This is a genomic window from Pseudomonas sp. GM41(2012), from assembly GCF_000282315.2.
In the GTDB taxonomy this organism is placed as follows: domain Bacteria; phylum Pseudomonadota; class Gammaproteobacteria; order Pseudomonadales; family Pseudomonadaceae; genus Aquipseudomonas.
Genome location: NZ_AKJN02000006.1, coordinates 1,938,758 through 2,169,443 on the forward strand (window position 1 = coordinate 1,938,758; position 230,686 = coordinate 2,169,443).

Annotated in this window: 191 protein-coding genes, 3 tRNA genes and 7 pseudogenes (2 of these 201 cut by a window edge); 87 read left to right on the forward strand and 114 right to left on the reverse strand. The window is 59.9% G+C overall.

Annotated features, from left to right (window positions below; all coding sequences use genetic code 11):
- The 4 genes from PMI27_RS17100 to PMI27_RS17085 all read left to right on the forward strand — a co-directional run.
- Positions 1-321, forward strand: partial view of an isovaleryl-CoA dehydrogenase gene (locus PMI27_RS17100; RefSeq protein ID WP_008148486.1) — the 3' portion only. 843 nt of this gene lie to the left of the window's left edge; only the last 321 of its 1,164 coding nucleotides appear in the window; the start codon falls outside the window, past its left edge; the stop codon is at positions 319-321.
- 12 nt (positions 322-333) lie between these two features.
- Positions 334-1,941, forward strand: a complete 1,608-nt coding sequence (locus PMI27_RS17095) for a carboxyl transferase domain-containing protein (RefSeq protein WP_008148483.1) — start codon at positions 334-336, stop codon at positions 1,939-1,941.
- Positions 1,942-2,060: 119 nt separating this feature from the next.
- The gene (locus tag PMI27_RS17090; protein ID WP_008148481.1) at positions 2,061-2,876 is read left to right on the forward strand and encodes a gamma-carboxygeranoyl-CoA hydratase; all 816 of its coding nucleotides are present in this window, start codon (positions 2,061-2,063) and stop codon (positions 2,874-2,876) included.
- Positions 2,876-4,831, forward strand: coding sequence for an acetyl/propionyl/methylcrotonyl-CoA carboxylase subunit alpha (locus PMI27_RS17085; RefSeq protein WP_008148478.1), 1,956 nt, complete (start codon positions 2,876-2,878; stop codon positions 4,829-4,831). Before PMI27_RS17090 ends, PMI27_RS17085 begins: the two co-directional genes overlap by 1 nt.
- A gap of 39 nt (positions 4,832-4,870) precedes the next feature.
- On the opposite strand, the gene PMI27_RS17080 is transcribed toward PMI27_RS17085, so the two are convergent.
- Positions 4,871-5,521 carry a LexA family protein gene (locus tag PMI27_RS17080; protein WP_008148476.1) on the reverse strand — a complete coding sequence of 217 codons (651 nt, stop codon included), beginning with the start codon at positions 5,519-5,521 and terminating at the stop codon, positions 4,871-4,873.
- A gap of 129 nt (positions 5,522-5,650) precedes the next feature.
- On the opposite strand from PMI27_RS17080, the gene PMI27_RS17075 reads away from it, so the two are divergent.
- Positions 5,651-5,992 carry a DUF6124 family protein gene (locus PMI27_RS17075; protein WP_008148474.1) on the forward strand — a complete coding sequence of 114 codons (342 nt, stop codon included), beginning with the start codon at positions 5,651-5,653 and terminating at the stop codon, positions 5,990-5,992.
- A 483-nt stretch (positions 5,993-6,475) separates the two neighbouring features.
- On the forward strand, positions 6,476-7,627 hold the full coding sequence (locus tag PMI27_RS17070) for a M14 family metallopeptidase (RefSeq protein WP_008148472.1): 1,152 nt from the start codon (positions 6,476-6,478) through the stop codon (positions 7,625-7,627).
- Between the two features lie 39 nt (positions 7,628-7,666).
- On the opposite strand, the gene PMI27_RS17065 is transcribed toward PMI27_RS17070, so the two are convergent.
- Entirely contained in the window at positions 7,667-8,113 is a 447-nt protein-coding gene (locus PMI27_RS17065) for a winged helix-turn-helix transcriptional regulator (RefSeq protein ID WP_008148470.1), read from the reverse strand.
- A gap of 96 nt (positions 8,114-8,209) precedes the next feature.
- Between PMI27_RS17065 and PMI27_RS17060 the strand changes: the two genes are divergently transcribed.
- Positions 8,210-9,451 carry an MFS transporter gene (locus PMI27_RS17060; RefSeq protein WP_008148468.1) on the forward strand — a complete coding sequence of 414 codons (1,242 nt, stop codon included), beginning with the start codon at positions 8,210-8,212 and terminating at the stop codon, positions 9,449-9,451.
- A gap of 115 nt (positions 9,452-9,566) precedes the next feature.
- On the opposite strand, the gene PMI27_RS17055 is transcribed toward PMI27_RS17060, so the two are convergent.
- Both PMI27_RS17055 and PMI27_RS17050 read right to left on the reverse strand, forming a co-directional pair.
- Positions 9,567-10,112, reverse strand: coding sequence for a cytochrome b (locus tag PMI27_RS17055; protein WP_008148466.1), 546 nt, complete (start codon positions 10,110-10,112; stop codon positions 9,567-9,569).
- Positions 10,109-11,197 (reverse strand): catalase family peroxidase, encoded by a 1,089-nt coding sequence (locus PMI27_RS17050; RefSeq protein WP_008148464.1) that lies wholly within the window; start codon positions 11,195-11,197, stop codon positions 10,109-10,111. Before PMI27_RS17050 ends, PMI27_RS17055 begins: the two co-directional genes overlap by 4 nt.
- Before the next feature lie 158 nt (positions 11,198-11,355).
- Here PMI27_RS17050 and PMI27_RS17045 point away from each other — a divergent pair, with 158 nt between their 5' ends.
- Together PMI27_RS17045 and PMI27_RS17040 are read left to right on the forward strand one after the other, a co-directional pair.
- The gene (locus PMI27_RS17045) at positions 11,356-11,862 is read left to right on the forward strand and encodes an RNA polymerase sigma factor (protein WP_033053192.1); all 507 of its coding nucleotides are present in this window, start codon (positions 11,356-11,358) and stop codon (positions 11,860-11,862) included.
- Positions 11,859-12,611 carry an anti-sigma factor family protein gene (locus tag PMI27_RS17040; RefSeq protein WP_008148460.1) on the forward strand — a complete coding sequence of 251 codons (753 nt, stop codon included), beginning with the start codon at positions 11,859-11,861 and terminating at the stop codon, positions 12,609-12,611. Before PMI27_RS17045 ends, PMI27_RS17040 begins: the two co-directional genes overlap by 4 nt.
- A gap of 124 nt (positions 12,612-12,735) precedes the next feature.
- On the opposite strand, the gene PMI27_RS17035 is transcribed toward PMI27_RS17040, so the two are convergent.
- A complete protein-coding gene (locus PMI27_RS17035; protein ID WP_008148459.1) occupies positions 12,736-13,572 on the reverse strand; it encodes an IclR family transcriptional regulator in 837 nt (278 codons plus the stop codon).
- A 244-nt stretch (positions 13,573-13,816) separates the two neighbouring features.
- On the opposite strand from PMI27_RS17035, the gene PMI27_RS17030 reads away from it, so the two are divergent.
- The 9 genes from PMI27_RS17030 (at position 13,817) to PMI27_RS16990 (ending at position 23,500) form a co-directional block, all read left to right on the forward strand.
- Positions 13,817-14,836: an ABC transporter ATP-binding protein gene (locus tag PMI27_RS17030; RefSeq protein ID WP_008148456.1), complete on the forward strand. Its 1,020-nt coding sequence runs from the start codon at positions 13,817-13,819 to the stop codon at positions 14,834-14,836.
- Positions 14,833-15,702 (forward strand): ABC transporter permease, encoded by an 870-nt coding sequence (locus PMI27_RS17025; protein WP_008148454.1) that lies wholly within the window; start codon positions 14,833-14,835, stop codon positions 15,700-15,702. The genes PMI27_RS17030 and PMI27_RS17025 overlap by 4 nt, the downstream gene beginning before the upstream one ends.
- A 6-nt stretch (positions 15,703-15,708) precedes the next feature.
- A complete protein-coding gene (locus PMI27_RS17020; RefSeq protein WP_008148452.1) occupies positions 15,709-16,503 on the forward strand; it encodes an ABC transporter permease in 795 nt (264 codons plus the stop codon).
- Between the two features lie 7 nt (positions 16,504-16,510).
- Complete coding sequence (locus PMI27_RS17015; protein ID WP_008148449.1) at positions 16,511-16,801, forward strand: (2Fe-2S)-binding protein; 291 nt, start codon at positions 16,511-16,513, stop codon at positions 16,799-16,801.
- Positions 16,802-17,090: 289 nt separating this feature from the next.
- Entirely contained in the window at positions 17,091-18,446 is a 1,356-nt protein-coding gene (locus tag PMI27_RS17010) for an FAD/NAD(P)-dependent oxidoreductase (protein WP_008148447.1), read from the forward strand.
- A complete protein-coding gene (locus PMI27_RS17005) occupies positions 18,443-19,558 on the forward strand; it encodes an NAD(P)/FAD-dependent oxidoreductase (protein WP_008148445.1) in 1,116 nt (371 codons plus the stop codon). Before PMI27_RS17010 ends, PMI27_RS17005 begins: the two co-directional genes overlap by 4 nt.
- Before the next feature lie 18 nt (positions 19,559-19,576).
- Entirely contained in the window at positions 19,577-20,623 is a 1,047-nt protein-coding gene (locus tag PMI27_RS17000) for an ABC transporter substrate-binding protein (RefSeq protein WP_008148443.1), read from the forward strand.
- 256 nt (positions 20,624-20,879) lie between these two features.
- Complete coding sequence (zapE, locus tag PMI27_RS16995) at positions 20,880-22,007, forward strand: cell division protein ZapE (protein WP_033053194.1); 1,128 nt, start codon at positions 20,880-20,882, stop codon at positions 22,005-22,007.
- Between the two features lie 179 nt (positions 22,008-22,186).
- Complete coding sequence (locus tag PMI27_RS16990) at positions 22,187-23,500, forward strand: leucine-rich repeat-containing protein kinase family protein (RefSeq protein WP_008148441.1); 1,314 nt, start codon at positions 22,187-22,189, stop codon at positions 23,498-23,500.
- Positions 23,501-23,627: 127 nt separating this feature from the next.
- Here the strand turns inward: PMI27_RS16990 and PMI27_RS16985 are convergent, their stop codons facing one another.
- Positions 23,628-24,335, reverse strand: a complete 708-nt coding sequence (locus PMI27_RS16985) for a YebC/PmpR family DNA-binding transcriptional regulator (protein WP_008148440.1) — start codon at positions 24,333-24,335, stop codon at positions 23,628-23,630.
- A 232-nt stretch (positions 24,336-24,567) separates the two neighbouring features.
- Between PMI27_RS16985 and PMI27_RS16980 the strand changes: the two genes are divergently transcribed.
- A complete protein-coding gene (locus PMI27_RS16980; RefSeq protein WP_008148439.1) occupies positions 24,568-25,992 on the forward strand; it encodes a type VI secretion system Vgr family protein in 1,425 nt (474 codons plus the stop codon).
- A 41-nt stretch (positions 25,993-26,033) separates the two neighbouring features.
- Here PMI27_RS16980 and PMI27_RS16975 read toward each other — a convergent pair whose 3' ends face one another.
- Positions 26,034-27,359, reverse strand: coding sequence for an MFS transporter (locus tag PMI27_RS16975; protein ID WP_008148438.1), 1,326 nt, complete (start codon positions 27,357-27,359; stop codon positions 26,034-26,036).
- A 268-nt stretch (positions 27,360-27,627) separates the two neighbouring features.
- Here PMI27_RS16975 and PMI27_RS16970 point away from each other — a divergent pair, with 268 nt between their 5' ends.
- On the forward strand, positions 27,628-28,503 hold the full coding sequence (locus PMI27_RS16970; protein WP_008148437.1) for a LysR family transcriptional regulator: 876 nt from the start codon (positions 27,628-27,630) through the stop codon (positions 28,501-28,503).
- A gap of 113 nt (positions 28,504-28,616) precedes the next feature.
- On the opposite strand, the gene PMI27_RS16965 is transcribed toward PMI27_RS16970, so the two are convergent.
- A complete protein-coding gene (locus tag PMI27_RS16965; RefSeq protein ID WP_008148435.1) occupies positions 28,617-29,483 on the reverse strand; it encodes a LysR substrate-binding domain-containing protein in 867 nt (288 codons plus the stop codon).
- A 109-nt stretch (positions 29,484-29,592) separates the two neighbouring features.
- Between PMI27_RS16965 and PMI27_RS16960 the strand changes: the two genes are divergently transcribed.
- The 3 genes from PMI27_RS16960 (at position 29,593) to PMI27_RS16950 (ending at position 32,416) form a co-directional block, all read left to right on the forward strand.
- On the forward strand, positions 29,593-30,702 hold the full coding sequence (locus PMI27_RS16960) for a 2-aminoethylphosphonate--pyruvate transaminase (protein ID WP_008148433.1): 1,110 nt from the start codon (positions 29,593-29,595) through the stop codon (positions 30,700-30,702).
- Between the two features lie 151 nt (positions 30,703-30,853).
- On the forward strand, positions 30,854-31,681 hold the full coding sequence (gene phnX, locus PMI27_RS16955; RefSeq protein WP_008148432.1) for a phosphonoacetaldehyde hydrolase: 828 nt from the start codon (positions 30,854-30,856) through the stop codon (positions 31,679-31,681).
- 186 nt (positions 31,682-31,867) lie between these two features.
- Entirely contained in the window at positions 31,868-32,416 is a 549-nt protein-coding gene (locus PMI27_RS16950; protein ID WP_008148431.1) for a cytochrome b, read from the forward strand.
- 11 nt (positions 32,417-32,427) lie between these two features.
- Here the strand turns inward: PMI27_RS16950 and PMI27_RS16945 are convergent, their stop codons facing one another.
- On the reverse strand, positions 32,428-33,345 hold the full coding sequence (locus PMI27_RS16945; RefSeq protein ID WP_008148430.1) for a 1-aminocyclopropane-1-carboxylate deaminase/D-cysteine desulfhydrase: 918 nt from the start codon (positions 33,343-33,345) through the stop codon (positions 32,428-32,430).
- Between the two features lie 173 nt (positions 33,346-33,518).
- Positions 33,519-35,558: an oxidoreductase gene (locus tag PMI27_RS16940; RefSeq protein WP_008148429.1), complete on the reverse strand. Its 2,040-nt coding sequence runs from the start codon at positions 35,556-35,558 to the stop codon at positions 33,519-33,521.
- 209 nt (positions 35,559-35,767) lie between these two features.
- Here PMI27_RS16940 and PMI27_RS16935 point away from each other — a divergent pair, with 209 nt between their 5' ends.
- Positions 35,768-36,898 carry a carbon-nitrogen hydrolase family protein gene (locus PMI27_RS16935; RefSeq protein ID WP_008148428.1) on the forward strand — a complete coding sequence of 377 codons (1,131 nt, stop codon included), beginning with the start codon at positions 35,768-35,770 and terminating at the stop codon, positions 36,896-36,898.
- Positions 36,899-36,901: 3 nt separating this feature from the next.
- Positions 36,902-37,942 (forward strand): AraC family transcriptional regulator, encoded by a 1,041-nt coding sequence (locus PMI27_RS16930; RefSeq protein WP_008148427.1) that lies wholly within the window; start codon positions 36,902-36,904, stop codon positions 37,940-37,942.
- A 352-nt stretch (positions 37,943-38,294) separates the two neighbouring features.
- On the opposite strand, the gene PMI27_RS16925 is transcribed toward PMI27_RS16930, so the two are convergent.
- The 10 genes from PMI27_RS16925 to PMI27_RS0229375 form a co-directional block, all read right to left on the reverse strand.
- Positions 38,295-39,113 (reverse strand): DUF2242 domain-containing protein, encoded by an 819-nt coding sequence (locus tag PMI27_RS16925; RefSeq protein WP_008148426.1) that lies wholly within the window; start codon positions 39,111-39,113, stop codon positions 38,295-38,297.
- A 229-nt stretch (positions 39,114-39,342) separates the two neighbouring features.
- Positions 39,343-41,214 (reverse strand): SurA N-terminal domain-containing protein, encoded by a 1,872-nt coding sequence (locus PMI27_RS16920; protein WP_008148425.1) that lies wholly within the window; start codon positions 41,212-41,214, stop codon positions 39,343-39,345.
- A 233-nt stretch (positions 41,215-41,447) separates the two neighbouring features.
- A complete protein-coding gene (locus tag PMI27_RS0229360) occupies positions 41,448-41,720 on the reverse strand; it encodes an HU family DNA-binding protein (RefSeq protein ID WP_002552737.1) in 273 nt (90 codons plus the stop codon).
- 147 nt (positions 41,721-41,867) lie between these two features.
- The gene (gene lon, locus PMI27_RS16915; RefSeq protein ID WP_008148424.1) at positions 41,868-44,264 is read right to left on the reverse strand and encodes an endopeptidase La; all 2,397 of its coding nucleotides are present in this window, start codon (positions 44,262-44,264) and stop codon (positions 41,868-41,870) included.
- Between the two features lie 161 nt (positions 44,265-44,425).
- Positions 44,426-45,709, reverse strand: a complete 1,284-nt coding sequence (gene clpX, locus PMI27_RS16910) for an ATP-dependent Clp protease ATP-binding subunit ClpX (protein ID WP_007946893.1) — start codon at positions 45,707-45,709, stop codon at positions 44,426-44,428.
- Between the two features lie 111 nt (positions 45,710-45,820).
- The gene (gene clpP / locus PMI27_RS16905; RefSeq protein ID WP_008148423.1) at positions 45,821-46,456 is read right to left on the reverse strand and encodes an ATP-dependent Clp endopeptidase proteolytic subunit ClpP; all 636 of its coding nucleotides are present in this window, start codon (positions 46,454-46,456) and stop codon (positions 45,821-45,823) included.
- A 93-nt stretch (positions 46,457-46,549) separates the two neighbouring features.
- A complete protein-coding gene (gene tig / locus PMI27_RS16900; protein ID WP_008148422.1) occupies positions 46,550-47,860 on the reverse strand; it encodes a trigger factor in 1,311 nt (436 codons plus the stop codon).
- A 422-nt stretch (positions 47,861-48,282) separates the two neighbouring features.
- Positions 48,283-48,367 (reverse strand) — tRNA-Leu (locus PMI27_RS0229365).
- Between the two features lie 54 nt (positions 48,368-48,421).
- Positions 48,422-48,497, reverse strand: a tRNA-His gene (locus PMI27_RS0229370).
- A gap of 40 nt (positions 48,498-48,537) precedes the next feature.
- A tRNA-Arg gene (locus tag PMI27_RS0229375) sits at positions 48,538-48,614 on the reverse strand.
- 279 nt (positions 48,615-48,893) lie between these two features.
- Between PMI27_RS0229375 and folD the strand changes: the two genes are divergently transcribed.
- The 3 genes from folD (at position 48,894) to pbpG (ending at position 51,890) form a co-directional block, all read left to right on the forward strand.
- Positions 48,894-49,748, forward strand: a complete 855-nt coding sequence (gene folD / locus PMI27_RS16895; RefSeq protein WP_008148421.1) for a bifunctional methylenetetrahydrofolate dehydrogenase/methenyltetrahydrofolate cyclohydrolase FolD — start codon at positions 48,894-48,896, stop codon at positions 49,746-49,748.
- A gap of 205 nt (positions 49,749-49,953) precedes the next feature.
- Positions 49,954-50,736: a methanethiol S-methyltransferase gene (mddA, locus tag PMI27_RS16890; RefSeq protein ID WP_008148420.1), complete on the forward strand. Its 783-nt coding sequence runs from the start codon at positions 49,954-49,956 to the stop codon at positions 50,734-50,736.
- 215 nt (positions 50,737-50,951) lie between these two features.
- Positions 50,952-51,890, forward strand: coding sequence for a D-alanyl-D-alanine endopeptidase (gene pbpG, locus PMI27_RS16885; protein WP_008148419.1), 939 nt, complete (start codon positions 50,952-50,954; stop codon positions 51,888-51,890).
- Positions 51,891-51,945: 55 nt separating this feature from the next.
- Here pbpG and PMI27_RS30440 read toward each other — a convergent pair whose 3' ends face one another.
- The 3 genes and pseudogenes from PMI27_RS30440 to PMI27_RS16875 form a co-directional block, all read right to left on the reverse strand.
- Complete coding sequence (locus tag PMI27_RS30440) at positions 51,946-52,161, reverse strand: hypothetical protein (protein WP_008148417.1); 216 nt, start codon at positions 52,159-52,161, stop codon at positions 51,946-51,948.
- A gap of 17 nt (positions 52,162-52,178) precedes the next feature.
- Entirely contained in the window at positions 52,179-52,385 is a 207-nt protein-coding gene (locus PMI27_RS16880; RefSeq protein WP_008148414.1) for a DUF6021 family protein, read from the reverse strand.
- A 94-nt stretch (positions 52,386-52,479) separates the two neighbouring features.
- Positions 52,480-53,209: pseudogene (locus PMI27_RS16875) on the reverse strand (peptidase C39 family protein).
- A 167-nt stretch (positions 53,210-53,376) separates the two neighbouring features.
- Here PMI27_RS16875 and PMI27_RS31890 point away from each other — a divergent pair.
- Positions 53,377-53,544 carry a hypothetical protein gene (locus PMI27_RS31890; protein WP_177327851.1) on the forward strand — a complete coding sequence of 56 codons (168 nt, stop codon included), beginning with the start codon at positions 53,377-53,379 and terminating at the stop codon, positions 53,542-53,544.
- Positions 53,545-53,623: 79 nt separating this feature from the next.
- On the opposite strand, the gene PMI27_RS16870 is transcribed toward PMI27_RS31890, so the two are convergent.
- Together PMI27_RS16870 and PMI27_RS16865 are read right to left on the reverse strand one after the other, a co-directional pair.
- Positions 53,624-54,373, reverse strand: coding sequence for a TerC family protein (locus PMI27_RS16870; RefSeq protein ID WP_008148411.1), 750 nt, complete (start codon positions 54,371-54,373; stop codon positions 53,624-53,626).
- A 28-nt stretch (positions 54,374-54,401) separates the two neighbouring features.
- Entirely contained in the window at positions 54,402-54,644 is a 243-nt protein-coding gene (locus tag PMI27_RS16865; protein ID WP_008148410.1) for a hypothetical protein, read from the reverse strand.
- Positions 54,645-54,778: 134 nt separating this feature from the next.
- On the opposite strand from PMI27_RS16865, the gene nhaR reads away from it, so the two are divergent.
- Positions 54,779-55,678 carry a transcriptional activator NhaR gene (gene nhaR, locus PMI27_RS16860; RefSeq protein ID WP_008148408.1) on the forward strand — a complete coding sequence of 300 codons (900 nt, stop codon included), beginning with the start codon at positions 54,779-54,781 and terminating at the stop codon, positions 55,676-55,678.
- A gap of 4 nt (positions 55,679-55,682) precedes the next feature.
- Here nhaR and PMI27_RS16855 read toward each other — a convergent pair whose 3' ends face one another.
- On the reverse strand, positions 55,683-56,837 hold the full coding sequence (locus tag PMI27_RS16855) for an MFS transporter (RefSeq protein WP_008148406.1): 1,155 nt from the start codon (positions 56,835-56,837) through the stop codon (positions 55,683-55,685).
- Between the two features lie 281 nt (positions 56,838-57,118).
- Between PMI27_RS16855 and sstT the strand changes: the two genes are divergently transcribed.
- The gene (sstT, locus tag PMI27_RS16850) at positions 57,119-58,351 is read left to right on the forward strand and encodes a serine/threonine transporter SstT (RefSeq protein ID WP_008148404.1); all 1,233 of its coding nucleotides are present in this window, start codon (positions 57,119-57,121) and stop codon (positions 58,349-58,351) included.
- Positions 58,352-58,514: 163 nt separating this feature from the next.
- On the opposite strand, the gene PMI27_RS16845 is transcribed toward sstT, so the two are convergent.
- From PMI27_RS16845 to PMI27_RS31775, 7 genes are all read right to left on the reverse strand, one after another.
- Positions 58,515-59,024 (reverse strand): DUF1993 domain-containing protein, encoded by a 510-nt coding sequence (locus PMI27_RS16845; RefSeq protein WP_008148402.1) that lies wholly within the window; start codon positions 59,022-59,024, stop codon positions 58,515-58,517.
- A gap of 154 nt (positions 59,025-59,178) precedes the next feature.
- Positions 59,179-60,117, reverse strand: coding sequence for an SdiA-regulated domain-containing protein (locus PMI27_RS16840; protein WP_008148400.1), 939 nt, complete (start codon positions 60,115-60,117; stop codon positions 59,179-59,181).
- Positions 60,114-61,634: an ArnT family glycosyltransferase gene (locus tag PMI27_RS16835; RefSeq protein ID WP_008148398.1), complete on the reverse strand. Its 1,521-nt coding sequence runs from the start codon at positions 61,632-61,634 to the stop codon at positions 60,114-60,116. Before PMI27_RS16835 ends, PMI27_RS16840 begins: the two co-directional genes overlap by 4 nt.
- Before the next feature lie 3 nt (positions 61,635-61,637).
- On the reverse strand, positions 61,638-61,916 hold the full coding sequence (locus tag PMI27_RS16830) for a lipid-A-disaccharide synthase N-terminal domain-containing protein (protein ID WP_008148397.1): 279 nt from the start codon (positions 61,914-61,916) through the stop codon (positions 61,638-61,640).
- Positions 61,913-62,653, reverse strand: coding sequence for a glycosyltransferase family 2 protein (locus PMI27_RS16825; RefSeq protein ID WP_008148394.1), 741 nt, complete (start codon positions 62,651-62,653; stop codon positions 61,913-61,915). The genes PMI27_RS16830 and PMI27_RS16825 overlap by 4 nt, the downstream gene beginning before the upstream one ends.
- Positions 62,654-62,701: 48 nt before the next feature.
- Entirely contained in the window at positions 62,702-63,679 is a 978-nt protein-coding gene (locus PMI27_RS16820) for an NAD-dependent epimerase (protein WP_008148392.1), read from the reverse strand.
- Entirely contained in the window at positions 63,676-63,825 is a 150-nt protein-coding gene (locus PMI27_RS31775; protein WP_008148390.1) for a hypothetical protein, read from the reverse strand. The genes PMI27_RS16820 and PMI27_RS31775 overlap by 4 nt, the downstream gene beginning before the upstream one ends.
- Positions 63,826-63,986: 161 nt before the next feature.
- On the opposite strand from PMI27_RS31775, the gene PMI27_RS16815 reads away from it, so the two are divergent.
- The gene (locus PMI27_RS16815) at positions 63,987-64,634 is read left to right on the forward strand and encodes a YceH family protein (protein WP_008148388.1); all 648 of its coding nucleotides are present in this window, start codon (positions 63,987-63,989) and stop codon (positions 64,632-64,634) included.
- 182 nt (positions 64,635-64,816) lie between these two features.
- Here PMI27_RS16815 and PMI27_RS16810 read toward each other — a convergent pair whose 3' ends face one another.
- Positions 64,817-65,335 carry a cupin domain-containing protein gene (locus PMI27_RS16810; protein WP_008148385.1) on the reverse strand — a complete coding sequence of 173 codons (519 nt, stop codon included), beginning with the start codon at positions 65,333-65,335 and terminating at the stop codon, positions 64,817-64,819.
- Positions 65,336-65,359: 24 nt separating this feature from the next.
- Positions 65,360-66,199 (reverse strand): shikimate 5-dehydrogenase, encoded by an 840-nt coding sequence (locus PMI27_RS16805; protein WP_008148382.1) that lies wholly within the window; start codon positions 66,197-66,199, stop codon positions 65,360-65,362.
- Positions 66,200-66,444: 245 nt separating this feature from the next.
- Here PMI27_RS16805 and PMI27_RS16800 point away from each other — a divergent pair, with 245 nt between their 5' ends.
- The 3 genes from PMI27_RS16800 (at position 66,445) to PMI27_RS16790 (ending at position 67,529) form a co-directional block, all read left to right on the forward strand.
- Positions 66,445-66,816 (forward strand): hypothetical protein, encoded by a 372-nt coding sequence (locus PMI27_RS16800; RefSeq protein ID WP_008148380.1) that lies wholly within the window; start codon positions 66,445-66,447, stop codon positions 66,814-66,816.
- Positions 66,817-67,051: 235 nt separating this feature from the next.
- Positions 67,052-67,246: a hypothetical protein gene (locus tag PMI27_RS16795; protein WP_003179723.1), complete on the forward strand. Its 195-nt coding sequence runs from the start codon at positions 67,052-67,054 to the stop codon at positions 67,244-67,246.
- 100 nt (positions 67,247-67,346) lie between these two features.
- Positions 67,347-67,529: a hypothetical protein gene (locus tag PMI27_RS16790; RefSeq protein ID WP_008148376.1), complete on the forward strand. Its 183-nt coding sequence runs from the start codon at positions 67,347-67,349 to the stop codon at positions 67,527-67,529.
- On the opposite strand, the gene PMI27_RS16785 is transcribed toward PMI27_RS16790, so the two are convergent.
- Positions 67,526-68,587 (reverse strand): AI-2E family transporter, encoded by a 1,062-nt coding sequence (locus PMI27_RS16785; RefSeq protein ID WP_008148374.1) that lies wholly within the window; start codon positions 68,585-68,587, stop codon positions 67,526-67,528. The two genes, PMI27_RS16790 and PMI27_RS16785, sit on opposite strands and share 4 nt — an antisense overlap.
- A 163-nt stretch (positions 68,588-68,750) precedes the next feature.
- On the opposite strand from PMI27_RS16785, the gene trhP reads away from it, so the two are divergent.
- On the forward strand, positions 68,751-70,076 hold the full coding sequence (trhP, locus tag PMI27_RS16780) for a prephenate-dependent tRNA uridine(34) hydroxylase TrhP (protein WP_008148372.1): 1,326 nt from the start codon (positions 68,751-68,753) through the stop codon (positions 70,074-70,076).
- 203 nt (positions 70,077-70,279) lie between these two features.
- Here trhP and PMI27_RS16775 read toward each other — a convergent pair whose 3' ends face one another.
- Entirely contained in the window at positions 70,280-71,146 is an 867-nt protein-coding gene (locus PMI27_RS16775; RefSeq protein ID WP_008148369.1) for a LysR substrate-binding domain-containing protein, read from the reverse strand.
- 96 nt (positions 71,147-71,242) lie between these two features.
- On the opposite strand from PMI27_RS16775, the gene PMI27_RS16770 reads away from it, so the two are divergent.
- Entirely contained in the window at positions 71,243-72,151 is a 909-nt protein-coding gene (locus PMI27_RS16770) for a DMT family transporter (RefSeq protein WP_008148366.1), read from the forward strand.
- Between the two features lie 157 nt (positions 72,152-72,308).
- On the opposite strand, the gene PMI27_RS16765 is transcribed toward PMI27_RS16770, so the two are convergent.
- Positions 72,309-72,539 (reverse strand): hypothetical protein, encoded by a 231-nt coding sequence (locus PMI27_RS16765; protein WP_008148364.1) that lies wholly within the window; start codon positions 72,537-72,539, stop codon positions 72,309-72,311.
- Between the two features lie 92 nt (positions 72,540-72,631).
- Complete coding sequence (locus tag PMI27_RS16760) at positions 72,632-73,345, reverse strand: FadR/GntR family transcriptional regulator (RefSeq protein ID WP_008148362.1); 714 nt, start codon at positions 73,343-73,345, stop codon at positions 72,632-72,634.
- 279 nt (positions 73,346-73,624) lie between these two features.
- On the opposite strand from PMI27_RS16760, the gene PMI27_RS16755 reads away from it, so the two are divergent.
- Positions 73,625-74,968, forward strand: a complete 1,344-nt coding sequence (locus PMI27_RS16755; protein ID WP_008148360.1) for an MFS transporter — start codon at positions 73,625-73,627, stop codon at positions 74,966-74,968.
- Between the two features lie 37 nt (positions 74,969-75,005).
- Positions 75,006-76,349 (forward strand): glucarate dehydratase, encoded by a 1,344-nt coding sequence (gene gudD / locus PMI27_RS16750; protein WP_008148357.1) that lies wholly within the window; start codon positions 75,006-75,008, stop codon positions 76,347-76,349.
- A gap of 109 nt (positions 76,350-76,458) precedes the next feature.
- On the opposite strand, the gene PMI27_RS16745 is transcribed toward gudD, so the two are convergent.
- Positions 76,459-77,334: a LysR family transcriptional regulator gene (locus PMI27_RS16745; protein ID WP_008148354.1), complete on the reverse strand. Its 876-nt coding sequence runs from the start codon at positions 77,332-77,334 to the stop codon at positions 76,459-76,461.
- 158 nt (positions 77,335-77,492) lie between these two features.
- Between PMI27_RS16745 and ampC the strand changes: the two genes are divergently transcribed.
- Positions 77,493-78,635 carry a class C beta-lactamase gene (gene ampC, locus PMI27_RS16740; protein ID WP_008148353.1) on the forward strand — a complete coding sequence of 381 codons (1,143 nt, stop codon included), beginning with the start codon at positions 77,493-77,495 and terminating at the stop codon, positions 78,633-78,635.
- A 78-nt stretch (positions 78,636-78,713) separates the two neighbouring features.
- Here the strand turns inward: ampC and PMI27_RS16735 are convergent, their stop codons facing one another.
- Positions 78,714-79,082, reverse strand: coding sequence for a DUF6124 family protein (locus PMI27_RS16735; protein ID WP_008148352.1), 369 nt, complete (start codon positions 79,080-79,082; stop codon positions 78,714-78,716).
- 255 nt (positions 79,083-79,337) lie between these two features.
- Entirely contained in the window at positions 79,338-79,922 is a 585-nt protein-coding gene (locus tag PMI27_RS16730) for a DUF4174 domain-containing protein (protein ID WP_008148349.1), read from the reverse strand.
- A 179-nt stretch (positions 79,923-80,101) separates the two neighbouring features.
- On the opposite strand from PMI27_RS16730, the gene PMI27_RS16725 reads away from it, so the two are divergent.
- Positions 80,102-80,470 (forward strand): VOC family protein, encoded by a 369-nt coding sequence (locus tag PMI27_RS16725; protein ID WP_008148348.1) that lies wholly within the window; start codon positions 80,102-80,104, stop codon positions 80,468-80,470.
- A 42-nt stretch (positions 80,471-80,512) separates the two neighbouring features.
- On the opposite strand, the gene PMI27_RS16720 is transcribed toward PMI27_RS16725, so the two are convergent.
- Together PMI27_RS16720 and PMI27_RS16715 are read right to left on the reverse strand one after the other, a co-directional pair.
- Positions 80,513-81,298 carry a sulfite exporter TauE/SafE family protein gene (locus PMI27_RS16720; protein ID WP_008148346.1) on the reverse strand — a complete coding sequence of 262 codons (786 nt, stop codon included), beginning with the start codon at positions 81,296-81,298 and terminating at the stop codon, positions 80,513-80,515.
- 224 nt (positions 81,299-81,522) lie between these two features.
- A complete protein-coding gene (locus PMI27_RS16715) occupies positions 81,523-82,272 on the reverse strand; it encodes a hypothetical protein (RefSeq protein ID WP_008148344.1) in 750 nt (249 codons plus the stop codon).
- Positions 82,273-82,524: 252 nt separating this feature from the next.
- On the opposite strand from PMI27_RS16715, the gene PMI27_RS16710 reads away from it, so the two are divergent.
- The 3 genes from PMI27_RS16710 (at position 82,525) to PMI27_RS16700 (ending at position 85,090) form a co-directional block, all read left to right on the forward strand.
- Positions 82,525-83,673: an aldose epimerase family protein gene (locus PMI27_RS16710; RefSeq protein ID WP_008148341.1), complete on the forward strand. Its 1,149-nt coding sequence runs from the start codon at positions 82,525-82,527 to the stop codon at positions 83,671-83,673.
- Positions 83,674-83,768: 95 nt separating this feature from the next.
- Entirely contained in the window at positions 83,769-84,590 is an 822-nt protein-coding gene (locus PMI27_RS16705) for an aldo/keto reductase (RefSeq protein WP_008148338.1), read from the forward strand.
- Between the two features lie 29 nt (positions 84,591-84,619).
- The gene (locus PMI27_RS16700) at positions 84,620-85,090 is read left to right on the forward strand and encodes a DUF1810 domain-containing protein (protein WP_008148336.1); all 471 of its coding nucleotides are present in this window, start codon (positions 84,620-84,622) and stop codon (positions 85,088-85,090) included.
- Here the strand turns inward: PMI27_RS16700 and PMI27_RS16695 are convergent.
- Positions 85,055-87,415, reverse strand: coding sequence for a DNA polymerase II (locus PMI27_RS16695; RefSeq protein WP_177327858.1), 2,361 nt, complete (start codon positions 87,413-87,415; stop codon positions 85,055-85,057). The two genes, PMI27_RS16700 and PMI27_RS16695, sit on opposite strands and share 36 nt — an antisense overlap.
- 608 nt (positions 87,416-88,023) lie before the next feature.
- Between PMI27_RS16695 and PMI27_RS16690 the strand changes: the two genes are divergently transcribed.
- Positions 88,024-88,464 carry a CBS domain-containing protein gene (locus PMI27_RS16690; RefSeq protein ID WP_008148332.1) on the forward strand — a complete coding sequence of 147 codons (441 nt, stop codon included), beginning with the start codon at positions 88,024-88,026 and terminating at the stop codon, positions 88,462-88,464.
- Between the two features lies 1 nt (position 88,465).
- On the opposite strand, the gene PMI27_RS16685 is transcribed toward PMI27_RS16690, so the two are convergent.
- A complete protein-coding gene (locus PMI27_RS16685; RefSeq protein ID WP_008148330.1) occupies positions 88,466-89,089 on the reverse strand; it encodes a glutathione S-transferase in 624 nt (207 codons plus the stop codon).
- A 163-nt stretch (positions 89,090-89,252) separates the two neighbouring features.
- On the opposite strand from PMI27_RS16685, the gene PMI27_RS16680 reads away from it, so the two are divergent.
- Both PMI27_RS16680 and PMI27_RS16675 read left to right on the forward strand, forming a co-directional pair.
- A complete protein-coding gene (locus PMI27_RS16680) occupies positions 89,253-90,047 on the forward strand; it encodes a DUF4349 domain-containing protein (protein ID WP_008148328.1) in 795 nt (264 codons plus the stop codon).
- A 153-nt stretch (positions 90,048-90,200) separates the two neighbouring features.
- On the forward strand, positions 90,201-90,524 hold the full coding sequence (locus tag PMI27_RS16675) for a hypothetical protein (protein WP_008148325.1): 324 nt from the start codon (positions 90,201-90,203) through the stop codon (positions 90,522-90,524).
- Between the two features lie 80 nt (positions 90,525-90,604).
- Here the strand turns inward: PMI27_RS16675 and PMI27_RS16670 are convergent, their stop codons facing one another.
- Positions 90,605-91,699 (reverse strand): DUF1615 domain-containing protein, encoded by a 1,095-nt coding sequence (locus PMI27_RS16670; protein ID WP_008148323.1) that lies wholly within the window; start codon positions 91,697-91,699, stop codon positions 90,605-90,607.
- A gap of 195 nt (positions 91,700-91,894) precedes the next feature.
- On the opposite strand from PMI27_RS16670, the gene PMI27_RS16665 reads away from it, so the two are divergent.
- Positions 91,895-93,424, forward strand: a complete 1,530-nt coding sequence (locus PMI27_RS16665) for an FAD-dependent oxidoreductase (protein WP_008148321.1) — start codon at positions 91,895-91,897, stop codon at positions 93,422-93,424.
- An 89-nt stretch (positions 93,425-93,513) separates the two neighbouring features.
- Here the strand turns inward: PMI27_RS16665 and hemB are convergent, their stop codons facing one another.
- The 3 genes from hemB to PMI27_RS16650 form a co-directional block, all read right to left on the reverse strand.
- The gene (gene hemB / locus PMI27_RS16660) at positions 93,514-94,488 is read right to left on the reverse strand and encodes a porphobilinogen synthase (protein ID WP_008148318.1); all 975 of its coding nucleotides are present in this window, start codon (positions 94,486-94,488) and stop codon (positions 93,514-93,516) included.
- Positions 94,489-94,626: 138 nt separating this feature from the next.
- The gene (locus PMI27_RS16655; RefSeq protein WP_008148316.1) at positions 94,627-95,469 is read right to left on the reverse strand and encodes a PhzF family phenazine biosynthesis protein; all 843 of its coding nucleotides are present in this window, start codon (positions 95,467-95,469) and stop codon (positions 94,627-94,629) included.
- Positions 95,470-95,489: 20 nt separating this feature from the next.
- Positions 95,490-96,203, reverse strand: coding sequence for a glutathione binding-like protein (locus tag PMI27_RS16650; protein ID WP_008148314.1), 714 nt, complete (start codon positions 96,201-96,203; stop codon positions 95,490-95,492).
- Between the two features lie 369 nt (positions 96,204-96,572).
- On the opposite strand from PMI27_RS16650, the gene PMI27_RS16645 reads away from it, so the two are divergent.
- Positions 96,573-97,247, forward strand: coding sequence for a hypothetical protein (locus PMI27_RS16645; protein WP_008148312.1), 675 nt, complete (start codon positions 96,573-96,575; stop codon positions 97,245-97,247).
- A gap of 133 nt (positions 97,248-97,380) precedes the next feature.
- Here PMI27_RS16645 and mnmH read toward each other — a convergent pair whose 3' ends face one another.
- Together mnmH and selD are read right to left on the reverse strand one after the other, a co-directional pair.
- Entirely contained in the window at positions 97,381-98,484 is a 1,104-nt protein-coding gene (mnmH, locus tag PMI27_RS16640; RefSeq protein WP_008148311.1) for a tRNA 2-selenouridine(34) synthase MnmH, read from the reverse strand.
- Complete coding sequence (gene selD / locus PMI27_RS16635) at positions 98,484-99,518, reverse strand: selenide, water dikinase SelD (RefSeq protein WP_008148308.1); 1,035 nt, start codon at positions 99,516-99,518, stop codon at positions 98,484-98,486. Before selD ends, mnmH begins: the two co-directional genes overlap by 1 nt.
- A gap of 242 nt (positions 99,519-99,760) precedes the next feature.
- Between selD and PMI27_RS16630 the strand changes: the two genes are divergently transcribed.
- Positions 99,761-100,717, forward strand: coding sequence for a nucleoside-specific channel-forming protein Tsx (locus tag PMI27_RS16630; protein WP_033053199.1), 957 nt, complete (start codon positions 99,761-99,763; stop codon positions 100,715-100,717).
- Between the two features lie 184 nt (positions 100,718-100,901).
- Here the strand turns inward: PMI27_RS16630 and PMI27_RS16625 are convergent, their stop codons facing one another.
- From PMI27_RS16625 to PMI27_RS16620, 3 genes are all read right to left on the reverse strand, one after another.
- The gene (locus PMI27_RS16625; RefSeq protein WP_008148303.1) at positions 100,902-101,858 is read right to left on the reverse strand and encodes a quinone oxidoreductase family protein; all 957 of its coding nucleotides are present in this window, start codon (positions 101,856-101,858) and stop codon (positions 100,902-100,904) included.
- A 28-nt stretch (positions 101,859-101,886) separates the two neighbouring features.
- Complete coding sequence (locus PMI27_RS30445; RefSeq protein ID WP_008148301.1) at positions 101,887-102,060, reverse strand: DUF1427 family protein; 174 nt, start codon at positions 102,058-102,060, stop codon at positions 101,887-101,889.
- A 210-nt stretch (positions 102,061-102,270) separates the two neighbouring features.
- Positions 102,271-103,056 carry an AraC family transcriptional regulator gene (locus PMI27_RS16620; protein ID WP_008152141.1) on the reverse strand — a complete coding sequence of 262 codons (786 nt, stop codon included), beginning with the start codon at positions 103,054-103,056 and terminating at the stop codon, positions 102,271-102,273.
- Between the two features lie 145 nt (positions 103,057-103,201).
- Between PMI27_RS16620 and PMI27_RS16615 the strand changes: the two genes are divergently transcribed.
- Positions 103,202-103,429, forward strand: a complete 228-nt coding sequence (locus tag PMI27_RS16615) for a DUF6555 family protein (RefSeq protein ID WP_008152143.1) — start codon at positions 103,202-103,204, stop codon at positions 103,427-103,429.
- A 47-nt stretch (positions 103,430-103,476) separates the two neighbouring features.
- Here the strand turns inward: PMI27_RS16615 and PMI27_RS16610 are convergent, their stop codons facing one another.
- From PMI27_RS16610 to PMI27_RS16600, 3 genes are all read right to left on the reverse strand, one after another.
- Positions 103,477-103,641 carry a metallothionein gene (locus PMI27_RS16610; protein WP_008152144.1) on the reverse strand — a complete coding sequence of 55 codons (165 nt, stop codon included), beginning with the start codon at positions 103,639-103,641 and terminating at the stop codon, positions 103,477-103,479.
- A gap of 73 nt (positions 103,642-103,714) precedes the next feature.
- A complete protein-coding gene (locus PMI27_RS16605; protein ID WP_008152146.1) occupies positions 103,715-104,170 on the reverse strand; it encodes a DMT family transporter in 456 nt (151 codons plus the stop codon).
- Complete coding sequence (locus tag PMI27_RS16600; RefSeq protein WP_008152148.1) at positions 104,170-104,655, reverse strand: DMT family transporter; 486 nt, start codon at positions 104,653-104,655, stop codon at positions 104,170-104,172. The genes PMI27_RS16605 and PMI27_RS16600 overlap by 1 nt, the downstream gene beginning before the upstream one ends.
- A gap of 222 nt (positions 104,656-104,877) precedes the next feature.
- Between PMI27_RS16600 and PMI27_RS16595 the strand changes: the two genes are divergently transcribed.
- Positions 104,878-105,813, forward strand: coding sequence for a LysR family transcriptional regulator (locus PMI27_RS16595; RefSeq protein ID WP_008152150.1), 936 nt, complete (start codon positions 104,878-104,880; stop codon positions 105,811-105,813).
- A gap of 163 nt (positions 105,814-105,976) precedes the next feature.
- Here the strand turns inward: PMI27_RS16595 and PMI27_RS32440 are convergent, their stop codons facing one another.
- From PMI27_RS32440 to PMI27_RS16585, 3 genes and pseudogenes are all read right to left on the reverse strand, one after another.
- Positions 105,977-106,798: a methyl-accepting chemotaxis protein gene (locus PMI27_RS32440; RefSeq protein ID WP_371922184.1), complete on the reverse strand. Its 822-nt coding sequence runs from the start codon at positions 106,796-106,798 to the stop codon at positions 105,977-105,979.
- A gap of 84 nt (positions 106,799-106,882) precedes the next feature.
- Positions 106,883-107,659, reverse strand: a pseudogene (locus PMI27_RS32445) (cache domain-containing protein); the annotation flags it as partial.
- A 166-nt stretch (positions 107,660-107,825) separates the two neighbouring features.
- Positions 107,826-109,142, reverse strand: a complete 1,317-nt coding sequence (locus PMI27_RS16585) for a Na+/H+ antiporter family protein (protein WP_177327859.1) — start codon at positions 109,140-109,142, stop codon at positions 107,826-107,828.
- Between the two features lie 1,541 nt (positions 109,143-110,683).
- On the opposite strand from PMI27_RS16585, the pseudogene PMI27_RS32450 reads away from it, so the two are divergent.
- Both PMI27_RS32450 and PMI27_RS32455 read left to right on the forward strand, forming a co-directional pair.
- A pseudogene (locus PMI27_RS32450) lies at positions 110,684-110,830 on the forward strand (HAMP domain-containing protein); the annotation flags it as partial.
- Between the two features lie 102 nt (positions 110,831-110,932).
- On the forward strand, positions 110,933-111,688 hold the full coding sequence (locus PMI27_RS32455; RefSeq protein ID WP_403145802.1) for a methyl-accepting chemotaxis protein: 756 nt from the start codon (positions 110,933-110,935) through the stop codon (positions 111,686-111,688).
- A gap of 625 nt (positions 111,689-112,313) precedes the next feature.
- On the opposite strand, the gene PMI27_RS16575 is transcribed toward PMI27_RS32455, so the two are convergent.
- Genes PMI27_RS16575 through PMI27_RS16560 form a run of 4 tightly spaced genes read right to left on the reverse strand, consistent with a single transcriptional unit; the run spans position 112,314 to position 114,933 of the window.
- Positions 112,314-113,633 (reverse strand): sensor histidine kinase, encoded by a 1,320-nt coding sequence (locus PMI27_RS16575; protein WP_008152157.1) that lies wholly within the window; start codon positions 113,631-113,633, stop codon positions 112,314-112,316.
- Positions 113,630-114,298, reverse strand: coding sequence for a response regulator transcription factor (locus PMI27_RS16570; protein WP_008152159.1), 669 nt, complete (start codon positions 114,296-114,298; stop codon positions 113,630-113,632). Before PMI27_RS16570 ends, PMI27_RS16575 begins: the two co-directional genes overlap by 4 nt.
- Before the next feature lie 3 nt (positions 114,299-114,301).
- Positions 114,302-114,625, reverse strand: a complete 324-nt coding sequence (locus tag PMI27_RS16565) for a PepSY domain-containing protein (protein WP_008152160.1) — start codon at positions 114,623-114,625, stop codon at positions 114,302-114,304.
- Positions 114,625-114,933 (reverse strand): PepSY domain-containing protein, encoded by a 309-nt coding sequence (locus tag PMI27_RS16560; protein WP_008152162.1) that lies wholly within the window; start codon positions 114,931-114,933, stop codon positions 114,625-114,627. Before PMI27_RS16560 ends, PMI27_RS16565 begins: the two co-directional genes overlap by 1 nt.
- Positions 114,934-115,193: 260 nt before the next feature.
- Between PMI27_RS16560 and PMI27_RS16555 the strand changes: the two genes are divergently transcribed.
- The 5 genes from PMI27_RS16555 to codA all read left to right on the forward strand — a co-directional run bounded on the left by PMI27_RS16555 (position 115,194) and on the right by codA (position 120,593).
- A complete protein-coding gene (locus PMI27_RS16555; protein ID WP_008152164.1) occupies positions 115,194-116,273 on the forward strand; it encodes a patatin-like phospholipase family protein in 1,080 nt (359 codons plus the stop codon).
- Positions 116,274-116,367: 94 nt separating this feature from the next.
- The gene (gene queD / locus PMI27_RS16550; protein WP_008152165.1) at positions 116,368-116,724 is read left to right on the forward strand and encodes a 6-carboxytetrahydropterin synthase QueD; all 357 of its coding nucleotides are present in this window, start codon (positions 116,368-116,370) and stop codon (positions 116,722-116,724) included.
- Between the two features lie 240 nt (positions 116,725-116,964).
- Complete coding sequence (locus tag PMI27_RS16545; RefSeq protein ID WP_008152167.1) at positions 116,965-117,795, forward strand: alpha/beta fold hydrolase; 831 nt, start codon at positions 116,965-116,967, stop codon at positions 117,793-117,795.
- A 265-nt stretch (positions 117,796-118,060) separates the two neighbouring features.
- Positions 118,061-119,332: a cytosine permease gene (codB, locus tag PMI27_RS16540; RefSeq protein ID WP_008152169.1), complete on the forward strand. Its 1,272-nt coding sequence runs from the start codon at positions 118,061-118,063 to the stop codon at positions 119,330-119,332.
- A gap of 13 nt (positions 119,333-119,345) precedes the next feature.
- Positions 119,346-120,593 (forward strand): cytosine deaminase, encoded by a 1,248-nt coding sequence (gene codA, locus PMI27_RS16535; protein ID WP_008152170.1) that lies wholly within the window; start codon positions 119,346-119,348, stop codon positions 120,591-120,593.
- 131 nt (positions 120,594-120,724) lie between these two features.
- On the opposite strand, the gene PMI27_RS16530 is transcribed toward codA, so the two are convergent.
- On the reverse strand, positions 120,725-121,717 hold the full coding sequence (locus PMI27_RS16530) for a diaminopimelate epimerase (RefSeq protein WP_008152173.1): 993 nt from the start codon (positions 121,715-121,717) through the stop codon (positions 120,725-120,727).
- A 168-nt stretch (positions 121,718-121,885) separates the two neighbouring features.
- Here PMI27_RS16530 and PMI27_RS16525 point away from each other — a divergent pair, with 168 nt between their 5' ends.
- On the forward strand, positions 121,886-123,037 hold the full coding sequence (locus PMI27_RS16525; RefSeq protein ID WP_008152175.1) for an MFS transporter: 1,152 nt from the start codon (positions 121,886-121,888) through the stop codon (positions 123,035-123,037).
- 121 nt (positions 123,038-123,158) lie between these two features.
- Here PMI27_RS16525 and PMI27_RS16520 read toward each other — a convergent pair whose 3' ends face one another.
- The 4 genes from PMI27_RS16520 to queC form a co-directional block, all read right to left on the reverse strand.
- Positions 123,159-125,582, reverse strand: coding sequence for a TonB-dependent siderophore receptor (locus tag PMI27_RS16520; RefSeq protein WP_008152178.1), 2,424 nt, complete (start codon positions 125,580-125,582; stop codon positions 123,159-123,161).
- Between the two features lie 97 nt (positions 125,583-125,679).
- Positions 125,680-126,663: a FecR family protein gene (locus PMI27_RS16515; protein ID WP_008152180.1), complete on the reverse strand. Its 984-nt coding sequence runs from the start codon at positions 126,661-126,663 to the stop codon at positions 125,680-125,682.
- Positions 126,664-126,703: 40 nt separating this feature from the next.
- Positions 126,704-127,204: a sigma-70 family RNA polymerase sigma factor gene (locus PMI27_RS16510; RefSeq protein ID WP_008152182.1), complete on the reverse strand. Its 501-nt coding sequence runs from the start codon at positions 127,202-127,204 to the stop codon at positions 126,704-126,706.
- Positions 127,205-127,297: 93 nt separating this feature from the next.
- A complete protein-coding gene (gene queC / locus PMI27_RS16505; RefSeq protein ID WP_008152185.1) occupies positions 127,298-127,987 on the reverse strand; it encodes a 7-cyano-7-deazaguanine synthase QueC in 690 nt (229 codons plus the stop codon).
- Positions 127,988-128,248: 261 nt separating this feature from the next.
- On the opposite strand from queC, the gene PMI27_RS16500 reads away from it, so the two are divergent.
- Both PMI27_RS16500 and PMI27_RS16495 read left to right on the forward strand, forming a co-directional pair.
- Complete coding sequence (locus PMI27_RS16500; RefSeq protein WP_008152187.1) at positions 128,249-129,370, forward strand: HlyD family secretion protein; 1,122 nt, start codon at positions 128,249-128,251, stop codon at positions 129,368-129,370.
- Complete coding sequence (locus PMI27_RS16495) at positions 129,367-130,959, forward strand: DHA2 family efflux MFS transporter permease subunit (protein WP_008152189.1); 1,593 nt, start codon at positions 129,367-129,369, stop codon at positions 130,957-130,959. Before PMI27_RS16500 ends, PMI27_RS16495 begins: the two co-directional genes overlap by 4 nt.
- Before the next feature lie 9 nt (positions 130,960-130,968).
- Here PMI27_RS16495 and PMI27_RS16490 read toward each other — a convergent pair whose 3' ends face one another.
- A complete protein-coding gene (locus tag PMI27_RS16490) occupies positions 130,969-131,409 on the reverse strand; it encodes a carboxymuconolactone decarboxylase family protein (RefSeq protein ID WP_008152191.1) in 441 nt (146 codons plus the stop codon).
- A gap of 207 nt (positions 131,410-131,616) precedes the next feature.
- On the opposite strand from PMI27_RS16490, the gene PMI27_RS16485 reads away from it, so the two are divergent.
- The gene (locus PMI27_RS16485; protein ID WP_008152192.1) at positions 131,617-132,042 is read left to right on the forward strand and encodes a hypothetical protein; all 426 of its coding nucleotides are present in this window, start codon (positions 131,617-131,619) and stop codon (positions 132,040-132,042) included.
- Here the strand turns inward: PMI27_RS16485 and PMI27_RS16480 are convergent.
- The 4 genes from PMI27_RS16480 to PMI27_RS16465 all read right to left on the reverse strand — a co-directional run bounded on the left by PMI27_RS16480 (position 131,990) and on the right by PMI27_RS16465 (position 135,942).
- The gene (locus PMI27_RS16480) at positions 131,990-133,432 is read right to left on the reverse strand and encodes a mechanosensitive ion channel family protein (RefSeq protein WP_008152195.1); all 1,443 of its coding nucleotides are present in this window, start codon (positions 133,430-133,432) and stop codon (positions 131,990-131,992) included. The two genes, PMI27_RS16485 and PMI27_RS16480, sit on opposite strands and share 53 nt — an antisense overlap.
- A gap of 183 nt (positions 133,433-133,615) precedes the next feature.
- Positions 133,616-134,242 carry an isochorismate family cysteine hydrolase YcaC gene (ycaC, locus tag PMI27_RS16475; RefSeq protein WP_008152197.1) on the reverse strand — a complete coding sequence of 209 codons (627 nt, stop codon included), beginning with the start codon at positions 134,240-134,242 and terminating at the stop codon, positions 133,616-133,618.
- Between the two features lie 56 nt (positions 134,243-134,298).
- Complete coding sequence (locus PMI27_RS16470) at positions 134,299-134,982, reverse strand: isochorismatase family protein (RefSeq protein WP_008152199.1); 684 nt, start codon at positions 134,980-134,982, stop codon at positions 134,299-134,301.
- Positions 134,983-135,075: 93 nt separating this feature from the next.
- The gene (locus tag PMI27_RS16465) at positions 135,076-135,942 is read right to left on the reverse strand and encodes a pirin family protein (RefSeq protein WP_008152201.1); all 867 of its coding nucleotides are present in this window, start codon (positions 135,940-135,942) and stop codon (positions 135,076-135,078) included.
- 104 nt (positions 135,943-136,046) lie between these two features.
- On the opposite strand from PMI27_RS16465, the gene PMI27_RS16460 reads away from it, so the two are divergent.
- The 3 genes from PMI27_RS16460 (at position 136,047) to dkgB (ending at position 138,615) form a co-directional block, all read left to right on the forward strand.
- Positions 136,047-136,955 carry a LysR substrate-binding domain-containing protein gene (locus PMI27_RS16460; protein ID WP_008152202.1) on the forward strand — a complete coding sequence of 303 codons (909 nt, stop codon included), beginning with the start codon at positions 136,047-136,049 and terminating at the stop codon, positions 136,953-136,955.
- A 108-nt stretch (positions 136,956-137,063) separates the two neighbouring features.
- A complete protein-coding gene (locus PMI27_RS16455) occupies positions 137,064-137,603 on the forward strand; it encodes a PaaI family thioesterase (RefSeq protein ID WP_008152205.1) in 540 nt (179 codons plus the stop codon).
- 208 nt (positions 137,604-137,811) lie between these two features.
- Positions 137,812-138,615, forward strand: coding sequence for a 2,5-didehydrogluconate reductase DkgB (dkgB, locus tag PMI27_RS16450; protein WP_008152207.1), 804 nt, complete (start codon positions 137,812-137,814; stop codon positions 138,613-138,615).
- A gap of 3 nt (positions 138,616-138,618) precedes the next feature.
- On the opposite strand, the gene PMI27_RS16445 is transcribed toward dkgB, so the two are convergent.
- The 6 genes from PMI27_RS16445 to PMI27_RS16420 all read right to left on the reverse strand — a co-directional run bounded on the left by PMI27_RS16445 (position 138,619) and on the right by PMI27_RS16420 (position 148,401).
- Positions 138,619-141,837 carry a transporter substrate-binding domain-containing protein gene (locus PMI27_RS16445; protein ID WP_008152209.1) on the reverse strand — a complete coding sequence of 1,073 codons (3,219 nt, stop codon included), beginning with the start codon at positions 141,835-141,837 and terminating at the stop codon, positions 138,619-138,621.
- Between the two features lie 12 nt (positions 141,838-141,849).
- Complete coding sequence (locus PMI27_RS16440; protein ID WP_008152212.1) at positions 141,850-142,476, reverse strand: response regulator transcription factor; 627 nt, start codon at positions 142,474-142,476, stop codon at positions 141,850-141,852.
- 110 nt (positions 142,477-142,586) lie between these two features.
- The gene (locus PMI27_RS16435) at positions 142,587-143,000 is read right to left on the reverse strand and encodes a hypothetical protein (RefSeq protein ID WP_008152214.1); all 414 of its coding nucleotides are present in this window, start codon (positions 142,998-143,000) and stop codon (positions 142,587-142,589) included.
- Positions 143,001-143,207: 207 nt separating this feature from the next.
- The gene (gene mgtA / locus PMI27_RS16430) at positions 143,208-145,910 is read right to left on the reverse strand and encodes a magnesium-translocating P-type ATPase (RefSeq protein ID WP_008152216.1); all 2,703 of its coding nucleotides are present in this window, start codon (positions 145,908-145,910) and stop codon (positions 143,208-143,210) included.
- Between the two features lie 523 nt (positions 145,911-146,433).
- Complete coding sequence (locus PMI27_RS16425) at positions 146,434-147,771, reverse strand: lysine N(6)-hydroxylase/L-ornithine N(5)-oxygenase family protein (RefSeq protein ID WP_008152219.1); 1,338 nt, start codon at positions 147,769-147,771, stop codon at positions 146,434-146,436.
- Between the two features lie 147 nt (positions 147,772-147,918).
- Positions 147,919-148,401 carry a sigma-70 family RNA polymerase sigma factor gene (locus tag PMI27_RS16420; RefSeq protein WP_033053204.1) on the reverse strand — a complete coding sequence of 161 codons (483 nt, stop codon included), beginning with the start codon at positions 148,399-148,401 and terminating at the stop codon, positions 147,919-147,921.
- Positions 148,402-148,803: 402 nt separating this feature from the next.
- Here PMI27_RS16420 and PMI27_RS16415 point away from each other — a divergent pair, with 402 nt between their 5' ends.
- Genes PMI27_RS16415 through PMI27_RS16405 form a run of 3 tightly spaced genes read left to right on the forward strand, consistent with a single transcriptional unit; the run spans position 148,804 to position 153,352 of the window.
- Positions 148,804-149,976 carry an efflux RND transporter periplasmic adaptor subunit gene (locus tag PMI27_RS16415; RefSeq protein WP_008152223.1) on the forward strand — a complete coding sequence of 391 codons (1,173 nt, stop codon included), beginning with the start codon at positions 148,804-148,806 and terminating at the stop codon, positions 149,974-149,976.
- The gene (locus tag PMI27_RS16410; protein WP_008152226.1) at positions 149,977-151,950 is read left to right on the forward strand and encodes a MacB family efflux pump subunit; all 1,974 of its coding nucleotides are present in this window, start codon (positions 149,977-149,979) and stop codon (positions 151,948-151,950) included.
- A gap of 7 nt (positions 151,951-151,957) precedes the next feature.
- Entirely contained in the window at positions 151,958-153,352 is a 1,395-nt protein-coding gene (locus PMI27_RS16405) for an efflux transporter outer membrane subunit (RefSeq protein ID WP_008152228.1), read from the forward strand.
- A gap of 153 nt (positions 153,353-153,505) precedes the next feature.
- Here the strand turns inward: PMI27_RS16405 and pvdP are convergent, their stop codons facing one another.
- Complete coding sequence (gene pvdP, locus PMI27_RS16400) at positions 153,506-155,125, reverse strand: pyoverdine maturation tyrosinase PvdP (RefSeq protein WP_008152232.1); 1,620 nt, start codon at positions 155,123-155,125, stop codon at positions 153,506-153,508.
- Positions 155,126-155,373: 248 nt separating this feature from the next.
- Between pvdP and pvdM the strand changes: the two genes are divergently transcribed.
- The 5 genes from pvdM to PMI27_RS16375 all read left to right on the forward strand — a co-directional run bounded on the left by pvdM (position 155,374) and on the right by PMI27_RS16375 (position 163,652).
- Positions 155,374-156,723 (forward strand): pyoverdine-tailoring dipeptidase-like protein PvdM, encoded by a 1,350-nt coding sequence (gene pvdM, locus PMI27_RS16395; protein WP_008152233.1) that lies wholly within the window; start codon positions 155,374-155,376, stop codon positions 156,721-156,723.
- Positions 156,724-156,753: 30 nt separating this feature from the next.
- Entirely contained in the window at positions 156,754-158,034 is a 1,281-nt protein-coding gene (gene pvdN, locus PMI27_RS16390; RefSeq protein WP_008152236.1) for a pyoverdine-tailoring periplasmic protein PvdN, read from the forward strand.
- Positions 158,035-158,184: 150 nt separating this feature from the next.
- Positions 158,185-159,063 carry a dihydropyoverdine dehydrogenase gene (gene pvdO, locus PMI27_RS16385; protein WP_008152238.1) on the forward strand — a complete coding sequence of 293 codons (879 nt, stop codon included), beginning with the start codon at positions 158,185-158,187 and terminating at the stop codon, positions 159,061-159,063.
- A 241-nt stretch (positions 159,064-159,304) separates the two neighbouring features.
- Positions 159,305-160,954: a cyclic peptide export ABC transporter gene (locus tag PMI27_RS16380; RefSeq protein WP_008152240.1), complete on the forward strand. Its 1,650-nt coding sequence runs from the start codon at positions 159,305-159,307 to the stop codon at positions 160,952-160,954.
- Between the two features lie 220 nt (positions 160,955-161,174).
- The gene (locus tag PMI27_RS16375) at positions 161,175-163,652 is read left to right on the forward strand and encodes a TonB-dependent siderophore receptor (RefSeq protein WP_008152242.1); all 2,478 of its coding nucleotides are present in this window, start codon (positions 161,175-161,177) and stop codon (positions 163,650-163,652) included.
- A 323-nt stretch (positions 163,653-163,975) separates the two neighbouring features.
- On the opposite strand, the gene PMI27_RS16370 is transcribed toward PMI27_RS16375, so the two are convergent.
- From PMI27_RS16370 to PMI27_RS16350, 7 genes and pseudogenes are all read right to left on the reverse strand, one after another.
- Positions 163,976-164,932, reverse strand: coding sequence for an alpha/beta hydrolase (locus PMI27_RS16370; RefSeq protein ID WP_008152244.1), 957 nt, complete (start codon positions 164,930-164,932; stop codon positions 163,976-163,978).
- 126 nt (positions 164,933-165,058) lie between these two features.
- Positions 165,059-176,935 (reverse strand): non-ribosomal peptide synthetase, encoded by an 11,877-nt coding sequence (locus PMI27_RS16365; RefSeq protein ID WP_008152245.1) that lies wholly within the window; start codon positions 176,933-176,935, stop codon positions 165,059-165,061.
- Positions 176,935-177,342: a phosphopantetheine-binding protein gene (locus PMI27_RS32460; protein ID WP_443200784.1), complete on the reverse strand. Its 408-nt coding sequence runs from the start codon at positions 177,340-177,342 to the stop codon at positions 176,935-176,937. Before PMI27_RS32460 ends, PMI27_RS16365 begins: the two co-directional genes overlap by 1 nt.
- Positions 177,328-178,878, reverse strand: a pseudogene (locus PMI27_RS32465) (amino acid adenylation domain-containing protein); the annotation flags it as partial. The pseudogene PMI27_RS32465 and the gene PMI27_RS32460, both read right to left, overlap by 15 nt.
- A pseudogene (locus PMI27_RS16360) lies at positions 178,870-187,950 on the reverse strand (amino acid adenylation domain-containing protein); the annotation flags it as partial. The pseudogenes PMI27_RS16360 and PMI27_RS32465, both read right to left, overlap by 9 nt.
- Before the next feature lie 254 nt (positions 187,951-188,204).
- Positions 188,205-188,939, reverse strand: a complete 735-nt coding sequence (locus PMI27_RS16355; protein ID WP_008152249.1) for a thioesterase II family protein — start codon at positions 188,937-188,939, stop codon at positions 188,205-188,207.
- Positions 188,940-189,110: 171 nt separating this feature from the next.
- Positions 189,111-190,283: an MFS transporter gene (locus tag PMI27_RS16350; RefSeq protein WP_024164563.1), complete on the reverse strand. Its 1,173-nt coding sequence runs from the start codon at positions 190,281-190,283 to the stop codon at positions 189,111-189,113.
- Positions 190,284-190,497: 214 nt separating this feature from the next.
- Between PMI27_RS16350 and PMI27_RS16345 the strand changes: the two genes are divergently transcribed.
- The 3 genes from PMI27_RS16345 (at position 190,498) to PMI27_RS16335 (ending at position 193,981) form a co-directional block, all read left to right on the forward strand.
- A complete protein-coding gene (locus tag PMI27_RS16345) occupies positions 190,498-192,324 on the forward strand; it encodes a glycoside hydrolase family 15 protein (protein WP_008145317.1) in 1,827 nt (608 codons plus the stop codon).
- Positions 192,325-192,652: 328 nt separating this feature from the next.
- Positions 192,653-193,042 (forward strand): hypothetical protein, encoded by a 390-nt coding sequence (locus PMI27_RS16340; RefSeq protein WP_008145319.1) that lies wholly within the window; start codon positions 192,653-192,655, stop codon positions 193,040-193,042.
- Positions 193,043-193,078: 36 nt separating this feature from the next.
- Positions 193,079-193,981, forward strand: a complete 903-nt coding sequence (locus PMI27_RS16335) for an alpha/beta fold hydrolase (RefSeq protein ID WP_008145320.1) — start codon at positions 193,079-193,081, stop codon at positions 193,979-193,981.
- Here the strand turns inward: PMI27_RS16335 and PMI27_RS16330 are convergent.
- Complete coding sequence (locus PMI27_RS16330) at positions 193,950-194,933, reverse strand: GlxA family transcriptional regulator (RefSeq protein ID WP_008145322.1); 984 nt, start codon at positions 194,931-194,933, stop codon at positions 193,950-193,952. The genes PMI27_RS16335 and PMI27_RS16330 overlap by 32 nt on opposite strands.
- 90 nt (positions 194,934-195,023) lie before the next feature.
- On the opposite strand from PMI27_RS16330, the gene inhA reads away from it, so the two are divergent.
- A complete protein-coding gene (inhA, locus tag PMI27_RS16325) occupies positions 195,024-195,719 on the forward strand; it encodes an isonitrile hydratase (RefSeq protein WP_008145325.1) in 696 nt (231 codons plus the stop codon).
- A 550-nt stretch (positions 195,720-196,269) separates the two neighbouring features.
- On the opposite strand, the gene PMI27_RS16320 is transcribed toward inhA, so the two are convergent.
- Positions 196,270-196,758 carry an SRPBCC family protein gene (locus tag PMI27_RS16320; protein WP_008145327.1) on the reverse strand — a complete coding sequence of 163 codons (489 nt, stop codon included), beginning with the start codon at positions 196,756-196,758 and terminating at the stop codon, positions 196,270-196,272.
- A gap of 309 nt (positions 196,759-197,067) precedes the next feature.
- Between PMI27_RS16320 and PMI27_RS16315 the strand changes: the two genes are divergently transcribed.
- Positions 197,068-197,466: a GFA family protein gene (locus tag PMI27_RS16315; RefSeq protein WP_008145329.1), complete on the forward strand. Its 399-nt coding sequence runs from the start codon at positions 197,068-197,070 to the stop codon at positions 197,464-197,466.
- A 57-nt stretch (positions 197,467-197,523) separates the two neighbouring features.
- Positions 197,524-197,925, forward strand: a complete 402-nt coding sequence (locus PMI27_RS16310) for a lysozyme inhibitor LprI family protein (protein ID WP_008145331.1) — start codon at positions 197,524-197,526, stop codon at positions 197,923-197,925.
- A 129-nt stretch (positions 197,926-198,054) separates the two neighbouring features.
- On the opposite strand, the gene peaD is transcribed toward PMI27_RS16310, so the two are convergent.
- From peaD to peaA, 4 genes are all read right to left on the reverse strand, one after another.
- Complete coding sequence (gene peaD / locus PMI27_RS16305; RefSeq protein WP_008145334.1) at positions 198,055-199,173, reverse strand: quinohemoprotein amine dehydrogenase subunit beta; 1,119 nt, start codon at positions 199,171-199,173, stop codon at positions 198,055-198,057.
- A 22-nt stretch (positions 199,174-199,195) separates the two neighbouring features.
- Positions 199,196-199,519, reverse strand: coding sequence for a quinohemoprotein amine dehydrogenase subunit gamma (qhpC, locus tag PMI27_RS16300; protein WP_008145336.1), 324 nt, complete (start codon positions 199,517-199,519; stop codon positions 199,196-199,198).
- A 1-nt stretch (position 199,520) separates the two neighbouring features.
- A complete protein-coding gene (peaB, locus tag PMI27_RS16295; RefSeq protein ID WP_008145337.1) occupies positions 199,521-200,951 on the reverse strand; it encodes a quinohemoprotein amine dehydrogenase maturation protein in 1,431 nt (476 codons plus the stop codon).
- An 80-nt stretch (positions 200,952-201,031) separates the two neighbouring features.
- The gene (gene peaA / locus PMI27_RS16290) at positions 201,032-202,612 is read right to left on the reverse strand and encodes a quinohemoprotein amine dehydrogenase subunit alpha (protein WP_008145339.1); all 1,581 of its coding nucleotides are present in this window, start codon (positions 202,610-202,612) and stop codon (positions 201,032-201,034) included.
- 344 nt (positions 202,613-202,956) lie between these two features.
- Here peaA and PMI27_RS16285 point away from each other — a divergent pair, with 344 nt between their 5' ends.
- Complete coding sequence (locus PMI27_RS16285) at positions 202,957-203,313, forward strand: hypothetical protein (RefSeq protein ID WP_008145340.1); 357 nt, start codon at positions 202,957-202,959, stop codon at positions 203,311-203,313.
- Between the two features lie 50 nt (positions 203,314-203,363).
- Here PMI27_RS16285 and PMI27_RS16280 read toward each other — a convergent pair whose 3' ends face one another.
- A complete protein-coding gene (locus PMI27_RS16280; protein ID WP_008145342.1) occupies positions 203,364-203,618 on the reverse strand; it encodes a DUF1652 domain-containing protein in 255 nt (84 codons plus the stop codon).
- A gap of 274 nt (positions 203,619-203,892) precedes the next feature.
- On the opposite strand from PMI27_RS16280, the gene PMI27_RS16275 reads away from it, so the two are divergent.
- Positions 203,893-205,383: an aldehyde dehydrogenase family protein gene (locus PMI27_RS16275; protein WP_008145345.1), complete on the forward strand. Its 1,491-nt coding sequence runs from the start codon at positions 203,893-203,895 to the stop codon at positions 205,381-205,383.
- Between the two features lie 293 nt (positions 205,384-205,676).
- On the opposite strand, the gene qhpG is transcribed toward PMI27_RS16275, so the two are convergent.
- The 11 genes from qhpG to namA all read right to left on the reverse strand — a co-directional run bounded on the left by qhpG (position 205,677) and on the right by namA (position 219,253).
- Positions 205,677-207,002, reverse strand: a complete 1,326-nt coding sequence (qhpG, locus tag PMI27_RS16270) for a flavin-dependent monooxygenase QhpG (protein WP_008145347.1) — start codon at positions 207,000-207,002, stop codon at positions 205,677-205,679.
- Entirely contained in the window at positions 206,999-207,676 is a 678-nt protein-coding gene (gene qhpE, locus PMI27_RS16265; RefSeq protein WP_008145348.1) for a subtilisin-like serine protease QhpE, read from the reverse strand. Before qhpE ends, qhpG begins: the two co-directional genes overlap by 4 nt.
- Positions 207,666-209,384: an ABC transporter ATP-binding protein gene (locus PMI27_RS16260; protein WP_008145349.1), complete on the reverse strand. Its 1,719-nt coding sequence runs from the start codon at positions 209,382-209,384 to the stop codon at positions 207,666-207,668. Before PMI27_RS16260 ends, qhpE begins: the two co-directional genes overlap by 11 nt.
- Positions 209,384-211,288: a sigma-54-dependent Fis family transcriptional regulator gene (locus tag PMI27_RS16255; protein ID WP_008145350.1), complete on the reverse strand. Its 1,905-nt coding sequence runs from the start codon at positions 211,286-211,288 to the stop codon at positions 209,384-209,386. The genes PMI27_RS16260 and PMI27_RS16255 overlap by 1 nt, the downstream gene beginning before the upstream one ends.
- Positions 211,289-211,535: 247 nt before the next feature.
- Entirely contained in the window at positions 211,536-212,561 is a 1,026-nt protein-coding gene (locus PMI27_RS16250; protein ID WP_008145352.1) for a histone deacetylase family protein, read from the reverse strand.
- A gap of 153 nt (positions 212,562-212,714) precedes the next feature.
- The gene (locus PMI27_RS16245; RefSeq protein WP_008145353.1) at positions 212,715-213,944 is read right to left on the reverse strand and encodes a Zn-dependent hydrolase; all 1,230 of its coding nucleotides are present in this window, start codon (positions 213,942-213,944) and stop codon (positions 212,715-212,717) included.
- Between the two features lie 24 nt (positions 213,945-213,968).
- Entirely contained in the window at positions 213,969-215,279 is a 1,311-nt protein-coding gene (locus tag PMI27_RS16240) for an MFS transporter (protein WP_008145355.1), read from the reverse strand.
- A 593-nt stretch (positions 215,280-215,872) separates the two neighbouring features.
- Positions 215,873-216,256 (reverse strand): nuclear transport factor 2 family protein, encoded by a 384-nt coding sequence (locus tag PMI27_RS0229380; RefSeq protein ID WP_033053363.1) that lies wholly within the window; start codon positions 216,254-216,256, stop codon positions 215,873-215,875.
- A gap of 290 nt (positions 216,257-216,546) precedes the next feature.
- Positions 216,547-217,566: an alpha/beta hydrolase gene (locus PMI27_RS16235; RefSeq protein ID WP_008145357.1), complete on the reverse strand. Its 1,020-nt coding sequence runs from the start codon at positions 217,564-217,566 to the stop codon at positions 216,547-216,549.
- Between the two features lie 201 nt (positions 217,567-217,767).
- Positions 217,768-218,151 (reverse strand): nuclear transport factor 2 family protein, encoded by a 384-nt coding sequence (locus PMI27_RS16230; protein ID WP_008145359.1) that lies wholly within the window; start codon positions 218,149-218,151, stop codon positions 217,768-217,770.
- A gap of 61 nt (positions 218,152-218,212) precedes the next feature.
- Positions 218,213-219,253, reverse strand: coding sequence for an NADPH dehydrogenase NamA (gene namA, locus PMI27_RS16225; protein ID WP_008145361.1), 1,041 nt, complete (start codon positions 219,251-219,253; stop codon positions 218,213-218,215).
- Positions 219,254-219,365: 112 nt separating this feature from the next.
- Here namA and PMI27_RS16220 point away from each other — a divergent pair, with 112 nt between their 5' ends.
- On the forward strand, positions 219,366-219,755 hold the full coding sequence (locus tag PMI27_RS16220) for a winged helix-turn-helix transcriptional regulator (protein WP_008145363.1): 390 nt from the start codon (positions 219,366-219,368) through the stop codon (positions 219,753-219,755).
- A 678-nt stretch (positions 219,756-220,433) separates the two neighbouring features.
- On the opposite strand, the gene PMI27_RS32470 is transcribed toward PMI27_RS16220, so the two are convergent.
- Both PMI27_RS32470 and PMI27_RS32475 read right to left on the reverse strand, forming a co-directional pair.
- Positions 220,434-221,201 (reverse strand): methyl-accepting chemotaxis protein, encoded by a 768-nt coding sequence (locus tag PMI27_RS32470; protein WP_443200785.1) that lies wholly within the window; start codon positions 221,199-221,201, stop codon positions 220,434-220,436.
- Between the two features lie 87 nt (positions 221,202-221,288).
- Positions 221,289-222,380 (reverse strand): annotated as a pseudogene (locus PMI27_RS32475) (cache domain-containing protein); the annotation flags it as partial.
- A gap of 1,115 nt (positions 222,381-223,495) precedes the next feature.
- Here PMI27_RS32475 and PMI27_RS16205 point away from each other — a divergent pair.
- Positions 223,496-224,074: a flavin reductase family protein gene (locus PMI27_RS16205; RefSeq protein WP_008145371.1), complete on the forward strand. Its 579-nt coding sequence runs from the start codon at positions 223,496-223,498 to the stop codon at positions 224,072-224,074.
- A 96-nt stretch (positions 224,075-224,170) separates the two neighbouring features.
- Here the strand turns inward: PMI27_RS16205 and PMI27_RS16200 are convergent, their stop codons facing one another.
- The 4 genes from PMI27_RS16200 to PMI27_RS16185 form a co-directional block, all read right to left on the reverse strand.
- Entirely contained in the window at positions 224,171-225,463 is a 1,293-nt protein-coding gene (locus PMI27_RS16200) for an NAD(P)/FAD-dependent oxidoreductase (RefSeq protein WP_008145373.1), read from the reverse strand.
- 105 nt (positions 225,464-225,568) lie between these two features.
- Positions 225,569-226,312, reverse strand: coding sequence for an SDR family oxidoreductase (locus PMI27_RS16195; protein ID WP_008145375.1), 744 nt, complete (start codon positions 226,310-226,312; stop codon positions 225,569-225,571).
- A gap of 74 nt (positions 226,313-226,386) precedes the next feature.
- Complete coding sequence (locus tag PMI27_RS16190; RefSeq protein ID WP_008145376.1) at positions 226,387-227,490, reverse strand: alkene reductase; 1,104 nt, start codon at positions 227,488-227,490, stop codon at positions 226,387-226,389.
- Between the two features lie 54 nt (positions 227,491-227,544).
- Positions 227,545-228,126, reverse strand: a complete 582-nt coding sequence (locus PMI27_RS16185; RefSeq protein WP_033053206.1) for a TetR/AcrR family transcriptional regulator — start codon at positions 228,124-228,126, stop codon at positions 227,545-227,547.
- 230 nt (positions 228,127-228,356) lie between these two features.
- Here PMI27_RS16185 and PMI27_RS16180 point away from each other — a divergent pair, with 230 nt between their 5' ends.
- The 3 genes from PMI27_RS16180 to PMI27_RS0229390 all read left to right on the forward strand — a co-directional run bounded on the left by PMI27_RS16180 (position 228,357) and on the right by PMI27_RS0229390 (position 230,600).
- Positions 228,357-229,010: an SDR family oxidoreductase gene (locus PMI27_RS16180; protein WP_008145379.1), complete on the forward strand. Its 654-nt coding sequence runs from the start codon at positions 228,357-228,359 to the stop codon at positions 229,008-229,010.
- Positions 229,011-229,107: 97 nt separating this feature from the next.
- Entirely contained in the window at positions 229,108-230,160 is a 1,053-nt protein-coding gene (locus PMI27_RS16175; protein WP_008145381.1) for an NAD(P)-dependent alcohol dehydrogenase, read from the forward strand.
- Positions 230,161-230,246: 86 nt separating this feature from the next.
- The gene (locus PMI27_RS0229390; protein ID WP_008145382.1) at positions 230,247-230,600 is read left to right on the forward strand and encodes a LysR family transcriptional regulator; all 354 of its coding nucleotides are present in this window, start codon (positions 230,247-230,249) and stop codon (positions 230,598-230,600) included.
- A gap of 57 nt (positions 230,601-230,657) precedes the next feature.
- Here PMI27_RS0229390 and PMI27_RS32480 read toward each other — a convergent pair.
- Positions 230,658-230,686: pseudogene (locus tag PMI27_RS32480) on the reverse strand (LysR family transcriptional regulator) (its annotated part continues 127 nt past the right edge of the window); the annotation flags it as partial.

Here is a 230,686-nt window from a genome sequence, read left to right on the forward strand (position 1 = left end):
GAATTCCAGCTGATCCAGGGCAAGGTCGCCGACATGTACACCCAACTCAACGCCAGCCGCGCCTACCTCTATGCGGTAGCGCAAGCGTGCGAACGCGGCGAAACCGCCCGCAAGGACGCCGCCGGAGTCATCCTCTACAGCGCCGAATGCGCGACCCGAATGGCCCTCGACGCGATCCAGATTCTCGGTGGCAATGGCTACATCAACGAATTCCCGGCCGGTCGTCTGCTGCGTGACGCCAAGCTGTACGAAATCGGTGCCGGCACCAGTGAGATTCGTCGCATGCTGATCGGTCGCGAACTGTTCAACGAAACCCGCTAAACGGAGCTGTCCATGGCTATCCTGCATACCCAGCTCAACCCCCGTTCGGCGGAGTTCGCGGCCAACAGCGCGGCGATGCTCAAACAGGTCGACGACCTGCACACCCTGCTCGCCAAAGTGCAGCAAGGTGGCGGCCCGAAGGCGCAAGAGCGCCACACCTCGCGGGGCAAACTGCTGCCCCGTGAACGGATCAATCGCCTGCTCGATCCGGGTTCGCCGTTTCTCGAGATCAGCCAATTGGCGGCCTACGAGGTGTATGGCGAAGACGTTCCGGCCGCTGGCGTGATCGCCGGGATCGGCCGTGTGGAAGGCGTCGAATGCATGATCGTCGCCAACGACGCCACCGTAAAAGGTGGCTCGTATTACCCGCTGACCGTGAAAAAACACCTGCGCGCCCAAACCATCGCCCAGCAGAATCGCTTGCCGTGCATCTATCTGGTGGACTCTGGCGGCGCCAACCTGCCACGTCAGGATGAAGTGTTCCCGGACCGTGAGCACTTCGGACGGATCTTCTTCAACCAGGCCAACATGAGCGCCATGGGCATCCCGCAAATCGCGGTGGTCATGGGTTCCTGCACCGCCGGTGGCGCGTACGTGCCGGCCATGGCCGACGAAGCGATCATGGTGCGTGAACAAGCGACGATTTTCCTCGCCGGCCCGCCGCTGGTAAAAGCCGCGACCGGTGAAGTGGTCAGCGCCGAAGACCTCGGCGGGGCCGATGTGCACTGCAAGATTTCCGGGGTAGCCGACCACTACGCCGAGAGCGACGAACACGCCCTGGCCATTGCTCGGCGCAGCATCGCCAACCTCAACTGGCGCAAGCTTGGCGAAGTGCAACAGCGCACGCCGATCGCCCCGCTTTACGCCAGCGACGAGTTGTACGGCGTGGTGTCGGCGGATGCCAAGCAACCGTTCGACGTGCGTGAAGTGATTGCGCGGTTGGTGGACGGTTCGGTGTTCGACGAATTCAAAGCACTGTTCGGGACGACCCTGGTGTGCGGCTTTGCCCACTTGCACGGTTACCCGATCGCGGTCCTCGCCAACAACGGCATTCTGTTCGCCGAAGCCGCGCAGAAAGGCGCGCACTTCATCGAGCTGGCCTGTCAGCGCGGCATTCCGTTGCTGTTCCTGCAAAACATCACCGGTTTCATGGTCGGCCAGAAGTACGAGGCCGGCGGTATCGCCAAACACGGCGCGAAACTGGTGACCGCCGTGGCGTGTGCCAAGGTGCCGAAATTCACCGTGATCATCGGCGGCAGTTTCGGTGCTGGTAACTATGGCATGTGCGGCCGGGCTTACGATCCACGTTTCCTGTGGATGTGGCCGAACGCACGCATCGGCGTGATGGGCGCCGAGCAGGCGGCGGGTGTTTTGGTGCAGGTGAAACGCGAACAGGCCGAACGAAGTGGCCACGGTTTCAGCGCCGAGCAGGAAGCCGAGATCAAGCAACCAATCCTCGACCAATATGAAGAACAGGGTCATCCCTACTACTCCAGCGCCCGGTTGTGGGACGACGGCGTCATCGACCCGGCGCAAACCCGCGATGTATTGGCCCTGGCCTTGTCGGCGTCGCTGAATGCGCCAATCGAACCGAGCCGCTTCGGCGTGTTCCGGATGTGATCCCGTAGGAGCATGGCTTGCCCGCGAACAGGCATGACGCGGTGCAACAGGTACACCGCGGCGCTTCCTTCGCGGGCAAGCCTCGCTCCTACAGAAAAAAGTTGTGGAGACGGATATACATGAGCGACTTCAACACCCTCGAACTGCTGACCGACCCGCGTGGTTTTGCGACCCTGTGGCTCAGCCGTGAAGAAAAGAACAACGCCTTCAACGCCGAAATGATCCGCGAACTGATCCTCGCCCTGGACAAAGTGTCGAGCGACACCAGTCTGCGTTTCCTGTTAGTGCGTGGACGCGGCAAGCATTTCAGTGCCGGCGCGGATCTGGCCTGGATGCAGCAATCGGCCGAACTCGATTACCACACCAACCTCGACGACGCCCGGGAACTGGCGGAGTTGATGTACAACCTCGCCAAGCTGAAAGTCCCGACGCTGGCGGTGGTGCAAGGCGCTGCATTCGGTGGTGCGCTGGGCCTGATCAGTTGCTGCGACATGGCGATTGGCGCCGATGATGCGCAGTTCTGCCTGTCGGAAGTGCGCATCGGCCTGGCCCCGGCGGTGATCAGTCCGTTCGTGGTGCAAGCCATCGGCGAACGCGCGGCACGTCGCTACGCGCTGACCGCCGAGCGTTTCGGCGGACAACGAGCGCGGGAAATCGGCTTGTTGTCGGAGAGTTATCCGATCGCTGAGCTGGAGCAAAAAGTCGAACAGTGGATCGACAACCTGCTGCTCAACAGCCCGGCCGCCATGCGCTCCAGCAAGGACTTGCTGCGCGAAGTCGGCCACGGCGCGCTGACCCCGGCACTACGCCGCTACACCGAAAACGCCATCGCCCGCATCCGCGTCAGCCCTGAAGGTCAGGAAGGCCTGCGGGCCTTTCTGCAAAAACGTCCGCCGAGCTGGCAAGCCGAAACCACCACCAAGGAGCCGCGTTGATGAGCGCACCTGTTCTCACCACCCTGCTGGTGGCCAACCGCGGCGAAATCGCTTGCCGGGTGATGCGCACCGCCAAAGCCCTGGGCCTGACCACCGTGGCCGTGCACAGCGCCACTGACCGTGAAGCCCGACACAGCCGCGAAGCGGATATCCGCGTCGACCTCGGTGGCAGCAAAGCCGCTGACAGTTATCTGCAAATCGACAAACTGATCGCCGCGGCCAAGGCCAGCGGCGCTCAAGCGATTCATCCCGGTTATGGTTTTCTTTCCGAGAACGCCGGGTTCGCCCGCGCCATCGAAGAAGCAGGCCTGATTTTCCTCGGCCCGCCCGCCTCGGCCATCGACGCGATGGGCAGCAAATCCGCGGCCAAAGCCTTGATGGAAACCGCCGGCGTGCCGCTGGTGCCTGGCTATCACGGCGAAGCTCAGGACCTCGACACCTTCCGCGACGCCTGCGAACGCATCGGTTATCCGGTGCTGCTCAAAGCCACTGCGGGCGGTGGCGGCAAAGGCATGAAAGTGGTCGAGGACGTCAGCCAGTTGGCCGAAGCCCTGGCCTCGGCCCAACGGGAAGCGAAATCCTCGTTCGGTGATTCGCGGATGCTGGTGGAGAAGTACCTGCTCAAACCGCGTCACGTGGAAATCCAGGTTTTCGCCGACCAGCATGGCAACTGCCTGTACCTCAACGAACGTGACTGCTCGATCCAGCGTCGGCACCAAAAAGTCGTTGAAGAAGCACCCGCTCCAGGCTTGAGCCCGGAACTGCGTCGCGCCATGGGTGAGGCCGCCGTGCGATCGGCACAGGCCATCGGTTATGTCGGCGCCGGCACCGTGGAATTCCTGCTGGATTCGCGGGGTGAGTTCTTCTTTATGGAGATGAACACACGCCTACAAGTCGAACACCCGGTCACCGAAGCCATCACCGGCCTCGATCTGGTGGCCTGGCAGATTCGTGTGGCCCGCGGCGAAGCGCTGCCGATGACCCAAGCCGAGGTTCCGCTGATCGGCCATGCCATCGAAGTGCGGTTGTATGCCGAAGACCCGGGCCATGATTTCCTACCAGCTACCGGTCGACTGGAGCTGTATCGCGAATCCGCGCAAGGTCCGGGACGGCGGGTGGACAGTGGCGTCGAAGAAGGCGATGAGATCTCGCCGTTCTACGACCCGATGCTCGGCAAACTGATTGCCTGGGGCGAGGATCGTGAACAGGCGCGACTGCGGCTGCTGAGTATGCTCGATGAGTTTGCCATTGGCGGGCTCAAGACCAACATCAACTTCCTGCGCCGGATTGTCGGCCATCCGGCGTTTGCTGCGGCCGAACTGGATACCGGCTTCATTCCGCGTTATCAGGAAGAACTGCTGCCCGTCGCCTCGGACCTCAGTGACGAATTCTGGCAAGCCGCCGCCCAGGCATTTGCCCAAAGCCAGCCGAGCTCTCCACGAGCCGATGACCCGGTTTCGCCTTGGGCCAACAGCAATGGTTTCCGTGCTGGACTGCCGACAGAAATCACCCTGCATTTGAGTTGTGAAGGCCAGGATCGCGCGCTGACATTGGGCGACGCTGATGCCCACACCGCTCAACTCAAAGGCGAGCAACTGCTGACCGAGCACAACGGCCTGCGCCGCCAGCATCGGGCAATCCGCCGGGGCGACGTTCTGTATCTGCAATGGGAAGGTGAATTGCGCCGCATCGAGTCCTACGACCCGATCAGCGCCGTCGAGGCCAGTCACAGCCATCACGGCGGGCTGACCGCCCCCATGAATGGCAGCATCGTGCGGGTATTGGTGGAAGCCGGGCAAACGGTCGAAGCCGGGGCGCAGCTGGTGGTGCTGGAGGCGATGAAGATGGAGCACAGCATTCGTGCACCGCACGCCGGGGTGATCAAGGCGCTGTATTGCCAGGAAGGCGAGATGGTCAGCGAAGGCAGTGCGTTGGTCGAGTTTGAAGAAGCATGAAATGAAGATCGGTCCTACGTCTTGCGAGGACCGATCCGATTAGAACCTGGCTGTCGCCTGAACCACCACGCCGATAATTCGGCACTCTTCGGTGTAAAGGGCTTTCGGATAGGTCGGATTGAGCGGGACCAGGTAACGCTGCCCGCCCTCTTCGATCAGCTTGCGAAAGGTCGCCTCGGCGCTGTCCGGCCACTGGGCGATCACCAGTTTTCCGGGTTCCGGCACGATGGCCGGGTCCACCAGGATCATCATGCCCTCGGCAATGCTGATACCCGTGGGCGCGGTCATCGCATCGCCCACCACACTCAGCCAGAAGGCCGGGCCCTGGGCGTGGTAGTCGGTCAGCTCGAAGCGTTCCTCCTTGCGATACACCGTCAGCTCACCATCGCGCAGCTGCGCCGGCGCCTTCCAGTCACTGACCGGGTAGCGGAAGTACGGGTTGTACTTCAGCGCCAGAGGCATCTCCTCCTCATCCAGGATGAGTGGTTCGCGGATCACCAGCACCACTTCGAGAAAGTCCATGCCCAGCGCCTTCAACACACGGTTCATGTTGACGACGCCAGGGTCGCGGCGTTTGTTCAGCCAGTGGCCGACGCCGCCCTGGGACATCCCGAGGCGATCTGCGAGTTCATCTTGAGTGACTTTGAGTTCACTCATCTTGGCCTTGACCAATTCAATCCATTTATCCATGTGCGGCACGATACGTGGGCGCCTCCGGCCATCAAAACACAAATTGTAGTATTTAATCTCTCGTCATAAATACAGTACGTACTAGGATGGGTTCACGGATCTGAATCTATCACGGAGTTTGCCATCGCCATGTCCATCCCCTGCAACGACCTGCCTGACATGCAAATCGACACTTCGCTCACCTCGCCCAAAGGCTCTGCCGCCGCACAACGAGCGCTGGACTATTACTTGAAACCAGCTGTTTCAGAGAAAGTGGTCGAAGAACGTTTCTTTGACGTAAACCGCAACATCAGCTGCGAAGAGGCGCTGGTTCATGCCACGGATTTGCTACGGTGTGCCGCCGCCATCGCGTACGAGTCAGCCAGCAATTTGCAGGGCGCAAGTCGGGACCTGGCGATTTCGACGGTGCACATGATCGACTTGGCCAGGGCAATGGTGGATCGATCCCTGGAGGGCGATCAGAACGGGTGAGACACGGGTACTGACGAGGAGGACGGGAAAGAACTTTCCAATCGCGCAGATAAAAACATTTGACTTGCAAACGAGAATGATTATTATTGCATGCAACTGGTCGCGAGATCAGTCGATTGTCCAAGTGACCTTAGGTCGGTCTCCTGGACTATCTCCTCATCAGGCTAATCACGGTTTTTGACCCGGCTTTTTGCCGGGTCTTTTTTTTGCCAGTTAATCTGGCTTTACCTTCAGGCTAATGAAGTCTTTAGGTGCTGCAAATTCGAATGGCGCGGATGATATCAAAAGAATATCCGTTGGCAAGAGAAGCCCGGCATCATTGGCCCAAACTAATAAAAAATAGCGCTTGAGAATCAATCGCACAGTCTCTAAGCTTCGTCGGCGTCAAGGAGGACGCCCCCCGCTTCAACCCAGAATTTCCCCCGGTTTTTCCCTTCCCAGCGTGTAAAGTAACAGCCATAAAATCATATTCAGGAATCGACTATGGCCGTGGCTAAATCCTCTTTCGACATCAGTGCCAACTTCGACAGTGGCAACATTGAAGTGCTGGACATCAGCAATCCGTTGCAAGCCCTGCTGGCCATCAAGCCAGACACCCGCAGCCAGCACTTTCAGTGGTTCCACTTCAAAGCCAGCGGTCTGCACGTCGGTCAGGAACACTGGTTTCGTCTGAACAATGCCAGCAAGTCCTCCTACAACAAAGCCTGGGATGGTTATCAGGCCGTGGCGTCCTACGACCACGTCAACTGGTTCCGGGTGCCGACCATTTTCGAAGGTGACTGCCTGCGCTTCAGCCTTGAAGCCACCGCCACCCACGCCTGGTTTGCTTACTTCGAACCCTACAGTCGTGGCCGTCACGACTGGCTGATCGAGCAAGCGCTGACCAAGGCTGGCACCGAACTGCTGGCCACCGGCAAAAGCGTCGAAGGTCGAGACATCCAACTGCTGCGTAAAGGCACGGGCGCCGAAGGTCAGCGCAAGGTCTGGATCATCGCCCAGCAACACCCCGGCGAACACATGGCCGAATGGTTCATGGAAGGCGTGATCGAACGCCTGGAAAAACACGACGATCCGGTATTGAACAAACTGCTGACCAGCGCCGATCTGTATTTGGTGCCAAACATGAACCCGGACGGCGCTTTCCACGGTCACCTGCGCACCAACGCCATGGGCCAGGACCTGAACCGCGCCTGGCAGAGCGCCAGCCAGGAAATCAGCCCGGAAGTCTTCTTCGTACAACAACAGATGGAAAAGTACGGCGTGGACCTGTTCCTCGACATCCATGGCGATGAAGAAATCCCCTACGTGTTCACCGCCGGCTGCGAAGGCAACCCGGGTTACACGCCACGGATCGAAAAACTCGAAGAACACTTCCGCAGTCATTTGAAGCACCTGACCAAGGACTTCCAGACCAAGCACGGCTACACCCGTGACGAACCGGGCAAAGCCAACATGACCCTGGCGTGCAACAGCGTCGGTCAGAAATTCGACTGCCTGTCGCTGACCCTCGAAATGCCCTTCAAGGACAACAACGATGCGCCGAATGCGCTGACCGGCTGGTCTGGCAAACGCTCGAAGCAGTTGGGTAAGGATGTGCTGACGACCGTGGCTGACATGGTCGATACCTTGCGCTGATCGCGCTCGATGGCTGCATGTCCGGCATGCAGCCATGCCTCACTCGGCAGCGATCCGCACGCAATCCTCAGGTCCCAGCAAGCGCCCATCCTCGGCACGTAATTCCAGCGTCTGCACCGGTCGGCTGTTCTCTCGGTCAATAACCCGCGAGTGCGCCTCCCCAGCCTCATAGAAAAACGCCTCGCCCCATTGGCGCAATCCGATGATCAACGGGAACAGGCCTTTGCCCTTTTCGGTCAGCACATATTCCTGATACGCACTGCCGTCCGACGCCGGCACCAGGTCAAAAATACCGTGGGCCACCAGGGTGCGCAGCCGCGCAGACAAAATATTCTTGGCCATGCCCAAATTGCGCTGAAACTCCCCGAACCGGCGTATGCCGTCAAATGCATCGCGCACGATCAGCAACGACCACCCATCACCAATGGCATTCAGGGAACGGGCAACCGGGCATTCGGCGTTTTCCTTGCTTGTACGTTTAGCCATGAGCGCGCTCACATCCATCAAATGTAGTTGCAATATAAAACCAGCTTCCATACCGTACAACTGGTTTCACTTTGAAACCACATAAGGAAGCCCGTCATGAAACCTGAACATCCATTGAGCGGCACCGTGGTGTTGCTGTTTGCCATCGCCTGCGGCCTGGCCGTCGGCAATGTTTACTACGCACAACCGCTGCTCGATGCCATGGCCGAGGCTTTCGCCATGGACCCCGCAACCATCGGCATCGTCGTCACGCTGACACAAGTCGGTTACGGCGCAGGCTTGGTGTTGCTGGTGCCGCTGGGTGACCTGCTCAATCGCCGGCGCCTGATCGTTACGCAAACTGTGCTGTCGGCGCTGGCCTTGCTCACGATCGCACTGGCGCCTGACAACATCTGGCTGCTGATCGGCATGACATTGACCGGGTTACTGGCTGTCGTGACACAAGTGTTGGTGGCCTACGCCGCGACATTGGCCATCCCGGAACAGCGAGGGCGTGTGGTCGGTGTGGTCACCAGCGGCATCGTCGTCGGTATTCTGCTCGCCCGGACAGTGGCCGGCGGCATGGCTGACCTCGCCGGTTGGCGTTCGATTTATCTGTTGTCAGCAGGTTTGACGTTGGTGATGGCGTTGCTGCTGTTTCGTGTGTTGCCCAAACATGAAGCTGCGCAACCCGCCAGTTCCTACGGCGCCTTGCTGGGCTCGGTATTCACGCTGTTCAAGGAAGAACCGGTGCTGCGCCAGCGGGCGGTGCTCGCGCTACTGACCTTCGCCAGCGCCATGGTGTTGTGGACGCCCATGGTGCTGCCACTGAGCGCCCCGCCGCTGTCGTTATCCCACACACAAATCGGATTATTCGGACTGGCAGGTGCCGCCGGTGCATTGGCCGCCGCTCGCGCCGGGCATCTGGCTGATCGTGGCCTGGGACAATGGACCAGCGGTTTGTCACTCTTGTTGATGCTGGTTTCCTGGCTGCCGATCGCCTTCACCCAGTCCTCATTGTGGGCATTGCTGCTTGGCGTGATTACCCTGGATCTGGGTTTGCAGGCCGTGCACGTCACCAGCCAGAGCATGATCTACAGCGTGCGCCCCGAAGCCCAAAGCCGACTCACCGCCGGCTACATGCTGTTCTATTCAATTGGCAGCGCCTTGGGGTCGATCGGTTCGACGGCGATGTACGCGTGGGCCGGGTGGCTCGGCGTATGCCTGCTGGGCGCAGGCATCAATGCTGTGGCGTTGATCTATTGGTGGCGAACGCTGGCCACGAAAGCACACAAAACCTGTGGCGAGGGGATTTATCGGAATGCCGCACCACCCCGTTCGGCTGCGAAGCAGTCGTAATTTCATTCACTGCGGTTTATCTGACAAACCGCATTTTGGGGCCGCTTCGCAGCCCAACGGGGTGGTGCGGCATTCCGATAAATCCCCTCGCCACAATAGATTTCGGTAGATCAGATCAGCCGCGATCCTTGCCCCGCAACATGCTGTCCAGCACGTCATCGCGGCGCACCCAGCCGTGAAACAGCGCCGCCGCCAAATGCAGCAGCACCGTCAGGAACAGCAAGTACGCCAGATACCCGTGAGCCTTGCGCAGGAACGCAAAGACTTGCGCATTCGCCGGTACGATCGACGGCAACTGCAACGAGTTGCTGAGCATCACCGGATCCCCCGCCGCCGAAATCATCGCCCACCCCAGCAGCGGCAGAATCAGCATCAACGCGTACAGCAAAATATGCGAAGCCTTGGCCGCCAGCGCTTGCCAACCCGGCAGATCCACTGGCAGCGGTGGCTGTTGCGTGGAAAAGCGCACGGCCAGGCGCACGACCACCAACAGCAGAATCGCGACGCCCAAAGGTTTGTGCAGATGAATCAGCCACTCATGACGCTCGGACACCGAAGCGGCCATGCCCGCGCCGATAAACAGCATGGCAATGATCATCAGCGCCATCAGCCAGTGCAGCAATCGCGCTAAAGGCGCGAAGTGGTTCGGTTGAGCGCTCATTGACGAGACTCCTGTTTATTAGCAGAGGGCAATTGGCTGACTTCGCTGGTACGACGCAAGTAGGAAGTGGCGTACCCCGCTGAACGAGCGGCGAGCAATGGGTCGTCGGAACCTTCTATGCCGGCGGGCAGTACCAGCGGGTCGTAGTTGATGTCACGGCATTCGCCATTGAGTTGCGGCTGGGTGCTTTCGAGTACGAGGGTGCCGGCGTTCAACACTTTGCGACCCTCGGGCCAAGCCTTGCTGGCGTCGTTGACCGGATCGCCAGGGTTGGCCAGCGTGATGTTCAACTGCCAACGCAGCGGCCCTGCGGAAATACGTTGAACCAGGTCTTTCTCCAGGAATTCACCACCCTCAGGCGCCGTAGCACCCATGGCATCCTGAGCGACGGGCACCATGCTCCAGCGCACCGCTTGACGTTGCCCGGCCGCGTTCACCAGGTAAAACGCATTGACGCTGTTGTAGGTTTCCGTCACGTAACTGGCCGACGGCTTGGCGGTTTTGATCCAGGCCAGGAACGGTGCAGCTTCCGGATGCGAACCGAAGAACGCTGGCACCGCAGCCGGGTTCGGCTTGCCGGTGGCCGGGTCCGGCGACTGGGCCTGCTGCAATTGATAGAACGCTTCGGGCGTCCCCACCGGGAACACCGGCATGCTGTTCATCCCGGTGCGCCACTGCTGGCCGTTGGCCTGGGTGAAGCGCAACGCCAGGCTGCGGATCGGCACGCTGTTGTCTGGCGCATAAGGATTACCGGCCGGCAAGGCGAAACGCCCGACCACCGGGGTCCGCGCAACATTGAACACCTGAGCGCTGGAATAGCTGCGCGCCTCGCCACTGCTTTCGAAATGCCCGATCACGCACACGCCCTTGGAGTGGTTACGCCGGAAACCCGGGTGCACACCGTTGTTGGTCTCCAGCACATTGATCAGTTTTTTCGGGGTCAGGCGCTGTGGGTCAAAGGTGCCGCTGACGTAGGCAAAAGCCCCGGCCAGGGCGGCAACCACCACAGCGATACCGGCCAGACGTAATGTCAGGCTCGCGGCACTCAAGGGTGGCCGGGTTGGCGGTGATGAGCGATCTACCATGAAAGACTCCGGGGCCATCGGCCACAAGTGAGAAGGATCAAGCAGACGACCCCCGTGGCGGTTTATTCCATCGCACGGTATTTATTTTTTCGGGCGTGGAATAACCTCCAATGCCGGGCGTCTTCCTAGTCCAAAGCGTAGTGACTAGCCAGAACTTCATGAACGATATCGACGAACAACTGCGAGAAATCATTCCCAGATTGCGCCGGTTTGCCGTGTCGTTGACGCGCAATCCCAGCAGCGCCGACGACCTGGTGCAGTCTTGCCTGGAGCGCGCGCTGTCGAGTTGGGGCGATAAACGTCCTGAGGGCGACTTGCGCGCCTGGTTGTTTTCGATTCTGTATCGACAGTTTCTCGATGCTCACCGACGCTCCCGGCGTTATGCGCGGATGCTCGAATTCTTTACCGGCGGTGACGATTCACAGCCGTCGGTGGAGCGCACCGTGATCGCCCAATCAACCCTGAAAGCCTTCGATCAACTCACCACCGAACAACGCGCCCTGCTGCTCTGGGTCTCGGTCGAAGGCTTGAGTTATAAAGAGGTCGCCGAGATTCTCGACGTCCCCACCGGCACCGTGATGTCCCGCCTGTCCCGTGCCCGCCAGGCCTTGCGCCAGTTGAGCGACGGCGAAATTACCCGCCCTTCTCTGCGGAGACTCAAATGATCAGCCTGCCCCCAAGCGAGCGTGACCTGCACGCCTATGTCGACCAGCAACTCAGCGATGCCGACCGACGTATGGTGGACACTTTTCTGGCCAGCAACGCTGAAGTGGCTGCCCAAGTGCGTGCCTGGCAGCAAGACGCCCAGCAATTGCGCGCGGCTTTGAGCGGCGCCCTGCAGCAACCGGCCAACCCGAACCTCGACCCGGCGCTGATTCGCCAACGCCTCAAACGACAATCTCGCCGTCACCTGGCCAGCGCCGCCGTGTTGCTGATCGCGGTCAGCGTCGGCGGATTCAGCGGTTGGCAAGCCCGGGAGATGATGTTCATCAGGGCCACGCCGCCGATGACCGATGCCCTGCAGGCCTATCGCCTGATTGCCCAGCAAGGCATTTTGCCGGCCGACTACAAAGTCAGCGATGACGGTGACATGCAGGGTTGGCTCGACCGCTATTTCACTCAGGCCAATCGCTTGCCTGACCTCTCGGGCGCCGGTTTCAAACCGGTCAGCGGACGCTTGCTGAGCACCGAGCAAGGGCCGGCGGCGATGGTGGTTTACGAGGATCAGGGCGGACACAAGATCAGTTTCTACGTCCGCCCACCGGGTCCGAAAAACTACCTGTTGCCGAGGGGCAGTCGCAGTGATGGCGAGTTGCAGGCCGAGTACTGGTCGGGAGGCGGGTATAACTACGCGATGGTCAGCCCGAGCGATACGCCGGCGGCGCAGATGCTCAAGCAAACCGTCCAGTTCTGAACACACCGCCAATCCCCTGTGGGAGCGAGCCTGCTCGCGATGGCGGTGTATCTGTCGACATCAATGGTGAAAGTGCTGGCCCTATCGCGAGCAGGCTCGCTCCCACAAGGGAGTTGTGGCGGTTTCAGCCCTGCCCGAACACTTGCGAAGGCCTACGCAGCAACGGGTCGAACGGATTGATCCGCGGTCCGATCAGCGCCGCTTCGCGCTTGAGCATTTCCACCACCGTCGGCAAACGATCCGGCCCCAGCCGATCGCTCACGGTGGCCACACTCAGCGCTGCGACCGCTCGCCCTTCACGATCCAGAATCGGCACCGCCACCCCGGCCATGCCCTGCAACACGCCGGTGTTGCGTCCGGCATAACCGAGCTTGCGCACGTTCTCGACTTCCGAGCGCAGGAACACCTCGTCGTACAGGTGGAAATCCTTGAGCCTCGGCAAGTTGTAGTGAATCACCGTGTCGCGCTCTTCTTCCGGCAGGAACGCCAGAATCGCCAGGCTGCCCTGCCCCACGCCCAACGCCACCCGCCCGCCGATGTCACCGGTAAAGGTGCGGATCGGAAACGGCCCTTCACTGCGATCGAGGCAGATCGCATCAAAACCACTGCGCGCCAGCAAGAACAACGAATCCCCCAACGACGCCGACAGCCGCAGCAACGCCGGACGTACCAGTTCGCGCAGGTTTCCGGTGTTCCCGGCGCGGGCCGCCAGCGCAAAGAATTCAAGACTCAAGCGATAGCGTTTGCTGCGCGCATCCTGCTCGACCATGCCCTCATCCATCAGGCTGCGCAGCAATCGGTGCGTGGTCGGTTGCGACAAACCGATGCGCTGGGCCAATTGCGTCACCCGCTCCCCGCCCTCGACGGTGTCACCCAGACTGCGCAGCACGGCAAACAGTCTGGAGACCGCGCCAACACCGACATCACTTTTGCTTTCATTCCGCTCAATGGAATCTGTCATGGGTTTTCTCGAGTATTAATTTACTCACTGAATGAAACTGAAAATAGTCATCGCTTCAGTGAAATAGGCCATTGAGCCCATCCTATTCTTCGTCCTACTCTGCGTCCAGACAGGGGCGATTCGAACAACAGCGGCAGCCGACAGAAGTCGAGCGCCAACGCACCCAGCAAGACCTTTTCGTATCTGCCCATACAAAAAAGCGCGCCTTCGGGCGACGCATAACAATCTCAGGTGGAGCGCAGTTATGGCTTTTGTGCAACTTGAAGGACTCGGCAAACGTTACGGCGAGATCGACGCCGTCGTTGCCACCAACCTCTCGGTCGAGAAAGGCGAGTTCGTCTCGCTGCTCGGCCCCTCCGGATGCGGCAAAACCACCACCCTGCAAATGATCGCCGGCTTCGTCGAAGTCAGCAGCGGACGCATTGTGCTGGACGGTCGCGACATCACCCACGCCAAACCCGCCAGCCGTGGTCTGGGCGTGGTGTTCCAGAGTTACGCGCTGTTCCCGCACATGACCGTGAAAGACAACGTCGCCTTCGGCCTGCGCATGCGCAAAGTGGCCAACGGCGAGTTGCAGCAGCGGGTGGACCGGGTGCTGAAACTGGTGCGCCTCAACCAGCACGCCGAACGTTATCCGCGAGAACTCTCCGGCGGCCAGCGTCAGCGTGTTGCATTGGCTCGGGCCCTGGTGATCGAGCCGCCAGTGCTGCTGCTCGATGAGCCGCTGTCCAACCTCGACGCCAACCTGCGCGAAGAGATGCAATTCGAGATCCGCCGCATCCAGCGCGAAGTCGGGATCACCACGCTGATGGTCACCCATGACCAGTCCGAAGCGCTGTCCATCAGCGACCGGGTGGTGGTGATGCAGGCCGGGCGCATCACCCAGATCGACGCGCCGTACACACTTTACGAACACCCGCGCACCGAGTTCATTTCCGGTTTCGTCGGCAAGGCCAATCTGCTGCCGGGCGAGCGTGATGGCGCGGGTGTGGTCCAGGTTCGCAGTGGCGGCGAACTGATCCTGAGCCTGCGTCCGGAAAAAATCGATCTGCGGGACAAGGGTCAGGGCCGTCTGCAAGGCAACATCGTCAGCCGCTTCTTTCTTGGCAGCCAATGGCTGTACGGCGTCTCGACAACTTTGGGCGAACTCAGCGTGGTGCGCCGCAACGACGGTTCGGCACCGCTCACCGAAGGCACGGCGGTCGGGCTCGATTGGGACGCAACGTTGCTGCGGGTACTGAGTGTCGACGAGGTGCCGGCATGAGTACGCTTGTCGCCATTCGCCAGGGACGCCAGGGTTACTGGCTGTCGGCACCGGCCCTGGCCTTGTACCTTAGCCTGCTGGTTATCCCGTTGCTGCTGACCCTGGTGCTGTCGTTCAACGTCTTCGACTACAGCTCGGGGATCAACGGCGATGCCTACACCGTCGACCACTACAGCAGCCTGCTGGGCGACCCGTACTTCTACGAAATCTTTTTGCGCACGATGTGGATTAGCGCCCTGACCACCCTGCTCTGCGTGGTGATCGGCGTGCCCGAGGCCTACATCCTCAGCCGCATGGGCACGCCGTGGCGCTCGATTTTCCTGATTCTGATCCTCACCCCGTTGCTGATTTCGGTGGTGGTGCGCGCCTTCGGCTGGAGCCTGTTGCTGGGTGCCGACGGCCTGGTCAACCAGACCCTGCAAGCCTTCGGCGGCTCGCCGATGAAGCTGCTCTACACGCCGTTCGCGGTGGTGATTGCGCTGGTCCACGTGATGCTGCCTTTCATGATCATTCCGGTCTGGACCTCGCTGCAAAAACTCGACCCCGCCGCCGAGCAGGCCGCGATGTCTCTCGGTGCCAGCCACTTCACCGTGATGCGCCAAGTGGTGCTGCCGCAGATCATGCCGGGCGTGCTCTCCGGCACCTTGATCGTGTTCGGCCTCGCCGCTAGCTCCTTCGCGATCCCCGGCCTGCTCGGCGGACGCCGGATAAAAATGGTCGCCACGCTGATCTACGACCAGTACCTGTCGGAGCTCAACTGGCCGATGGGCGCGGCCATCGCCGTGGCCCTGCTGTTGCTCAACCTGCTGATCATGCTGTCGTGGAACCGGATGATCGAAGGCCGCTACAAGAAGTCATTGGGATAACTCGTCATGTCCAAGAACGGTCCTTTCGCCCTGCTGTTCCATACCTTGGTGGTGCTGTTCATGCTGGCGCCGCTGGTGGTGGTTTGCCTTGTGGCCTTCACCCCGGAAAACACCCTGAGCCTGCCGACCACCGAGTTTTCCCTGCGCTGGTTCCGCGCGGTGTTTGAGCGTGCTGACTTTGTCGATGCGTTCTACAACAGCCTGATCCTGGCGTTCTGCGCGGCCAGTCTGGCGACGCTGATTGCGGTGCCGGCGGCGCTGGCTATCACCCGCTTCGAGTTCCCCGGCCGCGACTTTCTCAACGGCCTGTTCCTGTCGCCGATCATCATTCCGCACCTGGTGCTGGGTGTGGCGTTGCTGCGGTTGTTTGCGCTGATGGGCGTCAACGGCAGCTTCGCCTGGCTGATCTTCGCCCACGTGCTGGTGATCACACCGTACGTGTTGCGACTGGTGCTGGCGTCGGCCATCGGCCTGGATCGCAGCGCCGAACACGCCGCGCAATCGCTCGGTGCCGGACGCTTCACGCTGTTCCGGGAAATCACCTTGCCGATGATTCTGCCGGGGGTCGCCGGTGGCTGGCTGTTGGCGTTCATCAACAGTTTCGATGAAGTCACGCTGTCGATTTTCGTCACCTCGCCGGCCACGCAAACCTTGCCGGTGCGGATGTATGTGTACGCCACCGAATCCATCGATCCGATGATGGCGGCGGTGTCGGCACTGGTGATTGGGTTGACCGCGCTGACGATGATTTTGCTCGACCGGGTCTACGGCCTCGATCGGGTTCTGGTGGGCAAACAATGAGGGCGCCATGGCTCTGCTGAAACGACTGGCCGAAGGCGACCGCCCGGCCCTGGACTTTACCCTCGACGGCACACCGGCCACCGGCCTGCTCGGCGACACCTTGCTGACGGCGGTGCTGACTTGCAGCGAACACTTGCGCGGCAGCGACTTCAGCGCCGAACCCCGCGCCGGTTTTTGCATGATGGGGGCGTGTCAGGACTGCTGGGTAAGGCTGGGCGATGGTCGACGCGTGCGCGCCTGCTCGACGTTGCTCGAAGCCGGGCAGCAGATCAGCCGCGAACCGGGGCGCTCCCTATGAACACCTTTTCAATCTGCCGAAACCGGATCCCCTGTGGGAGCGGGCTTGCTCGCGAAAGCAATCTGTCAGCCAGCATGAATGTTGAATGTGCCGCCGTCATCGCGAGCAAGCCCGCTCCCACAAGGGTTCGGCGGCGTTCACGAAAGCCGGGGGCAACCCTCATCAACTGTGGGAGCGAGCCTGCTCGCGATAGCAATCTGTCTGCCAGTATTAATGTTGAATGCCCAACCGTCATCGCGAGCAGGCTCGCTCCCACAGGGGATCTGCGTCGCTCACACATGAGGTGGGTATGAATTCCGTGGTCATCATCGGTGCCGGTCCGGCCGGTATTCGTGCCGCACAAACCCTGGTCGCCCATGGCGTTCGCCCGGTGCTGCTGGACGAAGCAGCACGCGGTGGCGGGCAGATTTATCGTCGCCAACCGGCAAACTTCAAGCGCTCGCCGGTCAAGCTGTATGGCTTCGAAGCCGGCAAGGCCAACGCGCTGCATCAGACGATCGACGCGTTGCGCGAGCAACTCGATTACCGTCCCGAGACGTTGGTATGGAACGCCGAGGACGGTGCGCTCGACACTTTGCATGAGGGCCGCGCCGCGCGGCTGGCGTTCTCCCGGGTGATTGTCGCCACGGGCGCCACCGACCGGATTCTGCCGGTGCCAGGCTGGACCCTTCCGGGGGTTTACAGCCTCGGCGCAGCGCAGATCGCCCTCAAGTTTCAAGGCTGCGCCATCGGTGAACGCGTGGTGTTCGCCGGCAGCGGGCCGTTGCTGTACCTGGTGGCGTATCAATACGCCAAGGCCGGCGCCAAGGTGGTCGCGGTGCTCGACAGCTCGCCGTTCAGCGCTCAGGCCCGCGCCTTGCCCGGCCTGCTCTCGCAACCGGCCACCCTGGCCAAAGGCATCTATTACCGCAGTTGGTTGACCGCCCACGGCATCCCGGTGCATCAGGGCGCCAGCCTCACAGGGATCAACGGCGAACAGCGCGTGCAATCGCTGACCTGGCGCAACGCCAAGGGCGATCAGCATCTGGAGTGCGACGCCGTCGCCTTCGCCCACGGCCTGCGCAGTGAAACCCAACTCGCCGACCTGCTCGGCTGTGAATTCGCCTGGAACCCGCTCAACCGCGCCTGGCTGCCGCACCGTGACAGCGCCGGTCGCAGCAGTGTCGCCGAGGTTTACCTGGCCGGTGACGGCGCCGGCATCATGGGCGCCGACGCGGCGGAAATGGCCGGCGAACGCGCGGCTCTGGCGTTACTCGAAGACATCGGTTACCTGATCCCGCCGCAACGTGGGGCGCAATTGGAGCAGGCGCTGGGACGGATCGAGACCTTCCGCCAAGGTCTGGAACGGGCCTTCGTCTTTCCCGAGCATTGGGCCGCCGATGCCCCGAATGACGTGATGATCTGCCGCTGCGAAGAAGTGCGGGCCGGCGACATCCGCCAAGTGGTGCGCGAGGGGCATTGGGAGATCAACCGGGTCAAGGCGCATTGCCGGGTCGGCATGGGCCGCTGTCAGGGGCGGATGTGTGGCGCCGCCGCCGCGGAAATCATTGCCTGCGAAAGTCAGCGCTGCGTGTCCGACATCGGCAGGCTTCGGGCTCAGGCCCCCATCAAACCCCTGCCGTTTGGTCTGGAGGTCGAGTCATGATCGAAGTCGATGCTGTCATCATTGGCGGCGGAATTGTCGGCGCCTCCGCCGCGTTGTTTCTGAGCAAGGCCGGGCGTCGCGTGGCACTGCTGGAGCGGGACTTCTGTGGCTCACATTCCAGCGGCGTGAACTACGGCGGCGTGCGGCGCCAGGGGCGACCACTCTCGCAACTGCCGCTGTCGCAGCGGGCCCACGACATCTGGGGACAACTGCCGCAGCTGATTGGCATCGACGGTGAGTATCAGCGCAGCGGCCACCTGAAACTGGCCCGCAGCCTCAACGATCTGCACGCCCTGCAAGACTATGCCGCCAGCAGTCGGGGCTTTGGCCTCGACTTGCAGGTACTCGATCGCAGTGAGTTACGCGCACGTTTTCCGTGGGTCGGCGAGGTGGCGGTCGGTGCCTCGTTTTGCCCCGATGACGGTCATGCCAACCCGCGACTGGTGTCCCCGGCGTTTGCCCGGGCGGCGCGGCGACATGGCGCCCAAGTCCATGAACAATGCCCGGTAACGGCGGTGGAACACGACGGCCAACGCTTTCGTATCAGCACGCAAACCGGTCTGGAGTTGCAGGCGCCCTGGCTGCTGAATTGCGCCGGAGCCTGGGCCGGCACCTTGGCGGAACACTTCGATGAGGGCGTGCCGATGCACGCCGGGCACCCGGCGATGCTGGTCACCGAGCCGTTGCCGCTGGTGATGAATGCCAGCACCGGGGTCGAGGGTGGCGGTATCTATGCCCGTCAGGTCGCTCGCGGCAATTGTGTGTTGGGTGGCGGCCAGGGTTTTGCCCTCGACGGTGCCCGCGCTCGGCCGGGCCAGCACGCGGTAATCGAGATCCTGCGTCAGGCCGTCGAGCTTTATCCGTTTCTTGAAGGCGCCCAGGCGATTCGCACCTGGAGCGGCACCGAAGGTTACCTGCCCGATCGCCAACCGGTGATCGGCCACAGTGGCACTCAACCCGGTCTGTTGCACGCATTCGGCTTTGCCGGTGCGGGCTTTCAGATCGGCCCCGCGGTGGGCCAGGCGCTCACCGAAATCATCTGCAGCGGCGCTTCAAAAACGTCGCTGGATGCGTTTTCCATCACCCGGTTTCACTCCATCTCCGTTGCTTGATAGAGGAAGGTCGCGCTAATGAATAACGTCAAACGCACTGCACTGCTCGGTATCTCCTGCTTGGGCGCCCTGCTCGCCGCCACCCAGGCCCATGCCGAACCGACGCTTTACCTGGGCATGAACGGCGGGACCATGGAGCGGCTCTACGCCGACAAGGTGCTGCCGGTTTTCGAGAAAGCCAACAACGTCAAAGTGGTGATCGTGCCCGGCACCTCCGCCGATATTCTGGCCAAGGTCCAGGCCAGCAAAGGCAACCCGCAGATGCACGTGATGTTCCTCGACGACGGCATCATGTACCGCGCCATCGCCATGGGGCTGTGCGACAAACTCGAAGACAGCGCACCGCTGGCGCAGATTCCGGCCAAGGGCCGCATCAAGGATCAAGCGGTGGCGGTCAGCCTCGGCGTGACCGGGCTGGCGTACAACACGCGTCTGTTCAAGGAAAAAGGCTGGACCGCGCCGACCTCGTGGATGGACATGGCCGACCCGCGCTTCAAGGACAAACTGGTGTTCCAGTCGATGGCGTCCTCGACCTTTGGCCTGCACGGCTTCCTGATGTTCAACCGGATTCAGGGCGGCAGCGAAACCGACGTCGAGCCAGGCTTCAAGGCGTGGCCGAACACCGTCGGACGCAACGTGCTGGAGTACATTCCGAGCTCGGCGAAGATTTCCGAAATGCTTCAGACCGACGAGGCCGCGCTGTTCCCGCTGACGCCGACCCAGGTCACCGCCCTGAAACTCAAGGGCATGCCGGTGGAGTATGCGCAACCGAAGGAAGGCGCCGTGGTGCTCAACGTGGCCGAATGTGCCATCGCCAACAACACTCAGCCGGAACTGGCGCAGAAACTCGCCGCTTTCTTGCTGACACCGGACGCTCAGGCTGCCGCGCTTGAAGATGGCGACCAGATCCCGTCCAACCCGAATACCCCGACCACCGACAAGACTCGCGGCCAGGTGGAGGCGATGAAGCAGTACCTGACCACTGCCATTGCGATCGATTGGGATCAGGTCAACGAACAGCGCCCGGCATGGAATGCGCGGTGGAATCGTAGTATCGAACGCTAGATAACTGACCCAACAAGATCTAGCGAACACCACAACCCTGTGGCGAGGGGGCTTGCCCCCGTTGGGCTGCGAAGCGGCCCCAAAACGATACACCTAGGTTTATCAGAAATACCGGGGGTGAATGGTTGGGCGACTGCTCCGCAGTCGAACGGGGGCAAGCCCCCTCGCCACAACTGGAATGAAAATTCCCCGTTTGGTTACACTACGCCGCCGCAGCTCGGTGGAGCCGGCGTGCAAATTACGGGGTGACATCACAGTGGCCGTTCAACCGCCAAACCGTTCGCGACTCACACCACGCTGGCCTGCGCTACGCCGCTTGTTCGGCAAGCCATCGGCGGCATCCGCCGGTAACACCGCGACCAGTCGAGTCATCCACGACTACTTCCACCGCAAGGCCCACACCCAGGGTTACACCCTCAGCCATAGCCAACTGCGCGTCATCGACTGCATGGCGCAACACGCCGCAGCGCTGTCGGGCACCTCGGCAAAAACGCTTCCCGGTCTTTACCTGCACGGCGCCGTGGGTCGCGGCAAGAGCTGGCTGCTCGACGGGTTTTTCCAGGCCCTTCCCCTCGCGGAAAAACAGCGCCTGCATTTTCATGAGTTTTTTGCGCACCTTCACCAAGGAATGTTCACTCATCGCGATCAACCCGATGCGCTGGAAACCACCCTCGACCAACAGCTGCGCGATTGCCGGGTGCTGTGTTTCGACGAGTTTCACATCCATGACATCGGCGATGCGATGCTCATTACCCGGCTGTTCAAGGCATTGTTCCGCCGACGCATACTGCTGCTGGTCACTTCCAACTACCCACCGGAAGGACTGCTGCCCAACCCGCTGTACCACGCGCGCTTCAAACCGGTGATCGACCTGATCAACGCTCGCATGCAGGTCATGGAGGTCGGCGGCCCCCACGACTACCGCAGTCAGGCGAGAACCCACGCCCAGCAGCTGTTTACCCAAGGCCAGTACGTCTGGCCGGCCACGCACACGCAGCGTCAGTCGTTGAACCTGCCCGAACGCGACGCGCCGGCCATTCAACTGCCCGTCGGGACACGCAACCTTCAGGCCCGACACTGTGAAGGGCGAACCATCGGTTTCACCTTCGGCGATCTGTGCGACCACCCCACTGCGGTGATGGATTACCTGGAACTGTGCCGACGTTTCGATCATTGGTTTATCGATGAACTGCCCAACCTCGCCGATTGTTCCATCGCCGCCCAGCAGCGCTTCATCAATCTGGTCGACGTTCTGTACGACCAGGACAAGCACCTGATTCTGCTCGGCCAGCAGTCTTTGCGCGAAAGCCTGGGCGGCGATGCCATCGATCTGGCGCGCACGCGCAGCCGGTTGGGGCAGTTGGTCGAAGTCAGGGATCCGTAATTTTGTGGTGCAGTTCAGACCGCTATCGCGAGCAGGCTCGCTCCTACATTGGAATGCGATCTAATGTGGGAGCGAGCCTGCTCGCGATAGCGGTGTGACAGCCACCACACATTTGCCGGTATCATGTCGCCCGTTTCCAGGCCTCCGCGCCCTCCTCTCGATCAATAGTGAATCTGTTCATGGATACCCTTGCCCAACTGCGCGCCGGCCAACTGTCGGGCATTACCCGCCTGGACCTCACCGGCGGCCTGACGGAGTTTCCGCGAGAAATCTTCGACCTGGCGGACTCGCTGGAAGTCCTCAACCTCAGCGGCAATGCCTTGAGCAGTCTGCCGGACGACTTGCACCGCCTGACCCGTTTGCGCGTGTTGTTCTGCTCGGACAATCTGTTCACCGAACTGCCTGACTGTCTGGGCCACTGCGCCGCACTGACGATGATCGGCTTCAAGGCCAACCGCATCGAGCGCGTGCCAGGCGCCGCCCTGCCACCGTTGCTGCGCTGGCTGATCCTGACCGATAACTGCATCACTGAACTGCCCGCCGAGCTGGGTGAACGCCCGCACCTGCAAAAACTCATGCTGGCTGGCAACCGCTTGCAACGTTTGCCGCAGAGCTTGCGTCATTGCCATAGACTCGAACTGATCCGCATCGCCGCCAATCAGTTGAGCGAGTTGCCCGAGTGGCTGCTGTCCCTGCCCAGCCTGACCTGGCTGGCGTACGCCGGTAACCCGCTGGAGACCGAAGCCGATGCGGCCGCTCTCGAAGCCACCCCCCGCATTCCCTGGTCTGAACTGCGACTGGAGCAGCAACTGGGCGAAGGCGCCTCAGGAGTGATTCATCGGGCCATGTGGGATCGACCAGACCAGCCGGCCACACAGGTCGCGGTCAAACTCTACAAAGGCGAAATGACCAGCGATGGCTCGCCGTTGCACGAAATGAACGCCTGCATCACCGCAGGTTGTCACCCCAACCTGATCCGGGTTGAAGGGCGAGTCGTCGAGCATCCAGAAGCCCAGGCCGGGCTGGTGATGCAATTGATCGATCCGAGCTACCGCAATCTGGCCGGGCTGCCGAGCCTGGCCTCATGCACCCGCGACGTTTACGCCAACGACACCCGGTTCAGCGCTGGCGTGGCATTGCGCATTGCCTGTGGCATCGCCTCGGCAGCCGAACATTTGCACCAGCATGGCATCACCCACGGCGACCTCTACGGCCACAACATTTTGTGGAACGAGCACGGTGATTGTCTGCTCGGGGATTTTGGCGCCGCGTCTTTCCATGCCATCTCGGACAGCCTTGAAAGCCGTGCGCTGCAACGGATCGAGGTACGGGCGTTTGGTGTTTTGCTGGGAGAATTGTTGGAGCGGATCGACTCAGGGTTGAGCGATGAAGGTCGTGTGCAGCTGGAGCAATTGCAGCAGCGCTGCTGTCAGCCGCAGGTGCTGGAGCGACCGGGGTTCAACGAGATTGTGCAGGCGTTGAATCGCTGGTGACCGCTGCGCGGTCAATCGCGAGCAGGCTCGCTCCCACAGGTTTTGTGTCGAACCTATAATTTTTATTCAACACAACCTACTGTGGGAGCGAGCCTGCTCGCGATGGCGGTATCACTGAAAAATCAAATTACCCCGCCAACCCGACAAACATGTCCTGCACGTCATCGTGGTTATCGAGGCCTTCGAGGAAGGCTTCGACTTCAGCCATCTGCTCATCGCTCAGACCGCTGACCGGGTTTTTCGGCTGGTAACCCAGCTTGGCCGACAACACGGTGAACCCTTGCTCGGGCAGGGCTTTCTGCACGGCGTCCAGGTCCGCAGGCTCGGTCAGGAACAGGGTCGTGCCCTCTTCGTCACCCGGCTCGAAATCCTGGGCGCCGGCTTCGATGGCGGCCATTTCCGGATCGGCGTCAGGGCTGTCCGGGGACGCCTCGATCATGCCGACATGGTTGAAGTCCCACGCTACCGAACCGGAAGCGCCCAATTGGCCCTTGCGGAACGCAACGCGGATTTCAGCGACGGTGCGGTTGATGTTGTCGGTCACGCATTCAACGATCAGCGGTACCTGATGCGGTGCGAAGCCTTCATAGGTCACGCGATGGTATTGCACGGTTTCGCCCAACAGGCCCGCGCCTTTCTTGATCGCGCGATCCAGGGTTTCCTTGGGCATCGAGGCTTTCTTGGCCTGCTCGACCACCAGACGCAGGTGTGCGTTGGTGGCAGTATCGGCACCGTTACGGGCAGCGATGGTGATTTCTTTTACCAGTTTGCCGAAGATCTTGCCCTTGGCGTTAGATGCCGCTTCTTTGTGTTTAACCTTCCACTGTGCGCCCATTACTCACTCTCTTGATCTGTGGCGCCGAGACATCTATTGGCCGACGCATGGCGCAAGTTTATACGCCCTAAAGTTGGCAATCGACCAAAAAATCCAACCTGTTCACCCGCACGACCAATCGACATCTTCACCGGAAGTTGTAGGGCGATTCTGAAACTTCGATTTGCGGTGACCATAAACGGCTGTGGTTTCGTACCCTCTGCGCCCGAATTCCATGGCAGAAGCGCGTTCGATGCACAACGACAAGGAAAGTCCCTTCACCCTGACACTTCTCGACGGCGATTTGAGTTTGCAGGTGTTGCAGTTCAGTGGCCGAGAAGCCCTCAACCAGCCCTATCGATTCGACATCGAAGTGATCGGCCTCGCACCGGCCATGAACCTCGACCGATTGCTGCAACAGCCGGTGTTCCTCAGCCTGATGGAGGGCCAGGGTATTCATGGTGTACTTCACAGTGCCAGTCGCGAGTATCGCGGCCCACACCGGATCGGCTACAAACTGGTGCTGGTGCCCTACCTTCAATGGCTTGACCGGCAGCGTTCACGCCGCGTCTTTCATCACCTCAGCGTACCGATGATCCTGCATCAACTGCTGGAGGAACATGATGTGCCCGAAGGGAGCTATCGCTTCGAATTATCCAGCGGACACTATCCCGTCCGGCCTTTTTGCATTCAGTACGAGGAGAGCGATCTGGCATTGCTGCAACGGCTGTGCGAAGAAGAAGGCATTCACTATCACTTCGAACATCAGCGCGACGGGCATGTGCTGGTCCTGGCGGATGACAGCCTGAGTTTCCCCCAGGACCCCGTCCTTACGCCGTTCCAGGGCAACGCGTTCGACGACACTGACGTGCCGGTGATCAGTGAGTTGTTCCAGCGCCATGACTCGCCGCCCTTTCCCTCACGACTGGAAGCCAGGAACCGTGGCTCGCAAAAACCCGACGAGGGAGCGGCCAACCACGCTTTCAGCAAACCATTGCCGGTGATGGTCCGGCCCGCGGCCGAGCACATCCATCACGATCAGTTGAGCCGACGACAACTGGAACGTTTGCGGTGCCAGCACCTGCAGATCCACGGTCAAAGCAACCAGAGCGCACTGCGCAGCGCACAGATAGTGCAAGTGTCAGAACATCCACTGGCGAACTTCAACGATCAGTGGCTGCTCACCGAAACCCGACATCAGGGCCAACAACCTTCGATTCTTGCCACCGACAAACCCGTCACTGTCCGCCATTACCGCAATCAGTTCACCGCCATTCCCTGGTCAACGGTATTCAGGCCGGCGCTCAAACAGACGAGGCCGAGCATCCCGGGCTATCAGCCCGCCCGGGTGCTGGGCCCTGCCGGGCAGCCGGCGGCGCTGGATGATCGAGGTCGAATACAGGTCGGGCTGTGGCCAACAGCGCAAGCGGATCCGCTTGAATCTGCCGGACTCTGGCTACCGGTGGCCCTTGCAGCGCCGGACGGTCGGATTAACCCGTGCAACCTGCCAAAGGCCGGCAGCGACGTCCTGATCAGTTTTCTCGACAGTGACCCGGACCGGCCGGTGCTGTGCGTCGGCATGGGCCATCACCCGCGCACTCGGCCCGTTCCCGAGCCACGCCGCGATAGCCACTTGCTGCTCGACTGGCTGGTCAATCGCTCGGACCTCACGCCCTGACACTCAGCCCTTGTCGGCCGCCGCCGCGAATGGGTCAACCCTTAAGTACGCAGAGGTTTTACCGTGATCGGTTGGTTAGGCACGGAAGCGCTTTCGGCACGCAGGCCTGCCGGGCGGCTGTTCCAGTGTGGGAGCAACACCAGGGCCGAAAACAACGCGCAGCCAGCGAAGACGATGAACACGGTGACCGAGTCGAAGTAGCCCGGCAGCAATCCGCCGAGAATCGCCCCGACCGAGCCGCAACCGTTGACGAAACCGGCCGCTGTGGCGCCGGCCTTGGCGGTGCCGAAATCGATCGCGGCCGCGCCGCTGATCATCGAGTCCGGTCCGTACAGGGTCAGGCCCATGACGAACAGCAGCGCCACCACCAGCATCACGCTGCCGGTATGCAGGGCGCCCATGAACAAGGCCAGGGTCACGGTCAGCGCCAACAGGCTGAGCACACACGCCGGCATGCGTCGGGCACCGAACAGTTTGTCCGAAGCGAGACCCAGCAGAATCGGCCCGAGTAACCCGGCCAGTTCAAACGCAGTCGGAATGATTGCCGCGCCGACCTTGCCCACCGAGGGCATCTGCTCGAAGACGATCACCGGCCCCCAGAGCAGAATCGCGTAGCGCGCCGGCTTCAGCAGAAAATACGCGAGGCCCAGAACCAGCACGGTGCGGTTGCGCAGAATTTCTTTTAACGGTTCCAGAATGCTGATCTTGCTTTGCGCGTCGGCCTCTTGCGCCGTCAGTTGCGGCTCCGGCTCCACCGCCGGCAAGCCAACGTCTTCGGGTTTGTTGCGCTGAAAAATAAAAAACAGCACGGCGACCAGCCCAACCACCGCCGCACTGGAAAAGAACGCCGCATGCCAGGTGCCAATCAGCGTATACGCCCACCAGCCAGCGAACGGCGAAGCCACCAACCCACCAAAGGCGTAGCAGGAACTCCACAACCCCAGCACCCGCCCGCGCTGTTCAGAGGGAAAGAAGCTACCGAGGTTCTTGCACAGCCCGGACCAGCCGGTGGACTGCGCCAACCCTTGAATCAGCATGCAGGTGGCGAAGATCGGCAACGTCGCAAAACTGCCCATCACCAAGGCTGCTACCGCTGAAATCAACAACCCGCCAAACACTACGACCCTTGGGCCAAAGCGGTCGGCCAGGATGCCCCAGGTGAATTGCCCGATGGCGTAAGCCGTGAGGTAGATAGCGTCGAGGTTGGCCATGGCCATTTTGTCGAGCATGAAAGTGGGGTCTTCGGCGATCCCCAGTTTTGCCACGGAAAAGGCTTTGCGGGTGAAGTAGAACGCGGCGTAAGCGAGCCAGGTGATCGCGAAGATCTGCACGCGCCAACGCTTGATGGTGCCGATGTGCTTGTTCATGGTGGTTCTGACCTCAGGGTATGAGTGTGCCGGCAGAATTTGAGAAATAACGCCTGTTTTTTTATTGTTGAGCACTTCGATATCGCAGCTTCCCTGAGGCGATATCGGTCAGATGAGTCCTGCTGTTGCACGCACAGGCTCATGGCCGCCAACGCTGTTCGACTGACCAGTCACCGGGGCTGAGGTCGATAAAAACAATTACTGATTAATAAGTGAAATCGATTTATCGTATTTCCAAAATAAGCTCAGATTGTTACTGGAGTTTTCGATGTCGGTTTCCCACGCCCAGCTCAAAGCCTTCCACGCCGTGGCCGTCCATGGAAGCTTCACCAAAGCCGCCGAGCGGCTATTTCTCACGCAACCGGCGATTTCCGACCAAGTGCGCAAGCTCGAAGAGCGTTTCGGTGTGTTGCTGTTCCACCGCAACAAACGCTCGGTGCGCCTGACCGATCTGGGCGAACGTTTGCTGAGCATTACTCAACGACTGTTCGTCATCGAGGCCGAGGCTCAAGAGTTACTCCAGGAGTCTCAGGCACTGCAGACCGGCAGCCTGATTCTCGCCGTCGACGCACCGGTGCATGTGCTGCCGCAGATCGCGCGGTTCTGCGAACGCTACCCCGGCATCAGCGTGAAGATCGAAACCGGCAACACCGATGAATCGCTGTTTCGGTTGTTCAACTACCAGGCCGACCTGGCGTTGCTGGGCCGGGAGGTGAGTGACGAACGTCTGATCTCGCTGCCACTGCGCAATGACCCGATGGTGGCGTTCGTTTCGCGCAATCATCCGTGGGCCGACCGTGAATCGATTTGCCTCGCTGACCTGGATGACACGCCTTTGGTGCTGCGGGAGATCGGCTCGGTGACGCGCCAGACGCTGGAAGAAGAAATGGCTCAGGCAGGCTTTCGCATTCGTCCGGCGATTCAGGTTGAAGGCCGGGAAGCAGCGCGTGAGGCGGTGGTGGTGGGGATTGGTATCGGTGTGGTGTCGGCCGCCGAGTTCGGTGCGGATTCCAGGGTTTGCGCGCTGCCGATTACCGACTGCAAACGGCGATTGACCGAGACACTGGTGTGCTTGCGCGAACAGAGTTCGCGGCGGGTGGTGGCGACGTTTCTGGAGATGGTTCGCGAAAGCCTCCCCCTGTAGGAGCTGTCGAGTGAAACGAGGCTGCGATCTTTCCCGGTTCACTTGAGTCTCAAGCGAAAGGTCAAAAGATCGCAGCCTCGTTTCACTCGACAGCTCCTACAGAGACTGCGCGGTCAATTCAGATTCGGCGCCAAATCGAAAAACGCCTGTATCAAGCGCAAATCCCTCCGCCGTTCCATGCACCCAATCATGTGTCGGTTAACCAACCCGTCACCAAGAATCGGCACCGCCGCCACCCGCGGGTCGTGGCTAACCTCCACCGACGACACCACGCCAACCCCCAACTCTGCGGCGACGGCTTCGGTCACCGCCTCGCGACTGTCCAGTTCCAGCAACACCCGTGGACTGACCGACGCCGCCGCGCACGCCTCGTCGAAGGTGCGCCGGGTGATCGAACTTGGCTCGCGCAACACCATGATCACCTGATCCAGCGCCTTGAGCGGCACCCCCTTGGACATCTGCGCCCAGGGATGACCGTCAGGCACCAGCGCACAAATCCGTGATTCGCTCAAGTCTTGCAAATGCAGCCCCTTGCGCGGTTCGACCTCGGTCAGCACCGCCACGTCGGCATGCTCCGACAGCAACGCCGCCAAGGTTTCCTGAGCATTGCCCAGCCGCAGGTTCACGGTAATGCCGGGATACCGCGCGCGCAAACTGGCGAGCATCGGCATGACCATGTGCGGCCCGTCCGCCGCAACCTCCAGACGCCCGGTCAGCAACTGCCGGTTCGCTTCCAGCATCACCTGCGCTTCTTCGGCCAGACCGAACATCGCGCGAGTGATCGCGGCCAGTTTGGTGCCCTCCTCCGTCAGCTCCACCCGTCGAGCGGTGCGCCGCAACAGGGTGATCTGGTAATGCTCCTCCAGCGCCTTGATGTGCCCGGTGACCGCCGGTTGGCTGATGAACAGTCGCGCGGCGGCCCGGGTGAAACTGCCCTCGCGGGCCACCGCATCGAATGCGCGGAGCTGGAACAGGTTCATGAATAACCCTCACTGATGACTGGCATAACAACAAACAATTTGATTGATAGCTCGGCAAATTGCAATTTAAGCCCCGTAGCTTCATCCCATCGATTGCGAGGACACGAGAATGAGTACCGCCGAACCCATCCTGCTCACCCCCGGCCCACTGACCACATCGGCCCGCACCCGTCAGGCGATGATGGTCGACTGGGGTTCATGGGATGACCGTTTCAATCAACTGACCGCCAGCCTGTGCGAACAACTGCTGGCGATCATCAACGGCGGCGACAGCCACCACTGTGTGCCCCTGCAAGGCAGCGGCACCTTCGCGGTCGAAGCGGCGATCGGCACGCTGGTGCCTCGCGACGGCAAAGTCCTGGTGCTGATCAACGGCGCTTACGGCAAACGCCTGGCGAAAATCTGCGAAGTGCTCGGCCGCTCCTTCAGCACCTTCGAAACCGCCGAAGACGAACCGACCACCGCCGCCGACGTCGACCGCCTGCTGCGCGCCGATGCCAGCATCACCCACGTCGCGCTGATTCACTGCGAAACCAGCACCGGGATCCTCAACCCGCTGCCGGAAATCGCCCACGTCATCGCGCAACACGGCAAACGCCTGATCATCGACGCCATGAGCTCTTTTGGCGCCTTGCCGATTGACGCGCAACAGGTGCCGTTCGACGCGCTGATCGCCGCTTCGGGCAAATGCCTGGAAGGCGTGCCGGGAATGGGCTTTGTCTTCGCTCGCAAAGAAGCGCTGGCCAATGCCGCCGGCAACTCGCACTCGCTGGCAATGGACCTTTTCGATCAACACACCTACATGGCCAAGACCGGCCAATGGCGCTTCACCCCGCCGACCCACGTAGTCGCGGCGCTGCACGAAGCCCTGCTGCAATACAACGAAGAAGGTGGCTTGCCCGCCCGGCATCAGCGTTATGCCAACAACTGCCAGGTGCTGCTCGATGACATGGCCAAGTTGGGGCTGCGCAGCTTCCTGCCCGCCGCGATTCAGGCGCCGATCATCGTCACCTTCCACGCACCGAAAGACCCGCGCTACCAGTTCAAGGAATTCTACGAACGCGTCAAGGCCAAGGGTTTCATCCTCTACCCCGGCAAATTGACCCAGGTCGAAACCTTCCGCGTCGGCTGCATTGGCCACGTCAATCAGGACGAGATGCATGCCGCCGTATCGGCGATCGCCGAAGTACTGCGCGAGATGGAAGTCCTCGAAATCTGAACCACACCGCATTCCCCTGTGGGAGCGAGCTTGCTCGCGAAGGCGGTCTGACATTCACCCTTGATGTCGACTGACAGGGCCCCATCGCGAGCAGGCTCACTCCCACAAAAGCAGCGCCTCTATTAGCCAGTTGCCACAGGATTTGATCACCATGAACTATACAAACCCAACCAAGCTGCAAGCCGCCATCCTCGACTGGGCCGGCACCGTGGTCGACTTCGGCTCCTTCGCGCCAACTCAAATTTTTGTCGAAGCCTTCGCCGAGTTCGACGTCCAGGTTTCAATCGAAGAAGCCCGCGGCCCGATGGGCATGGGCAAGTGGGACCACATCCGCACCCTGTGCGATCAGCCGCAAGTGGCCGAACGTTATCGCGCCGTGTTCGGCCGCACGCCGACCGACGATGACGTCACCGCCATCTACAAACGCTTCATGCCGCTGCAAATCGAGAAAATCGCCGAGCACTCGGCGCTGATTCCGGGCGCACTGGACACCATCGCCAACCTGCGCCAGCAAGGGATCAAGATTGGTTCCTGCTCCGGCTACCCGAAACAGGTCATGGACAAGGTCGTCGAACTGGCCGCCACCAACGGTTACGTTGCCGACCATGTGGTCGCCACCGACGAAGTGCCCAACGGCCGTCCATGGCCGGCCCAGGCGCTGGCCAACGTGATCGCCCTCGGGATCGATGATGTCGCTGCCTGCGTGAAGATCGACGACACCGTGCCGGGCATTCTTGAAGGTCGCCGCGCCGGCATGTGGACCGTGGCGCTGATTTGTTCCGGTAATGCGCTGGGCCTGGACTACGAAGGTTACCGTGCCCTCGGCAGCGACCAACTGGACAGCGAACGCAAGCGCATCCACCGGATGTTCGAAGGCTCGCGCCCGCACTACATGATCGACACCATCACCGATTTGCCGGAAGTGATCGCCGATATCAACAAGCGTCTGGCCAAGGGCGAGATGCCACAAACCAACTGATTGCGCCTGTCGCAGCATAAAAAAACGCCAGTTCCTTAACGGAACTGGCGCTTTTTTGTGGCCAACCACTTGATCCAGAGCATTGCACGCCCAAATAGCCACAGGCAAATCCACCAAAGCGGATTACAGTTAAAGCACACCGTCGAACAAGAGCGGTGGCTCGACCTGACCTGTGAGGAACACCGTATGCCCTGGAAGAACTCCGACTCACGCTACAGCACCGTATCGATCACGCTGCATTGGTTGATGCTGGTCCTGCTGGCGCTGGTTTACGCCTGCATCGAATTTCGCGGAATCTTTCCAAAAGGCAGTGGCGGCCGGGCGCTGATCACCGAATCGCACTTCATGCTGGGCTTGACGGTGTTTGTACTTGTCTGGCTGCGCCTGTTTGCCCGTAGCCTGGGCCCGGCACCGCAAATCTTCCCGGCCTCGCCTCACTGGCAGACCGTATTGGCCAAACTGATGCACTGGGCGCTGTACATTTTCATGATCGCCATGCCGATTCTGGGCTGGCTGGTCACCAGCGCAAAAGGTCACCAAGTGATGTTCTACGGCTTCGACCTGCCGCTGCTGATCCCGGAGGACAAGGCGTTGGCCAAGCAGATCGAGGGCTGGCATGAACTCGGCGGCACTATCGGTTACTGGCTGATCGGCCTGCACGCCTTGGCGGGGATTTATCACCACTATGTCGTGGGTGATAACACCTTGCTGCGGATGATGCCCAAGCGTGGTTGAACACAGGGTGGTTATTGAAATCCTCGGCGGCCCTGCAAGCCGCCAGTGTGGATGAAGATCAGGCGTGTACCCTTTTCGAATCTTCCCGCTTCGACTTGCTGCTTGAGCGCCAACAAGGCTTTGCCGGTGTACAGCGGTTCAAGGGGAATGCCGCTGGCCTGTTCGGTCTGATCGATGAATTCGAGTAACAGCGGATCGACTTTGGCAAAACCACCACGGCTGGCGTCGAACCATTCATAAGCGCGATTCTGAAAACCCGCCTCTTGCACAATTGATTCGACTTGCTGCGCCACACCATGATCGTCGGGCACCGCCAGCGCGCCATACACCGGGTGTTCACCCGCCTCGGCCAGTACCAGACCAGCCAGGGTGGTGCCCGTTCCGCAGGCCAGCCACCAGCCGTCGTAGTCGCTCCAGCCCAGACCGTTCAGTTGCGCGCTGACCATTGTCCTCAGCGGCATGCAACCCTTTGCTCCCTGTAAACCGCCGCCACCTTCCGGCACCGGATGCAGGTCGGGATACTGCGCCTGCCATGGCAACCAGAAACCCGGCTCGTGCCGCGCTCGATAACCGCCATAACCCAGCCAATGCAACTGCATGCCGAACGCCTGCAAGTCTTTCACCGTTGGCGTTTCTTGCGGATGACCGCGCAGCAGGCCAACGGTGGTGAAACCAAAACGTTTTCCCGCCGCGGCCAGTGCATGCAGATGATTGGAGTGGGCACCGCCCAGACTGATGATGCCCTTGGCACCGATCCGGTCAGCGGCTTTCAGGTGCTCGATGAGTTTGAACCACTTGTTGCCACTGATCAGCGGGTCGATCTGGTCGAGGCGCAGGATTGCGACTTCGATGCCAGCGGTGGTCAGCCAACCGAGATGAAGGGGTTTGAGAGGGGCCTGGGTTAGCCAATCGTTGGGCGGGAGAAGCATCGATACCGGCTCTAGGTGAAGAGCCGGCATCTTAACAGCCATTGTGGCGAGGGGATTTATCCCCGTTGGGCTGCGAAGCGGCCCCTGTTTTTCCAACCATACCGCGTCCAATGGATTACGACGGCTTCGCCGCCGAACGGGGATAAATCCCCTCGCCACAGGGCCTGTGTTGATTACAACTCAGCCGCCAGACGCGAACCCTGGTTGATCGCGCGTTTGGCATCCAGCTCCGCCGCCACATCCGCGCCGCCAATCAAATGCACGTTCTGCCCGGCCGCCACCAGACCCTCGTGCAATTCACGCAGCGGATCCTGCCCGGCGCAGATCACGATGTTGTCCACCGGCAGCAGCTGCGGCTCGCCGGTTTCGCCGATGCGGATGTGCAAACCCTCGTCGTCGATCTTCAGGTACTCGACGCTGTTGAGCATCTGTACCTGCTTGTTTTTCAGACCGGTGCGGTGAATCCAGCCCGTGGTTTTACCGAGGCCATCGCCGACCTTGGATTTCTTGCGTTGCAGCAGGAACACTTCACGCGCCGGTGCGTGAAGTTCCGCCTTGATGCCGGCGACACCGCCGCGCGCTTGCAGATGCGTATCGATGCCCCACTCCTTCCAGAACGCCTCGCGATCCTGGCTGGTGGCCACGCCCTGGTGAACCAGGAACTCCGACACATCAAATCCGATACCACCGGCGCCGATCACCGCGACGCGCTTGCCCACCGGTTTGCGCTCAAGGATCACGTCCAGATAGCTCAGTACCTTGGCGTTCTCGACACCCGGAATCGCCGGGGTTCTTGGCGCGATGCCGGTGGCGAGAATGATCTCGTCGTAACTGCCCTCGACCAGTTTCGCCACGTCGACGCGGGTGTTCAGGCACACCTCAACGTGGGTGGTCTGTAGTTTGCGGTTGAAGTAGCGCAGGGTTTCGAAGAACTCTTCCTTGCCCGGCACACGCTTGGCGATATTGAACTGGCCGCCGATTTCGCTGGCCGAATCAAACAACGTTACCTGATGACCACGCTCGGCGGCCACGGTCGCTGCGGACAAACCCGCAGGACCGGCACCGACCACCGCGATTTTCTTGATCTGCTGCACCGGCAGGTAATTGAGTTCGGTTTCATGACAGGCGCGTGGGTTCACCAGGCAACTGGTCAACTTGCCGCCGAAGGTGTGGTCCAGACAGGCCTGGTTGCAACCGATGCAAGTGTTGATTTCATCGCCACGGCCGGCCGCGGCCTTGTTGACGAAGTCCGGGTCGGCGAGGAACGGCCGCGCCATGGAGACCATGTCGGCATCGCCTTCGGCCAGAATCTGCTCGGCCACTTCCGGGGTATTGATCCGGTTGGTGGTGATCAGCGGAATGCTCACCGAGCCACGCAGCTTGGCGGTGACTTTGCTGAACGCACCGCGCGGCACTTTCGTGGCAATGGTCGGGATCCGCGCTTCGTGCCAGCCAATGCCGGTGTTGATGATGGTCGCACCGGCTTGCTCGATGGCCTTGGCCAGCGTCACGATTTCTTCCCAGCTGCTACCGCCTTCCACCAGATCGAGCATCGACAGGCGGAAGATAATGATGAAGTTCGGGCCTACCGCTTCGCGCACCCGACGGACGATTTCCACCGGCAGGCGCATGCGGTTTTCGTAGCTGCCGCCCCAGCGGTCAGTACGGTGGTTGGTGTGGGCGGCGAGGAACTGGTTAATGAAATAACCTTCGGAACCCATGATCTCGACGCCGTCGTACTCGGCCTGTTGCGCCAGGGCCGAACAGGTGACGAAATCGCTGATCTGCTTCTCGATGCCTTCCTCGTCCAGCTCTTTTGGCTTGAACGGGTTGATCGGCGCCTGAATGGCACTCGGCGCGACCTGTTTCGGGCTGTAGGCATAACGCCCGGCGTGAAGGATCTGCATGCAGATCTTGCCGCCCGCCTCGTGCACCGCGCGGGTGACGATCCGGTGCTTGAGCGCTTCTTCCTCGGTGGTGAGTTTGGCTGCGCCGGAGTACACCCCGCCCTCGTCGTTCGGGCCAATACCGCCAGTGACCATCAAGCCAACGCCGCCGCGGGCACGTTCGGCGAAGTACGCCGCCATGCGCTCGAAACCGCCGGGCTTTTCCTCAAGACCGGTGTGCATCGAACCCATCAGGGTACGATTGCGCAGCGTGGTAAAACCCAGGTCCAGCGGGGCCAACAGGTGCGGGTAATGAGCAGCGGCCATCGGTAACTCCACATCGAGCGATCACGGAAAAAGTGCAGGAGCTCTACGGCCCCCGTCAGTCATGCTGGACAGACTAAGAGTCGCACCGCCGTCACTCAATGACCGTAACTGACAACTTATTGATCCAAATGTGCAGCGCCCCTTGGCAAGTGCCGGTATGCGCCCTACCCTAGTCGCGAATCCTGCACACGGCCGTTGACTGTTTCCCCATGCGCAAACTTCTGTACCTGACCTTCTCCATGGCATTGATTGCCGCCCTTACGACCTACGCCATGTGGGCCGCGGACCGCCCGGTGGGTCATTACCTGTCGGACCTGCGCATCAACCTTGCGGTCGACCAAGGCACACCTGCTGATCGCGGCAATTTGCTGGGCATCCAGCCCGAGCTGTTTCCCACCGACTATCAAAGCCCCGAGCGCCTGCACCGCAAACTGGCGGCTTATTTGCAGCAGGCCCAGGACCAGGGACTGCTGAATGAAAAAACCATCGTCGTCCTGCCCGAACATGTCGGCACCTGGTTGATGGTCAGCGGCGAGAAAGATGAGCTGTACCAGGCCACCACGCTCAAGGAGGCCATGAACTGGCTGGCGGTCAGTAACCCACTGAAGTTCGTCCGCGCACTGATCAGCGCCAAGGGCGAAAAACGTCTGGACGACGCGCACCTGCGCATGAAGGCCAAAGCCATGGCCAAGGACTACCAGGCGCTGTTCGGTGGTCTGGCGAAAGAATTCCACGTGACGTTGGTGGCGGGCTCCATCGTGCTACCCGAGCCCAGCATCATCGACGGCACCCTGAAAATCGGCCGCGGCGCGTTGTACAACAGCAGCGTGGTGTTCGGCCGCGATGGCTTGCCGATCGGCCAACCCCAGCGTCAGATGCACCCGATTTTCGATGAACATGACGTCATTGCCGCCAATGGCGAGCATACGCTCAACGTCGTCGACACCCCGGCCGGACGCCTGGGCGTGTTGATCGGCAGCGACAGCTGGTACCCGGACAATTACCGCAAGCTCGACGACCAGGGTGCGCAGCTCGTCGCGGTCCCGGCGTTTGTGGTCGGGCGCGGCACCTGGGATAAACCGTGGCGCGGTTACAAGGGGCTGTCGACGCCTGGCTCGGTCAGTCTCAAGGCCGGGGAGCTCAGCGAGGGCCAGGCCTGGCATCGTCTGACACTCACCGCTCAACCGCCCAGCAGCCAGGCAATCGCTGGCATGAGTGTGTTCCTGCGCGGCCAGTTCTGGGATCAGGGCAGCGCCGGTCAAAGCTTTCTCAGCAGCAACGGGCAGCAGTTCGCCGACGGCAATGCCCGTGGCGCGCGTTTGCTGAACCTCTGGTTGTAACCGATGAAACCGTTGCCGATGCGCCTCGGCGATCTGTCGGTGGGCTTTGTTCATAGCCTGGCCGACGCCGTGCGCAGCCACGGTGTAGACCCTCAGCCGTTACTCGAACAATACGGCCTGGACGCGGCTCGTCTCAGCGAAGCGGGCGCCCGGCTCTCGATCCCGCGCTACATGCGCCTGGGTCACAGCGCCATTCAACTGACCGACAACCCGGCACTTGGCTTGCGCATGGGTCAGCTCAGTCGCTTGAGCCAGGTCGGCCTGGCCGGGGTCACTGCCGCTCAGGCGCCAACGGTGCGAGAAGCCGCGCGCTGCCTGATTCGCTTCGAAGCCTTGTATGGTTCCAACTATCGCGGTCAATCGAGTTTTCACGAAGACGCTCAAGGCGCCTGGCTGCGGTTTTATTCCATCAGCCCATACAACGCCTACAACCGCTTCGTGGTGGATTCGATCATTGCTGGCTGGTTGCAGCAATTGTCCAGCATCAGCCCTACCCCGTTGCGGGCCGAACGTATCGAGATCGAGTTCGAAGAGCCGGATTACCGCATGGCTTATGGCGTACTGGGCGACTGCCCGATCCAGTTCGGCAGTGAGCACAATCAACTGCGCTTGAGCCTTGCCAGCCTCGCCCAGCGCAACCCGGAACACTGCCCGAGCACCTGGCGACACTTGCTGCAACTGTGTGAGCGGGAACTGGAGCAACTGACACGCACCCGCAGCCTGCGTGAACGTATCACTCAGTTACTGGGGCCATTGCTCAATGGTGGCCGGGAACCCGACCTGGAAGAAGTGGCGGCACGCTTGAAACTGCCAACCTGGACCTTGCGCCGCAAACTCGCCGAGGAAGGCACGCAATTTCGCGCGATCCTCAATGACACGCGTCGCGACCTGGCCATGACCTACATCCGCGATACCGAACTGGCGTTCGGAGAAATCGCCTACCTGCTGGGTTTTGCCTCAGCCGAAGCCTTTCAACGGGCCTTCAAACGCTGGAGCGGCCAGACTCCCGGCGAGTTTCGCCGCAGTCATCGCCAATCCGCTTGACGCTTACAGCTCGGTAGCGTCTTCGGCCGGTTCCAGCGGGTCCAGTTCAAACGCCTGATACTCGAGCAGCTCTTCTTGATAATCGTCCATTTTGAATCCCCCACAGCTCGTTGAAAAAAACGCCTGAATAAATGACCAGCGCCCCGAGCATAAAGTGCCCACGTGAAAGAAAAATGACGCAGGCACGCCGCTCAGCAGCTACTTAATAAAACGTAGCAGGCCGTCAGGAATTTATCACAGGATTTTTTCGATACAGGCTGTAGGACAACGGCCTGGGTTGACGCGGGTCAATTTAAAAGCGCCGCTGCGGGATCGGTGTCGTCTGACCTGATCCCGCAGCGTCAGAGCACGATTACTGGCCTGAAACAGGAATGGCCGAAATAGGCTCGGTGGGTGGAGGCAGGCTTGATTGGGGCGGCGGAGTGACGGTTTCCGTGGTCGATGCCGGCTCGGCGCTCTCGGTCGGAGCAATCGGAGCGGCTTCAGGCGGCGGTGCAACAGGCTCAGAGGCTGCTGGAGCAGCTTCGGCAGGTGCCGGCGCAGCTTCTGCCGCAGACGGCGCCAACGGAGCCGGTGCGGCCTTGGCTTCAGGCACGCCGAGATCGGGTTTCGGCTTATCCTTGATGTGCGCAGCCTTTTTCGCTTCCGGCGGCAGGAACAACTCGACCAGAGTGAAGAAACGCTCGTAGAACTTGGGCGACGACACGGTTTCGCTGGCAACCTTGACCATCGAGTCGTCGGACGAACCGATCGGCATCGACACAGAACCCAGCACGCCCACACCAACGCTGGCGGAGTTGTTGGTCTTCTTCAGCGCATAACGATCCTGCAAGGCGTTGGCGAACATGGTCGCGTGGTGCCCCTCACTGCCGTCATCGGCACACACCACACTGAAGCTGATCTCCATGTGGGTCTCGCCGGTCTGCTGGAAGCTTTTGTGTCCACTGACCAGTTTCGGGTCGGCGCTGGTGATGATGTAGCCCTGGCTGAGCAACGCCCGACGGGCGGCTTCGCACGTCTGCGCATCCGTCACCGGGTAGCTGCGCGAAAACGTTCCAGAGTCATCGAAGTTCTCATGCTCGTAGATAGGGGCTTTCTTCGACGAGCAACCGGCCGCGGCGGCCAGCACCAACGCCAGCCCTGCAACACGCATGGGAATTGATTTAAACATTGAACATCCTGAGGAAAACGGTCCGGGGCGTATTGTGCAACAGATCGATGCTTAGCGGAGTATCGATTAGTGTCTTAAAACAATTACAAGTCTACTGACTGTCATTTACAGGAAAAAGTCGCACGGTAAATACTCAGGCGACGGGTAACCCGCGCTGCTTTCGTTTCACCCATAAAAAACCCCAGCCTTTCGGCCGGGGTCTTTGTGCAGCGTAAAACTCAGTCAGGCATCAGAACCGTTTGATCTCAGCCTGGCTTTCCAGCAGTTTGCGGTAGGCCGCAAAGTCTTGCTGGCCAATGCGCGAAGCGAGGAAGCGACGGTATTGAGCCTTCTCTTCTTCGGTCGGCGCAGCCGCTTCGTTCACGCCGTTCAGACGCACAATCACCAGGCTTCCATCGGCCAGGGTCACGTTGCTGAAGGTCGGCTTGTCCTTGGCGGCGGGCTTCGGCATGCGGAACAGCGCCTGCAGCACGGTTGGGTCAACCCCTTCCTGGCCACGAGTAGCTGCCTGGGTCACTTTCCAGCTCTGACCGTCGATCGCCTTGTCCAGCGCAGTCTTGCCATCGCGCAGGCTGGCAATCAGCTCTTCAGCCTTGGTCTTGGCGGCAGCACTGGCGTGCTCCTTGGTCAATTGCACGCGAATACTTGCAGCGACGCTTTCCAGCGGCAGTTGCGCAGGCTTCAGGTGCTCCTTGGCGCGCAGCACGATCACGGTTTCCGGATCGAGCTCGATGGCGGTGCTGTTGGCACCCTCATCCAGCACTTCAGGGCTGAACGCAGCAGTGACCACGGCACGGTTGGCCGCAACACCTTCGCCACCTTCACGGCCGAACGGTTTGGACGTATGAACAGTGAGCTTCAGGTCCTGCGCCGGCTGAGCCAGATCGGAGGCTTCGAACGACGAGTCTTCCAGTTGCTTGGTCGCCTCGACGAAACGCTGCTCGACCTGCTGGGTTTTCAGTTCACGGGTCAGCTTGTCTTTCAGGCTGGCAAACGTCGGCACTTCAGGCGCTTCAACACCCAACAGCTTGATCAGGTGAAAACCGAAGTCGGTGCGAACCGGTGCCGAGACCTGATCCTTGGCCAGCGCATACAGCGCTGTTTCGAAAGCTGGATCGTAGACACCAGGACCGGCATAGCCGAGGTCACCACCGTTGTTCGCCGAACCAGGATCCTGGGAGAACTCCTTGGCCAGGGCTTCGAACTTCTCGCCTTTTGCCAGACGTGCCTGGATCTCTTCGATCTTGGCCTTGGCTTGCGCTTCGGTCACCTTGTCGTTCACTTCGATCAGAATGTGCGCGGCCCGGCGTTGTTCCGACAGGTTCGCGGTTTCTTTCTGATACGCCGCTTGCAGGTCTTCGTCCTTGACGCTGACCTGATCAAAGAAGGAAGCCTTCTTCAATTCCAGGTAATCAATGACCACCTGGTCCGGCGTCATGAATTCCTTGGCGTGTTCGTCGTAGTAGGCTTTGACTTCATCGTCGGTCAGCTTCACAGCCGCCGGGTCAGCCTTGACGTTCAGGGAAGCGAAATCGCGGGTCTGTTTTTCCAAACGGGCGAATGCCAGAACCTGTGCGTCGGTGACAAAACCACTACCTGCCAGACCAGCGCGCAGCTGACCGATCAGCATTTCCTGAGCCAGCATCTGACGGAATTGCATGCGGCTGTAGCCGAGTTGGCGAATAACCTGGTCGAAACGCTCGGGGCTGAACTTGCCATCAACCTGGAATTCAGGCGTTTGCAGGATCACCTGGTCCAAAGCAGCTTCGGAAAAAGCGAACTTCGAGTTTTCTGCGCCTTGCAGCAGCAGCTTGCGATCGATCAGACCTTTGAGGGCCGATTCGCGCAGCATTTTTTCGTCGAGCAAGGAAGCATCGAAATCCTTGCCCAGCTGTTGCATGAGCTGACGGCGTTGCATATCGACCGCCTGGCTCAGCTCGTTCTGGCTGATTTCTTCGCCATTGACCTTGGCCGCATCATTACGATGCGTAGTGGCCTGAAATATGGCGTCGAAACCGGTCAAAGCCATCAGTGCAACGATGACCCCGATAATGGTCTTGGCAATCCAGCCTTGTGAATTGTCCCTGATATTCTGCAGCATGCGTCCCCCAGAAACGGTTGAACTTCAAAATTAGGCAACCGTGGAGCGTGGGTAGAATCCGGATAGAAGAAAGGCGCATCCGAGGATGCGCCTTCTCGTAACTGGCGGAGCGGACCGATGACTCGAACTTGCGAGCCTCGGTGTCTCGGATCGGCGTCTCGCCGACTGGACTACCGCTCCGCTGCCAGGTCAGGCATGACCCCGACCCGGATAGGCAAAAACCTGAATCGAACTTAGTTGACAGCTTCTTTCAGTGCTTTACCGGCTTTGAAACCTGGTTTTTTGGCTGCTGCGATTTCCAGCGTCTTACCGGTCTGTGGGTTACGACCAATGCGAGCTGGACGATCAGTGACGGAGAAAGTACCGAAACCAACCAGAACAACAGAGTCGCCAGCCTTGAGAGCGCCAGTGACGGATTCGATTACAGCGTCCAGCGCACGGCCAGCAGCAGCTTTCGGGATATCAGCGGATGCAGCGATAGCATCAATCAGTTCCGACTTGTTCACTCTAAGTCCCCTTATATCTATTTGAGTATGATTCTAAGTTTTTTGGTGAAAGCAAAAACGAGTGCTGAATGGCCTACAGACACTTAAGAGCCGCTTTATAACAAGGGCTCTAAAAAGCTGTCAACAAGCCACCCAGGCAAATGCGTACTAATGCGTGCTAATTCTTTCCTTAGAGTCAGACTCGCGTTTTTCATCCTTTGCAACTATCTCTGGAGCTACATCTGGCAAGGGCTCCGGCGCGTATTGCAGCGCAATTTGCAGGACCTCGTCAATCCATTTAACCGGTTTAATCTGCAGATCTTGCTTGATATTGTCAGGAATTTCCTTCAGATCGCGTACGTTCTCTTCAGGAATGATCACCGTCTTGATTCCGCCACGGTGAGCAGCGAGCAGTTTTTCTTTCAAACCGCCAATCGCCAGCACCTGACCACGCAGCGTAATTTCGCCAGTCATGGCGACGTCTGCACGCACAGGGATCCCGGTCAATGCCGACACCAGAGCCGTGCACATGCCCACACCGGCGCTAGGGCCGTCCTTCGGGGTCGCCCCTTCCGGCATGTGGATGTGCGTGTCGCGCTTCTCGTGGAAGTCCAGGGGAATCCCCAGGCTCTTCGCACGACTGCGAACAACGGTCAGGGCCGCAGTGATCGATTCGACCATGACGTCACCCAGCGAACCGGTCTTGATCAACTGGCCTTTACCCGGTACGACGGCGGCTTCGATGGTCAGCAATTCGCCACCCACCTGAGTCCACGCCAGCCCGGTAACCTGACCGATCTGATCCTGCGATTCGGCCAGTCCGTAGCGGAATTTGCGCACGCCCAGGAAGTGTTCCAGCATCTCGGCAGTGACCTTCACCGAGAAGCGTTTTTCCATTGCATGCTCTTTGACCGCCTTGCGGCAAACCTTGGCAATCTGGCGCTCCAGCCCACGTACACCGGCTTCACGGGTGTAGTAGCGGATGATGTCGCGGATCGCTTCGGCGTCGAATTCCAGCTCGCCTTTTTTCAAACCGTTGGCAGTAATCTGCTTTGGCGAAAGGTATTTGACGGCGATGTTGATCTTTTCGTCTTCGGTGTAACCCGGCAGACGAATCACTTCCATCCGGTCCAGCAAGGCGGGCGGAATGTTCATGGAGTTCGAGGTGCAAAGGAACATCACATCGGACAGGTCGTAGTCGACTTCCAGATAGTGATCGTTGAAGTTGTGGTTCTGCTCAGGGTCGAGCACTTCCAGCAACGCCGACGCCGGATCGCCACGCATGTCGCTGCCCATTTTGTCGATTTCATCGAGCAGGAACAGCGGGTTGCGGACGCCCACTTTTGTCATCTTTTGAATCAATCTTCCTGGCATCGAACCGATATAAGTACGGCGATGACCACGAATTTCCGCTTCATCACGCACGCCACCGAGGGCCATGCGCACGAATTTGCGGTTGGTGGCGTGAGCAATCGACTCCGCCAGCGAGGTTTTACCCACCCCAGGAGGACCGACCAGGCACAACACCGGACCACGAATTTTCTTCACGCGTTTTTGCACGGCGAGGTATTCGAGGATCCGCTCTTTGACTTCTTCCAGACCATAGTGGTCTGCATCGAGAATGTCTTCTGCGCGCGCCAGATCCAGGCGCACTTTGCTCTGCGCCTTCCACGGCACCTGAACCAGCCAGTCAATATACGAGCGCACCACGGTCGCTTCCGCAGACATTGGCGACATTTGTTTTAACTTGTTCAGTTCACCCTGGGCTTTGGCCAAGGCGTCTTTCGGTAGACCGGCGGCATCGATGCGCTTTTTCAGCTCTTCGATTTCGTTGTGGCCTTCGTCGCTGTCGCCGAGCTCTTTCTGAATGGCCTTCATCTGCTCATTCAGGTAGTACTCGCGCTGGCTGCGCTCCATTTGTTTTTTGACGCGACCGCGAATGCGTTTTTCGACTTGCAGCAGGTCGATCTCGGCATCCAGCAACGCCAGAACGTGCTCGACCCGGGCCGACAAATCGATGATTTCGAGGATTTCCTGCTTCTGCTCGATCTTCAGGGCCATATGTGCGGCCATGGTGTCGACCAGGCGGCCTGGTTCGTCGATGCTGTTGAGCGACGACAGGACTTCAGCCGGGACTTTCTTGCCCAGCTGCACATATTGTTCGAACTGAGCCAGCAGGCTGCGTACGAACACTTCCGACTCGCGCTCTGGCGCGTCGACTTCGTCGATCAATGAGACTTCGGCACGGCAGTGGCCGTCCACTTCGCTGAAACGCTCAACAGCGCCCCGCTGCTCACCTTCGACCAAAACCTTGACCGTGCCGTCAGGCAGCTTGAGCAGCTGCAGGACGGTCGCAATGGTACCTACGCGATAAAGTGCTTCTTCACCGGGATCGTCGTCAGCAGGGTTTCTCTGAGCCAGCAGAAGGATCTGCTTGTCGCCCGTCATCGCTGCCTCGAGGGCTTCGATGGATTTCTCGCGCCCCACGAACAGCGGGATAACCATGTGCGGATAAACCACAACATCACGCAATGGCAGGAGAGGCAATTCGATGGTTGTCTTCATGATTTCGCCTCTACGGCGGCCATAAGGCCGTAAACAGATGGAAGTGAGCTTGAAACCAAGATGGGGGCTACCTTCAAAAAAAACAAGCTTAAAGAAGGTGTTAAAACGCGCAAAAAGCAAAGGGGCCCGAAGGCCCCTTCTTTATTCCAGCAGCGTGACGCTTAGGCGTCTGGCGCTGCCTTGGCAGCCGGCTCACTGTTTTCGTAGATATACAGTGGCTTGGACTTGCCTTCTATAACGCTTTCGTCGATCACTACTTTACTCACCTCGGACTGCGAGGGGATTTCATACATAGTGTCGAGCAATACACCTTCGAGAATCGAACGCAGTCCACGGGCACCGGTTTTGCGTTCCAGGGCACGTTTGGCGACCGATTTCAGAGCGTCGGCCCGGAATTCCAGGTCCACACCTTCCATCTCGAACAGCTTGGCATACTGTTTGGTCAGAGCATTTTTCGGCTCGGTGAGAATCTGCATCAGCGCAGCCTCATCAAGCTCGTCCAGCGTGGCAAGTACCGGCAGACGACCGACGAACTCCGGGATCAGACCGAACTTGACCAGATCGTCAGGCTCGACTTCACGCAGGGACTCACCGACTTTCTTGCCTTCTTCCTTGCTGCGCACTTCCGCGTTGAAACCGATGCCGCCCTTGGTGGAACGGTTTTGAATAACCTTTTCCAGACCGGAGAACGCACCACCGCAGATGAACAGGATGTTACGGGTGTCGACCTGAAGGAATTCCTGCTGCGGATGCTTGCGACCACCTTGAGGCGGAACGGAAGCGACCGTGCCTTCGATCAACTTGAGCAGGGCCTGCTGCACGCCTTCACCGGAAACGTCCCGGGTGATCGACGGGTTGTCAGATTTGCGCGAGATCTTGTCGATCTCATCGATGTAGACAATGCCCATCTGGGCCTTTTCTACGTCGTAATCGCACTTCTGCAGCAGCTTCTGAATGATGTTTTCGACATCCTCACCCACGTAACCCGCCTCGGTGAGGGTGGTTGCGTCGGCGATGGTGAACGGAACGTTCAGCAAGCGGGCCAGTGTTTCGGCAAGCAGGGTTTTACCCGAGCCTGTCGGGCCGATCAGCAAGATGTTGCTCTTGCCGAGTTCGACATCGTCATTCTTTTTGTCACGCTGGTTCAGGCGCTTGTAGTGGTTGTACACCGCTACGGCCAGAACCTTTTTCGCACGCTCCTGACCAATCACGTACTGATCAAGGATGCCGCTGATTTCTTTAGGCGAAGGCAATTTATGCGCGCTGCTTTCGGCCTGGGCTTCCTGCACCTCCTCACGGATGATGTCATTGCACAGGTCGACGCACTCGTCGCAGATAAAGACCGAGGGGCCGGCAATCAATTTGCGCACTTCATGCTGGCTTTTGCCACAGAAGGAGCAATAGAGCAGCTTGCCGTTGTCCTCGCCGTTGCGGGTGTCAGTCATTCGTTCGATCCAAATCCGATAGGCTTGCAACACAAGATGAAGGCTATTGCGGGCTTTTTCAAGCCCGCTGGTGTCGGACGCGCCGACCAAGCCTATTTTGAGCTGCTTATTTTAAGCGGGGCGCTGGCTGATCACTTCATCGATCAACCCGTACTCACGCGCGGCTTCTGCACTCATGAAATTATCGCGGTTGGTATCGCGCTCGATTTCTTCAAGAGTGTGCCCGCTGTGCTTGGCCATCAGCGTGTTGAGACGCTCACGAATGAAGAGGATTTCCTTGGCATGGATTTCGATGTCCGAAGCCTGGCCCTGGAAACCGCCCAGTGGCTGGTGAATCATCACACGCGAGTTCGGCAGGCAGAAACGCTTGCCAGCAGCACCGGCCGTCAGCAAGAACGCCCCCATGCTGCACGCTTGGCCGATACAGGTAGTCGACACGTTTGGCTTGATGAACTGCATGGTGTCATAGATCGACATGCCCGCCGTCACCGAACCGCCCGGGGAGTTGATATAGAGATGGATGTCCTTGTCCGGGTTTTCCGCTTCAAGGAACAGCAGTTGCGCACAGATCAGGTTGGCCATGTAGTCCTCTACCGGACCAACCAGAAAGATCACTCGCTCCTTGAGAAGGCGCGAGTAGATGTCATAGGCGCGCTCGCCACGAGCAGATTGCTCGACAACCATCGGGACCAGGCCGCCTGCGGCCTGGATATCAGAGTTCTGCTGAATATACGAATTACGGAACATGCTCTGCAGTCACTCCCAAATAGTTATGTCTTGAATACGCATAAGCCAGCACGAAGGCTGGCTTATGGTGTGTGCTTCTTACCGCAAAAACGATCAGTCGGCTTGTGGAGCTTCTACCGGCTTGACTGCTTCTTCGTAAGAGACCGATTTGTCGGTCACGCTAGCTTTCTGCAGAACAGTATCCACAACTTGTTCTTCCAGCACAACCGAACGAACTTCGTTCAGTTGCTGGTCGTTCTTGTAGTACCAAGACACAACCTGCTCAGGCTCCTGGTAAGCCGAAGCCATTTCCTGAATCATTTCACGAACGCGGGCTTCGTCAGGCTTGAGGTCGAATTGCTTGACCACTTCAGCCACGATCAGACCCAGCACAACGCGGCGCTTGGCTTGCTCTTCGAACAGCTCGGCCGGCAGTTGCTCAGGCTTGATGTTGCCACCGAACTGCTGAACAGCCTGCACGCGCAGACGGTCAACTTCGTTGGACAGCAGAGCCTTAGGCACTTCGATCGGGTTGGTGGCCAGCAGACCGTCCATTACCTGATTCTTGACCTTGGATTTGATCGCCTGACGCAGTTCACGCTCCATGTTCTTGCGAACTTCGGTGCGGAAGCCTTCCAGGCCCGTTTCCTTGATGCCGAATTGAGCGAAGAATTCTTCGGTCAGTTCTGGCAGTTTTGGCTCGGAAACAGTGTTCACGGTTACGGTGAACTCAGCAGTTTTGCCTGCCAGGTCGAGGTTCTGATAGTCCTCTGGGAAGGTCAGGTTCAGAACGCGCTCTTCGCCGGCTTTAGCGCCAACCAGACCGTCTTCAAAACCAGGGATCATGCGGCCGGAACCCAGAACCAGCTGAGTACCTTTGGCGGAACCGCCAGCGAACACTTCACCGTCGACCTTGCCAACGAAATCGATGTTCAGCTGGTCTTCAGTTTGAGCAGCGCGATCGGCCACTTCGAAACGGGTGTTCTGCTTGCGCAGCACTTCCAGCATTTTGTCCAGATCGGCATCAGCAACATCAGCGCTCAGGCGCTCAACCGCGATACCTTCGAAACTGGCAACGGTGAACTCAGGGAACACTTCGAAAATCGCGACGTATTCCAGGTCTTTGCCCGCTTCCAGCGATTTCGGCTCGATCGAAGGAGCGCCAGCCGGGTTCAGCTTCTGCTCAACGACAGCTTCGTAGAAAGAGGACTGGATCACGTCGCCGACCGCTTCCTGACGTGCATCAGCACCAAAACGGCGCTTGATTTCACTCATTGGCACTTTGCCTGGACGGAAGCCAGCAATCTTGGCCTTTTGGGCAGTCTGCTGCAGACGCTTGTTGACCTGAGTCTCGATGCGCTCAGCCGGCACGGTGATGCTCATGCGGCGCTCAAGAGCAGAAGTATTTTCAACAGAAACTTGCATGGATATTCCTCGTTGCACAGACGTTAGCCGGCCGTTTCCGACCCCAGAATCAAGGGCATGCATTCTAGTGGGTCAAACTCAAGAAGTCACCCTACTGAAAACGGGTAAAAAAGCAGCAGGCAATTTATAGGCGGGGACAAACGGTTGTGCCTCGCCCTGTTAGCAAATACAGCCAATCATGCCAGGGCTCTGCACCAATCCTTCTATATATAGAAGGCATCGGCAATCCATCCCTGACAGTCGACCCCACAAGGGGACCAACGGGCGAATCAGCATCATCGAGAAACATAAATCCGACGATCCGAGCCGCCCTCTCGACCCAGAACCTGCGGCCGCTTTGAAAATTCAGACTTCTAAAACAAAAACGGCGCAGCCCCTTTCAGGTGCTGCGCCGTTTTCTGCTATTAAATAGCTACTTGTAATGGTGCGGACGGAGAGACTCGAACTCTCACACCTTGCGGCGCTGGAACCTAAATCCAGTGTGTCTACCAATTCCACCACATCCGCATCAAGCTTTTAAAGCAAAGGCGCCAGACTGTTAATCTGGCGCCTTTCTAAATATGGGGTGGACGAAGGGGATCGAACCCTCGACAACGGGAGTCACAATCCCGTGCTCTACCAACTGAGCTACGCCCACCATATTGCCATGTTGCGTTACTTGTGCCAAAGCTGCCTAATGGCGCACCCGGCAGGACTCGAACCTGCGACCATCCGCTTAGAAGGCGGATGCTCTATCCAGCTGAGCTACGGGCGCCTTGTTAATCTGTATTCTTGGACGATTACAAACTAAGTGCTTTCAGTCTCACCGAATTAAACATCAACTCTGCTCGACCTTCTTAACCAGTGCTAGGCTGTGCCCGACAAGTGCGACGAATGTTATAGGTGACCCTGAAGGTCGTCAACTCTTTTTTAAAAAAAATTCATTTAATTAAAGGGGTTAGGGGAATTTGCAGACCAAGCGCCTTTGCCCTCACCTCATGACATGCGAGAATGCGTTCTCTTTTTTTCCCCTCTCGATGGTTAATCACGCGCAATGACTGCACAACTAATCGACGGCAAATCGATCGCCGCCAGCCTGCGCCAGCAGATCGCCAAACGCGTCAACGAGCGTCGCCAGCAAGGTCTGCGCACGCCCGGCCTCGCGGTGATCCTGGTCGGCAGCGATCCCGCCTCTCAGGTTTATGTCTCGCACAAGCGTAAAGACTGTGAAGAGGTCGGCTTCATTTCCCAAGCCTACGACCTGCCTTCCGAAACCACTCAAGAAGCGCTGACCGATCTGATCGATCGCCTGAACGACGACCCGGCGATTGACGGCGTTCTGCTTCAGCTTCCTTTACCTGAACACCTGGACGCCTCCAAATTGCTGGAGCGCATTCGTCCAGACAAGGACGTCGACGGTTTCCACCCTTATAACGTCGGCCGCCTTGCCCAGCGTATTCCGCTGCTGCGTCCATGCACCCCTAAAGGCATCATGACGTTGCTGGAAAGCACCGGTGTCGATCTCTACGGGATGGATGCAGTGGTTGTCGGGGCCTCCAACATTGTTGGCCGCCCGATGGCAATGGAATTGCTGCTGGCCGGCTGCACTGTGACCGTCACCCACCGCTTCACCAAGGATCTGGCAGGCCACGTCGGTCGTGCCGATCTGGTTGTCGTCGCTGCCGGCAAGCCGGGTCTCGTCAAAGGCGAGTGGATCAAGGAAGGCGCGATCGTGATCGACGTTGGCATCAATCGCCAGGAAGACGGCAAACTGGTCGGTGACGTGATCTACGACACCGCCCTGCCCCGCGCCGGCTGGATCACCCCAGTCCCGGGTGGCGTTGGCCCGATGACCCGCGCTTGCCTGCTGGAAAATACGTTGTACGCAGCAGAGACACTGCACAGCTGATTCCACCGGCTACGTTGAACACACAAGAAACCCCGCCATTGGCGGGGTTTCCTGTTTTCAGACGCGGCTCAAGCAATGCCCCTCAAGGACTGCAGGTCAGAGAAGCGGTGAAAATCCCATACCGTCCTAGACTGATACTCGAAACATCCTCATAAACCGTAGACGCGAATCGGGAAGTACGCGCAAAGCCTGGAAGGCATCACGCATGAATCCTCCTAACCGGACCGGACATCGTTTTTTCGTTTTCTCTGGAAAACTGGCTGGCTTGCTTTACAGCCTCTGCTGCTACCTGTTTTTCCTGCTGACCGCTCTCTATCTGATCGGATTTCTCGCAGGTATCGGAGTCCCCAAAGATATCAATTCAGGACCAGGCATCACATGGCCTCTGGCGGTGCTGGTTGATGCCATTCTGATTACGTTGTTTGCCGCACAACACAGTGGCATGGCGCGAAAAAACTTCAAGCGATGGTGGATGAGGTTCATCCCCGCCACGCTCGAGCGCGCTACCTACGTACTCTCCAGTTGCCTGGTGCTCGCCTTGTTGTTTGTGCTTTGGCAGCCTATCGCAACGCCCGTCTGGAACGTCGAATCGCCCTGGGGCAAAGGGCTACTCATCGCACTGTTCTGGCTAGGCTGGGGCATCGTGCTATTGGCAACCTTCCTGATCAGCCACTTCGAGCTATTCGGCGTGAAGCAAACGCTTGATGCCTGGCGCAAGCGGATCCCCGAAAAGCCCGCCTTCAAATCGCCATGGCTCTACAAACTTGTCCGCCATCCCTTGTACGTCGGCTTCCTGATTGCATTCTGGGCGACGCCCGACATGACCGCCGGGCATCTTCTGTTTGCGATACTCAGTACCAGCTACATCCTGATCGGCGCGCACCTGGAAGAAAAAGACCTGGTCGATTCGCTTGGAGAGGTATACCAGAGCTATCAGCAAGAGGTCGGAATGCTTGTACCCAAGCGAAACCAGACCAAAGGGCGCTGAGCACAAAAACCACCCGCAATCTCAGGCACCCACAGTGCCTGAGACTAAACCCGGCATAAGCATCTCCCTCCCGCACCTTCGCCTCATTTTTTTCATATAAAGCACTCGCCATACAGGCAGCTAGCGCTTTCGTAGCTCATACTCCTAAAATGCGTCGTTTTTAAAGAAACAACCCGTTACAAAACGGCTTATCCACACCTAACGAGTCTGCCAGCGTGAAAATCCGTCTTTCCATCCTGAGCCTATTTTTTGCATTTACAGGGACTTTCACCACGCCAATAGCCAACGCTGCCGACACCACTTCGGCGCCGCGAGATACGTCATCACTGAAGATCGCCTCCGGCAGCGCATTGCTGATGGATCTGCAGACCAATAAAGTCATCTATGCCAGCAATCCTGACGTGGTGGTGCCCATCGCGTCCGTCAGCAAACTGATGACCGGCCTGGTCGTGGTTGAAGCCAGACAGAACATGGACGAATACATCAACATCAACATCAGTGACACCCCGGAAATGAAAGGTGTGTTTTCCCGGGTGAAACTCAACAGCGAAATGCCGCGCAGGGAAATGCTGCTGATTGCCCTGATGTCCTCGGAAAACCGCGCTGCCGCGAGCCTGGCCCATCATTATCCGGGTGGCTACGTCGCGTTCATTGCCGCAATGAATGCCAAAGCGAAAGCACTGGGCATGACCAGCACGCACTTCGTCGAACCCACCGGTCTCTCCCCTCGCAACGTGTCCACGGCCCGCGACCTCAGCAAACTGCTGATCGCTGCGCACAAGTACCCACTGTTGACTGAGCTGAGTACGACCAAGGAAAAAACCGTCTCGTTCCGTAAACCCAACTACAGCCTGGGTTTCCGTAACACCGACCATTTGGTCAACAAGCCGAACTGGGACATCAAGCTGACGAAAACCGGCTTCACCAACGAAGCAGGTCACTGCCTGGTGCTGGTCACCAGCATGGGCAATCGCCCGGTTGCGCTGGTGATCCTCGACGCCTTTGGCAAGTACACACACTTTGCCGATGCCAGTCGTATTCGCAGCTGGGTTGAAACCGGCAGGGGCACGAACGTGCCGTCTGTAGCCTTGCAATACAAGTCCGACAAGAATCTCAAGCATCGTCAGAGCGGCGTGGTTGAAGCGTCAAAATAAGTAAACGACAGGTAAAAGAAAGCCCCGACTATTCGGGGCTTTTTTTCGTCCGGCGTCAGTCATTGGGCAGCGGCATCTGGTCGTCATCTGGAATGCCGTCCCCGGCACTCGGATCTCTCGTGCGGTGGGGATGTTCCGTTGGCACTACCATCGGACGCGCCAAGGGATCCCTTAACGGATCGTTCGGATCCATCACGGGGTCAACACCTTCTTCCAGCGTGGTTGGAACGCTGTCCGGACGTTTGTCGTTGAAACTCGAATCGGTAGACATACGCACCTCACTCAGGCTCAGGGTTTCAGATTGGCAAGTGGATCGTAAGGCTTCGCGGGAGCCTTGGTATTGTCGCCCGGCTTCACATCCCTGGGCGCCTTGGCAGGTCCGATGGGGTCGACCTGAGGATCGGCGAGGTCCGGCGAATCGGGATCGAAGCCCAATTCGTCACCCGAAGAATGCTCAGACGAGTGCGGGCCGACGGGGGTAGTGGAATGTGCCATGGGCGCCTCCTTTGAGTCTGGCCCGGAGAAATCCGGACCCTATTTCATTAGAGGGCAGCAAAGCGCAGGGGTGCCCGACAGATGACGAACGGACTTATTGTGCGTTCAGCGCTTTCTTCGCCCTGGCGGCCGCCTGCTCCTGACCTGCCTGGGCAAGGTCGCTCGCGGCCTTGAGCCATCGCTGTTGATCGACATTGGCCGGCAGTTGATTCGGCTTCTGAATCAGCACGGCCCAGCCACCGGCATCCTTGAGCGCCGATTCAAACGAACCGAAGCCCATCAACTCCCGACGGTTCATGCCCGAGCGCAGCAGCACTGTCTGCTTCTGGCGGTTGTACCCGGCAAGAATGGCGTAACGCGGCTCAGCCCAGAGCGCCGAGCCTTCCGTGAAGCGCACCATCACCGGGTAACCGGCCGCAACCTGGGTCAACAGTGCAGGCAGATTGCTGTCGAGGGGATAGACGACCATGCCGTATTCGCGAGCGAGGTTTTGCATGTTCTGCTGCAACTGGGCTTCGGCACCCGGCAAATGCAACGGTTTTTCGAGCAAGCCTGGCGTAATCACAATGCCTTGCTGGGACAACATGCTGGCCAGCACTTGCGGCCCACTCTGATTCGCCACGCCACGGTAGAACGTACCACTGAGCTCGACTCGCTCCGGCAGACGCTTGATTTCAGGTGCCACACTCCCCGCGCAGCCAGCCAGACCTGCTACGCAGCCAACGACCAGCACTAAAGATCGAACTCGAGAAAATACCCGCACCATCATCACTCTCTTGATTTAGACGCCAGGTATTCGCGCTCCCGGCTTGGTCGTCGATCATAGGACGCCGCGCGGCAGCGGTATAGCCTTAACCGGCAGATGATGGCATTCGATAGAGCGAACTGATTGGTGACCGCCGACCTTTGGTCAATAGCCTGAAACACAGCAGCGACTAGACTGTCATGTGCAAAGAGTGTGTGCCCGCAGCAGGGCGAAGAGGAGGCACTGATGAGCCTGGCAATGACCATTGTGATGTTGATTTCTGGCTGGCTGGCCGTTGCCGCCGCCATGTTATGGGGGGTCCTGCGCATTACCCGCCGGCACCATCATCCGGCTCGGTCGACGCCAGTGGCGAAACCCGATAAAACCGCTGAACAGCACGCAACCGCGCACTGACCGACAGCCCTTCTGTCTCCAGACAAAAACGGCCGCCTGGGCTCTTTCGAGCGCAGGCGGCCGTTTCGTTTAGCGCGAGTTAAGCTTCAGCGGCTACTCGCTTCTGCTTCGCCCGTCGCGACATCATGTTCAAACCCTCGATCGTCGCCGAGAACGCCATGGCCGCATACACGTAGCCTTTCGGTACATGGGCGCCGAAGCCTTCGGCGATCAGCGTCATGCCGATCATGATCAGGAAGCCCAGCGCCAGCATCACCACCGTCGGGTTGTCGTTGATGAACTTGGCCAGGGGATCAGCCGCCAGCAACATCACCAGTACCGACACCACCACCGCGATGATCATGATCGGCAAATGCTCGGTCATGCCGACAGCGGTAATGATGCTGTCGATGGAGAACACCATGTCCAGCATCAGGATCTGACCGATTGCGGCAGCGAAGCCCAGGGTCACGGTCGAAGTGGCCGACGTTGGATCATCCGGCGCCGGGTCCATGCTGTGATGGATCTCGGTGGTCGCCTTCCACAACAGGAACAGGCCGCCGGCGATCAGGATCATGTCCTTCCAGGAGAACGTCTGGCCGAAGATATCGATCACAGGCTCAGTCAACTGGACGATGAACGCGATGGTGCTCAGCAGCGCCAGTCGCAGGATCAGCGCCATGCCGATACCAATGCGCCGCGCCTTCTGCCGGTGCTGCTCGGGCAGTTTGTTGGTCAGGATCGAAATGAAGATCAGGTTATCGATGCCGAGCACGATTTCCATGACGATCAACGTCGCCAGGGCGACCCAGGCGGTGGGGCTTGCAGCAAGTTCTAAAAGGTATTCCATGGGTCAGTCCTGACTCGTTTAAGACGGTTTAGATTTCCTGGGACGAAGATTCGGTTTTATCCGTTTCCTTGGCCGGTTGTTCTTTCTTGCTGATCAGCCCGCCAGTGGCATCACTGATTGCCTGCTCTGCGGCTTTGTGGGTGTCGTCGATCGCTTGTTTGGCGGTTTCGGCAGCCTTGCCCATCAGTTGCTGAGCGCTTTTTTCGGCCTGGTCACAACCGGCCAATACCAGCAAAGACGTGATCAGCAGTGCCGTGGTTTTAAGCTTCATGATGCTTTCCTCGATAGAACAGACAGAGCGAAAAGGCCACCCGTCGATAGCGGGGCATTCTAGGGAGGCAAACACTTCAGGAAAATTCGTATTTTTAGCGGTTATACTTCGGTTTTAACGAACTTTAGGTCGCCATGCTCAACTATCGACAGCTGCATTACTTCTGGGTGGTGGCCAAGACCGGCAGCATCGTGCGCGCCTGCGAGCAGCTGAACCTGACGCCGCAGACCATCAGCGGGCAGATTTCCCTGCTCGAACAAACCTATGGCATCGAGCTGTTTCGCCGAGTTGGCCGGCAGCTGGAACTCACCGAAGCCGGCCGTCAGACCCTGCCCTACGCCGAGCAAATGTTTCAGCTGGGCGGTGAACTGGAGCTGATGTTGCGAGCACAGCCCAACGAACAGCAGATTCTGTTTCGGGTAGGTGTGGCCGATGTGGTGCCCAAATCCATCGTCTATCGCCTGATTGCGCCGACCATGGAATTGAGCGAGCCGCTGCGCATCACCTGTCGCGAAGACAAACTCGAACGCCTGCTCGCCGACCTGGCGATCCAGCGGCTCGACCTGGTGATCTCCGACAGCCCGATGCCCTCGCACCTGGACATCAAGGGCTATAGCCAGAAACTCGGGGAATGCGGGATCAGCTTCTTCGCCACGGCTGAACTGGCGGCGCAATACGGTCAGGATTTCCCCCGCAGCCTGCACGGCGCACCGCTGCTGATTCCAGGGCCGGAGACCGTGGTGCGCAGTCGCTTGCAGCGCTGGTTTGCCGAGCAGCAGATTCAGCCGCGCATCGTCGGCGAGTTCGACGACAGCGCCTTGATGCAGGCTTTCGGCCAATCCGGCAGCGGGATATTCATTGGTCCGAGCGTGATTGCCGATGAAGTGATACGCCAATACGGCGTGGAACTGATTGGCCAGACCGACGCGGTGACCGAGTCGTTCTACGCCATTTCGGTGGAACGCAAGGTCAAGCACCCCGGCATTGTCGCCATTACCGAAGGTGCGCGACGCGAGCTGTTCACCGAGATGTGAGGTGTCAGGCGCAGACTTCGCGGGGTTTGAAGGTCATCAGTGCGATGGCCAGGAGGATCGAGGCGAGGATAAAAGCGGCCGCCGCGAAACCAAGACCTTGCAGGCCCACACCGTCGATGACCCTGCCGCCGATCATGGCGCCCAGGCCGATCCCTAGGTTAGCCCCGGCAATGTTCAGCGATGCCGCGAACGCCGGCGCTTCGGGTGCAGCCTTCATCAAGCGCACATGGCTGACCAGGAACAACGCCGCCTGAGTCACGCCCCAGATCCCCATCGCCGCTGCCAGACCCAGCGGCGAATGAATGTTCGGCACCAACGCCACCAGGCCGGCGATCATGAACGCGCAGAACATCATCGAAGCCATCAACGGATGACGATCCACCGCGCGGCCGCCCAGTGAGTTGCCGATCAAGCCGACCGCACCGAAGCCCATCAGGCACCAGCCGACCACCGTGCCGTTGAAACCGGCCAGTCGCTCAAGAATGTCCGCCAGGTAGGTGTAGGCGGTGAACATGCCGCTGAACACCAGGATCGACAGCAGCACATGCCCCACCATCAGCGGGCTGCGCAGGATCTTGAACTGCGAGCGGAAACTGACTTGATGCTGATGCAGATTGGTTTTCGGCAGGTAGATAAACAGCAGCAACGCCTTGGCAAACGCGATCACCGCCAGAATGCCGAAGGCACTGCGCCAGCCGAACGCATCGGAGATCAGTGTGCCCACCGGAATGCCGAACACGGTGGCGCAGACAATCCCGAAACCTATCTTGGCGATGGCGCGACCGGCGTAGTCCGGGCCGACAATGTCCACCGCGGTTTCACTGGCCAGCGCCCAGAACACCGGCAGCCCCAACGCGGGGATCAACCGGGCGACGGACATCACCCAGATGTTCGGCGCAAACGCCGCAAGTGTGTTGGCCAGACCGAACATGATCAGCACCGAGATGAACAATTTGCGGCGCTCGAACCTTGCGAAGTACGCGGTCAGGAACGGCCCGAATGCAGCGACCGTAAAGGCGAACAAGGTCACCAGCAAACCCGCTTGGGGGATGCTGACATCAAGGTCTCGAGCGATCGCCGGCAACAGGCCGACGATGATGAATTCCGTGGTCAGCACCGTGAAACCGGCAGCGGACAACAGAAGGATGGGCAACAGCATGCAGAACTCCAGAAAACGACGACACCAGCGATAGCCCGAAGGCCCACTGGCATGACTTGAAAATGAGGATGGCGAATCTTAACAGAGTGTTTCCGATCAGGGTTGCACGAACCTGCCGATCTCGTTGATCCCGCGGGCGGCAGATCGTCACAGGTCTGAAGGATGAAGACCACGCTGTGATAAAGTCCGCGCCCTGCGATACGTACACCCTGTTCATCGGCCATTGATTGGCATTGATGTCGCGATACCCCCGCACCTAATAAAATCAGAGATGCCGTTTTATGACCGCTTCATCCCCTTCGCTATGGTTACGCCTGAAACGCTTGAGCCTGGTTACACAAATCATCATCGGCCTAATCGCCGGGATTGCCCTGGCCCTGTTCGCGCCGGAGGTGGCGAAGTCCACCGCGTTCATCGGCAAAGTCTTCGTATCGGCGCTTAAAGCTGTCGCGCCGATTCTGGTGTTCGTGCTGGTCATGGCCTCGATTGCCAACCACAAGCACGGCCAGGAAACCCACATCCGGCCGATTCTGTTTCTGTATCTGCTGGGAACGTTTGCGGCGGCGGTGGTGGCCGTTATCGCCAGTACGTTGTTCCCGTCGAGCCTGGTATTGGCCACTCACGACGTTGCTGTCACCGCGCCGGGCGGTATCAGTGAAGTGCTGCAAAGTCTGTTGTTGAGCGTGGTCGACAACCCGGTCAGCGCACTGATGAATGCCAACTTCATCGGCATTCTGGCGTGGGCGATTGGCATGGGCGTTGCCATTCGCCATGCCGGTGACACCACTCGCGAAGTACTCGGCGACTTATCCAACGGCGTGACCCTGATCGTGCGTTTGGTGATTCGTTTTGCGCCACTGGGGATCTTCGGCCTGGTGGCTTCGACCCTCGCCACCTCCGGTTTCGGCGCCTTGATCGGCTATGTGCATCTGCTGGCAGTGCTGCTGGGCTGCATGCTGTTTGTAGCGCTGGTGATGAACCCGGTCATCGTGTTCTGGAAGCTGCGTCGCAACCCGTATCCGCTGGTGATCACGTGCTTGCGCGAAAGCGGCATCACTGCGTTTTTTACCCGCAGCTCGGCGGCGAACATTCCGGTCAATCTGGAATTGAGCAAGCGCCTGGGCCTGCACGAAGACACCTACTCGGTCTCGATCCCGCTGGGCGCAACCATCAACATGGCGGGCGCGGCGATCACCATTACCGTGCTGACCCTGGCCGCCGTGCATACGCTGGGCATCGCCGTGGACATTCCGACCGCCATCCTGTTGAGCATCGTCGCGGCGATCTGTGCCTGTGGCGCTTCGGGCGTGGCGGGCGGCTCGTTGCTGTTGATTCCACTGGCGTGCAGCCTGTTTGGCATCCCCAGTGAAATCGCCATGCAGGTGGTGGCCGTCGGGTTCATCATCGGTGTGCTGCAGGACTCGGCGGAAACGGCGCTGAACTCCTCCACCGACGTGCTGTTCACCGCGGCGGCGTGCCTGGGCGAAGACGAGAAAGCCGAGCGTATGGCGTAACAAAGATCAAAAGATCGCAGCCTCGTTTCACTCGACAGCTCCTACATTGAAATGCTTACCCCTGTAGGAGCTGTCGAGTGAAACGAGGCTGCGATCTTTTGATTCACCAAAAAAAAGCCCACCAAGGCGCGAACCTTGGCGGGCTTTTGTGTATCCGGGAGGTTTAGAACGCGCCCATGTAATCGCGCTTGCCCACTTCCACACCGTTGTGACGCAGCAGTGCGTAGGTGGTGGTGACGTGGAAGAAGAATTGCGGCAGACCGTAGCTCAGCAGGTAAGCCTGGCCGGTGAAGCGCTTCTCTTTCGGCGTGCCCTGACGGGTGATGATTTCGATGCCTTCCTTGCCGTCGATCTGTTCCGGTTTGATCTCGCCGATGAAGGCCAGCACTTTGGCGATCAGCGCTTGCAGCTCAGCGAAGGTGGTTTCGGTGTCGTCGTACTTTGGCAGTTCAACTTCGGCCAGACGCGCGGAAACGCCCTTGGCGAAATCAACGGCGATCTGCACCTGACGGACCAGCGGGAACATGTCCGGGTACAGACGGGCTTGCAGGAAGGCGTTTGGGTCGATGTTCTTGGCGGTGGCGTGGGCTTCGGCCTTGTTCAAAACGTCGCTCAGGGCGTTGAGCATTTGTTTGAAAACCGGAACGGAAGCGGCGTACAGAGAAATAGTCATGGCAGTCTCGTGTTGTGACAGGAGGGAAACGTGGGGCGATTATAGCCATGCACGGTCCCCCTGCGGCGGGTCTTTTATCCGGAAGGGGAAACGCAGCGCAAGCTCTGAACAATCTGCGCACGTTAGCCCCGCCGGCATGAAAACTTCAACGTTATCAGTGTTTTTCTGCGCTCGCCGACAGACCGGCCTTCGTTTGGGTGAACCGGTAAAACAGGTTGGGCTCGCTCACAATGTAAAGCTCGCCTTTATTGTCCATGGTCATGCCTTCGGCTTGCGGCAGCGTATGCTTGAGGTCACCGGCCAAGGCGCGCAGGGAGAGAATACTGACGAAGTTACCCTGCTGGTCCAGTTCGGTCAGGTTGCTGGACTGTTCGCTCAGCAACAGTAAGTGGCCGGTCCGAGGATCGTAGTAACCCTCGGAAAGGTCTTTGCTGAAAACGCCGCGGTCGACCCAGGCCGTCAAGTCCTTGATACGGATCTGCATTCGGTTGCCAATGGAGCCGAGCATGCCGGTGATTGAGTACAGTTGCCGCGGATCACGCTCCTTGATGGCGAAGATGCGGTCATTGGCCGGGTCATAGGTCACACCTTCAAACCCCTTGTTATGCTCGCTGAGGTTGATCTCGATGGCGAGTGATTCAGTTTGATCCGCACGGATGGGTCCAGCGGTCTCCGGCAGGGTAAAAATGTGCAGCCGCTGCTGCTGTTCATCAACGATGACCACCCGCCCTTTGCCCATGTAAGCGATGCCTTCGGTGTCCTCAAAACCGATCAATGGGTAGCGCTCGAGCAAATCGCCGTCACGGGTCAGCGCCAGAATTTCCATAGGCACACCATTGGTGATACCCAGAATGCGGTCGTGATCAGGGTCATAGGCGAGACCGGACAAATCGGTGATGCCCGGGATCGGTTTGCCTTCGATCGCGACCTTGTAGTCTGGCAGCCAGATATTTTTGTCTGGCGCCTGATTGCCATACCAGCTGTTATGCCAGTGCGCGTACAACTGCCCGGGCAAGCCAAAATGAACGAAAACCCCACTAACGCCGACCAGCGCGGCGATCAGAACAATTCCAGCCTTCCTTGCCTTGCTCATACTTTTTCTTGATCCCAGGTAAATCGATAGACATTGACGGGTTGTCCCGGATGGCATTGGCCGTTATCGGCATCGGCACCGACGATCGACCAGTGCGCTCGGGAGGTTTCGCCCAACTCACGCGCGGCCTGAGGATTGAAACACTGGCTCAACAGTTCGTCGGGGACCAAGGCATACGCCCGAGGATGTTCGCGCAACCACAGTGCCGCCTGCTCGACCGTGGAGCCGACCATCCCGAAGTGCACGATCGGTTGTCGCGCGAACAGCCAATGGCCCTCGCGCCAATTGACCAACACCAGGTCGGCGCCTTGGGTCATGGTCGCCGCTTGCGCCATGATCGCTTCGTGAGGGTTGGGACCGTCCTTGATCGGTTCGATGAAACCGCGGGCAATCCAAAGCGCAAACCAGGTCACGACCAACGCCTGGAATACCCGCCGACCACGCGGACGGCGACTGAACCAGCGCTTGAGCAACCAGGGAATCAGCGGTGCAGCCACCAGCACCAGCCCGGGCAGCGCCGGGTAGATGTACAACTTGCGCTTGCCGCTGCTGATACAGAAAAACAGCACCACCAGCACGACCCAGCCCAGCAGCACCAGCACTCGGCCGTCGTGCTTGCGCAGTTGCCGGCGCCAAGCGGGCACCAGCCACGGCAATGCCAGCACCAGCGGCAACCAATATTGGGGGATCACGTGAACGAAGAAATACCAGAACGGCTCGCGATGGTCCCAGGCGGCGGCATAGCGTCCCGCGGTCTGGCGCAGCAGAATTTCTCGCGCATAGGCGATCTCTTCAGCAGTGCCATTGAGCGCGATGGACAAGGCCAAAGGCAGTAACCAGATCGCGATGGCGCCCAGCATGACCAGCAGCCCCAGCAGCCACTTGCGCGCCTCGCCGGGCATGGCCACCACACCGGGCCAGCCTTTGCGCACCGCATAGGCATACGGAATCAGCATCAGGGCCGGAACGAAGCCAACCCCTTTGGTGATCACACCAATGCCCATGGCGGCGCAGCCCAGGTAGAACCAGCGCCAGGCCGGCCCGAGCAACAGGTGCCGCGCCAGACCGTACATACCCACGGAGGTGAACAGAATCAAAAAGCTGTCGATCTGGCCGGTCTGCAGGATGCTGTAGGTCTGATAGGTCGCCAGGTACAAGAGCGCCGCCATCCGGCCGGTACGTTGATGCCATAACCGGCGGCCCAAGTCATAAACCACGGCGGTGACCGTAACGGCCGATAGAAGACCCGGCAGATACAGGGCGATGGAGGGTTTCCCGGTGAGCCAGGCGAAGAACGCCACCGTCCACATGAAAATCGGCGGTTTGTCGCCATAGATCTCTGCCGCACGGTGTGGAATCAGCCATGAGCCGTGCTGCAGCATCTCGAGCGCAACGCCAAGGAATCGCTCCTCGTCAACGTTCTGCGGCTGACGCAGCCCCAGTCCGGCACCGATCAAAACCAGGGCGAGTAACATCAAACCCAGGCATTCGACCCGGGGTGATAACGTTCTGCGCATGACTCAGTCCTTTAAGTGTTTGCTGCGAGCAATCAACTGCAAATTGCGCAGATAAACGATCGAGCCAAAGGCTTGACCGGCAATGAACACCGGGTCCTCCCGGTAAATGGCATAAGCGAGCAGCAGGGCGCTACCGACGATGCTCAGGTACCAGAAACTCACTGGAATCACGCTGCGTTTCTTGTATTCGCTGTAAAGCCACTGCAAGACGAAGCGACCGGTAAAGGCTATCTGGCCGGCGAAGCCGACCACCAGCCACAGGGTTTCACGGGAGAGATTCATCCTTCGATTTCCTGCGCAGTGGCGTTCAGGCGCGTGCGCCGGATCAGCCACCAGACGCCGATCAGGTCGAGAATGCCCACCAGGGCACGGTCCAGGTTGCCGTATTTGGAGACCCCGGCTGTGCGGTGACGGTGGTTGACTGGATGAGTGATCATTCGGCCGTTATGGCGCTGGATCAGTGCAGGAATGTACCGATGCATATGATCGAAGTACGGCAGGCGCAGAAACGCCGCCCGCTCGATCAACTTCAATCCACACCCGGTGTCCGGTGTCTGGTCCTTGAGCATGCGGCTGCGCAATCCATTGGCAAACCGTGAAGCCCAGCGCTTGCTCGCGTTGTCGCGGCGGTTGATCCGGTGCCCGGCCACCAACTGAAGGCCGGCCAGCCCTTGTTCACCACGCACCAGCGCCAACATCCCGGGGATGTCCGCAGGATCGTTCTGGCCGTCGCCATCGAGCGTGGCCAGCCACTGCCCCTTGGCAGCCAGCGCCGCATGGTAAAGCGAGGTGCTTTGCCCAAGCGAACGCTCATGACGCAGGATCCGCAGTGTGCTCAGGCCATTGTTTTTGATCTGCCGCAGTTCGTGCAAGGTGGCATCGGTACTGCCATCGTCCACGACGATGATTTCGTACGCCTCGTCGGCCAAGGCTGTGCGCACTTCTTCAATCAAGGGCTTTAGGTTGTTTGCTTCATTTTTTGCCGGAATCAGTACAGATACAAAAATTTCATGACTCATAGGGTCCCCCCTTTAATCCTTGGTTTCTTATTATCAAGGGCGAACATTTCATCTCTGATAAAAGTGGCGATACCACTTCACAAATTCCGCTACACCCGCTTCCACCGTCACCTGAGGATGGAAGTCGACCCATTGGGTCAATGCCGACACGTCAGCCCAAGTCTTGACCACATCGCCAGGCTGCAGTGGTAGAAAGTTGCGTTGCGCTTTGATCCCCAGCGTCGATTCCAGACAATCGACGAACTCCAGCAGTGCTACCGGCTTGCCGCGCCCGATATTGAAAATCCGGTTAACGCCGTCGCCCTCCCCCTCCGGGATCGGCGGCCGAAGGCGCAAACGGGCGACGCTTTCGACAATGTCGTCGATGTAAGTGAAGTCGCGCGCCATCTGGCCGTGATTATAGATATCAATCGGCAAACCATTGAGGATCGCTTCGGTGAACTTGAACAGCGCCATGTCGGGGCGCCCCCAAGGTCCGTAAACGGTAAAAAAGCGTAGGCCGCTGGCCCTCAGGCCATACAAATGACAGTAGCTGTGAGCCATCAACTCATTAGCACGTTTGCTGGCCGCGTACAGTGAAATGGGATGATCGACAGCGTCTTCAACACTGAACGGCATTTTGCTGTTGGTACCGTACACCGAGCTGCTTGATGCATAGATCAGGTGCTCGGGATGATAGTGACGGCACGCTTCCAGCACATTCAGAAAACCCACCAGGTTCGATTGCGCGTAGACGTCCGGGTTGTCCAGTGAATAGCGAACACCCGCCTGGGCCGCCAGGTGCACAACCTCGGTAAAACGATGTTCTTTGAACAACGCCATCAGTGCCGGTTTGTCGACGATATCCAGGGTCTGAAAACGAAAGCCTGGCAAGGATGCAAGGTCGTTAAGCCGTGCACGCTTAAGCTCAACACTGTAATAGTCGTTGAGGTTGTCGATGCCGATGACTTCAAGGCCTTCCCGGCACAAACGCTTAACAGTGTGATACCCGATGAAGCCGGCGGCGCCAGTGACCAGAACAGTCATTGGGAGTTCGCGCCGATCAGCGCATTGTTCTTGGCCAATACCCACGTCAGCTTCATGCTTTGCTCCATAGTCCAGTCAGTAAGGCTTGTATCGTCGATGGGAGAACTACCAGATGCCCGCAATACGGCCGGCCAGTTCTCGGCCATGCATACGTTGCTCGTCAGTTTGTAAAAATAGCGTTAATTATTCATTTAGGTTTTGTGACGATTACCAGGAAGGCGTGACGAATTCAGTTGCCATTGACACACGTCAATCTAAAGTGCATGCCAGCAGGAGAAAAAATTGACCCCGGGAAGGACGCAGAACCATGAGTACTGAGCAAGAGACAACGTTCGACGAGCCGCGGCTTAACAGCACGGAAATCCGCATACTGGGCTCGCTGATCGAGAAACAGGCCACCAGCCCGGAAACCTATCCGCTGACGCTCAATGCGCTGGTGATTGCCTGCAACCAGAAAACCAGCCGCGAGCCGGTGATGAACCTGACCCAGGGTCAGGTCGGCCAAAGTCTGCGCGCCCTCGAAGGTCGCGGTTTTACCAAACTGGTGATGGGCAGTCGTGCGGATCGCTGGGAACACAAAGTCGACAAGGCACTGGAACTGGTGCCCGCTCAAGTGATTTTGACGGGGCTGTTATTCCTTCGCGGCCCACAGACGGTCAATGAACTGCTGACCCGCAGCGGCCGCATGCATGACTTTGAAGATGCCGAACAGGTGGTGCATCAACTGGAACGGCTGATTGCTCGCGATCTGGCACTGCTGATTCCGCGCCAGGCCGGTCAACGGGAAGACCGCTACATGCACGCCTTGGGCGACCCGGCGGACATCGAAGTGATCCTGACGGCACGGCAGAACCCGACCGAGCGTGGCGCGGGTGGCGGCGTATCGGTTGAGCGGATCGAAGAGCTGGAAGCGCGAATTGCAGCGCTGGAAGAGCGACTGGCCCGCCTCGAATAAACAACACGGTCTATGTAGCAGCTGCGTTGTGGCGAGGGGATTTATCCCCGTTCGGCGGCGAAGCCGTCGTAATCCATTGGACGCGGTGTGGCTGGAAAAACAGGGGCCGCTTCGCAGCCCAACGGGGCGGTGCGACGTTTCGATAAATCCCCTCACCACAACGCAGCTGCTACAGGCCGTGATTATTCGCCGTCCCAGTAATCCACGCCGTCGGCCGGCCGGGCGATGGCGACGAAGCCCGAGGCATTGCCCTCGGCATCGACCTTGAAGTCGTCCATCACCGCATACTTGCCGGAATCCGGGTACTCGCAAATCTCGGGTGATTGTTGGGTGCTGACTGCCAGGTAGCGCAGCTCAGCGTTGCTGGTGTTGATGATCTGGTGCGCGGCTTCAGGGCCGCCCGGCGGGCAGGCAATGACATCACCGGCGCGAACGGGAAAGCGCTCGGCGCCCAGGCGAATCTCCCCTTCCCCGGCCACGATGTAAAACATTTCCTCATTGACCCGATGACTGTGAAACGGGCTGCCACGCATCCCCGGTTCCAGCGCGTACAGGCGATAACCCAGCTTCTGCGCGCCAAGTTGCTGGCCGATGCGCGCCTGCCGTTGCTGATAGCGGTCGGCGGTGTCTCCCGTCGGGGCAAACGCTTCGGGCAGCGGCTCAAGTTCGGCCTGATCCAGATTAAGAATGGCAGGATGCATGAGTCACCTCAGTCTCGGTTTCGCTTACTGGGCAGCAGGAGAGCCGTGGCCACTGCGGGCAAATTCCACGGCTTTGTGAAACTGCTCATCGGTCGGCCGCACGCCGGTGTACAGCACGAACTGCTCAAGTGCCTGGATCGCGATCACTTCCAGCCCGGTGATCACTCGCTTGCCTTCAGCACGAGCGCGCACAATCAATGGTGTTTCCGAGGGGACTGCCACGACATCGAAGACAGTCTCGGCAGCAGCGATGGTTTCAGCATCGAACGCCAACTGATCGGCCTCAGGGCCGTTCATGCCAATCGGTGTGACGTTGATCAACATCTGCGGCCGCTCCGAGCCAAGCTCCGCTTGCCATCGATAGCCCAGCGATTCGGCCAACGCCCGTCCGGCACGCTCGTTGCGGGCAACAATCAGGCCATTTTTGTAGCCGCCATCACGCAAGGCACTGGCCACAGCCTTGGCCATGCCGCCGCTGCCGCGCAGGGCAAAGGTCAATTCCTTCGGCACCTGGTGGGTATCAAGCAACTGGGCGATCGCGATGTAATCGGTGTTGTAAGCCTTGAGATGGCCGTTAGTGTTTACGATGGTGTTGATCGATTGAATGGCCGCCGCGGAGGGGTCCAGTTCATCGACCAGGGCAATGCACGCCTCCTTGAACGGCATCGACACGCCGCAACCACGAATCCCCAAGGCGCGAATGCCGCCAACGGCGCCTGGCAGATCCTGACTGCTGAAGGCCTTGTAGTAAAAATTCAGGTTCAGTTGCTCATACAGATGATTGTGAAACCGCAGGCCGAAGTTCCCGGGGCGTGCGGAAAGCGACATGCACAGCAGGGTGTCTCTGTCGGGGTTCATCTGCATGAAAAATCTCCTTCAATAGCACTTTCAGATGGACGGGATTAGCCAATCCAGCGGGTCTGATCGATCATAACGGTGTGTCTGCACGTGGCCTCACGGAACCGTAAAGAAGCGAGTACAGACCTTACACAAAATTTACCCAATGGCTGTGCTGATTTTGAAAAAAAAGCTGTCTTAGAAGTATCCCCGCGACAATCCTTGGGTCTATTGCAGACACAAGCGCCGGGGCGAAGAACCGAGGAACTATCATGATCCGTAAAATCCCCACAGTAGCCTTGCTGATCGGTGCTCTTGCTATCGCAGGGCAGGCAGAGGCTGGCGGCGGTCACGGCGGTCACGGTTGGGAAGGACCGGCGGTATTTGGTGCGATCGTTGGCTCGGCCATCGTCGGTTCGGCCCTCATCAACAGCAATCGCCCGGTCTATGTACAGCAACCGGTTTACGTTCAGCCACAACCGGTTTACTACGGCCCGCCACCGGTTTATTACCAGCCGGCACCGGTCTACGTGCAGCAACCGGTCTATTACGGCCCGCCGCCGGTTTATTACGGCCCACCACGTGGTTATTACGGTCCACCACGCGGTTACTACGGCCCTCCCCGCGGTTATGGCCGCTGGTAACGGAATCATCAGGCCCCGCCTCAACAGCGGGGCCTTTTTTGTGACCGTCCGTCGGCGGAGGTCTGGATAAATCTCGCCAAGGTCGCTGTCGGGACAGTCTTTGCGGCGCAAGTTGGCAAGATTGACTCGCCATCCTTCCCCCGCTTTGGGGAAAACGGTCATATTTATGTCATGTCGGGTCCGCACTCTTGGATCCGTCCGTTAACAACAGGTTGATAAAAACAAGGACGACCTCATGCCCACGCAAAACCCGCACCGCATCGTCGGCTTGTGCACTTCCAGCAAGGTGTACAACGCATTGACCGAACTCAAGCACCTGGAAGGCCATCGCAGCGCCAAGTTTCTTTCGCTGCTGGCAGAAAACCTGGTGCGAAAAGGACTGCTCAACGAGCAGGAAGTGGTTCATATGCTGGATCTGGTGGTCGACTGATCCGACGACTCATTGGCATCAATGACGACTATCGAAAGCGTTGATTGTCCGTTCAAGCGTCAGGTCCGTAAGGTAGCTCCATCGATTGATGGAGGTACTTATGTCCCAGATTCAGATCATGTCCGTTATCGGCAGTGCCGTTCCCGCACCGCTCAGAGAGCTAGGATTGCTCGCCTGTTGGTATCTGGTGCAGGACGGCGAACCGATCAGCGGTCCGCTCACCTCGCTGCCGGCCGCCCAGGCACTGTCGCAACGCATCGGCCTAGGCCACATCAGCGCTTAAGGCAACTGCACCCGCGGCTTGGTTTCAATGAAAATTGCCCAACTCGACATGAACAGCGCAGCGATCAACGGCCCGATCACAAAGCCATTGAGGCCGAAGATCGCCAGACCGCCAAGGGTCGAGATCAGGATCAGATAGTCCGGCATCTTGGTATCCTTGCCCACCAGGATCGGTCGCAGCACGTTATCCACCAGGCCGATCACAAAAATCCCGAACAGCACCAGTACCACGCCCTGCCAGATCGCTCCGGCGAACAGGAAAAACGCCGCCACCGGGGCCCAGACAATCCCCGCCCCCACCGCTGGCAACAGCGACAGAAACGCCATCAGCACCGCCCAGAGCAACGCGCTCGGAATATCCAGAAACCAGAAAATCAAACCGCCCAATGCGCCCTGCGTGATCGCCACCAGCAGGTTGCCCTTCACTGTCGCTCGAACCACGCGATTGAACTTGAGTTGCAAACGGCGTTTCTGGTGCTCCTGCAGCGGCACCGCCGCGCGAACTTTACGTGCCAGTTCGGCGCCGTCCCGCAGAAAGAAGAACAACAGGTAGAGCATGATGAAAAAGCTCACCACGAAATCGAACGTACCCTGACCAAAACTGAAGGCTTTGTTGGCAATGTACTCATTGCCTGACACCGCACTCTTGATGATTTTCTCCCGCAGCCCGTCCAGCTCGCCTACTCCGGCCCGATCGAGCAAGTGCTGGAAGTACGGCGGCAAGCTGTGTTTTAAATGCGTCACATACCCGGCGATGTCCAGTTCGCCGCTTTCGATGCGGTGGTAGACCGCGGCCCCTTCTTGAACCAGCAAGATACTGAGGACAATCACCGGCAGAATCGCGATCAACAGGCAGATGCTCAGGGTGAGCAGCGACGTCAGATTGCGCTCCCAGCCGAACTTCAGTTGCAGTCGTCGGTGCAGGGGCGCGAAGAGGATGCCGAGGATCACCGCCCAGAACACCGCGCCGTAAAACGGCAGCAAAATCCAGATGAAGGCGGCAGTGACCAGCCCCAGTAAGATCACCAGTGATTTGTTTTGTACTGTCTCTTCGTTCATGTCCGATCCATGTCAGTCCGCAAGGACACAATGTTGCGTCCTGATGCTTAGTCCGCCACGGTTCGCGCGAGTGCCATCCGTTTGTTCATCAAGCATAGATCCAGATCAATGAACCTCGCGGGCAAGCCGCTTACTCTCGGCAGCTTTTGTGACCGACTCTGCCATGACTCTCCTACCTCCAGAACTGCTGGCCCCCGCCGGCACCCTGAAAAACATGCGATATGCCTTCGCCTACGGCGCCGATGCGGTGTACGCCGGTCAACCGCGCTACAGCCTGCGGGTGCGCAACAACGAATTCGATCACGCCAATCTGGCCCTCGGCATTCAAGAGGCCCAGGCTCAAGGCAAGCGCTTCTATGTGGTGGTGAACATCGCCCCGCACAACGCCAAGCTAAAAACCTTCCTCAAAGACCTGGCGCCGATAATTGCCATGGCGCCGGACGCGCTGATCATGTCCGACCCGGGCTTGATCATGCTGGTGCGCCGGCATTATCCGCAGATGCCGATTCACCTGTCGGTACAGGCCAACACGGTGAACTGGGCCAGTGTCGAGTTCTGGCAGCAACAAGGCTTGAGCCGGATCATCCTGTCGCGGGAACTGTCCCTGGAAGAAATCGCCGAAATCCGCGAGCAAGTCCCGGCGATGGAGCTGGAGGTGTTCGTCCACGGCGCCTTGTGCATGGCCTATTCCGGTCGCTGCCTGTTGTCGGGTTACATGAACAAGCGCGACGCCAATCAGGGCAGTTGCACCAACGCCTGTCGCTGGAAATATTCGGCGCAAGAGGCCACTGAAAACCAGCTAGGCGAAATCGTGCAGACCTTCCAGCCCGAACCGACCCTGGGCATCGGCGCCCCGACCGATCAGGTATTCCTGCTGCAGGAAGCCAATCGGCCCGATGAACTGATGCCGGCCTTCGAAGACGAACACGGCACTTACATCATGAACGCCAAGGACCTGCGCGCGGTGCAGCACGTCGAGCGCCTGACGCAGATGGGCGTGCACTCACTGAAAATCGAGGGCCGGACCAAATCCCATTTTTATTGCGCACGCACCACTCAGGTTTACCGCCGGGCGATCGACGACGCGGTGGCCGGTCTCGAGTTCGACCGCAGTCTCATGACAGATCTGGAATCCCTCGCCCAACGCGGCTACACCGAAGGTTTTCTGCGGCGGCATGTGCATGACGAATACCAGAACTACCAGCACGGCAGTTCGGTGTCGGAGCGGCAGCAGTTTGTAGGCGAGTTGACCGGCGAGCGGCGTGACCGGATGGCGGAGGTCAAGGTGAAGAACCGATTTGGTTTGGGCGACCACATGGAACTGATGACGCCCAAGGGCAACTTCCAATTCGACTTGCATCAACTGCAAAACCTCAGGGGCGAGCCTATCGAAGTGGCACCGGGGGATGGGCATACGGTGTATTTGCCGATTCCGGATGCGGTGGATTTGAGGTTTGGGTTATTGATGCGGGATGTGGGTGTATCTTGAATCCACCCCTCACCCTAACCCTCCCGAAACGTCGGACCGCCCCAAGGGGGCGAGGGGACTGACCGAGTTGTTTCTTAGAGCTACATCGACCTGAAATTCCGAGTCGAACTCAGGTTTGAAAGGCTTGAAGATCGGCCCCCTTTCCCCCTCTCCCCGTTGGGGAGAGGGCTGGGGTGAGGGGTGGCTTTCAGACCCGACGCCTATTACGCCGTGAACTCCTCCCGCAACATCCCCACAAAAGCCTCACGCGCCGGGTGAACCCCGGCGTTTTCATGCCAGTAAAACAGGTTGTCGATCGCCGTCAGCTCGGGGAACTCATACCCTGCGCAACCCGCCCCTTTGGCGTACTGATCAAACACGCCTTTTGGCACCAGCGCGACACCCGCCCCGGCACTGACACAGCCGACAATCGCTCCGTAACTGGCCAGGCTGACAATCGGCAACGCCTGCCCCTGCCGCAGCAACCAATGCTCCAGCGCCGCCCGGTAGGGACAGCCCTGGGGCCACATGAACACGGTCTTGCCCTGCAAATCCGCGATGTCACGCACCGGCCCCAGTGAAGTCGAGGCGATCAACAAAAGCTCCTCGCGGTACATCGGCGTGCGCTTGAGGTGTGAGCGCTCGACATCCACCGCGACGATCGCGCCGTCGAGCCGGTGATTGAGCGTGTCGTCGAGCAATTGGCTCCAGGTGCCGGTGGTCAGCTCCAGCGCCACCGCCGGGAAACGCTTGTGGAATTTCGCCAGCAAACGCGGCAATCGACCGGTCGCCGACGACTCGATGGCGCCAATGCGCAACGGCCCGGACGGCTCGGCCGAAGGGTCCACCGCGCGCTTGGCTTCCGCCGTCAGGGCGAGAATTTTCGAGGCATACGCCAGAAAGGTCTGCCCCGCCGGGCTGATTCGCAGCCCTCGGCCCTCGCGCAGAAACAGCGCGACACCCAGCTCCGCTTCCAGGGACTTGATCCGTGCCGTGATATTCGACGGCACGCAATGCAATAGCTCGGCTGCCCGAGCGATGCTGCCGACCTCGGCGACGGTCTTGAACATGCGTATCTGTGCCAGCTCCATACATCACCTAAAGTGAAGAGTTGACGCACTATAAGTCAGTTGTGGAGAACAGTCAGGCTTCTGATACTGGGTGCATTCGCCTACAGGTGCCCGATCATGAAGTCACTCACGCCCTCCTCCGGCTCTCCCGTCAAAATCTTCCTGGCCATGGCATTTGTGGTCGGCTGCTGGGGTTACTCGCCGACCGGCATTCACATCGGTTTGCAGGCCTATGATCCTGGTCATCTGGCCTTGCTGCGGTTTCTGCTGGCATCGGCATTCATGGCGGTGATCGCAGTGTTCCGAGGCATCAGCCTGCCGAACAGGCGTGACTTGCCGCTGCTGTTCGCGCTCGGTTTTTTTGCCGTGAGCCTGCACCATGTCGCGTTGAATTTCGGCCAGCAAAGTGTCAGCGCCGGAGCCTCGAGTGTGCTGGCGCAATCAACGCCGTTGTTCAGCACGTTGCTGGCGCGTTTCGTGTTCAACGACCGGGTGAGCGTGTGGCGCTGGGGCTGCGTTTTTCTGGGATTGATCGGCGTGGTGATTGTGGTAGCCGGGGATCACGGACTGGGGAGCATCGATGCCCATGGTTTGTTGATCCTGCTGGCGGCGGTGTCATGGAGTTTCTACTTTGCCTTGCAGAAGCATCACTCGCGGCGCTACGACGGGCTGACATTGGTGTGTTACACGGTTTGGTTCGGGACGCTGCTGCTGTTGGTTTATCTCCCGGGACTGGTGAGCCAGGTCATCACCGCTCCGGTTGAAGTGCAGCTTGCGGTCATCGGGCTGGGCATTTTCCCAAGTGCCCTTGCGTATCTCGCCTGGGCCTATGTGCTGACTCATGTGGATTTGAGCCGCGCGACAATGACGCTGTACCTGATTCCACCGACCGCCATGGCGATTGCCTCTTTTGCGCTGGGCGAGCGGCCGACGTTGATGATCGTTGCGGGAGCACTGGTGGTGCTGGTCAGCGTACTGGCATTGAATCTGGAGCGCAGGCCGGTGGTTCAGGTGGCTAGCGTCTGATCTGTGTTGAGGCGCAGAACCTGTGGGAGCGAGCCTGCTCGCGATGGCGGTCTTACATTCAACACATACGTTGTCTGCCAGTCCGCTATCGCGAGCAGGCTCGCTCCCACAGGTTCTGCGCCTTAACTGACTGGCATTGGCCATGCGCCGGTTGTTTTTATCGCCTGTCATCGGACAGCGGTGTTGGTTCATCGGGCGGAGGCACGTCCTCGGCCGCATCAGGGTCCATCCAGTCTTCAGGTCGATCAGTGTCGACCTCGGCCGGGTCCCGCGAAGGGTCCATGCCGGGTGGCGCGTCGTGATCCATGCGCGGCTCGTCGGTGCCGGAAATAGGTCGGGTGGGGTCGGTATTGGGCGTTCCACCCTGGAACATCGAATCGTTAGCCATGACGCACCTCACTGATGAGATCCAGCAAATCTGGGCCGTACTCGTTGGAATCAGGGCCGCGGATGAGGTGCTATCGAGTAGACAAACGGTGATCAGCCATCGGCCGAAAACCGGTCGCGACTGTTGGTCAGGTGCAGCCACATGGCCGCCCGCGCCGCATCCGGGTCCTGGCGTTTGATCGCATTGAGAATCGCCTCGTGCTCAAGGTTGGCCAGTTGCCCGAGCTTGCTCAAGTCCACTGCGCCGCGCTCGGCGGCATTGACGCGGGTGCGCGGGATCATGGCGCTGCCCAGGTGCTGCATGATTTCGGTGAAGCACACGTTGCCGGTGGCTTCGGCGATCAGCAAGTGGAAGCGCTTGTCGGCTTCGACGCAGCTGTCGTTGTTGGCCAGCAGGCTTTGGTAGTCGTCCAGCGCTTCGCGCATCTGTACCAATTGATGCTCGGTGCGACGGGTTGCCGCCAGTGCGGCGGCCTGGGTTTCCAGGCCCATGCGCAACTCCAGAATGCTGCGCACCCCCAGCGCGGTATCGACGTTCAACCGCAGTCCCTGCTCCGGTGCTCGCTCGATAACAAAGGTGCCGATGCCGTGCCGGGTCTCCACCAACCCGGACGCCTGCAATTTCGAGATCGCCTCGCGCACCACCGTGCGACTGACGCCGTGCTCCTGAACAATCGTGTTCTCGGACGGCAGCTTGTCACCGGGCAGCATCTGCCCGAGCAAGATGCTCTGGGTCAGTTTGGCGACCAGGTCATGGGCCAGGTTGTGGGTGCGCTTGCGGGAAGGCGCGTCGAGGTTTTCTTGCATGGCGATCATCCGAAGGGGCTACCGGAATCGTAGCACTGCGCTGGACGGGAATCTCAGGAAAACTCCGATCAACTTGTATGACAACACTCAACAAATCGCGCATACAGGGCCGCTACGAAGGTCATCCATTGCTGCAAAATGAATAACAAACCTCTCATCAAGCGCCATTTTGTTGGACAACGACCCTTGCGCGACGAAAAAACGTAGTTGTATGATGTCTATCAACACAGCAACACCCAGTCACACCCCGCATAAAAATAATCAGTGGGAGATAACGCAGTGAATACATCCATATCCGGGATGAACGATGGCGCCGATTCGGTCCTGAAGTCCGCCATCTCGAAAGTGAAACGCCATGTTCTGCCGCTGTTCGTGATCATGTTCATCGTCAACTACATCGACCGCGTGAACATCGGCTTCGTCCGCGCCCACATGGAACATGACCTGGGCATCGGCGCTGCCGCCTACGGCCTCGGCGCCGGTCTGTTCTTCATCGGTTACGCGCTGTTTGAAGTCCCCTCCAACATCCTCCTGCAAAAAGTCGGCGCGCGAATCTGGCTGACCCGCATCATGCTGACCTGGGGCCTGGTCGCCGCTGGCATGGCTTTCATCCAGAACGAAACCCACTTCTACATTCTGCGATTTCTGCTCGGCGTGGCCGAAGCCGGTTTCTTCCCCGGAGTGATTTATTACTTCACCCGCTGGTTGCCTGGCGTTGAACGCGGCAAGGCGATTGCCATCTTCCTCAGCGGCTCGGCGATAGCTTCGCTGATCTCCGGCCCGCTGTCCGGGTTACTGCTGCAAATCAGCGGTTTCGGCATGCACGGCTGGCAATGGATGTACTTCATTGAAGGGATGTTCTCGGTCGGGCTCTGCGTGTTCGTCTGGTTCTGGCTGGACTCCAAACCTCACGACGCCAAATGGCTGAGCCGCGCCGAACAAGACGCGCTGGTCAAAGCCATCGACGACGAACAACTGGCCCGCGAAGCCGCGACGCCGATCAAACCGTCATTGGGCAAGCTGCTCAAGGATCGCCAGATCATCCTGTTCTGCCTGATCTACTTCTTCATCCAACTGACCATTTATGCCGCGACCTTCTGGCTCCCAAGCATCATCAAAAAGATGGGCGACCTGAGCGACATTCAGGTCGGGTTGTTCAACTCGATTCCATGGTTGCTGTCGATCGTCGGCATGTACGCCTTCGCTTCACTGTCGGCCAAATGGAAGCATCAACAAGCCTGGGTCGCCGCTGCCCTGCTGATCGCGGCAGCCGGGATGTTCATGTCCACCACCGGCGGGCCGATCTTCGCCTTCGTTGCGATCTGCTTTGCTGCGCTGGGTTTCAAATCGGCCTCATCGCTGTTCTGGCCGATTCCTCAGGCCTATCTGGATGCACGGATCGCGGCAGGCGTTATCGCGCTGATCAACTCGGTGGGCAACCTCGGCGGCTTTGTCGCGCCGACCACGTTCGGCCTGCTGGAAGAACGCACCGGCTCGATTCAGGGCGGGCTGTACGGCCTGGCCGCGACCTCGATCATTGCCGCAATCATCGTCTTCGCCGCACGCAACAAACCGAAATCCGCACCTGCTGCACTGGCCAAACCAGCGCCCAATCACGCCTGAACACTCATGTAAGAGCACTGTTTTGAAGGACATGACAATGAACACACAAGAAACCGCCAAAGCCCCGATCATCACCAGCATGCAGGTTGTTCCGGTGGCCGGCCACGATGGCATGTTGCTCAACCTGAGCGGCGCCCACGGGCCGTTTTTCACCCGCAACATCGTGATCCTCAAAGACAACGCCGGTCACACCGGCGTCGGTGAAGTACCGGGCGGCGAGCGCATTCGCCAGACCCTCGAAGACGCTCGCTCATTAGTGGTCGGCAGCCCGATCGGCACGTATCAGAAGATCCTCAATCAAGTGCGCCAGACCTTCGCCGATCGCGATGCTGGCGGTCGCGGGTTACAGACGTTCGATTTGCGCATCACCATCCACGCCGTCACCGGCCTGGAAGCCGCCCTGCTTGATCTCTTGGGCCAGCACCTTGACGTGCCGGTAGCCGCCCTGCTCGGCGAAGGCCAGCAGCGTGATGAAGTGAAGATGCTGGGTTATCTGTTTTATGTCGGTGATCGCAACGAAACCGACCTGGCCTACCGCAGCGAACCGGACGCCGACAACGACTGGTTCCGCGTACGTCACGAAAAAGCCATGACCGCCGACGCCGTGGTGCGTCTGGCCGAAGCGGCTCACTCGCGCTACGGTTTCAAGGACTTCAAACTCAAGGGCGGCGTGCTCAGTGGCGATCAAGAAATCGAAGCCGTCACCGCCCTGGCCGAACGCTTCCCCGATGCGCGCATCACCCTCGATCCGAATGGCGCGTGGTCACTCAAGGAAGCCATTCGCCTGTGCCGGGATCAGCATCACGTACTGGCTTACGCCGAAGACCCGTGCGGCGCGGAAAACGGTTATTCGGGCCGTGAAGTCATGGCTGAATTCCGTCGGGCCACGGGTCTGAAAACCGCCACCAACATGATCGCCACCGACTGGCGGGAAATGGGCCACGCGATCCAGTTGCAATCAGTGGACATTCCGCTGGCCGACCCGCACTTCTGGACCATGCAGTGCTCGGTCCGTGTGGCGCAGATGTGCCATGAGTGGGGCCTTACCTGGGGTTCGCACTCCAACAACCACTTCGATATTTCCCTGGCCATGTTCACCCACGTCGCGGCCGCCGCGCCGGGTGACATCACCGCCATCGACACCCACTGGATCTGGCAGGACGGCCAGCGCCTGACCAAAGCGCCGCTGCAAATCGTTGGCGGCTGCGTGCAGGTGCCGAAGAAACCCGGGTTGGGCGTTGAACTGGACATGGATCAACTGGCCAAGGCTCACGAGTTGTACAAAGGCATGGGACTGGGCGCGCGGGATGACAGCGTGGCGATGCAGTTTCTGATTCCCGGTTGGAAGTTCGATAACAAGCGGCCGTGCCTGGTGCGCTAGGTCTATCGAAATCCCGCGATCCTGTAGGAGCCGAGCTTGCTCGCGATGAGGCCATAGCATTCGACATCTCCTCTGTCGGTCAAACCGCTATCGCGAGCAAGCTCGGCTCCTACAGGTGTGTCGCTTGCAGCAGCCAGCCCTTGAACGCCGTCATCGCCGACGTTTCAGGGCGCGACTGCAAACGGGTCAGCCAGTAGCTGCCGGTGGTGATCCCGATGGCGAACGGTTGCTCGATTGCACCCGCCGCCAGTTGTCGGGCGAACATCAGCGGCGGCGCCAATGCCACGCCCGCCCCTTGCAGCGCCGCTTCCATCATTGCCAGCGACGAGTCGAAGACGATGCTTCGGGGCGGCGCTGCGTGGGTCGAGAGGCCGGTGGCCTGAAACCATTCGGGCCACTCGTCCGTGCGATAAGAACGCAACAGCGTTTGCTGCAACAGGTCTATCGGTGTTTTCAGTTGCCGGGCAATTTCGGGAACGCACAATACCGATAACGGCGCCTCGATCAACCTGACTGCTTCAATCCCGTGCCAGGCTCCTGCACCAAACCGAATCGCGTAATCCAACCCTTCAGCCGCCACATCCACGCGATTGTTGTTGGTCGACAGGCGCAAATCTATGAACGGATGTTTCGCCTGGAAGTCCGTCAACCGTGGCAACAACCAGCCTACCGCGAACGTCCCCACTGCGCCGACCGTCAATACCTCGCGAAAATGTCCGCCCTCGAATCGCTCAAGAGTTTGCGCGATACGGTCGAAAGACTCGCGCAACACCGGCAGCAGGGTTTCGCCCTCGCTGGTCAGCATCAGCCCGCGGGGCAAGCGCTTGAACAGGGTCACGCCAAGTTGCGATTCAAGGCTCTTGACCTGATGGCTCACCGCCGCCTGTGTGACACACAACTCAACGGCCGCCCGGGTGAAACTCAAATGCCGGGCGGAGGCCTCGAAGGCGCGCAATGCATTGAGCGGTAATTGAGGCCGGATCATGCCCACTCCCAAATTTTTCTAATGGCTCGTCCGAAATATCATCGGTTGTCGAACCTCGGCAGACTGCATAGATTGGCTCGCCCATCAGCAACCCGGATTGAAAAGCCGCTCGGAGTGTAGCGGTTAACACCCTTGAACTCATGGAAAGTGAATCAATCATGCATAACAAACTCGCGCTCTACAGCGCTTTCGCACTTTTCCTCAGCGCCGGTCATTGCGTTGCTGATGACCGCATTGAAGCCATCGTGAAAGCCGCCATCGAACCGGTGATGCAGCAACAGCAGATCCCCGGTGTCGCGGTTGCGATTACCGTCAACGGCCAACCTCATTACTTTAACTACGGCGTGGCCTCGAAGGAAAACGGCAAAGCCGTCACCGAAGACACCCTGTTCGAAATCGGCTCGGTGAGCAAAACCTTCACCGCCACCCTCGCCGCCTACGCTCAGGCCACCGGCAAATTGTCCCTGTCGGACAAGGCCAGCAGCGTGCTGCCGGAACTGCGTGGCAGCGCGTTCGATAACATCAGCGTGCTGCAACTGGGCACCTACAGCGCCGGTGGCCTGCCGCTGCAATTCCCCGACGATGCCGATGCACCGGACAAGATGCTCGGCTACTTCAAGCAGTGGAAACCGACTTATGCCGCCGGCACCCATCGGCTGTATTCGAACCCGAGCCTGGGGTTGTTCGGCTACCTCGCCGCCCAAAGCATGGGCGCGCCGTTTGATGACGTGATGGAAAAAACCCTGCTGCCGAAACTCGGGCTGAAACACACTTACCTCAAGGTGCCGCAAGCTCAAATGGGGCTTTACGCTCAGGGTTACAACAAGGAAGACAAACCTGTACGGGTTGGGCCGGGGGCACTGGATTCGGAGGCTTATGGGGTGAAAACCAGCGCGGCGGATCTGATTCGGTATGTTGAAGCGAACATGAAACCGTCGGGGCTTGAAACGCCGATGCAGCGGGCAGTCGCCATCACTCACACTGGGTATTACAAGGTCGGAGAGATGACTCAGGGGCTGGGTTGGGAGTTCTACCATTACCCGGTCACCCTCGATAAATTACTGGCGGGTAACTCGACGCAGATGGCGATGGAGGCTCACGAAGTCCAGTGGCTGACCCCGCCGCAACCTCAACCGGAAAACGTGCTGATCAACAAGACCGGTTCAACGGGCGGCTTCGGTGCTTATGTGGCGTACGTGCCGTCGAAAGACATCGGCATCGTGATCCTGGCCAACAAAAACTACCCTAACCCTGAGCGGATCAAGATTGCTCATACGATATTGAGTGCACTGGCCAAGTAGCCAAGAAACTCAAATCTCGTAGCAGCAAACAAAATGGGCGACCCCTTGGAGGTCGCCCATTGTCGTTACTGCTTCAACTCAATGCAGAGTTGGCGGCTGAGCGTCAGGTGCATCGCTTCTCGGATCAAGATTTTCCCGTGCCCGATTCACCAACAACTCGGTGACCGCCGCCAATTGCTGAATCGACAGCAGCACTTTGCGGTTCGAACCTTCCAGTTTCCCGGCAAAACTCGCAATCAGGACATTCAGGGCGGCAAGGTTTTCGCAGGCCTGATTTAGCAGGGTTAGTGTGTCGACACCAGCAGCAACAGTGAAAATCTGCTGGGTCGTGGCGGTACGCCTGGCGCTTCGGGTGACTGCGCCTTTTGCGGTTTCACACGGCTTCGCGCGATCGGGATGTTCGGCGTCGCTTGGGGTTTGCGGTTGATGCTTGCTGGACTTGTTCACAGACGAGGCTCCTTTTTGTGCCATTGGTGTTTTCGTCCCTGGATCCCTCAGTGTCGCGGATTCCCACGTCCGACCGCGTTTTTGCGGTGGCTGACGAAGGCTAGCGGTGCGCTCTGACAGAAACCAGTTCATAAAGACCGACAGGACTTGCAGGAAACTTCCGAGACCAATAGAAGCTGATACATCTCCCCCCGAAACACCCAATTTTTTTTAGCCGCTGGCGCAGGCTGCGCCAGCAGCTACAAAAGTCTGCGTTCAATCATCCGGCATTTCAGGCGGCTTGGCAGGCTTCGCCGGTTTGCCAGGTTTGCCCGGCTTTGCGCCTTTGGCACCGTTGGCACCGTTGGCGCCGTTGGCGCCGTTGGCCGGTGCGACTTCAGTGACCGGCGGCGGTGTCGGTGCCGTGGCTTCTTGCTCTGTCGCCGGTAATTGGTCGACGGCGGCGAAAATCTCCTTCAGCTCGATCGCGCCCGATTGTTCAAGCTTCTTTTCCCCGTCCTTGCCCACCAGGATGACCTTGCTCTTCGCGCCGGCACCCAACTTGAGCGAGCGGATCAATGCCGCCGTGTCTTGTGGCCCCAGGTCTTTGCCCTCGCGCTGGCCCATCAAATTGAGCACGGTGTACAGGACCATGTTTCGCTCGGTGAACCCCTTGCGATTGGTCGGTTCATCCAGCGACTTTTTCAGGCTGACCCACGTGGGATCGACCGTGCTCGGAGCGATGACAATCAACGGCCGGGCCCTGCCCTTGTCCATATCCAGCGGTGAGCCGTCATCGGCAGCGAGCAAGGGACCGGCGAAAGCCAGCAGGGTAGTCAGGGTCAATGACCTGATGAGCATGCGCATCTCCTTTTGATATCCACGCTCTAATGATTGCGCATCGCGGCGTTCGTTCCGGGTGACGCACGCAATTATGTCTCGCCTTGCCCCAAGCTTAGGTCAGGGCGGTCATTGCGCAACAGCCTGAGCTAATCTCATAGCTCAACAACCAAGCCCTGATCCGCCGTGAGGACCTCTGCATGAGCGCTCAGTTGAACCACACCATCGTCTGGTGTCGCGACAAGCAGACATCAGCCAACTATCTGGCAGACATCCTTGGCCTGCCCAGCCCCGAACCCTTCGGCCCGATGCTGATCGTCAAGTTCGACAATGGCGTGTCGCTGGACTTCTACGACAATGACCCGCCGATTGCCTCCCAGCACTACGCGTTTTTGATTGGTGACGACGATTTCGATGCGGCCTTCGCCCGCCTGCAAGCCCGACAGCAACCCTGGTGGGCCGACCCTGGCAAACAACGACCGAACGAGATCAACGATTACGGCGGTGGCCGGCGGGTTTACTTCGATGACCCGGACGGGCATCTGCTGGAGATTCTGACCCGGCCCTGAGCGCGCCTGCCAAGCGGGTTTGTTTCTGGAAGCTCTACCCGGTTAAAAGGCTAGTTTGTACCCGATCAGCACCAGCATCGTGGCCAGGCAAGGGCGCAGCACTTCATCGGAGATGCGGCCAGTCAGGTGGCTGCCCAGGTAAATCCCCGGCAGCGAACCGATCAGCAAATAACCCAGCACGTGCCAATCCATATTGCCCATGCTCGCATGGCCGAGGCCGGCCACCAGGGTCAGCGGTACGGCGTGCGCGATTTCAGTGCCTACCAGACGGCGGGTCGGCAACAGCGGATAGAGAATGAACAATGCGACGGTGCCCAGGGCGCCAGCGCCGATGGAGGTCAGGGCAACCATGGTGCCCAGGACCAGACCGGTAATCACGGTCAGTACATTCAAGCGCTTGCCGCTGGGGTTGTAATGACCGCCCGCGCGTTTGTGGGCGAAATCGAGCAGGCGTTTCTTGAAGAAAATCGCCAGCGCCGTGGCAAACAGGACAAAGCCCAAGGCCTGTTTGATGACCGCGTTCATCGCCTCGGGCGACGTTTGCAAGGTGCTCAGGAACCACAACGTCAGCGCCACCGCCGGCACACTGCCGAGGGTCAGCCAACCGGTAATCGCCCAGTCGATGTTCTTGTTCTTTCGATGAACCAGCACACCACTGGATTTGGTAATGGCCGCGTACAGCAAATCCGTCCCCACTGCGGTGGCCGGATTGACACCGAACCACAACAGAATGGGGGTCATCAAAGAACCGCCACCAACGCCAGTCATCCCGACAATAAAGCCGACCACCAGACCTGCCACGACTAAACCGAAATTACCGAATTCCATTAACACGCCCACAAAAAACGCATGAAAAATCTGGACCGCAGCATAGCGATTTTTCTTATAACCACTTATATCGATGCGAACTATCGTTATTCCCTGAACACACTACTCCCCTGTGGGAGTGAGCCTGCTCGCGATAGCGGTTTAACATTCAGCAATGACGTTGACTGTGAGTCCGTCATCGCGAGCAGGCTCACTCCCACAGGGATCTGCTGAGTTGGCCAAACTTATTGCACGGGCAGGAAGTTGAGAAACAGCAAACTCTGCGCGTAATTCAAACCGATACGGCGGTAGCGCTCGTCCAGCATCTGCGTCAGCAGGTCCAGCCGCGCGACGATCTTGCCGAACTCCACGGCAAAACTCAGGTTGCTGCCCTCCTCCGAGATTTCATTGGAGAACAGCAACGGCTCGCCGTTCTTGTTTTGCCGCTGGCTGAGTATCCAGGTGGCTTTCTCGATGTTGCGGGCAGCGTTGCTGACGAACGTCGGGTTGATCACATCCGTCATGTAGAACTCGAGCCGATTGCCGTGGGCGGTGACGAGCATGCTGCCGATGGCATAGATGAAAGCACCGACCCGGTCGCCGAGAAACTCCGGGCTCATGGCATAACTCAGCGCTGCGAGGTCTTTCTTGCCCCCCAGAGTCGGCAGCGGCTGTTGTTGTTCGATGGCCATGCGCACTTGCTTGCCAGCGGTGCGGGCGTCGAGGAAGCCGGATTTTTTCAACTCGTCCGGGTTGCGCAGGTAGAGCTTGCTCATCAGCAGGTAGAGGCTGTCGAGGTTGTCGCGCATCGCCAGGGTCGCTATGCGGTCGACGCTGGTCTGGAGAAATTCCTGGGGTTTACCTTCGCGGAACTGGTTGACGATGTCGCTGCCCTGCTGCTGGCTGCACCCAGAGGCGGCGAGCATCGACAAGCAGGCCAACAGCAGGCAACGGCGGCGGATGGGTGTGGTGGTGCGGGTTAAAACTCGAGCCATGGGTTATTGAACTTGGGCATGGGCCGGCGGTGGGGATTCGCCGCAGGCTGGCCAAGGGTAGAGCCGTGAATTCCTGAAAAGTGCAGTGCCGACGGTCCGTAAGCGTTGGCACCCGTCAAGAGGACCACCACATTAGTCATACTTTATAATTGCAACAACTCATACATAAGCTATAAATCCTTCCTTGATCGCATTGAAATTCGATTATTAGTATGACTACTTTGCCAAAAACAACAAAAAGGAAGGTCAACCATGCTTCAATCCCGACACCCGCTCTGCGTCCTTGGACTGTCCCTGATGATCGCCCCCCTCTGCGCCCAGGCCGCCGGCCTGTCCAGCGAACACAAGGCCTTCGGCAAAACCAATGACGGCACGCCCGTCGAGCAATACATCTTGCGCAACAGCCATGGCCTGACCGCCACGGTCATTACTTACGGCGGCATTTTGCAGTCGCTGAAAGTGCCGGACAAAAACGGCAAGTTCGACGATGTGGTGCTCGGTTTCGATAATGTGCAGGGCTATCAGAGCGGCACGGCGTACTTCGGTGCGACCATCGGGCGCTTCGGCAATCGCCTGGCCAACGGTGCTTTCGAACTGGACGGCAAGCGCTATCAGGTACCGCTCAACGACGGTTCCAATTCGCTGCACGGCGGCCCTCAGGGTTTTGACAAACACGTCTGGAAAGCCCAGCCGAGCAGCGGCAAGGATGCGGTCGGCGTGACCATGACCTACCTGTCGGCGGACGGTGAAATGGGCTTCCCCGGCAACCTGAAAACCGAGGTCACCTACAGCCTCAATGAGCAAAACGAGTTGCGCATCGACTACAAGGCTTCCACCGATAAAGCCACGGTGTTGAACCTGACCAATCACAGCTATTTCAACCTTGCCGGCGCGGGCAACGGGGATGTGCTGAAACAGCTCGCCACCCTGCACGCCAGCCATTACACGCCGGTCACCGGCAAGCTGATCCCGACCGGCGAACTGGCCCCGGTGGCCGGCACACCGATGGACTTCACCCAGCCGACCGCCATTGGCAAGCACATCAACGCCGATCACCCACAGTTGAAATTTGCCGAACCGAAACAGGGCGGCTTCGATTTCAACTGGGTGCTGAACGCCATGGGGGATGTGGGTCAACTCGCCGCCGAGGTCAGCGATCCGCAATCCGGTCGTCGCTTGCAGCTCTACACCACCGAGCCCGGTGTGCAGTTCTACACCAGCAACTTCCTCGACGGTTCGGTCAAGGGCAAGGCTGGCAAGGTCTATCCGCACTGGGGCGCGTTCACGCTGGAGACCCAGCACTTTCCGGATTCGCCGAATCAGCCGACCTTTCCGTCCACGCGCCTGGACCCGGGCAAGACCTATGCCCAGAGCACTGTGATGAAGTTTTCTGCCCAGTAAAAAGAGCAAAAGATCTTTTGATTTGGCGGCGGAACCCTAGAGCTATTCTGTTGCCAACCGGTGAGTACTCATCGATTCAAAATAAGGAGATTTGAATGCGGACCCTCGAACTGGCCGGCGTCAACGTACCGGTCATCGGTCAAGGCACCTGGCGCATGGGCGAAGACCGTTCCCGGCACACCCAGGAAGTGGCGGCTTTGCGCCTGGGTATCGAGTTGGGCATGACCCTCATCGACACTGCTGAAATGTACGGCGAGGGTGGCGCTGAGGAAGTGGTCGGTGAAGCCATCGCCGGCAGGCGCGACGAAGTGTTTCTGGTCAGCAAGGTGTACCCGCACAACGCTAGCCGCAAAGGCATCCCCCAGGCGTGCGAACGCAGTCTGCGGCGGCTGGATACCGATTACATCGATCTCTACCTGCTGCACTGGCGCGGCCAGTATCCCCTCGAAGAAACGGTCGAAGCCTTCGAACGCCTGCGGGTCGAAGGCAAGATCGGTCGCTGGGGCGTCTCCAATTTTGATGTCGACGACCTGGAGGAACTGGCCTCACCGGCCTGTGCCACCAATCAGGTGCTCTACAACCTGGAAGAACGCGGCATCGAGTTCGACCTGCTGCCCTGGAGCCGCCAGCATCGAATGCCGGTCATGGCCTACTGTCCGATCGGTCAGGGTGGGCCTATGCTGAACCAAACAACGCTCAAGCAAATAGCCGCCCGTCACCGTGTGACGCCGGCCCAGGTAGCGCTGGCATGGATGCTGCGTAACGAAGGCGTGATCGCCATCCCCAAAGCGGTCCGACCCGAGCACGTTCAACTCAACGCGCAAGCGGCGCAATTGCAACTGGAGGCTGGGGACCTGGAGGCGCTGGACCAGGCGTTTCGCGCGCCACAACGCAAACAGCGGTTGGCCATGGTCTGAGCCATCGCAGTCTGTCAGAGGGCTTCGGCATGAGAAGCACTGATCAGGACGATTCCTTTAATCTGCAACGCTTTATCCAGGCACAGGAGCCGGTGTTCAAACGGGTCCAGGCCGAGCTGAATGCCGGCCACAAGCGCAGTCACTGGATGTGGTTCATCTTTCCGCAATTCGCAGGGTTGGGCGGCAGCGAGATGTCCCGCCACTTTGCCATTCGTTCCAAAGAGGAAGCTGAGGCGTACCTCAATCATCCGCTGCTGGGTTCACGGTTGCGCACCTGCACGCAAATGGTGCTGAACATCGAAAAAAGCTCGGTTGCCGGCATATTCGGCCATCCCGACGATCTCAAGTTTCACTCTTCCATGACGCTGTTCGCCCAGGTTGCCGGCGCTAACAGCGACTTTCATCGAGCACTTGACCAGTATTTCCACGGCATCCTGGATGACTGGACGTTGTTGCTGCTGGACTCAAAACAGGCCCAACTGCCCACCAATCAACGTTGAAAAGTCGTCGTCCACGAAGGGCAGAATGGCGTCCGCCACCGGTTGCAGTTGCCGGGTGACGTAGTGGTCGTAGTCGATGGGCGCGCTGCGGATTTCCAGCGGCTCGGGCCCGGCGACGGTGATCACGTAACTGATCCAGCCACCGTTCTGGTATTGCCGCGGACGGCCCTGCTGGTCGTTGTACTCATCGGCAATCCGCGCGGCCCGCACGTGGGGCGGCACGTTGCGCTGATAGTCATCGAGGGTGCGGCGCAGGCGCTTGCGGTAGATCAGGCGATCGTCGAACTCCCCCGCCAAGGTCTTGCGCACGTAGTCGCGCACATAATCCTGATAGGGCTTGCGATTGAAGATGCGCAGGTACAGCTCCTGCTGGAATTGCCGGGCCAGCGGCGACCAGTCGGTGCGCACGGTTTCCAGGCCTTTGTAGACCATTTCGTCGGTGCCATCGGCGCGGGTCACAAGCCCCGCATAGCGCTTCTTGCTGCCCTCCTCGGCGCCGCGAATGGTCGGCATCAGAAAGCGTTTGTAGTGGGTTTCGAACTGCAACTCCAACGCACTTTCCAGACCGTATTCCTGCTGCACATGCTCGCGCCACCACTGGTTGACGTGATCCACCAGCGCGCGGCCGATCTGTGCGGCTTCTTGTTGACCATGGGCACGGCGCAGCCAGACGAAGGTCGAGTCGGTGTCGCCGTAAATCACCGTGTGGCCCTGGGCTTCGATCAGCTGTCGCGTACGCAGCATGATCTCGTGACCGCGCAGCGTGATGGACGACGCCAGGCGTGTATCGAAGAAGCGGCAACCGCTGGAACCGAGCACGCCGTAAAAGGCGTTCATGATGATCTTCAGGGCCTGGGACAACGGCGCGTTGTGTTCGCGCTTGGCGGTCTCGCGACCTTCGGCAACCCGGGCGACGATGGCGGGCAGGCAATGCCGGGTTCTGGAAAAACGCGCACCGCGAAAGCCTGGCACCGACTCGCTGTCATCGGGATGTTTAAGGCCCTCGATCAAGCCCACCGGGTCGATGAGAAAGGTTCGGATGATCGACGGATAGAGGCTTTTGTAGTCGAGCACCAGCACCGACTCGTACAGACCCGGTTGCGAGTCCATGACAAACCCGCCGGGGCTGGCTTGCGCAGGCTTGTTCCCGAGGTTCGGTGCGACGAAACCCTGGCGGTGCATCAGCGGCATGTACAGGTGAGTGAACGCCGCCACTGAGCCGCCGCTACGATCCGCCGGCAAACCGGTGACGCTGGCCCGTTCCAGCAGAAAGGTCAGCAGCTCGGTCTTGGCGAAAATCCGCGTCACCAGCTCGCAGTCCTTGAGGTTGTACTTGGCCAGGGCCGGTTTGTCCTCGGCGAACATGCGGTTGATTTCGTCCATGCGCTGGTACGGATTGTCGATCGACTTGCCTTCGCCAAGCAGGGTTTGCGCGACGTTTTCCAGGCTGAACGAAGGGAAACTCCAGGTCGCCGAGCGCAAGGATTCGATGCCATCGATGATCAGCCGGCCGGCAGCCGAGGCGAAGTAATGGGTGCGGCTACCGTGTTCGCGCCAGTGCATTTCTTCGCCGCCACGCCCCAGTTTCAGCGGCACCGCCAGGCGCCGGGCGTGTTCGTGAAGAACGCGCAGGTCGAATTGCACGACGTTCCAGCCGATGATCGCGTCGGGGTCATGGCGGGCGAACCATTCGTTGAGTTTTTTCAGCAGCAGGGTTCGGGAATCGCAGTATTCGAGTTGGAAATCCACCTCGCTGTTGTCGCCATTGGGCGGGCCGAGCATGTAGACCTGGCGCTCGCCACAGCCTTCCAGGGCGATGGAGTACAGCTCACCCTGAGCGGTGGTTTCGATGTCCAGGGAGACCAGCCTGAGGCTCGGACGATAGTCGGGGTCGGGTTTCATCTGCGCATCGAGCAGCAGACCCTCGGCGTTCGGTGTGCCACTGAATCGGACCGGCGCGGTGATGAAACGCTCCATCATGTAGCGTTCCGGCGGGCGCACATCGGCTTCGAACATGTCGACGCCGGCCTTGCGCAGCGCGGTTTCCAGACGCATCAGTTGACCGTGCTGCTGGCAATACAGACCGAGTACCGGACGGTGCTCGAAATCCAGCAACGCCAACGGCCGCAGCTCGACGTTCTTTTCGCCGCGCAGCAGCGCTTCGGCCTGCTCGCGCTGGGCGGCGGGGACGAACGCTACCGACGGTTGATGAGGCAGGCGGATCCGCTGGGGACCGGTGTCGGTCGCCAGCCAGAACTCGACTTCCGTACCGGCCGGAGTATCGCGCCAATGCCGGGTCAGGACGAAGCCCCGCTGTAAATCCACCACTGCAACCTCAAGATTTGATTCAAGGCGCAATTCTACGCGTCATTGCGGGGGATAGCGTCCACCCCTCACCCTAACCCTCTCCCCACGGGGTAGAGGGGACTGACCGAGTTGATTTTTAGACGTTCTGCGACCGAGGAAATAGAGTCGAACTCCGGTTTTGAAAACCATGGAAATCGGCCCCCTTTCCCCCGTGGGGTAAAGGGGACTGACCGAGTTGATTTTCAGACGTTCTGCGACCGAGGAAATAGAGTCGAACTCCGGTTTTGAAAACCATGGAAATCGGCCCCCTTTCCCCCATGGGGTAGAGGGGACTGACCGAGTTGATTTTCAGATGTTCTGCGACCGAGGAAGTAGAGTCGAACTCTGGTTTTGAAAACCATGGAGATCTGCCCCCTTTCCCCCTCTCCCCCATGGGGAGAGGGCTGGGGTGAGGGGGGGCTCTTGAAGTCGCTGCCATTGCAGGTGTTTATCGACCTGGTACGGAGATATTCCGAAGAAAAACCGCTGAATGGCGTTTTTTGCGCGTTATCTGCCGCTTTCTGCCTTGCCCTCAGCGCCCGTGTCTACGATTCTTCAAGGACAACGACAACACCTGAGAAACTGCCATGAAAACCGTCGCCCAACTGCTGAAGTTAAAGGCTGAACAGAACCATGAGGTCCACACCATTGCACCGCATCAAATGGTGCTGGAAGCGCTGATGGTCATGGCCGCCAAAAACGTCGGCGCCTTGCCGGTCTTGAGGAATGGCGAGGTCGTCGGCATCATCAGCGAGCGTGACTATGCACGCAAACTCGTGCTCAAGGGCCGCTCCTCCGTCGGTACGCCAGTCGAGGACATCATGGTGTCGCCGGTGATCACCGTGGACACCCATCAAACCGTCGAAACCTGCATGGGCATCATGTCCGACAAACGCCTGCGCCACTTGCCGGTGGTGGAAAACGGCCAGTTGATCGGTTTGCTGTCGATCGGCGACCTGGTCAAGGAGGCCATCGCCGAACAGGCCGAATTGATTCGCCAGCTGGAACAGTACATCCGCGGCGAATAGGTCAATCCGGCCAATGCCGCGCGAAGACCGGTGCCAATGTCGGGTGCCGGTCGATGCGCGTAAGCCAGGCGAAAAACCCGGGCCTTGCACTGCGTAAATACTCGCGGCTGCCCGCCCATCTGGAAACCACTGCCGCCAGCACATCCAGGGCTCCCGGCGTCTCGTCGCCCAGATACAAATCGCCCGAAAACTGATCGGCAAACACCTCCCAACTCCTGTGCAGTCGCGCGCGGGCGCCGGCCATGAGGTTTTGCCTGGACGATTCATCCGCCTCGGCCAACCAGCGTTCGGGGTAGTCGATGATGCCAATCGCCGAATAGCAATTGCTGACGATGTACACCAGGCCGCGAATGGCCTGATCCCGCGCGGCGGTGTTTTTTGGCAGCAGGTTTGATTGGGGGAACGTGAGCCCCAGGTGAATCAGAATCGCCGCGCTCTCAGTGAGAACGCTGCCATCGGGCAATTGCAGCGTCGGAACCTGCTTGAGCGGATTGAGCTTCTCCAGCGCGTGGGTCGCCTCAGGAGAGGATTCAATGTCGATGAAGCGGTAAGGAATTTCGCAAAGCTCCAGTGCCGCTTCTATCGCGGCAGCGCCGGAGTTCTGGTGTCCGTATAGCTGGTACATATCGCGCGCTCCTGGCGAAACGAAAATTGAGTCAGCAGACGAGTGGGCACGAGGCACGTTCCCTGCCATTGGGCCGGGCGATACAGGTAAGATACGCCTCCCAGGCCGCACTCATGACTACCCGTCGCGGTTCAAGCCCTGCTGCACACTTCAAGGAAAGAACATGCGCCAACAGGATGGCGGTCTCGCCCCGTTTCTTCGTCTCTATGGGTTTCTTCTGGCTGGCCTGGCCTTGAGTGGCTGCTCGCCGAGCGAACACTCGTCATCGGCCAGTCTAGCCGGTGAACAAGGACGCGGTGGCGCCATGCTCGCCTATGAGCACGAACTGCGACTGTTGCTGCCCCAGGCACAAATCGGGGCGCGCTTGCAGGCCACACGCGAGGCCTGCGAAACCGCACGCTTCGGGGCCTGTAACGTGCTGCGTATCGAGCAAGGCGCCGGCCGCGCCGAGATCACTTTGCGCATCGCCCCCACTGGCGTCGAACCGCTGGTCACGATGGCGGCCGAGGGTGGGGAACTGGGTCAACGAATTACCAGTGCCGAAGACCTGGCCGATGCCGTGGACGACACTCGTCGGCGCCAAGAGCGGCTCAAGGCTCAGCAGCAACGTCTGGATGAGTTGGCGACCCGCAAAGACATCAGCGTCACGGACCTGATCACCTTGAGCAAAGAGCAGGCCGGGATCGAAAACGACCTGCAAGCCCTGGCCCAGATCGCCGCCGGACACCAGCGCCGACTGGACACCAATCGGGTCACGCTGTCGTTCCTGCCGACCGGCGCCAGCAGTCGCTCGTCGCACCTGAGTCAAGCGTTCAGTAATTTGCTCGACAACCTGGCCGATGGCGCCGCCGACGCGCTGGAAAAACTCAGCTATGCCCTGCCCTTCCTGATTCTGGCCTTCCCGCTGTTCATGCTGTGGGTCTGGTTGTGGCGCAAGTTTGTTCGCCGACGCACGTGAGTCGTTGAACGGAATCATCACGCTCGTGTGGAGCGCGTCGTCCTTCCTATCATTGCCGTCGATGTTCACCATCACGGCAATGAAGTTCTCATATAAAATCCGCGGCGTAACATCAGCTCCAGACCAAACAACTACACCCCGGAGCACACCATCATGAAACGCCAAACTATCCTCAGCATCGCTTTCTCGGTTTTTGCAGTTAACGCTTTCGCCGCTACCTCTGTTCACCCGGTTGTCGCTGAAGGCGGCTCGGATCGTCTGATTGAAAGTCGTGTGGCAGAGGGTGGTTCGGATCGTTTGATCGAGAATCGCGTCGCTGAAGGTGGTTCCGATCGTCTGATCGAAAACCGCGTCGCTGAAGGTGGTTCGGATCGTCTGATCGAGAACCGCGTCGCTGAAGGTGGCTCGGACCGTCTGATCGAGAATCGCGTCGCTGAAGGTGGCTCGGACCGTCTGATCGAAAGCCGCGCTGTATAAATGAATGGTTTTACCGCAGTACTCAATGAAAAACCCGGCCTTATCAGCCGGGTTTTTTTACGCCTGTTTTTTGCGCTCGGTCACTTGCCGGCACGCGCCATGCAGCGTTGATAGCGCTCATCGACCCGCTTGGCAAACCACGCCGTGGTGAGTTTGCGGGTGATTTTCGGGCTTTGCAGCGCAATCCCCGGCAACACCGCACGGGGTAATGGCCGACCTTCCGCCTGTTCGGCCAGGGCGAAAACCCGCGCATAGAGCTGGGTGTCCTCGAATTCGAAGTTTTTGCCCTCCTCCAATTGGTCCCGAATGGTCGGATTGCGCATACCCAGTCGCTTGCCGAGGGTGCGCACCGCCAATTCCGTGGTGCCAGGCATGATCGAATCGTAGCGGACCAGGTCACCATCCAGCGCCAGCGGTATGCCCGACGCGCGACTCACTGCGTTCTGAAACGCGGCATTGCGACTGGCGTACCAACCAGCATTGAAATCGGCAAAGCGATACAGCGGTTGTTTGTAGCTCACCGGATAACCGAGCAAGTGGGCGATACCAAAGTACAGGCCGCCTCGACGACTGAACACTTCATGGCGGATCGAGCCGGCCACCGGGTACGGATACGCCTTCGCCTGTTGCTCGGCGAAATCGATGCTGACCTGCATCGGCCCACCGGTGTGCACCGGGTTGAACCCACCGAACAGCGTCCGGCCCATGGGCACCATGCCGATGAAGTCATCGAAGATCGCGCTGAGCTCTTTCTCGCTGCGCGCCGCATTGAGTCGGTCGCTGTAGCTTTTGCCATTGGATGAACTCACCTGCAGCGCACCGCTCACCAGCAGGCCGGGAATGTGGGCTTTGTCGGCACGGCGGTCGATCTCCTCGCGGGCGATTTTGCCCAGGCCCGGTACCGGTGGGTCCACCTGAAAGGTCGACTCCTGCTCGGTGACCGCCAGTACCGAGCACAGGTTTTGGGTGGATGGATAAATGTTCTGGGCAGCAAATGCTGCGTAAATATCGGTAGCCCAGCCCTGGCGATCGGCGGTTTGGGCCGGCAGCAGGCGCACGATCTCGGCCTTGACCTCGGCAGGCTTGCGCGCAGGGAGCTCTTGTGTGCGCTGAGTGCCGCAACCTGCCAGCACCAGCAGCGCGGCGACGCTCATCATCAATCGATTGGCTTGCATGTTGCTCCATCAAATCCGTTGAGCCGGGGTAACCATACGATCAATGGCATGGCGCAGGCTATGACTGTGGCTGCCGTGCCCTGTTCCGCGTTTTGGCTTAACTGATCGGCGGAGGCCTTTTTCCGTTTGGCAGACAACCTGCCCGTCCGTCGCGGCTGAACCATACTTGAGCCACACACCGAGGAGGACAGTCTCATGAACCGTAGCGACGTTCTGATCATCGGCGCCGGCCCGACCGGACTGGTGTTGGCGCTGTGGCTGAGCAAGCTTGGCGTGCAAGTGCGCATCATCGACAAGACGTCGGCACCCGGAACCACGTCGCGGGCGCTGGCCGTCCAGGCTCGGACGCTGGAGCTATATCGCCAGCTCGACCTCAGCAATGCGGTGGTGCAGAACGGTCATCGAGTGGCCGCCGCCAATTTCTGGGTCAAGGGCGAACCCGTGGCGCGCATGCCGCTGAGCCGCATCGGCGAAGGTCTGACGCCCTATGCGTTCCTCGAAATCTTTCCTCAGGACGAACACGAACGGCTGCTGATAGACCGCCTCGAAGCCTTTGGCATCAAGGTGGAGCGCAACACAGAACTTGAGAGTTTCGTGGAAACCGGTGACGGCATCACCGCCTATTTGCGCTTGGCCGATGGTCAGGAGGAAACCTGCCAGGCCTGCTATCTGGCGGGTTGCGACGGTGCCCGGTCGATCGTGCGCAAGACCCTGGACACCGGATTTCCCGGTGGCACCTACCAGCAGATTTTCTACGTCGCCGACGTGCAAGCCAGCGGGCCGACGTTCAATGGCGAACTGCATGTGGATCTTGATGAAGCGGATTTTCTCGCGGTGTTTCCCTTGGGCGGTGAAGGCCGCGCCCGTCTGATCGGCACCGTACGCGACGAGCGCGCCGAGCAAGCCGAAACCCTGCAATTTGAAGACGTCAGCAGCCGAGCCATCGAGCATATGAAAGTAAAGATCGAGAAACTGAACTGGTTCTCGACCTACCGCGTGCATCATCGGGTGGCGGATCATTTCAGCACCGGGCGCGCGTTTCTATTGGGTGACGCCGCCCACGTCCACAGCCCCGCCGGTGGCCAGGGCATGAACACCGGCATTGGCGATGCCATCAACCTCGCCTGGAAACTCGCGGCGGTGTTGAGCGGCGGCGCTGAAGCCAAACTCCTCAATACTTACGAAACCGAGCGTATCGCGTTTGCCCGCAAACTGGTCGCCACCACGGATAGGGTGTTCACTTTTGTCACGGCCGAAGGGCGCATGGCCGATGTGCTGCGCACACGTCTGGCGCCGTTCGTGATTCCGAAAATGGCATCGTTTGAGGCGTCCCGCGAGTTCCTGTTTCGCACGGTGTCGCAGATCACCCTGAATTATCGCGGGATGCCGTTGAGCACGGGCGTTGCCGGTCATGTTCACGGTGGCGACCGCCTGCCTTGGGCTCACGACGGTGAGGGGGACAATTTCGAATCGCTGAAGTGTCTGACCTGGCAGGTGCATGTGTATGGCGACACCAGCGACGAAATGATCGCCTGGTGCCACGAACATCATTTGCCGTTGCATGTGTTTGACTGGCGGCCGGCGTTTGAAGCGGCTGGCCTGGGGCGTAACGGGTTTTACCTGTTGCGGCCGGATACGTATGTGGCGATTGCCGACAATTCTGCCGATCCCAAGGTGATCGAGCGGTACTTCCGGGATCACGGGATCAGGCCGTTTTTCGGCTGAGGATCAAAAGATCGCAGCCTGCGGCAGCTCCTACAGGTGTACTCAATTTCCTGTAGGAGCTGCCGCAGGCTGCGATCTTTTGATCTTGATCAGATCCCGGCCAGCGCCAAGTCCATTGCGAAATAGGTAAAGATCAGATCCGCCCCGGCCCGCTTGATCGCGCCAAGGCTCTCACGCACCACGCGATCTTCATCGATCGCCCCGGCCTGGGCGGCGAATTTGATCATCGCGTATTCGCCGCTCACCTGATACGCCGACAGCGGTAAACGCGAGGCTTCACGGATATCGCGGATGATGTCCAGGTAGGCGCCGGCCGGTTTGACCATCAGCGCGTCGGCGCCTTCCTGCTCGTCCATCAGTGATTCGCGCACGGCTTCACGGCGGTTCATCGGGTTCATCTGATAGCTTTTGCGGTCGCCCTTGAGTGCGCTGCCGCCGGCTTCACGGAACGGACCGTAGAGCGCCGAGGCAAACTTGGTCGAATAGGCCATGATCGCGGTCTGGTTGAAACCCGCGTCATCGAGCGCCCGGCGAATGGCCTGAACCTGCCCGTCCATGGCGGCCGACGGGGCGATCACATCGGCACCGGCACGGGCCGCGGCCACCGCTTGTTTGCCGAGATTGATCAGGGTCTGGTCGTTGTCGACCTCATGGTTGTGCAGCACGCCGCAATGACCGTGGTCGGTGTACTCACAGAAGCAGGTGTCGGACATCACGATCATGTCCGGCACGGCGTCCTTGGCGATGCGCGACATGCGCGACACCAGACCGTTGTCGCTCCAGGTGTCGCTACCGTTGCCGTCCAAATGGTGCGACACGCCGAACGTCATCACCGACTTGATCCCGGCGCGGGCATAACGCTCGATCTCACCCGCCAGTTTCGACTCCGGAGTACGCATCACACCGGGCATGCTTTTGATCGGTACGAAGTCGTCGATCTCTTCCTCGACGAAAATCGGCAGCACCAGATCGTTCAAGCTGAACTCGGTTTCCTGGAACAGGCTGCGCAGGCTCGCATTGCGGCGCAGGCGGCGTGGACGTGCTTCGGGGAACTGACTGGACATGTGGATTTCCTGAAAAACGGAGGACGAGACGAAAGTCGTAGGGGTCGAAGCTTATGCCTTGCAAGGCGCGGGGTACAAACCTCGATCGCTCAAGACTGCGTTACCGCGACAGCAACAATCGCGCGCAGTTAACGCAGGTCACAGATTCAAGGTTCCGCTGATGCAGGTCACCACCGCGCCGCCGATCCAGATCTCGTCACCCACTTGCTCGACCTGAATGCGTCCGGCGCGGCCCATGGTCAGGCCCTGGCTGACCACATAGGACGCCGGCGCCAGTCCTTCGCTGAGCAACCATTGGGCAATTCCTGCGTTCAGGCTTCCGGTGGCGGGATCTTCCGGCATGCCGTCGCCGGAGATGAACGCCCGCACTTCGAACTGTGCGTCATCACCCTCGCGCTCGGGATGCCATGGCGCGATGACACCGACGGCCAGGCCAAGCATTTGCGAATGATCCGGTTGCAGGTCCAGCACCTGCTGGCGATCCTCGACCATCACGGCCAGCCATCCGGCACCGTTGTCGACCCACTGAGTGCGCACAATCGCCCCCGACTCCAGCCCGAGCCCCCGTCGCACCCGTTCCACCACATCCGCCTCCACCGGCCCGGTCCTGAGCAATGGCGGTGCGAGAAAGGCCAGCTCTGCCCCTTGTCGACGAACCCGCACCAGCCCCACGCCGCACTCCTGAATGATCTCTTCGCCCTTGGGCACGCCACCGGCCTCCAGCCACGCATGGCAGGTGCCCAGTGTCGGATGACCGGCGAACGGCAATTCGTTCAGGGTGGTGAAGATCCGCACGCGATAATCGGCGCGAGGATCGCGCGGTTCGAGTATGAATGTGGTTTCGCTGAGGTTGGTCCAGCTGGCGAACGCCGCCATGCGCTCATCACTGAGCTCATCGGCGCCGAACACCACCGCCAACGGATTGCCCTTGAGCGCAACACGGCTGAAGACATCTACTTGCTTGAAATCGAATGAGTGCATGGCCTTCCTTGGTTTCTTGATCAAATCAAAGCGTTTTGCTTGGGAATTTCCAGCCCGCGCATCACCGCCGGCCGCTTCAGAAAGCGCTCCAGCACCCGCGTGACGTTGGTGAAGTCATTTATGCCCACCAGCTCGCCGGCCTCATAGAAGCCGATCAGGTTGCGCACCCAGGGGAAGGTCGCGATGTCCGCGATGGTGTAGCGCTCGCCCATGATCCAGTCGCGCCCTTCCAGGCGGTTATCGAGGACATTGAGCAGGCGTTTGCTTTCATCGACGTAGCGGTCGCGGGGACGTTTGTCCTCGTAGTCCTTGCCGGCAAATTTGTTGAAAAAACCGAGCTGGCCGAACATCGGCCCGATACCGCCCATCTGAAACATCAGCCACTGAATGGTCTCGTATCGCGCCGCCGATTCCTGGGCCAGCAATTGCCCGCTCTTGTCGGCCAGGTAAATCAGAATCGCCCCGGACTCGAACAGCGCCAGGGGTTGGTCCCCCGGACCGTGGGGGTCGAGGATGGCGGGGATCTTGTTGTTGGGGTTCAGTGAAAGAAATTCGGGGGACATCTGATCTTGGGTGTCGAAGCCCACCCGATGCGGTTCGTAGGGCAGTCCGATCTCTTCGAGCATGATCGACACCTTGACGCCGTTGGGGGTCGGCAAGGAGTAAAGCTGGATCCATTCGGGGTATTGAGCCGGCCATTTTTGGGTAATCGGGAACGCGGACAGATCGGTCATGGGAAGCATCCACATGGAAAAGTAGACGCTGATCATAATGTAGGGTTGCCGAAGGCTGCGATCCTTTGGCGTTATCAATATTGATGATGAGCAGGATCAGAAGATTGCAGCCTGTGAATGGCGCCAACACGTGTACCGTGTCCATAAATAGGCAACATTCTGTCGATAACCTCTGGTCCAACCCGTCTCAGGTTGCTGCTACAGTGCTGCGCACTTGCTCGGATCGAACCAAATGGGCTTCAGAGGACTCTGAGCTTCGCCCTTTCGGAAACGGACCGGCCCAACGACATGGAAAACACCCGACGCAGGGAGCTCGCGGTGTAAAGGTTTGTCAGCCTTAACCGAATACGCTGAAGATCACCTATTCAAATGATGAACCTTTTGAAATTCGCCAAACGCTTCAAGTACCGCGCGTATGTCGTCCTGCCCTCCCTGTTGGCGGTCTGCGCGCTGTTCCTGTTCCTTGAGTCCAGCGAAAGCCGCGCCCAACCGGCGGACGGTACCCAGACGCTGGTGTTCCTGCGCCACGCGGAAAAACCCGAAGGCGGCCTCGGCCAGCTCAACTGCCAGGGCCTGAACCGTGCCATCGACCTGGCCACCTTGCTGCCGGAAAAATTCGGCAAGGCCAACTATGTATTTGCCGCCAACCCGACGCGCAATGTCGAAGAAGGCGAACTGGACAATTCCTACAGTTACATCCGTCCCCTGATAACCATCAGCCCCAGCGCGATCAAGCTTGGTTTGCCGGTGAACATCAACTTCTCGGCCAACGACACCAGCGATCTGGCCGATGAATTGCTCCTCGACAAGTATCACAACTCGGTCATCTACACCGCCTGGTCCCACGGCTACCTGCCGGAGCTGATCAACAAGGTCGCAGAGGAGGCCGTCGGCAAGAAACAGAACATCATCGACGACTGGGAATCCAACGACTACGACTCGCTGTACGTGCTCACCCTGACCTGGCACAACGGCAAGGCCAGTGTGCAGAGCCACGCCTACAAGCAAGGTCTGAATAACGGTTCGCAGACCTGTCCAACATAAGCTTTTAGAGATTTGGCGCCTGTCAGGGCCTCATCGCGAGCAGGCTCGCTCCCACATTTTGACCGAGTTTATTCAGACAACTTGGCATAATGTGGGAGCGAGCCTGCTCGCGATGGGGCCGGAAAAAACACCATCAACTTCGTTGACTGACCCGCTCTCGCAGATACTCAAGGACGGCAGCCCGCTCCCCGGCGAATTCAATGCGCCCCCCTTTCTTCTCCCGCTGAAACGCATACATCGGGTCGTAATACTCGCGAAGCAACCCTTCGATCCAGCCCCGGTGCAAGTCCACTGCCCCGCTGCTCGCCTGCTCCGCCAGCGCGTATTCCATCAACATCAACATCCGCCGGTGGCGCTCACCGCCCAGACGTTTCTGCACATTGTTCAGGCTCTCCAGCAAACGCTCGGAAAACAGCGCGAAGCCTTCATCGCCATGCACACCGATAAACTCGGCACACAAGTCCACCACGTAATCGCGCAGGATCCGTTCGACCCGCCCTTCCAGGCTGTCTTCCAGCCAGACCATCGGAAACTGCTGCATGCCCTGAAACAGCGGCAACGGCAGCGCACAACTGCCGATCGCGCGGCTCTCGTCTTCCAGCACAAACTGCTCGATGCCGTTGGCGCGCTTCTTCAGCACGTCCACTGCCAGGCGGTTTTCAAAATCGATGTTGGAGGGTTGGCCAGTGGCGCGTTTACCGAAACTGGAGCCGCGATGATGGGCGTGACCTTCAAGGTCCAGCCCGTTGCGCAACTGCGTGAGCACTTCGGTTTTGCCGGTGCCGGTCATGCCGCCCAGCAAGACGAAATCACACTGGTCGACCGCCTGATCGAGCGTGTCGAGCAAGAAGGTACGCATCGCCTTGTAGCCACCACCCACTCGCGGATAGTCGATGCCCGCTTCGTCCTTGAGCCATTGCTGGACGATCTGCGAACGCAAACCGCCGCGAAAACAATACAAATACCCATCAGGATGAGCCCGGGCAAAATCGGCCCAGGCCTGGACGCGCTCGGCTTTTATCTCGCCGGACACCAACTGGTGCCCCAGCGTAATGGCCGCTTGCTGACCGTGTTGCTTGTAACAAGTGCCGACCCGTTGCCGCTCATGGTCGTTCATCAGCGGCAGGTTGATCACGCCGGGGAATGAGCCTTTGAGAAATTCGACCGGCGCACGGGCATCCATCATCGGTCGGTCGTTGAGAAAAATGTCGCGGTAATCGGTGAATTCGATGGACATCAAAACACCTCAACCGCGTTCGTCTGTCGCTCGATCAGTTCACCGATCGGCTCAAGGGTCAGGCCCAGCTCAGCGGCCACTTTGAGGAAGTGTTCGTTGCCTTCGGGGGTGACCGCAACCAGCAGGCCACCGCTGGTCTGCGGATCGCAGAGCACGCGTTTGTGCATTTCCTGAAGACGCCCAAGCTTGCTGGCGTAGCTGTCGAAGTTGCGCAACGTCCCGCCAGGCACACAGCCTTGGTCGAGGTAATACTCGACACCCGGCAGACGCGGTACGCGGTCGTACTCGATGCGCGCGGTCACGTTGCTGCCGTCGGCCATTTCCACCAAATGCCCCAGCAGACCAAAACCGGTGACGTCGGTCATCGCGGTGACGCCTTCGAGTTTGCCGAAACGGCTGCCGGGTTTGTTCAGGGTGCACATCCAGTCGCGGGCCAGGCCGATGTCGGCGTCGCGCAATTTGCCCTTCTTCTCGGCGGTGGTGAGGATGCCGATGCCCAGCGGTTTGGTGAGATAAAGCAGGCAACCGGCGGTGGCGGTGTCGTTGCGTTTCATGTGGCGCTTTTCCACCAGACCGGTCACAGCGAGGCCGAAGATCGGCTCCGGCGCGTCGATGGAGTGTCCACCGGCCAGCGGAATGCCCGCTTCATCGCAGACCGAACGCCCGCCGCGAATCACTTCCCGGGCAATCTCCGGCGCCAGTACGTTGACCGGCCAACCCAGGATCGCAATCGCCATCAACGGATCGCCGCCCATGGCGTAGATGTCGCTGATGGCGTTGGTGGCGGCGATGCGGCCGAAGTCGAACGGGTCGTCGACGATCGGCATAAAGAAATCGGTGGTCGAGACCACGCCGCGTTCTTCATCAATGGCGTACACCGCCGCGTCATCGCGTGAGGCGTTGCCGACCCAGAGTTTCGGGTCAAGGTTCTGCGCCCCGCTGCCGGCCAGAATCACTTCCAGCACCTGGGGAGAAATCTTGCAGCCACATCCGGCACCGTGGCTGTATTGGGTCAGACGAATCGGTTCGCTCATGGGGGGCACATCTCGTGAAGTCAGTGCCGAAGAGTCTACATCAACGTCGTCTCCCCCGAGGCCCCACCAATCGTTGACCGAAAGGACAGTTAAACCAGCAATTCCCTAACCTTTTCCATACCTTGAGCAAAACTGGTATGCCTTGTGCAAACGTTTGCGAGTCGCTGATACAAGCGTTTTCGCTACAAAACAGCGCAAGCCCGAAGAACCGGGCCCTCGATCCGCACGAAAAGGGACTTTTAATGCACCGCACGTCCAGCCGCGTGACTTGCTCGCGCACTTTTGCTGTTTCCTTGCTGCTGGCCAGCGTTACAGGACTACTCAGCAGCACCGTTTTGGCGCAACCCGCTCCCGCCGAAGAATCTGCCCAAGGCGAAAGCCTCAGCCCCGAAGCCAGCCCACCGAAAAAAGGTGTGTACCTCTCGGACTGGTTCAATCAGGACCTGACCGTCATCGGCAGCAAAGACATCAGTTTCGGCCCGCAACCGGCCGACGATATCTACCTGGAATACGAGTACTTCGGGCGCAAGGGGCCGTTCGAGTTGTACGGCTACATCGACATTCCGAAGATCTTCGACATCGGCAACAGCCATGACAAAGGCGTGTGGGACCACGGCTCCCCGGTGTTCATGGAGCACGAACCGCGAATCTCCATCGATTACCTCGCCGGCCGCAGTCTGGCCATCGGGCCGTTCAAGGAATGGTACGTGGCCTTCGACTGGATCTACGACCACGGGAGTAACAGTGCCAACCGCGCCAATACGCTGTACAGCGGTTTGGGCACCGACATCGAGACCCATTCGCGGGTGAACCTGTCGGCCAACTTCTATGGGCGCTACCAGTGGGAAAACTACGGCGCCAGCAACGAATATTCATGGGACGGCTATCGCGCCCAACTCAAATACATCGTGCCAATCAGCAGCTTCAGCAACGGCGCCTCACTGACCTACATCGGGTTCACCAACTTCGACTTCGGCTCGGACCTGCACAAGGACAACCCGGCCCGTACTGCCAACGCCACGGTGGCCACCAACGTGTTGCTGTACTCGTTCACCCACTTGCGTTTCACCCTGGTCGGCCGTTATTTCCACAACGGCGGCAACTGGGAGGATGGTAGCGAATTGAATTTTGGCGACGGTAACTTCCGCGCCCGTTCCGACGGCTGGGGTTACTACGCTGGCGTGGGTTATCAGTTTTAAGACCTGTTTGAATCAGGAGGAGATTTTGAAGAACGGGTCGGCGTGGGAGAACGGTGTTCCCGAGGTTTGAGTTTGGCTTGAGGACGCTATCGCGGGCAAGCCTTGCTCCTACAGGTTATGTGTCGACGGTGATTATTTTGATCGACACCAAACCTGTAGGAGCAAGGCTTGCCCGCGATGCTTTTTACGGCAACAAAATCACCTTGTCACCACTGCCTTGGCTCACCTCGGCATACCGCTCCAGCCCTTCTGCCAACGGCGATTCAAACAAACCCTCGGGCAACGGCAACAAGCCCTGATCGAAGAACGTGCCGAACTGATCAAGCATCGCCGCACACGCCTGGACGCCGTACAGCAACGAGTTGATCCCCACCACCGAACCGCCCTTGCGATACAGCGCCAGGGCCGGCAATTGCACCATGCCGTCCACCGGTGCGGCGATGATCGCGATGCGACCGAACGCGGCCAGCGCCGGGACCGAGGCTGGCAGCCAGAAACCGGTGGTGTCGAAAATCACATCAGCGCCGCCGGCATACACGGCATTTACCTGAGCGCCAAGATCCTCGGGTTTATCCAGTTGCAGCGTCTGATACCCCTGGGCCTGCAAATCCTTGATCTGTTCCGGCCGCCGCGCCGCTGCCAGTACTTGAGCGCCACGCACCTTGGCCAGCGCCAGTGCCGCAGTGCCAACCGCCCCGCCACCGATCACCAGCAACCGGGTTTCGGTCGTCACCCCACTGCGCTCCAACGCATCCCACGCCGTGGTGTATGGCACACCGAGGCTGGCAGCCTGGGCAAAACTCAGATGGGTCGGCTTTTTCGCCACGCCATTGGCCGGCAGTTTGACGAATTGTGCATGGGAGCCATCGGCGAAAAAGCCCAGTTCACGGCCGGTGCCCCAGACTTCCTGACCGATCAGCGCCTGCGGGCCTTCAACAACCACACCGGCGAAGTCACGACCGGGAATCCGCGGCAGTGTGGTGTAGGGAAAACGTCCCAGAACATTCTTCACATCGCTGGGGTTGAGGCCGGCCGCCTTGATCTGGACCAGCACTTCATCATGGCCGGGGACGGGGGTGGGAACCTCAACGTAGCGCAGGGCCGAGAGGTCACCGGTCTTGTCGAATTGCAGTGCTTTCATGAGCGTTTCCCTCGAATGAATAAACGGTTCAGGAGATCCAGCCAGCCACCAGTTGCCGGCCCATTGGCCACAACTTTTCACCGGCCAACATGCCGAGCAGCCCTACCAGCGCGATGGCCGGCGGTGCGGGGGAACGAAAATCCAGAGCGCCGTAGAGCAAACCGACGCCCAGACCGATGACCAATGAGATGAGAAAGCTCATGGCAGACTCCGTGGCTAATTAAGGTATGCCCGGAGTCTAAAGATCGGTAGCGACGAGCACCGGCCAAGTGCTTCTGAATATCGGCCAAAACACCAATGCCGGATCCAAGGCAAACGTGTAGGAGCTGCCGCAGGCTGCGATCTTTTGATCTTGTTTCTTAAAGGGCAACATCAAAAGATCGCAGCCTGCGGCAGCTCCTACAGGTTTTCGTCAGGGTTGGGATTGGCGTTGGCTCGCGGAAAACTGCGAAGGCGCGACACCCAGTTCCCGCCGAAACATGTCGCTGAAGCTGCTCGGTGAATAACCCAGCTCCCGGGCAATCGCACTGACCGGCACGCCCTGGATCAACTCTGCCACCGCGGTCGCCAATTGCACCTGGCGCCGCCACTCGGCGAAGCCCATGCCCAGACCGTCCTTGAACAGCCGCGCCAGGGTACGCACGCTGGCACCGGCGTTTTCGGCGTGTTGTTCGAAGGCAATGTCCAGCGATGGCGCGGCCATGACTGCCTGGCACAGGTTCATCAGGCGTCGGTCGGAATCATCCGGCAAGGGGATTTTCAGCAGCGAGCGCCTGGCTCGCCTAAGCTCCAGCAGCGCCAGGCCGACCAGCGCTTCGTAATACTCGGGCGCGCCATCGTCGCCCTGCTCCACCAGCCCGACGATCAGCTCACGCAGCAGTCCGCCGACTTCGATCACCTGGACCGTGTCGTCCAGCGTCGCCGCCAATGAGGGCCGCAAATAGATGTTGCGCATCTGTAAATCCGACACCACGCGAATCCCGTGGGGCACACCTGGCGGCAGCCACACCGCTCGTTGCGGCGGCACCACCAGCGCTTCATGGGGCGTCTCGACCCACATCACCCCGCTCATTGCATACAGCAACTGCCCCCAGACATGTTCATGCGGCTCGATGTACAAGCCGCGCGGATAGGTGCGCGCCAGCGGTTGCACGGGCACATCGGTGTCACTCAGGTCTGGAGGGGCGGCAAGGGCCATGGGCAGCAATCATTGGGGGTTTCAGAGATTGCATGGTAACGAGCCACGGGGCATGTCGCTACGGGCGGCATCCATCTGACAATTCGACTGAATTTTCCGTAACCCCAACGATCCTTGTAATACCACAGGGAGGAATATGGGCTTTATGAACAACGCAAAACTTTTCGTCATTGAATACACCCTTCATGGCGCGCCCAAGTCTTTCATCATCCGCCTGGACAAGATGGATAACGCGGAGGCTTGGCATTGGGCAAGTTGCGACGCGGGGGTCGGACGAATCCCTCGCTTCGGCCGAGAGAAGGTGCAAAAAACCAGCAAGCCGATGGCCGAGAAATTCGGCGTGGAAAACGTCAAGTGGCGGCCGGCAAATTGAAATGAAAGTGGAGCCCGATCAGGCTCCACCTTTTTTTGGATGAGTGGTCAGCGTTGGGCGCACTTGCAGCCCTTGCTGGCACATTCTTCGCCATGTTCATGGTGCTTGGCGCAGGCTTCACAGCAATAGTGCTTGCCGTGGCGCGCGATCGGATGTTCGCCCAGTTTGCACTTGCATTTGGGGCAGTCGCAGATACTTTCACTGTCGATCATGAGTCTGACTCCATGGGTTGTGGTCGTCCGGGTCTGGCAAATGCGACCCGTACCACCAGTGTAGGAGCTTGCGTCAGCCCTGCCGGGTACTGCTGCGATACATAAACAGCAACGCCAACGCGAGACACACCATCGCCAGTATCCGGCTGCTGGACAACTCGATCGCCGGGTTGCCCAGCCAGCCGAAGTTATCGATCAACATTCCCATCCCCAGTTGCCCGACGATCACCGCCACCGTCGCCACCGCCGTGCCGACCCGCGGCACCGCGCCAACCATCACCATCATGTACACCACCCCGAACAGTGCGCCGCTGAGCTGCCATTTCGGCACGTCCAGCAAACTCACGGCATGGGTCGGTTCGAAAAACAGGATCAGTAGCCCGGTGGTGACTGCACCGACCACGAAGGTCAGCAAACTGCTGCGCAACACACCCACCGTTTCGCCCAAACGGCCATTGATCGCCGCCTGGATACTCAACACCGCACCGGCCGCCACGACCACCGCCAACAAAATAATCAGATTCATCATCAACCCCGAGCGATCAGAACAAGTGCCGCGACAATCAGCAACAAGGCCAGCCAGCGTTCACCGTTGACCTTTTTGCGGGTAGCGCCGAACCAGCCGAAGTGGTCGATCAACACGCTTTTGCCGACCTGCCCGGAGAGGATCGCGATCATGGTCATGGCAATGCCGATGTGCGGCGTGGCCAAGGTCAGCACGATCACGTACATCGGCCCCAGGAACCCACCGATCAACTGCCAGCGCGGCAGCTCATTCAAGGCAGGGCCCTGTTGCCGACCACTGAACAGCAACAGCAAAAACAGAATCGCCGAGCCGACACCGAAGATGCTCAAGGTGGCCCACAAGTGCCCGACCTGAACCCCGAGCGGCCCGAGCAAACCGGCCTCCACGGACAGGCCCATGCCGGCCAAAATCACCAGTGGCAGCAGCAACAGCCGCAGCCCTGGTTGGGTCGCTGGCGTTTCAGCGATGTCGATTGAAGAAGATTGCATAACGAAAACCTGCCAGTTATCAGATGAACACGGCCCTCTGTAGGAGCAAAGCTTGCTCGCGAGACGGTGTGTCAGACGCCGAAGATGTCGACTGACACACCGTCTCGCGAGCAAGCTTTGCTCCTACAGGGGTGGTGGCGCGCATTATCGGCTGGCGATCCTTTGCGATAAATGGGAGCATCCTGACAACACTTTTGCGCAACTCGCACAGCAGGATTCCTCATGCATGGCCTCAACGAACTGGGATTCAAGGCACTTCGGTTGTTTGTAGCGGTGCTGGATCACGGCAGTTTTTCCGAAGTGGCGCGCCGCGAAGGACTGGCACCCTCTTCGATTTCCCGGCAGATCCAATTGATGGAGCAAGCCCTGGGCCAGCAATTGCTCTACCGCCACACCCGCGCCGTCTCGCCCACCGAAGCCGGGCGCATGCTCGGTCATCACGCGCGGCTGGTGCTGGTGCAACTCGAAGAGGCCGAACAGGCCTTGCAGGAACAGCAAAGCGAACCGAGCGGACTGGTGCGGATCAATGCGCCAGTGGTGTTCGGTCAGCGACACTTGACGCCGTGGCTGGCACGGCTCTGTGAGCGCTACCCGAAACTGCAACTGGATATCCAGCAGACCGACAGCTACGTCGACCCGCTACAGGAAGGCGCCGACCTGCTGTTTCGCATCGGCCCGCTGCACGATTCGAGCATGCAGGCGCGGATTCTGGCGCCCCATCGTTTTCAAGTCGCCGCGAGCCCAACCTATCTGGAACGTCACGGCACGCCGCAACACCCCGAAGAACTGGCCGCGCATCAGTGCCTGGCCTACAAGGGCGTGACCGGCCAGCAACGCTGGTTTTTCCGCAAGGATCAGCAGGACTGGACGCCCTGGTCGGTGAAGGGGCCGATCACCGGCAACCACGCCGACACCCTGACCCAAGCCGCCGAACAAGGTTTGGGGCTGGTGATGTTTCCGTCGTGGCTGATTGGTGAGGCGGTGCGCAACGGCACGCTGGTGCCGGTGCTCGGGGCGTATCAGGTGTCCAACAGCCTTGAGCCGCAGCAGATTGCGGTGCTGTGGCCTGGAAGCCGACGGTTGTCGGTGAAGGTCAGGACGGTGATTGATTTTTTCGTGGAATGCTTCGGCGCGGTGCCCTACTGGGACAGACCGTAGAGACCAAGCCGAACTCGGTACTGTGGCGAGGGGGCTTGCCCCCGTTCGAGTGCGCAGCGCTCGCAAGCTTTTGGGGCCGCTGCGCAGCCCAACGGGGGCAAGCCCCCTCGCCACACAAGCCCCCCTTTCCACACAAGCTCGTTCGCCACAAAGGCACCGTCAGTCAGATTCGGAACTGGCCCACCAGTTTGCCCAGGCGTTGACCGAGGTCGGCCAGGCTGCGGGACGTCTGGGCGCCGAGTTGGGTTTCGTCGGCGACACTGTCCACGGCCACAGCGATCTGATGCACGCTGCGGTTGATCTCTTCGGCCACGGCGGTCTGCTCTTCGGCAGCGCTGGCTATCTGCGCGTTCATCGAGTTGATGGTGCCGATCAACTGGGCCATGGTGTCCAGCGATGCACCCGCTTCGTTGGCCTGGGCTGACGTGCCGTCGCCGGCCTCGCTGGAACGGCGCATCGCTTCCACCGCCGACTGAGTGCCTGCCTGCAAGCGATCGATCATGCCCTGGATTTCCTGGGTGCTGATTTGCGTGCGACTGGCCAGCGCTCGAACCTCGTCGGCCACCACGGCAAAACCACGACCGGCTTCACCGGCGCGGGCGGCTTCGATGGCGGCGTTGAGCGCCAGCAGGTTGGTCTGCTCGGCAATCGAACGGATCACCCCAAGCACGCTGACAATCGACGACACGTCTTTTTGCAGACTGTCCAGTGACACGCCACTGCTGCGAATGTCGTCCACCAACGCATGAATTTTCACAATGCTGCCGGCCACCACACGCTTGGCAGCCTGGCCTTCTTCGTCGGTCTGCTGGGCAGCCACCGCGGCGTTTTGCGCACTTTTCGCCACTTCCTGAGCAGCGGCAGACATTTGGTTGATCGCCGTGGCGACCTGATCGGTCTCGTGACGCTGACGCTCCATGGCCTGATCCGAGCGCTGCGCCTGGTCGGAGACCTGATTCACCAGCCCGGTCAGTTGCGAGGTCATTTCGGTGATCTGGCGCACCAGGCCGTGGATCTTGTCGACGAAGCGGTTGAACGAGCCGGCCAGCTCGCCGAGTTCGTCCTGGCTGGTGATGGTCAGGCGACGCGTCAGGTCGCCCTCACCCGCCGCGATGTCATCAAGGTTGGCTTTCATCAGGTTCAGCGGACGCAGGATGGTGTTGGCCAGCAGCATCCCGGCGGCGGCAATCACCAACAGCACCACGGCGGCAATCCCGACGATGCTCAGCACCACGCCTTGCATGCGCTCCTGAACCTTGATTTCGACCAGCGCCACTTGCGCTTCGATGCCGTCGAGGTTGACCGAGGTGCCGACCGCCATGTCCCACTTCGGCAGGTATTCGGTGTAGCCGAGTTTCGGCACCAGCACTTGGGTGTTGCCGGGCAGCGGCGAGCTGTATTGCAGGTAGTGGGTGCCGTCCTTGGCGACTTTCACCAGGTCACGGTTGACGTAGACGCCGTTCGGATCGCGGTTGTCCTTGAAGCTCTGGCCCACGCCTTCAGGGCTGTTGGCCTTGAACAGGCGCACGGTGTTGGAGTCGTAGCCGAAGAAGTAGCCGTCCTTGCCGTAGGTGATGCTCGACAGCAACTTGACCACCTGGGCCCGCACCGCGTCATCACCGGGGGCGGCTGCGTCGTAGAGTGGTTTGATCGTGGTCATGGCCACGGCGACGTAGCTTTGCAGCGTTGCCTTGGCATCGCTGAGCAGGCGCTGGCGAGTTTCCTCGACTTCCTTGCGGGCCTGCTCCTGCAGAATGAACAACGTGGTCAGGCTGATGACCAACGCAAAGAGCAACACCGGGAGGACGGCAAGGGACAGGACTTTAGCCTTCAGGCTCATGCGCATGACGGTTCACTCTTTTGATTTTATTGGCGTGGTTAAAGGCTTTAACGGCACGCCAACAAAAAACTGTAGGAGCTGAGCTTGCTCGCGATTCAGGCACCGCGGTTTATCAGGCACACCGCGTAATCGTTCATCGCGGGCAAGCCACGCTCCCACAGGGGAAATGTGTTTAGAGCACCATCGCCGCCACCCAGCCGAACGCCAACAGCGGCAGGTTGTAGTGCAGGAAGGTCGGGACCACGGTGTCCCAGATGTGGTGATGCTGGCCGTCGATGTTCAGGCCCGAGGTCGGGCCGAGGGTCGAGTCCGACGCTGGCGAACCGGCATCGCCCAGCGCACCGGCAGTGCCGACGATGCACACAATCGCAATCGGGCTGAAACCCAACTGTACGCACAACGGCACAAAAATCGCTGCCAGGATCGGCACTGTGGAAAACGACGAACCGATGCCCATGGTCACCAACAGTCCGACCAACAACATCAGCAACGCGCCAATGCCTTTGCTGTGGCCGATCCACGAAGCCGAGGCTTCGACCAGTGTCTGCACCTCACCGGTGGCTTTCATCACCTCGGCAAAACCGGAGGCAGCAATCATGATGAAACCGATCATCGCCATCATCTTCATGCCTTCGGTGAACAGGTCGTCGGTTTCACGCCACTTCACGATCCCCGACACCGAAAAAATCAGAAAGCCTGCCAGCGCACCGATGATCATCGAGTCCAGCAACAGCTGAATGATGAACGCCACCGCGATGGCCAGACCGGCGACCATCAGGCTCAGCGGGTTGTACTGCACCGCGACCTGTTCGACTTGCTCGATCTTTTCCAGATCGTAGACGCGCTTCTTGCGGTAGCTGACAAACGCAGCCGCGAGCCCGACGACCATGCCCAAGGCCGGAATCCCCATGGCATGGGTGACGTTGATGCCGCTGATGTCCACCCCGCTACGGGCGACGTTGGCCAGCAGGATTTCATTAAGGAAGATGTTGCCGAAGCCCACGGGCAAGAACATGTACGGCGTAATCAGGCCGAAGGTCATGACACAGGCGATCAACCGGCGATCCAGTTGCAGCTTGGTCAGCACATATAAAAGCGGCGGCACCAGCAGCGGAATAAAGGCGATATGTATCGGCAGAATGTTCTGCGAAGCGATGGCCACCACCCACAGCAAACCGATCAACAGCCATTTGACCTGACGGCCGCCGCTGGCGTGCTGGCGATCGACCATCAGCAAGGCTTTGTCTGCCAGGGCGTGTGCCAGGCCAGACTTGGCAATGGCCACTGCGAAAGCGCCGAGCAATGCGTAGGACAACGCGACCGTCGCACCGCCGCCGAGGCCGCTGTTGAAGGCTTTGAGTGTCGCGTCGATGCCCAGGCCACCGGTCAAACCACCCACCAGAGCGCCCACGATCAGCGCGATTACGACGTGCACGCGGGACAGGCTGAGGATCAGCATGACGCCGACCGCGGCAATTACAGCATTAATCATCGTTACCTCAAGGCAAACGGAAAGAGTCCGGCCGGCAGTCTGCAAAGAGCCGCCAGCGGATTAAATGAGAGGGTTTTATTAGAGGGCGCGCACTGTGCCGCAGAGTCGGCCCAGTGTCAAAGCGCATGGGCCTGGGGGATGTGTAACGGGTTGTGATGAACCCTGTGGCGAGGGGATTTATCCCCGTTCGGCTGCGAAGCAGTCGCAAACCTGACAATTCGGTATGACTGACGGAATTGCAGGGGGCCGCTTCGCGACCCAACGGGGATAAATCCCCTCGCCACAAAGGCAGCCGACCAACGGAGTTTCATCATTCAGGAACTACCATAAAGAAAGCCGAATCGCGGCCGCTACAGTGCAAAGTCTCAGATATTTATCGAATAAAGGACGTCTCCATGTCGCTCAGACAACTTTCCATTCAATGGAAAATCACCCTGTTGGCCGGGCTGTGCCTGGCCGGCATCGTGACCCTGCTGGTGGGTCTTTCGCTGTATCGCATGGAGCACAGCTCCGAGATGGTGAAAGCATCCAGCATGGAGATGCTCACCGAAGCTGCCCAGGCCCGGATCGAATCCCAGGGTGAAAACCAGGCGCTGGGGATTCGCCAGCAGTTCATGGATGCCTATCAATATGGCCACGGCTTTTCGCGTCAGGTGCTGTTCCTGCGCGAGCAGGCCGAGAAGCGCTTTCTCGATGCCTTTGACCTGCGTGAAGACCTGACCCGTCAGGTCAAGTCAGCCCTGCAAGCCAACCCGGAACTGCTCGGCCTTTCGCTGGTGTTCGAAGCCAACGCGCTGGACGGCAAGGACGATCTGTTCGCCGGCCAAGCCGAACTGGGCAGCAACGACAAGGGCCGTTTCGCGCTCTATTGGTCGCAGCCTGTACCTGGCAAGGTGACGTCGATGGCGCTACCGGAAAGCGACATGGCCGACACCAGCACCGGCCCGAGCGGCGAACCGGCCAACGCCTGGTTCACCTGCCCGCGCACAACCCTCAAGCCCTGCGTGATCGAACCCTACTTCTACGTGATCGACGGCCAGAACGTGCTGATGACCAGCATCGTTTTCCCGCTGATGGTCAACGGCAAGGTCATTGCTTCGCTGTCGGTGGACATCAACCTCAACAGCCTGCAAGCCGTCAGCCAGGGTGCGAGCAAGAAGCTCTATGACGGCCAGACCAACGTCAGCATCATCAGCCCGGTCGGTTTGCTGGCCGGTTATAGCCCGGACGCCAGCAAGCTCAGCCAGCGCCTGGACACCGTGGACAAGACCAACGGTGCCGAGCTGATCCGCATGCTCGCCGCCAGCAGCAAGACCGAAAGCCTGCACAACAATCAACAGCTCAAAGTGCTGTCGCCGTTCCAGCCGATTCCAGGTGGCAAGTCCTGGGGCGTGTTGCTCGAGGTGCCGGAGAAAGTCCTGGTCGGCCCCGCCGAAGCGTTGAAAAAGCAACTCGATGAAAGCAACACCGCCGGCACCCTGGTCGAACTCGGCCTGGGTGTGCTGGCCGCGTTGATTGGCCTGTTGCTGGTGTGGCTGATGGCCCGCAGCGTGACCAAACCGATTCTGGGTGTGGCGCACATGCTCGAAGACATTGCCAGCGGCGAAGGCGATCTGACCCGCCGCCTGGCCTACGACAAAAAGGACGAACTCGGTCAATTGGCCGGCTGGTTCAACCGCTTCCTCGACAAGCTGCAACCGATCATCGCCGAGGTCAAACGCTCGGTGCAGGACGCACGCAGCACGGCGGATCAGTCGTCCGCCATCGCCACCCAGACCAGCGCCGGCATGGAGCAGCAATACCGTCAGGTGGATCAGGTCGCTACCGCTTCCCACGAAATGAGCGCTACCGCCCAGGACGTCGCTCGCAGTGCAGCTCAGGCGGCACAGGCAGCGCGGGATGCGGATCAGGCCACCCGTCGCGGTCTGACCGTGATCGACCGCACCACCGCCAGCATCGACAACCTCGCCGCCGACATGAGCGCGGCAATGGTTCAAGTCGAAGGCCTGGCGGCCAACAGCGAGAAGATCGGTTCGGTGCTGGAAGTGATCCGGGCCATCGCCGAGCAGACCAACCTGCTGGCGCTGAACGCCGCCATCGAGGCCGCTCGTGCCGGTGAAGCCGGACGCGGTTTTGCCGTCGTGGCCGATGAAGTGCGCAACCTGGCACGCCGGACCCAGGAGTCTGTCGAAGAAACCCGCCTGGTGATCGAGCAATTGCAGAGTGGCACTCAGGACGTGGTCGGCTCGATGAACAACAGCCATCGTCAGGCTCAGGGCAGTGTCGAACAAGTGGGTCAGGCGGTGACGGCGTTGCGCCAGATTGGTGAGGCGGTGACGGTGATCAGCGACATGAACTTGCAGATCGCCAGTGCCGCGGAAGAGCAAAGCGCCGTGGCCGAGGAGATCAACAACAACGTGGCGACGATTCGGGATGTGACGGAGTCGCTGTCGGGGCAGGCCAATGAATCGGCGCGGGTGAGTCAGTCGCTCAATAGCCTGGCGAATCAGCAGCAGAGTTTGATGGATCAATTCCGCGTCTGAAAACCACCCCTCACCCTCACCCTAACCCTCTCCCCAAGGGGTAGAGGGGACTGACCGAGTTGGTTTTTAGATATTCTGCGACCGAGGAAATAGCGTCGAACTCAGGATTAGAAGCCAATGGATATCTGCTCCCTTTCCCCCTCTCCCCACTGGGGAGAGGGCTGGGGTGAGGGGTGGCTTTCAGCGTCAACGCTTGGGTAATCCGATCAGCTTGATGGATCAGTTCCGCGTCTGAAAACCACCCCTCACCCTAACCCTCTCCCCAAGGGGTAGAGGGGACTGACCGAGTTGGTTTTTAGATATTCTGCGACCGAGAAAACAGCGTCGAACTCGGGATTAGAAGTCAATGGAGATCTGCTCCCTTTCCCCCTCCCCCACTGGGGAGAGGGCTGGGGTGAGGGGTGGCTTTCAGCGTCAACGCTTGGGTAATCCGATCAGCTTGATGGATCAATTCCGCGTCTGAAAACCACCCCTCTCCCCAAGGGGTAGAGGGGACTGACCGAGTTGGTTTTTAGATATTCTGCGACCGAGAAAATAGAGTCGAACTCGGGATTAGAAGCCAATGGAGATCGGCTCCCTTTCCCCCTCTCCCCTCTGGGGAGAGGGCTGGGGTGAGGGGTGGTTTTCAGCCTGAACGCTTAGGCAACTCAATCACCACCCTCAACCCACCCCACCCACTCTCCTCCAGCCGCAACACCCCGCCCCACGTATCGACGATGTCCCGCACAATCCCCAATCCCAACCCATGCCCATCCGTTTGTTCATCAAGCCGAGTACCCCGGCTGAACACCTGATCGCGCTGGTTTTCCGGAATCCCCGGCCCATCGTCTTCCACGCTTAACTCAAACCCTTCGGCCTTCTCGACCACGCTCAACCGAACCTCGGCATCCGCCCATTTGCAGGCGTTGTCCAGCAGGTTACCGAGCAGTTCGAGCAAATCCTCGCGATCCCAAGGCAGTTGCAACCCCTTCGGCGCCCTATAGCTGAGGTCCAGATGCTCGCCATGAATCATGTTCAACGTCGCCAGTAACCCAGGCAATTCAGCATCGCAATCAAACAGTGCCCCTGGCAGCGCATCGCCGGATAACCGTGCGCGATTGAGTTCGCGATTGAGTCGCTGCTGGACCTGTTCCAGCTGCGCCTTAATGACCTTGCGCAGTTCCGGCTGCGCATCGAGCTTCTCGCTTGAGGCCAGGCTCAACAACACCGCCAGCGGGGTTTTCAAGGCGTGGCCGAGGTTGCCCAGCGCATTGCGCGAACGCTTGAGGCTGTCTTCGGTGTGCGCCAGCAAATGGTTGATCTGCGCCACCAGCGGTTCAAGCTCTACCGGCACCTGATCATCGAGTTGCGAGCGCTGGCCCTGCTGCAACTGGGCGATCTGCTCACGTGCCTTTTCCAGCGGGCGCAAGGCGCGGCGCACGGTGATCCGTTGCAGCAGCAGAATCAGCAGCAGCCCCGTCAGCCCAAGGCCCAATCCGACTTGACGCATACGCTGGAAACTCTCGCGCACCGGCGTGTAATCCTGGGCCACGCTGATCGAAATCGATTGGCCGAGCCGTCGATAGTCTGAACGCAGCACCAGCAATTGCTGGCCTTCCGGCCCCAATTGCAGGTTGCTGTGCAGGCCGGCATGGTCGAGGCGTGGCAGTTCCTGATCCCATAGCGAACGGGAGCGCCAATGGCTGTCGGCAAAATCGATGCGGAAGTAATGCCCGGAAAACGGTCGCTGATAGGCCGGCGACAGGTGTCGCTCATCCAGCTGCAAACCCTGCGGCCCACGCACCAGCGCCACCAGCAGGTTTTCACTGTCGTCGCGCAGCCCGGCTTCGAGGTAGCGCTGCAAACCCATTTCGAACAGCCACAGGCTGGTCTGCGCCAGCACCAGGCCGACGATCACCATCACGCTGATCAGCCCTAGGCTCAAGCGGCGCTGGATCGACCTCACTGGGCTTGCCCGCCGAACAGGTAACCCTGGCCGCGACGGGTTTCGATGACGCTGCGCCCGAGTTTGCGCCGCAGGTGGTTGACGTGGACTTCGAGCACGTTGGAATCGCGCTCGGTTTCACCGTCGTAGAGGTGTTCGGCGAGATGGCTTTTGGACAGAATCTGCTCGGGGTGCAGCATGAAATAACGCAGCAGGCGGAATTCAGCGGCGGTGAGCTGGATGTCGGCGCCGTCGCGGGTCACGCATTGGCGGCCTTCGTCCAGGTGCAATCCGGCAGCCTTGAGCGTCGGCTGGTTGGCATGACCATGGGAACGGCGCAACAGCGCCTGGACACGCAAGTGCAGCTCTTCGGGGTGGAAAGGCTTGGTCAGGTAATCGTCGGCGCCGGCCTTGAGGCCTTCGATTCGTTCGGCCCAGGAATCACGGGCGGTGAGGATCAGCACTGGCGTCGACAGGCCAGCGGCCCGCCATTGCGTCAGCACGTCGAGCCCTGGCAAACCCGGCAGGCCGAGGTCGAGGATGATCAGGTCATAAGGCTCGCTGCTGCCCTGATACACCGCGTCGCGACCATCGGCCAGCCAGTCCACGGCGTAACCCTGACGGTTGAGGCCGGCCATCAGTTCGTCGGCCAGCGGTACATGGTCTTCCACCAGAAGCAAACGCATCGATCAATCTTCCTTGTCTTTCAGTAACTGGCCGGTGGTGGCGTCAAGGTCCAGTTCGCGGACCACACCGTCGCTGGTCAACAACTCGACTTCATAAACGTAGACGTCGTGTTTCTCTTCAAGCTCGGCTTCCAGCAATTTGGCCCCGGGGTAGCGGTCCAGCGCTTGCTGCAACAGCTGCTCCAGCGGCAGGATCACACCCTGTTGACGCAGGCGCAGGGCTTCGTCCTGATCCAGGTCGCGAGCCATGGCCACCGAGCAAAAAGCCAGAAGCGCCAGAGCCATTCGACCTCTCGTGCACCGCTGTGAAAAAGAAAACACCTTCATTACGTATCCTGATGATCCTTGAGAATCTGCCCGCTGACGGCGTCCAGTTCCAGGTCCCACTCAATGCCCTGAGGGTCGCGCATTTCCACCTGATAGATGTACTTGCCGTACTCTTCTTCCAGCTCGGTTTCGGTGATTTTGGCGCCGGGATGTTTGGCCAGAGCGGTGGCGTTGAGCTTCTCGAAAGACACAATGGTACCAGCGTCGCGCAGCCTCAGGGCTTCGTCGGGACCGAGGTCGCGAGCGTGGGCGATGCTGGCGGTCATGCCGATGATGGACGCGGTGAACAGGGCAGTCAGGGTTTTCATGGGGTGTCTCCGTATTTTTAATGTGTTGCCTAGGGAGTGCACCTTAACGGGGCGAACTTAATTGAAACTGAATTGCCATCATTATTGATGGCAACACGACATCGCAGGCATACACAAAACCTGTGGGAGCGAGCCTGCTCGCGATAGCGGTGTGTCAGCCAACATTAATACCGACTGATACACCGCTATCGCGAGCAGGCTCGCTCCCACAATGATTGTGCATGTCTATAATCCCCCGCTTGCCTGCATTCGAGACCGGTATGACCGCTTTCCACATCAAGTTCCCTTCCCTGACCCTCAAGGCCGGCCCTCGCGCCTTGGCGCGCATCCGTGAAAACGGTTTGAGCGCCGCCGATGTCGGCACGCTGCCGGGTGCCGCCGGTGGTCCCAAGGCGTTGGGGATTCAAGGTCTGGACCTGGCGTTGTTCGGTGAATGGCTGCCGGCGGCACCGCGGGAGCGTTCGTTGATTGGTGCGTCGGTGGGTTCCTGGCGCTTCGCCAGCGCGTGTCTGCCGGATGCCGCCGAAGGTATCCGCCGCCTCGGTCACCTCTACACCGAGCAGAACTTCGCCAAGGGCGTGACCATGGCGCAGATCAGCCAGAGCTCCCGGCGCATGCTCGATGAGCTGCTCGATGGCCGCGATGCCTCGATTCTGGACAACGCTCATTACCGACTGAACATCATGGTGGTCAAAAGCCACGGCCTGCTGGCGGACGATCATCGCGGACGACTGGGGCTGGGTCTGTCATCGGTGATCGCCGACAACTTGCGCGGCCGGGCGCGCCTGTCGCGGCATTTCGAGCGGCTGATCATTCACGATCCGCGCCTGGCACCGCCGGTCAATGCACTCAACGATTTCCCCTCGCGCTTCGTTGCGCTGAATGCCGGCAACCTGCGCCAGGCCTTGCTCGCCTCAGGCTCGATCCCGATGGTGATGGAAGGCGTGCGTGATCTGCCGGGTGCCGGTGCCGGGACGTTTCGCGATGGCGGTCTGCTGGACTATCACCTCGACCTGCCCTACAGCGGCAACGACATCGTGCTCTATCCGCATTTCACCGACCGGGTGATTCCTGGCTGGTTCGACAAGACCCTGTCGTGGCGCCGCGCATGTCCTGCGCGTTTGCAAGATGTCCTGTTGCTGGCGCCGTCAAAGGATTACCTGGCGCGCCTGCCCTACGGCAAACTCCCGGACCGCAACGACTTCAAACGCTTCATGGGCGATGCCCCGAGCCGGCAGAAATACTGGCGCACGACGATGGATGAAAGCCGTCGCATGGGCGATGAGTTCCTCGAACTGGCTGCCAGCGGTCGCCTCGGGGAGCGCTTGCTGACCCTTTAGTCAGTGTTTTCCCGCAACGCCAAACGCAAACTGTTAAACTCGCCGCCTGCCCATATCGCCGCGGCGATCGCCACCTGACAGAGCTGAAATCACTGTGGAAATCTTCAAAGAATTTACCTTCGAATCCGCCCACCGCCTGCCCCACGTACCGGAAGGCCACAAGTGCGGCCGCCTGCACGGTCACTCGTTCAAAGTGGCGATCCACCTGAGCGGCGACCTCGATCCGCACACGGGCTGGATCCGTGATTTCTCGGAAATCAAGGCGATCTTCAAGCCGCTCTATGAGCGCCTCGACCATAACTACCTGAACGACATTCCCGGTCTGGAAAACCCGACCAGTGAAGTGCTGGCCAAATTCATCTGGAAGGAATTGAAGCCTCTGCTGCCGGAACTCAGCGCGATCCGCATTCACGAGACGTGCACCAGCGGTTGCATCTATCACGGCGAGTAAGCCGATCTAAACGCCGATGAAAATCACTTTGTGGGAGCGGGCTTGCTCGCGAAGGCGGTGTATCAGCAGGCATATGCCTGTCTCTTATACACATCTAGATGTGTATAAGAGACAGGCCTTGGCCTGCTGGCTCACTCCCACAGTGAACTGCGTTTCGTCAGTGAATAAAAAAACAGCCTTCAATGGCTGTTTTTTTATGCCTATGCTTTTTGGCTCCCCCACGCCAAGAGGACACCCCCAATGACTGACTGGCCGCTGCCTCAGACCTATCGCTTCAACGGTCGCTCCGTTCGTTACGCCGTACGGGGCGACGGTCCGCCGTTGGTGTTCGTGCATGGCACGCCTTTCTCTTCTTATGTGTGGCACCGGATTGCACCGCACTTCATCACCACCCATCGGGTGCATTACTTTGACCTGCTGGGTTATGGGCTATCGGAGAAAATCGAGGGCGATGTGTCGCTGGGTGTGCAGAACGACCTGCTGGCTCACTTGCTCGATCACTGGGGTCTGGCGCGACCAGACGTCGTCGCTCACGACTTCGGCGGCGCTACCGCTCTGCGTGCTCACCTGCTGAACGGCAAGGACTACCGCAGCCTGACGCTGATTGATCCCGTGGCACTGACACCTTGGGGTTCGCCGTTTGTGCAGCATGTGCGTCAGCATGAGGCGGCCTTCAGTGGCCTGCCCGATTACATTCAGCAAGCGATTGTGCCGACCTATATTCGCGGGGCGATCAAGCGCGAAATCCCGGACGACGAACTCGCGCCTTACGTGCAGCCGTGGCTTGGCGATCCAGGGCAAGCGGCGTTCTATCGGCAGGTTGCGCAGATGGACGAGCGCTATACCCGTGAGGTTGAAGGGCTGTATCCGTTGATTCGTTGTCCGGTGCAGATTCTGTGGGGGGAAGAAGATCAGTGGATTCCCATTGAACGCGGGCAGGCATTGCATCAGATGATTCCGGGGTCGCGGTTTCAGGCGATTCCGAATGCCGGGCATCTGGTTCAGGAAGATGCGCCGGAAGCGATCGTCGCGGCGCTCCTGCGGTTTCTGCCGCAACACAAATCCCCCTGAAGAAACCGAATCCCTTGTGGGAGCGAGCCGGCTCCGGGCGGCGTTCCGACGATGACGGCAGCACATCCAACACCAAGGTGACTGTCAGGCAGCCATCGCGAGCAGGCTCGCTCCCACATGGGTTCTGTGTTCCTTCAGGTGCACCTCTTTCGCGCCCTTCCCCAAGCCAAATTCCCCCGCTCGGCTATAAATAACTACACCACCCAACGCTTGGCACGACCACTGCAACACGCCCCCGCGTCACTCATTCAGCAAGGAACGCCCCATGACGCAGAACGATCCCGGCAACGATTACCCCCTCAGCGAAGTCCCGATGCATGCCCGCAAAGGCCTGGCCTCAACGGCCATGGTGCTGCTGGGTTTCACCTTTTTTACCGCGACCATGTTTGCCGGCGGCAAGCTGGGTGTGGCGTTCAGTTTCGGCGAGATGATGGCGGTGATTATCGTCGGCAATCTGCTGCTGGGGATCTACGCCGCCGGCCTGGGCTACATCGCCTTCAAGAGCGGTCTGAACTCGGTGCTGATGGGGCGCTTTTGCTTCGGTGAAGTGGGCAGCAAGCTCAGCGACCTGATCCTCGGCTTTACCCAGATCGGCTGGTACGCCTGGGGCACAGCCACTGCCGCTGTGGTGCTGGGCAAGTATTTCGAGTTGAGCGAGGGCACCGTTCTCGGGCTGATGGTGCTGTTCGGCCTGGTGTTTTGCGCGACCGCGTATGTCGGTTACCGCGGCCTGGAGATTCTGTCGTACATCGCCGTACCGGCGATGATGTTGCTGCTGATGCTGTCGATGTGGGTGGCCACGGTGAAGGTCGGTGGCCTCGACGGTTTGCTCGCGGTAGTCCCGACGGGAACACTGGATTGGTCGACCGCGATTACCCTGGTGTTCGGCACCTTTGTCAGCGGCGCAACCCAGGCAACCAACTGGACGCGTTTCTCCCGTTCAGCCCGCGTCGCGGTGCTGGCGAGCCTGATCGGTTTCTTCATCGGCAACGGCCTGATGGTGTTGATCGGGGCCTATGGCGCCATCGTCTACCAGCAACCGGACGTGGTCGAAGTGTTGCTGTTGCAAGGCTTCGCCATGGCGGCGATGGCGATGTTGCTGCTCAATATCTGGAGCACCCAGGACAACACCATCTACAACTTCGCCGTCGCCGGTTGCAACCTGCTGCGCACTGGCCGTCGCAAGACCGTGACCCTGGCGGGCGCGGTGATCGGCACATTGCTGGCGCTGCTGGGCATGTACGACCTGCTGGTGCCCTACCTGATTCTGCTGGGCACTGTGATTCCGCCGATTGGCGGCGTGATCATGGCGGACTTCTTCTACCGCTATCGTGGTCAATATCCACGTCTGGCCGATGCCCGGTTGCCGGCGTTCAATTGGCCCGGTTTGGCCGCCTACGCAGTCGGCACCGTTGCCGCGTTCAGTTCACCGTGGGTCGCACCACTGGTAGGGATTGCCGCTGCCGCGTTAACGTATGTGGTACTGACCGGCGTGCTGGGTGCCCGTACTGCCAACGCACCATTACAAGATCTATAAAAGGATTCGCCTGATGCACATCATCAATGCCCGCCTGCGCAACCAAGATGGCCTGCATGAATTGCACCTGGAAAACGGCCTGATCAGCAACATCGCCCGACAGACTGAAGCGCCGACCCTGGGCCCCGATGATCTGGACGCCGGCGGCAACCTGGTGGTGCCACCCTTCGTCGAGCCACACATCCACCTCGACGCCACGCTCACCGCCGGCGAGCCGCGCTGGAACATGAGCGGCACGCTGTTCGAAGGCATCGAGTGCTGGGGCGAGCGCAAGGTGACCATCACCGAAGAGGACACCAAAACCCGCGCCAAGAAAACCATCCAGACCCTCGCCGCCCACGGCATCCAGCACGTGCGCACCCACGTCGACGTCACCGACCCGCAGCTCACCGCGCTCAAGGCGATGCTCGAAGTGCGCGAGGAAAGCCGTCACCTGATCGACATGCAGATCGTTGCGTTCCCGCAGGAAGGCATCGAGTCGTACCGCAACGGTCGCGAGCTGATGGAAGAAGCGATCCGCATGGGCGCCGATGTGGTCGGCGGTATTCCGCATTTCGAGTACACCCGCGATCAAGGCGTGAGTTCAGTCAAATTCCTGATGGACCTGGCCGAGCGCACCGGTTGCCTGGTGGACGTGCATTGCGATGAAACCGACGACCCGCACTCACGCTTTCTAGAGGTGCTGGCCGAAGAAGCCCGCTGCCGCGACATGGGCTCACGGGTCACCGCCAGCCACACCACGGCCATGGGCTCTTACGACAACGCTTACTGCGCCAAACTGTTTCGCCTGCTCGGGCATTCGGGGATCAGTTTTGTCTCCTGCCCCACCGAAAGCATTCACCTGCAAGGGCGCTTCGACAACTTTCCGAAACGCCGTGGCGTAACCCGAGTGAATGAGTTGCTGGAAGCGGGAATGAACGTGTGTTTCGGCCAGGACTCTATCGTCGACCCGTGGTATCCCCTGGGCAACGGCAACATCTTGCGAGTGCTCGAAGCCGGCCTGCACATCTGCCACATGCTTGGTTACCGCAACCTGCAAAGCGCGCTGGACCTGGTCACCGACAACAGCGCCAAGGCCATGAACCTGGGTGATCGTTATGGACTGGAACGCGGGCGGCCGGCGAATTTGCTGATTCTGTCGGCGGACAGCGATTACGAAGTGATCCGCAGCCAGGGCCTGCCGCTGTATTCGGTGCGCGATGGCAAGGTGTTGATGAAGCGGCAGATGCCGGTGGTGGAGTTCTTCGGCGATCAGAGCTGAGATTTGCATTGGCTGGGCTTGCCTCATCGCGAGCAGGCTCGCTCCCACAATTGATCTCCAGTGGACGCAAACGCTGAGTACACCTCAGATCCACTGTGGGAGCGAGCCTGCTCGCGATGGCGATCTAACAATCAGCTCATCAACCGCGCCGTACCAAACAACCTGACCCGACTCAATTCACCCTGCTCTTCCTCCAGAAGAATCGGCGCAGTACCCCCAGGCATGACCACATTTACCTCCCCGGCACTGACCCAACCCACCCGCCACGCCGCGCAAGCCACCGCACTGGCGCTGGTGCCCGACGACGCCGTCGGCCCCTCTCCGCGCTCGAATACCCGCGCGACGACTCGCCCCTCGGATTCAAGCATCGCCCATTGCAGATTGATCCCCGCCGGGCACGGCCTGCCTTCCCCGGTCGGCATGGCATAGGCGATACGCGTCAGCCCTTCGGACAATCCCGCTTGGCGCATCTGCTCATTACTCGGCAAGGCGCCCGAGTTATCCACAAGCGTTACGCAATGCGGATTGCCAACCCGCACGAATTGACTGCGCGCCCACCCGGCATCCAGCAATGCCAATGGCTGGACGTGGCTGAGTTCGCGACCATTGAATGCCACGCCTTCAACCCCTTCGGCACTGACAGCCCCCGGTCCGAAGGCAGGCTTGCCCAAGTCCAGCCAAAAACCGTGAACACCTTCGACCTGCGCCAGTTTCACCGATGTTTCTCCCGGTGAAGGCATATCGGCCTTGTCATGATAAACCCTGAGCAGACACGCCTCGTCCCTCGGCCAGAGCCCAAGGTCGCTGAGCGCCTGGGAAAAAATCGTCAGGCCGTTGCCGCTACGCTCGGCCAGGGTGCCGTCGGTGTTCACGATCAACAAATCAAAAGGATGCGACGACTGGAACGGCCCCACCAGCAAACCATCGCTACGATGGGCCTTGCTGCCCGGTGGTTGTGTGCCGGGAGCCCAGCCACAGCAAGCCTCGATGGCCGCCAACGCCCAGACCTTGCGGGTTTGCGCGGCGTCGCTGGCCTGATCGGGTATGTCGATACCATTGCTGCGCAAGTCCTCAGGCGCCACAACCATGTAGATATTGCCTCGTGCATCGTACCTCCGCGCCATGGCGCCCTCCCTTTAGAAATCATTGGTCGGGCTCAACATATCGCGAAACACCGTCAGGCTGTGCAAGGATGTCACCCTGCCTCACCGCGAACCTGAGCGGACGCTGATCGAACCCTCGCAGGTCGATCACTGTCCCTTGGGGACGCGACGTTTTTGCCAAGGATTGATATGACCAACCTCAACACTCAAACCGCATTTGTTCCCGGACGCCTGGAACAGATGTCCACGCGGATCGCCTTTTTCATTGCCGGTTTCGGCATCGCTGCGTGGGCGCCGCTCGTGCCTTACGCCAAGGCTCGGGCCGGGCTGGATGAAGGGACGCTCGGTTTGCTGCTGTTGTGCCTGGGGGTGGGCTCGATTCTGGCGATGCCGATGGCGGGGCTTCTGGCCACGCGTTTCGGCTGTCGCCGGGTGGTGAGCGCCGGGGTGTTGCTGATCTGTGCGGCCCTGCCGCTGTTGGCGACGGTGACGTCGATTCCGGCGTTGATTGCCGCGTTGTTCATGTTCGGCGCGGGGTTGGGCACGGTGGATTCGACGGTGAACCTGCAAGCGGTGATCGTCGAACGGGCCAGCGGCAAGACCATGATGTCGGGCTTCCATGGGCTGTTCAGCCTCGGCGGGATTGTCGGTGCGGCGGGTGTCAGCGCCCTGCTCGGCTTCGGGGTTTCACCGCTGGGGGCCACGCTGGTGGTGATCGTGATGCTGCTGATCGCCCTGGCCAAGGCCGCGCCGCACCTCTTGCCTTACGGCAGCGAAAGTTCGGGGCCGGCGTTTGCTGTTCCCCATGGCATCGTGCTGTTCATCGGCGGGATGTGTTTCATCGTGTTCCTCGCCGAAGGCGCGGCGCTCGACTGGAGCGCGGTGTTCCTGGCGCAGGAACGCGGGATCGACACCGCTTATGCGGGACTGGGTTACGCAGCGTTTGCGTTGACCATGACCGTCGGCCGTTTGACCGGTGACTCGATCGTGCGTCGTCTCGGCGCAACGCGGGTGATTGTGTTCGGTGGCTTGACGGCCGCAGCGGGCCTGTTTGTGGCGACCTTCGCCCCAAGTTGGGAAGCGGCGCTGGTGGGTTATGCACTGTTGGGGGCGGGTTGTTCGAACATTGTGCCGGTGCTGTACACCGCAGTGGGCAAACAGACGGTGATGCCCGAAAGCGTCGCCGTGCCGGCGATTACCACGCTGGGTTATGCCGGGATTCTCGCGGGGCCTGCGTTGATCGGGTTTATCGCCCATGGCAGCAGTTTGAGTTTTGCCTTCGGGTTGATGGCGGTGTTGCTGGTGGCGGTGGCTATTGGTGGGAAGGTGTTGAGGGTCTGAATTGTGGCGAGGGGGCTTGCCCCCGTTGGGCTGCGTAGCGGCCCTATAAATTTCGGCAGCAACACAGATTTTGCGACTGCTGCGCAGCCGAACGGGGGCAAGCCCCCTCGCCACAGGGTTGTTAGAAACCGACGCTCGCCTGCACAAAGAACGTGCGAGGTGCGCCAACGTACATCCCCGAGTTGTTGTCGCTGGAGCGGGTGAAGTACTGCTTGTCGAAAATGTTCTTCACCCCGGCACCGACTTTCAGATTCGACAACTGCGCGCCGAAGTCATAACCGGCGCGCACGTTCCAGGTGACGTAACCCGGGATGTCGCCGTACTGGCCGTCCGCGGTACCTTCGGTGATGTAGTTGTTGGTGAAGCTGCCGTCGGCGTTCACAGCCACGCCCGGCGAACGCTGCTTGGACTGGGCAAAGGCATCGAGGTTGTAGGTCCAGCGGTTGATGTCATAACGCAGGCCGGCAGTCGCCACCTGACGCGAGTAGAACGGCAGGTCACGGCCCTTGAAGCCTGGGATCTCGCCTTCATAAACAGCACGCGTGTAGGTGAAACCAGCGTTAGCGGTCAGGCCGTCAAGCCGTGGATCCAGTGCCGCCATGTCGTAGTGCACCGAGGCTTCGAGGCCCTGGTGCGTGGTTGCGCCGAGGTTGGTCCAGCCCGCATCGTTGCTGATGTATTGCAGCTCTTTATCGAAGTCGATGTAGAACAGCGTCACTTCCCCGCCCCACACATCATTGTTGTAGCGCGTGCCGATTTCGTAGGTCTTGGCCTTTTCCGGTTCCAGGCCATTGGCGGTATTGTCACCCGCGCCACCCTGGCCGAGCTGGAAATACTGCAGGCTGCCGAACGAGGTTTCGTAGTTGGCAAACAGCTTCCACTCTTCCGACACGTGATACATCACGCTCAGGGCCGGCAACGGCTCGTTGCTTTCGATGCTGCGGTTCTTTTCCAACACCGGTTTGCCGGCCGTGTCGAGCACCGGCCGCTCGTGCCAATCGGTGCTGATGTGTTCAAAGCGGATGCCGGGGGTGATGGTCCAGTTACCGACGTCGATTTTGTTATCGACGTACACCGAGTTGGCTTCAGTGCCACCGGTGCGGTCCTGATACACATGCCCGTCCGAGCTCTTGGTCACGACCGGCTCGTTGTTGACCAGCGCCAGGCGGCTCGCCTCTTCGTGCATGCCTTCCTTGAGGTAGCGATAACCGACACTGACTTCCTGGGTAGTCGGGCCGACATCGAACACATGGGAGACCCGCGGTTCAATCCCGAAGGTGTAGTAAGTACGCGGGAACGAGCCGAGGGTTTTCTGATCGCGAGCGGCGATGTTGCTGCCACGGAAGCTGTCGGAATAGTAAGTCAGCACTTCGGCCTGGGTGCGGTCGTCGATCTGCCGTGCCCACTTGAACGAGACGTCCTTGCGGCGGCCGCTGAAGTTGTCGTTGTTGCGGTCGGACTGGTACGGATCGGCGTCGTACTGCGCCTGGGTCAGGCCGCCGGGCATGTCGGCGCTGGCGTCGTAGTAGTGAAAGTTGAGGCTGAAATCGTCGACATCGGTGGGTGCCCAGTGGGTCTTGAGGATCACGTCGTCGATGTCGTTGCCGTTGTTGCGTTCACGGTAACCGTTGCCGTTCACGCCCGAGTACAGCAGCGCCATGCCGATGCCGTTGTCCGCGGTGCCGCCGAGAAACGCCGTGTCGATGTGCTTCCAGCCACCGTGCCGGGAGGTTTCCAGGGTCGAGCCGATTTCACCGGTGGCTTTTTCCGGAATCGCGCGGGTGACGAAGTTGATCACGCCACCGACGTTCTGCGGCCCGTAACGCACGGAGCCGGCTCCGCGAACCACGTCGATGCTGTCGAGGTTGCCGGAAGAAATCGGGGCCATGGACAATTGCGGTTGGCCGTACGGGGCAAACGCTGCCGGCACGCCGTCAATCAGCACGGTGGAGCGTGGCGACAGGCGTGAAGTCAGGCCGCGCACGCCGACGTTCAGGGAAATGTCGCTGCCGCCGGTGCCGTTGGCGTCCTGCACTTGCACACCGGGCACGCGCTTCAGCACGTCGCCGACGTTCATCGCGCCCTGCTCGACCATCGCCTCACGGCGAATCACCGTACGGGCGCCGGGGTGGTTCTGCACCACGGCTGCATCGGCGTCACCGAGCCAGTCGCCGACCACTTTGATGTCGGTCACGCCCAGTTCCAAAGGGCCGTTGGCAGCCGAAGTCGGTGCCGGCATCAACGTGACCGAACCTTCATCGATCTGGTATTGCAGACCGCTGCCTTGCAGCAGTTGGCGCAGCGCGTCTTCTGGCGAGAGGTTGCCGTCCACCGCCGGGGCCTGTTTGCCGGCGACCAGCTCAGGGCTGAAAAACACCTGCAGCGAGGTTTGCTGGCCCAGTTCACTCAGGGCCTGACCCAGGGGTTGCGCCGGGATGTGAATCGCGTCGGCGGCAAAAGCCTGGGGCAGCGCCGCGGTGACAGCCAGGGCGAGAGCGAGGCGCAACCAAGGTGATTTGTTGTTTTTAGCGGTGGATTTTTTCACGTCGAACGTAGTCCTGTGGATCGCAAGAGTGTGCGCTTGTTAATGCAAACCAGTTGCAGTTGGACAGGAAGACGATCAACTCGAAAAAAACCTGAATTTATTTTGAAATTATTTCCTGACTGCCGTCATCGAGGGTGCGCACGGCCACCGGCAGAATGCTCGGCAAGGCCTTGAGCAGTGCGTCGGTGTTGTCGGATTTGAACACGCTGGTCAGGCGCAAATTGCCCACTTTGTCGTTGCCGACGGAGAGCGGTTTCTCCCGATAGCGCGAGACTTCCTCGGCGACGTCGCTGAGTCTGGCGTTGGTGAACACCAGTTTTCCGCTGCGCCAGGCGGTCAGCTCGGCAGGATTGACCGCGTAAGCAGCGGCCACTTTGCCCTGGGCATCGATGTGCGTGCCGAGGCCGGCCGTGAGGCTGATGAAATCGCTGTCCGCCGCTGTGCGCCCCTGAACCTTGACGGTGCCCTGCTCCACCACGACCCGGGTTTGGGCGGTGTCGCGGCGCACATCAAAACGGGTGCCGGTAACCGTGACCTTGCCGCTGCCCGCCTCGACCACGAAGGGCCGGCGGGTGTCATGCTCGACGCTGAACATCGCTTCGCCTTGCGTCAGCTCGATGCTGCGGCGGTCGTTTTCATAGCGCACCTGAACGCGGCTGCGACTGTTCAAGTCGATCACCGAACCGTCCGGCAACGCCACATGACGTCGTTCGCCCAAGGCTGTGGAAAATTCGGCGGTATAGATCGCCGGGTGATTCAAACCGCTGAACAACCCCAGCCCGAGCGCGACGGCCAACACACTGGCGGCCACTGCATAACGCACCAGCGGGCGACGTTTGCTGCGTGCCGGAGGGGTTTCACACAAGGCTTGCAGACGCGCCGCCGGCAGCAAATCTGCCGCCGACCACAAGCCCTGGAGCAACTGGAATTCATCGCGATGCTGAGGGTGTTCGTCCAGCCAGGCTTCGAAATGCCGTGACTCTTCGGCATTGATCGCAGGTTCCTGCAAACGCACAAACCACCGCGCCGCCTCGTCGCGAACCGTTGTTTGCCCGCACGCACAATCACGAGTATCCATCATGGAAGTTCCGGTTTGGCTGGGGATGAAAAGGCACCGCCGATCATGGCTGCAATCCGTCAAGACGGTCGCGCAGATGCCGCAGCGTGCGGATCATATACTTTTCCACCATGTTCTTGGACAGACCCAGGCGTTCGGCGATTTCGGCCTGGGTCAGGCCTTCGATCTTCTGCCAGACAAACACCTTGCGGCAGTTGACCGGCAACTCGGTGAGCGCCCGTTCGATGGAGTCAGCCAACTGGATCGCCTGCATGAAATGCTCCGGGTCGCCGGACGACGACACACTGTGATCGATCGCCTCCGACTCCATGGCGCCCCGCCGATCCTCCCGCCGATAACCATCCACCGCGATGTTGCGCGCGGTCTGGTGCAAATACGCCCGAGGTTGTGCAACCGTCGCCGAATCGGACTCAAGCACCCTCACGAAGGTGTCGTGGGCCAGGTCCTCGGCCTGCTGACGATTTCTCAGGCGACGGGTCCAGGTCCCGACCAACTCTTCGTAATGCTCGAAAAAGCCGTGTCTGCGGGGCAGCTTGGGGGTCATTGCGGTGTGCTGTGAAAACGGGGCGTGAATAGTAATGCTTCCTATTAACTGAAGGCAATGGGATTAGTCCCCCCTACTCGCAGCAAATTACTTTTATCGTTTTAGTTTGATTTTCAGACTATTCAAAACCTTCACTCTGCTTTCGAGAAACTCACTCAATCCTTTCGCACGAAGAGCACATGCATCACAGTCACCACACCCACTTCCCATTATTCCGTTGTAACAAGTCAACGTGTGGTAACGAACCAAATCCAGCTGCTTATGGTAATCAGCCAAGGCCCAGGTCTCAGCTTTATTCAGCCGCATAAGCGGCGTTTCGATTCGTACCTTATAGTCCATGCCCAACTGAATGGCGCTGTTCAACACCTTAACAAACTCATCACCACAATCCGGGTAACCAGAGCTCTCTGTTTCACACACACCTGTGATGACAACTTCAGCGCCTACTTGATAGGCATAAATAGAAGCCAGGGTTAAAAACAGAACATTCCTGCCAGGTACGAACGTATCAGGCACGCCGTCCCCCGTACTCCTTGCAATTGGAATGTGGTCGCGCGTCAAACTGCTAATGGCCAGTTCGCTCAATAGTGAAGTGTCTAATACTTTGTGCACCTTCACGCCAAGCTGTTTTGAAAGCTGTTGCGCTACTTCGATTTCCGCACGATGGCGCTGGCCATAATCAAAGGTAATGCAGTGAATTTCATCGTACATCGGCAATGCATGAATCAAGCAGGTGGTTGAGTCTTGTCCGCCGCTGAAAACGATAATGGCCTTTCTGGTCATGGTTCGTTCTTCCTTGGAGTGTCCCGGCAGGGTGCCGGGGCCGTTGACCCTACCGGGAAGCTCAAACTCTGGGTGTGGGAGGTTTCCGAAATGACCGTCTCCGATTTCCGTTTGTATCAGTTCTCTGTTGATACCCAAGCGTCAACAGCCAGCCCTCCTCCGCTAGCACCTGACGACCGGCAACAAAAATCAATTGCCACAAAATATTACCTACGTCATATTACACGCGTAATAAACACCCGTTTCCCACAGGTAATCGCTATGACCAGCATGCCCACCCTTGAACCCGACCTTGCAGTCCCGGTGAGCACACCCAAGCCTCCCCTGCTCAAACGGTTGATCTTGCTGACTGCGGTCATCGCTGCCCTGGTGTTCGCCGGGCTGTATGCGATTCACTGGTGGACCGCCGGCCGTTTCATTGAAGAAACCGACGATGCTTACATCGGCGGTGACGTGACGGTGATCGGGCCGAAGGTAGCGGGTTATATCGAAGAGGTTCTGGTCACCGACAACCAGAAGGTCAAGGCCGGCGATGTGCTGATTCGTCTCGACTCCCGCGATTACCGCGCCAACCTGGCCAAGGCCGAAGGTGCGGTGGCCGCCGAAGAAGCGCTGCTCGCCAATCTCGATGCCACCGAAGAATTGCAACACGCGGTGATCGGCCAGGCCCGCGCGGGGATCGATGCCGCCGGCGCCGAAACCGCCCGCTCACGGGATGACGATGCTCGCTATAAAAAACTGGTCGGCAGCAACGCCGTCTCGGTGGAAAGCGCCCAACGCGCCAACGCCACCTTCAAGACCGCCCAAGCCCTCAGCGCCCGGGCCCAGGCTGAGCTGCTGGCGGCGCAACGTCAGCTGAATGTGATCGCAACCCAGAAACAGCAAGCCCGCGCCGCACTGATGCAGGCCCGTGCCGAACGTGATCTGGCGCAGTTGAATGTGGGTTACACCGAACTGAAGGCCCCGGTGGACGGCGTGATCGGCAATCGCCGGGCGCGGGTCGGCGCTTATGCCCAGGCCGGTTCGCAATTGCTGTCAGTGGTACCGGCCAGTGGGCTGTGGGTCGATGCCAACTTCAAGGAAGATCAGCTATCGCGAATGACACCGGGGCAACGGGTGATCATTCATGCCGACGTGCTCTCGGGGCAGGAATTCCACGGTCATCTGGACAGCCTCGCGCCGGCCAGCGGTTCGCAGTTCAGTGTGCTGCCGCCGGAAAACGCCACCGGTAACTTCACTAAAATCGTTCAGCGGGTGCCGGTTCGCATCGTGCTTGATCCGGCCGATGGCGTGCTCGGCCATCTGCGTCCGGGCCTGTCGGTCACCGCTGAAGTGGACACTCGCAAGGAACCTGCAACCCCGACCGTGGCCAGCGCGCCATGAGCCGCGCCCTCGCCGCCCCCGCGCAACCGTTCAATGCCGCCGACATGGCAACGGCGACCAAGGTTTTCGCCTTCGCCACGATGTGCATCGGCATGTTCATTGCGCTGCTGGATATCCAGATCGTCTCGGCATCGTTGCGTGATATTGGTGGCGGACTCTCGGCGGGCACCGATGAAACGGCGTGGGTGCAAACCAGTTACCTGATTGCCGAAATCATCGTGATCCCGCTCTCCGGCTGGCTCTCCCGAGTGTTCTCGACACGCTGGCTGTTCTGCGCTTCTGCGGTGGGTTTCACCCTGGCCAGCCTGCTCTGCGGCGCGGCCTGGAACATTCAGAGCATGATCGCCTTCCGCGCCCTGCAAGGGTTTCTCGGTGGTTCGATGATCCCGCTGGTGTTCACCACCGCATTCTTTTTCTTCACCGGCAAACAACGGGTGATCGCGGCTGCAACCATTGGCGCGGTGGCCTCGTTGGCACCGACCCTGGGGCCGGTAATCGGCGGCTGGATTACCGATGTTTCCTCCTGGCACTGGCTGTTCTACATCAATTTGGTGCCGGGGATTTTCGTCGCGGTGGCGGTGCCGATGCTGGTGAAAATCGATCAGCCGGAATTGTCGCTGCTCAAAGGTGCCGACTACTTGAGCATGGTGTTCATGGCGCTGTTTCTCGGTTGCCTGGAATACACCCTTGAAGAAGGCCCACGCTGGAACTGGTTCAGCGACAGCACGATTCTGACCACGGCATGGATCAGCGGACTGGCCGGCCTGGCGTTCATTGGTCGAACCTTGCACGTCGCCAACCCGATCGTCGATTTGCGCGCCTTGAAAGACCGCAACTTCGCCCTTGGCTGTTTCTTTTCGTTCGTTACCGGGATCGGCCTGTTCGCCACCATTTACCTGACGCCGCTGTTTCTCGGCCGGGTGCGTGGCTATGGCGCGCTGGACATCGGTCTGGCGGTTTTCTCCACCGGGGTGTTCCAGATCATGGCGATTCCGCTGTACGCCTTTCTGGCCAACCGCATCGATCTGCGCTGGATCATGATGATCGGCCTGGGGTTGTTCGCGTTATCGATGTGGGATTTCAGCCCGATCACCCATGACTGGGGGGCTAAGGAATTGATGCTGCCGCAAGCGCTGCGCGGGATTGCCCAGCAATTGGCGGTGCCGCCAGCGGTGACGTTGACCTTGGGTGGTCTGGCACCCGCGCGGCTCAAACATGCTTCGGGGTTATTCAACCTGATGCGAAACCTGGGGGGTGCCATCGGCATCGCCGCGTGCGCGACCATTCTGAATGACCGCACCAACCTGCACTTCACCCGGTTGGCGGAAAACCTCAACAGCACCAATGAAGCACTGAATCAGTGGCTGTCCCAGGTCGGCAACAACTTCGCCGCCCTCGGCCAAAGCGGTGACGCGGGCGTCACCGCCAGCCTGCATCAGCTGTGGCTGCTGACCTACCGCGAAGCGCAGACACAAACCTACGGCGACGCATTCCTGATGATCATGGTCTGCTTCATCATCGCCACGGCGATGGTGCCCTTGATGCGCAAGGTACAACCACCGGCCGCGCCGAGTGCCGATGCGCATTGAACCCAGGTATCACTCCTGAGGCATTTTGCGGAAGCCTACCGCCAGGCGATTCCAGCTGTTGATGGTGGAAATCGCCACGCTCAGGTCGACCATTTCCTTGGGCGTGAACTGCGCGGAGACCAGTTCGTAGTCTTCATCAGGGGCGTGGGTCTGGCTCAGTAGCGTCAAGGATTCGGTCCAGGCCAGCGCCGCACGTTCGCGGGGTGTGAAGAACGGCGTTTCACGCCAGACCGACACCGCGTACAGCCGACGTTCGGTTTCGCCGCCCTTGCGAGCATCGGCGGTGTGCATGTCGACACAGAAGGCGCAGCCATTGATCTGGGAAGCGCGCAGCTTGACCAGTTCAATCAATGTTTTTTCCAGAGGCAGCTTCGAAACAGCGGTTTCCAGCGCGATCATGGCTTTGAGTGCATCGGGGGAAGCGGTGTAGAAATCGATACGCGGTTGCATGGAGGGCTCCAGTCACAAAGGGTGTGGAGCTACGTTAATCCCGTGCTGACCTGCAACAAATAGCCAATTATTGGGAAGTTGAGGATGCCAATGGACGGGCTTGAAAATAATCTAGATGGGTAATTGCTATCACCGCACCGACACCACTAGAATGCGATTCATTCTTGATAGCGCGGCCAGGACGCCGGAAACGAGAGCCTCCTGACCATGTCGTCCTCATCCGAAATGCCTTTTCCACCTGCTACTTCGCCGAATACCGAACCGCGTTGGCTTCTGGAATCCATGTTGTGGCAAATGCCGGAACAGGCGCGCGAAGCCTTTCTGCTCGCCCAGATTCATGGACATGGCCGCGCCCGGATCGCAGCGCGGCGGTCGGCGCGCAAAAAACCGCTGACCCGTCGACAAACCCTGGCTTATCTAGCCTTGCTGTTGATCGCCGGCCCCGTTGGCATGATTTGGCAACATGCGCCGTTCGAATACTGGAACAGTCATGACCGTACCCTGGTCGGCGCACAGCTTGTTCGCAATGTGCCTGCTGCCGACTCACTCGATTGCACCCGCGCCCATGACCTTCAAGCCCTTAGGCTCGATTGCGCAGCCACTGCAAAAACCCCTTCTTCTGCACAACCCTAGGCACTTCCTGGGTCAACGTCTGAGCCTTGTTCAAGCGGAAATCCAGTAACGCCTTCATCGCTTCGCTGATGTCATGTCGCGCATCCAGACACGGTTTGAGGTATTCCTTCTCGATCCGGTACAAGCTGCAGAACGTCTTGGCGCTGAAGTCCGCCGGTAGCGCCGTATCGGACAAAATACCGCCCTCGCCGATCACCTCACCCGGCCCCATGCGCCCGGACTCGAACTTGACCCCACCACGGCTCAGCTCTACCGACACGACGCCGGATTCGATGATGAACAAATGATCGCTGACCTCCCCCGCTGGCAGGATCATTTCACCGGCGCGGAAGTTTTGCAGGGTCATGTTCTGGCTGAAGGTTTCTTTCTCTTCCTGACGCAGGGTCGAGAAAATGTTCGACGCATCCAGCAATGCCCGTGGCCGCGACAGGTTGGCAGGTGCATTGGGTTCGACGTTCGACAACAGGCTGACACCGCTGGCCTGCAAGTGCCGGAATGCCAGGTCGAACAGCAGATTACGGACCATGCGCTTCTGGTCCATGGAGACCACGAAACCACTGATTTCGTATTCCACGCCGGTGGCGCTGGAGCCTTTCAACGCGACACACGGCGCCGGTTTGCTCAACAGATAACGGCACCCTTGCATCGCTCGTTCCAACGCGTCGATCACCGTTTGCGGACGTGCGTGCGGGCTCAGTTGCAGGCTGATGGAAACGCCAAAAATGTCACTGGGCCGGCTGAAGTTGATGATCTTGGCCTTGGCCGCCAGGGAGTTGGGGATCACCGCCATGCTGCCTTGGGAGGTTTGCAGGCGCGTCGCGCGCCAGTCGATATCGGTGACCCGACCTTCGGTGCCGTCGATCGAGATCCAGTCATCCAGTTGATAGGGTTTGGTGGTGTTGAGAACGATGCCGGAGAACACGTCGCTGAGGGTACTTTGCAAGGCCAGGCCGACGATGATCGCTAACGCGCCAGAGGTCGCCAGCACACCCTTGACCGGCAGATCGAGTACGTACGCCAAAGCCGCGATGATCGCGATCAGGAAAATCACCGCGCCGAGCAAATCCTGGAGCAAGCGCCCGGTGTGCCCGACCCGTTGCATCATCACCGCACCGATCAGCACCGTCAGGGTGCGCGCGCCGAACAGCCACCAGCCGATCTGCAATCCCGTGGCCGCCAGGTGCAGCGGCACGTTGTCGGCCCAGGGCGCCGTTTCCATGGGGTTCAGACCTTCGTTGAACAGCAGGACACTGAACAACGAAAAAATCACCACCCGCACCAACAGTTTCCAGTTGCTGCCATTGGCACTGAGCAGGCGCCATAGCCCCAGATCGATAAGGATCAAAGCCATCGCGCAGATCAATGGGTGATCGGTAAGCAGTGACAGCATCAAGCAACTCCAGCCATGTACGGATGGGCACAGTGTAGGAGCAATTGGTGGCCTGATAACAACACAAAACAATGTGGGAGCGAGCCTGCTCGCGATGAGGCCATGCCAGTCACCATTGATGGTGACTGGCAGACCGCTATCGCGAGCAGGCTCGCTCCCACAGGGGATCTATGTTGTCAGGGGTTACTTGGTGTTGGTCAGCGCGTTGTAGCTGGTAAACAGGTTGCGGTAGTCCGGGATGTGGTTGGAGAACAAGGTGCCCAAGCCTTCCACGTCGTTGCGCCAGTCGCGATGCAGCTCACAGGCCAGGCCGAACCAGGTCATCAACTGCGCGCCGGAGGCCGACATGCGGTCCCAGGCCGATTGACGGGTCAGTTCGTTGAAGGTGCCAGAGGCGTCTGTCACCACGAACACCTCGAAGCCTTCAGCCAGTGCCGACAGCGCCGGGAACGCCACGCACACTTCGGTTACTACGCCGGCGATGATCAGTTGTTTCTTGCCGGTGGCCTTGATCGCCTTGACGAAGTCGTCGTTGTCCCAAGCATTGATCTGGCCGGGACGGGCAATGTACGGCGCGTCCGGGAACAGCGCTTTGAGCTCAGGCACCAGCGGGCCGTTGGGACCGGTTTCGAAACTGGTGGTGAGGATGGTCGGCAACTTGAAGTACTTGGCCAGGTCAGCCAGGGCCAACACGTTGTTCTTGAAACGGTCCGGCTCGATGTCGCGCACCAGAGAAAGCAGACCCGCCTGGTGATCAACCAACAGAACGGCGGCGTTATCCTTGTCGAGACGTTTGTAAGAAGTAGTCATGGGAGTAATCCTCGCTTTTTATCGATGCCGAGTGGAAGTCGGCGTGGGGTAACCGGTTAGCGCTGGGAGTCCAGCACTTCGTGTTCGTTCGCCACTTGCTGAGCCTTGAGATAGCTCTCGATCAGCAATTGATAATGCGGCATGGCCTGGGCGTAGACGGCCGCCCACTGCTCAGCGTCCGGACGGTTCCACGAGCCTTGCAGCTCAGAGAGCGTAGCCATGATGTCGATAGGCACCACCCCGGCTTGCGTCAATCGGGCAATTGTCAGATCAGTGGCCAGTTTCGAGTGGTTGCCGGAAGCGTCGACCACTGCAAACACTTTGTAGCCTTCATGCACCGCCGCAATGGACGGGAACGCCAGGCAAACGCTGGTCAGGGTGCCGGCGATCACCAGGGTTTTCTTGCCGGTCGCTTTTACTGCCGCGTGAAACTCAGCATTGTCCCAGGCGTTGATTTCACCTTTGCGCGCCACGTATTGAGCGTGCGGTGCAGCCTCGTGAATCTCCGGAATCAACGGCCCGTTCGGCCCTTGCGGTACAGAGGCAGTGGTGATCACCGGCATCTTCAGCAGGGTCGCGGCTTTGGCCAGGGCAATGGCATTGGCACGCAGTTGCGGCACGTCCATGTCCTTGACGATCTGGAACAATCCGCTCTGGTGGTCGATCAACAGCATCGCGCTGTCGTTGGGATCGATGATCGGTTTCTGGCCATTGAAGTTGGCCGCGTTGACGGTACTCATGTGCGTCTCCTCTTTCTTTCAGGCAACAGCCATCCCTGGCCCGGGAACCGGCCTACGCATCCTGTGTAGAGCGGGTTGTTGAACCTGTGCGGGTTAACCGTGCATCTGGCCGAACCGACCGGACTGGAAGTCAGCGAAGGCCTGGTGAATCTCTTGCTCGGTGTTCATCACGAACGGACCGTGACCGACAATCGGCTCGTCGATCGGCTCGCCACTGAGCAGCAACACGACGGCGTCGTTATTGGCTTCCAGGCTGAGCTGCTGGCCATTGCGCTCGAACAACGCCAACTGCCCTTCGCGCACCAGTTCCACACCGTTGACCTGAACCGTGCCACGCAACACGACCAGTGCCGTGTTACGACCTTCGTGCAGGTCCAGAGTCAGCAACTTGCCGCCGTTGAGGCGCAGGTCCCAGACGTCAATCGGGGTAAACGTGCGCGCCGGGCCGGTGTGGCCGTCGAACTCACCGGCGATCAAGCGCAGGCTGCCGGCCTGGTCCTTGAGCGCGATGCTCGGGATGTCACCATCGAGAATCGTCTGGTAACCGGCGTCGGCCATTTTGTCCTTGGCCGGCAGGTTGACCCACAGCTGCACCATTTCCAGGGTGCCGCCGGTTTTGGCGAAACCTTCGGAGTGGAATTCTTCGTGGAGAATCCCGGAGGCTGCGGTCATCCATTGCACATCGCCTGGGCCGATCTTGCCGCCGCTGCCAGTGGAGTCGCGGTGCTCCAGTTCGCCCTTATAAACGATAGTCACGGTTTCGAAACCGCGGTGTGGATGCTGACCAACGCCACGACGCTCGGTGGTCGGGGTGAATTCAGCGGGACCGGCGTGATCGAGCAGCAAAAACGGGCTGATGTGCTTGCCCAGGTTGTCGTAGGAAAACAGCGTGCGAACCGGAAAACCGTCGCCGACCCAATGGGCCCGTGGGCTGGTGTAGATACCGATGATGTTTTTCATTCCGCCTCCGAATCTGGTGTGTGACGCGATGGACAAAGCTTAAAACTGAACCCTTTGATGCACTAGACTGCAAAAATCAGCCTTAGCGTTCTATATGGAGAACGATGGTGGAAGACCTCAACACCCTCTACTACTTCACCCAAGTGGTGGAGCACCACGGTTTCGCCCCGGCCGGTCGGGCGCTGGACATGCCCAAGTCGAAGCTGAGCCGACGCATTGCCGAGCTCGAAGAGCGCCTGGGCGTACGCCTGCTGCACCGCACCAGTCGGCATTGTTCACTGACGGAAATCGGCCAGGCCTATTACCAGCGTTGCCTGGCGATGCGCGTGGAAGCGGAAAGCGCCGCCGAACTGATCGAACGCAACCGCTCCGAACCCCAGGGCCTGGTGCGCATCAGTTGCCCGACCGCGCTGCTCAACTCCTGGGTCGGACCGATGCTGACCCGCTACATGCTCAAGTACCCGCTGGTGGAGTTGTTCATCGAGAGCACCAACCGCCGGGTCGACCTGATCCACGAGGGGTTCGACATCGCCCTGCGGGTACGCTTTCCTCCGCTGGAAAATACCGACATGGTGATGAAGGTGCTGGGCAACAGCACCCAGTGCCTGGTGGGCAGTCCGGCCTTTGTGCCGCGCCTGTCATCACCGGCCTCCCCGGCCGACCTCAGCGGGTTGCCAAGCCTGCACTGGGGCGCGGCGCAGCGTGAATATCAGTGGGAATTGTTTGGGGCCAATGGCGCCAGTGCGGTGATCCGGCATGCGCCACGAATGGTCACCGATGACCTGTTGGCGCTGCGTCATGCCGTGGTGGCCGGGATCGGCATCGCTCACCTGCCCAGCGTGGTGGTGCGCGATGACATTGCCGCGGGCCGATTGGTGGAACTGGTGCCGGGCTGGGCACCCAAATGCGGGATCGTGCATGCGATTTTCCCGTCACGCCGTGGGCTGCTGCCGTCGGTGCGCGCATTGATCGATTTTCTGGGCGAGGAATTCAGCCACAGCGACATCGCCTAGCCGCAATTCCTGTCGCGTAACGGCATGGGGCTGGCGGAGTTTTTATTTCGAACATAATATTGGCCGGGATTACAGCCATAATATCTACTCCAGCCCGAGGACATGCCCATGCAAAGCCCGAACCGCGAAGCCACGCTCGCCCAATGGATCGCCCAGGAACAGGCCATGCGCGCCCGCCTCGCCGGCCCGGGCAGTCTGTCCATGGCCGAGGTCAGCGCCCTGTCACCCGCCGAGTTTTTCGAAGGCATCGGCAACGGTGAACTGCCCTCGCCACCCATCGGCACGCTGATGGACTTCATCCCGATCGAATGGTCCGCCGGAATGTTCATCTTTCAGGGCACGCCGGATTCGCGGCATTACAACCCGTTGGGCAGTGTGCATGGCGGCTATGCCGCGACGTTGCTGGATTCGTGCATGGGCTGTGCGATTCATACGCAGCTGAAAAAGGGTCAGGGTTATACAACGCTGGATTTGCGCATCAGCTATGTTCGTGCGCTGAACGGTGCCAGCGGACCGGTGCGGGCCGAGGGCAAGATTGTTCATCTGGGGCGCTCGACGGCGTTGGCCGAGGGGCGGATTTATGACGTGGATGGGCGGTTGTATGCGACGGGGTCGACCACCTGCATGATTCTTGAGAATCGGGGATAGAGCCTAAGATCACAAGATCGCAGCCTCGTTTCACTCGACAGCTCCTACGGGGGATTGCGTACGCTGTAGGAGCTGTCGAGTGAAACGAGGCTGCGATCTTTTGATTCATGACTTGCGGTAAACATTGCTTTGCCAATCCAGCGGTTTTTCTCATGGGTGCGGGCGCGGATACTCCTACCCATTCCCACTGCAACCCCTGGAGTCATTGATGTCTATTCCCGCATTCGGCCTTGGTACTTTTCGCTTGCAAGGCCAGGTGGTCATCGATTCGGTGAGCACTGGCCTTGAGCTCGGCTATCGGGCTATCGATACCGCGCAAATCTACGAGAACGAAGCCGAAGTCGGCGAGGCCATTGTCGCCAGCGGCATCGCCCGTGACGAGTTGTTCATCACCAGCAAGATCTGGGTGGCCAACTTCGCCAGGGATCGCCTGATCGACAGCCTCAAGGAAAGCCTGCAAAAGCTGCAAACCGACTACCTGGACCTGACGCTGATCCATTGGCCGTCTCCGGAAGATCAGGTGCCGGTCGAGGAATTCATGGGCGCCCTGCTCGAAGCCAGACAACTGGGCCTGACCCGGCAGATCGGGGTGTCCAACTTCACCGTCGACTTGATGAAACAGGCGATCGCCGCGGTCGGTGCCGAACACATCGCGACCAACCAGATCGAACTGCACCCCTACCTGCAAAACCGCAAGGTCGTCGAATTCGCGCAGAGCCAGGGCATCCAGATCACCTCGTACATGACCCTCGCTTATGGCGAAGTGCTGAAAGACCCGGTGATCCAGCAGATCGCCGATCGCCTGCAAGCGACGCCGGCACACGTCACGTTGGCCTGGGCCATGCAACTGGGTTACGCCGTGATTCCCTCGTCGACCAAACGCGCCAACCTGCAAAGTAACCTGCACGCTCGCACATTGATTTTGAGCGACGCCGACATGGCGCTGATCGCGGGTCTGGATCGTGGCCATCGACTGACCAGCCCCAAAGGCATCGCGCCCCAGTGGGATTAAGCCTCAGTCTCGCTTGAGGTTCTTATCCAGGCTTGCCATGGCGTGTTGCAATTGATCGACGGCCTCGTCGATCAACGCCGCGCGCCCCTCGGCGCAGGCACGTTCCAGATGTTCGCAGCACTCGATCAAGCGTTTTGCACGAACCATCCGCGCCCCCCCTTTGATGCGGTGCGCCAGGTCTTGCAGCCGGTGACGATTGCCACTGACGTGCGCTGCAAGCAGATCATCGCGATCGTAGCGATTGGTCTCGGCCAGTTCGCGCAACAACTGATTGATCAGCGTCCGGTCTTCACCGACGTAGAGCTCCAGGCCGGTCAGGTCGATTTCGGACGTTGATTTTTCTACAGCCGGCGCTGGCAGCTCATTCACAAATCGGGATGCCAGCCAGGCACTCAAGTCTGCCAGCCGAATCGGTTTGAACAGACAGTCGTCCATGCCCGCTTCAAGGCAACGGCTCTTTTCCTCCGGCTGCGCATTGGCGCTAAACCCCAGAATCAGCGTGGGTGGCAAGCCATTAGCGCGCTCTTCATCGCGTATCGCACCCGCCAATTCATAACCATTGACCACCGGCATGTTGCAATCGGTGATGACCAAATCGAGCTCATGCTCGCGCCACTGCACAAGACCATGCTCGCCATTCTCAGCCTCCAGCACCTGATGCCCCAGGTAACTCAACTGCCGTGAGAGCAATAATCGATTGGCCGGGTAATCGTCGACCACCAGAATCGTCAGCAGCCGAGTGGTCACCTGCAATCCGCTATCCGCGCACTCGCCGCAAGTCAACGGTTGCAACGCAATCAGATCAACGCTGATGTCGACCTGCGTACCCAGACCGAGGACGCTGTCGAGCTGCAATCGGCCGCCCATCATTTCGCACAGCGTGCGGCTGATCACCAGTCCCAGGCCGGAGCCATTGTGGCCTGACTGCTGGCTGTTGCCGGCCTGCACGAACGGGCTGAACAGTCGTTGCTGATCGACCACACTGACACCGATACCGCTGTCCTCGATACGCACACTGACTGCCAGATGCCCCGATATACCGGGCTCTACTCGCAGTGTCAGACTCACCTCGCCTTCACGGGTGAACTTGATCGCGTTGCTCAGCAGATTGGACAGCACCTGCTTGAAGCGCGTGGGGTCGACCAACACGTCACAATCGCTGTGTTCGGCCAATTCGACCCGCCACTGCAAGTTCTTCTGCCGTGCCAGGCCTTCAAAAACCCGGCACACCGACTCCACCAGCGTGCGTAGATTGGCCCGCTCAGGGGTCAGCGACAAATGCCCGGACTCGATGCGGGCGATGTCCAGGATGTCGCCGATCAGCGCCAGCAATTGCTGCGCGGCATTGGATGCCACTTCGATGGCGGAGCGATCAGTGAAGCCCTCTTCCGCTCGCTTCTGCGCCAGTTCGAGCATGCCGATCAGGGCATTCATCGGAGTGCGGATTTCATGACTCATGGTCGCCAGAAAAGTGGTTTTGGCGCGGTTGGCATCGTCGGCGGCGTTCTTGGCATCCTGCAATTGCGCGAGCAGTTGTTGGCGTTGAGTGATCTGCCGACGCTGCCAGGCAATCCAGGCCAGTGCGAGCAACAGCAAAGCGCCCGCCGCGGCAAACGCCTGGAGAATGCCTTGGCGATGACGCAGCCAGTAGCTGTCATCGACCACCACATCATTGCTCCAGCGGGCCAGCAGCTCATCCATCTCCCGGGGCGAAATGCTCAGCAGTGCCTTGTTCAGAATCGAGTGCAACTCCAGCGCCCCACGGCTGGTGGCCAGAGCGATACGCGCCGGTTCATCACCCACGGTGCTGCTGATCCGCAGACGCTCGCGGTATTGCCGGGTGACCAGATACCGAGCCACGATCAATGAGCTGACGGCCCCGTCGGCCTGGCCCTTGATCACCCATTCCATCCCCTGCGCCGGACTCTGCACTTCGACCAGGCGTACATTGGGTGCCCGAGCGCGGATGAACCCGAGCAACGGATGACCGCGATAAATCGCCAGGCGTTTACCGGCCATATCATCCAGGGTCCTGGGGCTTCCCGGGGTGCTCGCACTGACCAGTACAAACGGATTGTTCAAGTAGGCCCGAGTGAAACGCAGTTCGAGTTCGCGTTCGATACCGGGCGTGACCACAGGTAACACGTCGATCTTGCCGTCCTTGAGTTCCTGGATCTGCTGATCGAGGGAGTTACCGCGCTGCACCTTGAAGGTCAAGCCGCTGCGCTGGCTGATCAGCGTCAGCAATTGCGCGGTCAACCCGCTGAGTTGTCCCTGTGCATCGTAAAAAGTCAGCGGTGCAAAGCTCTCGATGGCACCCACTTGCACCGTCGGATGTTGATCCAGCCAACGTTGTTCACTGGCGCTCAAACGTACTCGCTCTTGACCCGCCATGTTGGCTCTTCCGGCACTCCAGCGCTGCTCGATGGCCGTGCGCTGATCCATGGAAATCGCCGCCAGAGCCTTATCGACAATGCTCTTCAGACCAGGGTTGCCCCGGCTGAAGGCAAAGCCGAACGGATTGGCGTCCAGGCCAGAAGGCCCCACCAGGCGTACGTTGCTCAGGTAGTTGTTATTGATCAGGTAATTGGCGCTGATGAAGTCCCCGAGGTACACATCATCCTGCCCGAACGCCACCGCCCCGATCGCGTCGAGTGCCGAGGGGTAGCGTTGCAGGCTCGCATCGGGATAGAAGGCTTCGACAGTCTGCGCCTGCAGATAATCATCGACCATGGCGATGCGTTTGCCCGCGAGGTCGGCGGGCATCCAGTCGTCCAGGCGGGTAACCAGCATCGGCTGATCTTCGGCATAGGCACTGGATCGGGTCAGCTGCGGGTCAGCCGCCTCAAAGTTGTTGGAGGTGCCGAGCAGGTCCAGATCATCGCGCTTGAGCGCCTCTATGGCCGCCTCGCGCGTGCGATAACGAAGCACATCGATTTTGACGTGCAGCAGTTGCCCCAACAGTGCGGCATAGTCTGCGGTGATGCCTTCCAGCTCATCAACGTTTCGCGTGATCTCGAACGGCGGGTAGTCCGGCCCCGACACCCCGAGGCGCAAGACGCGTTTGCCACGCAACCATTGCCAGTCTTTTTCATCCAGCTGGACCTGATAACCCTCCACCGCGGAATGCCCCAGCACATGCAAAAGCGTTGGCTCATCGGCCGCCATCACCGGTGCTCCCAGTCCACAGAACAGCAACAGAGCCCACAAACAATTGCGCATGATCGGGCTCACTCAGATCAGATGATTACGCTTGGCAAAGTCCCTCAGGTACACCGCTGATTCCACGTTGAGTTTTCCAACCACACGGGTCTTGTAGGTGCTGACGGTCTTGTGACTCAAGTGCATGATTTCAGCGATCGCCTTGTTACTGATGCCCCGGGCCAGATGCTGAAAGATCGTCAGCTCCCGATCGGAAAGTTTATCGATCATCTGTTTTTCACTCAGTTGCATCGAGTTCATCGACACCGACGCCGAGGGTAGCTGGACGAAATAGGTGTAACCGGCCATCACGGCGTGCACGGCTCTGTGCAAGTGCTGCAAGTCATTGGACTTGGCGACATAGCCTGCGGCGCCGGCGTGCATGCAACGATCCTGATAAAACATGGCCTCCTGGGACGTGAAGACCAGTACTCGACAGGACACCCCACTGACCTTGATCCGCGCCAGTACATCCAGCCCGTCGAGCATGGGCATCACCAGATCCAGTATCACCAGATCAGGCTTGTGTTCGCGGATTTTCGGCAAGACCTCATTACCACTCGCCGCTTCGTATACCTGCTTGACACCCTCCTGAACCAGTACGGCTTTGACTGCGGTGCGAACCACCGGATGATCGTCCGCAATCAACACTGAACTCATGGCAACTCCTGAGCAACAAAAACGACGATTGAGCAATCAATGCCCATGAGCCCGGCCCGTTTGATCGCACCGGCTGCGCAAAAGACCTTTACATAGAAAACCGCGCGCAACTACCTGACAGAAATGACAGAACCGACGAACGGTAGACGAGGGTCGATAATCGCCATCAGCCGCGTAATGGACGCCAGATCAGGCAGCATAGCGTGACTCACCTCAACCCTCTGTTGAACGCAGGCAGGAATGGGCGGCAATTGCGCCTGCTGACCGTCATAGATCAAGGCGTGATGAACCTGTTGGTTATCAAGGAAAAAATCGAACAGGTTCAACGCCCCGCCCGCCAGCGAGGCATTGATGACCACCAGATCAAATGGCTCGCCACTGTATTCGACCAGGGTCAACAGCTCTTCAAGGCTGTGCACCGGTGCTATCCGGTAGTAGTCGAGTTGATTGAACAGTCGCTCGACCTTCATGCGGTGAAAATGCAACTCGTCGGCGATCAGGATACGTAAGGCTTTGTTCGACAACGTGGGCCCCCAGGAGGGTATCGAATTCGTGAGGGCGCAAGGCTACGGAAGACCCGTCGATCTTTCTGTAGGACTTTTCCTAAAAACCGGGATGCTTCAGGAAAGCTGTAGGAGCAAGGCTTGCCCGCGAAGAACGATGACGCGATTTAACTGACACACCGCGTCATCGTTCATCGCGGGCAAGCCTTGCTCCTACAATTGGCAGCATTACTGCCAGCCAAACCGGCGAACATAAAATCCTTTTACCGCCTGCGTCAGGCCCATGTACGCCAGCAGAATCACCGGCAGGAACACGAAGTACAGCGACGGCAGTGCCTGCAGTTTGAAGTAGTGCGCCAGCGGTCCCATCGGCAGGAAGATGCCGACGGCCATGATGATTCCAGTCATCACCATCAGTGGCATCGCTGCGCGGCTTTGCAGGAACGGGATTTTCGGCGTGCGGATCATATGCACGATCAGCGTCTGGGTCAGCAGCCCGACCACGAACCAGCCGGACTGGAACAGGGTTTGATGATCCGGGGTATTGGCGTCGAAGACGTACCACATCAAGGCAAACGTGGTGATGTCGAAGATCGAGCTGATCGGCCCGAAAAACAGCATGAAACGCCCGACGTCCGCCGGCTGCCAGCGTTGTGGTGTTTTCAGCATGTCCTCGTCGACGTTATCGAACGGGATGGCGATCTGTGAAATGTCATAGAGCAGGTTCTGCACCAGCAGGTGCATCGGCAGCATCGGCAGGAACGGGATGAACGCACTGGCCACCAGCACCGAGAACACGTTGCCGAAGTTCGAGCTGGCAGTCATTTTGATGTACTTGAGCATGTTGGCGAAGGTCCTACGCCCTTCCAGTACGCCCTCCTCCAGCACCATCAGGCTTTTCTCCAGCAGGATGATGTCCGCCGCTTCCTTGGCGATGTCGACGGCGCTGTCCACCGAAATGCCGATGTCTGCGGTGCGCAGCGCTGGCGCGTCGTTGATGCCGTCGCCCATGAAACCGACCACATGACCGTTGCCCTTGAGCAAACGCACGATGCGTTCCTTGTGCGACGGGGTGAGTTTGGCGAAGACGTTGGTGCTCTCCACCGCTACCGCCAGTTCGGCGTCGCTCATGCGCTCGATGTCGTTGCCCATCAGCAGGCCTTGTTGCTCCAGACCGACTTCGCGGCAGATCTTGGCGGTCACCAGTTCGTTGTCGCCGGTCAGCACTTTCACGGCCACACCGTGAGCGGCAAGCGCCTTGAGGGCCGGTGCGGTGCTTTCCTTGGGCGGATCGAGAAACGCCACGTAACCGATCAGCGTCAGTTCCTGCTCATCCGCCAGGCTGTAGGTGTCGCGCCCCTCAATCATTGGCCGTGCGGCGACGGCGACGACACGAAGTCCTTCGGCGTTGAACGATGCGGTGACCTGGCGAATCCGCGCCAACAGTTCATCGCTCAGTGCTTCATCGACCTCGCCGTGACGCACCCGCGTGCAGACCGCCAGCACTTCTTCCACCGCGCCTTTGCAGATCAGCAGGTGCGAATGATCGCGCTCGGCGACAACCACCGACATGCGTCGGCGAGTGAAGTCGAACGGGATCTCGTCGACCTTGCGAAACGCGGTGCCGACTTTCAGTTCACGGTGGATTTCCACGTGTTCGAGCACCGCCACGTCCAGCAGGTTTTTCAGGCCGGTCTGGTAGTAGCTGTTGAGGTAGGCCATTTCCAATACGTCATCGGAGTCGTTGCCCCAGACATCGACGTTACGCGCCAGGAAGATCTTGTCCTGAGTCAGGGTGCCGGTCTTGTCGGTGCACAGCACGTCCATCGCGCCGAAGTTCTGGATCGCGTCGAGGCGTTTGACGATGACTTTTTTACGCGACAGGAACACCGCGCCCTTGGCCAGGGTCGAGGTGACGATCATCGGTAGCATTTCCGGGGTCAGGCCCACGGCAATCGACAGCGCGAACAGCAGCGCCTGGGTCCAGTCGCCTTTGGTGAAGCCGTTGATGAACAGCACCAGCGGCGCCATGACGAACATGAACCGGATGAGCAGCCAGCTGACTTTGTTGACGCCCGTCTGGAATGAAGTGGGTGCGCGATCGGTAGCGCCGACCCGCTGGGCCAAGGCACCGAAATAGGTGTTGTTGCCGGTGGTGAGTATCACCGCCATGGCCGTGCCGGACACCACGTTGGTGCCCATGAACAGAATGTTGTCGAGGTCCAACGGGTTGTGGGTGTCACTGTCTTGCTGACGGGGGAATTTTTCCACCGGCATCGATTCACCGGTCATCGCGGCCTGGCTGACGAACAAATCCTTGGCGCCGAGCACCCGGCAATCGGCGGGAATCATGTCGCCGGCCGAGAGCACGATCAGGTCGCCTGGCACCAGTTGCTTGATCGGCAGCTCGGTGCGCGACGCATCCCGACGCAACACGGTGGCGGTGTTGCTGACCATCGCCTTGAGCGCGTCGGCGGCCTGGTTGGATTTGGTTTCCTGCCAGAAGCGCAGCAAGGTCGAGAGCACCACCATGGAGAAAATCACGATGGCGGCTTTCATGTCTTCGGTCAGCCAGGAGATGACCGCGAGCAAGGTCAGCAGCAGGTTGAACGGGTTTTTGTAGCAGTGCCACAAGTGCGTCCACCAGGGCAGAGGCTGTTCGTGCTCGACTTCGTTGAGGCCGTATTGCACGCGCAGCGCATCGGCTTCGAGTTCGCTCAAGCCATCGGTGTGGCTGCCGAGGTTGTTCAGCAGTTGGCCGGTGTCGCTGTTGGCGGCGCTCACCAGGGTTTGCGCCAGGGTGGGCGGTACCTCGCGGCTGACCGTGGTGTCGGTGAAGTTTTCCAGCAGCGCCAGGCGACGGAAGTGTCGGGCGATGTGGCGCGTGCGCAGGAATCCGGCGAAGAATTCTTTGAGCAGGGTCAGGTTCATGGCAGTTCCCCCAGGGTCAGCCGGGAAACCGTCGAGCAGGCGTGTCGATACGCCGCGATGACGACACAAAGTCGAACATCACGCACGGTTCAGCGTCGATGAGAGGGACGTCGGGACACGGACCAGGACTGGCCGCGATCGGGATGCCGCTGCTCGCTTTTCGGCGAGACTACGGCACAAAAAAGTGGCGCGTTATCTTGCCGGGAAGGTGCCGGTTATCGAAACCGGCCGACTACTGTCACTCGAACAAGTACCCACTGTGGGTCTCCGCTATTGATTGAAAACGCGCGAAGCTTACGCCCCGATTTCTGGAGAGTAAACGAAGCAAAGGCATGTGGAGGGGGAATCGCGGGGTTCTTCAGGAAGGGTTCAGGATTCTGGATTTGTGGCGCCTGTGAGGCCGCTATCGCGAGCAGGCTCGCTCCCACATTTGATCTCTGTCTTACACAATATCTGTGTTCACTGGAGATCCACTGTGGGAGCGAGCCTGCTCGCGATAGCGGCCTCACAGGCGCCGAAAATTTTAGCTGGCAGTCGCCAACAGTAAATCCATCACCGAACCACCCTGCCCACGCGCCTTCCCATGTTCATACAACGAACCGGCAATCTCATCCGCGCGAATCGGCAGGATCGACAGCAAGGTGTCGCTCAAACCATGGCTCGCCTGGCAGAAGCCCTGCATATAAATACCGGCCTTGCAGCGCTCGTCAGTGATCAGTTTGTAATTACGATCAACCTCGAAATCCCCCAGGTACTGCTCCAGCGGCGCCAGCAGTTTGCGGTGCATCTGGCGCTCGTAACCGGTGGCCAGCACCACGGCGTCGTAATGACGGACGGTGACTTCACCCGTGGCGTTGTTGCGCACCGCCAACTCGATACCGCGCTCGGTGGCAGTGGCCTTTTCAATGGTGGTCAGGGTGCGGAACGCATGGCGCGCGATGCCCGAGACTTTCTGGCGATAGAAGATGCCGTAGATGCGTTCGATCAGGTCGATGTCCACCACCGAATAGTTGGTGTTGTGGTACTCGTTGACCAGACGCTCGCGCTCGCTGCTCGCCTGCTGGAACACCAGATCAGTGAATTCCGGCGAGAACACTTCGTTGACGAACGGGCTATCGTCCGCCGGCTTCAGGGCCGAGCCACGCAGGATCATGTCCACCTGCACCGACGGGAAGCTGTCGTTCAAATCGATGAACGCTTCCGCCGCGCTCTGCCCGCCGCCGATGATCGCGATGCTCATCGGCTGGTTGTTCACGCACGGCTGCCTGGCCATCTGCGCCAGGTATTGGGAGTGGTGGAACACCCGGCTGTCACCCTTGAGCGCCTTGAACGCTTCGGGAATGCGCGGTGTTCCGCCGGCACTGACCACCACCGAACGGGCGGTGCGAACGTGCTGCTGGCCTTGGGTATCGCGCGAGATCACCCGCAGCGCTTCGACCTGTTGGTTGTGCAATACCGGCTCGATGGTCAGCACTTCTTCGCCGTAACGGCTCTGCGCTTCAAATTGCCCGGCGACCCAGCGCAGGTAATCGTTGTACTCCATGCGGCACGGATAAAAGGTGCCCAGGTTGATGAAGTCCACCAGACGACCGTGGTGCTTGAGGTAGTTGACGAAGGAGTACGGGCTGGTCGGGTTGCGCAGGGTCACCAGGTCCTTGAGGAAGGAGATCTGCAACTCGCTCTGGGTCACCAGGGTGTTGCCGTGCCAGCGGTAGTCGGCCTGCTTGTCGAGAAACAGCACATCCAGCTCGCCCTGACTCGGCCCGCGCTCTTGCAGAGCGATGGCCAGCGCCAGGTTCGAAGGGCCGAAACCGACGCCGATCAGGTCGTGAACGATGGGCGATGCAATTGCCTGTGTCATTTCCAGTGTCCTCTGGATGAACCCCCCGAAGCAGTGGGGAGTAAGCCTAAGTGACCTGACCGGCCTTGAGCAGGACAGCAGATCGTCTGTTGAAGGGAACGAGGACAATGAAAAAAAATTTAATCCAGCTTGATTGATCGGGTCGGATCAGTGGGCATCCCATTGCAGCATCCGCACCCGGCAATGCTTCATCGCATTGACGATGTGTTTCTCTACCAGGGCCCGGGAAATGCCCAGGTGTTCGGCGATCTCCGGGTGCGACAGACCTTCGATCTTGCGCAGCAAGAAACTCTCGCGGCACAACCGTGGCAATTCCGCCAAGGCACTCTGGAGCATCTCCAGGCGTTGACCGTGATCGAGGCTGTGATGAGGGGATGGGGTGAAGTAGCGCTCTTCGTTGTCGAGCACTTCCAGGGATTCGACCTGACGCAGGGCATTGCGCCGATGGTCGTCGATCACCAGGTTGAGTGCAGTGCGATACAGAAACGCCCGAGGTTGCTCGATCGGCGTGTCGCTGGACCGCTCAAGTACCCGCAGATAAGCGTCATGCACCACATCTTCGGCCACCTGACGGTTGCCCAGCCTGGCGTTCAAAAAACACACCAGCTCGCGATAGTAGTTTTCCAACATGACTCCCGGCCGCAGGGGTGCGGTTTCTATCCTTGAGCCAGACCGGCGACCGCCGAAATAGGCAGTGGCACGATAGTGGCAGTTTGAGGTGCGTAATTTATAGTAATTCTCATATAGATTTAAAGTATTGCTTCACCTTGCCCGGCAAATAGTCATGAACCTGTGGGAGCGGGCTTGCTCGCGAAGGCGGTGTGTCAGTCACATTCATTGTTGAATGTGAGGCCCCCTTCGCGAGCAAGCCCGCTCCCACAGTTTGATTGTGTCCTCGCCTAAATTCCTCGGTACTTTCCTCGTTTACAGGACAGCTCCCCGTCTCTGTCGGCCCTCCGACAGCGCTCTGCTGTTGCCCGATTTTGTGCGCAGGCTGAGCGACGGGCCGATATTCATTGGCCGGAACCCTGCATGAAACGTCCCCGACAGACCCGACGCGCCCTGCTTGTAGCACTTTGTCTGATCCCCGTTATCGCCGTCGCCGCCTGGCAGATCATCCCGCCCGGCCGCGACCAGTTCGCCACCGTGCAGGTCACCCGCGCCAACATCGAAAGCAGCGTCACCGCGCTGGGCACTCTGCAACCTCGACGCTATGTCGACGTCGGTGCCCAGGCGTCCGGGCAGATCCACAAGATCCACGTGGAAGTCGGCGATGTGGTGAAGGAAGGCCAGTTGCTGGTGGAAATCGATCCGTCCACGCAACAGGCCAAACTCGACGCCGGGCGTTTCTCCATCGAAAACCTCAAGGCACAGCTGCAGGAACAACGGGCGCAACACGACCTCGCCCGGCAGAAATTCCAGCGTCAGCAAAACCTCAAGGCCGGTGGCGCCACCCGCGAAGAAGACGTGCAGACCGCCGAGGCCGAACTGCGCGCCACCCAGGCCCGCATCGACATGTTCCAGGCGCAGATCCGCCAGGCCCAGGCCAGCCTGCGCAGTGATCAGGCGGAATTCGGTTACACGCGCATCTATGCGCCGATGAGCGGAACCGTCGTCGCACTCGACGCCCGGGTCGGCCAGACCCTCAACGCCCAGCAACAAACGCCACTGATTCTGCGCATCGCCAAGTTGTCGCCGATGACCGTCTGGGCCGAGGTGTCGGAAGCCGACATCGGTCACGTCAAACCCGGGATGACGGCCTGGTTCACCACCCTCAGCGGCGGCAACCGTCGCTGGAACAGCACCGTGCGACAAATTTTGCCGGTGCCGCCCAAGCCGCTGGACCAGACCAGCCAGGGCGGCGGCAGCCCCGCCAGTTCGAGCAAAAGCGGCAGCGCTCGCGTGGTGCTGTACACCGTATTGCTCGATGTCGACAACGCAGACAACGCGCTGATGGCGGAAATGACCACGCAAGTCTTCTTCGTCGCCGAGCAGGCGAAAAACGTCCTCACCGCGCCCATCTCTGCATTGCAAGCCGGCACTGGAACGGACAATCAGACCGCCCAGGTCGTCGCCAAAAACGGTCGCATCGAGCAGCGCGACGTGCGCACCGGCATCAGCGATCGCCTGCGGGTGCAGGTCCTCGATGGCTTGCAGGAAGGCGATCACCTGTTGATAGGTCCGGCCGACGGGAGTGGCGGCTGAATGCTGACGCCCCTGATCGACCTGCACGACATCCGCAAAGCTTACGGCGGCGGCGATTCACCGGAAGTTCACGTACTGCGCGGCATCGACCTGTCGATCCATGCTGGGGAATTCGTGGCGATCGTCGGTGCCTCCGGCTCCGGCAAGTCGACGCTGATGAACATCCTCGGCTGCCTCGACCGCCCCACGTCGGGCGAATACCGCTTCGCCGGGGAAAACGTCGCCGCCCTCGACAGCGACGAACTGGCCTGGCTGCGCCGCGAAGCCTTTGGTTTTGTGTTCCAGGGTTACCACCTGATCCCGTCCGGCTCGGCCCAGGAAAACGTCGAGATGCCGGCCATCTATGCCGGCACTCCGGCCGCCGAACGCCACGCCCGCGCCGCCGCCCTGCTCGACCGCCTCGGCCTGGCCTCGCGCACCGGCAACCGTCCGCACCAGCTTTCCGGCGGCCAGCAACAACGGGTGTCCATCGCCCGCGCCTTGATGAACGGCGGCCACATCATCCTCGCCGACGAACCCACCGGCGCCCTCGACAGCCACAGCGGCGCCGAGGTCATGACCCTGCTCGACGAACTGGCGGGCCAGGGCCATGTGGTGATCCTCATCACCCACGACCGCGAAGTGGCGGCCCGGGCCAAACGCATCATCGAAATTCGCGACGGGTTGATCATCAGCGACAGCGCCCGGGACAACCCCGAAGCGCAGACCTCAGCCAACCCTGGCGCGCTGCAAGCGGTGGATCTGCGCAAGCGCCTGACCGAAGGCGCCGAAGCCACTGGCGCGTGGAAAGGCGAACTGGTCGATGCGGTGCAAGCCGCGTGGCGGGTGATGTGGATCAACCGCTTTCGCACCGCGCTGACGTTGCTCGGGATCATCATTGGCGTGGCGTCGGTGGTGGTGATGCTGGCCGTCGGTGAAGGCAGCAAGCGTCAGGTGATGGCGCAAATGGGTGCCTTCGGTTCCAACATCATTTACCTCAGCGGCTCGTCACCCAACCCGCGAACACCGCTGGGCATCGTTACCCTGGATGACGTCGCGGCGGTGGGAAGCCTGCCGCAAGTGACACGGATCATGCCGGTCAACGGCCAGGAAGCCGGGGTGCGTTTTGGCAACCTCGACCACTTGAGCTACGTCGGCGGCAACGACACTAATTTCCCGGCGATTTTCAACTGGCCGGTGGTGGAAGGCAGCTACTTCACCCAGGACGATGAACGCAATGCGGCGGCGGTCGCGGTGATTGGCCACAAGGTGCGGACCAAGTTGCTCAAGGACGTCGCTAACCCGATCGGCCAGTACATCCTGATCGAGAACGTGCCTTTCCAGGTGGTGGGCGTGCTCGCGGAAAAAGGTGCCAGCTCCGGCGACTCCGACAGCGACGACCGCATCGCCATCCCCTACTCCGCTGCGAGTGTGCGGCTGTTCGGCACTCACAACCCCGAATACGTGGCCATCGCCGCCGCCGATGCGCGCAAGGTCAAGGAGACCGAAAAAGCCATCGAGCAGTTGATGCTGCGCCTGCACAACGGCAAGAAAGATTTCGAACTGACCAACAACGCGGCAATGATTCAGGCCGAGGCACGCACGCAAAATACCCTGTCGCTGATGCTCGGTTCGATTGCCGCGATTTCGTTGCTGGTGGGCGGGATCGGTGTGATGAACATCATGCTGATGACCGTGCGCGAACGCACCCGCGAGATCGGCATCCGCATGGCCACCGGCGCCCGTCAACGGGACATCCTGCGCCAGTTCCTCACCGAAGCGGTGATGCTCTCGGTGGTCGGCGGGCTCGCCGGGATCGCCCTGGCACTGATCGTCGGCGGCGTGCTGATCCTCAGCGAAGTCGCGGTCGCGTTCTCCTTGATAGCGGTGCTCGGCGCCTTTGGCTGCGCTCTGGTCACCGGTGTTGTCTTCGGCTTCATGCCGGCCCGCAAAGCTGCCCGACTCGACCCGGTCACGGCCCTTACCAGTGAATGATCTATCCATGAAGCCGCCACTCAGCCTGCTGACCCTCTGCCTGTTACTCGGCGCCTGCGGCAGTCCCGCCCAGCGCCCGGACAGCGGCCTCCAGCCGCCCGCCTCCTGGCAATCGCCACACACGCAAAGCGCTACTCGCAGCCACCTGCAATGGTGGACCCAGTTCGGCAGCCCGGAGCTTGATCGCCTGATCGAACAAGCCCGGGTCGGCAGTTACGACCTGGCCGCTGCCATCGCTCGGGTGCGTCAAGCGCAAGCCGACACCGTGATTGCCGGCGGCTCGCTACTGCCGGAGGTCAAGGCCGGCCTGAACGCCAATCGGCAGAAACTATTGCGCGGCAACGGCTACAGCCAGCTCGATGCCGATGGCGATAACAAGGCCGTCGATTACTTTAATGCCAACCTCAGCGCCACTTACGAAGTCGACTTCTGGGGCGGCCAACGCGCCTCCCGCGACAGTGCGCAATTCGGCTTGCAGGCCAGCGAATTCGATCAGGCGACAGTGGAGTTGACGCTGCTCAGCGGCGTCGCCAACAGCTACGCGCAAAGCGTGTCGTTGCGAGAGCAAAGTCGCATCGCCGAACTGAATCTGGCGAACGCGCAGAGTGTTTTGAAACTGGTGCAGACGCGTTTTGACTCAGGCTCGGCGACGGCTTTGGAACTGGCGCAGCAGAAGAGCCTGGTCGCCGCGCAACAGCGACAATTGCCGCTGGTGCAGCAACAGGCTCAGGACGCCCAGATCAGCCTCGCCGCCCTGCTCGGCCGGCCGGTGCAGGAATTGTCTTTGGGTCAGGAACGCTTTGATCAACTGTCATGGCCAACCATTGGCGCGGGGCTACCCAGCGAGCTGATCAGCCGTCGCCCGGACATCGCCCGCGCCGAAGCGCAACTGGCCGCCGCACAAGCCAACGTCACCGTCGCCCGCGCCGCCATGTTGCCGGCTGTGACCCTGAGTGCAGAAATCGGCTCCGGCGCCGACCGCGCCGCCGACGTCCTGCGTAACCCTTTCTACAACCTCACCGCCGGGCTGCTCGCACCGGTCTTCAACAATGGTCGCCTGAGTGCCGAGCGCGACAAGGCCACGGCCCGCCAGGAAGAACTGCTGGAGACGTATCGAGGGGCGATCATCAATGGCTTCGCCGATGTGGAAAAAGCATTGAACAGCATTCGCGGCCTGGACGAACAGCGGCAGTGGCAAAGTGAAGAACTGAACCAGGCGCAGACGGCGTTCAACATTGCACAAAGCCGTTATCGGGCCGGAGCCGAGGATTTGCTGACGGTGCTGGAGACACAGCGCACGCTGTATGCGGCGCAGGATTTGAATGTGCAACTGCGGTTGTCGCGGTTGCAGGCGAGTATTGCGTTGTACAAGGCGTTGGGTGGGGGGTGGCAGGCGTTGTAATTTTGGTCGCCAGTGAGTACGCCATCGTCGGAACGCCGCCCGGACCAAGCTCGGCTCCTACAGGGTTTGATGTGTGCCGCATGATTTAGGCACGACACATAACCTGTAGGAGCCGAGCTTGCTCGCGATTGAACGATGACGCGGTTTTATTGATTAACTGGTAATCGGTTTGGCCTTCAAATGCCGCGCATACCAAGGCCGTTGCGGCACTTTGCGGAACAGATCCGCCAGTTTCTTCTCGTCATCACCAAAGGTAATCCGCAACGCCAGCTTCATGGTTTCCGGGTCCATCTCCACCGACTTGCCAGCCTGCAATCCCGGCGCAGTACTGCAACCATGAGTACTCGGACCGAGCCACGGGTCGTCAATCTCGACCCAACGCCCAGGCGCAAACCACGCCACGCCATTGACCTCAAGTCGACTGACCTGCCCCGGATGAAAGCGCTCGTGCGCACGAAACCAGTCTTCCAGACGATCGTCGATCCAGCCATGGAAATGCCAGAACACCGGGTTTACATGAGACGAAAACGGGTCGCCGAGGAAGTCGTTTTCCGGCGCATACCAGCGCGCGGAAAAGTCCGCCGGATCCCGGGCAAACGGCACCGGCTGACCGTTGGACGGATCACGCGGCACCGAGGCCCAGCGCATGTGCAGCCAGTCGTGCAGCCCCAACTCCACCTCTGAACCGAACTGACCCAAGGTCAGCTTCGACAGATAACGCGGATCGCGGTACTGCGACTCCCAGACCTGGAAGTTGCTGTGGTAGGTCTCGGCGGTCTTGATGTCGCTGACCCATTGCGAGTACTCGGCATCGTCGTCGGCCAGCCAGGTCGGCGGCAGCGCGGTGCCGTCATGGTTGTCGAAATAACGGGCGAACCCGACCCGATCCCGCGCCAGCTCCGGCTGTGGCAAGGGGAAGTGCGACCAGGACGGCAAGTCCTGCAAAGCGCGCGCCTTGCCGAGCATGTGCCGGTGCATGAAGAAGAAATCCACGCCCGAGCCATTACGATCCTTGCGCGCGCCACGGGCATCACGCTCTTGGTCTCGTGGACCAGGCTGCCAGCCAATGCCGCGCAGGGCGCCGCGCTTGTCTTCGGACAGCGTGTGCCATTTGTCCCGCGAGGCATGCCAGAGCTGATGAAACAGCCGATGCTCCGGGGACACCAGCCAGGCCAGCAGCGCCGGGTTGAGACCGTTGCGCTCGCGGGCTTCGGGGAACACGCGTTTGACAGCTATGAAGCGGTTGTCCTGGGCCGTCAACATCAGCGGACGATCCAGATTCAACACGCGACCACTGAGAGTGCCGCTGCCAGCGTTGCCGAAACCGGCCCAGACTTCGTCCAGCAACAGGCTGAACTCGTAATCCGCTGTGCCGTTGGCGCTGAGCAGTCGCCAGCTCAATTGCGCCGGTTTGGCGCCGGCCAGATCGCCGAGTACCCGATAACGCGGCACCTCGCTCGAACGCAAACGCTCGGCGGTGTCGAGGAACCCGTTCAGGCCGCGACCTTTGTGGCCGATGTCGAGGAACACCTCCAGCCCGTCCCGTGGCAGGCCTTCGATGCCGGCGTCAGGCCCCTCGAAACGGATCTGCCAGACACCGCGCAAGGTGTTCGCCAAGTGCTGGCCAGCGACATCCGCGACATCGAATGACGCTTCGCCGGGGGTGATCGTCGGATCCGGTTTCGTCCATTCACGATGCCCATAAAAAGCCGCAGGCACGGCGGCACCGGTCAGCGCCAGGCCTGCCATGAACCATCGTCGAGAAATCGTCATTGCCCTACCTGTGTCAGCCATGAAGCAGGCTTTATCCAAGCTAGAACGTTCATCCCCTTCAAAAATTTAACAGCATCGCCAGCAGGCTAGCTCCCACAGTAGATCTGGGGTGTTCGCAAAACCCCTGTGGGAGCGAGCCTGCTCGCGATGAGGCCATCAGCCCCACCCTAAATTTCCAACGGGATCACTCGTCCATCCCAGATAGCAAAGCCCCCCACACCGGGGCAACGAACCTGACTGAGATGAACATGACAAAACCACGTTCGAAAAAGGCTCTTTACATCGGCCTGCCGCTGGCCCTGGCGATCAGCGCCGGTGCAGGTTTTGCGGCCTGGGATTATTGGTTCAAGGACAATCCCGGTTACCCGGTCAAGGTGATGAAACAGGCCGATGAGCTGCACGAGCGAATCCTCTCCTTCGACAGCCACGTCACCGTCCCGCTGGACTTCGGCACCGCCGGCAATGAAGCCGACAAGGACGGCACCGGGCAGTTCGACCTGGTCAAGACCGGGCGTGGACGTTTGTCCGGCGCGGCACTGACCATCTTTGGCTGGCCGGAAATCTGGAACGGCGCCAACGCCCCGCACCGCCCCACCGCCGGTTTTGTCGACGAAGCACGGTTCGAGCAGGAAACCCGCTACAAAATCATCAGCACCATGGTTCGCGACTTCCCCAATCAGGTCGCCATCGCCTACACCCCCGACGACTTCCGACGCCTGCATGGCGAAGGCAAGTTCGCGATCTTCATGAGCATGCTCAACGCCTATCCGCTGGGCAACGACCTGAACGCCCTGGACAAGTGGGCAGCCCGCGGCATGCGCATGTTCGGCTTCAGCTATGTGGGCAACAACGCCTGGGCTGATTCATCCCGGCCGTTGCCGTTTTTCAACGACTCCCGCGACGCCCTCGGCGGCCTCTCGGAGATTGGCAAACAGGCCGTGCACCGCCTCAACGACCTCGGCGTGATCATCGACGTTTCGCAGATGTCGACCAAGGCGCTGGAGCAAGTTGCCCAGCTGAGCCGTGCACCGATGGTCGCGTCCCACTCGGCACCACGCGGGTTGGTGGACATCCCGCGCAACCTCAGCGACCAGGAAATGCAGCTGATCAAAAACAGCGGCGGCGTGGTGCAGATTGTCGGTTTCCCGACCTACATCCGCCCGCTCAGCCAGGCCACCCAGGACAAACTCAACGCCCTGCGCGCACGCTTCGACCTGCAGCCGCTGCAAGGCCTGGAGATGGCACTGATGCCGGGCGATCCGGTGATCACCGTCTGGTCCGAGCAACGTTTCGGCGAGTACGCCAGCCAGCTCTACGCGATTGTCGATGAAGAACCCAAGGCCACACTCAAGGATTACGGCGACGCGATCGACTACGCGGTGAAGAAAATCGGCATCGACCACGTCGGCATCAGTTCCGACTTCAACGACGGCGGCGGTCTGGACGGCTGGAAAGACGTCAGCGAGGCCCGCAACGTAACGGCCGAGCTGATCAGTCGCGGCTACGGCGAAGCCGATATCGCCAAGCTCTGGGGCGGCAACTTCCTGCGGGTCTGGGACCAGGTGCAGAAGTCCTCCAAGCCTGTGGCGAAAAACTGATTCTCTCTTTTGCAGAAGCGAACCGAGCTCATGACCAACCGTCGTTCATTCCTCAAGCAGGCCGGTCTTCTCGCGGCCGGTCTGCCCCTGGGCGCTGCCGTGAACCTGCCGGCGCTGGCCGCCACTCCGGCGCCGCTGCCGAAGGATAAATGGGCGCAACTGCGCCAGATGTTCAATCAGGACCCGGATTACCTGCACTTCGCCAACTTTCTGGTGACCTCACACCCCAAACCTGTGCGTGACGCCATCGACCTGCACCGCGCCAACCTCGACCGCAACCCCGGCCGGGCCATGGACTGGGACCTGGGGGAAACCGAAAAACGCGAGCAGGAAGTGCGCGTCTGGGCCGGCCGCTACCTCAAGGCCAAGCCTGAGCAGATCGCCCTCACCGGCAGCACCACCGAAGGCCTTTCACTGATCTACGGCGGCATTCATGTGCGCCCCGATCAGGAAATCCTCACCAGCGAACATGAACACTACGCGACGAACTATGCGCTGGGATATCGCCAGCAAAAGGACGGCGTCAAGGTTCGCAAGCTCAAGCTGTTCGAGCACAGTCAAAGCATTTCCGTGGATGAAGTGCTGGGCTCGATTGCCAAAGGCATTCGCCCGCAAACCCGAGTGCTCGGCATGACGTGGGTGCAATCGGGCAGCGGCGTCAAACTGCCCATCGGCGAAATCGGCAAACTGGTGGACGAACAGAATCGCAACCGCGAGGAAAAGGACCGCATCCTGTATGTGGTCGACGGCGTCCATGGCTTTGGCGTCGAGGACCTCGACTTCCCCGACATGCACTGCGATTTCTTCATCGCCGGCACGCACAAATGGATGTTCGGCCCGCGCGGTACCGGGATCATCTGCTCCCGTTCGACCGAGCTCAAGGACGTGACGCCGACCATCCCGACGTTCTCCGAAGCCACCACTTTCTCGACCATCATGACCCCCGGCGGCTATCACAGCTTTGAGCATCGCTGGGCCCTGAACGAGGCCTTCAAGTTGCACCTGGACCTGGGTAAAGCCGAGGTGCAAGCGCGCATCCACGCGCTCAATACCTATGCAAAAAACCGCTTGCTGGAGCAGCCGCAGATCGAACTGGTGACGCCAAAGAGCCCGGACCTGTCGGCCGGTTTTACCTTCTTCCGGATCAAGGATCGCGACTGTGAAAAAGTCGCCGCCCAGCTGATGGAAAACCGCGTGGTCTGCGACTCGGTGGACCGCGACGTCGGCCCGGTGATCCGCATCGCCCCCGGCCTGCTCAACACCGAAAACGATATCGACCGTTTCATGGCCTTGCTGAACAAAACCGCCTGACGCCATGACGCAGAACCCTGTGGGAGCGAGCCTGCTCGCGATAGCGGTGGATCAGTCACCATCAATGTTGAAGGTGATGGCCCCATCGCGAGCAGGCTCGCTCCCACAGTGGACCTGGCCTGACACCCGTTTTTTATATCGAGATGACTCATGAACCGAGATCAATTGACCTTGCCGCTCAAGGCCCTCGCCTTGTCCGCCCTCATGGCCGGTCTGCTACCGACCACCGCCCAGGCTGCCGCGCCCGCGCAACCGGGCAAAGTGTTCAAGGACTGCCGAGACTGCCCGGAAATGGTCGTGCTGCCCGCCGGCACCTTCACCATGGGCACACCGGACAATGAAGTCGGTCGCGAACCCGATGAAGGTCCAATGCACGAGGTGACCTTTGCCAAACCGTTCGCCATGAGCCGCTTCCAGGTCACCGCCGGTGAATGGGAGAGCTACGTGCGCGAGAGTGGCGTGACCATCGCCAATGGCGACACCCGGCCGGGGCGCGAGTGCGTCGCCAGCAAGCCGCGCTATCCGCAAAGCCCGCGTCAGCCGGCGGTGTGCATGAACTTCGATGACGTGAAGAACTACGTCGCCTGGCTGTCGAAAAAGACCGGGCAGAAGTACCACATGGTCAGCGAGGCCCAACGCGAATACGCCGCTCGCGGCGGCAGCAAAGGGCCGTTCCCCTTCCCGTTCGATGAGGGCAAGGAATACAGCATCACCAAACACGCCAACATCTATGGCCCGGCGGACGGTTACAGCTTCAGCTCGCCAGTGGGCAGCTACCCGCCGAACGCCTTCGGTATGTACGACATGCACGGCAACGTTTACGAATGGGTCGAGGACTGCGAACACCCTGATTACGTTGGTGCCCCCACCGATGGCAGCGCCTGGGTCGAGCCCAAATGCGAAGCCGTGCGGATTCGCGGCAACGACTGGGGTGAAGCACCGGTGTTCTCCCGCTCCGGCAACCGCAACAGCCAGTACCCGCAGGAACGCGGCGACTGGATGGGTTTCCGCATCGTGCGCGACCTCTAGGCCACACCCCCTCCACCTGTAGGAGCCGAGCTTGCTCCGGGCGGCGCTCCGACGATGACTGCCGTCCAGTCAATAGAGATGTCGGCTGATAGTCCGCTATCGCGAGCAAGCTCGGCTCCTACAAGGTTGTGTGTGGAGTCAGTGACCATTGCCCCGCCACCAGTCGGCCCCCTTCTAAATTAACCCTTGCACCAGACGTTCTACTGGGTATCTGCCTTCACGACCCAAGGAACTGTCTTCCATGACCCAGCCTACCCGTGGCGCCATCGGCGAGTTGTTCGCCCTGTTGAAACCCTTTCGGCTCATCGTCGCCGCGTCCATTTTCCTGGGCATGGTCGGCGGCCTGAGCGTCACGGTATTGCTGGCGACCATCAACAACGCCCTGCATTCGGACACCGGCCTGACCCAAGGCGTCGTCGCCCTGTTCGCCGGCCTGTGCCTGCTGGCCCTGGCCAGTTCGATCTGCTCGGACATCGGCACCAACTACGTCGGCCAGCACATCATCGCCAAGCTGCGTAAACAGCTGGGTGAAAAAGTCCTGTCGGCACCGATCGAACAAATCGAGCGCTATCGCAGCCACCGCCTCATCCCGGTGCTGACCCACGACGTCGACACCATCAGCGACTTCGCTTTCGCCTTCGCACCGTTGGCGATTTCCGTCACCGTGACCCTGGGTTGCATGGGCTACCTGGCCATTCTGTCGTGGCCAATGTTCCTGATCATGGTCGCCGCTATCCTGATCGGCACGGCGATTCAGGCCTATGCCCAAAGCAAGGGTGTTCAGGGTTTCATGGCCGCCCGTGAGGCCGAAGATGAACTGCAAAAGCACTACAACGCGATTGCCGAAGGTGCCAAGGAACTGCGTATTCATCGCCCACGCCGCCAGCGCATGTTCGTCTCGGGCATCAAGGCTACGGCCGAATTCATCTGCAACACCCAGGTGCGTTCGATCAACACCTTCGTCATCGCCAAGACCTTCGGCTCGATGCTGTTCTTCGTCGTCATCGGCCTGGCCCTGGCCCTGCAAACCTTCTGGCCGAGCGCCGACAAAACCGTGATGAGCGGCTTTGTGCTGGTGCTGCTTTATATGAAAGGCCCGCTGGAGCATTTGATCAGCACCCTGCCGATCGTCAGCCGCGCGCAGATCGCCTTCCGCCGCATCGCCGAATTGTCGGAACAGTTCTCCACCCCGGAACCTCATCTGCTGCTCAGCGATAAAGGCAACGTCAAGCAAGCGGTGCACGAACTGAAACTGGCCGATGTGCGTTTCAGCTTCCCGGCTGCCGAAGGCGCTGCACCGTTCCAGCTCGGGCCGGTGAACCTGACGATCAAGCAAGGCGACATCACTTTTATTGTCGGCGAGAACGGCTGTGGCAAGACCACGCTGATCAAACTGCTGCTGGGTCTGTATACGCCGCAGCAGGGTGCAATTCACGTCAACGGCGAAGTGATCGACGCCGCCAACCGCGATGACTATCGCCAGTTGTTCACCACCATTTTTGCCGACTATTACCTGTTCGATGACGTGGTCCAGGGCGATACGCACATCCCCGAAGACGCCAACAAATACCTGCAACGGCTGGAGATCGCGCACAAGGTCAGCGTCAAGGACGGCAACTTCACCACCACCGACCTTTCCACTGGCCAGCGCAAACGCCTGGCCCTGGTCAATGCCTGGCTGGAGGAGCGTCCGGTGCTGGTGTTCGATGAATGGGCGGCTGATCAGGACCCGACCTTCCGGCGGATCTTCTACACCGAGTTGCTGCCGGACCTTAAGCGTCTGGGCAAGACCATCATCGTGATCTCCCACGACGACCGTTATTTCGACGTGGCGGACCAACTGGTGCGCATGGAAAGCGGACGGGTCGTCACCGAACTGGCCCCCGCCTGAATAAACGCCTCTGTAGGAGCACGGCTTGCCGGCGATGGCCATTTTGAGGACGCCATCGCCGGCAAGCCGTGCTCCTACAAGAGCGGGCGTTTCCTCCTTGTTCCACTCTTCCGAAATTTATTTTCCCGGTTTCTTTCCGGTTTTACGCTCGTGCTGCGTCTAATAATCATTCTTATTAACAAAAACTCTGCACAACACTTTTCAGGAGCTCAGGTAAGTAATGCGACCTCAAACACGCCGCACACCTCTCGCGCTGGCCGTACAGCGCCCGACTTTGCATCGCACCTTGTTCACTAGCGTACTGCTGACCGCCACCTTGCTGGGGAGCTCGATGGCCAATGCTGCACCTGTAAAAGTGAACATTGCAGGTCAATCGCTTTCCAACGCGCTGACCGAGCTGGGCATGCAGACCAATCTGCAAATCCTCTACAGCCCGGATCAGGTTGCAGGGATCAAGTCTCGCGCAGTGTCCGGTTCCCTGGAACCGTCAGACGCCCTGAAGGCCCTGCTGCAAGGCACCGGCATCTCGTTTCAGATCAACGGCAACAGCGTCACCCTGGTGTCCGGCGGCGGCTCGAGCCTGCAACTGGGCGCGACCACCATTTCCGGCCAGGCCCTGGGCCTGACCACTGAGGACACCGGTTCCTACACCACCGGCGCCACCACCACCGCCACCAAGTTGCCGCTGACCCTTCGCGAAACCCCGCAATCGGTGACCGTGGTCACCCGTCAGCAAATGGATGATCGCGGCGCCACCAGCGTCGGCGACGTATTGCGCAACACCCCCGGCGTCACGGCGCAGAAGTACGACAGTGACCGTACCGAGTTTTCCGCCCGTGGCTTCGCCATCACCAACTTCCAGTACGATGGCATCAACCTCCCGTACGACGGCGTTTACGGTGAGAACCCGAACAACAGTGACGACGCCGCCAGCCTCGATCGCGTCGAAGTCATCAAAGGCGCTACCGGCCTGATGACCGGCTCGGGCGACCCCTCCGCCACCGTCAACCTGGTGCGCAAGAAACCGACCAAGGAATTCAAGGCTTCGGTCAGTGCCACCGCCGGTTACTGGGACAACTACCGCACCGAAGGCGACATCTCCGGTTCGCTGAACGATTCCGGCAGCGTGCGCGGCCGCTTCGTCGGTGCCCTTCAGGACAAAGGCTCGTACATCGACCACTACAGTCAAAAGAAAGACTTGTTCTACGGCATCCTCGAAGCCGATCTGACGGACGATACCTTGCTGACCCTGGGCGTCGACAAGTCCAGTGCCACCCCGCGCGGCAGCTCCTGGACCGGTAACTCGCCGTACTTCACCGACGGCGGCCGTACCGACTTCTCTCGCAGTTTCAACCCCGGTGCCGACTGGAGTCGTCGTGATTTCGACAGCGTCACCTACTTCTCGTCGCTGGAACAGGCACTGGCCAATGACTGGAAATTCAAGGCCAGCTTCGACCAGAAAACCACCGACCACGATACCCAACTGGCCTCGGCCAGCGGTGGTTACGCGGACCGCGCCACGGGCGAAGGCAATTACCTTTACTGGGGTCGCTGGGAAGGCCATCGCGTACAGAACACGGCTGATGTGAACGTCTCCGGACCGTTCACCCTGGGCGGTCGCGAGCATGAACTGGTGGCCGGCTTCATGGCATCGCACTCGCGCCAGACTGGCTCGACTTACGACACCAGCGCCTTCGAACTGGTGCCGGGCAGCATCTATGACTGGAACGGCAGCCTGCCGAAACAGGACTTCCCGAAAAACGGCAAGTACGAACGCACCCAGAGCCAGAACGGCCTTTACCTGGCCACGCGCCTGCGTCCGACCGACGACCTGTCGTTCATCCTCGGCAGCCGTCTGAGCACCTTCAAGTACAACGAGGATTACTCTTACTATCCGGGCGGCACCCTCACCGACACCCACGCCAGCTACAAGGAACACGGCGTTGTCACGCCTTACGCCGGTGTGGTCTATGACCTGAACGATACCTACTCGGTCTACGGCAGCTACACCAAGATCTACCAACCTCAGATCAACAAGGACATCAACGGTTCGACCCTGGCACCGGTCGAAGGCGACAGCTACGAAACCGGCCTGAAAGCGGCCTACTTCGAAGGCAAACTGAACGCCAGCCTGGCATTCTTCCGCATTGAGCAGGACAACGTCGCTCAATCAGTCGGCACCGATTTAAATACCGGCGATGGCATTTTCAAAGCCACCGACGGTGCCACCACCAATGGTGTAGAACTGGAACTGGCCGGCGAACTGGCTCAGGACTGGAACGTGTCTGCCGGCTACACCTACGCCCGCACCCGTGACAAGGACGAACAGCGCATCTTCGGTTTCCCGCTGGCCACCAGCAAACCGGAACACGTGATTCGTACGTTCACCACCTACCGCCTGCCCGGCGCGCTGGACCAGTTCACCGTCGGTGGCGGCATCAGCTGGCAGAGCGCGTTTTACGGCCAGAGCTACAGCCCCAACGTCGGCGGTGGCGAGGGCGGCAGCACCATGCTCAAGCAAGGTGGCTACACCCTCGTGGACCTGATGACCCGTTATCAGTACGACGAACACCTGAGCTTCACCGCCAATGCCAACAACGTCTTCGACAAAAGGTACCTGACCGGCCTGGGCAACTTCGGCACCACGTTCTACGGCGAGCCGCGTAACCTGCAGATCACCGCGAAGTATGATTTCTGAGTGGCTGAGCTGAAATGAAAAATGCCCGTATCGCGAGATACGGGCATTTTTTATGAGTGCAAAAAATCAAAAGCCCCCTCACCCCAACCCTCTCCCCAGAGGGGCGAGGGAGCTGACCGAGGCGTTCTTTTGAGGTACTGCGACCTGAGATATCAAGTCGAACTCAGGTTTTGATAAGCATAAAGATCTGCTCCCTTTTCCCCTCTCCCCTCTGGGGAGAGGGCTGGGGTGAGGGGTGGATTTCAGCCTGTGACTACCACTTCTCAAACAACAAAAAACCCGCCACCCCTTTCAACAGAGATGGCAGGCTTCTTCATTTCACCTCAAACCCTCAATCGGACCCATCCTGCTACTTCCGAGTGAATCCCTTCCACTTCACCCAACAACCCCGCCATGCGCATAAAGTCATGGGTCATGCCCGGCTGTTCCAGCAACGTCACCTCATTCCCCGCAGCACGCAGCCGCTCGGCATACGCCAGCCCTTCGTCATGCAACGGATCATGACCCGCCAAATACACCAACGCCGGCGCCACGCCGGACAGATCCTCCGCCAGCAACGGCGAGCAGCGCCAATCGGCCAGGTCCTCGGGCGTACGCCCGTAATGCGCATAGAACCAATCCAGCGTCGGCGTCTCCAGCAAATAACCCTCGGCGAAATCCCGATGCGACGCGCGCTGGGTCGTGGCATCCGTCACCGGGTACACCAACAATTGCGCCTTGGGTTTCAACGCCAGTTCCTCAGGTTCACGCACCGCCATGATCGACAACACCGTCGCCAGCGTCGCCCCCACGCTGTCACCGGCCACGGCCACTCGCGTTGCGTCCAGGCCATGTGCCGCGCCCTCGCGCACCAGCCAATTCCCCGCATCGCAGGCATCTTGCACCGGCGTCGGGAATCGCCATTCCGGCGCCAGGCGATAATCCACCGTCAACAAGGCAAATCCGCCTTGGGAAGCCAACCGCCGGCACAGCGCATCATGGGAATCGAGACTGCCGACCACGTAGCCGCCGCCATGGAAATACAACACCACCGGTTGCAGCCCATCGACCGATTGCCCGTCGCGATACACCCTTGCCGACAGGCTGTGGCCATCTCGCGCGGCGATGGTGAAGTCCTCGCAGGCAACGCTGTCCAGCGGCACATCAAGAAACCCCGACGAGGCTTCGAAATCGATCCGCGCCTGTTGCGGCGACTGTTCATGCATCGCACGACTTTTGCCGTTCATCCGGCCGAACTCGGCGAGTTCGAGAAATGCTTCAAGTTCTGGCAACACAGCCATGGGAAAATCCTTCAACTGAATCAGGTGAAAATCGGGAAGAAACACCGGACCTGTAGGAGCATGGCTTGCCCGCGATAGCGCCCATGAGATCGCCATCGCGGGCAAGCCATGCTCCTACAAAAGTATTTACGCAGTGACCATGCGGTGTTCGAGCAGGTCTTCAAGCTCATCGAGCAACTCGTCCCCACGCAGCAACTCGTAGTGCCCGCCCGCCAACAAGCGATCAACGCCATGGCTACCGACCTGGGCCTCGAACACCCGACGTTCATCGTCGCGTTCGGCCACCCACCAGCGATGCGCCTTGATCTGAATCGCCGGTAGTTGCCGATGCGCCAGGGCCAATTGCTTGAGGCGTGAGCCGGTGGCTAAGATCTGCGTGAGTTCCCCCGCGCCCAACGCGGCTTGCTCATTGGAGCCGTGCATGGCCGCCTCGATCACCGCCGTGGAACCTTCGCGCTCATTCAAATCAGCGGCTTTCAGCGCAATCAGCGCTTGAGCCTCATCGGCCGGCAGACCGAGCACAAATTTCAGGAAGTCGCCCAGGTCCTCGCGCCAGTCCCCCGCTTCTGCGGTGCCCGCCACGTAGCTGTCGACCAGTCCGGCAAACGCGACCGCCTCACCCCGAGTTTCCAGTTCGTGAGCAACCAGTTGCGTCAACGCTCCGCCCAACGACCAGCCCAGCAAGTAATACGGGCCCTTGGCCTGCTGACTGCGAATCCGTTGCGCATAGGCTTGCGCCATCGCCAACAGCGACTCGTCCTGCCAGTGCGGATCAAGCAGCATCCGGCATTGCAGGCCATACACCGTGCGCCGTCCTTCCAGTCGGCGGGCCAGCGGTTCGTAGTCGAACACCGTGCCGAAACCCGCGTGCAGGCAGAACAGCGCCGGCACGTTGGGGATCCGCGCATTCAGCGCCAGCAACGGGTCCGGCGCAGACGCCGGTTCGGCCGCCTGATAACCGCTAAGTTCGGCGATGCACGGTTTCTGCATCAGGTCGCGCAGTTTCAATTCGAAGCCCAGTTGCGGCTGACTACGTACCCGAGAAATGACTTTGAGCACCTGCAACGAGTCGCCGCCGAGTTCGAAGAAGTTGTCGTCGATACCCACTTGCGGCACGCCGAGTACCTCTTGCCAGATCGCGGTCAGCGCCGTTTCCAGTGCGTTGCGCGGCGCGCGATAGCTACCGAGCGCCCATTCAGGCGTAGGCAGTGCGCGACGGTCGAGCTTGCCGTTGGCCGACAGCGGGAAGCGCTCCAGCACCAGGATTCGCGCCGGCACCATGTAGTCCGGCAGTTGCGCTTGCAGTTCAGACTTCAAGCGACGGTCCAGCCCAACAGCACCGGCCGCCACCACATAACCCACCAATTGCTTGCCGGTCGGCGTGTCGTGCACCACCACGGCGGCATCCTGCACCCCCACGCAGTCGCGCAGACGGGCTTCGATCTCGCCCAGTTCGATGCGGAAACCACGGATCTTCACTTGCTGGTCAAGTCGCCCCAGGTAGTCGATCAACCCGCACTCGCGCTGGCGCACCAGATCGCCGGTGCGGTACATGCGGCCACCGGCCTCGAACGGATCGGGGATGAAGCGCTCGGCACTCATGCCGGGACGCTGGTGATAACCGCGCGCCAGGCATTCGCCGCCCAGGTACAACTCGCCGCTGACACCGACCGGCAACGGATTGAGGTCGGCATCCAGCACGTACAAGCCACGCCCGGCCACACCACGACCAATCGGCGCATACGCCGCGTCGCAGGTTTCGCTGACCTCGGCACGCCACAACAGCGGCGTGACCACGGTTTCGGTCGGGCCGTAACCGTTGACCAGACGCTGCGGACGCAGCGCCCGTTTGACCTGCTCGAAACTGGCCTCCGGCACCGCATCACCGCCAAAGCAATACACCTCGACCGCCGGTGGATTGCCCAAACGTTCAGCCACCTCGGCCATCTGTTGCAGGTACGCCGGCGGGAAGCAGGCCACGGTGACATTGTGACGATGCAGCACTTCCAGGGTCTGCTCCGGCGTCCACAGACTGTCATCGCGGATCACCAGGCTGCCGCCGGCCAGCAACACACTCAGCCAACGCTCCTGCGCACCGTCGAAGGCGAACGACATGAAGTGCAACTCGCGGCTGCGCGGTGCCAGTTCGTAGAGCTCGATGATGCCGCGGCAATGCCGGGCAATCGGTCCGCGCGCCACGGCCACGCCTTTCGGTTGGCCGGTGGAACCGGAGGTGTAAATCAGGTACGCGAGGTGTCCCGGCAGCGGACGGGAAACCGGGCATGCGGTGTTGTCAGCAACACCCGATTGATCGAGCAACAGCCGTGGCGGGCTGTCGGCCAGGGTCAGTCGCTCGCCCAGATCACTGTCGCAAAGCAACAGGCTGGCCGCCGAATCGCTCAACATATAAGCCAGCCGCTCGGCCGGATACGCGAGGTCCAAAGGCAGATACGCCGCCCCTGCTTTCAGCACCGCAAGGAACGCAACGATGGTGCGTTCGGAACGCGGCAGCGCCACAGCCACCAGACTTTCCGGCCCGATACCGCGACCGGTCAGTTGCTGCGCCAACCCATTGGCCTGCGCCTCAAGCTGTGCATAACTGACTTGCCGATCTTCGCAGATCAAGGCGACTTTCTGCGGTTGAGTGCGCACATGTTGGTTGAAGGCGTGCAGCAAATCGGCGTTATTGTCGGACACCTGCGGCAGACTCAACCGCGCCTCAGGCAAGCCAATATTGCCAAGCAGACACGTGGCATCCTCCGGCAACGCACGCAACAAACCTTCAAGCTGCGCACGAATCCGCTCCACTTCCACGTCACTGAAGCGATCACGCAGGAACAGGTATTCGACTTCCAGGCCTTCTTCGTTGGCGCTGACCATCAGGTCCATCGGGAAGTTAGTGACACCGCCGCTGCCGACTTCGGCAAAGCGCAGCTCACCTTCCTCACCTCCTTTCAACGCACGGTCCACCGGATGGTTTTCGAACACGATGATGCTGTCGAACAAGCCTTGGCCACCCTGCCCGGCCCAGCGCTGAATGTCCGACAACGGCGTGTGCTCGTAATCGCGGACCATCAGGTTGTAATCCTGCAAGTCACGCAGCCACTCGCCCAACGGCTGTTGCGGATCGAGGGTCTGGATCACCGGCAAAGTATTGATGAACAGGCCAAGCATGTCCTGCGCACCAGCCAACCCGGTCGGACGCCCCGCCACCGTGGCGCCGAACGCGACACTGCGTTGACCGCTGTGACGTTGCAGCAGCAACAACCACGCGCCTTGCACCAGTGTGTTGAGGGTCACGCGCTGACGCTTGGCGAAGCTGTGCAGTTTGCGCGTCGCCTCGGCGTCAAGGTTGCTGTACATCACGCCGTGGCCGGAACCCGCGGCCCCCGAAGCCTTGGCCAGAATGGTCGGCTCTTCAAGCAATGCCAGGCGCTCACGCCAGAAGCCTTCCGCCAGCGCACCGTCCTGACGTTGCAGCCAGGCGATGTAGTCGGCGTAGCGACCGGTCAGGGTCGGCAGCGTGTCGTTGTGGTACAGGCGCAACATGTCGCCCAACAGGCGCGAGGCACTCCAGCCATCCAGCAACAGGTGATGGTAGATCCAGATCATCTGGTAACGGTCATCACCCAGGCGCACCAGGATGAAACGCATCAACGGCGGGCAGCTCAGGTCGAAACCTTTGGCCTGTTCCGCAACCGCCAGTTCGCCCAGCGCCTGTTCGGTGTCGGTGCGGTCACGCCAGTCGAGTTCTTCAATCGGCAACTCGACGTCAGCGAACACCGCTTGCAGCGGATCCGCCAAGCCATCGCGCCAGCGGAATGCCGCACGCAGCACTTCATGACGTTCCACCAGCGTCTGCCAAGCCGCACGGAAACGCGGCACCTGCAAACCGTCCACCGCCACGCTCAACTGGTTGACGTAGGGGTTCAGCTCCGGCGAATCGAGGCAATGGAAGAGCATGCCTTGCTGCATCGGCGACAGCGGATACAAGTCTTGCAGCCCTTCACGGGCAGCCATGTCGATGTGCGGAACCAGCGAAAAAGCTTCGACTTTCGGCGCTTCGATCAACGCGGCTCCACGGCTGGTTGCCACCGCAGCAAGTGCCCGAATGGTCTGCTGCTCGAACAGTTGCTTCGGACTGAACACCAGCCCGCGCTGACCGGCACGACTCACCGCTTGCAGCGAGATGATCGAATCGCCACCGAGTTCGAAGAAGTTCTCGGTGACACCCACCGACTCCAGCCCCAACAGTTCCTGCCAAATCTCCACCAACAACGCTTCGGCCGGCGACGCGGCGGCGACTTGATCGTGGTTCTGCCGAGTGGCTTCAGGCGCTGGCAGGCCTTGGCGATCCAGCTTGCCGTTCGGCGTCAGCGGCAACGCGGCCAGGCACATCAAATGCGCCGGCAGCATGTGCGCCGGCAGACGACTGCGCAGATGCAAAGTCAGCGCTTCACGCAAATCATGCTCATCGGCGAGCGGATCGCGCGGCACCACGTAACCGACCAACTGCCGGCTGACCGGGCCTTCGCGATCGATCACAAAGGCTTCACGCACGCCTTGGTGTTCCAGCAGGCAGGCTTCGATTTCACCGAGTTCGATACGGAAACCGCGAATCTTCACTTGCTGATCAATACGGCCGAGGTATTCAACGACGCCGTCGGCACGGAACCGCGCGAGGTCGCCACTGCGGTACAAACGCGCGCCCGGCACGAACGGATCCGGCACGAAGCGTTCAGCCGTCAGGTCCGGACGTTGATGGTAACCCCGCGCAACGCCCTCGCCGCCCAGGTACAACTCACCCGCCACGCCAACCGGCAACGGCTGCAAACCGCCGTCCAGGATATAGGCGCTGCGGTTGCCGACCGGCCGGCCGATGGGCATGAACGCCGAGTCGAATTCGGTATCCGGATACGCCAGCCAGATCAGCGGCGTGATCACCGTTTCGGTCGGGCCGTAGCCGTTGATCAGGCGCTTGGGTTGCAGCACCTGCTGGACCTCGTCGAACGCATGCTTGGCCATGCCTTCACCGCACGGGGTGTAGGAACGGATCGGCAGATCACGCCCCGCTTCTCCCATGAATTCGGCAATCTGCCCCAAATAGGTCGGGGTGAAGCAGGCAATGGTGATGCCGTGCTTTTCGATCTCAAAGCAGGTGCGCTCCACGCTCCACAACTCGTCGTCGCGGGGCATCACCGCCGAACCGAACACCAGCGGCGTCAGCCAGCGCTCGTGGGCGCCGTCGAAGCTGATCGAGGCAAATTGCAGCTCGCGATCATCCGGGGTCATGCCGTACAACTCGCCTATCGACAGGCAATGCATGGCCAGCGGACCGTGGGCCACGCTGACGCCTTTCGGCCGGCCGGTGGAGCCCGAGGTGTAAATCAGGTACGCGAGGTTTTCACCGCAGGTCAGGTTGACCGGATTGGTTTCCGACATTTGCTCCAGCGGTTCGCGGTCGATTTCCAGCACCGACAGGCCTTGCGGCAAGGGCAGTTTTTCCCGCAGCCACGATTGGCTGATCAGCAGCGAAATGCCGCTGTCTTCCATCAGATAGCGCAGGCGTTCGGCCGGGTACGCCGGGTCCAGCGGCACGTACGCACCGCAGGCCTTGAGGATCGCCAGCAGGCCAATGATCATCTCCGGCGAACGTTGCATCGCCAGGCCGACCCGCACTTCGGGGCCGATGCCCAAGTCGCGAAGACGATGGGCCAGTTGGTTGGCGCGGCGGTTGAGTTGGTCGAAGCTCAATTCCTGGTCATTGAAGATCAGCGCCGTGGCGTCCGGTCGGGCGACGGCCTGAGCCTCGATCAACTGATGCACGCAGAGCGGGTTTTCCGTCGCGGTGAACGCGGGGTTCCACTCGACCAGTTGTTGCGCGCGTTCCGGCGCCGTCAGCAGGTCCAGTTCACTCAATGCAGCCTGTGGCGCGGCGACCATCGCCGCCAGCAGCGCGGCCAGATGCTCACTCATACGAGCAATCGCCTCGCCGCTGAAGTGAGCGCACTGGTAGCTCCAGTTGAGGCTCAGCTGGCTTTCGGCAGTGGCCGCCAGCGTCAGCGGGAAGTTGGTGCGTTCATGGCTCTGCGGGACCTGGAAGCTCAAACCGGCTGGCGCGCCCTGTTGCAGCGCTTCGGCCACCGGGAAGTTTTCGAACACCAGCAGGCTGTCGAACAGCGGTTCACCGGCACGCCCGGCCCAGCGCTGGATGTCACCCAATGCGGTGAATTCATGCTCACGCAGTTCCAGGTTCTGCGCCTGCAAACGGGTCAGCCACTGGCCGACGCTTTCGACGGCGTCCGGCGAGCTGATCACCGGCAAGGTGTTGATGAACAGGCCGAGCTGGCTTTCGGCACCCGGCAAGTCCACCGGCCGCCCCGCCACGGTCGCGCCGAACGCGACGCTGCGTTGACCGCTGTAGCGTTGCAGCAACAGCGCCCATGCGCCCTGGACCAAGGTGTTGAGGGTGACCTTTTGCTGACGGGCAAAGTCGCTGAATTGCTTGCTGGTGGCGACATCGAAGGTCTGGCGGTGGTCGGCAAATTCCGTCGTCGACAGGTTTCTACTGTCGCCATGGGCCAGGCTCTGTGCCAACAAGGTCGGGTTGTCCAAGGTCGCCAGTTGCTCGCGCCAGAACAGTTCGTCAGCCTGCGCATCCTGACGTTGCAGCCAGCCAATGTAATCGGCAAAACGCCCGGTCGGCGCCTGCACTTCTTGCCCGGCATAACGCTGCAGGACTTCGCTCAACAGCAGCGAGTTACTCCAGCCATCGAGCAACAGGTGATGGTGGGTGTAGATCAGTTGCTGACGCTCATCGTCGAGTCGCACCAGGGTCAAACGCATCAACGGCGCCCGGGTAGAGTCGAGTTGCAAGCGTTCGCTGTCGATCAGTTGCACCAACGCTTCGGCCTGATCGCTGCGGTTGCGCCAGTCGAGGCAAGTCATCGGCAATTGCAGGTGACGATGCACCAACTGCACCGGCGCTTCGAAGCCGTCGGGGAAGTGGAAGCTGCTGCGCAGGATCGGATGGGTGTCGAGCACCCCTTGCCATGCGCGGCCCAGCCGTTCGGCATCGAGCCCACGGGCTTCGACGCTGAGCTGGTTCACGTAGGCGCCGGAATCGGATTCGTACAGGCTATGGAACAACAAACCGGCCTGCATCGGCGACAGTGGATACAGGTCCTCGATCTGCGCCGGTGGCACCGGCAGGCCGTCGAGTTGCGCCTGAGTCAGACGCGCCAATGGGAAGTCTGCCGGGGTCACGCCGCCCGCGCCATCGCTCAGGCAGTGGGCGATCAGCGCCAGCAGTTCGCTACGGAAATCGGCGGCCAGCGCTTCGATTTCACGTTGGTCGAAGCATTCGCGGCTGAAGGTCCAGTCGAGTTTCAGTTCGCCGCCATACACCTGACCGTCCACCGACAACCAGTTCGGCAACGGCGCATCCGCCGATTGCGCGGCGCCGCTGGATTCGCGGGCCGGAGTGAACAGTGCGTCTTCGGCAAAGCTCTGGTCGAACTGGCCGAGGTAGTTGAAGGTCACGCGCGCTTGCGGCAGAGCGGCCAGCGCCGCTTGGGTCGCGGCATCGCCCATGTAGCGCAACAGGCCGTAGCCCATGCCTTTGCCGGGGATTTCGCGCAGTTGCTGCTTGATCGCCTTGATCGAACCCGAGAGGTCGGCGGTCGGCGTCAGGCGTACCGGGAACAGACTGGAGAACCAGCCGACGGTGCGGGTCAGGTCGATGTCATCGAACAGCTCTTCGCGGCCATGGCCTTCGAGCTGAATCAGCGCCGATGCGTGGCCGGTCCAGCGGCTGAGGGTGCGGGCCAGTGCGGTCAGCAGCAGGTCGTTGACCTGGGTGCGGTAGATCGCTGGCGCCTGTTGCAGCAACTGGCGAGTCTGCTCGCGGTCCAGGCCGATGCTGACGCCTTGGCGCAAATGCCCAGCCTGACTGGCTTGAGCGTTGGCGGCTGGCAGCGAATCATTGGCGACGCTCAGTTGCGCCTGCCACCAGTTCAGTTCGCCGGCAGCGGTTTCCGAACGGACATAGGCGTCAAGTTTGTCGGCCCAAGCCTGGAAGGCGCTGGTCTTTGGCGGCAGCTCCTGGCCCTGGTAAGCAGCCTGTAAATCTTCCAGCAACACCCGCCAGGACACACCATCCACCGCCAAGTGGTGGATCACCAACAGCAACCGCTGCGAGCCATCCGCCTGAGCGATCAACGCCACGCGCAGCAGCGGCCCGTCTTGCAGACTGAGGCTGCGGTGGGCTTCGTCGCACACCGATTCCAGCGACGCGTCGCTGGCCACGCGGGCGGTCCAGAGCATGTCGATCACATCGGCGCTGTCGGCCCCGACATAGCGCGCCGACCACTTTGTGGGAGCGAGCCTGCTCGCGATAAGGCCAGCACAGGCACCCTTGATGTTGTTTGCTCCCGCGTCATCGCGAGCAGGCTCACTCCCACAGGGATCCTGCAGGGATTGTGGTGTCCCGTCGACCTGACTGAAGCGCAAACGCAGGGCGTCGTGCTGCTTGAGCAGGCGTTGCAATGCGGCTTGCAGGCGCGGCAATTCGAGGGTTTCGCGCGGCACCAGCAGCACGGCCTGGTTCCAGTGCGCGCGTTGCGGGATCGGTTCGTCGAAGAACCAGCGCTGGATCGGCGTGAGTGTTTGCACACCGTCCACCGGCCCTTGTTGCGCCAACGGTGCGGCCTGCTCTTTGACCACGGCGGCCAACGCTTGCAACGTCTGCTGCTGGAACAGATCGCGCGGTTGCAGGCTCAGGCCGGCACGACGAGCACGGCTGACCACTTGAATCGAAATGATCGAGTCGCCGCCCAGTTCAAAGAAATTGTCCTGACGCCCGACCTGCTCCACGCCCAACACGTCCTGCCAGATCTGCGCCAGCACCTGTTCATGTTCGCTGCGGGGCGCCTCGAAGGCGCGCTGGCTGACCTGAGCGGTCGGCGCAGGCAGGCGTTTGCGGTCGAGTTTACCGTTCGGACTCAGCGGCATTTGTTCGATCAGCACGGTCTGCGTCGGCACCATGTAGTCCGGCAGGCTCGCCAGCAGATGACTTTTCAGGGTTTCACGCCACGCGCCTTGCTGCTCGGCATCGGCGCTGACCAACGCGCGATCTAGCGGCACGATATACGCCACCAATTGCTTGCCGCTCGGGCCATCGAGGGCCAGCACCACTGCTTCCTGCACGTCCGAATGCTCTTGCAGACGCGCTTCGATTTCACCCAGTTCGATGCGCAAACCGCGAATCTTCACTTGGTGGTCGATACGGCCGCAGTAGTCGACGGCGCCATCAGTGCGATAGCGCGCCAGGTCACCGGTACGGTACAGACGCTCGCCACTGCCGAACGGGTCAACCACGAAACGTTCCGCAGTCAGCGCGCCGCGACGGTGGTAACCGCGCGCCAGACCGACACCGCCCAGGTACAACTCGCCCACCGCGCCCAACGGCAACGGTTGCAGTTCGCTATCGAGGATGCAGGTGCGCAGGTTGGCGATCGGCCGGCCGATCGGCACGCTGTCGCGCCCCTCTTCCACGCAGGTCCAGTGGGTCACGTCGATGGCCGCTTCGGTCGGGCCATACAGGTTGTAGAGATTGGCTTGCGGCAGACTGCGCAAGGTCTGGCGTTGCAGCTCCATCGGCAGCGCTTCACCGCTGCAGATGATCCGCTGCAGAGAGGTGCAGGCCAGCGCCTCGTCGGCACCGATAAACGCCGAGAGCATCGACGGCACGAAGTGCAGCGTGGTGATCGCCTGTTCGACGATCAACGCGGCGAGGCGTTGCGGATCGCGGTGCTCGCCGGGCGCGGCGATGACCAACGTGGCACCCTTCATCAGCGGCCAGAAAAACTCCCACACCGACACGTCGAAACTGAACGGTGTTTTTTGCAGCACGCGGTCCGTAGGCCGCAAGTTGTAGGCTTGCTGCATCCACTCCAGACGGTTATGCAACGCCACATGGCGGTTGCCCGCGCCTTTAGGTTTGCCGGTGGATCCGGAGGTGTAAATCACGTAGGCGAGGTTTTCTGCGACCGCCAGGTTGGGAAGATCAGTGCCCGGCAAGTCGCTCAGCCAGTCAGCCTCGGCGTGCAGGCACAAGGTACGCACGTTGTCCGGGGTCGGGAGTTGCGCCAGCCGATGTTCCTGAGTCAGCAACAGCGAAATGCCGCTGTCTTCGATCATGTAACTCAGGCGATCAATCGGATACTCAGGGTCCAGCGGCACATAGGCGCCACCGGCCTTGAGAATCGCCAACAGGCCGACAACCATTTCAAACGAACGGTCGCAGGCAATCCCCACCAACACTTCCGGGCCGACACCTTGGGCGCGCAAGTGATGGGCCAAGCGGTTGGCGCGCAGGTTCAGCTCGGCGTAACTCAGGCGCTGGCCCTGGAATACCAGCGCCGTCGCCTCACCGTGTTCTGCCACGCGTGCTTCGAAATGCCGCTGCACGCAGACTTCGCCCGGATAGGTTTGAGCCGTGTCGTTCAGATCATCGAGAATGCGCAGACGCTCGTCGGCATCCAGCAGTGGCAACTCGGCGAGTGGGCATTGCGGATTCGCCAGCACACCGGCCAACAAATTCCGCCAATGACGCGCTAAATGCTCGATGCTCTCGGCGTCGAACAAATCGGTGGCATACGTCAGGCTGGCGAACAGCTTGTCGCCCTCCTCCTGCGTGTCCAGTTGCAGGTCGAATTGCGTGGTGTGCGCCGTGGCGTTCAGCGCCTCGACGCGCAACCCTGCGAGCAAACCGCTGACCGCCGCCGGTTTGGCTTGCTGGTGGTTGAACATCACCTGGAACAATGGGCTATGGCTGAGGCTGCGTTCACCTTGCAGCGCCTGCACCAGACGCTCGAACGGCAAGTCCTGATAATCCTGGGCATCCAGCGAAGCGGCGCGGGTTTGGTCGAGCAATTGGCTGAACGGCAAACGTCCATCGAGCTCGGCACGCATCACCTGGGTGTTGACGAAGAAGCCGATCAAGCCACGGGTTTCCGCGCGATTACGGTTGGCAATCGGCACACCAACGCGCAGGTCGGACTGACCGCTGTAGCGATAGAGCAAAGCCTGGAAGCTCGCCAGCAACAGCATGAACGGTGTGACGCCGCGCTGTTTGGCCAGGCTCATCAAACCGCTGGCCAACGTGGCATCGAGGGCGAAATCCAGACGCTCACCGCGCTGGCTCGGTTGTGCCGGGCGAGGACGGTCGGTGGGCAATTCCAGCAGCGGTTGTTCGCTGCCCAGGGATTCGCGCCACCAGTTGAGTTGACGCTCCAGCTCCCCCGCTTCCATCCAGCGGCGCTGCCACAGGGCGTAATCGGAATACTGAATCGGCAGTGCTTCCAGTGCCGCATTCTGCCCTTGGCAATGCGCGGCGTAGAGCCGGGAGAACTCCTCGACCAAAACACCCATCGACCAACCATCGGTGACGATGTGGTGCAAGGTCAGCAACAGCACATGGTCTTCGGCATCGAGCTGCAACAGGCTGACCCGCAACAGTGGACCGTGCTGCAGATCGAACGGCCGAGCAATGTCCTGCTCGACGCTTTTCATGGCCAGATCGAGACGCTGTTCCTGAGGTTCATCGCGCAGGTCGATCTGTTCGATTGGCAGCGAAGTGAACCCGGCCAGTGTCTGCAGCACCTGACCGTCATCTTCGACGAAACGGCTGCGCAAACTCTGATGCCGCTCCAGCAGCACGTCGAAACTCTGCTGCAACGCCGCGACATTCAGCGGCCCGTGCAGGCGCAGCGCGGCTGGAATGTTGTACGCCGAACTTTGCGGATCGAGCTGCCAGAGAAACCATTGGCGCTGCTGCGCGTACGACAGTTCGAAGCTCGTTTGCGGCTCGGCAGCGGGCGGAATCGGCAGTTGGCCAAAACTCACGCCCTGCTCTTGCATGCGTTGCAGAAACTCGCGGCGCTTGTCGGCAGGCAGGCCGGCGAAGCGGCTGGCGATACGCTGGGCAGTGGTGTGTTCCATCAGTTGATCTCCATCTCGTCGAGAAGCGACTCAAGCGCATCAAGACGTGCATCGTTGTCAGCCGGGGCGTGTTGCCCGGCCATGGCGGCATAAGCCTGAAGGTCGGTGGATTCGAACAGCGCGCGCAGCGGCAGCTCGATGCCCAGCTCCAGTTCCACACGGGCACTGGCCTGGGCGGCGAGCAGCGAATGCCCGCCCAGTTCAAAGAAGTTGTCGCGCCGGCCGATCTGCGCCACGCCCAGCACGCTGGCCCAGATGCCTGCCAGTTGCCGTTCGAGGTCGCCCTCGGGAGCTTCGAACGGTCGCTGCCATTCCTGGGCATCGGGCACCGGCAAGGCCTTGCGGTCGAGCTTGCCGTTGCCGGTCAGCGGCAAGGCATCCAGCAGCAACCAGTGGCTCGGCACCATGTAGTCCGGCAGATCCACCTTGAGCGCGGCGCGCAGGTTGTCGCGCCAGGCGATCGGGTCGTGCGGGGTTTGCTCGGCCACGACGTAAGCGCACAGTTGCGGGCCGCCATCGGCCGAATGCACGCTCAGCACCGCTTGGCGCACGCCCGGTTGGGCCAGCAACGCCGCTTCGATTTCACCCAGTTCGATGCGGAAGCCGCGGATCTTCACTTGCTGGTCGATCCGGCCGAGGTAATCGATGCTGCCGTCGGCACGCTGACGCGCCAGGTCACCGCTGCGATAAAGGCGTTGCGACGTATCGAACGGGCTCGGCACGAAGCGCTCGGCGGTGAGGCCGAAACGTCCGTGATAGCCACGCGCCAGACCAGCGCCGGCGATGTACAACTCGCCCGCCACACCCGCCGGCACCGGTTGCAACTGGCTGTCGAGCAGGTACCAGCGCAGGTCACGGATCGGCAGGCCAATCGGGCTTTGGGCCTTGCCGTCGAGGTCGGCCAGGCGGATCGCACGGTAGGTCACGTGCACCGTGGTTTCGGTGATGCCGTACATGTTGACCAGGGTTGGCTGTTGGTCGCCGAAGCGCTCGAACCATGGACGCAGGCTCGCGACTTCCAACGCTTCGCCGCCGAAAATCACCTGACGCAGCGCCAGGTTTCGCTCGCTGGCGCAGGCAATCGGCAACAACTGGCGGAAAGCGGTCGGGGTCTGGTTCAACACCGTCACGCCTTCATCACAGAGCAAGCGATGGAACTCTTGCGGCTCGCGGCTGATGTAATACGGCACGATCACCAGACGCCCGCCGGTGCACAGCGAACCGAACAGCTCCCACACCGAGAAATCGAAGGCGTAGGAATGGAACAGCGTCCAGACATCGTCCGGGCCAAAGTTGAACTCGTCAGCCGTGGCCGTGAGTAGACGCCCGACGTTGCCGTGACTGAGCAGCGCGCCCTTCGGCCGGCCAGTGGAACCGGAGGTGTAGATCACGTAGGCAAGATTGTCCGGGGTTGCCAGCGCTGGCAGGTTGTCGTCGCTGAAGGCCTCCAGTTGCAATGACTCCAGGCTCAGCACCTGCACGCCGTCGCGGGCCGGCAAACCGTCGATCAAGTGTTGTTGAGTCAGCAGCAACGTGATGCCGCTGTCTTCGATCATGTAGCTCAGGCGCTCGGCCGGGTACTGCGGATCGAGCGGCACATAGGCGCCACCGGCCTTGAGAATCGCCAGCAAGCCGATCACTAGCGGCATCGCCCGCTCAGTGGCGATGCCGACGCGCACCTCGGGGCCGACGCCCTGCTCACGCAGTTTGCGCGCCAGTCGGTTGGCCTGAGCGTTGAGCGCGGCGTAGGTCAGTTGCTCGCCTTCGTAGACTAGCGCGATTGCGTTCGGCCGTTCGGCAACCTGGGCTTCGAACAAGTGGTGCAAGGTTGGCGACGGTGGTTGTGCCTGGAACGTCGGGTTCCAATGCTGGATCAACGCATCGCGCTGTGCGGCCTTGAGCAATGGCAGTTCGGCGACGCGCTGCTGCGGATCGACGACCACCGCGCGCAGCAGGTCCAGCCACTGCTCGGCGAGGCGGTTCATCGACGCCGCGTCGTACAGGTCAGTGGCGTAGGTCAGGCTGGCATCAAGTTCTTCGCCCTGCTCTTGAGTGTCGAGCACCAGATCGAATTGCGTGGTGTGTTGCTGCCAGTGCAGACGTTCGATCTGCAAGTCGGCGACGCTGCGCTCGACGCTCGCGCCCAGTTGTTGCTGGTGGTTGTAGAGCACCTGGAACAATGGGCTGTGATTGAGGCTGCGGTCGGGTTGCAAGGCATCGACCAACTGCTCGAACGGCAAGTCCTGATGGGTCTGAGCGCCCAATGCCACACGCTTGACCTGTTGCAGCAAGGTGCTGAAGGACTGCTGACCATCGATCTCGGCACGCAGCACCTGGGTGTTGATGAAGAAGCCGATCAGGCCTTCGGTTTCGATACGCGAACGCCCGGCGCTCGGCACGCCGACGCTGATGCTCGACTGCCCGCTCTGGCGATGCAGCAAGGTCTGGAAGCTGGCCAGCAACAGCATGAACAGCGTCACCTGTTGTTCCTGTGCGCGTTGACGCAAACCGGCGAGTAATTCGCGGTCAAAGTTCAGCATCAGGCTGGTGCCGCGCTCGCTGCGACGGGCCGGACGGGGCAGTTCGCTCGGCAATTCAAGCGGTGCCTGGCTGCCATCCAGTTGCTCGCGCCACCACGCCAGTTGGCGTGCGCCCTCCCCGGCCTCCAGCCAGTCACGCTGCCAACGGGCGTAGTCGCTGTAGTTCACCGGCAGGCTGTTGAGGTTGGCGGCGTTACCTTCGACGGCAGCCTGATACAGCGCGCTGAACTCATCGACCATGACCTGCATCGACCAGCCATCGGCGGCGATGTGGTGCACGGTGAGCACCAGCACGTGTTCGTCGGTGTTCACTTGCAGCAGCAACACGCGCCACAGCGGACCGTTGCGCAGGTCGAACGGCCGGGCGATTTCTTCGGCTACGGCATTGTCGATCGACGACTGATCGAGCGTGCGTTCATCCAGTTGCAGCTCCAGATTGTCGTGCAGCACCGGACGCGCCTGCTGACCATCCTGCTCAAAGGTTGTGCGCAGGGTTTGGTGACGGGCCTGCAATTGAGTGAAGGCTTCACGCAGGGCTTCGCGATTCAGCGAGCCCTTGAGGCGCAGCGCGGCGGGAATATTGTAGGCCGAGCTTTGCGGGTCCAGTTGCCAGAGAATCCATTGACGCTGTTGGGCATACGACAGAATGGGTGGCTGATCGACCGTTGCACGTAGCAGGACCGGTTGGCCGCTGACGTTCGCCAGTGCGGCACGCTCGGCAAATTCCGCCAGATTCGTCGCGGAGAACAGGCTGCTCACAGAGAGTTCGAGCTGCAACTGCTGACGCACGCGAGAGATCACCTGAAGCACCAGCAACGAGTGCCCGCCCAGTTCGAAGAAGTTGTCGTCACGGCCCACGCGCTCGACCTGCAACACGTCCTGCCAGATCAGCGCGAGTTGCGTTTCCAGCCCTTCGGTCGGGGCCACGAAGTCACGTTGCGCATCGCCTGCTTCAGCGCGCGGCAAGGCTCTGCGATCGAGTTTGCCGTTGTTGTTGAGCGGCAGTCTGGCCAGCAGGATCAGGTGGTTTGGCACCATGTATTCCGGCAGTGACTGACGCAAGACAACTTTGAGGCCTTCCAGATATTCCGTTTCTGAAACCACCGCGCCGCTGGCCACGACATACGCCACCAGTTGCGTGCCGTCCTGAGCGATGACCGCCGCTTCGCGCACGTCCTCACGGGCTTGCAGGCAGGCTTCGATCTCGCCCATTTCAATACGGAAACCGCGAATCTTCACTTGATGGTCGATGCGACCGACGTATTCCAGATTCCCGTCAGCGTTGTAGCGCGCCAGGTCGCCGCTGCGGTACAGCCGCGCGCCCGGCTCACGGGCGAACGGGTCCGGAAGGAAACGTTCGGCGGTCAGCGCCGGGCGGTCGAAGTAGCTTTGCGCCAGGCTGGCCGGGGCACCGATGCACAATTCGCCAACGCCACCGTTGGGCAGCAACTGACCGGCAGCGTCCAGCACGTAAAGCGCCCGACCCGCGATGGCTCGTCCAATCGGGATGCCGAACGCGTCGCTGGCATCTTCGAGACGGCATTCATGAATGCTGGACACCACGGTCGCCTCGGTCGGGCCGTAGGTGTTGAGCAAACGCACATGACTCAAACCGGCCTGATGCCACAAGCGCAGACCTTCGACCGACATCGCTTCGCCGCCGACGTGAACCTGGCGCAGATCACCGAGATTGCGCACCACACCGCTCGCGCATTCACGGGCCAGCAAGTACCAGTAAGCCGCCGGCAAGTCCGCCACGGTCACGCCCTGCTGGACGATTTCGGCGGCGAGGCGGCCGGCGTCCCACAGGTCATCGCCGCGCATGATCAACGCCGCGCCGACGCACAACGCAGGGAAGCACTGCTCGACGAATCCATCGAAACTGAAGGTCGCGAACTGCAACACGCGGTCCGACGCCGACAGCAGCGAATAATCGGCGGCGGTCTGGCAGAACTCGCGCAATGCAGCATGGGCGATGGCCACGCCTTTGGGTTGGCCGGTGGAGCCGGAGGTGTAGATGATGTAGGCAAGATTTTCGGCGACGGGTCCACCGCTATCGCGAGCAAGCTTTGCTCCTACAGGGGGGGTGTGGTTTTGCGGATGTATTTCGGAGTGTTCGGCGCTGTCTTCGAGGGTGAGACGGAGCACGCCTGGCATGTCCTCCAATAGGCCGGGCTCGCACAGCAACACGTCGAGGCGGCTGTCGTCGATCATGTAGGCCAGGCGTTCAGCCGGGTATTTCGGGTCCAGCGGCACATAAGCCGCGCCAGTTTTGAGCACCGCCAGCAGGCTGACGATCAGTTGCGGGCCACGGTTCAGCGCCAGACCGACACGCTTGCCTGGACCGGCGCCGTTGTCGATCAAGCGATGAGCCAGTCGGTTGGCTTGCGCGTTCAATTGGCCGTAGCTCAGGGATTGACCGTCGACCTGCAACGCCAAAGCATCTGGCGTGGCGGCAGCCTGAACGGCAATTTGTTCGTGCACCAAAAGCGTTGTGGATAACTCAACCGAGGTCGGTTGGCTGACCGCGAGCACCGCGCTTTTGCCATCGACATCGAGCAGTTCCAGCGTGCCCAGTGCCGCATCCGGCAGCGCAACCAGTTGCGTCAGCAGGTGCTGCAGATTGGCCGACAACTCAGCGACCTGCGCCGCACTGAATCGCGCCGCGTCGTAGCTGAAATCCAGGCTCAGGCCTTCGCCCAGTTCGATGCCCAGGGTCAGCGGATAGTGCGTGCGTTCGTGGTTGTGCAGGTTGCCGAACGACAGCCCGGCCGGCGCGCCCTGTTTCAGCGCCTCGGCCACCGGGAAGTTTTCAAACACCAGCAGGCTGTCGAACAGCGCCGAACCCTGCTGCCCGGCCCAACCCTGAATGTCGTAAAGCGGCACATGCTCGAACTCGCGCATGGCCAGGTTCAGCCCTTGCAACTCGCCCAGCCATTGGCTGACGGTTTGATCCGGCTTCATCGCGCACACCAGCGGCAGCGTGTTGATGAACAGGCCGAGCTGCTCTTCGATCCCCAGCAGCGGCGCGGATCGGCCGGCCACGGTGGCGCCGAAGACCACGCAGTCCTGGCCGGTGTAGCGATGCAGCAACAGACTCCAGGCCGCTTGCAGCAAGGTGTTGAGGGTGACCTTCTGCTGACGGGCGAACTCGGCCAGACGCTGGGTCGCGCGGCTGTCGAGGGCGACGCGGTATTCCTCACTGCCCTCGGCGCCGACCGGCGGCCGCAAGGCTTCGGCCAGCAACGTCGGCGCTTCGAGCGGTGCCAATGCCGCTTTCCAGAACTGCTCGCCAGCGACGGCCGATTGCTGTTGCAACCAGCCCAGATAATCGCGGTATTGCCCGGTCGGTGCCGGCAGCGATGACCCGGCGACGTAGTGCTGGATCACTTCGGCCAGCAACTGTGCGTTGCTCCAGCCGTCCATCAAAATGTGGTGGCTGGTGTAGATCAGGTGCCAGTCATTTGCGCCCGTGCGGACAAGCTTCAAGCGGAACAGCGGCGCGCTGCCCAGTTCGAAACCCTGAGCACGTTCGGCGTCGGCCAGCTCATCGGCGTCGGTTGCTTCAAGCACTTCAAGCGGCAGCGCCACTTGGCGGACAATCGCCTGATGCGCGGTGTCGAGACCTTGCCAGTGGAAGCTGCTGCGCAGGATGTCGTGATGCTCCAGCGCGGTTTGCCAAGCCTGAGCGAATCGCACTGGATCGAGGCCCTGAATGTCCAGACGCAGCTGACTGATGTAGGCGCCGACTTCGGGTTCGTACAACGTGTGGAACAGCATGCCCTGCTGCATCGGCGACAGTGGATAAAGGTCTTCGAGGGTCGAAACAGCAACCGGCAGTGCATCGAGTTGCACCTGACTGATGCGCGCCAGGGGGAAGTCCGACGGTGTGGCTTGGGTTGCTTCAACGGCGCAGCAGTGATCGATCAACGCGTTGAGTTCCAGCGCGTAATCGTCCGCCAAACGCTGGATGGTCGCGGTGTCGAACATCTCACGGCTGAAGCCCCAGCTCAGCGACAACTCGCCGCCGTAGACCTGGCCTTCGACCGTCAGCCAGTTACCCAATGGGGCCGATGGATCCTGCGCCACGCCATTGCCTTCGGTGGACGGGACAAACATCGCGGCGTCGTCGAACTGACGGTCGAACTGCCCCAGATAGTTGAAGGTGATGCGCGGTTGTGGCAACGCCGCCAATTCGGCGCAAATCGCCGGGGTGCCGAGGTAACGCAGTGCGCCGTAGCCGAGGCCTTTGTCCGGCACGGCGCGTAGTTGTTCCTTGATGGATTTGATCGAAGCACCGAGATCGCTGGACGGCATCAGATTGGCCGGGAACAGGCTGGTGAACCAGCCGACGGTGCGGGTCAGGTCGATGTCGTCGAACAGGTCTTCGCGGCCATGGCCTTCAAGCTGGATCAGCGTGCTGCCCTGCCCGCTCCAGCGGCAAACCGCCCGCGCCAAGGCGGTCAGCAGCAGGTCGTTGACCTGGGTGCGATACGCCGCCGGGGCCTGTTGCAGCAATTTGCGGGTTTGTTCGGTGTCGAGTTTGAATTCGAGTTTTTGTTCGAAGCGGTTTTCCAGCGTGCCGGTTGGGCGGTCGCACGGCAGATCGGTTGGCGCGTTTTTCAGTTGGGTCTGCCAGTGACCGAGGCTGTTTTCAAAGGTTGGCAGATGAGCTTGCAAGCGAGCGACCCAGCGTTGATAGCTGCTGGTTTTCGCCATCGAAGCATGGCTGCCGCTGTAGAACTGCTGAAGGTCTTCCAGCAACACGCGCCAGGAAACACCGTCCACCGCCAAGTGATGAATCACCAGCAGCAGGCGTTGAGTGCCGTCGGCCATCGTCACCAGCAGCGCGCGCATCAGCGGGCCGCTCTGCAAATCGAGGCTGCGTTGGGCTTCGTCGCACAGAACGTTCAACTCCTCGAGCGATTGCGCCTGACGCTGCCACAACACTGATTCAGTGGTGGGCGCAGCGTAAGCCTGCTGCCAGCCGTTTTCGATCTGTTCGTAGCGCAGACGCAAGCTGTCGTGACGCGTCAGCAATTGCTCAAACGCGCGATCCAGCGCCTCGACGTTCAACGCCTCGCGCGGAACGAGCAGCAGTGACTGGTTCCAGTGTTGGCGCTCGGGGATCGCTTGTTCGAAGAACCACTGTTGCACCGGCGCCAACGCCACCGCGCCAACCGCCGGACCTTGATCGATCAACGATTGCTCGCCGCTACGGGCCGCCTGGGCCAGGCTGCGGATGGTCTGGTGCTGGAACAGGTCTTTGGGGCTCAACACGATTCCGGCCTGACGCGCACGGCTGACCACTTGCATGGAAACGATGGAGTCACCGCCCAGTTCAAAGAAGTTATCTTCCAGACCCACATTTTCGATCGCCAACACATCCTGCCAAATCGCCGCGAGGGATTTTTCCATCGCCGTGCGCGGCGCGACGTGTTCGCGCTGTTGCTGCGAGCCGTCAATCGCCGGCAAGGCCTTGCGGTCGAGTTTGCCGTTGGGGGTCAGCGGCAGGTGTTCGAGGAATAGCAGGAACGCCGGGACCATGTAGTCCGGCAGATGCTTACGCAGCGCGGCTTTCAAGGTTTCACGCTGAGTCGTTTGAGCGTCGATGTCGTCCAGAAGCGATGGATCGGTCGGCACGATATAGGCGACCAGTTGCTGACCGTTGATACCGTCCTGCGCCAGCACCGCCAGTTCGCGCACAGCCTCTTGCTGCAACAGCCGCGCTTCGATTTCACCGAGTTCGATGCGGAAACCACGGACCTTGACCTGATGGTCGATACGACCGACGTATTGCAACGCGCCGTCGGCCTGATAACGGGTCAGGTCGCCGGTGCGGTACAGGCGTTCGCCGTTGCTGGCGAACGGGTTCGGTACGTATTTTTCAGCCGTCATGCCCGGACGTGCCAGGTAACCGCGAGTAATGCCGGCGCCTGCCAGGAACAGCTCGGCGGACACGCCTTGCGGCACCGGTTGCAGATCAGCATCGAGCAAATAGCTGGCGGTGTGTTTCAGCGGCCGGCCGATGTTTGCACAGCCAGCTGCCTCGCGACGGGTCCAGGTTGAGTAAGTGGTGTCTTCCGACGGACCGTACAAATCGTAGACATGCTCGACGGTCGACTGCTGATACAACGCGTCGACCAGACTCTGCTTCAACGGCTCGCCGGCGAGGTTGATGATGCGCACACTCGGCGGGATCTGCCCGTCGCGCTGCAACGCATTGATCGCCGACGGCACGGTGTTGATCAGGCGCACCTGATCACGGGCCGGCAGATTCGGCAATTCCAGGGCATTGCGGGCGATGATCAGCGAGCCGCCATTGGCCAGCGTGACAAACAGTTCCCACACCGACAGGTCGAAGCAGACCGACGTCGAGGCCAATACGCCTTGAATGTCTTCGCGGCTATAAACCGATTTCGACCAGTCGATCAGCGCCAGCACATTGCGATGGGCGATGGCCACGCCCTTGGGTTTGCCGGTGGAACCGGAGGTGTAGATCACGTAGGCGAGGTTGTCCGGCGTAACGCAAGTGACCGGCGCGCTACTTGGGTAAGCGGCCCATTCCCTATCGTCCATTAGCAACACTTGGGTGTCGGCGGTGACGGTCAATGTCGCAGCGACCGATTGCTCGGTCAGCAGCACCAGCGCGCGGCTGTCTTCAAGCATGTAGGCAACCCGTTCGGCCGGGTAATCCGGGTCCAGCGGGACGTAAGCGCCGCCGGCCTTGAGTACCGCCAACAACGCTACCAGCAGGTTTTCGGAACGTTGCATCGCCACGCCAACACGGATTTCCGGGCCAACACCCAGTTCGATCAGCTTGTGGGCCAGGCGATTGGCCTGATTATCGAGCTCGGCGTAAGTCAGCTGCTTCGTGGCAAAGGTCACCGCCAACGCAGTCGGGTTCGCGGCGACTTGCTGGCTGATCAGCTCATGAATGCACAGGTCTTGCGGGAAGCTTTCGTCAGCGCGGTTCCAGTCATGCACGATGCGCTGGTATTCGGCGTTCTCAAGCAGCGGCAAATCACTGATGCGCTGCTGCAAATCACTGACCATGCCCTGCAACAAACGCGTCCAGTGCTGCGCCATGCGCGCGATGGTTGCCGCGTCGAACAGGTCGTTGGCGTAAGTCAGCGCGGCGTGCAACTTGCCGCCCTTTTCGTAGGTGTCGAGGGTCAGGTCGAATTGGGTGGTGCGCCCTTCCCACTCGATTACGCCCAGCGCCAAACCGGACGCCGTGCTGACCGTGGAAATGTCCGCAACCTGCGGCTGGTGGTTGTACATCACCTGGAACAGCGGCGTATGGCTGAGGCTGCGTTCCAGTTTCAGCGCCTCGACCAGGCGCTCGAACGGCAAATCCTGATGGGCCTGGGCACCGAGGGCGGTTTCCTTGATGGCGCGCAGTAAATCGTCGACGCGGGTCTGGCCGTCGAGCTGGGTGCGCAGCACCTGGGTGTTGACGAAGAAGCCGATCAGGCCTTCGATTTCGGCGCGGTTGCGGTTGGCAATTGGCACGCCGACGCGGATGTCGGTCTGCCCGGTGTAGCGATGCAGCAGCGCGTTGAAGGCGCCGAGCAACAGCATGAACAGGGTGATGTTGTGCTTCTGCGCCATGGCCCGCAGTTGCTCGGCCAGTTGAGCGTCGACCGCGAATTCGTAGCGGGTGCCGCGATAGCTCGGCATCGCCGGGCGCGGGTGATCGGTGGGCAGTTCCAGCACCGGGTGTTCGTCGCCCAGTTGCGCCTGCCAGTAGTCGAGTTGACGCGCCTGCTCGCCGGCCTCCAGCCAGCGGCGTTGCCACAACGCGTAGTCGCTGTACTGGATCGGCAAGGGCGCGAGTAGCGGTTGGGCGCCCGCCTCGAAGGCGTCGTAGCAGCGGATGAATTCGTCGATCAGCACGTTCATCGACCAGCCGTCGGAAACGATGTGGTGCAGGGTCAATAGGAGGACGTGTTCCTGCTCGGCGAGTTTGAGCAAGGTGACGCGCAGCAGCGGGCCGACCGAAAGATCGAAGGGCAGCACCGATTGTTGCTCGGCCGCTTGGGCGACTGCCCGTTCGCGCTCCGCAGCCGCTAACGCGCTGAAATCCACCTGATCAATGACCAACGGCGCGCTGGCCGGTACTTGCAGCAAGGTGTCGTCGGCCTGGCGCTGGAACACCGTGCGCAGGGTTTCGTGACGTTCAACGAGGCTGGCGAAGGCTTGGTCCAGCGCGGGCAGGTTCAACTGCCCGGTCAGACGCACCGCGCCCGGCAGGTTGTAGGCGCCGCTTTGCGGGTCCAGCTGCCAGAGAAACCACATGCGCTGCTGGGCGTACGACAACGCCTGGCGATCTTCGGCTTCGACGCCGGCAGGAATGGGGAAACGGGCGAAATCAACGCCTTCCTTTTGCAAGGCCGCAAGGAACATCTGGCGCTTTTCCAGGGGCAACCCGATAAACCGGCGAGCAAGTTTCAAGGAGTCTTCAGCATTCATTTCTAAGCATCCGGATCAGTGGCGGGAAGCACAAAGGCACGTCGTCCCTATAAAACGAATGCAGACCGGAAAAATTAGCGAATGAGAACAAGTATCAGAAAGGAGGTAGAACGCGGGGTGTCAGTGTGATGAAGATCATTGTGGGAGCGAGCCTGCTCGCGATGAGGGCCTGTCAGTCACATCTATGTTGAATGTGATGCCGCTATCGCGAGCAGGCTCGCTCCCACAGGTTTTGGGTGATGCTCCCGAATCGTTTAGCTGACAGCCATCAACCCATGCCGCCGATGGTGAACGTCCAGCTGATCCTTGATCACCCGCAACACTTTGGCTTCGTGCTCATGGATAAAGAAGTGTCCGCCAGCAAGCATGTCCACCGAAAAACTACCGAGGGTTTCCTTGCTCCAGCCGATCAACTGTTCGGCGGTGGCGCGGTCAGCCTTGCCACCGAGCACATGGATCGGGCACTTGAGCAACGGGCGCTGTTGCGGTTCGAAACGTCCGCACAAGAGAAAGTCCGCGCGCAGCACTGGCAGCGTCAGGCTCATCAACTCGTCGTTGGCCAGCACCTCTTCACTGGTGCCGTTGAGGGTGCGCAGTTGCTCGATCAATTCGGCATCAGTTTTGGGTGCGGCGAAACCCCGGTCGTATTCGGCCCGCATCGTCGGCGCGGCGGTGCCCGAAGCGAACAGCGCCACCGGTTCCGGACAGCCCAGCGAGCGAAACGCGTGGGCCATCTCACAGGCGAGCAACGCGCCAAGGCTATGGCCGAACAGCGCGTACGGCGTCTTGAGCGTGGCTTTTTGTTCCTGCGCGAGTTGCAGCGCCAGGCGTCGCATGTCGGTGTGCAAGGGTTCGCCAAACCGGGCGCCCCGTCCTGGGAGTTCCACGGGTTGCAGCTTGAGCCACTCCGGCAGTTTGCGCCGCCAGCGGCTGTAGACCATGGCACTCGCGCCCGAATAGGGCAGGCAGAGCAATGTCAGCTGGGTCACCGGGATCACCTCGAAAAGTTGTCTGTATAGATGAACGGATGAACGCCGAGGAGAATTAGTCGTACCGATAACCCTGTGGGAGTGAGCCTGCTCGCGATAGCGGTGTGTCAGTCACCATCAAGTTGACTGACATACCGCTATCGCGAGCAGGCTCACTCCTACAGGGGTTCTTTATTTCAAGTGGCGGAAGCTTTGCACTGCGGAACCGAGAACCACGGCGCCAGCGACGATGGCCACCCAGAACCCGCTCCGGGCTCCAAATGCATCGATCAGCCAACCCGAACTGGCCGCGCCAATCGCCACGCCGATACTCAATCCAGTCACCAGCCAGGTCAGGCCTTCAGTGAGTTTGGCCGGCGGCACGATGCGCTCTACCAACGCCATCGCGACAATCAGCGTCGGCGCAAAAAACAGCCCGGCGACAAACACCGCCAGCGACAGCCCGAGAATGTTCGTCGCCAGCAGCAACGGCAGCGTGGTCACCGCCGTCGCCACCCCGCCGTACAGGAACAGTTGCGGCAGCGGCAGTTTCGAGCGCAACGCCCCGAACGCCAAACCGGCCAGGCACGAGCCAATGGCATACACCGACAACACAATGCTCGCTGCCGCCGGCTGGCCCTGCTGCTGGGCGAACGCCACGCTGACCACGTCCACCACACCGACGATGGTGCCCATGGCGACCATCAACAGCATCAGCAACTGAATCTCGCTGGAACGAATGATCGAGGCCTGATGATGGTCTTCATGGGGATGAATCGCCGGCTCGGTGTCACGTTGCAGCACAAACGCCGTCACCCCGATCGCCAGCATCAGCAACGCCGCCAATGGCCCCGCCTCGGGGAATGCCACCACGCACAACCCCACCGACAGTGGCGGCCCGACGATAAAACAGACCTCGTCCAGCACCGACTCCAACGCATAAGCGGTTTGCAGTTCCGGCTGACCGCGATACACCTCGGTCCAGCGCGCCCGCACCATCGCCGACATACTCGGCATGCAACCAGCCAGCGCGGCGAACACAAACAGCGTCCAGTTCGGCGCCTGCAAGCGCGTGCAAAGCAACACCAGCAACAACGCCCCGCCACCGATCAGCGCTGATACCGGCAAGATCCGACGCTGCCCGAAGCGGTCCACCAGCCGCGAAACCTGCGGTGCACAAAACGCTGTAGCCAGGGCAAACGTCGCTGCCACGGCGCCGGCCAGTCCATACCCACCCTGCAGTTGCGAGAGCATGGTGATCAGGCCGATGCCGGTCATGGAAATCGGCATGCGCGCGATCATCCCGGCCAGCACAAAAGCGCTGCTGCCTGGGGCTTTGAACAGCTCGCGGTAGGGGTTTGCCATAGGTGCGGGTCTCAACAAGGGTCTGCAAGTTGCCATAAGCTTGATTGAGGGGAAAGCAGGCAATTGTTGGTTGAATGTGAAGGCTGCGATCTTTTGATCTGGGCGCTGAACTCTAGGCTCCCCAAACCAGTCAGCTAATTAGGCCCGCCACTCAACGCTCTGATTTCCCTCAACCAACAAATCACCCTGAGCCTTTATCCGGAGTTTCGCGGCAATGGCTGATCATCATCCCGAACGACAAAGCGCTATCGATGCTCATGGCATCATCGGCGACATGCGTAGCGCGGCACTGGTCAACGACAAGGGCAGCGTGGACTTTTTCTGCTGGCCGGAATTCGACAGCCCGTCGATCTTCTGCTCGCTGCTGGACACCCCTGAGGCCGGGATTTTCCAACTGTCCCCGGATTTACCCGACGCTCGCCGCGAGCAGATTTACCTGCCCGATACCAATGTGCTGCAAACCCGTTGGCTCAGCGACCGCGCGGTCGTCGAATTCACCGACCTGCTGCCCATCGGCGACAGCGAAGATGACACGCCGATGCTGATGCGCCGGGTGCGTGTGGTCAGCGGCCAGGCAACGTTTCACATGCGCTGCGCCGTGCGCCATGACTACGCTCGTGCCAAAACCCGCGCGCGCATGGATGAAGAAGACGTGACCTTCGAGGCCGCCAATCAGCCGTCCCTGCGCCTGTCTTCGGATCAGGCTTTGCGTATAGACGGCCATGCGGCAGTCGCCGAATTCACCCTCGAACAGGACCAGACCGCCGAATTCATGCTCGGCGGTATCGCCGACCCGCGGTTCAAGGAAGGTGCCGCCACGATCTGCCTGGAGCGCACCCTGAAGTTCTGGCGCGACTGGATCGGCCAATCCAACTACCGTGGCCGTTGGCGGGAAATGGTCAATCGCTCGGCCCTGGCGCTGAAGCTGCTGACCTCGCGCAAACACGGCGCGATCCTCGCCGCCGCGACCTTCGGCCTGCCGGAAACGCCTGGCGGCGAGCGCAATTGGGATTACCGCTACACGTGGATCCGCGATGCCTCGTTCACCGTCTACGCGTTCATGCGCCTGGGCTTCGTCCAGGAGGCCAACGATTACATGCGCTGGCTGCGCGGGCGGGTCAGTGATTGCCACGGCAAACCGATGAAACTCAACATCCTCTATGCCATCGATGGCCGCCAGGAACTGCCGGAAACCGAACTCTCGCACCTCTGCGGTCATGGCGGCGCAACACCGGTACGGATCGGCAACCAGGCTTACGACCAGGTCCAGCTCGACATCTTCGGCGAGCTGATGGACGCGGTGTACCTGGTCAACAAATACGGCGACGCCATCTCCCATGAAGGCTGGAAACACACCGTGGAAGTGGTCGATCAGGTCTGCGAAACCTGGGAGCAAGAGGACGTCGGCATCTGGGAAATGCGCGGCGAACAACATCACTTCCTGCACTCGCGGCTGATGTGCTGGGTCGCACTGGACCGGGCCATTCGCCTCGCCTCAAAACGCTCACTGCCCGCCCCGTTCGCCCGCTGGGACCAGACCCGACAAGCAATCTACGCGGACATCTGGGAAAACTTCTGGAGCGAAGAACGCGGGCACTTCGTCCAGTACATCGGCGGCACCGCGCTGGATGGTTCGATGCTGCTGATGCCGCTGGTGCGCTTCGTCAGCGCCAAAGACCCGCGCTGGCTCGCGACCCTCGACGCCATCGAAAAGAATCTGGTACGCGACGGCATGGTTTACCGCTATCGCAATGACGACGCCCGAATCGACGGCCTCGACGGCACCGAAGGTGCCTTCGCCGCGTGTTCATTCTGGTACGTCGAATGCCTGGCCCGCGCCGGACGGGTGGAAAAGGCGCATCTGGAATTTGAACAGTTGCTGAGGTATGCGAACCCGCTGGGGTTGTACGCCGAAGAGTTCGACAGCCATGCGCGGCATCTGGGGAATACGCCGCAAGCGCTGACGCATTTGGCGCTGATTAGTGCAGCGTGTTTTCTGGATCGGAAATTGAGTGGAGAGAAGAGTTTCTGGCAGCCTTGAGACCGCGTCGCCGTCAATCGCGGGCAAGCCTTGCTCCTACGGTTTTGCGTCGTTCGTAGGCGTTGAGTTCGACGCAAAACCGTAGGAGCAAGGCTTGCCCGCGATGAACGTAAACGCGGTCCTCCTGACATCAACACTGAACACCCTCACCACAGGCTGGCGTAGTCCAAACGCCTACAAGCACTAAACAAACCTGCCCAATCATCGCGAATCACCTCATTCCCACAGCCTGAAATCCTTTGTTGCCAGCCGCTACATCCCCCCCTACCATCGACCGTCAACGGGTACAGCGGAGCTGTCCAACAAAACCCGAATTCAAGGAACCAGAATGACCCAGCGCATCCACCGTAGCATCGACACCCCACTCCGCTCAGGCCTGAACCGGGATGAATTGTGGGAAGGCCAGGACAAGGGCCTGATCAAATGCTGGGAAATCGGCCGCCAACGCGCCGCCCGTTTCCCTGAACTTGCCCAACGCTGCCTTGCCGGCGAACTGCCGGTGCTGGGCTGGAAAGGTGGCGTCAGCCGCAGCCTGAAAAAACTCGAAAAATACGGCTCCCTCAAGTACCTCGCTCAGTGGCAAGGGTTGCGTGGGGAAGATCTGGATGTTGATTTGGGTGAAGAACGGGCGTTGACCTGTTCGCGGACCAACATGGTGGTGACATTTACGCCGGACCGGTCGAAGTACTTCAATCAGGTGGCGGAAATCGAAGCCTAGAAAACAGGCGAAAAACAACCCTTTCTGGAGTGTCGAATGAACAATGAAGCGCTGATCCACTTCACCAGAACTCCAAGTCTGTCGCTCGCCTACGAAGAACACGGCCCCACCACCGGCGACCCGATCATCCTCCTCCACGGCTTCCCCTACTCCCCCCGCGCCTACGACGAAATCGCCCCAGTCCTCGCCGCCAAGGGCTACCGCGTCATCGTCCCGTACCTGCGCGGTTACGGCCCGACCCGGTTCAACCATCCCGACACCCTGCGCTCCGGACAGCAAGCCGCCCTAGCTCAGGATTTGCTGGATCTGATGGATGCGTTGGCCATTCAACAAGCCGCCCTGTGCGGCTATGACTGGGGCGGTCGGGCGGCGTGTATTGTGGCGGCGCTATGGCCCGAGCGGGTTCGTTGCCTGGTGACCGGCGACGGTTACAACCTTCAGGACATTCCCCGCTCCACCGAACCGTTAGACCCGGAAACCGAGCACCGCCTCTGGTATCAGTACTACTTTCACACGCCACGCGGCGTCGAAGGCCTGACGAAAAATCGCCGGGATTTGTGCGAATTACTCTGGAAGCTGTGGTCACCCACTTGGGCCAAAGGTCCTGAGTTGTATCCGTTAAGCGCACCGGCCTTCGATAATCCAGATTTCGTCGAGGTGGTGATTCACTCCTACCGCCACCGCTTCATGTACGTGCCTGGCGACCCGGCGCTGGAGTGGATCGAAACAGCGCTGAGCCGACAGCCGCCGATCAGCGTACCGACGATTTCCCTGTGCGGGGCCGACGATGGCGTCGGGTCGGCGCCGGAAATAGACGAAGACATCGCCCACTTCACCGGGCCTTATGAGCGGCGAGTGTTGGCGGGCGTCGGGCATAACATTCCCGAAGAAGCACCCGAGGCAACGGTCAGAGCATTACTGGATCTGCTGAAGGGCTGACGCTGAAACGCTCGCGATAGGCCTGCGGGGTCACGCCCATGGCCCGCAGAAAACTGCGTCGAAGCGTCTCTTCGCTGCCGAATCCGCATTGCACCGCCACCCGTTTGATCGGCACGCCGGTATCGCTGAGCAAACGTCGGGCGGTCTCGACTCGAATCAGTTCGATGGCCCGGGCCGGAGTCTGGCCGGTGTCGGCGCGGTAATGGCGCACGAAACTGCGTTCGCTCATGCCGGCCTGCAAGGCCAGGGTCGGGATGCCCAAATCCTTGGTGAGGTTTTCACTGATCCAGGCATGAAGTTCGTCGAAACGGTTGCCTTCCTTTTGCAAAGAGAGGGTCACGCTGAACTGCGACTGGCCGCCGGGACGTTTCAGGAACACCACCAGTTGCCGGGCGACTTCCAGGGCCATCGTGCGACCGAGATCCTCTTCCACCATGGCCAGCGCCAGATCGATACCGGCAGTGACCCCGGCCGAGGTCCAGACCGGACCGTCATTGATGAAAATCGGATTGGGTTCAACCTGCAGCCGCGGATGCTGCTGCGCCAACTGCTCGCAACGGGTCCAGTGAGTGACCACCCGCCGGCCATCGAGCCAGCCGCTGGCCGCCAGCAAAAATGCCCCGGTGCACACCGACGATACCCGCCGACACCCCGTCGCGTGTTCACGTACCCAGGCTACCAGCGGTTCATCTCGCGCCGCGTCGTAAACGCCCCAACCACCGGCAATGATCAACGTGTCACTGGCCTCTTCGGGCAACGGCTCGGCCAACAGCGCCAGCCCTGCTGACGACATCACTGCCCCGCCGCCGCTGGCAATTACCGACGGCGCATAAGGTGGCGAAAAACCTTGCTGGCGGGAAATATCGTTGGCCGAAGCGAACACCTGCAACGGCCCGGTGACGTCGAGCAATTGCACATTGGCAAAGGCAAGCACGTGAATGGTTTTCGGCATAATTGGCGTAATTCGTGGGGTTATTGGCGTATACGCCAAATCCTACGAGCCTAAAGTGAAGTCGTCCACCCACTTCATGAGAAAAATGCCATGACGTTGCAGATCGGTTTTCTGTTGTTTCCACAGGTTCAGCAACTGGACCTCACCGGCCCTTACGACGTACTGGCCTCGCTGCCGGACGTGAAGGTGCATTTGATCTGGAAGGACCTGATGCCCGTCACCGCGAGCACGGGCCTGGTGCTGAAACCGACCATCACGTTTGACGATTGCCCGCCGCTGGATGTGATCTGCATTCCTGGCGGCGGTGGCGTCGGGCCGTTGATGGAGGATGAACAGACGCTGGCCTTCATCAAGACGCAGGCTGCCAACGCGCGTTACGTCACATCGGTGTGTACCGGCGCGCTGGTGCTCGGTGCGGCGGGTCTGCTGAAGGGCAAACGCGCCACCACTCACTGGGCCTATCACGAATTGCTGACGCCTTTGGGAGCGATCCCGGTGAAGGATCGGGTTGTGCGCGACGGCAATCTGCTAACCGGTGGCGGGATCACGGCGGGCATCGATTTTGCCCTGACCCTGGCCGCGGAGTTGTTCGATAAGGACACAGCAGAGCTGGTGCAGTTGCAGCTCGAATACGCCCCGGCACCGCCGTTTACGTCGGGCAGTCCTGAAACGGCCCCGGTCAGCGTGCTGGAGGAAGCCCGCAAACGTGCTGCCGGGTCATTGAAACTGCGCTCGGAAATCACTGAGCGTGCAGCGGCGAAACTCGATCAGTTGTCAGCACGCTGATCCATCCGGACCGGCAGCCAGTGTCAGGCTGCCGCTTCCCGGCCAAAATGATGTGCCGAGGATTTTCCATCGCCCATAAAAAAACCCGCCTAAGCGGGTTTCTCAAGACCATTTCGACATCCTGTCGGCAGCCATCCTGGCCAATGGTCGATCATCCTTGATCCTGAGCGCTTCCTGCGACTCAGTTGATGGATCCAGAATAAACACATCGGTGACGCATCAAAAGACGACATACCCGTTAGCGGGTGTAAGCCTTTGACTACTCGACCTTTGAAGCAGGTTTCGACAGGCGAAAAAAAACCCGCCGAAGCGGGTTTTTCCCAAGACCATTACGACTCCCTGTCGGCAGCGATTCCTTGCTTATGGTCGATCATCCGTGATCCCGAACACTTCCTGTGTTTCGGTTGATGAGGCTAGATTACGCTTCGGATCCAATGTGCAATAGACGACATAGCTACTATCGCGTGTAGGACATTCGCTATAGCCACCCTTCCGAAAACCCTTAGACGGGTAAGGTTTCAAGCATTGAAGCCGCGAGTTCATGCCGCGATCACTCTTCCTGACGCTCGCGTTGCTTGGCACTGACCTTGAGAAATTCTTCGATATTGCTCATCTGCTCATCCCAACCGCGGCTGTCCATACGGAACGCCTTGAGCCGGCGCGTCTGAGGGATGTGATCGAAACCGGACTCGGTGACCTTGAGTAACGTCCCTTCATCCATGTCTTCGAGCTCGAACTTCACCAGTGTGGTGGGTTCCTGGGAGTAATCGATATCGGGCTCGATCGCGTACGGATGCCAGCGAAACGAAAACACCCGTTCCGGCTCGACCCGCTCCACCAGTACGTTCCACAGCAAGTGCTCATAACCCGGGTACGTAATCTGCCCCTGGGTCCACTCACCGGCGACAAAACGCTTGCCTTCCAGCGCCACGCCAAACCACTGTCCGAAGGCTTCGGCATTGGCCAGCACGCGCCAGACCTGCGAGCGCGGCGTTTTGAGCAGGATCTTCCTTTCGATGCGATCTGATGCTGGATTCATATGTCACCTCCTGTACTGAACAGTAGGCCTGTAAGGCCACAAGACCAACCCTAAAGTTGTATCAATTGGGTATCGCAATCAACCCTACCTGAAATATTCGGCTGCATTTCAAGGTGTAAGTTCTGGCTTGAAGACGAAACTCAGCGCCCGAAACTGCTAACGTTCAGGACGAAACTGATTCAAACAAGGACGATTCATGCAGCTTTCACTTGCACGGTTGGCTGTAGATGCTGCGTTGGCGCTACGATATCGAAGCCACGGCTGACGCTTTGCTGCGGGCAGCCACCCTCACGCAATCAGGAGCACGCGATGAATAGCCTGCATGGCAGCTGCTTGTGCAAAGCCATCGAGTACGAACTCGATAGCCTCGACATGCCCATCAGTCATTGCCACTGCCAAACCTGCCGCAAGGCACACGCGGCGGCATTCGCCTCGACAGCCGGGGTCATGCGCGAACATTTTCGCTGGACCAAAGGCCAGGACCGCCTGAGCAGTTACGAATCGTCACCGGGCAAGCTGCGGCATTTCTGTTCGGTCTGCGGTTCACACTTGATGGCTGAGCGCTTGGCCCAACCCCACGTCATTGTTCGTGTGGCGACACTGGACGATGACCCGCAAATGACGCCTCAGGCGCATATCTGGACCACACATGACGTTCCGTGGCTTGGCTATGAATCGATTAAAAAATGCCCTGAATGGCAAACATAAAGGGTCGAATACAGCACTAAACTGCACCTCAACTTTCCTGTCACAGCGAGAATCCCCATGCACCCACGCTTTCTCCTCGCGCTGACGCCTCTGCTGTTCGCCACTGCCGCTTATGCTGCGGACTGCGACAACGCCGCCGATCAGGCGACGATGAATGAGTGCGCGGCGCAGCAGCACAAGATGGCGGACAAGGAGTTGAATGCGCTTTACCAGCAGATCAATGAGCGTTTGAAGAGCAACCCCGAAAGCAAAAAGCTGCTGATCGGGGCGCAGCGTTCGTGGATTGCGTTTCGGGATGCCGAGTGCAAGTTCTCGAGCGCCGGGGTGGAAGGCGGGAGTGTGTATCCGCTGATCTACAGCAACTGTGTCACTGAGTTGACCAAGGCGCGGGTGGAGACTTTCAAAAATTATCTGAAGTGTCAGGAGGGGGATTTGAGTTGTCCGGTGCCTGGGGTTTGATTGTTCTGTGGTCTTGAGGGCCTCATCGCGGGCAAGCCGTGCTCCTACGGATTTGTGTCGTTCGCCTGCGTTGTGAACGACTCAAATCCGTAGGAGCAAGGCTTGCCCGCGATGGCGTCCTCAAATCGATTACCGAACAAATATCTGCGCCGTCGTGATCGCCATGTCCCCACCCGGCAACTTGATGCTGCCAATCTGCTTCATGCTCTCGGGATCAAAAATCGCCACATCGTTAAACGTCCCCGCCAGATAAATCTTGCTGCCGTCCTTGTTGAACGAAATGCAGTAGTAGGAATGATCCAGCGTCGCTGCCTGGAGCATTTTCTTTTCCTTGATGTCGTATTTCGCCAAACGGTTGAGCACACCGAACATCAGGTTCGGATCCTTCGGCGAGCGCATGCCGCTGAAGTAGATTTCCGTCAGAGGGCCGAAGTCGGTGGTTTCGGTCTTGCCGGTTTTCAGGTCGATGCTGAACAGCCCGTAAAGGTACTCGGCAGTCGCTGGGTCCTGCTTCTTGTCCTTGAATTTCGCGGCGGTGTAGAGCAGCGAGAAGTCATGACGATAAGTCTGCTGGTTCCACACGTAGAGCACGTCCGGCGCGCTGTAGCCAGGACGTTTCCAGTGACGGCTGGGAATCAGCACGTCGAACTTGCCGGTCTTGACATCGACTTTGTAGACGTCCGCCCCGGCCACGTACAGCGTGCCGTCGTCACCACTCTGCATGATCGTCAACTGCCGTGGCGCCGGGAAACTGCGCACGGGTTTGGCGTCCATGCCGGCGTCGGTGGCGTACACATCGAGCCGCGGTTGCTGCACTTCATAGCGGTCATTGAGCATCAACGTCGGGTTGGCGATGGTGAACAATTCCTTGCCGTCGTGGCTGAGGGTGAAGGCGAACATGGACCTCGCTTTCTCCCCCGGTTTCTGGGTGATGCTGGCGTGGAACACCTGCTTGCAGCTGTCGATTTCAACGCCATAGACATCCGCGTAGTGATTGTTCAGCACGTAGGCGGTCTTGCGGTCCGGCGACAACTGAACGGTGCCGGGACCGAAGGCATCCGGCATCTTGCAGGTCTTGAACAAGGTGTCGGTGGCCAGGTCAATGACGTGCAGGTTGTTCGGGTAATTGGTGGTCAACATGTACTCGTGACCGTCTTGCAGTGCAGTGTTTTCGTCGGCCAGAACAGTGAGCGAACAGGTACTCAGGACGGCGAATGCGGCCAGGCCGCAGGCTTTGATATTACGCATGCTGGAATCCTTCTCTGTCCGATTACTTGTCTTTTGGAAAGACAGTCCCGAGGTTGCGCCAGTTTTCATTGGACGCCTGGGCATCCTTGTTCCAGTCCGGGTAGGTGCTCATCATGTCGGGCACCTGGGCCGGCCACCAGCAAGGGTCGGAACAACCGTAAAGGTCGGCTTCCATCGGTTGGCACAGCGACGACACACCGCCAAAGGCGTCGATTTCCCAACCCGGGTCGGTGGTCGAGGCGCAGCCGGCGACGGAACTCATCGCCACCACTTCTTCGATGCGGTTTTCGGCCGCGGCCTCATCCAGTTTCAGCGCTTTATTATTGATTGCCTTGAGATGTTTCATATCAGTGAGCCTTGCGCGGAGTGATGTAGCTGCTGATAAACGCAGGGTTGTGGGCCATGATCCGGGTGTAGACCTCGATGCCGAAGTCGACCCAGTCACGCATCAGTTCGCAGTAGTGATAGGTCGGGTGAGTCGGGTCGCCGTAACGGGCGTAGCTCTCGTGATAGCAGCCGCCGGAACAGAGGTTGCGGATCTGGCAGTCCTCGCAACCGGTGTTGGTACGGTCCAGGCGTTGGGACAGGAAGTCGTTCAACTCCACCTGCTTCACACCACTGTGGACGTTGCCGAACGTCGGCAGGCTCGAGCCGGTAAAGCGGTGGCACAGATTCAATTCGCCCTTGTGATCCACCGCCAGCATCTTCAGGCCCGCGCCGCAAGGCAGGGCTTTTTTGTGGCCTTCGTGAATGTCGGTGATCAGCTGGTGCAGGTTGGAGAAACCGATATTGCGGTGTTCCAGCGCCGCTTCCAGATAACGCCGGCCGAGTTTCTTCATGTTGGCGAAGACTTCGATCAGCTCATCGCTGGACAGGTTGAAGGTGCTGATGTCGCCGGAAGTCACCGGGGCAAACCCGACTTCGGCAAAACCCAGTTCGTTGAACAGGTGATCCCAGATGGTTTCGACGTCGGTAACGCCGGTGGTCAGGGTCACGCGGGCACCGACCGGACGACTGTTGTAGCGCGACAGCAGCATTTCAGCCTTGCGCCGCACCACGTCGTACGTGCCCTGCCCGCCCACGGTGATGCGGTTGCGGTCGTGCACGGTTTTCGGTCCGTCGATACTGACTGACAGGCCGAAGCGGTGTGCGTTGAGGTAGTCCACGGTCTCTTCGGTGAGCAGCGTCGCGTTGGTGGTCATGACGAACTCGACAAACTTGCCCGCCTCGCGGAAACGCTTCTCGCAATAGTCGACCATGTACTCGATCAGCTTGCGATTGCTCAGCGGCTCACCACCGAAAAACACCACGGTGAAACGCTCTTCGTCAGGGGACTCGCGCAGCAGCATCTCCACCGAGGCGACTGCCGTTTCGACGTCCATTTTCTTGCCGGCCGACGGCTTGTCCAGGTCTTCCTTGTAGCAGTAGGTGCAGCTCAAATTACAGCCGGTATTGACGTTGAGCACCACGGTATTGATCGCCGTACGCTCGACCCGTTTGGTGCCGATGTCCGGGGTCAGCGGCGAGCCGTCACTGACCAGTTCCAGGGACATCAGTTCGCGCAGGGTCTCGGTGATTTCCTCGCCGTTGAAGCGTGACGCCAAACGCTGGATCAAGTCCTCGGATGAACAGCCGGGACCGCGCAAGGTATCGATAATGGTGCCCGTCAGCTCATCGCTGGCGAACAGCGAACTGCTGGGGATGTGAAACAGCATGCGGTCGGCATCGACGTGCACTTCGTGCAGATTCCGCTCAACCAGATTCAAAATAGCGCCCATTGCAACCTCCTGTGCAAACCCCGTTTACGAGGCCTGCGGTCATTCCGAAAAAGTGTCTGAATCGTTTGTGATCAGCCAACTCATGGAATGGGTGGATTGTTCCAGCGTTGCACGGTGACGATCATGTGGCCTTCGCCGCTCAGGGATTTCCCTGCATCGTCGACGGCGGCGATCACCTTGAGGTTGCCGGCATTGTTGGTGGACATTTTGCGCTGCGGGTTTGGCCCGGCATCGCCCGGTGTGAACACGCCGCTGTCGGCCTGCATGGTGCCGGCGAACTTGACGTCCTCGTCTTCCTTGGCGCGGTCGTCGAACGCTTCGACCGACCACTGCGCCGGGAACACGCCGATGCGATACGGCTTGCCGTCGGTGCCCTTGCCCCAGGCTTCGGCATCAAAACGGCCCTGGACTTTCGGCGTCGAACCACCGCCCTCGCCGATCCGCGCCACCGAGAACTCGGGCACGACTTTGACTTCAGCGATTTTGCTGTAGACCGACAGGGTCGGGCCTTTCAGCGTGCCGACGGTAACGTTGCGCAGACCCGGCTGGGCATTGGCGGCGGCCTTGAGTTTGACCTTGATCCGTTCCGGGCTCTGCTCGATGACTTCGACCACTTCCACGCCTTTGCCGAAGTTCGGCTTGCCGGTGAGACCGCTGCCGACAAGGGTCACTTCAGTTTCAGCGCCAGCCTTCAGATAACCCGGCTGCACCGCCAGCAAACGGCTGCTGCCCTGTTTGGCAGCGACGAAATCCAGGCCCCGCTCATCGTGCTCGGCCTCGAACATCCGGCCCTGCATGGCATTGCCTTGGGCGGCGAACACCTGGCGCATGGTTACGCCGTCGATGGTCACGTTGCCGCGCCATTCGTAGCCGGTGTAGAGAATCGCGCTGCCATCGCCGTTGAATGGGCTGCCGTCGGCGTATTGGCCTTTGACGCTGACCTTGAACGTGTCGCTGCCATCGGCCGTGACGCTCATCACGCCGGCCAGTTCACCCTTGCCTGGCAAGTGGCCGCTGAAGCTCCAGTCGCCCACCAGCGCTTCGGCTTTTGGCGCGCTGCTCAGCCATTTTTTCCAGGCTGGGTTGTCCAGCGGATAACGTTTGGCCAGCAGCGGCACCATGTCTTTTCGAGCAAGGTCGAACCAGTCGCGGTCGCGAGCCAGCGCCTGGTATTCCAGGGACGGCCATTGACCGAGGTGGAAGTTCACCAGACGCTCCCATTCCTGGGCCGGGCGCCGTTGCAGCGCGACCCGCGCACCGGAATGGCAGCGGCCGCACATCTGGCTGGTCTGGTCGTCGAACTTCTCGACGGTATTGAGTCGACGCTCCAGCGCATAACGCACGCCATCGGTCTCGCTTGGGGCCAGGCCCTGGGTGTCGGCCAGGTATTTGACCAGGGTGCGGCGGTCGTCATCGCTGATCTGCAAACCGTGCATGGTTTGCATGCGGGCGATGCTCATCAGCCAGCCTTCCGGCGTTTTACGCTGGTGACTGATGCGGCTCAGGGCGTTATCGGCTTCGGGGGTATGACAGCCCTGACAGGTTTCCTTGAGGATGGTCTGAGCGTCGCGGGCTGCCAGGCTGTAAGGCGAATGCAGCGCCACACAAGCGGCCACGGCCAGCAGACTGGCACTCAGGCCTGATCGGAGTTTTCTCTTCATCAACGTCGAACCTCGCACGGTGCTTTCTTATTTTTGTGGCTTATCGTTTTTATGGTTTCTGCCGTCGGCGGCGCACCGCTGACGGAGGCAAGAGAAACGTCTGCAATGAGCAATACACGGAGCGTGCCAGCTTGCCGATTAGCTTTTTAATCAAGGAGTTACGAGAAAATCGATACGTTGCGGCAGCGCTGAACGAGATCACCTGCGTCTAATATCGCGACACGTGTTGCAGTCTGAGACAAGCATAGAGGGCCTGACCGGAACAGCTCATCGGCCGACGATTGACGTCGCTCCCCTGCAAGCGCGAAATGGTTGTTCACCGATTGCCACCAGGGGATAAAAACATGGCAAGCATCACTGTCCTGGCGGGGGACTTTCTGCAGGGTGATGGAGAGTACAGAGACGGCGTTTTCACCCTCAGAACGTCGCTTCACCCATGGCCCGGCATCACCCTCCCGCTCTCCTCGTTCAAGAGCATGGAAGTGGCCAACGAGGACTCGATCAACAACATCAAGGATGCCATCGGCTTTGGCGTGGCCGGGGCCATGCTGTTGGGGCCTATCGGCGCGATTGCCGGATTCATGCTCGCGGGCAAGGAAACCGAAGTGACCTTTCTGGCGACGCTCAAGGACGACAGAAAGCTGTTGGCTGCTGTGGATGGCGACACGTTCGAGGAAATTTCCAGCAAGTTTGCAGCCTGAGTAATCGGCGCGGGCCGCACCGTCTTCCAACGGTGCGGCGTGACGCCGGTTCAGATGTCATAGGTGGGGGAAACGCTTTTGTGTACGTCGATCTCGTGCTGCATGTCCGCCACCAGCGACGCGATCGCATGGGGACTGTCCAGTGTCCACAGGGGAACGTGGGTGGCCACGATATCCACTTTGCCGGTCATGCAGTCGCAGACCCGAATCGTCAGGGACTGGTCCGCCGCCATAGTGCAGGTACAAACGGATGGCAGAAAACTGTGTTCAATGATGTTTTGAATTTCCAGGGTTGAAAGGAACATCGTTACCTCCCTCACGCCAGATATATTGCCGGATGAACGGTCCGTCACTTCACCCACCGATCCAGAAAATTCTAATCCTCAATAGTGGGTGCCTCAAGGCCTCCACCCGGTTGCTCGTCGTCTCATAGCTGTCGCAATTTGCAACAATCTCACAGCACCAGCGATTCCCTTGTGTGCCCCAAAACCCCGGCGACCAAGGGCGGTCCTGCCTTTGCGGGCACTTGGCACAGCCATTGCGAAAGCCCTGTTCTCACGAACAACAAGAGGTCTCGCCATGCCCCTCCCTTATTTGCTTCCCGCCACCTCGGCATTCATCCAGCGCGCCCCACGCATGCTCATCGGCGGCGACTGGGTCGAGGCCGCCGACGGCCAGACCATGCCCCTGCACAACCCGGCCACCGGCGAAGTGCTGTGCGTCGTGCCAAGGGCCACGCCTGAGGACGTCGACCGCGCCGTGCTCGCTGCGCGTCAGGCCTTCGATGATTCGTCCTGGACCCGCACCCGGCCTCGGGAGCGGCAGAACCTGCTGTGGAAACTCGCCGACCTGATGGAACGCGACGCCGAACTGCTGGCGCAACTGGAATGCCTTAACAACGGCAAAAGTGCGGCGGTGGCCCAGGTGATGGACGTGCAGCTGTCCATCGACTTCCTGCGCTACATGGCCGGTTGGGCAACCAAGATCGAAGGTTCCAGCGTTGAAGTGTCGTTGCCGTTGATGCCCAACGATCAATTCCACAGTTTCATCCGTCGCGAAGCGGTGGGCGTGGTCGGCGCCATCGTCGCCTGGAACTTCCCGCTGCTGCTGGCCTGCTGGAAACTCGGCCCGGCCCTGGCCACCGGTTGTACCGTGGTGCTCAAACCCGCCGACGAAACCCCGCTGACCGCGCTGAAACTCGCCGAACTGGTGCTGGAAGCCGGTTACCCCGAAGGCGTGTTCAATGTGGTCACCGGCACCGGCATCACTGCAGGTTCCGCCCTGACCCACAATCCGCTGGTGGACAAGCTGACCTTCACCGGCTCCACCGCCGTGGGCAAGCAGATCGGCAAGATCGCCATGGACTCCATGACCCGGGTAACCCTGGAACTGGGCGGTAAATCGCCGACCATCGTCATGGCCGACGCCGACCTGAAGAACGCCGCTGCCGGTGCCGCCAGCGCGATTTTCTTCAATCAGGGCCAGGTGTGCTGCGCAGGTTCCAGGCTGTATGTGCAGCGTAAGCATTTCGACAATGTGGTGGCGGACATTGCCGACATCGCCAATGCCATGAAGCTCGGTAACGGCATGGACCCGAGTGTCGACATGGGCCCGCTGATCTCCGCGCGTCAGCAGGAGCGGGTTTACGGCTACATCGAAAAGGGCCGGGAAAGTGGCGCGACGATCGCCTGTGGTGGCGAACAGTTCGGGCCTGGGTTCTTCGTTAAACCGACGGTGATCGTCGATGTCGATCAGAAACACTCATTAGTGCAGGAAGAGATCTTCGGGCCGGTGCTGGTGGCGATTCCGTTCGATGATGAAGCCGATGCGTTGCGCATGGCCAATGACAGTCCGTATGGGCTTGGGGCGAGTATCTGGTCGAACGATCTGGCGGCGGTGCACCGGATGATTCCGCGGATCAAGTCCGGTTCGGTGTGGGTCAATTGCCACAGCGCACTGGACCCGGCGTTGCCGTTTGGTGGGTACAAGATGTCCGGGGTTGGGCGCGAGATGGGGTATGCGGCGATTGAGCATTACACCGAGTTGAAGTCGGTGTTGATCAAGCTGTGAAACAGCTTTTGCAGGCGCTGGCGAAGCCTGCGATCTTTTGATTTTGGGGGGTTCAAAAGCCACCCCTCACCCCAACCCTCTCCCCATAGGGGAGAGGGGGAAAGGGAGCAGATCTCCATGGTCTTCAGAACCTGAGTTCGACTCGATATTTCAGGTCGAGGTAGCTCTAAGAACACCTCGGTCAGTCCCCTCGTCCCCTTGGGGAGAGGGGGAAAGGGAGCAGATCTTCATGGTTTTCGAACCTGAGTACGACTCAACTTCCTCGGTCGCAATATCTCCTGAGTACAACTCGGTCAGTCCCCTCTACCCTCTGGGGAGAGGGTTAGGGTGAGGGGTCGATATCCCTGACTCAACAACCAACTCCTGACCACCCTTCCCTGCTCCACCGTCAACCCGGCCAACGCCTGCTCAGCCGGTTCGGTCCGCAACCGCCGCACCAACGGCGCCAACTCAACCCCTTGCACATGCCAGATCCCCAGCGGCTGATCCGCCGTGATCACCACCTCGGCCTCATCCACAAATCCATCGCGCAACACCGGCGCGCGCTCAATTCTCAACGAGGAAAAATCCGCCTCGGCATGCGCCACTTCAGCATCCGGCCACTTCCGCCGCGCCTGCCAAAACAGCTGATCCACCCACCGTTGCTCATCGGCATAAAAATCCCGCCCGATCCGCGCAAAACGCAAAAACAACTGCTCCACCCGTTGCTGATGAAAGCGCTGGGCCAGCGCCGCTCGCTCGGGTTTACGCAACAACGTGTTGATCACGGTCGGCGCCTGTAACGCCGAGGACAAGGACTGAAAAATCCCGTTGCCCGACAGCGGATCCACCGCCATCGCCGCATCCCCTACCCGAATCCAGTGATCGCCACACACCTGCGGGCACAAAATCGCCGTGCTGCTGCGGGCATGCAGCTGTAGATCGATCTCAGTTTCGGCACCAAAAAACGCCCGCGCCAACGCCGAACCTTGGCGCCGTTGACGACAGTAGTCGAGCAACTGCGCCTTGCCCGGCAATTCAGCACTGGCCACGTCCACCGTCCATTGCCAGTAACACTGACCGTCGGCTCGCCGGGCCATCCAGGCCCAGCCGTCCTCAAGACTTTCCACCGCGCTGGCGGTGCTGCCCGGCGTGCCTTGCCAGCGATTGAGCAGGCTGACCGTCTCCGGTCCGCGCAAGCCTTTACCAAGCGCCGGCGCCTGACGCCCGCGCGCCTCAACCAGAAAATCCGCCAGCAGCGCCTCGCGCCCTTCGATCTCGATCCGATGCCCCGAAGCCGATGACTGCACCGTCAGCACTCGGCCTTCGATCAGCTCAACGCCCGCCAGGCGCAAATCCTCGCGCAAGCCTCGATCAAAGCTCGGGCGATCCAGTAAAAATTCGATGTTTTGCGCATGCTGCTGACCGTTCCATGACACCTGCCGCTGAGACGGCAGTGCCGCATCCGCCAAGGCTTGATGAAGCCCCGCGCCACGCAAGGCCTCCAGCACCCGAATGGAAACACCCTCCAGCGCCGCAAACCGCCGCCATTCGCTGACCAGCGTCACGGGATAACCGAGCCGACGCAAACCCAAGGCAACCGCCGCTCCCGCGGGCCCTGCGCCAAGAATCAAAATCATGCTCCGAATCGCCGTTCAGGGCCGCGATAGCGGGCGTTTTCTCGCAGCCACTCAATGACCTGCTCGTTGCTCGCCTCAGGATGCTCAACCAGGAAACCCGCAATGTGCCCGCTCAACGCCGCACAACCAAGACTGGCGCCAGACTGCCCCGGATAGGTGCCATGCACACACGCCGCGAAATCCGCTTGAGCGCTGTTGAGCCACGACCATTCCTGTTCGGCGCAACGCGCATCGCCGGTGACTCGCAGCACCTGTGGATAATTCGCCGGAAACACGCCCTCGCCCTGAGCCGGACTGGACGCACAGAGCAAAATACCTCGCGCTACCGCCGCGGCACAGGCTTCACGCAACAGGCTGCGATCCTGACGCAGGCCGAGGCTCAAATTGATCAGCCGAACGTCCTGCGCCACCAGCCAGTCAATCGCCGTGGCGATCTGCAACGCGCTGGTGACCCCACGCTGGTCGAACACCTGAGCCACGCAAAATACCGCCGACGGCGCCCGCCGGCCGATGGCCTCGATCACCGCGCTGCCGTGGCCCAGCGGATCGTCGCGCAAGTCGCTTTCGGCCAGGCCATCCGCCAGCAACGAAAAGCGCCGCCCGTCGACCACTTGTACCCGCTGCGCCGCCGAGTGACCACTGTCCACCACGCCAATCCGCAGTTCAGGCTTCATGCAGCACCGTTTTTGAAGTGAGCACGCCGTCGAGCAATTCAAAGCGCAAATCGGCATCCGCCAACGTCGAAGGACGGTGGCTGATGAGGATTCGCGTACGCCCGGCAAACAGTCGATCGATGGCTTCGATGACTTCGCGCTCGGTGGCTTCATCCACCGCCGAGGTCGCTTCGTCCAGCACCAGAATCAACGGATCCTGCAACAGCGCCCGGGCGATGGCGATGCGCTGTTTCTGCCCGCCGGACAACTGCTGACCGCGTTCGCCCAACGGGCTGTCGAGGCCTTCGGGCAAAGATTCGATCAGGCTGTCGAGTTGCGCCAGCCGCGCCACTTCGGCAATCGCTTCACGGCTGGCGTCCGGCACCGCGTAGGCGAGGTTGTCGGCGAGGCTGCCGCGAAACAGCACGATGTCCTGACTGACCACGGCAATCCGCCGACGCAGCTGGAACAGGTCCAGTTCGCGCAGATCGACCTCTCCCAGCAACACCCGGCCGGACTGCGGATCGTGGTGCCGTTGCAGCAGGTCGATCAGGGTCGATTTGCCGACCCCGGAGCCGCCGCTCAGGGCGACTTTCAAACCGTAGGGAATTCGCGCTTCGATGCCGCGCAGGGTGGTCGGACGACCGGGATGACTGAAGTGCACATCGTCGAAACGCAGCTCGCCGGAAGTCGGCATCGGCTGCGGCGTGACCGGGGTGAGAACGGTTGGTTCTTCGCCGCGCAATTCCATCACGCGCCCGAGGCTGACGGTCATTCGTTGGACCGCGACATAGAGCCCCAGCAGACTCTGTACCGGTCCGACGGCCATGCCCAGATAGGTGGAAAACGCGATCAACGCGCCCAGTTGCCAAGTCCCCTGCACCACCCAATATCCACCGATCAGGAACGCGCAGGCACGGGACAGAGAGGTCAGTGTGCCCGGCACCGCCTGGGTGAAAAACTCGGTGACTTGCAGGCGCAGCAACTGGCTCATGTAGCCTTGGCCCAACGTCTCCAGGCGCCGCGATTCACGCTGTTGCTGGCCGGCGGACTGGATGAATTTCATCACCGGCAAGGTCTCGACCATGAACGAGGACATGTCCGCCGAGCGCTCGCGCAATTGCCGCACATCGCGCTCGACCTTGCGCCGCATCCAGCGCAGCCAGAGTACGTCGAGGGGAATCAGCACCAATGCCAGCAGCGAGAGTTTCCACGACAGGGTCAGCAGCATCGCCACGGCGCAAACCAGACCGATCACGCTCGACACCGCCGAGAACAACGAGTCCACGGCAAAACGCTGAATCTCCGCGACGTCGCCATCGAGGCGCGACATCAGGTCACCGATGCGGCGCTGTCCGTAGAAACTCGGCGAGAGGGTTTGCAGATGTCGATAGAGGTCGTCGCGCAGGGCAAACAGAATCCGCCCGGACAGCCGCGTGTGCAGGTAACGGTTGATCCCCGACAGCCCCGTTCCTAGCAGCCCCGCCACGATCATCAACCCGGCGATCAGCACCAGCATCGGAAAGTTGCGCGCCAGCAGGCCATCGTCGATTAGCAGCTTGGTCAACCAAGGCTGGACCAACACCAGCAACGAGGCGCAGACCGATAACCCGAGCAGCCCGGCAATCGCCAGACGATGCGGCCGTACGAAGCTGTAGAGCCAGCGCAACGCCGCTTGCAGGGCTTCGGGGTTTTGGCTGTCGATCAGCCGAACGATCAAGCGCTGCATCACGAGCGCAACTGTTTGAGCTTGCGATACAAGGTCGCGCGGCTGATGCCCAAGGCGTCGGCCGCGGCCGAGACGTTGCCCTGGTGAGTGTCCAGGGACTGGCGAATCAGCTCCAGTTCATTTTCACGAATGCTGCCGGCCTGAGGCCGTTCGGTGGCGCTCAACTCGTCGAGCATACTGTCGGGCAAGTGGTCGAGAGTGAGTACGGTGTCCCCCGGCTCGCGCATGGCCAGTGCCGTGCGTAAAACCATTTCCAGTTGGCGGATGTTGCCCGGCCAGTGATAGCCGCCGAGCAAGCGGTTCAAATCGTCATGCAGGACCATCGTCGGCGCACCCAGCTTGGCCAGCAGTCGAGTGACCAGGCCGCTGAAATCCTCACGTTCGCGCAAGGCCGGGAGCATCACACTGATGCCGTTGACCCGATAGAACAGGTCCTCGCGAAAGTGTTTGTCTTCGACCAGTCGCTTGAGGTCGCGGTGGGTGGCGCAGATCAGTGCGACGTCGATGTCTTGCTCTTCGCCGGCGCCCAACGGTGCCACTTTACGGTCCTGCAACACCCGCAACAGACGGGCCTGCAAGGCCAGCGGCATGTCGCCGATTTCATCGAGAAACAAGGTGCCGCCATGGGCCTGTTGCAGCCGACCGATCATCCCACCGCGACGCGAGCCGGTGAACGCGCCTTCGCGGTAGCCGAACAATTCCGACTCGATCAGGCCTTCGGGGATCGCCGCGCAGTTCACCGCAACGAAGGGTTTGTCGCAGCGGGTGCCGGCCATGTGCAGGGCGCGGGCGATCACTTCCTTACCGGTGCCGGTTTCACCCAGCAGCAACACCGGCAGCTCATTGGCCAGGCCTTGACGGGCCATGCGCAAGGCTCGGGCATAACGGACATTGCTGCCGGCCAGGGATTCGAGATCCGGTTGTGCTTTGGCGGTTTTCGCTGGGCTGCGCGGCGGCGTGCTGACATTGATTGAACGCTGCGGCGCACGCAGGGTTTTGTAGAAGAACTCACCTTTGGCCGCTTGCAGACTGCCGACACCGCCCTGATGCAGACGCGACAGAAGTTGCAGGCCATCGACGCCCAGAAACTCTTCACAGCGTCGACCGACCAGCGCCGAACGTTCGGCGTGGAGCAACTGGCAGGCCTGGGCACTGACCGCGAGAATCTGCCCGCCAAGGCTGACTGCCAACAAGCCCTGCCAAGGGGATTCGAGGTACTGCCGACGGCTGTGGAAGGCCAGGACGATTTCGTCTGGATAACTGGCGTTGAACACCCGGCTTTCGATCTGGCTGACAGCCATGGCCAGCAACGCGGTGCTGTCGTGCACGCGGCCAAGCGGGCCTTCGCGGGTCAGGTCGAGTACGCCGAGGATGTCGCCCTGCGGGCAATGGATCGGCACCGAGGTGCAAGAGAAATCGGTCAGGCGATCGAGGTAATGTTCGCCGCAATCGATCATCGTTGGCCGGGCTTCCACCAGTGCGGTGCCCAGCGCGTTGGTGCCGCGAGCGGCTTCGCTCCAGCAGGCGCCGAGGGTGATGTCTTGCAGGCCGCTGCCCTTGAGGCGATCGGCGCGGCCCTCGACAGCGAGAATGGTGGCGTCGGAATTGGCGAGGATGATCAGCCCTTCCTTGCCCTGGCGTTCGGCCAGGTAATCGATGGCCGGCAATGCCGCATCGATCAGCAGCCGATTGCTCGCCAACAGCACGTCGAGGCTCGCGCTCGATTCCAGCGCCAGCTCGTGCTTGGCATTGAAATGCACGCCATGGCTCAGGCTACGCCGCCACGACGCATCGATTTCCGCCCGTAACACGCCATCGGGGACTTCGCCCTCGAGATGGAGCTTTTCCCGGGCCAGCCGGGCTTCGCGGTGCAGTTTGGGAGGAGTTGTTTTTATTAGCGTCATCAAGCGCTCCGGATCGGTCCGCCCTGCGCTTTTTCAAGATCAGCGCCCTGCCGCAATCTTTACGTTAACGTCAGGGCGATGGCAAGTGCCTTACGGCACTTGGGTTCTGTCAGGTGGACCGAGTTATCGTTCATCGCGAGCAGGCTCGCTCCCACAGTTGACCCGGTTGAACCGCAGATTTGTGAACGACGCCAAACCTGTGGGAGCGAGCCTGCTCGCGATTACGGTCTTTCAGACAACCCAAGGCTCAGAGTTGCCACACCTCGGCATTCACAAAAAACGCCCGGGCATTATCCTCCAGACTCTCCAGGTGATACCCACCCTCCTGCACAATCAGACACGGTAACCCCAGGCTGCGAATCCGCTCGCCCAGCCGCGCAAACCCTTCACGGGTCACCGCCACTTTACTCTGCGGATCCAGCTCGAAAATATCGAACCCCAGGGACAACACCAACACTTCAGCGCCGAAGTCTTTCACCGCCGCCAATGCCACGTCCAATTGCCCCAGGAAGTCCGCCTCACTGGCGCCATGCGCCATCGGCAAGTTGAGGTTGAAGCCCTCGCCCCTCCCGACACCACGCTCGTCAGCGAACCCGGCAACCCCCGGATAGAAGTTGGTCGGATCGCCATGCACCGAGACGTAGAGCACGTCATCGCGGTCGTAGAAAATCTCCTGAATCCCCTGCCCGTGGTGCATGTCAGTATCGAGCACCGCGACGCGCGCAAACCCGGCACGCAATACCTGCGCGGCCACCGCGGCATTGTTCACATAGCAAAACCCGCCCGCCGCCTCGGCCCGGGCGTGGTGACCGGGTGGACGGCACAAGGCGTAAGCGGCCGGCTCGCCATCGAGCAATGCCTGAGCGCCGGCAATGGCGCTTTGCGCCGACCAATAGGCCGAACGCCAGGTCTGCTCACCCACCGGGCAACTGCCATCGGCCAGATAGCGGGCGGCCTGGGCGAGAATCCCACGCAGGGCGTTGGGCTCGCGGACGAAGATGTTCGACATCACCTCGTCGCCCCAATCCTCGGGAATTTCCTTCCAGCGCTGATGCGCTTCCTGCAAAAACTTCAGGTACAGCGCGCCGTGGACCGCCAGCAGCGGATCGAGTCCGGCATCGACCGGTTGCTCGACTTTGAAGCCCAGCGAATGAGTGGCTTGCACCAATCGCTGAGCGCGTTCGGGCACTTCCTGCGGCGTGCGCATCTGCCCGCGGGAGTAGTAGCTGCGTGGATGGTGAAGCAATTGTTCGGGATGGAAAAAACTGCGCATGGGATGAATACCTGTCAGTTAACCTGGATCTTGAATCCGTTCGCGTTCAATTGTGGGAGCGAGCCTGCTCGCGATGAGGGAGTGTCAGTTGACGGCAACGTGGTCTGACACACCGCTTTCGCGAGCAGGCTCGCTCCCACATTGGGATTGCGTTTATTCGACTTTACCAGCGCGGGCCAGCACGGCGTTGAGCAGCACATCGGTGCCCTGACGCACATCTTCCGGCAACACATCTTCCGCTTCGTTATGACTCAAGCCGCCAACGCACGGGATGAACACCATCGCCGTCGGGCAGTACCGCGCCAGATGAATCGCATCATGCCCGGCGCCGCTGACAATCGATTGCTGAGCGTAGCCCAGCGCGTCCACCGCCTGCTGCACGGCCGCCACGCATTCGGCATCAAAGGGTGTTGCCGGGCTGATCCAGTGCGGCGTAATCGTCAGGTTCAAGCCTCGGCTATCGGCAATCGCCTGAAGCCGCTCGCGGACTTGCTGCTCCATCGCCTCAATCGCTTCGTCGCGGTGATGACGCAGGTCGACGGTGAAATTCACCAAGCCCGGAATGGTGTTGCGCGACGATTTGTTGATGCTCAACTCGCCGACGGTGGTCAGTCCTTCGGGGGTGAAATCACTGGCCAGGCCTTCGATGGCCTGAATCATTTGTGCCACGCCATACAAGGCGTCTTTGCGCAGCGGCATCGGCGTAGTACCGGCGTGGGCGGCCATGCCTTCGACCCGCACGTCGAGCCAGCGAATCGCCTGGCCACCGCTGACCACGCCGATGCTTTTGGCGTTGTCTTCGAGGATCGGACCTTGTTCGATGTGCGCTTCAAAGTACGCATCCACCGCGCCGCCCAATGGCCGCTCGCCGGCGTAACCGGTGCGTTGCAACGCCTCGGCAACGCTGATGCCGTCGATGTCACGCACCGCCAGCGCCGCGTCCAGTTGCATGATCCCGGTGAACACCGCCGAGCCGAACATCGCCGGGGTGAAGCGTGCGCCTTCTTCGTTGGTCCAGACCGCCACTTCCAGCGGCTTGCGGGTCTGGATGCCGAGGTCGTTCAGGCAACGGACCACTTCCAGGCCGGCGAGTACGCCGTAGACGCCATCGAAACGCCCGCCTTCAGGCTGGGTGTCGAGGTGGCTGCCCATCATCACGGGCGCGGCATCGGGGTCGGTGCCGGCGCGGCGGGCGAACAGGTTGCCGATCGGGTCCACGCTCAGGGTCATGCCGGCTTCGCGGCACCAGTGGGAAAACAATTCGCGGCCAGCCTTGTCTTCATCGCTCAGGGCCAGGCGGCAGCTGCCGCCACGGGCGGTGGCGCCGATTTCGGCCATGTCCATCAGACTCGCCCAGAGGCGTTCACCATTAATTTTCAACATGAGTTACTCCTGGAAATACGTTAATCAAGCGTTGGCCATTTCGAGGCGTTCAGCGCTGGCATGACGACGGGCAAGGGACAGGACACAGATCAGCGAAGTCGCGGCAATCAGGCTGTAGAACACCGCCATCGGCCACCATTGGCCGGCGAACTTGTGCGCCAGCAAGGTGCCGATCAGCGGCGTCAGGCCACCGGCCACGGCGCCACAAATCTGATAGGCCAACGAAATCGCGGTGTAGCGCACGCGGGTCTCGAACATGCCGCTGACGTAACCGGCGATCACCGCATAGAACGACGCCATGCACACCACCGCCAGGGCGATGCCGAGGATGATCAGCGGCGCCTGGGCCGAGCTGACCAGCACGAACATCGGGTACGGCGAGGCGATGGCCAGCAACGACACCAGGCACAGGAATCGGGTGGCGCCCATTTTCTCGGCGACCCACGCGGCCAACGGTTGAATGCAGAACTGAATGATCGCCACCACAAACAGGCACTCAAGAATCAGTGAGCGCGGCAGTTCGAGTTGCTGGGTGGTGTAGGCGATCATGAAGGTGTTGGTGAAATACACCCCGGCGATCCCGAGGGTGTTGGCGCCGATGCACAACAGCAGCGGACGCCACGCGGTGCGCAGGACTTCCATGACCGGTGCCTGCTCCTTGCGTGTGCTTTTGCGCGCCAGTTCACGGCTGGCGAGGAACTCCGGCGACTCATTCACGCCCAGGCGAATCGCCAGGCCCACCAGCAGCAACAGCGAACTGGCGAGGAACGGCAGGCGCCAGCCCCAGCTCATCAGGTCTTCTTCCGGCAGACGGGTGACTGCGCTGAAGGCCAGCAACGACAGGATCAAACCGGCCGGGCTGCCGAGTTGAGCAAAGGAGGCGAAGAAATTGCGTCGACCTTTCGGCGCATGCTCGCCGGCCATCAACACCGCCCCGCCCCACTCGCCACCGACGGCGATGCCCTGGACGATGCGCAGCAGAATCAGCAGCACCGGCGCCGCTGCGCCGATTTGTGCATAGGTCGGCAGCAAGCCGATGCAGACTGTGACCACGCCCATCATCAGCAACGTGATGATCAGCGACTTTTTGCGGCCGATGCGATCGCCGATATGGCCGAAGATAATCCCGCCCAACGGCCGCGCAAAGAAGCCCACGGCGAAGGTGCCGAAGGCGGCCATGGTGCTGAACAGTTTGTCGTCGGAGGGGAAGAACAGCGCGCCGAACACCAGCGCGGCGGCGGTCGCGTAGATGTAAAAGTCGTACCACTCGATCATGGTGCCGATAAAGGCTGCGGCTGCCGCACGGCGCGGCTGAGGAGAAGCTTGGGGCTTCATGGGTCGGTCTCCTTTGGTTATTTTTTTGGCAGGAGTGAAACTGCAAAATCAAGGCGCTCTGACGGCGCCTGTCTGGAGATGATTTATCGTCTCGGGGCTATGATTAGTCAATTTTCTATTTATTATGCGGACTATTACGTCAGCTTATAATCGAGAGCCACCATGGCCGAACGCGATGTACAACGCGTAGGCGTTCATCAGAAAAAAAAACGACTTCACCAGAAATTGAAATGAGCTATCGCCGCCTAAACTGAACCTCCAGTTTAACTACAGAGCGTAAGCGGCCTTCGGCGCTTGCGAGATGGCTAGGACCTTTCGAATCGTGCAACACGTCGCTCAGAAACAGCTGCCCACCTCCGTGACTGTCAACATGCGAATGCGGTGCCGGAACAGCAAAGGGCAGCTGGGCGCTGCTCTGACCCGTTGTTGGCACCGATGCCGAATTGACCCAGTTGCCGAGATGTCAATGACCCAGTCTGTTCCCCTCGAATCATTGCCTATGCGGGATTTCTTCAGATTTAGGGATGGGTCAGCCTTGCTTCAGCTCGTGGGCCAATTCGGCGCCGGCGTCAACAGCCGGACGGCTCAAGTAATTAAGGCGCTACATGCGTTTGGAAAATCTTACTAATCACAGTCCACTTACCTTCGACTTTCAGCAGATGGAAGAAGTCAGTGAAAGAGGTGCCTGACATGTCGTTAGCGTCGATGCGAGCGCTAGCCGCGGTACCGACGATCTCGATGCGGACTATAGCGGCCTGTGCGTTAGGAGATGGACGGAAATCCTTGTCAATCCCATCGAACAAGATCGGAATTGCGCCGCCTGCCAGCTTGCCATCGGCGCCGACGCTGTACATCGTCGCATGATCGTTGAAAGCGGGCTTCATGATACTGCTCTTGGCCTGCTTGCAACCCTCAATATACTTGTTAAGTACCTCACTGATAGCTTGGTATTCTTCTACGTACGTAGGTTTGCTCACTGTTTTAGTACTGACTTGTTGGTCACTCGGTAGGTTATCTGCTTGAGCAATCGCGCCCAAGCTCGAAATTAGGACAACAAAAAACAAACTCTTGATAGAAGTAACTTTCATTTATTAACTCTTAATTTAATAAGGATTGCGATTATTGATTTATGCTCAACGGCAGAAAGCACAGCAGGTGTTCCGAAAAACTTTCGGTGCTACTGTAGCTCGCAATGAATTGAACGATGTGTTTTCAATAAAGGACTCTCGCAGTTTCACCGTGACCTGCGGATTCTTTGTTTTTGAAACTACTTGCTCAGGCTGGTCTTGAGTTCTTGAGATGCCTGCTCGATCGCGGTGCGAGGCGCCGGCAGATGGCTGAATGCGTTCGACAGCCCAAAATCGTGAATCATGCCGTTGTAGCGTACCGACTTCACAGGTACACCCGCAGCGTCGAGCTTGCGCCCGTAAGCTTCAGCTTCATCGCGCAGGACATCGAATTCGGCAGTTTGGATCAGCGTCGGCGGCAAGCCCTTCAACTGCTCGGTTGTCGCCTGCAGCGGCGAAGCGTAAATCTGCTTGCGTGCCTCGGCGTCGGGTGTGTAATTGTCCCAGAACCACACCATCAAGTCCTTCGTCAGGAAGTAACCGTTGGCAAACTCCTTGTAGGACGGCGTGTCAAAGTTTGCATCCGTCACCGGACACAGCAACACTTGCGAACGCAGTGCTGGTGCGCCCTTCTCGTTCGCCATCAAGGCAACCACGGCTGCAATGTTCCCGCCTGCGCTGTTGCCAGCTACGGCGAGGCGTTTGCCGTCTACGTTGATCTCCTTGCCATGTTCGGCCACCCACTTTGTCGCGGCATAGGCTTGCTCGATGGCGACGCCATATCCCGCCTCAGGCGAGAGGGTGTAGTTGACGAAGACCGCCACCGCACCCGAGCCTACTACCAGGTCACGCACCAGCCGTTCGTGGGTCGGGAAGTCGCCCAACACCCAGCCGCCGCCGTGGAAGTACATGAACGCGGGTAGGGTTTTCTGTTTGCTGTCGACAGGTCGCACGATGGTCAGCTTCAGGTCGCTACCGTTGACGCGGATCGTCATCTCGCTGACATCAGCTGCCGGCAAGGCCACTTGGGGGGCAGCCTGGGCAGCCGCCAGCGCGGCGCGGGCATCGGCCGGCGTCATGGAGTCGAGCGTCTTGCCGCCTTCAAGGGATTGCAAGAATTTTGCGGTGTTGTGTTCAACACCGGGCGGGCTGGCTGCAAAAGCATTACCAAGAGACAGGGTCGCAGCGGTAAGGGCCAGAGCGGAGGTGAGGGTTTTCATGATCTTTCCTCTGTATTACCTGAGTGTGTGGATCGTTTTGAATAGCGAGCTACTTCATATTTGTGTTGCGTCTTCACTCAGGCAGTGGAAGACAACGACTTCCAGGTCGTGTGCCGGACGCACAGTTCCAGCGCCGCTCGTCTAAACAAAGCAGGCATGCTGGGAAGCCTCATCTCCCGCGTACTCAAGGAGGACAGAGGTTCAAGGCGCGACGTGGGTGTGGAAAATCTTGCTGACTACCTTCCACTTGCCATCGACTTTCAACAGATGGAAAAAGTCGGTGAAGGAAATGCCTGACATGTCGTTGGCGTCGATGCGAGCGCTAGCCGCCGTCCCGACGACCTCTATGCGGACTATAGCTGCCGGTGCGTCAGGAGATGGGCGGAAACCCTTGTCGATCCCATCGAACAGGATTGGAATCGCGCCGCCGGCCAGCTTACCGTCGCCATCGACGCTAAACATCGTTGCTTGCTCACTGAAAGCTGGCTTCATGATGCTGCTTTTGGCCTGCTTGCAGCCCTCAATGTACTTGTTCAGCACTTCGGTGATGGCTTGGCATTCTTGTACGTAAGTCGGTTTGCTCATGTGTTTACCCCTGCTTCATGGGATTGCTATTGATCACTGATTTGATTTATGCAAAAAAGCTTCAGGCTTTGGTATCAAGCCAGACAGATCCATAACGTGTGTAGGCCTCAGGAATCTCTATGACTTCCTTCAGATCATCTGCTGCGCTGCGCACCCAGAATGGATCGCGAAGCATTTGCCGGCCTATAAACACCAGATCAGCCCGGCCGTTTTGCAAAATTTCTTCGGCCTGGCGCCCACTCTGGATCACACCCACCGCCCCCGTGGCAATGTGCAGTTCCTTACGCAGCAATTCAGCCGCAGGTACTTGGTAACCTGGGTAGGTCTGCACCTTTACCATTTTGATTCCACCGGAACTGCAGTCGATCAGGTCGACACCCTGCTCTTTCATCCAGCACCCATATTCAAGGAACGATTCAGGCGTGTTTCCACCTTCGGCGTAATCAGAGCTAGATATCCGAACGAACAGAGGACGATCTCCCCAATGCTTTTTGACTTCCTCAAAGACTTCGCGCAGGAAGCGATAGCGACGTTTGGCATCACCTCCATACTCGTCGTCGCGCGTATTGGCCAGTGGTGAAAGAAACTCACTCAGCAAGTAACCGTGAGCGGCATGGATCTCAAGCACATCGAATCCAGCGTCGCTCGCGCGCCGTGCGGCATCCCCATATAGCTTCACCAAACCCGGAATTTCATTAGCCGCGAGTTCGCGGGGAACAGGACTAGAATCCGTGAAAGGGATCGCCGAGGGCGCGATGTGAATGAGATTGGGCAGATCCGCGTTGCGCCCCGCGTGGCCGATCTGAGCGCCCGCTTTTGTACCAAAGCTGTGGAGCAGTTCGGTGAAAGCCTTCAGGCCGCGAACGTGTTCATCGCTCCAGATGCCGAGGTCACCGGGCCCAATGCGACCATCAGCGTGGACAGCCATCGTTTCGGGAAAAATCAGCCCCGCCTGACCTAAAGCGCGAGCACCATAATGAACTCGGTGCCAATCAGTGATAAAGCCGTCATCGGCAGCCATGTGCATGCACATGGGCGACATGACAACCCGGTTTTTCAGTTTGAGGCCTCTAATTTCATAGGGGGATAGCAGCAAGCTCATCTAGAACATTCCATAGTGATCGATATGGAATGATGCTAACGTACACAGCATATATGCGTAAGTACGCACAATTTTGTGCTGTAGGCACACTTTGTATACCATGGAGATAAAAGTGAAAAAATGTATTCCTCAGGGTGAAATTGAGGCGTTCGCTTGTCCCGTCGCGTTCACCGTCGATGTCATCGGTGGAAAATGGAAATCGCTTATATTGTTCCACCTGATGTCCGGAACGAAGCGCTTCAACGAGCTGCGACGCCTAATACCAGATATTACTCAGAGGATGCTGACACTCCAGCTGAGAGAGCTGGAGACTGATGGGGTTATTCATCGCGAAATTTATCGTGAGGTTCCGCCAAAGGTGGAGTATTCGCTCACAGAATTAGGCAACACCCTCGCGCCTTTGGTCAGTGCGATGCGGGAATGGGGAGCGGCGCATGAAAGTACGATCTTAGAGTTCAGGCGCTCTGCGGTCGATGACGATCAGTTTGAATCTCTGGCCTGAGTCTGTGGCGCAGCGCGACGCTGGCAATCGAAGCGTTGGGATGGGCACACTCATGAATGACCTGGGCCGTGAAGGAGTAGGAGCACGAACGGCGTTGTGGCTGCATGAAACACCCGCTTGAAAGGCTAGAACGGGTGCACACTTAAATTTATGTCCATGTCCTGGCTTTGCGGGGCTGGGTAGATGACTTGGCCGGATTTATACGCATCTCCAAGTGTTTGACTAACTTCAGAGTGAAACCGGACGAAGCCTTCCACCGGCACCTGCTCGCTTGCAAGTGTATTCTCGACCCTGGTGTTATCTGCATATCCCAAGCTCTTGGCGTACACCATCTTTGGGTCGCTCAGAAGATTCAGATGCTCGAAGATCAGTCGATGGTATTTGTTGAATGCGGCTTGCGAGCAGGTATCTAGAGCGACGTTCGAGCCATCAGCATCACATTTTGTAGAAACATGCCCAAGTCGAGCCAAGAGCCCTGCTCCATGGATCGATCGGTGGTAAATACAATGCTCCGCGGCGCGTCAAAAAACTTAAAGTTATCGTCAAGTTCTTCTCCTCGCACACGCAGTGCACGGTCCAGCCGCCGGGAGTCTAATGGCGTCCGGCGATTTTTTCTGCACGGTAAATCGCCTACAGCCTACACCGTCGAAATCTGTAAACGGACTTTGGTGAGGTTTATCAGGTCCGAAAACGTCGCACCAAGCTGTCCAACTCACTAGAGAGTACGGCCAAGCCATCGGAATTAACTCGCGCAGACTCCGCCAGTTCGGCCACCCGCTGTGCATCCCCATGAATCTGACTGACGTGTAGGTTAATGCCTTCGGCTACCTGATGCTGCTCTTCGGCAGCAGTTGCGATTTGAGTGTTCATGTCCCTAATCACGTCCACAGAATCCCGGATCTGTCCGAAGCTGGTCCGCGCCACGCCGATACGGTTAACCGACTGCTGCGAAACCTCCAGGCTGGCGCGCATTTGGTGGGTGACAGCACCTGTGCGTTTGGCCAGGTTGCCTAGCAGACCATCAATCTCTGCAGTAGAGTCGGCAGTTCGTTTGGCCAGCGCTCGGACTTCATCGGCGACCACGGCAAACCCACGTCCCTGCTCGCCCGCACGGGCAGCCTCAATGGCGGCATTTAGCGCCAGCAGGTTGGTCTGCTCGGCGATCGAACGAATCGTCCCGAGGATTGACTGGATGTCATTACTGTCGCGCTCCAGTTGCTGCATCGACTGAGCAGACTTTCCGATCTCCTGGCTCAGTTGATCGACACTACTGACCGCTGCATCAATCTGTTGCTGCCCCTCGCGGGCCTTTAGCCAACCGCTATCGGCGGACTCGGCTGCCTGGCTGCAGGAGCGCGCAATTTCATTGGCGGTAGCGACCATTTCATGGAATGCAGTCGAGACCATGTCCACTGCTTCACGCTGACGCCCGGCGGCTTCAGCCATGTCGCTGGAGACCTGGGTCGAATCCCTTGAAGTCGCGAGGATATTGTTCGCTGCCTGGCCGATACGGTGGATCAGGTCGCGGATGGCGGCTAGGAACTGGTTGAACCAACTAGCCAACTGCGCGGTTTCGTCGTTCCCGCGCACCTGCAGATTCTGCGTCAGATCCCCCTCACCCTGTGCGATGCCTTGCAAACCGCTGGCTACGCTGCGAATCGGTCGCACAATCAGGCCAGCAAAGCTGGCCCCGACCAAGGCAAAAACGAGCGCCAGCACCCCGGCAATTAGGGCAATCAACCAAGCGAGTTGGGTCGCGGAACTCATGACCTCTTTGTGCTTGATCAGGCCAACGAAACTCCAGCCCAATCGCTCGGACGGCCAAACGTTGGCCATGTAACGCTCGCCATTCAGTTCAACTTCAACCACGCCTTTGCCTGCCTTCGCCAACTGTTCGTAGCCTTTGCCGATTTCCACCAGGTCTTTGAAGTTGTGCCCCGGATGTTGAGGGTCGACCAATACCTTGCCGTCGCGCTCGACGAGCATCAGGTAGCCGCTTTCACCGAGTTTGATTTGCTTGATAATTTCAGTGAGCTGCTGGAGCGACACATCGATACTGATCACGCCGCTGTTGCTACCCAGTTGGGTATCAATACTGCGGACGACACTGACATAGACGGCATCTTTCGGGGCGAAGTAGTACGCGTCGGTGCGCACGGTCTTGCCTGGATTACTCTGGGCGGACTTATACCAAGGGCGCTCGCGCGGATCGTAACTGGCACGCTTTGGATTATCCGGCCAGGAAACGAAGCCTCCGGCACTGTTGCCGAAAATGATATTGGAGTACGCCGGGTGGCTACTGGCCAAGTGCGCATAGAAAGCAAAGACTTGCTTATCCAGCGCGCCTTGCGGGATATCAGCGGCGTTCGCGCCGGAATAGTTTTTAAGGCTGCGGTCAGTGTCTTTCAGTAGCGTTTGGGAGGCGAGATACTCGACGTTCTGGCCGATACCTTCAAAGTACAACTGCATGGCATTGTCGATCTGACGGATTTCACGGTTACTGCCGTCGATAAAACTGTCGAGCGCTTCAGTGCGCAGATTCATGACAACGAGCGTCGCGACTACGCAAATGGGAAGGCACGCGATGACAACAAACGCCCAGGTCAATTTATGTTTGACGTTCATCTACACTCCAGAATTTTATCGAGTCGTTTTTATAAGAGCATTGCGTAGAGAGAGGCGGCGCTGGCAGTGGTAGCAGCTTGTTTACGAGGGTGGAACCTTAGCGGGCACTAACCAATAATAAAAACAATAATAATTGATAGCTTACACAAATATAAGTTATCAACTCTTGCCGGCTGAAATCGCTCACTACCGTCTATCTTTCGTCAGGCAACCCGATATCTGTCACGTTTCATTTTATCGAATTTAACAGCGAGGTCGCGGATCGCGGCATCTCCTCGCGAGTTGATCGGCAAAGATTGTTTCAATGGTGTCGAGAGCTTGACCACCGGCAGATATCCACGACGCCCTACAGATAAGAAAGACTCTGGCATTCAATGCCCTGTGAAGATGGGCTTGCGTCTCTCAGCAAATGCCTTACGCCCTTCGGCGTAATCCTCTCTATTTGCGGCTTGATCCAGGATGACTGCCACTTCATCGGAAGTTAGTGGGGCAGCACTAGAACACAGACTTTTGAGCATCATCTTGTAGGCGCCACCGATAGAGCCAACACTTACCATACCTTGAGTGGTCGCGACGCAATCAAAATTCTTGACGCTATATGTAGTGATCGCTATAGAATGAGAGCGTTATAGGTATCTGTCGCTTCGCATTTGGTTCGGCCTTGCGCATCCGCCTCACGGTTGGTAGAGCCCGTCCCCCATTCATCATGGTGGGCGACCAATTCGGCGTGCTAACGCAGACCCAAGCCCCGGGTTGGGGATTCGGCTATGGCTGGGCCGTACTCGCCGAAGCGAACCAATCCGACTCACCTCTAGGACAGGGCACGCTGCAATGGGGTGGTGTCTGTGGACACTCCTGGCTCCTCCACCCCGTGAGCAAGCTGACCGTAGTCAGCCTGACCAACACCGCTTTCGAGGGCATATCTGAAGCGTTTTCACTGGCGGTTCGTAATGCCGTCTATGGGCATACCGAACCCTAAAAGTTATGACACGCAGCCCATCATGAGGGGCGTTATGAGAAACGTATTTATTCCAGGTTGCGCAGAATCGACCTCCGCATGAACCCACCCGGCCCCGATCCAGCGATCGAATCGGAGCATTGATTTAGGAATTGAAATGGACGAACACATTGCCGCCGTGCCTCTGGAAAAGGCATACAGGCTCATCAATCACGGCCCGACCATACTGGTATCCGCTCAAAATGAGGGTGTGAAGAACGTCATGGCCGCCGCGTGGGCCTGCGCACTCGACTTTTCACCGCCCAAAGTGACCGTGGTTTTGGACAAGATGACCAAAACCCGTGAGCTGGTAGAGCGCAGTGGCGTATTCGTTGTTCAGGTCCCGACCGTGGCACAGCTCAAACTGACGAGCGACGTCGGCAGCTCAAGCCTGTTCAATGATCCCCACAAGCTGGCTCATTGCGGTGCACAGATTTTCGACATCAATGGTTTTGACGTGCCATTCGTTGCAGCCTGCTCCGCTTGGCTTGCATGCAAGCTGTTACCCGAGCCACACAACCAGACGACTTATGATTTGTTTATCGGCGAGGTCGTTGGCGCTTGGGCAGACACACGTGTCTTCAAGGACGGGCACTGGCACTATGAAACAGCCAACCCGGATTTTCGTAGCCTGCACTACATTGCAGGAGGGCACTTTTACGCAATCGGTGAAGCGGTGAATATCGACGGGAAGTAAATTCCCGAGCAAGCGCCCGCCCCTGTCGGATCACGGCACTAATAGGGTGAATGAGCGCAACGCCCGAGTGGCGCTGCGCCTAAACATCGTTACAGCCTAGTGCAGCTTCAACCGCGGCTCAGTCCCTCGACCAATCCGATTACCCAACATCAGCAGCAGGGTCGGGAACAGGCCATATAGAGCGACCTGGTGCATGCGGTACAACGACGCATAAAACACCCGCGCCAACCAACCTTCGAGCATTACGCTGCCGGTCAAATTACCCATCAGGTTACCCACCGCCGAGAAGCGAGATAGCGAAACCAGTGAGCCGTAGTCCTTGTACTCGTAGGTCGGCATTGACTTGCCTTGTAGCCGAGCTTTCAGACTCTTGGTGAGCATCGACGCCTGTTGATGAGCGGCTTGAGCCCGGGGCGGTACGTTTTGCTCGCTGCCAGACTGCGGGCACGCAGCACAGTCACCGAAAGCGAAGATATTGTCGTCCAGCGTGGTCTGTAATGTCGGGCGTACGAGCAGTTGGTTGATGCGATTGGTTTCCAGGCCGCCGATATTCTTGAGGAAGGACGGCGCACGAATGCCAGCAGCCCAGACCTTCAGGCTAGCCTCGATCACATCGCCGTTACGGGTCTTGAGATGCTCGGCGGTGACTTCACTGACTGTGGCGTTGGTCATCACCCTCACGCCGAGTTTTTCAAGGGTTTGATGCACTGGCGTACTGATGCGGTTCGGCAGCGCGGGTAGTACTCGCGGTCCGGCCTCGATCAGGGTGATGTGCATGTCGTGCGGCTTGATGCGATCCAAACCATAAGCGGCCAGCTCACGGGCAGCATTGTGCAGTTCGGCAGCCAATTCCACACCGGTGGCACCCGCACCGACAATCGCCACGCTGATTTTCTCGTTTTCACTCCCTGCGTGGGCGCGCAGATAATGGTTGAGCAGCTGCTGATGGAAGCGCTCGGCCTGTGCACGCGAGTCTAGGAACAGGCAATGCTGCGCAGCACCCACGGTCCCGAAATCATTGGTGTTGCTACCCACTGCGATGACCAGAGTGTCGTAGCTCAGGGAGCGTTCCGGCACCAGCTCATGCCCGGCATCGTCGAAGATAGCCGATAGCCGGATTTGCTTGGCTGCACGGTCGAGCCCGCTCATGCGGCCAAGTTGGAACTGGAAGTGATTCCACTTGGCCTGGGCCACGTAGTTCAGCTCGTCATCGTGAGCGTTCAGTGAACCGGCGGCCACTTCATGCAACAGAGGCTTCCAAATATGGGTCAGGTTGGCGTCGACAAGGGTGATGTGAGCAGCGCCACGCTTGCCCAGGGTCTTGCCCAGGCGCGTCGCAAGCTCCAGACCGCCAGCGCCACCGCCGACAATCAAAATACGGTGTGTCATTGAAAGGTCTCATTGCTTTACGGGGGAGACAGGAAAGATCCTGTAGCGCCCGGACACCCTGCATAGCGACAGTGTCCGGGCTTGGCAGGTGCGGCTGGGTTCTGCTTACCAATCCTGTCGGGTAGGCGAAATGATCACCTCGTTGACGGTGACGTTTGCAGGCTGATCCAAGGCATAAACCACCGCTTTACCAATATCGTCAGGTGCGATGGCAATCTTGTTCAGCTCTTGGGCAGCCTTGCGCCCTGCTGGATCGGTAACTTTGTCTGCCCAACCGGTATTGGTCACACCCGGGCTAACGGTGTTAACCCGAATTCCGTGGTGGACACCCAGCTCCTTGCGCATCGACTCAGTCATTGCCTGAACGAAGAATTTGGTCGCGCTGTATACGCCAGCCGAAGGACCCACTTGGTGGCCCGCTACGGAATCCATGTTCAGGATCTGACCAGACTTCTGTTTCAACATGAAGGGCAGCACAGCCGCGACGCCATTCAGGTAGCCCTTGATGTTCACGTTGATCATCTTTTCCCAATCATCGACGGCCAGGTCCACCCAAGTCGAAAACAGCATCAGGCCGGCATTGTTGATCAGGATGTCTACCGAGCCGAAGGAGTCTTGAGCGAACTGAGCCAACGCCTTCATATCTTCCAGATTAGTGACGTCGCTGACACGACCCACCGCTTCACCGCCGTTCGCTTTCAGCTCGCTCACAATGGCATCCAGACCTTCTTGATCCAACGCAGCTGCGACGACTCGAACGCCTTTCGCGGACAGGGCGCGAGCCGATGCAGCACCCAGACCTGAAGATGCACCAGTGATGATCGCTGTCTTGTTTTGCAAATAGTTCATGGGAGTTCCTCTCGATAGTGACTGCCCGCACGTGTCGGGCAGTGGGTTGGGGTATCGCGGGTGTTGGTTATTAATCAGTAATTGCCGACAGGCCAGTCGGTGTAGCCCTTGGCTCCACCGCCGTAGTACGACTCACGCGGTGCAATGGTGAGCTCGGTGCCACGACGCAGGCGTTCGACCAGGTCGGGGTTGGAAATGAACAGACGACCGAAGGCAACCGCATCGATCGTGCCCTGCGCTCGACGCTCGATCGCCATTTCCAGGTCGTAGTTGTTGTTGCCAATGAATGGCCCCGTGAACTGCGCGCTCAGCGCGTCCATATCCACACCCGCCGGCACCTCACGCGAAGTCGCGGTAGCACCCTCGACGAAGTGCAGGTAAGCGAGATCGAATTTGTTCAATTGCTGAATGAGGTAGCCATACATCGCCATCACGTTGCTGTCTGGAGGCGTGTTGCCGGCATCGGGCGTGACGGGCGACAAGCGAATTCCTACGCGTTCATTGCCCCAAATTTTGACGATCTCTTCTGTCACTTCCAGGGTGAGACGCGCGCGGTTCTCGATCGACCCGCCATATTGATCGGTGCGGTGATTAGTCGAATCACGCAGGAATTGATCCAGTAAATAACTGTTGGCCGAGTGAACCTCTACGCCATCAAAACCAGCGCGTTTGGCATTTTCGGCGGCACGCTTGTATTGCTCGATGATTCCTGGGATTTCATCGGTTTCGAGAGCCCGGGGCATCGACACAGGAACAAAACCATTCACGGTATAGGTATCGCCCTCGGCCTTGATGGCGGAGGGAGCGACCGGCGCGGCGCCATCTGGCTGCAACTCCACGCTGGAAAACCGGCCCACATGCCAAAGCTGGCTGACGATCTTGCCGCCAGCGGCGTGCACTGCGTCGGTCACTTTTTTCCAACCAGCGACCTGTTCATCGCTCCAGATGCCTGGTGTCGCGGCGTAGCCGCGTCCCTGAGCGGAAATATTGGTTGCTTCAGCCACGATCAAGCCTGCACTGGCCCGCTGGGCGTAGTACTCGGCGTGCAATTCATTGGGAATGCCATCTTCGGCATAGCGGCTGCGAGTGACGGGCGCCATTACGATGCGGTTTGCAAGCTCCATCGCCCCCATGGTGACGGGAGCGAACAAGTCAGTACGGTTACTGTTATCTGTCATGCTGAACCTCAAAAAAAATAGACCAGTCGTCTAGTAAAGTGATAAATAAAATGACTACGACAAGAGTCGCTTTGCCATTGTCAGAGAGTTTTCAAAAGCACTGCTGCGTTTGCCAATCTTCATCATCAAAGAGGCACCGAGCCAAATCTGATAGAGCGACTGCGCAAGCGTCGAGCTAGGAATGGCGGATGTGATCGAGCCATCAGCGTGACCCTGCTCGATGCAACGCTCCAGCCGCACGTGGACCGCTTGCGTCCCTGTGTCGAGCACTAGGCGCATACCTTCGGAAAGGTCACACACCTCTGCGCCCAATTTGACCACCAGGCATTTGTCAGTCGGTAAATCTGAACATTGGGTTTGCGCCCAGTAATGGAAATAACCAAGCAGTCGTTCAGCTGCCGGGGTGGTGCCGGCCAGCAGTGAATCGACTACGACGAGGTAGTCGGCAAAATACTGTTCAAGCAGCGCTTGGCCGAATTCATCCTTGGATTTGAAGTAGTGGTAGAACGAGCCTTTCGGCACTTGTGCTGTAGCCACCACTTCGGCCAGGCCGACGCCGGTATAGCCCTTATGGGTCATCAAAGTCCTGGCGATATCCAGGATGTGTTGGCGGGTTTCAGAATGACGTTTTTTCATAATGTCGCCACCTTAATAAAAAACAGACCAGTCGTCTAGTAACTATTCCAACGACCACATCCACACTCGACCAATGGAGCCGATATGACGGGAAGCCTTAGCTCGTGTGGGCTGATATGCCAATAACTCCTGCATTTTTTGCATTATACAAATGCGAATTTCATAAATTATCTCTATTTGTGCACCTGTTAGCCTTGATTACACGCTCCATTCCGTTATCAAGGACTCACATGAAAACATTTCTAAGCATCGGTACTGGCCCAGGAATCGGATTTGCGACAGCCGAACGTTTCGCTCGTGAAGGCTATCGCGTGGTGCTCAGTGCTCGAAATATGGATGGGACGCTCGCACTTGCCGAACGCTTGATATCCCAGGGCTATGAGGCACATACCCGCCAAGTTGATGCCGGCAATGCGCAGGATGTAGTGGCGCTGGTGACCCAAGTCGAATCGCAATTTGGCGCATTGGATGTGCTGCACTACAACGCCGCGATCATTCGGCAGGCAACTGTCGCTGAACAACCGATCGACACCTTCAACAGCGATCTGGCTGTGAACATTGGTGGAGCATTAGTAGCCACTCAGACTGCCCTGCGCTCGATGTACAGTCGCAACGCCGGGACCCTGCTGCTGACCGGTGGTTTTTTTGGGATCACTCCAAATCCTGACTTTCTTTCTCTGAGCCTGGGTAAAGCCGGCATCCGATCGCTGGCGCTCGGCCTGTTTGAACCGGCCAAAACCCAAGGCGTCCATGTGGCAACCGTGACTGTCGCCGCATTCGTTAAACCGGAGTCCGAGGAAGCCCTTGGCGTCGCCGAAGCATTCTGGACTTTGCACAGCCAGCCAAAAGAAAACTGGACCGCGGAAGTCACCTACTCTCGCTGATTGCTCCCAGGGATGGCGTACCAACGCATCCCATGAATACACGTTCGGTGCTGCCCAACGCGGCGCCGACCCGTTTTTGACGCATCAGGAATTCGCTATGCAATACAAAGCTTATGCAGCGCAATCGCCCACAACTCCCTTGGCCCCGACCAACATTCCTCGACGCCAAACCGGCGAAAGGGATGTGGCGATCGAGATTCTCTACTGTGGCGTTTGCCATTCCGATCTGCACGCCGCGCGCGGTGAGTGGCCTGGAATGCGCTACCCGCTTGTCCCGGGACACGAGATTATCGGTCGAGTGACTGCCATCGGCGCTTCAGTCTCGAACCACCAAGTGGGAGACATCGTGGGCGTCGGATGCATGGTGGGCAGCTGCCGCCATTGCCAATCTTGCGACGACGGTCTGGAACAGTATTGCGAAGGTCCCCGTGGCTGGCAGCAGACATACAACGGCTGGCTCGACGGCAGTGGCGAAAATACTTACGGCGGTTACGCCGACGGCATCACCGTTGACGAACACTTCGTGCTGAAGATTACGCACCCTGAATCGAACTTGGCGGCGGTAGCGCCACTTCTTTGCGCAGGCATCACAACCTGGTCTCCACTTCGCCATTGGAAGGCAGGGCCCGGCAAGAAAATCGGCATCGTCGGTATCGGTGGTCTCGGCCACATGGGTATAAAACTGGCTCGCGCGATGGGCGCCCATGTCGTGGCATTTACAACCTCCCCCTCCAAAATCCAGGACGCGCGCGACCTTGGCGCTGACGAGGTCGTTGTTTCACGCAATTCTGAAGAAATGGCAACTCATACCAAAAGTTTTGACTTCATCCTCAACACCGTCGCCGCACCTCACGATATCGACGCATTCATGATTCTGCTCAAACGCGACGCAACCATGACCATGGTTGGGGTACCTGACAGCCCTCACCCGTCGCCTGGTGTAGCCAATCTGATTTTCCAGCGCCGTCAACTGGCCGGGTCGCTGATCGGAGGCATTCCTGAAACTCAGGAGATGCTCGATTTCTGCGCAGAGCACGGCATCACTTCACATGTCGAAATGATCGAAATGAAGGACATCGAACTGGCGTTCCAGCGCATGCAAAAGAGCGATGTGAAGTACCGCTTTGTCATCGACATGGCAACTATTTGATTCGCCCGGGGCGGGTCGGGATCCTTTGATCCGATGCAAACCGCCCCGGGATAGCCTGGACTCTCGCCATGTGCAAAGGAAATAGGATGGTCGATAAAGTCTCCAGCGAGACAGCAACCTCTTCGTTCAACGCCGGATATCTCTCACGATTCAACCTCAATTGTCTGGTGATATTTGCCACTCTTTACCGAGAAAAAAGCGTTACCCGAACGTCGGAGCTTTTGAACATAGGGCAACCCGCTGTCAGCAATAGCCTGTCCAAGCTAAGGCTGGCGTTTCAAGATCAACTGTTCCATCGAAAAGAGGGTGCAATGGCTCCCACTCAGGTCGCCGATAATATGGCGAAGCGTCTGATACCGCTTTTGAGCGGTATTCAGTGCGTACTGGAACAACATGCGGATAACGATCGGGGGCGTGAGCCTGCTGTGATGAAACGGTGAGATTAAAAGCGTGCTGCCAAAGCTGAGTCCGAGGCGGTCACAAGCCCCAATACCCAGTCAACTCTGATCAGGTAAAACCCTCGCTG

Bases quoted from the DNA above. Each gene is read 5' to 3' on its own strand.
- PMI27_RS17095 (WP_008148483.1), top strand. From the start codon at position 334: ATGGCTATCCTGCATACCCAGCTCAACCCCCGTTCGGCGGAGTTCGCG.
- PMI27_RS17090 (WP_008148481.1), top strand. From the start codon at position 2,061: ATGAGCGACTTCAACACCCTCGAACTGCTGACCGACCCGCGTGGTTTT.
- PMI27_RS17085 (WP_008148478.1), top strand. From the start codon at position 2,876: ATGAGCGCACCTGTTCTCACCACCCTGCTGGTGGCCAACCGCGGCGAA.
- PMI27_RS17080 (WP_008148476.1), bottom strand. From the start codon at position 5,521: ATGGATAAATGGATTGAATTGGTCAAGGCCAAGATGAGTGAACTCAAA.
- PMI27_RS17075 (WP_008148474.1), top strand. From the start codon at position 5,651: ATGTCCATCCCCTGCAACGACCTGCCTGACATGCAAATCGACACTTCG.
- PMI27_RS17070 (WP_008148472.1), top strand. From the start codon at position 6,476: ATGGCCGTGGCTAAATCCTCTTTCGACATCAGTGCCAACTTCGACAGT.
- PMI27_RS17065 (WP_008148470.1), bottom strand. From the start codon at position 8,113: ATGGCTAAACGTACAAGCAAGGAAAACGCCGAATGCCCGGTTGCCCGT.
- PMI27_RS17060 (WP_008148468.1), top strand. From the start codon at position 8,210: ATGAAACCTGAACATCCATTGAGCGGCACCGTGGTGTTGCTGTTTGCC.
- PMI27_RS17055 (WP_008148466.1), bottom strand. From the start codon at position 10,112: ATGAGCGCTCAACCGAACCACTTCGCGCCTTTAGCGCGATTGCTGCAC.
- PMI27_RS17050 (WP_008148464.1), bottom strand. From the start codon at position 11,197: ATGGTAGATCGCTCATCACCGCCAACCCGGCCACCCTTGAGTGCCGCG.
- PMI27_RS17045 (WP_033053192.1), top strand. From the start codon at position 11,356: ATGAACGATATCGACGAACAACTGCGAGAAATCATTCCCAGATTGCGC.
- PMI27_RS17040 (WP_008148460.1), top strand. From the start codon at position 11,859: ATGATCAGCCTGCCCCCAAGCGAGCGTGACCTGCACGCCTATGTCGAC.
- PMI27_RS17035 (WP_008148459.1), bottom strand. From the start codon at position 13,572: ATGACAGATTCCATTGAGCGGAATGAAAGCAAAAGTGATGTCGGTGTT.
- PMI27_RS17030 (WP_008148456.1), top strand. From the start codon at position 13,817: ATGGCTTTTGTGCAACTTGAAGGACTCGGCAAACGTTACGGCGAGATC.
- PMI27_RS17025 (WP_008148454.1), top strand. From the start codon at position 14,833: ATGAGTACGCTTGTCGCCATTCGCCAGGGACGCCAGGGTTACTGGCTG.
- PMI27_RS17020 (WP_008148452.1), top strand. From the start codon at position 15,709: ATGTCCAAGAACGGTCCTTTCGCCCTGCTGTTCCATACCTTGGTGGTG.
- PMI27_RS17015 (WP_008148449.1), top strand. From the start codon at position 16,511: ATGGCTCTGCTGAAACGACTGGCCGAAGGCGACCGCCCGGCCCTGGAC.
- PMI27_RS17010 (WP_008148447.1), top strand. From the start codon at position 17,091: ATGAATTCCGTGGTCATCATCGGTGCCGGTCCGGCCGGTATTCGTGCC.
- PMI27_RS17005 (WP_008148445.1), top strand. From the start codon at position 18,443: ATGATCGAAGTCGATGCTGTCATCATTGGCGGCGGAATTGTCGGCGCC.
- PMI27_RS17000 (WP_008148443.1), top strand. From the start codon at position 19,577: ATGAATAACGTCAAACGCACTGCACTGCTCGGTATCTCCTGCTTGGGC.
- PMI27_RS16990 (WP_008148441.1), top strand. From the start codon at position 22,187: ATGGATACCCTTGCCCAACTGCGCGCCGGCCAACTGTCGGGCATTACC.
- PMI27_RS16985 (WP_008148440.1), bottom strand. From the start codon at position 24,335: ATGGGCGCACAGTGGAAGGTTAAACACAAAGAAGCGGCATCTAACGCC.
- PMI27_RS16980 (WP_008148439.1), top strand. From the start codon at position 24,568: ATGCACAACGACAAGGAAAGTCCCTTCACCCTGACACTTCTCGACGGC.
- PMI27_RS16975 (WP_008148438.1), bottom strand. From the start codon at position 27,359: ATGAACAAGCACATCGGCACCATCAAGCGTTGGCGCGTGCAGATCTTC.
- PMI27_RS16970 (WP_008148437.1), top strand. From the start codon at position 27,628: ATGTCGGTTTCCCACGCCCAGCTCAAAGCCTTCCACGCCGTGGCCGTC.
- PMI27_RS16965 (WP_008148435.1), bottom strand. From the start codon at position 29,483: ATGAACCTGTTCCAGCTCCGCGCATTCGATGCGGTGGCCCGCGAGGGC.
- PMI27_RS16960 (WP_008148433.1), top strand. From the start codon at position 29,593: ATGAGTACCGCCGAACCCATCCTGCTCACCCCCGGCCCACTGACCACA.
- phnX (WP_008148432.1), top strand. From the start codon at position 30,854: ATGAACTATACAAACCCAACCAAGCTGCAAGCCGCCATCCTCGACTGG.
- PMI27_RS16950 (WP_008148431.1), top strand. From the start codon at position 31,868: ATGCCCTGGAAGAACTCCGACTCACGCTACAGCACCGTATCGATCACG.
- PMI27_RS16945 (WP_008148430.1), bottom strand. From the start codon at position 33,345: ATGCTTCTCCCGCCCAACGATTGGCTAACCCAGGCCCCTCTCAAACCC.
- PMI27_RS16940 (WP_008148429.1), bottom strand. From the start codon at position 35,558: ATGGCCGCTGCTCATTACCCGCACCTGTTGGCCCCGCTGGACCTGGGT.
- PMI27_RS16935 (WP_008148428.1), top strand. From the start codon at position 35,768: ATGCGCAAACTTCTGTACCTGACCTTCTCCATGGCATTGATTGCCGCC.
- PMI27_RS16930 (WP_008148427.1), top strand. From the start codon at position 36,902: ATGAAACCGTTGCCGATGCGCCTCGGCGATCTGTCGGTGGGCTTTGTT.
- PMI27_RS16925 (WP_008148426.1), bottom strand. From the start codon at position 39,113: ATGTTTAAATCAATTCCCATGCGTGTTGCAGGGCTGGCGTTGGTGCTG.
- PMI27_RS16920 (WP_008148425.1), bottom strand. From the start codon at position 41,214: ATGCTGCAGAATATCAGGGACAATTCACAAGGCTGGATTGCCAAGACC.
- lon (WP_008148424.1), bottom strand. From the start codon at position 44,264: ATGAAGACAACCATCGAATTGCCTCTCCTGCCATTGCGTGATGTTGTG.
- clpX (WP_007946893.1), bottom strand. From the start codon at position 45,709: ATGACTGACACCCGCAACGGCGAGGACAACGGCAAGCTGCTCTATTGC.
- clpP (WP_008148423.1), bottom strand. From the start codon at position 46,456: ATGTTCCGTAATTCGTATATTCAGCAGAACTCTGATATCCAGGCCGCA.
- tig (WP_008148422.1), bottom strand. From the start codon at position 47,860: ATGCAAGTTTCTGTTGAAAATACTTCTGCTCTTGAGCGCCGCATGAGC.
- folD (WP_008148421.1), top strand. From the start codon at position 48,894: ATGACTGCACAACTAATCGACGGCAAATCGATCGCCGCCAGCCTGCGC.
- mddA (WP_008148420.1), top strand. From the start codon at position 49,954: ATGAATCCTCCTAACCGGACCGGACATCGTTTTTTCGTTTTCTCTGGA.
- PMI27_RS30440 (WP_008148417.1), bottom strand. From the start codon at position 52,161: ATGTCTACCGATTCGAGTTTCAACGACAAACGTCCGGACAGCGTTCCA.
- PMI27_RS16880 (WP_008148414.1), bottom strand. From the start codon at position 52,385: ATGGCACATTCCACTACCCCCGTCGGCCCGCACTCGTCTGAGCATTCT.
- PMI27_RS31890 (WP_177327851.1), top strand. From the start codon at position 53,377: ATGAGCCTGGCAATGACCATTGTGATGTTGATTTCTGGCTGGCTGGCC.
- PMI27_RS16870 (WP_008148411.1), bottom strand. From the start codon at position 54,373: ATGGAATACCTTTTAGAACTTGCTGCAAGCCCCACCGCCTGGGTCGCC.
- PMI27_RS16865 (WP_008148410.1), bottom strand. From the start codon at position 54,644: ATGAAGCTTAAAACCACGGCACTGCTGATCACGTCTTTGCTGGTATTG.
- nhaR (WP_008148408.1), top strand. From the start codon at position 54,779: ATGCTCAACTATCGACAGCTGCATTACTTCTGGGTGGTGGCCAAGACC.
- PMI27_RS16855 (WP_008148406.1), bottom strand. From the start codon at position 56,837: ATGCTGTTGCCCATCCTTCTGTTGTCCGCTGCCGGTTTCACGGTGCTG.
- sstT (WP_008148404.1), top strand. From the start codon at position 57,119: ATGACCGCTTCATCCCCTTCGCTATGGTTACGCCTGAAACGCTTGAGC.
- PMI27_RS16845 (WP_008148402.1), bottom strand. From the start codon at position 59,024: ATGACTATTTCTCTGTACGCCGCTTCCGTTCCGGTTTTCAAACAAATG.
- PMI27_RS16840 (WP_008148400.1), bottom strand. From the start codon at position 60,117: ATGAGCAAGGCAAGGAAGGCTGGAATTGTTCTGATCGCCGCGCTGGTC.
- PMI27_RS16835 (WP_008148398.1), bottom strand. From the start codon at position 61,634: ATGCGCAGAACGTTATCACCCCGGGTCGAATGCCTGGGTTTGATGTTA.
- PMI27_RS16830 (WP_008148397.1), bottom strand. From the start codon at position 61,916: ATGAATCTCTCCCGTGAAACCCTGTGGCTGGTGGTCGGCTTCGCCGGC.
- PMI27_RS16825 (WP_008148394.1), bottom strand. From the start codon at position 62,653: ATGAGTCATGAAATTTTTGTATCTGTACTGATTCCGGCAAAAAATGAA.
- PMI27_RS16820 (WP_008148392.1), bottom strand. From the start codon at position 63,679: ATGACTGTTCTGGTCACTGGCGCCGCCGGCTTCATCGGGTATCACACT.
- PMI27_RS31775 (WP_008148390.1), bottom strand. From the start codon at position 63,825: ATGGCCGAGAACTGGCCGGCCGTATTGCGGGCATCTGGTAGTTCTCCC.
- PMI27_RS16815 (WP_008148388.1), top strand. From the start codon at position 63,987: ATGAGTACTGAGCAAGAGACAACGTTCGACGAGCCGCGGCTTAACAGC.
- PMI27_RS16810 (WP_008148385.1), bottom strand. From the start codon at position 65,335: ATGCATCCTGCCATTCTTAATCTGGATCAGGCCGAACTTGAGCCGCTG.
- PMI27_RS16805 (WP_008148382.1), bottom strand. From the start codon at position 66,199: ATGCAGATGAACCCCGACAGAGACACCCTGCTGTGCATGTCGCTTTCC.
- PMI27_RS16800 (WP_008148380.1), top strand. From the start codon at position 66,445: ATGATCCGTAAAATCCCCACAGTAGCCTTGCTGATCGGTGCTCTTGCT.
- PMI27_RS16795 (WP_003179723.1), top strand. From the start codon at position 67,052: ATGCCCACGCAAAACCCGCACCGCATCGTCGGCTTGTGCACTTCCAGC.
- PMI27_RS16790 (WP_008148376.1), top strand. From the start codon at position 67,347: ATGTCCCAGATTCAGATCATGTCCGTTATCGGCAGTGCCGTTCCCGCA.
- PMI27_RS16785 (WP_008148374.1), bottom strand. From the start codon at position 68,587: ATGAACGAAGAGACAGTACAAAACAAATCACTGGTGATCTTACTGGGG.
- trhP (WP_008148372.1), top strand. From the start codon at position 68,751: ATGACTCTCCTACCTCCAGAACTGCTGGCCCCCGCCGGCACCCTGAAA.
- PMI27_RS16775 (WP_008148369.1), bottom strand. From the start codon at position 71,146: ATGGAGCTGGCACAGATACGCATGTTCAAGACCGTCGCCGAGGTCGGC.
- PMI27_RS16770 (WP_008148366.1), top strand. From the start codon at position 71,243: ATGAAGTCACTCACGCCCTCCTCCGGCTCTCCCGTCAAAATCTTCCTG.
- PMI27_RS16765 (WP_008148364.1), bottom strand. From the start codon at position 72,539: ATGGCTAACGATTCGATGTTCCAGGGTGGAACGCCCAATACCGACCCC.
- PMI27_RS16760 (WP_008148362.1), bottom strand. From the start codon at position 73,345: ATGCAAGAAAACCTCGACGCGCCTTCCCGCAAGCGCACCCACAACCTG.
- gudD (WP_008148357.1), top strand. From the start codon at position 75,006: ATGAACACACAAGAAACCGCCAAAGCCCCGATCATCACCAGCATGCAG.
- PMI27_RS16745 (WP_008148354.1), bottom strand. From the start codon at position 77,334: ATGATCCGGCCTCAATTACCGCTCAATGCATTGCGCGCCTTCGAGGCC.
- ampC (WP_008148353.1), top strand. From the start codon at position 77,493: ATGCATAACAAACTCGCGCTCTACAGCGCTTTCGCACTTTTCCTCAGC.
- PMI27_RS16730 (WP_008148349.1), bottom strand. From the start codon at position 79,922: ATGCTCATCAGGTCATTGACCCTGACTACCCTGCTGGCTTTCGCCGGT.
- PMI27_RS16725 (WP_008148348.1), top strand. From the start codon at position 80,102: ATGAGCGCTCAGTTGAACCACACCATCGTCTGGTGTCGCGACAAGCAG.
- PMI27_RS16720 (WP_008148346.1), bottom strand. From the start codon at position 81,298: ATGGAATTCGGTAATTTCGGTTTAGTCGTGGCAGGTCTGGTGGTCGGC.
- PMI27_RS16715 (WP_008148344.1), bottom strand. From the start codon at position 82,272: ATGGCTCGAGTTTTAACCCGCACCACCACACCCATCCGCCGCCGTTGC.
- PMI27_RS16710 (WP_008148341.1), top strand. From the start codon at position 82,525: ATGCTTCAATCCCGACACCCGCTCTGCGTCCTTGGACTGTCCCTGATG.
- PMI27_RS16705 (WP_008148338.1), top strand. From the start codon at position 83,769: ATGCGGACCCTCGAACTGGCCGGCGTCAACGTACCGGTCATCGGTCAA.
- PMI27_RS16700 (WP_008148336.1), top strand. From the start codon at position 84,620: ATGAGAAGCACTGATCAGGACGATTCCTTTAATCTGCAACGCTTTATC.
- PMI27_RS16690 (WP_008148332.1), top strand. From the start codon at position 88,024: ATGAAAACCGTCGCCCAACTGCTGAAGTTAAAGGCTGAACAGAACCAT.
- PMI27_RS16685 (WP_008148330.1), bottom strand. From the start codon at position 89,089: ATGTACCAGCTATACGGACACCAGAACTCCGGCGCTGCCGCGATAGAA.
- PMI27_RS16680 (WP_008148328.1), top strand. From the start codon at position 89,253: ATGCGCCAACAGGATGGCGGTCTCGCCCCGTTTCTTCGTCTCTATGGG.
- PMI27_RS16675 (WP_008148325.1), top strand. From the start codon at position 90,201: ATGAAACGCCAAACTATCCTCAGCATCGCTTTCTCGGTTTTTGCAGTT.
- PMI27_RS16670 (WP_008148323.1), bottom strand. From the start codon at position 91,699: ATGCAAGCCAATCGATTGATGATGAGCGTCGCCGCGCTGCTGGTGCTG.
- PMI27_RS16665 (WP_008148321.1), top strand. From the start codon at position 91,895: ATGAACCGTAGCGACGTTCTGATCATCGGCGCCGGCCCGACCGGACTG.
- hemB (WP_008148318.1), bottom strand. From the start codon at position 94,488: ATGTCCAGTCAGTTCCCCGAAGCACGTCCACGCCGCCTGCGCCGCAAT.
- PMI27_RS16655 (WP_008148316.1), bottom strand. From the start codon at position 95,469: ATGCACTCATTCGATTTCAAGCAAGTAGATGTCTTCAGCCGTGTTGCG.
- PMI27_RS16650 (WP_008148314.1), bottom strand. From the start codon at position 96,203: ATGACCGATCTGTCCGCGTTCCCGATTACCCAAAAATGGCCGGCTCAA.
- PMI27_RS16645 (WP_008148312.1), top strand. From the start codon at position 96,573: ATGATGAACCTTTTGAAATTCGCCAAACGCTTCAAGTACCGCGCGTAT.
- mnmH (WP_008148311.1), bottom strand. From the start codon at position 98,484: ATGTCCATCGAATTCACCGATTACCGCGACATTTTTCTCAACGACCGA.
- selD (WP_008148308.1), bottom strand. From the start codon at position 99,518: ATGAGCGAACCGATTCGTCTGACCCAATACAGCCACGGTGCCGGATGT.
- PMI27_RS16630 (WP_033053199.1), top strand. From the start codon at position 99,761: ATGCACCGCACGTCCAGCCGCGTGACTTGCTCGCGCACTTTTGCTGTT.
- PMI27_RS16625 (WP_008148303.1), bottom strand. From the start codon at position 101,858: ATGAAAGCACTGCAATTCGACAAGACCGGTGACCTCTCGGCCCTGCGC.
- PMI27_RS30445 (WP_008148301.1), bottom strand. From the start codon at position 102,060: ATGAGCTTTCTCATCTCATTGGTCATCGGTCTGGGCGTCGGTTTGCTC.
- PMI27_RS16620 (WP_008152141.1), bottom strand. From the start codon at position 103,056: ATGGCCCTTGCCGCCCCTCCAGACCTGAGTGACACCGATGTGCCCGTG.
- PMI27_RS16615 (WP_008152143.1), top strand. From the start codon at position 103,202: ATGAACAACGCAAAACTTTTCGTCATTGAATACACCCTTCATGGCGCG.
- PMI27_RS16610 (WP_008152144.1), bottom strand. From the start codon at position 103,641: ATGATCGACAGTGAAAGTATCTGCGACTGCCCCAAATGCAAGTGCAAA.
- PMI27_RS16605 (WP_008152146.1), bottom strand. From the start codon at position 104,170: ATGATGAATCTGATTATTTTGTTGGCGGTGGTCGTGGCGGCCGGTGCG.
- PMI27_RS16600 (WP_008152148.1), bottom strand. From the start codon at position 104,655: ATGCAATCTTCTTCAATCGACATCGCTGAAACGCCAGCGACCCAACCA.
- PMI27_RS16595 (WP_008152150.1), top strand. From the start codon at position 104,878: ATGCATGGCCTCAACGAACTGGGATTCAAGGCACTTCGGTTGTTTGTA.
- PMI27_RS32440 (WP_371922184.1), bottom strand. From the start codon at position 106,798: ATGACCTCGCAACTGACCGGGCTGGTGAATCAGGTCTCCGACCAGGCG.
- PMI27_RS32455 (WP_403145802.1), top strand. From the start codon at position 110,933: ATGGAGCAGCAATACCGTCAGGTGGATCAGGTCGCTACCGCTTCCCAC.
- PMI27_RS16570 (WP_008152159.1), bottom strand. From the start codon at position 114,298: ATGCGTTTGCTTCTGGTGGAAGACCATGTACCGCTGGCCGACGAACTG.
- PMI27_RS16565 (WP_008152160.1), bottom strand. From the start codon at position 114,625: ATGAAGGTGTTTTCTTTTTCACAGCGGTGCACGAGAGGTCGAATGGCT.
- PMI27_RS16560 (WP_008152162.1), bottom strand. From the start codon at position 114,933: ATGAAAACCCTGACTGCCCTGTTCACCGCGTCCATCATCGGCATGACC.
- PMI27_RS16555 (WP_008152164.1), top strand. From the start codon at position 115,194: ATGACCGCTTTCCACATCAAGTTCCCTTCCCTGACCCTCAAGGCCGGC.
- PMI27_RS16545 (WP_008152167.1), top strand. From the start codon at position 116,965: ATGACTGACTGGCCGCTGCCTCAGACCTATCGCTTCAACGGTCGCTCC.
- codB (WP_008152169.1), top strand. From the start codon at position 118,061: ATGACGCAGAACGATCCCGGCAACGATTACCCCCTCAGCGAAGTCCCG.
- codA (WP_008152170.1), top strand. From the start codon at position 119,346: ATGCACATCATCAATGCCCGCCTGCGCAACCAAGATGGCCTGCATGAA.
- PMI27_RS16530 (WP_008152173.1), bottom strand. From the start codon at position 121,717: ATGGCGCGGAGGTACGATGCACGAGGCAATATCTACATGGTTGTGGCG.
- PMI27_RS16525 (WP_008152175.1), top strand. From the start codon at position 121,886: ATGACCAACCTCAACACTCAAACCGCATTTGTTCCCGGACGCCTGGAA.
- PMI27_RS16515 (WP_008152180.1), bottom strand. From the start codon at position 126,663: ATGATGGATACTCGTGATTGTGCGTGCGGGCAAACAACGGTTCGCGAC.
- PMI27_RS16510 (WP_008152182.1), bottom strand. From the start codon at position 127,204: ATGACCCCCAAGCTGCCCCGCAGACACGGCTTTTTCGAGCATTACGAA.
- queC (WP_008152185.1), bottom strand. From the start codon at position 127,987: ATGACCAGAAAGGCCATTATCGTTTTCAGCGGCGGACAAGACTCAACC.
- PMI27_RS16500 (WP_008152187.1), top strand. From the start codon at position 128,249: ATGACCAGCATGCCCACCCTTGAACCCGACCTTGCAGTCCCGGTGAGC.
- PMI27_RS16495 (WP_008152189.1), top strand. From the start codon at position 129,367: ATGAGCCGCGCCCTCGCCGCCCCCGCGCAACCGTTCAATGCCGCCGAC.
- PMI27_RS16490 (WP_008152191.1), bottom strand. From the start codon at position 131,409: ATGCAACCGCGTATCGATTTCTACACCGCTTCCCCCGATGCACTCAAA.
- PMI27_RS16485 (WP_008152192.1), top strand. From the start codon at position 131,617: ATGTCGTCCTCATCCGAAATGCCTTTTCCACCTGCTACTTCGCCGAAT.
- PMI27_RS16480 (WP_008152195.1), bottom strand. From the start codon at position 133,432: ATGCTGTCACTGCTTACCGATCACCCATTGATCTGCGCGATGGCTTTG.
- ycaC (WP_008152197.1), bottom strand. From the start codon at position 134,242: ATGACTACTTCTTACAAACGTCTCGACAAGGATAACGCCGCCGTTCTG.
- PMI27_RS16470 (WP_008152199.1), bottom strand. From the start codon at position 134,982: ATGAGTACCGTCAACGCGGCCAACTTCAATGGCCAGAAACCGATCATC.
- PMI27_RS16465 (WP_008152201.1), bottom strand. From the start codon at position 135,942: ATGAAAAACATCATCGGTATCTACACCAGCCCACGGGCCCATTGGGTC.
- PMI27_RS16460 (WP_008152202.1), top strand. From the start codon at position 136,047: ATGGTGGAAGACCTCAACACCCTCTACTACTTCACCCAAGTGGTGGAG.
- PMI27_RS16455 (WP_008152205.1), top strand. From the start codon at position 137,064: ATGCAAAGCCCGAACCGCGAAGCCACGCTCGCCCAATGGATCGCCCAG.
- dkgB (WP_008152207.1), top strand. From the start codon at position 137,812: ATGTCTATTCCCGCATTCGGCCTTGGTACTTTTCGCTTGCAAGGCCAG.
- PMI27_RS16445 (WP_008152209.1), bottom strand. From the start codon at position 141,837: ATGCGCAATTGTTTGTGGGCTCTGTTGCTGTTCTGTGGACTGGGAGCA.
- PMI27_RS16440 (WP_008152212.1), bottom strand. From the start codon at position 142,476: ATGAGTTCAGTGTTGATTGCGGACGATCATCCGGTGGTTCGCACCGCA.
- mgtA (WP_008152216.1), bottom strand. From the start codon at position 145,910: ATGAACCTGACCCTGCTCAAAGAATTCTTCGCCGGATTCCTGCGCACG.
- PMI27_RS16425 (WP_008152219.1), bottom strand. From the start codon at position 147,771: ATGACACAGGCAATTGCATCGCCCATCGTTCACGACCTGATCGGCGTC.
- PMI27_RS16420 (WP_033053204.1), bottom strand. From the start codon at position 148,401: ATGTTGGAAAACTACTATCGCGAGCTGGTGTGTTTTTTGAACGCCAGG.
- PMI27_RS16415 (WP_008152223.1), top strand. From the start codon at position 148,804: ATGAAACGTCCCCGACAGACCCGACGCGCCCTGCTTGTAGCACTTTGT.
- PMI27_RS16410 (WP_008152226.1), top strand. From the start codon at position 149,977: ATGCTGACGCCCCTGATCGACCTGCACGACATCCGCAAAGCTTACGGC.
- PMI27_RS16405 (WP_008152228.1), top strand. From the start codon at position 151,958: ATGAAGCCGCCACTCAGCCTGCTGACCCTCTGCCTGTTACTCGGCGCC.
- pvdP (WP_008152232.1), bottom strand. From the start codon at position 155,125: ATGACGATTTCTCGACGATGGTTCATGGCAGGCCTGGCGCTGACCGGT.
- pvdM (WP_008152233.1), top strand. From the start codon at position 155,374: ATGACAAAACCACGTTCGAAAAAGGCTCTTTACATCGGCCTGCCGCTG.
- pvdN (WP_008152236.1), top strand. From the start codon at position 156,754: ATGACCAACCGTCGTTCATTCCTCAAGCAGGCCGGTCTTCTCGCGGCC.
- pvdO (WP_008152238.1), top strand. From the start codon at position 158,185: ATGAACCGAGATCAATTGACCTTGCCGCTCAAGGCCCTCGCCTTGTCC.
- PMI27_RS16380 (WP_008152240.1), top strand. From the start codon at position 159,305: ATGACCCAGCCTACCCGTGGCGCCATCGGCGAGTTGTTCGCCCTGTTG.
- PMI27_RS16375 (WP_008152242.1), top strand. From the start codon at position 161,175: ATGCGACCTCAAACACGCCGCACACCTCTCGCGCTGGCCGTACAGCGC.
- PMI27_RS16370 (WP_008152244.1), bottom strand. From the start codon at position 164,932: ATGGCTGTGTTGCCAGAACTTGAAGCATTTCTCGAACTCGCCGAGTTC.
- PMI27_RS16365 (WP_008152245.1), bottom strand. From the start codon at position 176,935: ATGGAACACACCACTGCCCAGCGTATCGCCAGCCGCTTCGCCGGCCTG.
- PMI27_RS32460 (WP_443200784.1), bottom strand. From the start codon at position 177,342: ATGGTGCCGAGCCACTGGTTGCTGCTGGATGCCTTGCCGCTGACCGGC.
- PMI27_RS16350 (WP_024164563.1), bottom strand. From the start codon at position 190,283: ATGGCAAACCCCTACCGCGAGCTGTTCAAAGCCCCAGGCAGCAGCGCT.
- PMI27_RS16345 (WP_008145317.1), top strand. From the start codon at position 190,498: ATGGCTGATCATCATCCCGAACGACAAAGCGCTATCGATGCTCATGGC.
- PMI27_RS16340 (WP_008145319.1), top strand. From the start codon at position 192,653: ATGACCCAGCGCATCCACCGTAGCATCGACACCCCACTCCGCTCAGGC.
- PMI27_RS16335 (WP_008145320.1), top strand. From the start codon at position 193,079: ATGAACAATGAAGCGCTGATCCACTTCACCAGAACTCCAAGTCTGTCG.
- PMI27_RS16330 (WP_008145322.1), bottom strand. From the start codon at position 194,933: ATGCCGAAAACCATTCACGTGCTTGCCTTTGCCAATGTGCAATTGCTC.
- inhA (WP_008145325.1), top strand. From the start codon at position 195,024: ATGACGTTGCAGATCGGTTTTCTGTTGTTTCCACAGGTTCAGCAACTG.
- PMI27_RS16320 (WP_008145327.1), bottom strand. From the start codon at position 196,758: ATGAATCCAGCATCAGATCGCATCGAAAGGAAGATCCTGCTCAAAACG.
- PMI27_RS16315 (WP_008145329.1), top strand. From the start codon at position 197,068: ATGAATAGCCTGCATGGCAGCTGCTTGTGCAAAGCCATCGAGTACGAA.
- PMI27_RS16310 (WP_008145331.1), top strand. From the start codon at position 197,524: ATGCACCCACGCTTTCTCCTCGCGCTGACGCCTCTGCTGTTCGCCACT.
- peaD (WP_008145334.1), bottom strand. From the start codon at position 199,173: ATGCGTAATATCAAAGCCTGCGGCCTGGCCGCATTCGCCGTCCTGAGT.
- qhpC (WP_008145336.1), bottom strand. From the start codon at position 199,519: ATGAAACATCTCAAGGCAATCAATAATAAAGCGCTGAAACTGGATGAG.
- peaB (WP_008145337.1), bottom strand. From the start codon at position 200,951: ATGGGCGCTATTTTGAATCTGGTTGAGCGGAATCTGCACGAAGTGCAC.
- peaA (WP_008145339.1), bottom strand. From the start codon at position 202,612: ATGAAGAGAAAACTCCGATCAGGCCTGAGTGCCAGTCTGCTGGCCGTG.
- PMI27_RS16285 (WP_008145340.1), top strand. From the start codon at position 202,957: ATGGCAAGCATCACTGTCCTGGCGGGGGACTTTCTGCAGGGTGATGGA.
- PMI27_RS16280 (WP_008145342.1), bottom strand. From the start codon at position 203,618: ATGTTCCTTTCAACCCTGGAAATTCAAAACATCATTGAACACAGTTTT.
- PMI27_RS16275 (WP_008145345.1), top strand. From the start codon at position 203,893: ATGCCCCTCCCTTATTTGCTTCCCGCCACCTCGGCATTCATCCAGCGC.
- qhpG (WP_008145347.1), bottom strand. From the start codon at position 207,002: ATGATTTTGATTCTTGGCGCAGGGCCCGCGGGAGCGGCGGTTGCCTTG.
- qhpE (WP_008145348.1), bottom strand. From the start codon at position 207,676: ATGAAGCCTGAACTGCGGATTGGCGTGGTGGACAGTGGTCACTCGGCG.
- PMI27_RS16260 (WP_008145349.1), bottom strand. From the start codon at position 209,384: ATGCAGCGCTTGATCGTTCGGCTGATCGACAGCCAAAACCCCGAAGCC.
- PMI27_RS16255 (WP_008145350.1), bottom strand. From the start codon at position 211,288: ATGACGCTAATAAAAACAACTCCTCCCAAACTGCACCGCGAAGCCCGG.
- PMI27_RS16250 (WP_008145352.1), bottom strand. From the start codon at position 212,561: ATGCGCAGTTTTTTCCATCCCGAACAATTGCTTCACCATCCACGCAGC.
- PMI27_RS16245 (WP_008145353.1), bottom strand. From the start codon at position 213,944: ATGTTGAAAATTAATGGTGAACGCCTCTGGGCGAGTCTGATGGACATG.
- PMI27_RS16240 (WP_008145355.1), bottom strand. From the start codon at position 215,279: ATGAAGCCCCAAGCTTCTCCTCAGCCGCGCCGTGCGGCAGCCGCAGCC.
- PMI27_RS16235 (WP_008145357.1), bottom strand. From the start codon at position 217,566: ATGAAAACCCTCACCTCCGCTCTGGCCCTTACCGCTGCGACCCTGTCT.
- PMI27_RS16230 (WP_008145359.1), bottom strand. From the start codon at position 218,151: ATGAGCAAACCGACTTACGTACAAGAATGCCAAGCCATCACCGAAGTG.
- namA (WP_008145361.1), bottom strand. From the start codon at position 219,253: ATGAGCTTGCTGCTATCCCCCTATGAAATTAGAGGCCTCAAACTGAAA.
- PMI27_RS32470 (WP_443200785.1), bottom strand. From the start codon at position 221,201: ATGGCTGAAGCCGCCGGGCGTCAGCGTGAAGCAGTGGACATGGTCTCG.
- PMI27_RS16205 (WP_008145371.1), top strand. From the start codon at position 223,496: ATGGACGAACACATTGCCGCCGTGCCTCTGGAAAAGGCATACAGGCTC.
- PMI27_RS16200 (WP_008145373.1), bottom strand. From the start codon at position 225,463: ATGACACACCGTATTTTGATTGTCGGCGGTGGCGCTGGCGGTCTGGAG.
- PMI27_RS16195 (WP_008145375.1), bottom strand. From the start codon at position 226,312: ATGAACTATTTGCAAAACAAGACAGCGATCATCACTGGTGCATCTTCA.
- PMI27_RS16190 (WP_008145376.1), bottom strand. From the start codon at position 227,490: ATGACAGATAACAGTAACCGTACTGACTTGTTCGCTCCCGTCACCATG.
- PMI27_RS16185 (WP_033053206.1), bottom strand. From the start codon at position 228,126: ATGAAAAAACGTCATTCTGAAACCCGCCAACACATCCTGGATATCGCC.
- PMI27_RS16180 (WP_008145379.1), top strand. From the start codon at position 228,357: ATGAAAACATTTCTAAGCATCGGTACTGGCCCAGGAATCGGATTTGCG.
- PMI27_RS16175 (WP_008145381.1), top strand. From the start codon at position 229,108: ATGCAATACAAAGCTTATGCAGCGCAATCGCCCACAACTCCCTTGGCC.
- PMI27_RS0229390 (WP_008145382.1), top strand. From the start codon at position 230,247: ATGGTCGATAAAGTCTCCAGCGAGACAGCAACCTCTTCGTTCAACGCC.